Below are 230,686 nucleotides of genomic sequence, written 5' to 3' on the forward strand. Positions count from 1 at the left end.
GGTGATCGACATACAAAACTTGTCTTTATCGGTGTAGATTTACCTAAAGCAGATATTATTCGTACACTAGATCAATGCTTACTTACACCTGAAGAATTTGATCAAGATTGGACAACGTTTGAAGACCCCTTTCAATGGAACATACACACTTAAACCAGGAGGGTTTTAAATGGCAAAGAAATCAAAAATAGCAAAAGAAAAAAAGCGGCAGCAGCTCGTTTTGAAATATGCACAATTAAGGAAAGAGCTAAAAGAAAAAGGTGACTATGAAGCTTTGCAGAAACTACCTAGAGACTTTTCACCCACTCGCTTAAAAAACCGCTGTGAATTAACTGGCCGTCCTAGAGGTTACTTGAGAAAATTTAAAATGTCTCGAATTGCTTTTCGTGAGCTTGCCTATAAAGGACAGATTCCAGGAGTAAAAAAATCGAGTTGGTAAAGATTGATTTGATCTTAGCATAGTTCCTGTCAATGTAAAGCAGGACAAAATGAATAAAAATCTCTTTTTCATCCTTACTCTGTCAATTTTGAGGTACAAAATAACATTTTAAAAAACAGCAGAATCTCTGCTGTTTTTTTATGGGGCCGAGCCTTATAGGAAATATTATCCTGATGTTAAAAGAAGATTTTCAACAGTGATTATAGCATTTTCTCTTCTTTTCAAAAATCGATGATCATGATACTTTGTTGTCATTACCCGCCGATGTAGGACATCTCAACTTTTTTCTGATCTTTCTTTTGCTCTCTCTCAGCTGAATATTGATCCTGTCTGTTTGACCAAAGTTCCTTCAATATGTTCACTAGGTATTCATCATTTTCTGAATTACGGATGAATTGTCTCAGATCAAAGCCCGATGATGCAAAAAGACAGGTGAATAATTCGCCACGTGCAGATAGTCTAGCTCTATTACACGATCCACAAAAAGCATCTGAAACGGAAGAAATAATGCCAATCTCTCCTGACCCATCCTCATAAAAATAACGATTGGCTACTTCACCTTGATATCGAGGGGGTTCTGGTTTGATAGGGTATTTTGAATGAATTAGCTCCATAATCTCTTTTTTCGTCAATACATGTTTGAGATTCCATTTGTTCGTATTGCCAACATCCATGAATTCAATAAATCGTAGAATGTGTCCTTCTTTTTTAAAATAGGCTGCCATTGGTAAGATATCTTGATCATTCACACCTTTTTGGACAACCATATTGATCTTAATAGCAAGTCCAGCTTTTTTTGCAGCCTCTATCCCATCAAATACTTTTTGGATGGAAATGTGTCTTCCATTCATCTGCTTAAAACGATCTGGATTTAAAGAATCTAAACTAATGGTGACTCTATTCAGACCTGCTTTCTTTAGCTTATCTGCGTACAAAGGTAACAGCGTTCCATTGGTTGTCATCGCGATGTCTTCAATACCTGGAATTTTTGCGAGTTTTTCTATCAAAACGGGCAAATCTTTACGCATTAAAGGTTCACCGCCTGTAATACGTAATTTCACCACACCTAATTCCTTTGCAAAAAGCGCAGCAAGTCGTTCAATTTCCTCGAAGCTAAGCAGCTCTTCTTTATCTAAAAAAGGATAATCTGGTCCAAAGATTTCAGCAGGCATACAGTACGTACATCTAAAATTACAGCGATCTGTTACGGATATTCTTAAATCGCGCAATGGTCGATGTCTTTTATCCAAAATACTGACCATACTTAGCCTCCTATTCTGTAATACGCTGATGATGAGTATAGATATTAAAAGATTCTCCTCTTACGAATCCAACTGTTGTAATATTTAATTCTTCTGCCATTTTAAGTGCTAACTCAGTAGGAGCTGATTTTGATATGACGATTGATACTCCTAATTTTGCTGCCTTCAACAAAACTTCAGATGATATCCGGCCGCTAAATACAAGGATTTTATCTCTCAGTGGGATTTTATGAAGTAAACAATATCCATAGATTTTATCCAACGCATTATGCCGTCCTATATCCGTCCTAGTGATGAATAGCTTTTCTGTATCACACAGTCCAGCATTATGGACACCACCAGTATGTTGAAATAACTGACTTTCCTCCTGTAAACATTTCATTAAATGAATACAAGTTTCAGCAGAAATACTGATTCGGTCAATGGCTGTTTTTGCCGTCTTCACATCTTGGAGAAAATAAAAATGTCTTCCTTTCCCACAGCAAGATCCGATCACTCGTTTTGTAAAATCTGAGGATTGGAACTGAGTTGTGTGATGTAAGTCAACATATGCAAAACCCATACTTTCATCTATTGTAAACCTTTTAATCTCTTTTTCAAATCGAATGACTCCTTCTGAAGCTAAAAAACCGATCACCAATTCTTTCAAATGATCCGGTGAACAAACGAGTGTGACAAACTCTTCACCATTCACCAGCACGGTTAAAGGGAATTCTTCTACAACTTCATCTGTTTTACATGTCATTTGACCTTTGCGATATTGGTGTATGCGCCGTTTCGTTTTAACAGAAGGATTCATGATCTGATCTTCCTTTCAACACAAATTTAGTTATATGAACCAGACGAATTGTGATATTATTTTAAAAAGTCATAAAAATGTAACATATTTCTATCTTATCAAACTTTTTGTTTGCTTTATATGGAGGGAACACAATGAATAAAACAAAAAATCGTTGGCTGATCGCTACAAGTGCTGTGGGGATTCATTTATCTATCGGATCTGTTTATGCATGGAGTGTTTTTACGAATCCTTTACATCAAACCTTTCAATGGTCATTAACAGAAATAAGCCTGACATTTAGCATCGCTATTTTATTTTTAGGTTTATCAGCTGCCTTTATGGGGCATTTCGTTGAAAAGTATGGGCCGAGGGCATCAGGGCTCTTCTCAGCTATTTTCTTCGGCATTGGGATGACTGGATCAGGGTTTGCTGTCCACATGTCTTCATTACCTCTCCTCTATTTATTTTATGGTGTACTCGCTGGAATCGGATTAGGTGTAGGCTATATTGCTCCAGTATCAACATTAGTCAAATGGTTTCCAGATCGAAGAGGACTCGCAACGGGTTTAGCCATTATGGGTTTTGGGTTTGCTTCTCTGATTTGCAGTCCCATTATTCAATTTCTCATTGAAAAAGTTGATATTGCAAACACCTTCTATATTCTCGGAATCTCTTATTTTATTATCATGGTCGTTTCATCTCTTTATTTATCACCACCAACACCTGATGATGTCAAACAATTTAACGTGCTAAAAACAAGCCAAAGGAAAATTCCTCAAGATTTATCACAGCTCACCGCAAATGAAGCCATTAAAACACGGCGTTTTTATTATTTGTGGGTCATGCTCTTTATTAATATCACATGCGGAATTGCTATTATTTCTGTAGCATCACCGCTTGCTCAAGAAAGTGTTGGTTTCACGGCGGGTGCAGCAGCTACTCTTGTTGGAATTTTAGGTGCTTTTAATGGGCTAGGACGGATCGGATGGGCATCCTTCTCTGATTATATCGGAAGGCCAAATACGTATACGATTTTCTTTACTATACAGCTCATTGCTTTTCCCTTACTTCCCTACTTAAAAGAACCGCTCATCTTTTCAATCGTGATGGCGATCATTTATACGTGCTACGGAGGAGGGTTTGCTTCAATTCCAGCCTATATCGGAGATTTATTTGGTACGAAGCAGCTAGGTGCCATACACGGTTATATTCTCACCGCTTGGGCCGCTGCTGGTTTAGCAGGACCTTTATTTTCCTCCTTTATTCGTGACATTACAGGCAATTACACACAAAGTCTCATGGTCTTCTCTGGCCTATTTTTCATTGCGTTTATCATATCTCTTCTCATTCGGAAGGATATTAAACAACTTCGTGAATCAAATCTTACTGCTCCTTCTTCTGTCACGGTCCGCTCTTAATATGAATTTGACAGAATGACAATCTACAGGTAATTTTTAGATATGAAAACGCTTTACAAAATGATAGGAGGGTGACGATATCATGGGAAAAACAAAACACAAGGGGCCTATTAAACTCAACAAAAAACCCTCACCAAAGCTATGGGCCTCTTTTGCTCCTATGGGGCTTGGAAAAGTAAAACCGAAACACATTCGAGACACAATGAAAGTGGCATGGGAGAACAAAGATAATCTCCCCTATGCGTACCGTATATTGACTCAGGGCGTTTGTGACGGCTGTGCTCTTGGTGTATCAGGTTTATACGATCAAACACTAGCAGGACCCCATATATGCACTACAAGACTGAATGTGCTACGGCTTAACACAATGCCAGCTATTGATCCAAAATGGTTCGAAGATATTGAGCGGCTCAAACAAATGGATAGCACGTCTCTTCGAAAACTTGGGCGTATTCCTTATCCCCTGATTCGAAAAAAAGGTGAGAATGCCTTTACACGCATTTCTTGGGATAGTGCATTAGATCAAATCGCCGCTAAAATCAAATCGATTGATAAACGTCAGCTTGCTTTCTATTTAACGGCTAGAGGGATTACAAATGAAGTGTACTATACTGCGGCGAAAGCTGCGCGATTTATGGGAACAAATCATATCGATAATGCTTCTCGTATTTGCCATTCACCAAGCAAAACCGCTCTTAAACGCTCCCTTGGTATAGGTGCATCCAGCTGTAATTACAGTGATTGGATTGGAACAGATGTATTGATATTTTGGGGCTCTGTTGCAGCAAACAACCAGCCGGTTTCGACTAAATATATGTACGCCGCTAAAAAGAAAGGAACCAAGATCATTGTCATCAATCCATATAAAGAGCCTGCAATGGAAAAATATTGGGTCCCTTCTATCCCAGAAAGTGCTTTATTCGGCACAAAAATAGCGGATGATTTTTATCAAGTCAATATAGGCGGCGATATTGCGTTTATGAATGGTGTCATCAAACATTGGTTTGATATGGAGGAGCAAGCGCCCCATTCCGCTCTTGACCATGAATTTATCCAAGCACATACAACCGGCATAAAAGATGTAAAGCAGCATGTCACTCAGTTAAAATGGTCGGATCTCGAAGCATCGTCAGGCTTATCTAAAGAAAGAATGAAGGAATTCGCTGTACTGCTTGCCAATGCCAATTCAGGGGTGTTTATTTGGAGTATGGGTCTCACTCAGCATCGCTTTGCAACTGATAATATATCACAAGTCGCAAACCTTGCCATGTTACGCGGATTTATTGGCAGAAAACATTGTGGCGTTATGCCTATTCGTGGCCATAGCGGTGTCCAAGGTTCAGGCGAAATGGGTGCCGATCCATTCGTATTGCCCGGCAGTGATTTTGATGAAGAGAATATTAAAAGAATCGAGAAGATATGGGGATTTGATATTCCAAAATGGCATGGTGACACGATTGGGCAATCATTTGAAAAAATGGCTCTTCCAAAAGAACACCCGCAAAAGCTGAAGATGCTGTTTACTAGCGGTGGAAACTTTTTAGAAACGATGCCAAATCCTGAAGCGATTGAAAAAGCACTATCCGAGCTTGAACTCCGTGTCCATCAAGATATTATTTTGAACACCTCTACACTGGTAGAAGCAGAAGAGACTGTGATTGTTCTGCCTGCAATGACAAGATATGAACAGCCAGGCGGCGGTACATCAACCAGTACGGAACGCATGGTGTATTTCAGTCCGGAAATTGAAGGACCTCGCATTGAAGAAGCCAAGGCTGAATGGGACATTTATATTGACCTAGCAAAAAGAGTTCGCCCAGAAGACGCGAAGCTGATTCATTTTGACCATGCTGAAGACATTCGTCGTGAGATTGCCATCGCAAATCGGAACTATGATGGGATCCAGCATTTGCGTCATAAAGGGGATGTCTTTCAATGGGGTGGCGCATGGCTTTGCGAAGATGGGGTGTGTCCAACACCGGATGGAAAAGGACACCTGCTCCCAGCACAGCTGCCTCAATACCGAAAAACTGAGGGGCATTTCAATATCACGACAAGACGAGGCAAGCAATTCAACTCTATGATTTACAGTGAAAAGGATGCCTTTAATGGTGGAAAGCGGCATTCTATCTTGATGAATGAAGAAGATGCGAAAGAGCTTTACGTCCAAGAAGGCGATCCCGTTGTCCTTTTTAATCAATATGGATCCTACCAAGGAGTTGCTCAATTCGGAGAGCTGAAACGTGGAAATATCGCAGTTTATTGGCCTGAAGGAAACGTGTTAATACCAAAAGGGGTTTACGAAAGCTATTCTCAGATTCCAGAATACAATACCACCGCAATATTAGAAAAAGCCGAAACCTTTCATGCAAGAAAAGATCAGCACTACGTGGAGAAACGGATTGATGAATTGGAAACGACTTTAAATTGATCCTTAATGAAAAAACAGCTGGGGGTTTCTCCCCAGCTGTCTTTTCACATCCTATTGACCAAAAGAGTTCGCTTCTTTTTGAAGAATATGATTCAATTCTTCTGCATTTGCTGCTGGTTGATATTGTCCACCACCAGCTTTGGCAACAGATTTTAGACTTTTTGCTTCTTTTTCATTTACATCGAAGCCAATGATATTGACGATTGTGTCAATACCTTCTTCATGTAATTGCTTTGCTGCTTGTGATGGGCTTCCGCCACATGTTTCCTCACCATCGCTGACAACATATACAATATTTTTTCCTTTAGCTTGGTGATCTTCAAAATCTTGTTTCGTATCAGTTAATGCTTTGGCAAGTGGTGTCCATCCTGTTGGACCATACACATTTAGCGCTTGTTGAAAGGTTGCTTGCTCATATGTTCCAAATCCATAAACTGCTTCGGAACTTGCACAAGAAACGGCTTTTCCTGCATTTTTATTCGTTCCTTCATGACCAAAAACACGAAGCAAGACTTGTGTATCTTCTGATAAAATACTTGCGAAACTTTGGATCGAGCTTTTTGCGATATCGATTTTCTTTTCGCCTTCAACCGATTGTGCCATGCTTCCGCTTAAATCAAGTAAAATCACCACATGAGCAGGCTCCTTTTTCGTTACAGCATGAGCTGGTGAAGAAAGAAGCAGAACAAGACTCGCTAAAATGGTTAATATAATATTTCTTTTCATTAAAAAATCTCCCTTTTTTTCATTTGTACAGAAAAAGAGAAACGAAAGCATCAATCAATCGTTTCCCTTTTCTTCAGCAAGTTATTCGTGTAGTTTTAATGATTCTGCTGTAAGGATAGAACCCATTTCTTTCCCAGTGCTTGCTTGGTAGTAATGACCTTTACCAGCTTTAGCTACTTGCTTCAATTGACCTTCATAGCCATCGTTAAAGTCTAATCCAATCACATTGACTACAGTAGATCCCTTTGAGTTATGAAGCTCTTTCGCTACTTTCACTGGATCTCCACCACAAGTTTCTTCACCATCAGTAATTAAGTACACAATGTGTTTTGTTCCCTTATGAAGCTGCTTATCTGCTTGCTTTGCACTTTCAAGAGCACGTGCAATCGGTGTCCAGCCATTTGGTCCAAGACCGTTTAGAGAGTTTTCGAAACTATCCTTTTCATAAGGCTGAACGCCATAAACGCCTCTAATGACTTCACATGATTGGGCTTTACCTGAGTTTTTGTTGTTTCCTTCAGACCCAAACAAGCTCATACGGATTTTAGCATCTTTCGGAAGAGACTGAGCAAATTTAAATACCTCTTGTTTTGCTAAATCGAATTTGCGCTCTCCATCCACTTTTCTTGCCATACTTCCACTTGCATCAAGTAAGATCGTCACTCTTACATCTTTCTTATGTTTTTTGGCTGATGCTGCTTCTGCAAATACTGGTGAAGAGATTGACATTGATAATGTCAATACAGCTAAGGTTACGAGTGTAAATACTTTTTTCAACATGCTTTTCCTTCCTCCTTATGTATTTGATTGAAACATCTTAATCGTAAAATATTCTGTCTTGGAATGGTATAGGACTCGATCCCTTTTTCTCTTTCATCAAAATCACTAAAATTCTGTCAGATGTCTAGATATATTCACCTAACGACTCTTTTGTCACCCTCGTTTTCTCATTCTTTCGAGGGGCTTTGTATCGGCCATCGGTTCTTGTCGGGATGTAAATGTTTAAGATTTCCTGAGGTGCGTCTTAAGTCGCAATTTGTCACATTCTGTTCAAACCTCTTCACACATAAAAAAAGATGCCCCCATTTTGAGGCACCTTTGCTTTTATTTCTTAGCCATATATGTGTTCAGAAAGCGATCAGCTGATTCAATTTTTATCCCTTGATAATAATGTTTCACGATCGCCTCTACTTTTTTGCCTGACTGTGCCATATAATGTGCACCATACTGACTCATGCCCACACCATGGCCATACCCTTTTGTCGTAATCACGATTTGCTGACCCTTTCGTTCCCATGTAAAGTCTGCAGAGTGCAATCCTAGTGATTCGCGAATGTCTCTGCCCGACAATGTTTTTCCGTTAATGACGGCTTTGGCTACTTGATTGCCTGGTGTTCGTTCTACAATTTCTCCCACCTGCTGCTGGCCAAGGGTCACACCCAGTTTTTGCTGAAATTCGCTCACTTTGATGGTTTTCTTGTTTTGGAATTTGGGTGATTTTTCGTCCCATTTGCTTGAGACGCTTTTCAAATAAGGGATTTCATTTTTCCAATAAGCTTCTGCATTTTCGGTTTTCCCATTACTTGTTGAAAAGAAGGAAGCATCAATTGGTTTTTCGTCATACGTCAGTACTTTCCCTTGTGTACTGGCGACCGCTTCTGTGACCTTTTTTAATTTCCAATTGTACGCTTTTCCCCAAATTTTCTTCAGTTCCTGTTTATTTTTGTACACTTGGAACATTTGGGTGTCATCTACAAGAGAACCCTGTGGAGATTTGACGGTTTTATCAATGATCATTTGTCTGACGATATACGTTCTAGCGGCGAGTGCCTGTGCCTTGAGCGCCTCTATTTCAAAATCGGCTGGCATTTCAGAAGCGACGACACCGATCACATACTCTTCTAAGGGGATGTTTTCTACCTGCTGATGCGCTGAACGGTAGACGGGAATGGAGACGGGTGATTGTTTCAATTTGACTGAACCTTTCACTTCTTTTTTAACTGATGGTTCTGCTGCTACGTGTTGGCTGGCTGCTGGTTTTCCTTGGAACGTCGGCAACACGAGTAAGGTTGGAATCATTAAAATGATGATGCAAATTCCTGCGATTGTCCATATCATTGGTTTCATATTGGCTGCCCCCATTTGTCATTGAATCTCTTTTATCCTATGGGCAAGGACAAGCTAATATGACAGCTTCTTTCATTCATTGGACAAGTCTTTTGCTGATATGTTTGTGCTCTTCATCATTTGATTTACTGTTCGTCTTTATGAATAAAATTTAAAATGATTGGATACACTAATGATAAGCTTTTGAAAATGCAACCAGTCTATGATTCTAAAAAAAATCAGCATGCCCAAATGGACACACTGATTTCTTTTATGATTATGCGTTTAGATCTGATACAACTTGTTCTTGTGTCACATCTGCTGATTCATCATTTACTCTTTCAATGTCTGCACCGATTGCTGCTAGTTTTTGGTGGAAGTTCACATATCCACGGTCAATATGCTTCAATTCAGTGACACGTGTATGACCTTCTGCCACTAATCCAGCAAGTACAAGTGCTGCTCCTGCTCTTAAATCAGTCGCTGCCACTTCAGCACCTTGAAGTTGAACAGGTCCATTGATTATCACAGAGCGACCCTCAATTTTAATATCGCCATTCATGCGGCGGAATTCTTCAGCATGCATAAAACGATTTTCAAACACAGTTTCTGTGATCATGCTTGTTCCGTTCGCACGAAGCAATAGCGCCATCATCTGAGATTGCATATCCGTCGGGAAACCAGGATGCGGCATTGTTTTTAGATCGATTGGCTTGAGCTCAGATGGTCCAATGACTCTTAAACCTTCTTCTTCTTCAATGATCTGAATACCCATTTCTTCCATTTTCGCCACAAGTGAAGTCATGTGCTCAGGCACAGCGCCTTTTACAAGAACATTTCCTTCAGTAATGGCTGCTGCCACCATAAACGTACCAGCTTCAATTCGGTCAGGGATGATGTTGTGTTTTGCACCGTGAAGAGTTTCTACACCTTCGATTTTGATTGTACCAGTTCCAGCACCGCGAACCTTACCGCCCATGGCATTGATGTAGTTTGCCAAATCAACAATTTCAGGTTCTTTTGCTACGTTTTCTAAAATCGTCGTTCCTTCAGCCAATGCTGCTGCCATGATGATGTTTTCAGTTGCCCCTACACTTGGGAAATCCAAATAGATTTTTGCACCTTTTAAACGACCATTTACTTCAGCCTCGATGAAACCATTACCTACTTGAATTTTAGCTCCCATTGCTTCAAAGCCTTTTAAATGCTGATCAATTGGTCTTGAACCAATCGCACAACCACCAGGTAATGCAACTCTTGCATGACCTGTTCTAGCTAAAAGTGGTCCCATGACGAGCACAGATGCTCTCATTTTACGGACGTACTCAAACGGAGCCTCAGTTTCTAGTGCATGAGATGCATCTACTGATACTTCGTTATTTTCAAAATGTACTTCTGCTCCTAAATGACGTAACACTTCATTGATTGTATATACATCGGAGAGCGTAGGTACATCACAAATTACGCTTTTTTCTGTACTTGCTAACAAAGATGCAGCGATAACTGGTAAAACGGCATTTTTTGCGCCTTCTACTTTAACTGTGCCGTTTAACTTTTGACCGCCGCGGACGATGATTTTTTCCAAGGTCTTCCCCTCCGCGTCCCAAATTCTCTATATTAATATTCAGTCGTTACGATTGGTGTGCCAACCGTAATCGTATGATTTTCGTTCATTTCCGAACTTCTGATGGCAATTTGAACATTCATTTTATCATTTGAAGTCATAATGAACTGTTCCCACTTCTCTGTGTAAGCGGAAAGCGACACAAAATTAGACTCAACGAGATACTCAACAGGTTTTGCTTGAAATTCATTTGCTATCATTTCAGCTTTTTTTTGCAAAACAACATCCATCATACCATTTACATGACCATCGAGACAAGTAAAAATCACAAATTTTTCTTGTAATATGCTTTTTGCATGACGTACGAACTGATCATATGTATGCTCCCAGGTATTCAGTGGGCGAGCACCTTTTTGCTCATATAATAAATACGACTTTTGGTTTGATTTTGTGTCGGTCTTCACGAGTAAAATTTTCGATAATGTATCATTTTTTTCATCTTTGTAAATTCCTGTGACTTTGGTGACATGTTTCTCTTTTTTTTCGGTCCACTCATACTGTCGTAGTTCGTCTTTCAAACGTTTCACTTTTTTTGAAAATTGTTCGGATGAAATGTCTATATTTGTTTTGGCATGAAGCGTCCATCCACTTACTTCGATTTGCTGGTTTTTCATACCTTCTGCTATTTGGGCGAGCGTGGATGTTTCTTCCGCCCGAACACCTTGAATCATCAGAACAAAAAAAAGAATAAATGCAAATAATGGCCAACCTTTTAAATACTTTCTCACTTGTCATTCCCCCTTGCTACAAGTGTTGCCGCAAGGAGATCAATGCATACGTGGAAAAGTCATCAAAGGCCATATTTTTGACACTTCTTTTTACGTTCCCGCAGAAGGCAGTGACCAAACCTTTTATGTTAAAACATATAAGGGATTTGTCTGGAGAAATTTAAATAATCAAGGAAGAAATTGCTGACTGCCGATGCAATAGCAATCGTGAGCAGCATCATGAGCAATCTAGCTTGAATAATTTTTCCTTTTTTAATCAGTGGATCGATATTCACCGCAAGCAATGCCCACCACGTAATGGCGATAAAAAATAGGTGGATCACAATACTGACAATTGCTTGTTGTCCTACGTCTTCCATACACTTGAATCCTCCTTTTATTGATTTCTGTAAAGGAAAACTCCCTTTCATTATATCCTCCAAAATCGGAAAGATGAATCATTTGGAAAAAAGAGCTACATTTAGAGTGAATCCCCTCTTATTCTGATGCGAAGGAGATGATATACTGCGGTGGAAGGAGCTGATCATATTTGAAAGATTCTTTTCCTGACTTTGTTGATTTGTACGGAGAACTGGTTCCCTCATTTGAACATGAATGGGAAGCCATTGCTTTCTACTTTGATTATAGACAGACACAGCTAGAAGAATTAGCACAATTGTGTCATTTTCATAACATTTCTTTGGATTACTCAGAGGAAAGCCTTTATCAGTTAGAGTCATTATACTTCGATGCCTTCCGTCAGCAGCTTTTTGCTGATTGGAAAATGCCAATAGATGCATTAGAAGCGATGATGAGTGTGTATTTAGGAGAAGTTGTCATCCGTCATCATTCAGATGCTGACTGGGTCGTGCGGCCTTATATGGACTCTTCGCACCAATATACGCTTGGCTTACGCAGAAATAATAAAACATGGCATTGCAGTACGCAATTTTGCGAGCAGTTATATCTAGAAAAGCAAGCATCTCATCCGTATGTGTCGATGTATCAATCTCTCATGTCATCCTAAAAAAAATCCTTCTTATCACAGTGATAAGAAGGATTTTCTGTTTTATTTCCCTGCTACATTTAAACGGTTTAATGCCCGTTTTAATGCGAGTTCCGCCCTGCGTACATCACTTTCATTCGGGTGGTTCAAATGCTCTTCAGCACGCTGTTTCGCTGATTTTGCACGATCGACATCAACTTTGTCTGATGTTTCAGCAGCCTGAGCAAGAATGGTTACTTTTTCGGGGCGAACTTCAACAAATCCACCGCTTACTGCAACCAATTCAGTTGATCCACTATGTTTTAAGCGAACTGCACCGATTTTTAGCGGAGCAACCATTGGAACGTGGCCAGCTAAAATCCCAAGCTCACCGCTTTCTGCTCTTACACTGACCATTTCCACATCCGCTTCATACACTGGGCCGTCGGGAGTAACGATATTGACTTGAACGGTCTTCATGCTTTTACCCTCCTAAGGACCAGATTAGGCCTCTACACCCATCTCTTTGGCTTTTTCAACCACTTCTTCAATGCGGCCGACTAAGCGGAATGCATCTTCTGGAAGGTGATCGTATTTACCAGATAAGATTTCCTTGAAGCCTTTAACAGTTTCTTGCAATGGCACATAAGAACCTTTTTGGCCAGTGAACTGTTCTGCTACGTGGAAGTTTTGAGATAGGAAGAATTGAACACGACGAGCTCTGTGTACCACAAGCTTATCGTCCTCAGATAATTCATCCATACCTAAAATGGCAATGATATCTTGCAATTCTTTATAACGCTGCAATGTTTGCTGAACTTCACGCGCGATCGCATAATGCTCTTCGCCAACAATCTCAGGTGCAAGGGCACGAGATGTTGAAGCAAGTGGATCTACCGCTGGGTAAATCCCCATCTCTGTCAACTTACGCTCAAGGTTTGTCGTTGCATCAAGGTGAGCGAACGTTGTAGCTGGAGCTGGATCTGTATAGTCATCCGCAGGTACATAGATCGCTTGAATCGATGTAACCGATCCTACGTTTGTAGACGTGATACGCTCTTGAAGTTGACCCATTTCTGTTGCAAGAGTTGGCTGATAACCTACCGCTGAAGGCATACGTCCAAGAAGGGCTGATACTTCAGAACCTGCTTGTGTAAAACGATAAATGTTATCGATGAAGAACAATACGTCTTGACCTTGTTCATCACGGAAATGCTCTGCCATTGTCAAACCAGTTAGAGCTACACGCATACGTGCACCTGGTGGCTCGTTCATTTGACCGAAGACCATCGCTGTTTTTTCGATAACGCCAGAATCTTTCATTTCGTAGTAAAGGTCATTTCCTTCACGTGTACGCTCTCCAACACCAGCGAATACAGAAATACCGCCGTGTTCTTGTGCGATGTTGTTGATCAATTCTTGAATCAGAACGGTTTTACCAACACCGGCTCCACCGAATAGACCGATCTTTCCACCTTTGATGTAAGGAGCAAGAAGGTCAACAACTTTGATACCTGTTTCAAGAATTTCAACTTCTGTAGAAAGTTGATCGAAAGAAGGCGCTTGTCTGTGGATTGGGTCTCTTTGCGCTTCCACACCAAGTGGCTCATCTAAGTCAATGTTATCTCCCAGTACGTTGAATACACGTCCAAGTGTTACGTTACCAACTGGTACTGAAATTGGTTTTCCAAGGTCTACAGCTTCCATACCGCGCTTCACACCGTCTGTTGATGCCATTGCGATGGTTCTCACTGTATCATCACCTAAATGTAGTGCTACTTCTAAAGTTAAGTCGATATCAACTTCACTTTCGCTTTCCGCTTTATGCGAAACTTTGATCGCATTATAAATCTCAGGCAAGTGACCGTCTTCAAAACGAACGTCTACGACTGGTCCCATGATCTGACTGATGCGTCCTGTTTTCATTGCATTCCCTCCTGACAATTATTTCTATTCTAAGGCAGCTGCTCCGCCGACAATTTCTGTAATCTCTTGTGTAATCGCTGCTTGACGAGCACGGTTGTAAGAGAGTGTCAGGCTGTCGATCAATTCTTTTGCGTTGTCTGTTGCACTCTTCATTGCTGTCATCCTTGCAGCATGTTCACTTGCTTTGCTGTCAAGAAGCGCACCGAAAATCAAACTCTCTGCATATTGAGGAAGGAGAACTTCAAGAATTTCTTCTTCAGAAGGCTCAAACTCATAAGATGCGGAACGTTTATTTGGTGTCGCTGCGGCCGAAAGGTCCGTTAGCGGCAATAATTTTTTCTCTGTTACTTCTTGTGAAATGGCACTGACGAAATGGTTATAGAACATGTAAAGTTCATCAAACGCTTCATCAGAGAACATTTGTACTGTACTGCTTGCTAATTCTTTAATATCAGCAAACGCTACTTCGTCTCCAAGCCCTGTGACTTCAGAAATAACTGGAATACCACGCTTTTTAAAGAAGTCGCGTCCGATTTTACCAATCACAATCACCGCATATTCATCAGCAGATTGATGACGAGATTGAATGGCTTGGTAAGCGGCACGTAAAATCGAGCTGTTAAAAGGTCCTGCAAGTCCTCGATCAGATGTAATGACGAGATACCCTGTTTTCTTAACAGGTCTTGAAAGAAGCATTGGGTGCTTAGCACTTGTTCCAGTTGCGATTGCCGCAACGACTTCTTGGATTTTCTCCATGTAAGGAACAAAGGACTTCGCATTATTTTCAGCACGATTCAGTTTCGCAGCTGATACCATTTGCATCGCTTTTGTGATCTGACTCGATTTTTTTGTTGACGTGATCCTTGACTTAATATCGCGTAATGAGGCCAAAGATTTCACCACCTTTTTTCAGGAATCCGTGTTCATTTACGTGAAAAGAGAGAAAAAGAGAATCTTTTTCTCTCGGAAAGATTACTAATTAGTTGCTTGGTGCAAACGTACGTTTAAAGCCTTCGATCGCTGCTTTCCACTCTTCATCAGCAGGCATGTTTCCTGTTTGAGAGATTGTGTCAAACAAGTCTTTATGGTTTTCTTCAATGTACATGAATAACTCAGCTTCAAAGCGTTTGACATCAGCAATCGCTACATCATCTAAGTATCCTCTTGTCAGTGCATAAAGAATCGCTACTTGTTTTTCAACTTTCAGCGGCTTGTTCAAGTCTTGTTTTAAGACTTCAACTGTTCTAGCACCACGGTTTAATTTAGCTTGAGTCGCTTGGTCTAGATCAGATCCAAACTGAGCGAATGCTTCAAGCTCACGATAAGAAGCAAGATCCAGACGAAGTGTACCTGCTACCTTTTTCATCGCTTTGATTTGTGCAGAACCACCTACACGAGATACAGACAATCCTGCGTTTACCGCTGGACGTACGCCTGAGAAGAAGAGATCCGATTGTAAGAAGATCTGTCCATCTGTGATTGAGATAACGTTTGTTGGGATATATGCAGAGATATCACCAGCTTGCGTTTCTACGAAAGGCAATGCTGTGATAGAACCGCCACCCTTTTCATCACTAAGCTTCGCTGCACGCTCTAATAAACGAGAGTGAAGATAGAAAACATCACCAGGGAATGCTTCACGGCCTGGAGGACGACGAAGCAATAATGAAAGCTCACGGTAAGCTGCCGCTTGTTTAGAAAGGTCATCATACACAACAAGCACATGCTTGCCGTTATACATGAATTCCTCACCCATCGTTACACCTGCATAAGGAGCAAGGTAAAGAAGTGGAGCTGGCTGTGATGCAGAAGCTGTGACAACGATTGTGTAGTCAAGCGCACCATGCTTACGAAGTGTTTCAACAACACCACGAACAGTTGATTCTTTTTGTCCGATCGCTACATAGATACAGATCATGTCTTGATCTTTTTGGTTCAGGATCGTATCGATTGCAACAGATGTTTTACCTGTTTGACGGTCCCCAATGATCAATTCACGCTGTCCGCGTCCGATTGGAATCAAGGCATCAATTGCTTTAATTCCCGTTTGAAGCGGCTCATGTACCGATTTACGATCCATAACGCCTGGTGCTTCACTTTCGATTGGACGTGTTTTGCTTGTTAAAATTGGACCTAGTCCATCAACAGGCTGACCAAGTGGGTTCACAATACGTCCGATTAACTCTTCTCCTACTGGAACCTCCATGATACGACCTGTACGTTTTACGTCGTCACCTTCACGGATATCTTTGTAAGGTCCTAAGATTACGATACCTACGTTAGACTCCTCAAGGTTTTGAGCCATACCCATTACACCGTTAGAGAACTCAACAAGCTCTCCTGCCATAATGTTGTCAAGGCCATGTACACGCGCGATACCGTCCCCTACTTGAATGACTGTACCGACATCTTTTACTTCAATTTCAGATTGATAGTTTTGGATTTGCTGCTTTATCAGCGCGCTAATCTCTTCAGCTTTGATACTCACTAAGGTTTCACCCCTTCTAACGATTTTCGCCTGCAAGCTGACGTTCAATGCGGGAAAGCTTTCCGCTGACACTGCCGTCATAAATGCGGTTTCCGATACGGATTTTCACTCCGCCTATTAGATCCTTGTCAATCACGTTTTCTACACGCAGTGATGTGACTCCGGCTTTTTTGGCAAATACTTCAGATAAAGATTGAATTTCAGCTCCGCTGAGCGGTTTCACTGAATACACGATCGCATCGTCTATTTGTTTCGTACGGTTTGCAAGTTTCACAAACTCAGACGCCATTTCAGGAAAAATATTCGTGCGTCCACGGTCAATCAGTAAATACATTGTGTGCAAAACATATGTCGAAACACCTTTGAAAGCTTCTGCAATCAGATGTTTCTTTTTGTCTGCCGTAATCTTCGGATGAACAAGAAAGTCATTTAATTCTTGGTCAGCCTTGAGAACTTTTTTGATCTCATTCAGCTCTTTTTCAGTTTCGTCTACTGCCGAAGAAGCAAGAACGATGTCAAAAAGAGCAGAAGCGTAACGCTTAGAGACAATAGTCACGCTCATCGGCTTTCGCCTGCCTCTTTAAGATACTCTTGGATCAATTTCTCTTGTGCTTGCTCATCAAGTTCTTTTTCAATCACTTTAGAAGCAATTAATACAGAAAGTGATGCAACTTGCTCGCGCAGTGCAGCCACAGCTTGTTCTTTTTCTTTCACGATTTCAGTTCTAGCAGACTCTTTCAAGCGCTCTGATTCTTGACGCGCTGCTTGAATGATGTCTTCTTTTTGTTTCTCACCAATCTTTTTCGCATTTTCGATGAGTGTATGTGATTCTTCGCGTGCTTCTTTCAATAAGACACGTTGTTCTTCAAGAAGCTTTTCAGCTTGAACGTGCTTTTCTTCAGCACTTGAAATTTCATTTCCTATATAATCTTCACGCTGTTTCATAATCCCTAATAAAGGCTTAAGCGCAAATTTCTTTAAAAGTGCAAGCAGGATGAGCATAGCGATCAGCTGGAATATGATATCTCCGGTGTTTAGACCTGCTCCTAAAACTACTGGTAACTGAGACATTTAGTACGGCAACTCCCTTCTTTAAATAATATGTTAAGAAACAAAACATAAAGGAATGGCGAAGTTTCGAACTAATCTGATCTTCGCCATTAAAATTCATATTAGAACGCTTCTCACATATTAACCAAAGAATGCCAAGAATGCGATAACGACAGCGATAATTGGAAGTGCCTCAACTAAAGCTACCCCGATGAACATAAGAGTTCTTAGTTCTCTACCAGCTTCTGGCTGACGAGCGATTCCTTCAACTGTTTTAGATACGATTAGACCGTTACCAATACCTGCTCCTAGTGCTCCTAAACCGATTGCAATTGCTGCTGCTATTAAATTCATTAAAAAGCTCCTCCTTTAAAATAACGTCCTTTTTGGACTCTCAATTTTTTAGTGTTCGTCGCTGACTTTATGGGAGATATACACCATTGTCAGCATGGTGAAGATAAATGCCTGGATGGTTCCGACAAACAAACTGAATGCCTGCCATACAATCATCGGCACGATGGCACCTAATGTACCAATGATACCTAGTGCAAGGTTTTGCGAATAGAAATTAGTCGCAAGTCCTGCAAGTAAACCAAGAAGAATCTCTCCAGCGAAAATATTTCCATAAAGACGCAAACCAAGTGTTAATGTGTTTGCAAATTCTTCAATAATTTTCAGCGGTACTAAAAGTGGGATTGGTCTAAAGTAGTCTTTTGTATATTCCTTGACTCCTTTTGCTTTAACACCATAGTAGTGTGTCAATCCCATGACCATAACCGCTAGTGTCATTGTGATTGCAGGATCAGCAGTTGGTGATTTCCACCATAAGTTGTGATCGACCGTAATCGAGAATGGCAGTCCAAGCATGTTTGAAACAAATATGTACATGAGTAATGTAACGCCAAGCGCTAGAAATGGGGCTCCTGTTTTCATGTCCATCGAACTACCTATGATATTTCGAACAAAATCAACAATCCATTCCATGAAGTTCTGCGCCTTTGTCGGACGAATAGCCAGAACACGAGTAGTCAGCACCGCTATGAGAAGAACGATGATACTAGCAATCGTAATCATGAGAACATTGGATAAGTTGAACGTTAACCCTAAAAATTCTGTAGTTTTTGAACTGTGACCCAAAGAGTATTCACCTCTCTTCCATAGTAGAACGTTTAAGTTGAATGAAGGAATCTATCATAATGACAGGATATATTGTCATTAATCCTATAACAACACCTGCCAGATGAACTTCGTTAGGGTAACGCCAAGCAATCGCTACTGCGAGAATTGCGTTGGCCCACCTGGCTGTACTTCCCATTGAACGAATAGATTTTCCTTTTTTAACTGCTCGATCAAAAGCATGCATTCTCCGAATAAGCAGGAATAAATTAAAGAAAGCAAAAATTGTGCCGATAATGAAACCAAGAAACAGTGGTTTAAAACCAGGCATGGCATAGCCAAACACAAAAATTGCCAATAAATAGAACATATATTTACTCTGTCTGCGGAAAATGACGTTTGGATCGTTCATTCATCTGACTCCCGATGAAAAATATTGTAAAAAAGGTGATAAATGGTGATGAAAACTGCGTAGAAGACGCTTATGATAAGCCGTCCTATTTGAAAAAAATCAATCACCCATCGGTCTAATTGTGCAATCAGACTTGAAATCTTTAGATCTATGGGATTCTGCTTCATTCGCTGATACAAACCCTGATTATTAAAGGGTTCACAATGAGGATTAGTAGAGTGCTATAGGCTATGAAAACCTTACCATAATACCCTCGTTTAGCATACAATAGCGTCTATGATGTGTCAATCCGTTGAAAGTTAAAAAACTTTTCTATAATGAGAGAGCACACAAAATGTTCACAATTTCATCAAACTTTAGGAGAGTTGTGACATTCATGCAAAAAAACTGCTAATGTTCAGTATACATTGATTTTTCTAAGAACGATATCAACCGTTTGTCATATTTTTCAAAAAAGCCCACATGCACGTTTGCATGTGGGCTTTTCATGAATCATTCTTATTTTGTTCCATACATACGGTCACCAGCATCACCAAGACCTGGGATGATGTAACCTTTTTCGTTTAACTTCTCATCTAATGCCGCAATGTAGATATCAACATCTGGATGATGTTTTTGCATTTCTTCTACACCTTCTGGCGCAGCAATCAGACACATGAAGCGGATGTTTTTCGCACCGCGTTTTTTCAAGCTGTTTAATGCTTCTACAGCTGATCCGCCCGTTGCAAGCATTGGGTCTACTACGATAAATTCACGCTCTTCCACATCAGATGGAAGCTTCACATAATATTCAACAGGCTTTAATGTCTTCGGATCACGGTATAAACCGACATGTCCCACTTTGGCAGCTGGAATGAGTTTCAAAATCCCGTCTACCATTCCAAGACCTGCTCTTAAAATCGGCACAACTCCGAGTTTTTTACCTGAGATCACGTTTGATTTAGCGACTTGTACAGGTGTTTCTACATCTACCTCTTCAAGCGGTAAGTCTCTTGTGATTTCAAATGCCATTAATGTTGCGACTTCATCCACTAGCTCTCTAAATTCTTTTGTTCCTGTATGAACGTCACGAATATATGTAAGTTTGTGCTGAATAAGCGGGTGATCAAATACATAAACCTTTGCCATTGCTTGCTACAACTCCTTTTCTGTCATCTTCCGGTGAACTTTGCACACTTCCTACAATTCTACATAAAAAGACATCATCTTTCAATATGATTCGCAAATCCTACAAAAAAAACCCACATGCCAAAAATAGGCAAATGGGTCTGCATCTTAATAATCTAATTCTTGATATAGAGGGAAACGAGCTGTCAGATCAGATACACGCTTTTTCGCCTCTTCTAATTTCGCTTCATCTTCATGATGTTTCAGAGCAAGCGCAATAATGGAACCGACTTCTTTCATCGCTTCTTGATCGAAGCCACGGCTTGTCACTGCTGCTGTACCTACACGTACACCACTTGTAACAAATGGTTTCTCTGGATCATATGGAATTGCATTTTTGTTCACCGTGATACCAATTTCATCAAGAACGTTTTCTGCAATTTTTCCTGTAATGCCAAGAGAGCGCAAGTCGATGAGAACAAGATGGTTATCTGTTCCACCAGATACAAGCTGAATATCCTCAGATAAAAGTGTTTCAGCTAGTTGTTTTGCGTTATCAATCACGTTTTGTGCATATGTTTTGAAATCTCCGTTCAATACTTCACCGAAAGAAACAGCTTTTGCAGAGATCACATGCATGAGTGGTCCACCTTGAATACCAGGGAAGATCGATTTGTCGATCTTTTTACCAAACTCTTCACGGCATAGAATCATTCCGCCGCGAGGTCCGCGCAATGTTTTGTGAGTTGTCGTTGTCACAAAATCAGCGTAAGGAACTGGATTTGGATGAAGACCTGCTGCAACAAGACCCGCGATGTGAGCCATGTCCACCATAAAGTAAGCACCGACTTCATCGGCAATTTCACGGAACTTTTTGAAATCAATTTGACGTGGGTAAGCACTTGCCCCCGCTACGATTAGTTTCGGCTTATGCTCACGTGCTTTTTCAAGTACATCTTGGTAGTCGATATGTTGTGTTTCTTTATCTACACCGTATTCTACAAAGTTGTACTGTACGCCGCTAAAGTTTACAGGGCTTCCATGTGTTAAATGCCCGCCATGTGATAAGTTCATGCCTAGCACTGTATCGCCATGCTCAAGGATTGTAAAGTATACGGCCATATTCGCTTGAGCTCCTGAGTGAGGCTGTACGTTCACATACTCAGCGCCAAAAATTTCTTTTGCGCGGTCACGTGCGATATCTTCTACAACGTCTACATGTTCACAGCCGCCATAGTAGCGTTTACCAGGGTAACCTTCTGCATATTTGTTTGTTAAGACAGAGCCCTGTGCTTCCATGACTGCTTCGCTTACGAAGTTTTCTGATGCAATTAATTCGATTTTGTCCTGCTGGCGTTTCCGCTCTAGTTGAATTGCTTTGAATACTTGTGCGTCTTGCTCAGGTAAATGTTTCATCAGCGAAATCCTCTCCAATCTATTTCCATTCGATGTTTTCACCATCTCATTGTACACGGTTTTTGAGTAAAATGTAAAAGTTTTTTTTGGAAAATCGACTTCTTTTTTATGAAAACCCGAATATTCAAGGGGTGGAGCGTCTTCATCATTCAACATTATATTAGAAATATATCCGAACTATGATCTTGTATAAACGGCTCGTTCTCCGCCAATCAGCTTTGGACGAGTTTTTGCAAACGTCACATGTGCTTGTCCTAATTGATGACGACTGAGACGGACCGGTACGGCTACCCGCTTTAAGTGCATGCCGATTAATGTATCACCGATATCAATCCCTGCATGCGCTGAAATGGATTCAACCAGCACAGGGTGTTCCATTTGCTGATACGCATGCGCCGCCATAGAACCACCCGCCTGACGGACAGGTACAGCCGCTACAATTTCTAAGTTAAGCCGGTACGCCACCTCTTCTTCCACAACGAGGGCACGATTCAAATGCTCGCAGCATTGGAAGGCCAATTCAATTCCTGTCTCGCGTCTCAGTTGATCGAGCTCTTGATAAATAGCTTCAGCAATTTGCTCACTTCCCGCTGTCCCAATGTGCTCGCCAGCCACTTCTGACGTACTGCAGCCAATCACTAAAATGTGGCCGGCTCGCAGTTCAACTGTTTGATGAAACTCTTTTAACATTTCAAGCCAATCTTGACCAATGTTCATGTTAAGCGCTCCTTACAGGTGCTTTTCTTCGTAATCAGCGATTTTACCAATCCGCACAGCATGACGTCCTGCAGTAAATTCTGTTGTCAGCCAAATGTGAGCAATCTCTCTTGCCAATCCTGGTCCAATGACTCGTTCTCCCATCGCAAGAACATTTGTATCATTATGTTCTCTCGTCGCCTTTGCACTGAATGTATCATGCGCCAGTGCACAGCGGATGCCTTTCACTTTGTTTGCTGAAATGCTCATACCGATACCTGTCCCGCAAATCAAAATGCCTCGATCGACTTCCCCGTTTGCCACCATATTGGCTACAGGAAAAGCATAGTCAGGGTAGTCTACAGAACCTGATCCACATTCACAACCCATATCAATGTATTCAATCTTTAATTCATCCATTAGTTGTTTGATTTCTTCACGAATATTCGTTCCGCCGTGATCGGATGCAATGGCTACTTTCATCGGGCAATTCCTCCTAAGGGTGAGTTAATCTGTCATGTCTTACATTCATTCTTTATTTACAGTTATATTTTAACCTCTGCCTAGTCATTTGCAAACAAAAGCAGAAAAACCGTTTGCGCAACGGTTTTACAGGTTGTCCATTTATGAGGATTTATGATCCTGTTTAAGCTTTTTAGCAAGTTGATACAATAGCGTTTCTAGTTCATCTCGTGTCTCCTGATAAATGGAGAGACTCCCTCCAAATGGATCCGACACGTCACCTTCTGATCCTGTAGCAAATTCTTTTAGAGTGAAGACCTTGTCTTTCACATGAGCATATTGCTCCACAATCAACTGCTTATGCTGAATCGTCATGGTGAAGACATAATCTGCTTCATGAAGAAGTTCTTCTGTTAGTTTAGACGACGAGTGATTCAGTGGAATGCTTTTCTCAAATAATGCTTCGACTGCTTGAGGAGAAGCCTTCCCTGCATCAGAGGCGAAGATGCCCGCTGATTTTACAGTGACCTGTAAGCCTTTTTCATCTGCAATGGAGGAAAAAAGGGCTTGAGCCATCGGACTTCTGCAAGTATTTCCCGTACAAACAAATAAGATATTCATCTTTCGACCTCCTTTTCTTCTATTATATAGCATTTCATTCTACATGTTATGTAAGGAGACTGGCTAGAGCGGAAATAATAATTTGATTCCAAAGGCTAGTAAAATCAATCCGCCAAGCGCACCGCTGTATGAACCTACCCATGACCGAACCTGTTTACCGAGTAATAATCCAAGCCATGTGAGCATCATACTAAAAAAGCCAAACAATAAAATGGTCATCAACACCCGAGAACCGTAAATCCCCAGGCTTAAACCAACGGAAAAACTATCTAAACTCACACTTGTTGCAAAAAGAACGAGACCGGCCCCAACAGGTGCGATAAATGGCTTATCTTCTTTTCGGATAGAAGCGATGATCATTTGCAGACCTAGCACCAAAAGCAGCGCCCCGCCTATATAGGTTGCTAGGAGCCCAAGCCAGCCAGATAAAAGCTGACCTGTTAGCATGCCAAAAAGAGGCATAACCATATGAAATATCCCAATGACAAGTCCAATATAAAGGATCTGGCGGAATCTCAGCTGAATCATCCCCATGCCGAGTCCAACCGAAAAGGCATCCATTCCAAGTGCAAAAGCCATGATACTGAGTGTCAGCAATTCGCCAGCTAGTTCATTCATGTAAATCCCCCTTGGACACGCATTCTCCTTTAACCTATGTTTGTCCAAGAGAGGTTAGAACTATTTGAATGAAGAGAGAGTGCGCCCTCCTGCCGCTTTTTGCAGACGGTTCATGATCGCAGAACCAACTCCCTGCTCTGAGAAGGCTTCTGAAATGATCAAGTCTACATCCGTTTCATCAAATTGTCTCAGCACACGATATAAGTTTGCCGCAACCGTTTCAGGCTTTTCTCTCCATCCACAGCTAAAGATAACATCTGCCGCAAACCATTCCTTCTTTTCTTCTGTCGTCAGCACACCTACTTTTAGCCCTTCAGCTCGGTACTTCTGAATGTGCAGCTGCATGTCTTCATCACTTCCATGAAATATATACATTTGTGCTTCAGGTGCATAATGTGTGTATTTCATTCCCGGCGATACTGGCGCCTCATCCTTTTTCGTCAGCCCTGGATCCATGTTGACCGTTCCTACGACCTCTTCTAACGCTTCTTTTGTAATACCCCCCGGCCTTAAGATCACTGGAATCTCGTCTATACAGGATACAACCGTTGACTCCACGCCAATACCTGTTGAACCACCATCGACAATGCCAGCAATTTTCCCATCAAGATCACTCGCGACATGATCCGCAAGTGTCGGCGACGGTTTTCCCGAACGGTTGGCACTAGGCGCGGCAATTGGCAAACCAGCTGCTCGGATGAGTTCAAGCGCAACAGGATGATCAGGCATTCTTACGCCTACTGTTGTTAAACCTGCCGTCACCTGCTTTGATAATGTGCCCGGCTTACAAGGTAGAACAATGGTGAGAGCGCCTGGCCAAAAGGCATCCATCAGCGCCGTTACTTTTTCATTTTCTATTTGCGCAAACTCATGAAGCTGTTGAACGTCCGCAATGTGAACAATCAACGGATTATCACTTGGGCGTCCTTTCGCTTCATAAATTTTCTTCACAGCCTCTGTCTCTTTTGCATTTGCCCCTAGTCCATAAACCGTTTCTGTCGGAAAAGCGACCACTTCATTCTGCCGCAACAACAGAGCTGCTTGTTCAATTTGTGGATAGTATGTGGATAAATCCTTTTTTAAATCCACAGACCACCTTTTTGTATTTAACATCATACAAACTCCTTTTAAAAAAGATAAAACTGTTGATATATCTCAATTATCCTTTTGAAAGTATAAAAGATGATGCTAAATAAAACAAGCGTTGTCCACAATTTGTGGATAACGCTTGTTTTACAGTGGATAAGTATGTGAATAAGTCCGGTGTTTTGTGATTAACTCGCTGTTTTTTGCAGCACAACCGCCTGCTCTTTTCCCAACGACTCTTTTGCATGCGCAGATACCCACACACTTTCTGGGATTTCCTCTATAGGCGTAAAGCCCATCAGCGCTAAAAAATCATGCGAAGAGGAGTGATTGGCTACAACATAAAAGGTGTCCACACCTTGTTTTTCCCCTAGCGTTTGAACACTTTGGAACAGAGAAACGATATGCCCCTGACCAAGTTTATCTGATATCACAAGTGATCTTAGCAATCCTTCTTGTTCATTTAGTCGTTCAAGACCTAAACAGCCTGCAAGCTCACCGTCTGCATCTTCCATGACCACAAATGACGTACGCTCTGCAATCGTCACCCCGCCTTTTGCTTGGCCTTTTTCAAGAAAAGCATTAATGGCCGGGGCATCTTCTTCTGTCGCTATTCTTAATTGATAATACATGCTTTCACCTCTTTTTGTTCTCTTACTTCAACTCTATGAGGCAAAAACAGATTTAGACCTTTTTTAAGAGAAAAGACTAGAGACCCATTCGAACAGAAAGAATTTCACTTCACCCGTCTCTTCTTCTTTTACCACTTCATTGACAGATTCATTTGATGGCTCTGCGGCTACCTGCTCTTTATCATCTCCTTCTGGTGAGGCGATCGCTTCTCCGTTTGAAAAATCGATAAAGCAGAGAGGTGGGAATAACACACACCACCAATTGGCTCCGTCTCCTTCCCCTAACGTAATCAAAATGGCTTCATATTTCCCAGCAGGATAAACAAAGTTGCCATATAGCTTTGTTGGAAATGAGGCTTTTTGAAAGCTGACCGATACGGATTGATCAATGTGTTGTTCCTTTAATTTTGCTTTGGCAATACGATTGATGTCTGGAAGCTTTGAACGAATCACACGTCTGGCTTCTTCAATGGATGTGAGGTCTTTCACCCACTCCGTTATATTGGCATTGACCTCATCTCGAATACTTCGTTTCACATCTTGATCTGCCGACCGGTCACTGTTGGCTAAAATGCGTAAACGAATGGCTTCATCTGGAATCACAACAGGCTGATTGGCAGAAGCAGCCGCCGTCTCCTCTTTTCCAAGGTTTGCAAAAGCACCACATAATAATAGAAACATATAAAGACAAATCATCATTTTACTTTTGAACATGATGTGTTCCCCCCACTTTTTCTCTTCGCTACAAACATTGTGTCCAGGAAACGCATCTCGTAAACAACAAAAATGATTTTTTTAATAGATTATGAGTAAAAAACAACTACATGAGGAAAGCGAATCAATGTTTTTTCTGCATGCAAAAAAGCCATTCAACAACTTATGAACGGCTTTTTAGTGAGGATTGGTAATCGGACGGGTACAGTCTCCCATCCCAATCTCGGCTGATTTTTAATCCCGAATCTGTTTTGATAACTGTCATTGCACCTTTTTTCTCAATTTCCTTTTTGACCTTTCCTTTATGGTCAATAAATTGAATGATCATTTCATAGTCAAATTCAATCCTGTCATCGCTTTCATCTGAAGGTGTAAACGTAATTTTTTTCAGTTTAATTTGACAATCTTGATCTTTTGCTGCTTCTAATACACTTGGAAACATGCTGTCTTCTGTATATTCTTGATATTCATGCTCGGTTAAATAATCCTTCAACTTCTCCTTCATGTCAGATAGGTCATCCGTCCGATTCACTGTGTATTGTGCTTTTTTATAGTTTTCCCCAAATGCTGCTGCTTCTTTTTTAAAGCTCGGTTTACCGCAAGCACTCACAATCAATAGTACACTGACGATGACCAACACCATCGCATACCTTCTGTTCACACCATTCGCTCCTTCAAAACAAATTTATGTAAAAAATCATGATCAGAATGTTCATTCTTCTATATATACGTTTCCCTTTTACCATAAGTTTCATCTTTACATAATAAAATAGTCCGACTTTATTCAGCCGGACTTCCGTTTTGAATGTGTGCGCAAACCGCTCGATCCTTTCCGTTGATGTCCTTGATGATATGAACATCAGCTGAAGGGAACGCCTGCAAAAGAAGCGCTTTTACATCTTGTGCTTGTGTATGCCCTATTTCAAGGACAACCACCGCTTGTTGATGAAGTACTTTGTGGAGATCACAGGCGATACGCTCATAAAACCACAGGCCATCACGCCCATCTGTCAGCGCATTGACAGGTTCATGCTTTGTGACAACCTCTGATAAACCATCCATTTCTTCTGCCGCAATATAAGGCGGATTGGAAATAAACACATCGACTTTGATGCCTTGAGCCATAATCGGTTCAAGTAAATCCCCTTGGACAAAATGAACGTCTGCACCAAGCGCTTCTTGATTTCGCTTTGCTACTTCAAGTGCTTCATGTGAAATATCCGTCGCTGTCACAGTGAGAGATTCTTTTTCAAGAGCTAACGTAATCGCAATTGCACCGCTACCTGTTCCAACATCAACAGCTTTGAGCGGCTGATCATCAGGAAACACACGATTCATCATGTTTAATGCCGCCAGCACCACTTCCTCCGTTTCAGGACGAGGAATCAGAACGTGTTTGTTTACCTCAAAAGGACGCCCATAAAAAAATTCAACACCCGTTAAATGCTGCACAGGCACTCCACACTTGTGCTGTGCGACGAACTTGCTGAATTGTGAATCTTGCTCCTCTGGCATTGGATCATGAAAACGGGCAAGAAGTTCACTTCTGTTCCATCCAAGCACATGCATCAACATTAACTCTGCTGCGTTTTGGTCTCTGCCCGCTTCCGTTAACAAAGAAGAAGCCCATTTAAGGGCTTCAAAGATCGTTCGCTCTTTATTTTGCATTTTGAAGTTTTCTTGCTTGGTCTTCCATAATTAATGCATCAATGACCTCGTCAAGTTTTCCTTCTAAAATTTGATCAAGCTTTTGAATCGTCAATCCGATACGGTGGTCCGTCACGCGGTTTTGTGGGAAATTGTACGTACGGATACGCTCTGAACGATCCCCTGTTCCAACAGCAGATTTACGGGTTTGATCATATTCAGCTTGTGCTTCACGCTGGAATTTATCATAAATTCTCGCACGCAAAACTTTCATCGCTTTTTCTTTGTTTTTGATTTGTGATTTCTCGTCCTGACAGGAAACCACTACACCTGTTGGAAGGTGAGTCAAACGAACAGCAGACATTGTGGTATTAACACTTTGTCCCCCTGGTCCGCTTGATGCAAATGTATCCACACGAATATCTTTTTCGTGGATATCAATTTCAACTTCCTCAGCTTCTGGTAATACAGCAACTGTCGCTGTTGATGTATGAATACGGCCGCCTGACTCAGTTTCAGGAACACGCTGCACGCGGTGTGCACCGTTTTCAAACTTTAGTTTAGAATATGCACCTTTACCGCTAATCATAAAGATGATCTCCTTATAACCGCCAGTTCCAGTGACACTCGCTTCCATGACTTCCGTTTTCCAGCCTTGCATTTCAGCATAACGGCTGTACATACGGTACAGGTTTCCTGCAAACAGCGCAGCCTCTTCTCCGCCCGCTGCACCACGAACCTCCACAATAACGTTCTTATCGTCATTCGGATCTTTCGGGATGAGCAAGATCTTCAGCTCGTCTTCTAAACGTTCTGTTTCCTCTGTGAGCTCTGAAATTTCTTCTTTGACCATGTCGCGCATATCGGCATCGAGCTTATCTTCCAGCATGGCTTTCGCATCACTTAGCTGATCATATGCCGCACGATATTGTCTATATACCTCAACAGTTTCTTGAATATCAGATTGTTCCTTCGAATATTCACGAAGCTTCTTAGGGTCGTTCACCACTTCAGGGTCACTTAAATATTCATTTAGCTTTTCATAGCGTTCTTCAATTGATTTTAAACGGTCTAACATGGTCTTCACCTCTGTTTTGTGCGTAACAGTCTAATTATAGTATAGCGGGGTATGACAGTCAAAAAAATTTCCAAAACAATTGATTTTCTGCAATTTTTCACTAGAAAACACGATCTTTGGCGATTGGTTACTTGTTTTGTCTAACGTGAAGGAACGGATGCTCACGAAAGAGAATGGTACTTGTAATTGAAAAAAGGGAGGGCATTTGGTTTGAATACAAATGAGGTTGCAAAGGAAATTGGTGTATCTTCAAAAACCATTCAGCGCTGGGTCAAACAGCTCAACATCCCTGTCGCCCGGAATGAACTTGGACATTACGAATTTCATGATGACATTGTCCAGCTGCTCAAAGAGGTCCAACACCAAATGAACGAAGGTGTGATTCTCCATGACATTAGACTGCCGATCCATGAAGAAACCGCCCAGCAATTATCACCTACTGTAGAAACTTCTGACTCATCAAAACGGATAGAAGCCTTAGAAGAACAAGTGAAACAGCTCCTTCAAGAGCAATCACATGTCAGTCATATTGAAGCCCGTTTCCAAGAAATAGAACGGAAACTCGCTAAGAAAGCAGATGAAGGCGTTTCCTACCAGCTCCTCCAGCACAGAAGAGAAATTGAAGAATTAACTGCAAAATTAGAACGCCTCACAGCCACATTGACAAAACCAAAACCATTAAAAGAAGAAGAAAAGGAAAAGGCACACCCCGAAATGAAAAAAAAGCGTGTGCTCTTCCCTCTGTTTCATTCATTTCGCTAAGAAAGGCTGCCTATAAGGCAGCCTTTCTACTATATTATACGGTAAGTGCAATAATGATCGGTAGTGTAATGAGTGACATGATCGCACTGATCACAAATGCCGATGCTGTTTCTGCTTCCTGTTTCTCAAATCGAGTAGCGATCATGGCCGCAACAGCTGAACCTGGGAAGGCAACAAGCAATACAGCTTTTGTAATTTCATCCGCCGAAAGACCCATAAGAATGGCGATAAAATACATAAGTAACGGTTGTACAGCTACTTTGAGCAATGCGATACTGAAAGCTGGTAAGCTCAGTTTAATTTTGCGGATACCGACTGTGACACCGACTGCAAAGAGCGCAACCCCTGATGTCACACTTCCAATTTCCTCTAGCATTTCATGTCCGATTTCAGGAAGTTTAAATCCTAAAAGAACAAGAATGATACTTGCTAACGGTGCAAGCGCAAGCGGCTCTGATAAACCGTGCAAAATCGCTTTCGTCGTCATTTTTAGGAAACTTTCGCCGTCTTTGGCTTTTCCTTTTGTTTTTTCACCGACAGTTGACACAATAATAGCAATTGGATCAAGCAATGCATTTACAACTATTCCGGTAATAGCAATCGGAATTGCAACTTCTTGAGCCCCAAATAAACTGCCCAAGACCGGAATCCCCATAAATGCAAAGGTCGGTTGTGCTGAGTTTAATGAGAAAACAGATGAATCTGTTAAATCATATTTAAAAGCAAATTTCGTAACTAAAAGGATAATGATATAAAAGCCTACGATTCCGAGAATCAATGCAACGAAAAATGGAATTTGACTATAGAATTTATCTTTTGGTGTTGACAGAATGCTGGCGATAAAGTGCGCTGGCAAAGCATACTTTGTAACAAGTGTACTTACACCTTTTGCAGATTTAGCGTCATAGCTGCCGAAGTTCCCTGCGAACCAACCCAGCGCGATAACGAAAAAAATCGGTGCTAGGAGGATCAAAATATTTAAAAAGTCCATCTTACTATTCCTCCTTGAATCCTTTACATGTTTCTTATTTTATAGCGGCATTGCTTACATTACCCGAAACAATGCCGCGTTACACATTTTATTATGCTCTTACAATTTTTTTATATTCAGGAATCCACATAGCATCTTTCACAGCTTGTTCGATGTTGTCAGGTGTTCTTCTTGCGACACCATCTTTAATTGCTGCTTTTGCTACTTCAACAGCTACCTTGATTGATACTTCTTGCAATTTATCAATGCTTGGAAGCAGTCCAGCGCCTGGTTTTTCATGATCAACCATTTCAGCGATCGCATTTGCAGAAGCAACGAACATGCCTTTTGTGATAATTTTTGATTCCGTTACGATTGAACCAAGACCAAGTCCAGGGAAAACGAACGCATTGTTTGATTGTCCGATTTCATGTTCAATTCCGTTATACTCGACATTTTCGAATGGGCTTCCAGTTGCAACAAGCGCACGACCGTCTGTCCATTTGAATAGATCTTCCGGTACTGCTTCAGCAAGTGGAGTTGGGTTAGACATCGGCATGATCACTGGACGCTCTGTATGAGCTGCGATTTCTTTAATAATTTCTTCAGTGAATGCGCCGCCTTGACCTGATGTACCAATAAGAATAGTTGGCTTCACCTTGCGAACAGCTTCAGCAAATGAGATTTGTCCTTTTTCATCACGAGCCCAGCCTTCTACTTCATCAGAAGAACGAAGGTATGGTTTTTGGAAATCAAGCACTTCATCTTCAAACTGATCTGTTAGCAATCCTCTGTAGTCTAACGTCCAGAATGCATTGTTTGCTTCTTCTTCACTTAGACCTTCAAGAACCATTGTGTCACGCATTTGATCGGCGATTCCGATTCCAGCTGATCCAGCTCCGAAAATCATCACACGGTGATCTTTCAATTGAGTACCAGTTTTCTTGACAGCTGCAAGAACACCCGCTAAAGTAATGGCACCAGTACCTTGGATATCATCATTAAATGTTAAGATGTTGTCGTTGTATTTTTTCATGATGTTACGCGCATTTTTGTTTCCAAGGTCTTCCCAGTGAAGCAATGCTTTCGGGAAGAATTTAAGTGCTGCTTTGACATACGCATCAATGAACTCTTCGTATTTTTCACCTTGTACACGTTTGTGGTGGTTCCCGATGTACAATGGATCATTTAATAGTTTTTCATTGTTAGTTCCAACATCTAATACAACTGGAATCACGCGGCTTGGATCAATCCCAGCTGCAGCCGTGTAAACAGCTAATTTACCAATTGCGATGTTGATACCACCAACACCCCAGTCACCAATTCCAAGAATACTCTCAGAGTCAGTTGCTACGATGAGGTCGATGTCGCCTGCTGTTGCATGTAAGTTTTCAAATGCTTTCTCGATGCCGTCAATGTTGTCGATTGAAAGGTAGACACCATGAGGTCTTCTGTATTCATGGCTGTATTCTTGAATCGCTTCACCAACAGTTGGTGTGTAAACAACAGGAAGCATTTCACGAAGCTTGTCCGTTAGAAGCTTATAGAATAATACTTCGTTACGGTTTTGCAAATCACTTAAGTATACGTTTTGACGAAGACGATCTGGCTGAGCTAGAAATTGCTTGTACGCTCTCTCCGCTTGCTGTTCTAAAGTCAGAACAGTTGGAGGAAGTAATCCTTCTAGTCCAAGCTCTTGTCTTTCTTCTTCAGAGAAAGCAACGCCTTTGTTCAACGTTGGAATCGATAATACATCTTTACCTGTCAAAGTGGTTTCGAGGTACCCTTCTTTTGTTTTCTTCACGTTGTTCATCAAAAACTACCCTCTTTCTAAAATATAAATAAAGTGAACTATTAATACAAAGAACGATCAAGGAGAAAAATCCTTAATCAAAAAAATTATGACAAGAAATCGAACTTTTCGTTTAAATGCTTTACACTACAGTTAGTCATTTTATGCCTGCTTATACCAAAACGCAAGCGTTGAAAATTAGATAATTTTTTCGTAGCGTTATTTAATTTATTTAAGTACAAATGATGGGTGTTCAGCCAAAAACTCGAAAAACGAAACACAGCGGCATTTGCTATTTTTTTAATTGTCAAGTGTTGTACCAACATCTAGTTTTGGTACTTCATGGTGATGTCTGCATCGTGCTTCGTATGATTCCTGCGCACCTACTAAAATAATGGGATCATCATAGGATGCGGGTTTACCGTCGATCAAGCGTTGTGTTCTACTCGCTGGGGAGCCGCATACCGAACAAACTGCTTGAAGTTTTGTTACAAGCTCTGCACATGCCATTAAATGCGGAACAACACCAAATGGCTCTCCTCTGAAGTCTTGATCAAGGCCTGCAACAATGACTCGGTAGCCTTTATCAGCCAATTGAGTGACAATATCAATGATTGTCTCATCAAAAAATTGCACCTCATCAATGCCAATGACATCGGTTCGTTCTGATATGTGCGTTATTATGTCTTTTGGTGAGGTTACTGCAATCCCATCGACGGATGAACCGTTATGTGACACAACTGAGCTTGTGCTATACCGGTTATCAATCGCTGGTTTGAATATTTTTACTTCTTGTTTGGCAAAGGTGGCTCTTTTGGCTCTCCGAATCAATTCTTCCGACTTTCCAGAAAACATACTTCCGCAGATGACTTCAAGCCAACCGCTTTGTTTCATCACATACATAAGGTCTTCTCCCCCGTTTTAAAGTTCCATCAATCCACGTAAAAAAACAGGCAAGAACGGATTCCTGCCTGTTTATTGTATCTATTATTACTTAAGACCGTATTTTTTGTTAAAGCGGTCAACACGTCCATCAGCAGAAGCGAATTTTTGACGGCCTGTATAGAAAGGATGGCACTCAGAGCAAATCTCGATGCGTACCTCTTCTTTTACTGATCCAGTTTCAAACTCATTTCCACAAGCGCATTTGACTGTAGCTTTTTTGTAGTTAGGATGAATTCCTGTTTTCATCTACTGTCATCTCCTTCCGCCCTGAATCCAATTCGGAAACAGAGTTAATATCTCAGAATAAATTCTGAAACGCACATGGTAAAATTATAACAGTGTGAGTCTATGATTGCAAATGTATTTTTTCAGGAAGCTATCTTCTTGATGCAGACATATTTGCTTGTTTCCATTCTTGCGTTAAAATATCGAAAAATTCTTGGTTTGTCTTTGTTTTTCTCATTTTGCGCATGAATTTCTCAGCGAAATCAGGTGTATCTGACATTGATTTTCTCATCGCCCATAGACGATCAAGATGTTCTTTAGGCACAAGCAGTTCTTCTTTTCTTGTACCGGAACGACGAATGTCGATGGCTGGGAAAATTCTTCTTTCTGCAAGAGAACGATCTAAATGGAGCTCCATGTTTCCTGTTCCTTTAAACTCTTCATAAATCACATCATCCATACGTGATCCCGTATCAACAAGTGCAGTAGCTAAAATGGTCAAGCTCCCACCTTCTTCGATGTTACGCGCAGCACCAAAGAAGCGTTTTGGACGGTGGAAAGCCGCTGGATCAATACCGCCGGAAAGCGTTCGGCCGCTTGGCGGGATGACAAGGTTGTATGCCCGAGCAAGCCTTGTGATGCTGTCCATTAAGATGATGACATCTTTTTTATGTTCAACTAGACGCATCGCACGCTCTAATACAAGCTCTGCTACTTTAATGTGGTTTTCCGGTACTTCGTCAAAGGTTGAGCTAACGACATCACCTGCAACAGAACGTTCGATATCTGTTACTTCCTCTGGACGTTCGTCAATAAGAAGAACAATCAGTTCTGCCTCTGGATGATTTTCAGAGATGCTGTTGGCAATTTCTTTGAGCAAAATGGTTTTCCCAGCCTTAGGCGGTGCAACAATTAAACCACGTTGCCCAAACCCAACTGGCGCCATCATATCCATAATTCTAGTAGACAGGTGATTAGGCTGTGTTTCAAGAATCATTTGACGATCAGGGAATAGCGGCGTGAGTGCAGGAAAGTGAACACGTTCCTTAGCTGATTCTGGGTCGTCCCCATTTACCGCTTCGACATGAAGGAGGCCATAGTAGCGTTCATTCTCTTTTGGAGGTCGTACCTTTCCAGACACCTTATCACCATTTCTTAAATCAAAGCGTCTGATTTGTGAAGCTGAAATATAAATGTCTTCAGAACTTGGGGAGTAGTTAATTGGTCTTAAGAAACCAAATCCCTCTGACTGAATAATTTCTAGAACCCCTTCCATAAATAAGAGATCCTCTTGCTCAGCATTCGCCTTTAAGATGGCAAAAATTAATTCTTTTTTTGTTAGTTTGCTGTAATAAGAGATTTTGTACTTTTTTGCTAACTCATACAGCTCTTTTAATTTCATATTTTCCAAAGATGAAATCGAAACATCTTTCAATATGGACACCACACTTTTCTAGTCAATGTATTTCATTACAAATGCATGACCATTGTATTTGATTAGCTTTTAATTCCGTTTTTGTTGGAATGACCTCGCTCTCATGGTAACGCTCCCACTCGTTTTATCGTAAAGATAGGAACAATGTGAAATTGAGCTTTGTCAACATAGAGAAGGATAATGAGTATATCGTCATGATGCGGCAGTATTTAAACTTGTTGAAGCTTAAAAGAAGTAAATTCGCAGAAAATTTCGCAGCACTCTTTAGTTTTACCTCATTTGCAGGGAATATTCAACTTTAAAAAGAAAATGATATATATTTGACACCTATATGAAAAGCGGGTAAAGAATACCCGCTTTCAGATTACGGACGAATGACAAGATTCGGTTTTTTCTTTAAACTGTGTCTGCCATCGACGAATCGAACAGTACCTGATTTCGCACGCATGACAACACTATGTGTTGTTCCAACAGAGCCTTTAAATTGAACACCTTTTAATAACTCGCCATCTGTTACACCTGTCGCTGCAAAAATGGCGTCATCGCCTTTCACGAGGTCTTCCATTCTGAGGACTTTTCCAACATCCAGTCCCATTTTCTCACAGCGTCTCAGCTCTTCTTCACTTTGTGGAAGAAGCTTACCGTGGATTTCTCCACCAAGTGCTTTTAACGCAACAGCAGAAAGGACACCTTCAGGCGCTCCACCTGAACCAAATAGAATATCAACACCTGTGTGATCAAATGCTGTATTAATGGCTCCTGCAACGTCACCATCATCGATCAGCTTGATTCTTGCTCCAGCTTCTCTCAGCTCAGCAATGATCTTTTCATGTCGCTCTCTGTTTAAAATTGTCGCAACAACATCTTCAATATCTTTGTTTTTCGCTTTTGCAACAGCACGAAGATTGTCAATGACAGGCGCTTCAATGTCGATGCAGCCTACCGCTTCTGGACCTACTGCGATCTTATCCATGTACATATCAGGTGCATTCAGCAAGTTGCCATGATCTGCAACAGCGATAACAGCTAAAGCATTCCAGCCGCCGCTTGCCACAATATTTGTTCCTTCCAATGGATCAACAGCGACATCCACGCGAGGTCCATATCCGTTTCCAAGCTTTTCCCCAATATAAAGCATTGGCGCTTCGTCCATTTCTCCCTCGCCGATGACCACAGTTCCCTTCATCGGAATCGTATCAAATACATCACGCATGGCACTTGTTGCAGCATCATCCGCTTCGTCTTTTAAACCTCTACCCATCCAACGAGCAGATTTTAATGCAGCTGCTTCTGTCACCCGTACTAGTTCCATCGATAAACTTCTTTCCATTTTTGTCCAAATCTCCTCTCACAGTCAAAGCCTTATGAATTTTGAAGTTCTTCTATTTCTTGGTCATTCAGCTTTTCACGCCAGATGGTTGCACCCAAGCCTTCAAGCTTCTCCTCAAGCATACTATATCCTCTGTCTATATGTTCAAGCCCTGTGATTTCGGTCACACCGTCTGCCATTAACCCTGCAACAACGAGACAAGCACCTGCTCGCAGATCACTTGCTTTGACCTTTGCACCTTGAAGCTGCGTTTGACCTGTAATAATGGCAGATCTTCCTTCCACCTTCATATTAGCACCCATTCGACGCAATTCGTCAATGTGTTTAAAGCGGGCAGAGTAAATGGTATCTGTCACGACACTCGTGCCTTTCGCCTTTGTTAACAAAGCCGTCATCGGCTGTTGAAGATCGGTCGGAAAGCCCGGATACACAAGGGTTTTGATATCGACAGGCTTGAGTCCTTCATTTCTGCCAACGATCAGCATTTGATCGTTGCTTGTTTCAATTGTGAATCCCATCTCTCTAAGTTTCGCCGTAATTGATTCTAAATGAGTTGGGATCACATTATCAAGCACAACTTCATCCCCCATCGCTGCACCTGCAATTAAAAATGTACCTGCTTCTATGCGGTCAGGGATGATGGAATGCCTGCAGCCATGAAGAGATTCCACACCTTCGATCCGAATCACATCCGTCCCCGCACCTTTGATTTTAGCTCCCATGCTTGCAAGCAGTGTCGCTACATCAATAATTTCGGGTTCTTTTGCGGCATTTTCAATCACTGTTTTCCCTTCAGCCAGCACGGCTGCCAGCATGATGTTGATGGTCGCACCTACACTGACAACATCAAGATAAATACGGGCTCCGACTAATTTTTCAGCGCGCAAATAAATCGCACCCTGTTCGTTTGTCACCTCGGCTCCAAGTGCTTCAAAGCCTTTGATATGCTGATCGATCGGTCTAGGTCCTAAGTGACATCCCCCTGGCAATCCAATGACAGCCTGCTTGAATCTACCGAGCATAGCGCCCATTAAATAATAAGATGCCCGTAGTTTCTTCACTTTCCCATTAGGAAGCGGCATACTGATCATGGAAGCAGGATTGACAACCATCTCACCTTTTTCAAACGTGACCTTTCCGCCAATCTCTTCTAACAGATCTCGTAATGTGTCAATATCTGAAATATGCGGAAGGCCTTCAATGGTTACTGGAGAATCAGCGAGAATCGTGGCAGGAATCAGTGCCACAGCACTATTTTTCGCACCACTAATATGTACGGTCCCGCGCAAGGGGTCACCGCCGGCAATGTTTAACTTTTCCATATTTGTCTCCCTTCTTAAAGAAGATCACTGTTGGAGTTATACTGTTTGTGGATGTCGCGCTTTAAAAGGTCTTGTCCAAAATTTAGCCAATATCAAGAGAAAGAATACAGGTTAAACGAAATTTGTCGGAAGAAAAATAATCGAAGCTTTGCGAGGCTGTGATGTTCTCTTCTTTGCACAAAACATTTCTTAGCGTATTTAAGGAAAACTGCGGCAAACGGATGCGTATCCGTCTGCCACAATCACTTATTTATTCCAGTCTGCTAAAAATTGCTCAATGCCTGCATCCGTTAATGGGTGTTTTGTCAGCTGCTTGATGACTTTCAGCGGCATTGTGCCGATATGAGCACCTCTAAGCGCAGCTTCTGTCACATGCTGCGGGTGACGAATGGATGCAGCAATGATTTGTGTATCTAATCCATGAACATCAAAAATGGTTTTCACTTCACTAATGAGATCAAGACCATTTTGGCCAATGTCATCTAAGCGGCCGAGGAATGGAGAGACATACGTCGCACCAGCTCTAGCTGCAAGAAGTGCCTGGTTTGCACTAAAAATCAACGTGACGTTTGTTTTAATCCCAAGGTCTGTTAACGCTTTGACCGCTTTAAGACCGTCTGTTGTCATTGGGATTTTCACTGTAATATTTGGTGCAATAGCAGCAAGCTCTTTTCCTTCTTCGATCATTTCTTCTGCTTTGAGGGAAATGACTTCCGCACTAACTGAACCTGATACCACGTCAGTGATTTCACGAAGGCGATCGTGGAACGATACGTCCTTTTCTTTCGCTACTAAACTAGGGTTTGTTGTCACGCCTGCTAAAATGCCAAGCTCGTGTGCCTCTTTGATGTCTGCGATATTCGCTGTGTCTACGAAAAATAACATAACTGTGCCACTCTCCTATCAATAAATTGTCTGAAATGTAAATTTGATTGCGCTTTCTCAAGATATGGAGAAAACCGCCTGTGACTCAGGCGGCTTTCGGTTCTCATCAAATTATGCTTGGTTAGAAGAACCAAATTCACGCATTTTGCCGATAACAGTCGCTTTAATTGCGTCACGAGCTGGTCCAAGATATTTACGTGGATCATACTCTTCTGTTTTTGCAGCAAGTGTTTCGCGAACTGCTTTCGCAGAAGCAATTTGGTTTTCAGTGTTTACATTGATTTTTGCTGTACCAAGTGAAATCGCACGCTTGATGTCAGCAGTTGGGATACCTGTTCCGCCGTGAAGAACAAGTGGAAGTCCAGTTGTTTTACCGATTTCTTCCATTTCGGCAAAACCAAGGTTTGGTTCACCTTTGTATGGACCATGAACTGAACCTAGTGCAGGCGCAAGGCAGTCAATACCAGTACGTTCTACAAGCTCTTGGCACTCTTTTGGATCAGCATAAATAACGCCCTCAGCGATGACGTCGTCTTCTTGTCCACCAACAGTTCCAAGCTCAGCTTCTACAGATACACCGTGGAAATGTGCAAGCTCAACCACTTTTGCAGTTGTCGCTACGTTCTCATCAAATGGATGGTGAGAAGCATCAATCATCACAGAAGTAAATCCTGCATGAATGGCTTTTGCACAAGATTCAAAACTTGAACCGTGATCTAAATGAATCGCAACAGGAACTGTTACATTATATTCTTCGATTAACGCTTTTACCATTGCGACAACTGTTTTGAAGCCGCCCATGTAGCGTCCTGCTCCTTCAGATACTCCTAAGATAACTGGAGATTTCTCTTCTTCAGCAGCTTGTAAAATCGCTTGCGTGAATTCTAAGTTATTTAAGTTAAACTGTCCAACAGCGTAACCTTTTTCCTTTGCGTCTTTCAACATTTCTGTCATTGAAACTAAAGGCATGATGAAAAATCCTCCCTATGTAGCTAATTTGCTTACTAAAAAAAGCTCTCCACCCTAGCATGACCAGAATTTCTCGCCATATGTAAACTTTCAAAGTCAGATCGCTTTCTTCTTCTTATCTAGAATACCAATTATTCGACAAATCGGCAACAGAATGACTTGATTCAATCATTTCCATCTAGCCATTTGTTTCGAGCGGCAAGTATTCTTTCACTGCATCACGGATTTCATCAATATCAAATGGTTTAGCAAAATGCGTTAATGCACCGAGCTCTTTAGACTCTTGAATCATATCTAGTTCGCCATAAGCTGTCATAATGATCACGCGGATGTCTTCATCAATTAATTTCATGCGTTTTAAAATCTCAATGCCATCCATTCCGGGAATCTTCATATCAAGCAGGACGAGATTTGGTCTATGGTTTTTCACAATATCTAATGCCTGTAGTCCGTTAGCGGCTTGAAAGGTTTGATAGCCTTCTTTATGAAACACTTCATTCAGCAATATTCTAATACCGTACTGATCATCGACAATTAAAATTTTCTCATTCATCTGTTACACCCCATTGCTTTCATTTTTCGCCATAAAAAGAGCTGTTGTTAAATAATTCTGTTTGATTTTCACATTTCCTTTAATTATAATAGTTTACTTTACGACATTTTCTGAGCATTTTTCCTAATATTCTCTTTATATTCTATTATAAAATGATCTGACAGAAGGAGGAAATGAGTCTTGTTAAAAATTTTCACTACCCAATTATCAGGTATTTTTTCACGTATTGGAGATAAGCAGGCCGAAGCGATCGAAGACGGTGCACGCCTTCTTGCTCAGGCCGTTGTCAGTGGACATGCCGTGTATTTTCATGGCAAGAATGAACTGGCGGCTGTAGCCTTAGAGGCATCTGAGAGCAAGGAGCCGTTTCCGGGTGCGAAGGTTCTGCCGCTGGATCAAAAGGAGCGCAGCTTACTTCATCCAAGTGACAGGGTGCTTTTATTTTATTCAGATCCAGAAGATCAAGAGATTCAATCCCTTGTCAAAGAGCTGCACGAACAAGGTACACCTATTGTCGGGGTCGGTCCTGCACAAAAGGAGACATCATTCATTGAAGAGCATTGTGATGTCCACATTGATTTTCAGCTCAAAAAACCACTTGTGCCTGCTGAAGATGGAACAAGGTTCGGCTATCCTGCATTGATGACCTGCTTATATGTCTACCATGCTCTATCGTTTACTGTGAAAGAAATCGTTGAGGAATATGAATAAAAAAACTGCCGAGAAGATGATATTCTCGGCAGTTTTTTGTTTTATTTTGATTCAGATGCCTGTAGTGAAGCACCAACGAAATCTCTAAATAACGGCTGTGGTCTTGTCGGTCTTGAAATGAATTCTGGGTGGAACTGAGAAGCAAGGAACCATGGGTGATCCTTCAGTTCAATGATTTCAACAAGGCGTCCGTCTGGGCTTGTACCAGAGAAGACAAAACCTGCTGCTTCCATTTGCTGTCTGAATTCGTTATTAAACTCATAGCGATGACGGTGGCGTTCGTACACGACTTCGTCATTGTATGCAGCAAATGCTTTTGAGTCTTCGTTTAGTTTACAAGGGTATAGGCCGAGGCGAAGTGTTCCACCTAAGTCATCAACATCCTTCTGTTCTGGAAGAAGGTCGATGATTGGGAATGCTGTTTCCGGATCAATTTCAGCGGAATGTGCTCCCTCTAAACCTAGTACGTTTCTCGCATATTCGATAGATGCGACTTGCATACCTAAACAAATTCCGAAGAATGGTACTTTGTTTTCGCGCGCATATTGTGTTGCAATGATTTTCCCTTCTACTCCGCGGTCTCCGAAGCCTCCAGGAACAATAATGCCGTCTACATCTTGAGCGAAATCAGCCATATTTTCTGCTGTGACTTCTTCTGCGTTGATCCATTTGATTTGAACATCCGCATCAAATGCATAGCCCGCATGACGAAGTGATTCAACGACAGAAATGTATGCATCTTGCAGCTCAACATATTTCCCTACAAGACCAATTGTGACTTGTTTTGAAAGGTTTTGCACTTTATCAACAAGCGCCGTCCACTCCGTCATGTCCGCATCTTGACAGTCAAGCTTCATGTGCTCACATACAAGCTTGTCTAATCCTTGTTTTTGTAAATCAAGCGGAATCGAATAAAGGGTATCCGCATCCTGACATTCGATGACTGCTTTCGTATCAATATCACAGAATAGCGCAATTTTGTCCTTCATGTCTTGTGCCAATGGCATTTCAGTTCTGACCACAATGACGTTTGGCTGAATACCTAGACTACGAAGTTCTTTTACACTATGCTGTGTTGGTTTTGTTTTCAGTTCGCCTGCAGCACGGATGTAAGGAACAAGGGTACAATGAATGTACATCACGTTTTCACGGCCGATGTCACTCTTCATTTGACGAATCGCTTCTAGGAATGGAAGGGATTCGATATCTCCAACTGTTCCACCGATTTCTGTAATGACCACATCTGCACCCGTTTCTTTCCCTGCACGGTACACACGGTCTTTGATTTCATTTGTAATATGGGGAATAACCTGTACGGTTCCACCTAAATAGTCGCCGCGGCGCTCTTTTTTCAGGACTGTAGAATAGATTTTACCAGTTGTGACGTTGCTGTATTTATTCAAGTTAATATCAATGAAGCGCTCGTAGTGACCTAAGTCAAGATCTGTTTCAGCACCGTCGTCTGTGACAAATACCTCACCGTGCTGGTATGGACTCATTGTCCCTGGGTCTACGTTGATATATGGATCAAACTTTTGAATGGTGACATCCATCCCTCTATTTTTCAGAAGGCGGCCTAACGATGCAGCCGTGATCCCTTTTCCAAGTGAGGAAACAACTCCTCCTGTTACAAAAATATACTTTGTCATTTCGTATGCTCCTCTCTTTTTTACCCTTGCATGACTAGACATGCACAGCTTCATCCTTTTAGAGTGTATCCCTAAATCTCTTGAAAAATAAGAAAGCTCCCTTTCAAATAAATGAAAGGGAGCGTAAATGAACGTATCTTTACGTACTCTTTTTTAGAGAGCCCAAAATACATACTACATAGTTCGCTCTGGAAAGTCAAGACGGTTTTGTCCTGTTTTCAGGACCGGTTTGTGAGGGTTATTTGTCTTCCTCATCATCGTCTAAATCGTCTTCATCAATTTCCGTTAAGCCGTCATCATCTTCATCATCATCTTCGTCAAACTCTTCTATCTCTTCATCGATTTCTTCATCGTCTAGGTCAAGGTCCTCGTCGTCTTCAACAAGATCAAGATCTTCTTCAAGCTCGTCGATTTCTTCTTCCTCTTCAATATCATCGAAGTCTTCTTCAACGACAGCAGCTTTTGTTTTTTTCTTTTTCGCTTTTGTTTTCACAGCTGGCTGAACTTCTTCTTCGATTTGATCAACTGGATACCAGCTGCGAAGTCCCCATCTCTGATCACCTAACGAAATAAAGCGGCCATCTATATTTAAGTCTGTATAAAATTGAGCAAGTCGATCATCAAGATCAGATTTTTGTATCCCTTGCAAACGGACCATTTCATCTATTAACTCGGAAAACGTAATCGGCGTTTTGCTGTCTCTGAAAATTTCATAAGCAAGTTCAACTAAAGACATTTGTTTGAGCTGTTCCTGTGAGTATTCTTTCAAACTCAAGGTCAGACACTCCCTTTCTATTACATGTATGTATCCATTTATCAGTGAAATAATAAGTATTTATACCTTATTCTTACGACAAACCATACCTCTCATTATAAACAAATTAGGGGAGTTTATGCCACCTTTATTGATGTTAATTTTTGATTTTTTCACAAGAGGAGCCTCTAGCGGTCAATCATTTGTGCCGAATTGGCACAATTCATGTGTGAAGCACACGTTTTGCATGCTTTTTTGTCTTCTCTTTTGATGAATACAAAGCCATTTACTCTTCTTAAAAAAGGGTATTTATTCCTTCACAAAATGTTCACTTACGACGAATTGAAACAGAAATCTATAATAAAAAGACTAATTTTGAGGGGTTGATCGAATTGCCAATGACAAAAAAAGAAGATATACAATTTGGTGTCTTGATGTGTTTTTGTATGTTTTCAGTGATGTTCTTTTATAACCTATTTCTAAATGGACGGCTTGGACATATGACATGGTTAGAAGGTGTGCTCACCTATGTGATCGGTTTTGCCATCACGTTGTTGATTGAGATGTGTATTGTTGGGCCTTCAGCAAAAAAAGCAGCCAACCGTTTTGCCCCAAAAGGCAAGAAAATCTATTTTATTCTCACTCTTTCTATCTTTATCGTGTTTGGGATGGTGTGTCTCATGTCTTTATGCGGATATGTCGTTCAAAGTATCAGCACAGGATTTCAAACACAATCGATTCTATCTGATTACTTAACGATTTTCGGTCATAATGTCATGTTGGCGTTCCCTTTGCAGATGTTGATTATGGGACCGCTTGTCCGTTTTGTTTTTTTCAAATGGGTGAAATTAAAACAGACAGCAGCGGTTTAGTCGAATGGATATGTTACACCTGGATATTCTGAATGAGTGAAAAAACCAAAGGTACGGTGAATAAAGTGCCCGCAGACACGAGTACAATGAGTTTTCTGCGGCTGTTTTCTTTTTCTTCCTTCCTTTTTGGAGACTTTGAAAGCTCTGTGGAGACCATAATCCATATGATCATCGTGACGATTCCTAAAATGCCAATAAATGTTGTGTTCATCATGATAACCTCCATTTTGGTTCTTTTCCCAATTTTACCATAGTGATCAGGTGATATGAGATCATATTGGAGAGATTTCACATTTCACACAAAAACAGACCACCTCATATCAGGTGGTCTTTACTTGGTTTCTACATATCTAGCAGTTTCCGTGAGATGACTAGCCGCTGGATTTCTTGTGTACCTTCATAGATTTGAGTGATTTTCGCATCACGCATGTATCGTTCGACTGGGTAATCCTTTGTATAGCCGTATCCGCCGAAGATTTGTACGGCTTCTGTCGTCACCTTCATGGCTGTATCACCGGCAAAGAGCTTGGACATAGCTGATTCTTTCCCATACGGAAGCCCTTTCGTTTCAAGCCATGCTGCCTGATAGGTGAGCAGTCTTGAGGCCTCAATTGCCGTTGCCATATCCGCTAACTTAAAAGCAATGCCTTGCTGCTGAATGATTGGTTTGCCGAATTGTTTGCGCTCCTTTGCGTAATTGACTGCTGCATCTAGAGCACCTTGAGCAATGCCAACAGCTTGTGCGGCAATACCGTTTCTGCCGCCGTCAAGTGTCATCATCGCTATCTTAAAACCTTCGCCTTCTTGACCAAGCCGGTTCCTTTCGGGTATACGACAGTCTTCAAAGATGATTTCTGTCGTTGGCGATGAGCGGATGCCCAGTTTGCTTTCTTTTTTGCCGATTGAGAAGCCTTGCGTTTCTTTTTCTACTATAAAAGCGGTTGTATTACGGGATGAAGGATCTTGGTCGGTAACGGCAAACACAATATAATAATCCGCAATGCCTCCATTGGTAATAAAAATCTTTGCCCCGTTCAAGACGTATTCATTCCCTGCTTTTACTGCTGTTGTTTTCATTCCGCCGGCATCTGAACCAGAGCCGCTCTCGGTCAGTGCGTATGCGCCGATCTTCTGTCCTTCTGCAAGCGGCTTTAAATACGTCTCCTTTTGCTCATCTGTTCCGAATGTATAGATTGGCCATGAGGCGAGTGATGTGTGAGCAGATAGGGTGACGCCTGTTGAGGCGCACACTCGTGAGAGCTCTTCAACCGCTATGACATAGGCCAAATAATCACTACCAATCCCCCCATTTTCTTCTGGCCAAGGGATTCCCGTTAAACCAAGCTCCGCCATTTGACGAAAAATAGCGGGATCATACGATTCTGTTTCATCTCGCTCTGCTGCTGTTGGCTCCACTTCATTTTTCGCAAAGTCTCTCACCATTTTTTGTATCATTTCGTGTTCGTCACTTAATTGGAACTGCATCATGAGCCACCTCACTTCATATTAGCTGTTTACAAATAACCAGCCTTTGTATTTCACTTGTTCCTTCATAAATCTCACAAATTTTCGCATCACGAAAGTACCGCTCTGCTCGGTATTGCTTCGTGTAACCGGCTAGACCAAGCAAATGGATGACTTCAGTACTAATATCAACCGCTGTTTTAGATGCAAATAACTTCGCCATCGACGCTTCCTTCGTGACAGGGCGATTGGCCTCTTTATAAGAAGCCGCTTGATAGACAAGAAGTTTTGCCGCTTCCAGCTTGGTGCCCAGATCGCCCAACCGAATGGTCGTTTCAAGGCCAGCTGGATGCTGCTTTAAATACGTGACCGCCTCAGCTAATGCGGCTTCTGCAATACCAAGGCTTTGAGCCGCAATGCCAATTCTCCCCGCATTTAAGCTAGACATGGCAATCCGAAAGCCTTCTCCTTCTGCGCCGAGCAGCTGTTTTTTTGGAATTCGAACACCGTCAAAATGAAGTGTGACTGTTTTTGATCCATGCAGGCCCATCTTCTTCTCATCTTTTCCGATCGTAAATCCTGGTGTCCCCTTCTCCACAATGAATGCTGATATATTTTTCTTAGCAGAAGCAGGGTCTGTCACGGCAAATACAAGATAGACTTCTGCTTCACCGCCGCTTGTGATAAAAATTTTCGTTCCATTTAACACATAGTGATCGTCTGCCTGCTCTGCTTTCAACTGAATACTAGAGGCATCTGATCCTGCCTTCGGTTCAGTTAGACAAAAGGCGCCCAGCTTCTGCCCGGACGCAAGCTTGGGAACGTAGGATTCTTTTTGTTCAGTCGTTCCAAACGCCAAAATCGGCATCGTCACAACGGATGTATGAACGGATACAATGACACCGATGGTTGCACTTACTTTGGAAAATTCATGAATCGCCATGATATAGGTTGTGAAATCTGCCCCTAATCCGTGATACTTATCTGGGATCGGAATGCCTAAAAAGCCTTGCCGACCCATTTCAGCTAAAAGCGTTTTCGGGAACACGCCCTGTTCCATCGCTTCTATTTCAGGGAATACATGCTGGCGTGCAAATTCTGCTACTCGTTTTCTCCAAAGACGTTGTTTTTCTGTCAGCAACACATCCATCTTGACTCCCCCTATGAGTGGTCGTGGTAAGTGTAAAAACCTCTCTTTGTCTTTTTGCCCAGCCAGCCTGCGTTCACGTATTTTTTCAAAAGAGGACAAGGTCGATATTTGCTATCTCCAAGACCCTCGTGAAGGGTATTCATAATAAATAAACAAGTATCGAGCCCGATGAGGTCGGCGAGACGAAGCGGGCCCATTGGATGGTTCATTCCAAGCGTCATGATGCCGTCAATACTTTCTACATCTGCCACGCCTTCATAAAGGGTATAAATGGCTTCATTGATCATCGGCATTAAAATGCGATTTGACACAAACCCAGGGAAGTCTTCCACTTCTATTGGGGTTTTGTCTAATGTCTTCGCGGTGTCAAAAACAAATTGGTACGTGGCATCATCCGTTTGTAGCGCACGGATTACTTCCACAAGTTTCATCACGGGAACTGGATTCATAAAATGCATGCCGATCACTTTCTCAGGCCGTTTCGTCACGGCTGCTAATTCTGTGATCGACAAGGAAGACGTATTTGTCGCAAATATCGTGTCATCAGGTGCAAATTGATCGAGGGTTTCAAAGATTTGTTTTTTGATCTTCATTTGTTCAGATGCGGCTTCAATCACTAAATGCGTCTGCTGTACATCCTTTAAATCTGTTGAAACAGCCAGTCGCTGTGTAATATCACGGACTGCCTGATGTGCCAGCTTTCCTTTTTCTGCTCGTTTCGTCAGTTGTTTGGTCATAGAGGAAATGGCTCGATGAATCTGCTCCTCTTCCGTATCATGGAGCAGGACGGTATAACCTGACTGTGCAAATACTTGGGCAATACCCGAGCCCATTTGCCCAGCCCCAACGACCATGACGGTTTCTTCTATACTCATGACAATGAACGCCTCCCTTTTAATCCACCTTGATCATGATCGCATCACCTTGACCCCCGCCGCTGCAAATCGCCGCAATGCCGATCCCGCCGCCTCTTTGTCTGAGTGCATGGATCAAGGTCAATATAATACGTGTCCCGCTTGCTCCAATCGGGTGACCAATCGCGACTGCCCCTCCGTTCACATTCATTTTCCGACGATCCAGTCTAAGAATTTTTTCGCATGCCAATGCAACCGCTGAAAAAGCCTCATTGATTTCAAACAAATCGATATCCTCTACTCGCTTCCCTGTTTTCTTTAACACTTTTTCGATGGCATAAGCTGGTGTTTTCGGAAAATCCTTTGCCTCTACTGCTACTTGCGCATGCCCAAGCACAACTGCCAGAGGTTTTTCACCTTGCTGCATGGCGTATGTGTCTTTCATTAATAGAAGCGCACTTGCACCATCATTGACACCCGGTGCATTGCCAGCGGTAATTGTACCTGCCTGATCGAAAACGGGCATCAGTTTTGACAAACGTTCATATGACGTATCACGCCGCGGGGCTTCATCTTCTGAAATCAGCTGATCTCCTTTTTTATTCTTGACGGTAACGGGGATGATCTCATTTTTTAAAAAGCCATTTTTTTGCGCCTCAATGGCTCGTTCATGACTTCTTAACGCCCAAAGGTCTTGTTCTTCTCGTGTAATGCCAAGCTCTTTCGCCGCCATGCTTCCATACTCACCCATATGAACACCTGTAAACGAACAGGTTAATCCATCTAAAATCATGGCATCTTGTACAGCACCATCTCCCATTTTGTAACCCCATCGTGCTTTTTTCAGAAGATAAGGAGCATGAGACATGGATTCCATGCCGCCTGCCACGATCACATTGGCATCTCCCGCTCGAATGATTTGATCGGCTGTCGTGACACTGCGCATTCCTGAAGCACAGACTTTGTTGATGGTTTGCGTCGGAACCGACCAAGGGAGACCTGCCTGTCTAGCTGCCTGTCTTGAAGGAATTTGACCTTGTCCTCCTTGAAGGACACTGCCCATGATGACTTCATCCACTTCATGAACATTTGAGGCTCTTTCCAGCGCAGCTTTTATCGTCATCCCGCCTAATTCTGCAGCAGTCAAACGACTGAAAGTTCCACCTATTTTTCCAAATGGTGTTCTCGCTCCAGATACAATGACCGTCGTGCTCATTTCTTTCCCCTCCTATTTGTTACCGCTTACATAAATGCTAGACAGTTCATAAAATATCGGTGTCCACTGGCCGATGAACAGTCGATCCATCGGCCTGACACCTTTATGAAGCCTGCGTTCTCGTTTCGCCAAACACTGATTTTTCAAGAAGTTCTGCGACATCAAATGTGCCGACCTGCTCTTCTACTTCCTTCGCTTTCGTCCCATCCCCAAGCATGGTTAAACAATATGGGCACCCTGAGCTGATGATGGACGGCTGTACCTGTAAGGCCTGCTCCGTCCTCGCTGTGTTAATTCGAGTACCTGTCTCTTCTTCCATCCACATTAAGCCGCCGCCGGCACCACAGCACATCCCTGATTCACGATTCCGTTCCATTTCTTTCAGTGTCACACCAGGAATGGCTTTTAAAATATCTCTTGGCGGATCATAGACCTCGTTATATCTGCCTAGGTAGCAAGAATCGTGGAAAGTAATGACCTCATTCACTTCATGAATAGGTGTTAATTTCCCCTCTTTTACTAGCTCTGCCAGTAATTCTGTATGATGATACACCTCTGCCTCAAGTCCAAAGTCTGGGTATTCGTTTTTAAATAAATTGTAAGCATGCGGATCGATCGTGACGATTTTGGTTACGTCATTTTTTTGGAATTCTTCGATGTTTTTTGCAGCAAGCTCTTGGAACAAAAATTCATTCCCAAGTCTTCTCGGTGTATCACCTGAGTTTTTCTCTTTATTGCCTAGGATGGCAAAAGAAACCCCTGCTTCATTGAGCAGTTTTGCAAAGGCAAGAGCAATCTTTTGGCTTCTATTGTCATATGCACCCATCGATCCAACCCAGAATAAATAGTCGAAGGTTTGATCTGCTTTTTTCAGTTCTTTCACTGTCGGTACGTGCACATCTTCTCTTAGATCACGCCAGTTTTCTCTTTCTTTTCGATTCAATCCCCATGGGTTCCCTTGTCGCTCGATGCTTGTCATCGCACGCTGTGCATCTGCATCCATTTTTCCTTCTGTCAGCACTAAGTATCTGCGCATATCAATGATTTTGTCGACGTGTTCGTTCATGACAGGACACTGATCTTCACAGTTTCGGCATGTCGTGCATGCCCAGATTTCTTCTTCTGTAATGACCTCACCAATGAGAGAAGGATGGTACATTGCGCTCGCCGCAGATTCTTCCGCTCCAGCTCCCCTTGCCTGTAATGCCAGCTGATTTCCTGTCGTCTGTTTGAAAGCAAGCTGCGGAACCCACGGTGTCTTTGAAGTAATGGCAGCCCCTTTATTTGTTAAATGATCTCTTAATCGTAAAATCAAATCCATTGGAGACAGCATTTTCCCCGTCCCTGTCGCCGGGCACATATTCGTACAGCGCCCGCACTCCACACAAGCGTAAAGATCGATCAGCTGAGATTGACGGAAATCTTCAATTTTCCCAACGCCGAACGTTTCTTGTGTCTCATCTTCAAAATCAATTTTTTGCAGTTTGCCTGGCGGGTCCAATCTGCTGACAAATACGTTGACCGGGCCAGCGATGAGATGGGCGTGCTTAGACTGCGGGACGTACACTAAGAACGTCAGTAAAATAAGAAGATGCACCCACCATGCGACATAGAACACAATTGTTGCCGCAAGTGGTGACAGCCAGCCCAGCAAGAAAGCAATGCCGGAAGCAATTGGCTCAGTTGCTGATAGTGAGTGCCCATGCCAAATGATGTTCATTCCGTTTCCCAGTAATACGGTCAGCATCAATCCGCCAATAAACAAAAGGACAAGCCCTGACTTAAAGCCCCTTTTTAAACGGACTAACTTCTCGACATATCTTCTATGGAATGCCCAAACCACCGCCACTAAAATGAGAAGTGTGACTACCTCTTGGAAGAACGTAAAGACACCGTAAAGCGGACCTAATGGTAGCCCGCTGTCTGGAACAAGTCCCTTCATAATAAAATCAAGGGCTCCGAACTGCACTAAAATAAATCCATAGAAAAACAGCACATGAATGATGCCGCTCTTCTTGTCCTTCAGCAGTTTCTTTTGTCCAAACACATTCACCCAAACACGTTCTAAGCGTTTTTTCATGTCTTTCTGAAATTCTTCTTTTTTGCCAAGACGAATATACGCGGCTCGTGTTCGAATGAGATAAATAAACAAATACACAGCGTAAGCGGTCACTGCCGCAAATGCAATCAAGTTAACAATTAAAAGGCTATTCATCTTGCTCCCCCTTTCATTCCCCAAGACCCACTTTGTTCCGTTTCCATGTTGTACCTCTATCATAAATAATGAATGAGTATTCAGTCAATATTTTTTGCCCATTTGGGTACACTATCGTCATATGTAAAAAAGGAGGAACCTTCATGATCGCATGGATCATTCTACTCGTCGTCTTCGTCATTGTTCTACTCGTCAGGCTAGATCTTTATATAGGGAGAAAATATTTTTCTACCCATGCTTTTGAACGGTCTTTTGACCAAACAAGCGGCGATGCAGTTTTTTATCATGATGGCGAACCACTGTTTGATCAGCTGCTTACGGATATACAGCAAGCCTCTTCTTCTATTCATATGATGTTCTTTATTGTAAAGAACGACAAGATTGGGCAAAGGATTCTGCAAGCACTTAAAGCGAAAGCAGAACAAGGTGTTTCGGTTTTTTTGCTCACTGATCGGTTAGGCTCCTATCCATTTGATCAAACATCCATTCAGATGCTCGAAAAAAGCGGCATTCAATTTTACTTTTTAAACAAACCACGTTTTCCTTTTTTCATTTATCGCTTGAACATGAGAAATCACCGGAAGATCACGGTGATCGATGGGAAGATCGGCTACATTGGCGGGTTTAATATCGGCGATGAATATGTAGGGAAAAACGGCAGGTTTGGCATTTGGAAAGACTATCACCTGCGCATGACAGGACAGGTTGTCGCAGACCTCCAGCACGTGTTTCTGAATGATTTGTACCGGTCATCTGGTATTCACCAGCTGCAATACGAGGTTTTTCCTACACTGGAACCGGGAACATTACAGTGCACTACACGTGCGACGGCAGGTTTTTCTTTAGAAGCCTTATTTCTTCACGATATTCAACAGGCGAAAAAGCAAATCACCATCTGCACGCCCTATTTTATTCCATCCGCTCCTCTTCTAAGCGCCCTTCTTGACGCACGGAAGCGAGGCGTGACTGTCGACATCATCATCCCAATGAAGGCAGATCACCCGCTTGTGAAAGAAGCTGGATTTCATTATTTGAAAGATCTGATCGCTGCCGGATGTCTTGTGTATCGTTTTTATAAAGGGTTTTATCATGCGAAAGCCATTCTCATCGATCATAGCCGTTGTATGATCAGTACAGCGAACTTTGATAAACGAAGTTTGTTTTTCAACGAAGAAGTGGATGTGGCCATTGATGATCCCGCCTTCACCGCACATGTAGAGGAAAAGATTCGTGAACACATGGAAGTGTCAGAACTGATGACTGAAGAAAAATACAAACAACGCCCACTTCTCATGCGTCCAATTGAGTGGATAGGCGCCCTGTTCTCGTATTTTTTATAAAGGAGTTGACCTATGCGTTATCGATTTGGTTATGTATCCAACGCCGTCACTTTATGGGAAGCTTCACCTGCCAAGTCGCTGACCTTTGCAAGATACAGTAAGCTCTCAAAGGAAGAGAGGACAGAGGCTCTATTGCGAACGACGAAAGCCAACCTCGTCAATACATTAAGAACGCTTTATTTTGCGATTGCCCATGATATTCCGCTTTACCGTTTTTCAAGCTCGATTGTCCCGCTCGCCACCCATCCTGAGGTGCGGTGGGACTTTGTGACACCCTTTCGCAAAGAATTTCTAGAGATTGGTCAACTCGTAAAGCGGCACGGATTACGAGTGAGCTTTCACCCCAATCAATTTACTTTGTTCACAAGTCCAAAACCATCCATTACAGAAAACGCCGTCATTGATATGACCTATCATTATGAAATGCTTGAGGCCATGGAGCTTGAAAAGGAAGGCTATATGAACATTCATGTCGGAGGTGCATATGGCGACAAGGCATCTGCTTTACAGCGTTTTGATGAAAATATAAAGCAGCTTCCTGCACATATCAAGGCGAGAATGACGCTTGAAAATGATGACAAAACCTATACGTCATTAGAAACGCTTGATGTTTGTGAAAAGCATGGCATCCCGTTTGTATTTGATTACCACCATCACATTGCAAACAAAGATGATGATGCGGCACTTGATGACATTTTGCCAAGAGTGTTTGACACGTGGGCAAACACTGGCATACCGCCTAAAATCCACTTATCCTCACCAAAATCAGAAAAGGCGGTACGAAGCCATGCGGATGGAGTGGAGATGTCCTTTGTATTGCCACTTTTTCAAGCTTTAAAGTCGTATGGTCGTGATGTGGATTTTATGATTGAGGCAAAGAAAAAGGATCAGGCCTTGCTCCGCCTTGTTGAAGAACTGTCCGCGATCAGAGGCAATCGGCGGACGGGCGGAGGCACCATTGAGTGGAAATCGTAGAGAAAGGTTTACCTCTGTCACAACGGGGGTAACAAAGCTATTGTGAGAAAGTATTTAACAGGAGGATATGAAGATGTCACAAATCTATTCAATCCGAATTGCTGCGAAAGCATTGAATTTACATAAGCTTATTTCTCTATACGAAAAGTGCCAACACGCTCAGCATCGTTTATATGTATATTCTAAAAAAACAATGTGCAACATTAAGAACATCGTAGAGCTAGAAACCTTTAGGCTTACTCATTTAGAATCAGACTATTTAATCGTGGTAGAAGGAAAAGAGGCACAAGACCTTCTTCAGCCGTTTGAAAAAGAGAATGCTTCATAAAGAAAGGCAGCCTTAGGCTGACAAAGGGATAAAATGAACCTTATTTTATCCCTTTGTCTTCTTTTCAGCGTAGTTGAAAACCTTTGCAGTCTAGGAAGGACGAGTACCGGCGCAGAGCGAATGTCACATTCGTGAGTACCGGCACGCAGGACTGACACCGAATGCGAGGGTTTGTCTACACGCTGAGGCAGCCTTAGGGCTGCTCTTTTTCTTATATCCATGCTTCTGTCAGCCAAACCTCACCTGACGATGCATTCATTTTTACCTGTGTACCGATTGGCATCGTGAGCATCGGGTGCGTATGAGCACTGTCAAATTCCGCAATGAGCGGCCTCTTTGTATCTCCCAGTACTTCAAGTAAAAGATCGTGCGGCCTTTTGCCCGTTCCTTCATCATCAAACAGCTCATGTTTCCCTAAGAGGATACCAGATACCCGTTCAAACACACCATTTATCTTTAGCAGAGAGAAGTTCTTTTCGACGGTGGAGGCTGTTTTCATACAATCTTCAATGAGAAGGATATCGCCTTTTTGGATTTGAGGCATGAATTCACTTCCCCATATGCCATACATGGCATTTAGGTTCCCGCCGATCAGTCTGCCTTCTGCCTGCCCTTCAATGACGCACATCCAATCGTTTGGACGTTTTTCTTTTTCTCGTATTTTCTCTTCCCAATTGATCCGTTCGTCCGTCCAGAAGGGCGGCTTTTTCACCTGATATGGGATGGGCTGCGGATGAATGAGAATGTCCTCGAAAGATTGATATGTATGATTGACAAATGGTTCAAACTCTCCAAAAGACGGCACAAGTGCAGGCCCGTAAAAAACAGGCAGACCCGTTTTTTCATAAACCGCTAAAAGAATCGCCGTCGCATCTGAATAACCAATCATGATTTTCGGATACTTCTTCAGCAGCTCAAAATCGAGATAAGGCAGCAAACTATTCGAGTTCGTCCCCCCAATCATCGACATGATACAGGACAAATCTTCTCTCGCCATCAGCTCATTCAGCTCAGCTGCTCGTTCTTGAATCGTTCCCGAACGATAGTGATCCTCTTTCCCTGTTAATGATCCTGGTACCACAATGAACCCTTTTTGTTCAAGCCATTCCTTCGCCCGCTCATACCTAAGAGGCGAGGTGGCAGATGCTGGACTTGAGGGAGAATAAATACCTATTTTATCGCCCTTCTGTAAATGCCGAAGCCCCTTCATTCCATCAGATCCTTCCTACACGAGTTTTTACTATCCTAGCAAAAAAAGCCCTTTTTCAAAAGGGCCTCGATTTAAAAATAAAGTACACTTCAATTTAACAGCTTAAACAGGCCAAATATGATGACAGTAAAACTGATGACCAGCGTCGCAAATATCTCAATACGAAAAAGAGCCCAGCTTAATAACTGGACTCATTCAATCACTTCTCTTCAATGACCAAACTGCGCTTCGTGCAGTCTGCTATAGACGCCGCCCATTTGGATTAAATCTTGATGGCGGCCTTGTTCTTCAATGCCTTCCTCTGTCACGACGATGATTCGGTCTGCATGTTTAATTGTCGCAAGGCGGTGTGCAATGACGAGTGTCGTCCGGCCGACTGCCAGTTCGCTTAGTGCGTCTTGGATTGCTTTTTCTGTTTCTGTATCAAGTGCTGACGTCGCTTCATCCAAAATAAGAATAGACGGGTTTTTCAAAAACATCCGTGCAATTGACAAGCGTTGCTTTTGACCGCCGGATAGCTTAACGCCGCGTTCACCAATGACCGTATTCAACCCTTCTGGGAAACGCTGAACGAGCTCCTCTAAATGAGCACGTCGCACCGCCTCCCAAATGTCTGCATCACTCGCTTCTAGGTTGCCGTACGCAATATTCTCACGAATGGTGCCTGAGAATAAAAAGACATCCTGCTGCACAATGCCAATCTGCTGTCTTAAAGAGGACAGGGTCATCGATTTTGTGCTCACACCATCAATGGTGATGTCTCCTTCGTCCACATCATAAAAACGAGGCAGCAGACTGCAAATGGTCGATTTCCCCGCTCCTGATGGCCCGACAAACGCAACAGTTTCCCCTTGTTTGATCTTTAAGTTGATATCCTTCAATACATGACTGTGCTCATCGTAGCCAAATGTCACGTTTCGATACTCAATTTCACCTTTCAAGCCGTAAAGATCACGTGCTCCTTCTGTATCCTTCACATCTGGCTCTGTTTCAAGCAAATCGACATAGCTTTTAAAACCGGCAATGCCTTTTGGATACATTTCAATCACCGTGTTGATCTTATCAATGGGTCTGAATAACACATTTGTGATCAAGACAAAGGCGATAAATCCGCCTGCCGTTAATTGACCTTGAAGAACAAACCATGTACCTGCCAGAAGGACAAACAGCGTCACAAGCCTTGTGAGAATATAGCTGATTGATCCGTTAACCGACATAATTTTATAGGAAAGAAGTTTCGCTTTTCGAAAGCGGTTGTTATTTTCAGCAAAACGCTTTTTCTCAAAATGTTCATTTGCAAAGGCTTGAACAAGACGAATACCACCAATATTATTTTCAACCCTTGCATGAAAATCTCCAATGTCATTGTTGAGTTGTGTAATCGCCTGTGTCATTTTTTTATTAAAATGAAGGGCTAACCAGATGATGACTGGCATAATCAAGAAGGTTAAAATGGCAAGCTGCCAGTTAATCATGAGCATGACGGCAAAGGCGCCAAGAATGGTCATAATCGCAATAAACAAATCCTCAGGTCCGTGATGCGCCACCTCACCAATGTACATGAGGTCATTGGTCATTCGAGACATAAGCTTACCCGTTTTGTTGTTATCAAAGAACTTAAATGAGAGACGCTGAAAATGATCAAATAGCTTTTTTCTCATATCTGTTTCAATATTGATGCCAAGCATGTGCCCCCAATACGACACGATAAATTGCATCACTGAGCTGAGTGCGTAAATGACAAACAGCGCAAGTGCGGTCCAGGCAATGACCGTCCAGTTCCCTGTTGGTAATAATGTATCAATGAAGTAGTTCACGATCAGCGGGAAACCTAGTTCCATGAGTCCGACGGCCACAGCACAAAAGAAATCTAAAAAGAACAGACCACGATAGGGCCTGTAATAGGCAAAAAAGCGTTTTAGCATATGTAAAAGAACCTCACTTCCTCTATAATTGATAATCATTTTCAATTATAGAGGAATCATTATCGAATTACTAGATCAGGAAATGATTTCTTTCCCTGGAAACCCTCACAATACACCTGAAAACAATCGTGCAAACGATTCCTTTAAACGTTCCTTTAAGCCCCTTTTATAAAAATGAACTGGCCCCATTTGCTCACATTCTTTCATATCTTCCTCATAATGAGCCATCAATTGCTCGATCGGTTTCTTTGCCGCTGTAAAGACATTGACCTCAAAATTGAGTTGGAAGCTTCTCATATCAACATTGGCCGTTCCGACAGAGGCAAGTTCTCCATCTGCAATCATGACCTTTTGATGCATGAACCCTTTTTGATAGTGATACACCTTGATGCCCTCTTTCAAAAGCTCAGAAAAATAAGATCGTGTGGCGTATTGCGTGAGAAATCCATCATTAATCTCAGGCACCATCACACGCACATCCACCCCTCTTGTCGCCGCAATTTTTAACGCTGTGCGAATGGATTCATTTGGGACAAAATAAGGCGTCGCAATCCAAACAAATTGCTGTGCATTCGAAATGAGTGCGTCATATAAATCACTCATACTTTCCTTCATATCAGGTCCAGTCGGCACGACCTGAATGACATCTTCTCCTGTCACAGGATGCGGGGTGTGATACTTCGGATCATCAATTAACACTTCATCTGATACATACTCCCAGTCCAGCATAAATATGGAGTGAAGTGTCTGAACGGCTTCACCCTTTAACATCGTATGCGTATCACGCCAAAAGCCGATGTTTTCATCGCGTCCTACATATTCCTTCCCGACATTGAGCCCGCCAACAAATCCTGTTTCTCCATCAATAATCACGATTTTTCGGTGATTTCGGAAATTGAATTTTTGATTAAAGAATCCGTATTTTAATGGCAGAAAAGGAGCGACTTTTATCCCTGCCTGCTTCAATCGTTTAATATCTTTTCGTGAGAAGCGAATGCTGCCAGCCGCATCATAGATGAAGCGGACCTCTACTCCTTCTTTCACTTTTTCAATCAGGATCTCCATCATCCGGTGACCGAGGAAATCAGATTTGAACATGTAATATTCTATATGGATGAACGTTTTTGCCTTTTTTAATTCTTCAAAAATACGTGGAAAGGTTTCCTCTCCATTCTTTAAAATCTCCATATCACTATTTGTATTTACATGCATCCCTGTCGCTTTTTCTGTGTAATGAAAAAAAGCACGCTGATTATCGGTTAAACGCGTCTCATCCGGCTTACTCTCAAGCTCTGATATTCTGCGTAATTTTTCTCGGTTATACATTCTCTTTGATTTAAACAAATGTCCTTTGACATAAAGCTGCCCCGAGAACAAATAAAACATATAGCCGATGATCGGGAAAAAGATCAGTACATACATCCATAACAGCGTGTGCTGTGATGTCCGGTTCTCTAGCATAAGCGAAATAATACTAAATAAAATGATGGCGATATAACTAGATGCGTAAAGCTGAAAACCCCACGCTGGAACCGGCCACCAAAACACCACATATGCCCCAAATATCATGAAATATAAAAATAGAAATTCCAGTCTCCTCTTTTTCACATTCTCCGCCCTCATTCTGTCTTTTTCTTTTCCATACCCTTTGCACAGCTCGTCTGAAACGCACGGTTTGCTGCTTTCTTTTAGCTTTTACAGACTGGAGCGTTTTGATCCGATATAATGGAAAATATGTGAAGGAAAGGACGAATGACTTATGCGTACACCATCTGCTTTAAAAAAGGGAAGCCACATTCGGGTAATTGCTCCAAGCCGAAGTGCCAGCATTTTATCAGAAGAAGGAATAGCTCAGGCGAAAAAACGTTTAGAGGCATTAGGGTTCACTGTTTCTTTTGGACAACACGTGTTTGAATGTGATCTGCATTCCTCTTCTTCTATTGAACACCGTTTATCTGATCTACATGAGGCATTCTCAAATGATGAAGTCGACGGCATTTTGACAGCAATCGGCGGCTTTAACTGCAATGAGCTTTTGCCTTATATAGATTATGATTTGATTCGTCAACACCCAAAAGTTCTTTGCGGCTACAGTGATATTACCGCACTTGCAAACGCCATTACCGCCAAATGTGACATGGTTACGTACTCAGGTCCTCATTTCTCCAGTTTCCAAATGGAACAAGGACAAGAGGAGCAGACAGCCATGTTTCAAGCGTGCGTGATGAGCAGCGAGCCATTTGATGTCACCCCTTCTACAAAGTGGAGTGATGATGCGTGGTATCTTGATCAAGTAAATAGGCAGTTTCATCCGACAACATGGGGGATTTATCAGGAAGGAACAGCTGAAGGCACCTTGTATGGCGGAAATCTTTGTACACTGAACTTACTGCAAGGGACACCCTTTATGCCTCGCATCAAGGATGCCATCTTATTTGTAGAAGATGATGACTTGGTCTTTCCTGAAATGTTCGCCAGAGACCTTGCCTCGCTCTTGCAGCATGCCGAATCCATTAAAGGGTTAATCATCGGACGTTTTCAAAAGAAATCCAAGATGACAGAGGAACATTTGAGGTTCATCCTAGATAAGCACCCAATGCTTCAACACATTCCAGTGATTTACGATGTCGATATCGGACATACACAGCCGGTCTTCACCTTGCCGATTGGCGGGAGTTCCGAGCTCTCCTGCGACGGCGGACAAATCCAATGGCGTGTTCATGCATAAATAAAACCTAAAAAGCACCCTCATATGCGGGTGCTTTTTCTATGCCATCATTTCTTTTTAAAATTTTTTTTAAAAAAGTGATCCAACCCTTCATCCCCTTCGTTAAGTAGATGTAAAAAGAAAAGAGAGGAGGCAAAAACATGTTCTCTGATGTACTTAGCCAATTATTCGATTCTATCTCTAACATTATTAATACACTTGGATAATTCCATTAACGCACACATACTACATGCTTGCCGAAGGGAGGATACAAACTATGTTTTCTGATGTACTTAGCCAATTATTTGATTCTATTTCTAACATTATTAACACACTTGGGTAATTCCTATGACACGCACATACTACATGCTTTCTGAAAGGAGGATACGCTCTATGTTCTCTGATGTACTTAGTCAATTATTCGATTCTATTTCTAACATTATTAATACGCTTGGTTAATGTTCAAAACCCGCTATCTCTCGAGAATAGCGGGTTTTTTATATAAAGAAGCCCCGCTCATAAAATAGAGCGGGGCTTTCCTTCATTCCACTACATCTTCTCTGGCGCAGATACGCCGATAAGTTTTAATGCATTCGCAAGCGTGATTTGTGTTGCTTTCATCAGCGATAGACGTGCTGTTGTTTTTGTTTCATTTTCAACATCAATGACCTTTTCGGCATTGTAGAAGCTGTGAAGGGCTGATGCTAGATCATAGATATAGTTTGTAACGCGGTGCGGAATACGTTTTTCTGCTGCTTCTGCTACAACTTCTGGGAAGCTGCCGATGATTTTCAGAAGATCGTATTCTTTATCCGACTGAATGTGAGAGAAATCTGCTTTTTCAAGGTTTGGCTCGTAGCCTTTTTCTTCCCCTTGACGAAGCATGCTGCAAATTCTCGCATGTGCATATTGTGCATAGTACACAGGGTTTTCGTTAGACGTAGAAATCGCTAAGTCTAGGTCAAAGTCCATATGTGTCGCCGCACTTCTCATCGCAAAGAAATAACGAGTAGCATCTAAGCCCACTTCTTCAATCAAGTCACGCATTGTGACGGCTTTACCTGTACGTTTACTCATCTTCATCTTTTCACCGTTTTTGTAAAGGTGAACGAGTTGAATGATTTCGACCTCCAGTTTGTCCGCTGGATATCCGAGTGCTTGGATCGCCGCTTTCATTCGAGGAATGTAGCCGTGATGGTCGGCCCCCCAAATGTTGATGAGCTGGTCAAAACCTCTGTCTAATTTGTCTTTATGATATGCGATATCTGGAAGCAAGTACGTAAAGCTGCCATCTTTTTTAATCAGGACACGGTCCTTGTCATCACCAAAATCAGTTGAACGTAACCATGTTGCGCCGTCTTCTTCAAAGACATAGCCTTTAGCGCGAAGTGTTTCTAGCGCTGGTTCGATTTTTCCGTTTTCATATAAAGACGTTTCAGAATACCACACATCAAATGGGACACGGAAATTCTCTAGGTCGACACGTAGTTTTTCTAGTTCATATTTTAAACCGTACTCACGGAAAAATTTCATACGCTCTTCTTCTGATTCATGCACGAAACGGTCACCAAATTCATCCGCAAGTTTCTGCCCGATGCCTTTGATGTCTTCTCCTCTGTACCCGTCCTCTGGCATTTCTTTTTCAAGACCGAGCGCCTCAAAGTAACGTACTTCTACAGATAGAGCAAGGTTATTGATCTGATTGCCTGCATCGTTGATATAGTATTCACGGCTCACGTCGAAGCCTGCTTTATCAAGGATGTTGCAAAGAGAATCTCCTACAGCTGCGCCGCGGGCATGTCCAAGGTGAAGGTCACCTGTTGGGTTGGCTGAGACGAATTCGACTTGTACTTTTTGACCGCCGCCTGTATTCGTTTCGCCATAAGCCTCTTTTGCCTCAAGAACAGCTGGAATAAGCTTTGTTAAATATTGATTGTTCATATAAAAGTTGATGAATCCTGGACCTGCGATGTCCAGTTTTTCAATTGACGCTTTGCCTTTGTCAAATGCATTCACAATGTCCTCGGCGATTTGACGAGGTGCTTTTTTCGCAATGCGGGCAAGCTGCATCGCCATATTGGTGGAATAATCACCGTGAGTTTTGTCTTTTGGCACTTCCAAAAGAACATCCGGCACCTGGCTTTCATCAGCAAGTCCTGCTTTGACGACTGCCGCTATGATTTCTTCTTTTAACGCATCTTTGACCTGTTCTGCGATATTCATGAACGTAAATCCTCCTTATATGAAATCGATAATGTATGTAAATGCTTTTGATCTTCACCTGTCAGCATATCGTACGTAATGTGTAGAAGCCCATTGTCCACATCAAGATCAATACCATGTGTGTGCACATCGAGCTGAAGTGTGCCAAATGGCATCGTGTAATGTGTCACGGTCGTTTCTCCAGTGAGAAAGCGCTGCTTCATTTGAATTGCACCTGATCTCATGACAAAAATTTCTTTTTCACTTATTTTGACAACAGTTTTTACTTGACCCATTTCATGTTCTTCATGGTAAGTGAGATACGTTTTGTCATTCTTCTCTTGATACGTTCCAGTTGTTCGGAATTCGATCGTTTCAGCCGGTTCCGTCTCTGGTTTCATCACTGACTTTACATGAATTGAAATTTGGTTTTGTGTCATTTTGCACTTCCTTTGCTAAGACCCGTTTAACTAAAATAGTATACCATAATCCCGATTGCCTATCATCCCATCATTTCTCATCTTCGTGTGGATGAAACCCCCTTTTTGATCTTCACATGTCTCTTTAGAAAAAAAGAAAAATGAAGCTCACGCCTATCACGAGTCCAGTCTTGAGCCCTGCGCTTTTTCGATTAATGAGATAAAACAGTGCTTGGATACCTGAACTTGCCAAAAATGCCTGAAAGAAATCAAATGGGAGAAGATACCCTTGCTTATAAACAAATAGCATCAACAGCGCTATGCCAGTGAGATAGAAAAAGCCTCGATCCTGAAACAGATGAACCATCTCATCCTTTGCCTCTTTTTTCGAGGTGAACGTGGGCGGACTCGCTGCAAGCTCTCTTTTCAGCGTAAGAAAGCCTGCCGCTAACACACATAAAGTGAGTAATACCATCAATACAGAAGAAAACACGACCTGCCTCCTTTATCATGTCACCAATGTAAAAAAAGAGCTTGTCCATATGAGATGACAAGCTCCTCTATCAATGTTATTTCACAAAACCAAGCAGCATTTCACGTAAAAGTTTGCTTGCTGTATTCGCCGTTTGATCGGAATGATCATATACAGGCGCTACCTCTACAAGGTCTGCACCAACGACATGCACATCAGAACCAGCAATGGCATGAATAGATGCCAGCAGTTCTTTTGACGTAATACCGCCAGCATCTACCGTTCCTGTACCAGGTGCATGAGCTGGGTCAAGTACATCAATGTCAATCGTCACATAAACTGGACGGCCTTTCAGCTTTGGCAATACTTGCTTCAATGGCTCCAGCACTTCAAATTTAGAAATGTGCATGCCTGCTTCTTTTGCCCATTCAAATTCTTCTTTCATCCCTGAACGGATGCCGAAAGAGTATACATTTTCAGGTCCAATAAGTCCTGCAACTTTACGAATCGGTGTCGAATGTGAAAGCGGCTCACCCTCATATTCCTCACGAAGATCGGTATGTGCGTCCATATGGATGATTGCCAAATCAGGGTATTTCTTATACATCGCACGGAAAACCGGCCAAGACACAAGATGCTCGCCGCCCATTCCTAATGGAAACTTCCCTTTTTCTAAAATGCTGTCGACATACTCTTCAATTAAATCTAAGCTTTTCTGTGCATTGCCAAATGGAAGCGGGATGTCGCCAGCATCAAAGAATGGCACCTCGTGCAGTTCACGATCTAAATAAGGACTGTATTCCTCTAATCCAATGGATACTTCACGAATACGGTTCGGGCCAAAACGTGAGCCGGGACGGTAACTGACGGTCCAATCCATCGGCATCCCGTATAAAATGACTTTCGCATCTTCCCATGTCGGATGACTTCCAATAAACACTTTTCCTGAGTAAGCCTCGTCGAATCTCATACAAGATTCCTCCTTTTACGCTTCAAAAAATGCGCAAACGGTCATTTGCGCATTTCCACTTCGCTTGATTTATTTGATTAAGTCGCTCACAAATTTCGGCAGAACGAATGCCGCTTTGTGCAATTCTTTTGTGTAATATTTCGTATCGATATCAAAGAAGCGGCTGTCTTCTACAGCAAGTGGATCATACTTCTTAGAACCGATAGTAAATGTCCAAAGACCGCTTGGATATGTTGGGATATTCGCTGTATATAACTTGGTAATCGGGAAAATTTCTTTTACATCACGCTGTACATTTGTAATTAACTCAGGTGTGAACCAAGGGTTGTCCGTTTGTGCAACGAAAATACCGTCTTCTTTGAGTGCTTTTGAGATTCCTGCATAGAAACCTTTAGAGAACAGGTTTACAGCTGGTCCAACTGGCTCAGTTGAGTCAACCATGATCACGTCATATTCGTTGTCGGCTTCCGCAATGTGCATAAAGCCGTCTCCGACTTTCACCTCTACACGAGGATCGTCTAGTTTCCCAGCAATTGAAGGAAGGAACTTCTTCGAGTATTCAATGACCTTGCCATCAATATCAACAAGTGTCGCTTTTTTCACACTTGGATGCTTCAGGATTTCACGAATAACACCGCCGTCTCCTCCGCCTACGACAAGAACATTTTCCGGGTTTGGATGAGTGAAAAGAGGAACATGTGCCACCATTTCGTGGTATACAAACTCATCTTTCTCTGATGTCATCACCATACCGTCTAAAAACAGCATATTGCCAAACTCTTCTGTTTCCACCATTTCTAAATGCTGAAAATCTGTTTGTTCTGTGTGAAGGGTTTTGTTCACCTTCAATGTAATGCCAAAATTCTTCGTTTGCTTCTCTGTATACCAAAGTTCGCTCATTGTTCATCTTCCTCTCATCCAATAATAAACAAACATCTATTGTTAGCGCCTTTTATCGGCTATGACTATATCGATTGTCCAAGAAAAAAGTATAGTGGATTCATATCAAATTGTAAAGAACCGCATGAGATAACTTCATTTTTAAAGCACACCCTTGCAGTCGCCTGTTTAAAACGGTTTTCTTTGTCCCATACTGATAAAAAACCGTCAAAATGGGGGCTTTGCATGGACACAATCATGAGTAATAAAAAAATCCGCATGACCGTGAAAACGATTCGGGCCTGTTTTTTTATCGGCTTGCTCGCTTTTCTATTTGCTGGCACAGTCTTTTTGACGATTCTTTTACTAGCTAAGTGGCAAGGCGCTCCCTCTGTTCAAGTTCCCCAATCCACGACCATTTATGCAGCCGATGGGTCTAAACTTGGCGAATCGAGCTTTGGAGAAAAGAGATACTGGGTTCCGTTAAAGGACATGTCCCCTCATATACAGCAAGCAGTGGTCGCGATTGAGGATAAAACCTTTTATCAGCATCACGGCTTTGATGTGAAACGAATGGCAGGTGCTGCGGTGGCAGATATTCGTGCAATGGCAAAAGTACAAGGCGCCAGCACGATCACCCAGCAATACGCACGAAATTTATATTTAGATCATGATAAAACATGGAAGCGGAAGTGGAATGAAGCCTTTTACACCATCCGCTTAGAACAAAACTATACAAAAGATGAGATATTGGAAGGATACTTGAACACCATTTATTATGGCCACGGCGCATACGGTGTGGAAGCGGCATCCCGCCTTTACTTTGGGAAAAAAGCGAAGAACTTAACTTTAGCTGAGTCTGCCTTGCTTGCCGGTATTCCAAAGGGTCCTTCTCTCTACTCCCCTTATGTGAATGAGGAGAAAGCCAGCGCAAGAAAGAATATGATTCTGAGGCAAATGCAAGAGGATGGCATGATTACGAAAAAAGCGGCTGCTGATGCCAGCAAGGAAAAGCTGTCATATCGCCCGCTCAAACAAAAGCAGCTGCAAGCAAAGCAGGCCCCGTATTTTTATGATGATGTGATTCGCGAACTGAAACAAACACTGGGCTTAACCGAGGAACAAATTGAAACGTATGGTCTTCATATCGAAACGACATTACAACCTGAATTACAAAAAATCGCTGAAAAGACTTTAACCAACATCATGGATTCTGAATCAGGTATCCAAATTGGCTTTACCGCCATTCATCCCCAGACAGGTCATGTGCTTGCCCTCATAGGCGGGAGAGATTACGAGAAAAGCCCATTCAATCGTGTCACACAAGCGAAAAGACAGCCCGGTTCAACAATGAAACCGCTTCTCTATTACATGGCCTTACAAAATGGGTTTACACCAGCAACCGTGATGCGCAGTGAAGAAACTGTTTTTGAACTGGATGATCAAGGAAGCGGCGCCGCTTATTCACCAAGCAACTATCACGGCTATTATGCCAATGACGGCATTACGATGCTTCAGGCTTTGGCTCTATCTGATAACATTTATGCGGTCAAAACCCATCTATTTTTAGGAATGGAACAGCTTGTACGTGCAGGTAAAACGTTCGGGATTCACGAAAAACTAGATCAAGTGCCTTCACTTGCGCTAGGTACTTCACCTGTCAAACCAATCGAAATGACCAATGCTTACGCGATGCTGGTCAATGGAGGAAAACGCGTCAAGCCAACCTTTATTACGAAAGTAACGGACGCAAAGGGCAACGTACTCTTTGAGGAGAAACAAAAACGAGAGCAAGTACTAGATGAAAAAGCAGCATTTGTCACCACTGACATGATGTCAGGGATGTTCAATCATCAATTAAATGGCTATACCAGTGTCACAGGTCGTACCATTTCAAAAGATCTTACCAGAACGTATGGAGGGAAATCGGGGACGACAGGCGCTGACAGCTGGATGATCGGCTTCTCTCCCCAGCTCGTCACAGGTGTGTGGACCGGCTACGATAAAGGACGCACCATTGACTCGGTCAAAGAAACCGCCTATGCGAAAAAGATATGGGCTTCCTTTATGGAATCAGCCCTCTCGAATCAGCCAGCCTCCTCCTTCATGCCGCCAGACGGTGTAAAAGGCGTATATATCAATCCAAAAACCGGTGATCTCGCAGGCCCAGGATGCGAATCAAAGGTATTTACCTATTTTATAGAAGGAACGGAGCCGACCGGTGTCTGCTATGGTGCTGAGAACAAAGCTTCTGAGCAAAACAAAGCTCAGGATCAACAGCCTAAGAAATGGTGGGAAAAGTGGCTGAAACGTTAAAAATGGACATGAAAAACCCCGAGATCTGCATCTCGGGATTCTCCATGTCCTAGCTTTAACACCAGTTTACTGAAAAAACGCTTGGAATTGGTATCCATTCATCATTCTTCACAAAAATTTCACAATTACTCAGGAACAGCCAATCCTTCTTTTAATTCATCTGTAGATGCTTCCCATAACGCTTCATTGTGACTCTTCAAGAAATCAGCGAGCACCTTTTTCGATACATCATCCATATGACTGACAACGATTTTACGCTTCATGGATTTATCCATTAAATTCACATGCTCAGGAAGCGACTTATATCCTCTGCGGATCGAGCGGTCAACTGTCATTTCACAAGCTGTGACTCCTGCATAATATGGCCCCTCTTCTCTGCGGTCAATCGTCACCCATACGAGCCAATACGGTTTTCCGTTAGGCACCTCTTCTTTGGTTTTTAAAAATTTAATTCCTTTTTCGACGGCACTTCTTGCATGCATCGCACCAATATCAATGACGGCTTCCTTTTCCTCCACATCAATGATCACCGGCGAGATATTATCAAGGCTGAGGGCACCTGCCCCAAAACCTCCATGTCCATCCGTTGCATCTGTTTTTTTAATGATATTAAAACCAATTGGTTTCTTCTTTTTACCTTCCATTCATTAAACCTCCTAAAGCAGCGGCTTCAAAATAAGATTAAACCAGTATATGATTTGATCCCGCATTCCGATCAATGGAACAAAAACAAACTGACCTAGCGGTGTGATGACGAAGATGAGGAAAATGATGATTCCATACTGTTCAAACTGCGTCATCTTCGCACGGATGCCGGGACTGACAACATCCTCAATAATACGATATCCGTCCAGCGGCGGAATCGGTAATAAGTTAAATAGGAACAAAATCACGTTCAAGTTAATAAAGATTTGGAAGAAATAATCAACCCCCGGCTCAAAGCGCATGAGCGACTCCCCGCCAAATTTCTGAAGAAGCGCATACACACAAAAGCCCAAAAATGCCAAAACCAAATTGCTTAAAGGTCCTGCGATCGACACACATATCCCTGCGAGACGTGGGTTTTTGAAATGGTACCGATTCACAGGTACAGGCCTCGCCCAGCCAAACCCAGCCACAAAGATCAAGATCGTCCCGAAAATATCAAGGTGCTTCAATGGATTGAGCGTCAGTCTCCCTTGATTTTTAGCTGTCGGATCTCCAAAACGATACGCAACATATGCATGCGCCAGCTCGTGCATCGTAAAAGCCACAACAAGCGTAATGGCGACATATGGAATCAGTTCTAATGGATAAACAAGAAATTGGTCCAAAGGCATGAATCCCTCTTTCTTTCTATACAATGATTTACTTCATTCAGTATACTATAAGAAGTCCCTTAAACTAAAGGGAAGCGTAGCACTACAGGAAAAAGGAGGTTGCCATCATGCCGATTATCACCGTTCAAATGCTTGAAGGAAGAACAGATGAGCAGAAAAGAGCTCTTGTGGAGAAAGTCACAGATGCCGTTGTTGAAACAACAGGCGCAGGTGCAGAGAAAGTCTCTGTCATTATTGAAGAAATGAAAAAAGAACATTATGCTGTAGCAGGAAAGCGAATGAGCGACCTGTAAGCATATAAAAAGGACAAACACTTTTTCGGTGTTTGTCCTTTTTTTCTTACCTTATCTGTACCAAGCTTTATTACGGTTCACCTGATTTTTATGAGCCGCATCGAAGAAATCGACAGTGTAAGAATAATCATAATTCATTAAGCAGACAATTCCGCTTCCTTGAGGATCATGCGGTAAGCCAAAGTTATGGCCGTATTCATGCGTAGCCGCTTTTGCTGTATTCGCTGTTCCTTGGTCAAGGTTAACGGCGAATGCACTTCCGCTTGGTGCACTATTGTAGACATAAGCGATTCCGCCAGCATCAAAGTTTGGATTTGCTGTAAATCCTGTGACAAAATCGTATCCTCTGCCATCAAAGCTGCGCTGAAGGTTAGACAAAATTTGTGATGCATTTGATCCTGAAGACGTCCAAGACCCTACGGCTTGTACGACAAAGTCCACATCATGATCACGGTTAAATGTCACATCCGCTTGCTCAATGATGCTGACAATGCGTGTCTGCCAATCACTATATTTCGCACGATACTGCGCATCAGCTACTGCATAGACGGTCACTTTCTGACTGCCTGTACTAGCTTTTGTTGAAATCGAATCTCCTGTATTTGCTTTAAAGGTTCTAGACCCTACCTGTTTACCAGACTCATCTAAAATCTTTGTTGTCACATCTCTTTCAATAGGAGGTGCCTTCGTCAAATCTTTAAAATCGTTTGCCTTTGGCAACCCTTCACTAATATGTGTTTCAAACGGCGCATGACCATGATCATGCCCATGACCTGCACTTGCAACTGGTGCAGAAGCTGAACTTACCCCCGGTAACAAACTACCTACCAATAAAAATGACAAAAAGACTGAACGCTTTTTCATTCCTATCCCTCCTTTGTTTTTCACAAGGTTATATATTCACTGAAAATTCACCATTTTCCTTCTATTCAGTCAAAAACAGGGAATTGGATATACAGGAAGAAAGTCGAAACATGTCATTTTCACTAATTTTTCGGATATTTTGACACACATTTTATCAAAAAGCAGAACTTTTGATCCGGGACATTCGCTTAGTAAACATCCATCTTTTTCTAAAGTGCTGTTATAGACCCAGCCACACCATATAAAGAAGCAAAAATTGATATTAGAAAAGATAAATTCAGACTTTACTGATACGAATTATACTTCTTTGCGATTCTCCCTTATGATGAAGAACATAAAACAATGCTATTTCAAAACAGAAGGGACGATCCACATGTCTGAAAAAAAGCACATACAATTTGGATTGATGTTACATGGTCCAGGAGGTCATATGAATGCATGGAAGGATGAATCCGTTCCAGCAGATGCAAGTGTGAACATTGATTATTATCAAGCAATGACAAAAAAGGCTGAAGCAGCGGGTTTCCGTTTTGTCTTTGTCGCAGATGGCTTATATATTCATGAACATTCAATTCCTCATTTCTTGAACCGATTTGAACCATTAACCATCTTATCCGCTCTTGCTGCGGTCACCAAACAGATTGGACTTGTGGGCACTGTATCCACTTCCTACAGTGAGCCCTTTACCATTGCCCGGCAATTTGCATCCCTAGATAAATTAAGTAAGGGGCGGGCCGGATGGAATGTTGTGACTTCTCCACTTGAAGGCTCTGCTGAAAACCACATCATTCGTCCGCATCCTAGCCATTCACTTCGGTATGAAATTGCAGAAGAATACCTAAAAGTAGTGAACGGCCTTTGGAGCTCATGGGAAGAAGATGCTTTTTTAAGGGATCGATCAACAGGGGTTTTCTTCGATCGGGATAAACTGCACACATTAAACCATCATGGCAAACACTTTTCTGTCAAAGGTCCTTTGAATATCGAACGATCTGAACAAGGGCAACCGGTGATTTTCCAGGCAGGTGCGTCAGAGGCAGGAAAGGATCTAGCCGCAAAAGAAGCGGACGCAGTATTTACGAATGCAGACTCACTTGAGAAAGCGAAAGCATATTACCGCGACGTGAAAAATAGAGCCGCAGCGCTGGGCAGAAATCCATCTGACATCAAAATTTTCCCCGGTATCCACCCGATTACAGGGAGAACAGTCGAAGAAGCAGAAGAAAAATATGAAGCCATTCAACATCTGGTCTCTATTGAAGAAGCCCTTCACTACCTGGGCAGGTTCTTTGACCACTTGGACTTCAGTCAATTTCCACTTGATGAGCCATTTCCTGATATCGGTGATGCCGGTTCAAACAGCTTTCAATCCACAACTGAATCGATTAAAAAAATGGCGAAAGAACAAAGCTTGACCTTAAGAGAAGTCGCTCTACGAGTAACCACTCCCAAAAGTGCTTTTTTCGGTACTTATGAACAAGTGGCAGACCAACTGATCCAATGGATCGAAGAAGATGCCGCAGATGGATTTATTTTTGGCGCGCCTATTCTAGCAAGCGGTTTATCTGAATGGACGGAGCATGTCATCCCGATTTTAGTAGAAAGAGGATATTACAGCCCAAATTATCCAGCTCATACCCTTCGTGAAAATTTGGGTCTGCCTATCAAGAAGAATCAGTTTCTTAAACAAACAGTGAAATAAACATGAAAAGAGGGGTTAGCTCAAAGGCTACCCCTCTTTTCATGTTGGTTGATGCAGTCGATTTTCGATGAGATCAATGAATTGAAGTACGGCTCTTCCTGGCGAATCATTTGTTTTCCTCAATAGACCAACTGGCGGGGAAACATGAATGCCCTTTATGTCTAATACCTTGGTGCCTGGAAGAGTAAAGGAATGAGCAGTTCGTGTAAAAAGAGAGACACCTAATCCAGCCTGAACATAATGTTTATGGGACATGCTGCTCGTAATCTCCAACTTATTGTAATTGGTCCCAATGACATCGACGATTTGTTGTTCGATTTGAATACGGATGGGGCAATTGTGTGGCGTGAATAAAATGGTCTCATCCTTTAAATCTGTCACCTCCACTACCCCTTTTTCCGCTAATCGATGGGAAGACGGGACGAGCAGCACGATATCATCTTGAAAAAGAGGCTTATAGCTATTCTCCATCGAAGCTTCTGGTGCTCCGCAAATCGCAAAATCAATCTCATCATGCGAAAGTAAGGAACTCAACGTATTCGCATCCGCTACTTGCACAGAAAATTCTACATTCGGAAACCTTTCCTTGAATTCTGCAATAAGGGCAGGAAATTCTAAGCTGGCAGTGGGCTCAGAAACACCGATGCGAATGAACCCCGCAATGCCCACTTCTAAATCTTGGAGTGTTTTCGTCAATTTCTCATATTCATTGAGTAAAGAATTGGCTCTTTCATAAAAAAGCTGTCCTGATGCTGTTAACTTTAAGGTCTTCCCTCTTTCTAGAAGCTTCTCTCCAATTTCCTCTTCTAAATGTTTGATGTGCAAAGTGATGGTTGGCTGAGAATAATTCAGCGCTTCTGCTGCTTTTAAAAAATTTCCGTATTTCACGATCGTGGCAAAGGTGCGTATCGCTCGAATCTCCATGAAAACCCCTCTTCTCCCTGTATTTTAAATATCTGAATCGTGTATTTATGATTACTAATTATACTTTTCTATTGGTTTGCCTTATTATAATTTATATTATCAACTATTCCAAGTTGTTTAGAAGGAATTATCAGAAATGGAGGAGACGAATTGGCAAAAGTAACGATTATAGCAGGCGGGCATTCTGTCCAATCTCGGTTAACCGGTGTCCTGCAGCAGATCCATCATCGTTTGGCGTTACATGGGATTGATGTTCATGTCATTCAAGTCCACCAACTTCCTAGCGGCGCCTTAATAGGAGCAGATTTTTCAAACGAAGACATTGTCAAAGCCATTGAACTTGTGAATGAGAGCGACGGTGTCATTGTGTTAACACCTGTCTACAAAGCGTCTTTTTCCGGTATTTTAAAAACTTTTTTAGATCTACTTCCCCAGAAAGCATTACAAGATAAACCCGTCCTTCCTTGTGTTTTAGGAGGAACATACGGGCATTTGCTCGTCATTGAATATGCACTTAAACCGATCATTCATCAACTCGGTGCAACCGTCGTTCAATCTGGCGTGTATGTTGTGGATCAACAGGTCACAAAGCAGGATTCAGATAGCTATGTGCTTGATCCAGATGCCACAGACAGATTAAACCTCGCACTATCTCAATATCAAAGTCTAATAGGAGGAACAGCCAATGTCGCTCACCCTTAGTATTCTTGATCAAAGCCTCGTCAGTGAAAACGAGAAAGCAGAGACCGGTATTCAGCATACTGTCAGATTGGCTGAAGCAGCAGATCAGCTTGGTTATCACAGGTTTTGGGTGTCTGAACATCACAATAATTCTCAAGTGGCAGGTTCATCCCCTGAAGCCCTCGCTGGTTATCTTTTAGCAAAAACGAACCATTTGCGAATTGGGTCTGGTGGTGTCATGCTTCAGCATTACAGTCCGTTTAAGGTGGCTGAAACATTTCATGTACTGGCATCTCTAGCGCCTGGCAGAGTCGATTTAGGCGTTGGGAAAGCACCGGGAGGGTTGAACCTCTCGACACAAGCGCTTCAGGAAGATTATCAAGCGTCACGGAAAGACTTTTCTCAAAAATTAGTGGATCTCAAAACGTATCTAACTGAAGAAGCAAATGAATTAAATGCTCAGCCAATTCCTAGCGTATCACCCGACATGTTCCTTCTAGGCGGCAGTATTGAGAGCGCGGAATTTGCAGCAAAACTTGGGATATCCTTTGTGTTTGCCTATTTTATTAACGGGGATGACGCATTATTAAAAGAAGCAAGAGAGACTTTTCAAAAATTCAAGACACAGAACACGCACCAGCAATTTCTTCTCGCCATCACCGTATCTGTAGCGGAAGACCACAAACAAGCCCTCTCGTACATCAAGCAAAAGGAAACAGTAAAGGTCTCCTTTTCCGATGGAAGAAAGCTTAATGTGACGTCACTAGAAGATGCAGAAAAGCTGGTGAAAGGAACAAAAAAAGAACACTACAACATTCACGTTCAAAAAACCGGTTATACCGCTGGCACAAAAGAAACCGTTCATCGCCGGCTGACTGAACTAGCCGAGACATATGATATCAACGAGTTCATTGTGCTATCTCCGATTGTAGACATTGAGGCAAGAATAGCGTCTATCACATTATTAAAAGAAGCATTTGATCATGAACTAACAGCCAAAAACCAAATAAACCAAGAGGTGAGCGTCTAATGTCAAATAATCAAAAAGTCATTTTATGGAGCAAAAATGGATGCAGCTATTGTCAGGACATTCAGTCCTATTTCAACGAGCAGCACATTACTTATTCAACCATTGATGTAACAGAGCATGATCATTACAGAAATATTTTAGAAGAAAAATATGGCGTCCGTTATGTGCCAGTAGTAGAAATCAGCCGTGATCCCCACGTGTATCAAGCATTGCTGAATCCAGATATCGATACTTTACGAAAAGCGTTGAGCTGACATTACACACTACCCTTTTGATTGGAGGTTTGTCATGAGTCGAGATATTTTTCGCATCGCTACCGAAGAAGATGCACCGGCTTTTCTAGAATTGCTGTCCAGTGCATTTAAACCGCTTGGAGAAATGGGCATTGATTGGCCATCCACGAACGCCACACTTGAAATGGTCACAGAAAACATCAAACAATCCGTTGCTGTTGTGTTAGAACGAGACGGGCGGCTCATATCAACCATCACCATACGTTTTCCCTGGGAGAGTACTCAACCGGTCTCAGGCTATCCATTTGTTTGGTGGTTTGCCACAGCTCCTGATTTAGCCGGTCAAGGGATCGGAAATAAGCTGCTCGATTATGTAGAAAACACCTTGCTCCGGCAGACATTTAAAGCACCAGCATACACACTGGGCACTTCTGGCCGAAAGCACCCCTGGCTTCTAGAGATGTACGAACGAAAAGGCTATACAGCATATATTGAACGTGAAGCCGATAATGGCGACTTAGGTGTATTAATGTATAAAGTCCTCATCCCTGAACGGTTTGATGCCGCCATATTAGGCGCACCGCCCACAGAAGAAAAAGTCCAAACGACTTCAACATAGGAGGTGATTCAACATGGGGGAGTTTTTCAAATGGGAGTATGTCGTCACACTCTTCCCTAAAGTATTGTCAGCCCTTCCAACAACCTTACTGATCGTTTTATTTGCCACTTTGATTGGCAGTTTTCTTGGATTCATTCTTGCTTATTTCCGAATTGAGCGTATTCCCATCCTGCATCAGCTCAGTGCAATTTATGTCTCATTTATTCGTGGAACACCTATCCTTGTGCAAATGTTTATTGTGTTTTATGGCCTGCCTGGTGTGCTTGCAACAATTGGGCTTGATATCTCCATGTGGAACAAATTGATCTTTCTGTATATTACATATGGACTCAATACAGCTGGGTATTTTTCAGAAATATTCCGATCTGCCCTATCGAGTGTCCCAGCATCTCAATATGAAGCGGCCGCCTCGATTGGACTGACGAAATGGCAGATTTATAGAAGAACGCTTATTCCTCAAGCAGGGAGAATCGCCCTTCCTAATATCGGCGTGGCCATTGTCAACTTATTACAAAATACCTCCCTCGCCTTTACATTAGGTGTGATGGACATGATCGGAAAGGTTCAAACATTAGGGGCTTTATACTATCGCGTATTAGAAGGATACTTTATTGCTGCCGTTATATTTATCATTTTAAGTATGGTGTTAGAAAAATCATTTGACCTATTGGAAAAACGGATCAATACACCGAAAACAAAAAAACAGCGACAGACGACATTGCTTCCCTTAAAAAGAGCCGAAGCGGCCTTCACTGTAGAAAAACGTGCAAAATAAACTGGGGAGGAATTTACATGAAAAATAACAGAATATTCAAAAATCATTACATCATCGGTCTGCTTCTACTTGGTTCATTGCTGCTTGCCGCCTGCGGAAATAATGAGCAATCGGATGAAGTCAAAGCAGAAGCAAACAATAATGACCCAGATGCAAAAGAAATCGTCATTGGGACAGGGAACGCCTATCAGCCTTTCGTTTACTTAGATGAAAACGGCAAATTAACAGGCTACGAGAAGGCTGTATTAGATGAAGTGGATCAGCTGCTTCCACAATATAAGTTTAAATATGAATCCTTTGAGTTTAAAAATATTCTGCCTGCTTTAGATGCCGGTAAAGTTGATCTCGCTGCCCACCAATATGAAATCAATGACGAGCGTCAGAAGAAATATCTATTTGGAAAAGTTGGCTACACAGATTATACAAGCTATGTGGTGGTGAATAAAGCATCCGGTCATGACTTTCAAAGCCTGGACGATTTAGCTGGACACAAAGTGCACACCTCTACAGGAAGTAATTTCGCTTATCTTCTAGAGCAATATAACGCAAAGCATGATCGGAAAATTGACATTGTCTACGGGGATGGCGGGAACGAAATTTTAGTCAAAAACCTGCAGAATGGCACGGTCGATGCTGCCTTACTCACAAAGTATGACGTCAATAAGCTAAACAAACAGTTCAATGCCAATCTTGTGACATCCGGAAAGCCTGTAAACGTATCTAAAACGTATTATCTATATCAAAAAAACAATACAAAACTTCAAAAAGACATTGATCAAGCCCTGCAAAAACTGATCGATAACGGGAAGCTCGCTGAATTGTCTAAAAAAATATTGGGCGGAGACTTTACTACATCATAAGAAAGGAGCGATCTGAGTGGATTTTGACGTTGCTTTTATGTTTCAGGCCTTTCTAGCCGCACTTCATTATTTGCCAACGACGCTGCTATTAGGTTTTCTCCCGCTATTATTCGGCTCCGTGTTTGGCTTTGGCATTGCCCTTATTCGTTTTTATCAAGTGCCTATATTGTCTCCATTGTTCAAATGGTTTGTGGCGATTTTTAAAGCCATTCCTGTTGTATTAATCTTGCTCGTATCTTATCTTATTTTTTCCGATTCGCTCGATCAATTGGCTGCATCTCTTTCGCTGCCAATCCGTTTTAGCGATTTAGATAGACGATGGATTGCCATTTTCGCCCTTTCTTTATATGCCGTCAGCGGGTTATCAGAGATATTTCGAAGCTCTCTTGCGTCCATCCCAAAGGGTCAATTTGATGCCGCTCTATCCGTTGGTTTCACAGGCAGACAGGTGTTGCGAAGAGTGATCATTCCACAAGTCTTTCCCATCTCTCTTCCTTTACTGAACAACATGCTCATCAGTTTAATCAAAGCCTCTTCTCTCGTCTCTATGGTATCTGTGGTCGATATTTTAAACGGCGCTTTAATCAAAGCCAATGTGAACTATCGTTATCTTGAAGCCTACATTGCTGTTGCCCTTATTTACTGGGCGCTGTGTGCCTCTATTGAAGCCATTACAGCCGGATATGAGAAATATGGACACAAAAACAAAAGGAGGCGATTGGCATGATTCACATCAAACAAGTGCATAAAGCATTCGGTCAAAACCAGATTCTAAAGGGAATTGATTTAACGGTAGAAAAAGGCGAAGTCGTTGTCATTTTAGGTCCGAGCGGCTCTGGGAAATCAACATTTCTCAGATGCTTAAATTTTCTTGAGCGTGCGGATCAAGGCGAGATCAGCATTGATCACACCAGTGTCACATTCAATCAAGCAAAACCGAAAGACATTCTGGCAATTCGCCGAAAAACAGCCATGGTCTTTCAGCAATACGACCTGTTTATTCATAAGACAGCACTTGAGAATGTCATGGAAGGCTTAGTCATTGCCCGTAAACAACCGAAAGACCATGCCTATGACACAGCACTCCAATTGCTCAAAAAAGTAGGGTTACTAGAGAAAAAAGATGCCTATCCGCATCAATTATCTGGCGGACAGCAGCAGCGAGTAGGCATTGCAAGAGCACTTGCATTGAATCCGGAAGTCATTTTGTTTGATGAGCCGACCTCCGCTTTAGATCCCGAGCTTGTAGGTGAAACACTTGACGTCATTAAACAAGTGGCACAAACCGGGGTCACCATGATCATCGTCACCCACGAGATGAGCTTTGCCTATGATATTGCCGACAGGGTCATTTTCATGGAGGATGGGGTCATTGTTGAATCAGGCACCCCAGTAGAAGTCTTTGAACAGACGAAGGAAGAACGGACAAAACAATTTTTAGCGAGATTTTCTTATCATCATTCCTAAAAAACAAGTCGATCCATGAGGTCGACTTGTTTCTGTTTCTATATGCGTGCAAAATAAAAACCAGTCTGTTCTAGCCATTGGCTATTACATACTGGTTCTTATCGTTAGTTCAATTCCTTCAACTGATCAATATACGCAAGGGCTGCCTCAAATTCTTCGTCCGTATAGCGCTGCTTGCTTTTAATGGTGAAGACCTTTTCCTTTACCTCATCTTTTGGCAGATCATCAAAGTATAAAATCGTTGAGACAAGCTCTAGAAAACGAGACGATTGCTCATTCATCTGCTGCGTCAGCACTTTGAGGTCAGGCATGTCCACTTCACACTGATCGAGAAACTCTTTCCCATTGTCCGTCAGCGAATAGCGATATTGAAAGTATCCGCCCTTTTTTTCCTTCATTTCGTCCAAGAATCCAAGGTTGCACAGCTCTTCAATTCTGAGCGTCAACTCCTCTGAATAGGGGCCATAAAAATGAAAATCGTATTTCTCGTAAAAAGGCAAATCTAGCTTTTTTGCTATGTAAATCATTTTTTGCAGCTTCTTCCGTCCAACGATTTCCCCAGATTCAGAGAACACCTTCATCAACTTTGCATGCTCTTTCAACAAATTCCCGACATCTCCTTTTTCAGTACTTCCTTATCCCAATCCAAGCAGCTTCATGATCGCCTTCTTTTCTTCAGCTTTTTCCGACATATCTACAATTAAGTCCATCGGGAAATAAAGTTTATGATCGGTTCTTCGTTTACCGGAAATGGCGTCAACAATATCTGACTGTCTCGACAGTTCTTTAATATGACCACTTTGCGTCAAGAGATGGATCGGCAGCCGTTCTTCTTCTTCGCCCGGTCTATAGAAGTCATAAGGCAAATCAGAGGAAGAGTCGACCACTAAATAATAGTCAGGATCAATTCCTGCTTCTTTGAACAAAGCCGTCAGCTTGAAATATTTCGTCATTTCTTCGTTTGGATTAAACTCTGTATATTGGAATAAACGGCGGTTCATAAAACGGCGGCACAAATCAGCCAACACGTGATCTTCTTCATCTTCCCACGCCTGAAAATAAAATAAGACAATGGATTCATCCAGCTTAATATAGTCCTCTGTGGTGACATTTCCTTCAAAAATTGAATAAAAATGCACAGGAGCATGTGTGAAAATATATCCCGTTTCATGCAGCTCTTTTGCACGATGGAGAATTTTTGTTAAAATGACTTCCGCACTGCGTGTCACTGGATGGAAATAGACTTGCCAGTACATTTGATAGCGGCTCATAATATAATCCTCTACGGCATGCATCCCGCTCTGTTTCATCACAATCTGATCTTCTCTTGGACGCATCACGCGTAAAATACGTTCCATATCAAAGTGACCATAGCTGACGCCTGTATAGTAAGCATCACGCTGCAAGTAATCCATTCGGTCGGCATCAATTTGACTTGAAATCAAACTGACCACCTGTTTGTTTTGATACGTTTTGGCAATGACTTCTGCTACATGCTTTGGAAAATCGTCACTGACCCGGCGCAGCACTTCATTTACTTCCGTCTGCCCTAAAATGATATCTCTTGTAAACGATTCATGATCTAAATGAAAGACCTTTTCAAAGGAATGAGAAAACGGACCATGTCCAAGGTCATGAAGCAGGGCGGCACTCAGTACAAGCTCACGCTCCCCTTCATCCCATTCGGGTCTTCCTTTAAACACATCATCCACAATTCGTCTGACAATCTCGTATACACCGAGTGAATGATTAAATCGGCTGTGTTCTGCCCCATGAAACGTTAAATAAGTGGTGCCTAGCTGTTTAATTCGTCTAAGGCGCTGGAACTCTCTCGTTCCGATTAAATCCCATATCAATGCATCCCGTACGTGAACATAGCGGTGCACAGGATCTTTAAATACCTTTTCTTCGGATAATTTTCCTTTTGGATACGCCATCGTTTCGTCCCTCTTTTTTTAAGACGTGTTTCTATTATATCGGGTAACTTTTCCCGAAAACATCCTTGAATTTGCTGGCGAATGTGTTCTCATAGATTGAACGGACGTAAAAAGCCCGACCTGACAGGGACGGACCTCTTTTTAGGTCGACTGAACACATTCAGTGACATTTATTTGACTTTTTTTTGAACCTTTTCGAGTAACTCATCTTCTGTTGGTGCGGATAATGGGCGATTGTTCACAAACGCAAAAGCCTTTTTTCGTCCTGGACCGCAATACGATTGACAGCCAATCTCAATTTTTGCATCAGGGTCAACCGATTTAAGTCGAGGCAATAACGTTTTTAGGTTCGTCGCATCACAATCGTCACATACGCGAAACTCATTAGCCATGTTCTTACGCTTCCTTTCAATGATGAAACTTCATTCTATATGAAACAGTTGGACAACTAAGAGTGAATAATATACCACCCAACATTGTACATCGAAGCGACTGGAGTTGCAAGAAGCTTTGTCAGCACAGAGACGTATTCACATAAAAGCTAGTATTTTCCACTATCCTTTTAGCAAACTTGTATAAACCTTCTTCAACTTGGCTAATCTAATACCATCAAATCTTATGGGGGTTTAAACACATGTCAAAACAAAGACAAGATGCTTGGTCAGAGGAAAATGATCTCCTTCTGGCAGAAACCGTCTTACGTCACGTCAGAGAGGGCAGTACACAGCTGAACGCATTTGAAGAAGTGGGAGACAAGCTAAACCGTACCTCAGCGGCATGCGGATTTAGATGGAATGCTGTCGTGAGGCATCAATATGAAAAAGCATTGGCACTTGCCAAAAAACAGCGTAAACAACGCATGCGTGCACTCGGCAATGGGCAGCCTGCGAAAAAACGTTTGCTCTATCAGCCGCAAGTTGAAGAAACGATCACACAGGAGGAGTTCTCTCAAGAACTGGAACCTGCGCAAGAAGAAACGTTTGCACCTGCAGCCGAAACAGCCGAACAGCTTCAATTTGTGGATCAAAGCTACAATGAAGAGTTAGCTAGTTTATCACATTTATTGTCACAGGCTTCTCAAGTGACAGAGAAAAAGCCAGAAACCAATCCATTTGGGCAGCGCCAAGAGCTAACCATTGAAGATATCATTGATTTCTTACGCCGCTATGAAGGCGATGGACAGCAATCTTCTGCCTTACGCATGGAAAACAGCCGATTAAAACAAGAAAACAATGAACTTTCACATAAAGTGTCGCAGCTAGAAGCTGAAGTGAAAAAGCTTGAAAAGGATCAGCTCACGATTCAAGAAGATTATGAAACACTCGTCAAAATCATGAACCGTGCAAGAAAACTAGTTTTGTTTGAAGAGGACGACAGTGCCGCACCAACCTTTAAAATGGATCGTAACGGCAACCTTGAAAAAATGGCTGAATAACCAAAAAGTGCTCCCCACCTGCGGGAAGCACTTTTTTAAATATCCAAAAATAGCATCACGCTAAAAAGGACATTGATCAAGAAGACGAACATAAAAATGTACCTGACTTGCCTCACCTGAAAATCACCAAAGATAAAAATATAAAGCCCTGCGATACCAAGCGTCAGTACAGGCTGAAGAAACGGCACGAAAAGCGAAATGCCGTAGCCGGCTCCTATGATGACAGGAAGCCATAGTAAATAGAGGTAACCGCCATTTTTAGATTTCAAGAAACCACTCCCTCTCTTTCTTCTACCTGCTTGATTTCAGGCTGAACAAACTTGAGTCCGGCCATTGTACGTCTGCGTTTTTGTGATGTCCAAACCGCAATCGCCGGCTGATCCGTTAGAGACTCTGTGTCAATGGTGATCAGCACTTTCCCATTTAATTCAATTGAATCTTCAAACTCAATTTTGCACCCAGATAAACTGATATCATGTATGATCACCGGCACCTTCTCTTCTAGTCGGTCCTCATAGGCGATCGTACCTGTCACACCTTGCAATGGCCTTCTCATCCATTTGCGACGCAGAGCCTTTGGTACCTTCTCCGTTTCTCTTAAAAAGCGGAGAAACGTCCGAACAGCATACGATTTTTTCTCACGATCCGTCATCGCTACATGCTCTCGTGTGAATAAGAAACGGATCAGTGATAAATACTCTGATTTTTGTGTGTCAGTAAAAGCAACACCAACCATCAGCTGGTCTCCCTCTGGATAGCTCCAAACCACGTCACACGACACGCTTTCATTCTCTGAAAAAAACAATTGCGTTTGTCCTTGATAAAGAGAAGACGCTTGGTCCAATGGAATGGACAGACGCGCACCTGAATCACTCATATCTAGTAGAAAACAAGCAATCGACTGATCTTGATGATCAGAACGAAGATGCCCCTCTTTTTCAATGACAAACCGCTCTGATTTCCGATAACGCGGTCGATCAAACGCCACAAGCAGTGCCATGAATAAGCCTGCACCGTTATAAAGCACCCAAAAAATATTAATCAACATGAGATCAGCGTTCATCGTCCCATTTACCTTCACATCGTAACCTATTTTCACAAGGGCAAGCAATGAGAGCAGCAAGAAGACCAGATGGGGAATCATCGTTTTCAAATGAAAATGTCTTTTGTCCGTTTGAATTCCCTTCGGTGTGACAAGAAATTCAACTCTCTTTTTGAAAAACAGCTCACTTAAAGCAACACCAGCTAGGTGGAACGCCATAGAGCTTTCATAAATGTGACTCCAGAACATGCTTCTCTTTTGATTCGACACAAGTTTAAATGCTAAATACGAGCTAAAGAACGCCGGTAGCCAAAACATGAAAACGGACTGGAAATCTGCCCAGAAACTTTGAATACCAAACAATAAAAATAAAATCGGTGTGAGAATATAAATCATTTTAAACAAACCGTTAAACCAATACACAATGCCATCTAAATAAAGAACACGCTGCATAAGCGTTAAGCCGCGCACCTTCAAAGGATTAAACTTACGGGCACACTGAATGTTCCCTCTCGACCAGCGATCTCTTTGCTTTAACAGATCAAGCCAGCTTTCAGGTGCCAGACCGACGGCTAATACTTCTCCGACAGACACAGATTTGAATTTCCCCTGAAGAAGCATTCCTGTTGCCATGTCTTCTGTAATCACTCCAGTAGCAAATCCGCCAATTTCATCTAATGCCGTTCTTCTAAATACCGTATTACTCCCAACATACATGACGGCATTAAACCGATCCTTACCAGCTTGGAGAGTTTGCATGAAGAAGTCCTGCTCATTTGGAATTCGATCTTTCGAGAACATATTATATTGGAAAGGATCTTCGTTATAAAACGCCTGTGGAACTTGAACAAACGCAGTTGCTCCATCATGAAAATAGGGCACTGTTTTTTCTAAAAAGGAAGGAAGAGGGACCATATCTGCATCAAGTGTCAGAATCAGCTCTCCATCCGTTTGAGACATCGCATGATTTAAATTACCTGCCTTAGCAAATCTGTTATCTGTTCTTGTCAGATAATGAACACCAAACGCAGAAGCAAGCTGCGCTACAGCTTCCCTATTGCCATCATCACATAAATAAATTTGAACGCTTTCCTTCGGATAAGAGAGATTCAAACAACCTGCAACAGTGCGTTTCAGCACCTCAATTGGTTCATTATATGTAGCTATGAAAATATCAACTGTTGGCAGCCTTTCAAGATCACTGATCATGACTTGTTTCCGATTTGAAGGCTTCCAAACCAGCGTATAAAACACAAGCAACTGGATAAACCCAATGCATTCACAGACAACAAGCAAAATACCCATGACAATATTAAAAGTACCTTCATGCGGCAATGTAAAGAAGAGACGCCAGCAAATATAGGCAGCATTTGTTAACACACATAGCACAATGATGACTTTTTTCACAGTAGAAGCCATTGGCTGGATACGATATATCATATACAACAGAGACAAAATACAAAGCATAAACAGCGGGTAATACGTGGTGATGAATGACAATACATTTTCCTTCTTTCTTATGTCATAAAGGACTATCACATATAAAATGTCATAACAAAGGAGGGGATTCTTCCATTAGATTGCCCCTCCATTTCTATATAAATCATTTCCACAATCGATCTAACTGATTTGAATAAAAATCAATGGCCCTTCGATAACTCAAAATAGCAGGATCATTTGTCGTCTCAGTTAAACAGTTCAGTAATATTTCCATGGCTTTGCTATGTTCATTTAAATTATACAAAGTCATGGCATAAAACGTTTGAATAGCTTTATTATGCGGATAAGCTTCCATCGCATGGAGGAATATTTGTTTTGACTTTTCATATTCCCCTAAGGTTCTGTATGTACTTCCTAATCCTAAGAAAGCATCTTCTCTTTCTTCTGAAGACAAACCTAGTTCAAGGGCCCTCTCATAAAAAAAGACAGCTTGTTTTTCCTCCCCTAACACATCATAACTCCAAGCACATTGATAGTGAATGGAGGCATGATCTGGATACTCTTCTACAAGACGGATGAGCATGTCATTGGATTCTTGAAGATGTCCACTTTCTCGAAGTTCAATAGCTTTCAGAAGTTTCGTTTCCATTACATCACCCCTATTTTTAAGATGGGACGATATGTTTACGAGAACACTTTCTCATTCCGCTCAATCATCCGTGTCATGTTTTTCTCAAACTCCAGTTGTTCCTCGGTGGTCAACCCTGAAGCGGTCAGTTGCTCGCTCAGCTTTTGAAGTTCTTCTAGTAAAAGACGCATGAGAAGCGCACAATCAATGGGTTCTCCAGTTAATTCTGATAGGGATGCCATCGTATCAGGCTGTATATCAGGGAATACCGCTTTCACCTCATGCCTTCTATCCTTTAAGGCCGCCTCATAAAAACGGCGAATCAAATCAGCTCGTTTTCGACCGCTTCCATCTGCACACAAATAGATTTGCACAGCGACCCCTCCGCGTAATCTACGCTGAGAAATGCCGGCAAATTTCTTTCCATTGATGCTCAAATCGTAGCTACCTGGACAGTAAGAGCCGACAATTTCATAGGCTTCAATGTCCACCTCATACATCGACAGCATCCGGCGGATCAATTCCACCATCGCATCATATCCACGGTCAATATCAATGCCCTTCTTTTGTTCCGCAAAGATTAAAGACACATTTAGTACGCCTTCATCCAGCACAACAGCAAGACCACCTGAATTGCGCACAATGACGCGATATCCCTCTTCCTCAAGAAGCTTTACACCCTCTTGGAGAAATGGAAGTCTTGTATCCTGAATCCCAAGAACGACCGTATTGTGGTGTACCCAAGAACGCGCTGTCGCTGGTGAGAGTCCTTTCCCGACCGACGCACAAAGCGTATCATCCATCGCAAAAGATTGCTTCGGGTCCACATAAAGACCAAGGCTCGATTGATCTATGATTCGCCATGTCGGCTGCGTCAATAACTCAATAGGTTCATTTTTCATGTCCTGCATATCCTCTCGTTCATAAACTGTGTTTATTATAACATGGAGGGAGAATGAGCGAGAAAAAAGCTCTATGACAAGGAACGTCACAGAGCTTTTCAACTGGATGCTTTGGTTTTCTTGTTCTTCCTTTTCGGGATGAAATAAACAGCTGCAATCAAAACGACAGGAACCCCAACCACGAGGCCCGCAGCGATCAATGTGTTCCACGGCAAATCGATCATCTCCTTAATAGACTAAACTTCTATGAAACAGCCGTGACTTACCCAGCTTAACAAATCTTCAGCCACTAATTCCGCATGCTGAGGGTCCATCACACCAGCATCGACAATCCATACTTTTTTCTCCTCTTCTGCCTGCCGCATAAGAAATACTCGCCCACCGCCATCGTCACCAATGGCTACATAGCCGCTGGCATAATGATGGACTTCCCATGTTGCATTGCGTTCCACTATGTCCTCAGTTCCATATAGTAGAACATCGCCTCCGACGGAACATCCATTTGTCTGTTTCAGCAAGGTCTTATAAGCATGGGGCAGCAGCATGTTTAGCTGGGATTCTGCCTCTTTGATATGTATATCACTTGCTGGTTTGTTTATGACCAGGTTGGGAATCTGAGAAAAATGAATCATTTTGAAAGCCCCCTAAAAGGATGTACAAGCGTTTATTCAGCTGATTTTGGCATAATTCTTTTATACACCCGCAGGAGCACTTTTAATAGAAAATAGAAAATGATGACATCGATTATAAAACCAAAAAATAGAAATTCAACACCATAATTTGAATGCAGGACTAGCCAATCAATGGGAAAACCTCGATAATCCGAACCGGCATGTGGGACATAAACCCCTCTCATAAAAGCTGTCCCAATGACGAGAAAAACACTGATGCTTAATAGCCAATTGACTGTTTTTTTGTTGATGTGTTTTTTCTGATTCATACGAATTCCTTTCTGTGTTTTTGTATCGCTTTCTAATACAAAGACTTCTACATATCACTATATAATCAATACAACAATTCTTTTAGTAGAATTTCCGCTTTATGTAATTCATCTAAGAATGGATTTAGATAATCATTATGACTATCCAAGTAAGCCCTAACTCCGCCAATGATAAAGACTTTTTGGAGATCATCATTGGCTTGCATGATTCTTTGGGCATTCTTGTATCTTCTATATATTAATTCAAGTACACCTTGATTGATCTCTTGAGAATATTCTTTTTCTAGGATGTTGATGACCGTTTGGATTTGTTTCGTTAGTTCTTGTTTTTTGTTCATTTAATGCTCCTTAAAACTTCGGCTCATACTAATAAATATCTAACCGTTGACAATTAAAACTTATAAAATCGCCTTCATTTATATCTCCCGGTATATTGCAATCCAATTCTAATAAAAGTCCGCCTACCTTCACTTTTTCATCACGCTTATCAATTAATTGTCCTAAAAAACTATAACTGAAATTATCATCTAATTTTTCAATTCTATACTCTGACAATTCAGCTTTCACTAAGTCTGACACATCTAAACAATAAATAGGTTCTAATAGTTCATTTTCTTCAAGGTAATTTAATGGTTGAGCAAAACACATTATTTCCAGTTCGCCATCTGTTACAATCACTTCAGCTTCTGAGGCTTCTTGTGAAATCCAGTTTATTTTTTTTATTTTCAATACGATCACCCTTTTTTTACTTCTTTGTTTTTATCCCTAAACTTGGTGCTTTTTTAGAAAGTTCTTTAACCGATTTTATATGAAATGTGGTGATATTTCCTGTTTTTCTATCGAGCCCAACAAATCCGTATTTTGCACTTCCCTTTCCACCAACAATTCTTACATATCCATTCAGTTCTGGTACATATTGTCCCTTTTGAATAAGGTGATTTGCATCTTCAAGATAATTTTTGATATTGTATTTGTTTTTGCCGATTGCACCCATTATCTCTTTACTATGCTTTTCAAAATGAATAATAGCTTCATCACCTTTGAATTTAATCAGTTCACCCGTACCCTTTCTTGTCTTCTCAACTCTCTTCACCACATTCTTCCCTTGATCAATCTTAAAGACATATTTCCCGCCTTTAATGATTTTCATAAATGGGATAATAGAGGCTGCAGATAGGGCTTGGTCGGTGCTGCTAATATTTTTGCTGGTTTCTGGGTCTTTGCCAGTAACGGCTCGGTAGCCGTCGTAGATGCCGCTGTATTCTAAAATGATGTTTTCGGCGGTTGAGACGACCTTACCGTCTAGTATGCGTTTCGCATTGCCTCGGCTCCGGCTTTCTGGGATGTTGTCGACTTCTTCTATTCTTACTTCGCCGTTTGCGATATACGTTCGAATGATTTGTTTATTGGCGTAAACGGTGTATCTCCCGCCTATAAAATCAATGTCCGACGGATCTGTGACGACTTCATCAGCGATGTCGAATTCTTTTAGCTTTTTGATGCCTTTTACGTTATATAGTTTACCATTTACGACCCTGATGTCTCTATGAATCTTACTTTTCCCGCTCACAGCTTCTTTTTGTAATGTCGTAAGCAATGGATCGTTTGCTTTGACTTGCTTGTTGACGTTTAGGAGGGTGCCCCTATGAACCACCGTATCCACATTCGCCTGTTCTTTCTCACTCAATTTCTTCAACATGATCATCATCGGGTTTTCTTTCATGTTGTCTATTTTGTCATTCAATCCACTGATGGTGTTGCTTATTTTTTCTTCTTTTCCATTTTTGAAAATAGACCCTTTTTGATAACTCGTGATGTCGATTTTTGGGCCGGTGAACATGGTCCTTAGCGTGTTGATGAATTGTTTCATTGTTTGAAGGGAGCTTTTTGTTTCTTGCAAAGCACTTGTCTGCTCCCTGTCAAATGCATGAAGCAGACCAATGGCTCTTGAGGTCTCAAGCCATGCCTTTTGATAGTTTTGCTGAAAAGCTGATTCGTCTACACTTGGCAAGTGAACAATATGACCAACTCTGCCAATGGCGTGGTTCACCTCTGATACGATTTCAGAAATCGCTCGCTCCGCTTTTTTTAAGCCTTGATCAAGTTCGTGTTCAATAAATGCTTGTGATATAAAGCCGTGCTGATTTGATTCAAGGGTATGAAGCGCCTGCTTTGTTTGTTTGAGCGCAGAGCTGTATTCCTCAATGACAACCTGAAAAAATTGCAGGAAGGGAATATGGCATTCTGTATAAAAGGAGCGGATGGCTTGTCCCGCCTCTCCCTTTAGTGCGCCATCAAGTGAGATGATCTGTTGGATTTGTTTTTCTATGGAGCTAATCTGTTGTGATTGCTGTTTTAATGTATTCAGCGTTTGGTCAATTCCGTTTATTAGCGCAAAAGCATCAAGGGTTTTCATTGCGTTCTCCTTTATTTTCTTTTACTGCTGGAAGCAAGCGCCTTGTCCGTTTCGATCATGGTGTTCACCGCTTGTTCTGTTTGTACAAGTTGTTTCTGAAGAATGTCTATGTAGGATGTACTTAATTCGTTCAGCTGCTGATTGATTTTTTCTAATGTGTCTGCCGTCAGGAGCTGATTTCTTCCTTTGATGGTTGTTGGAAGTGTTGCATTCATTTGAGCGCCTGATTGTTTTGCATGCTGTAATACTCGTTTGACCTGACTGGCATCTATTTTAATTTCTCTGCTCATGTGACTACCCTCTTTTTTCTTCCAGTTGTTTTTGCTTTTCTTTCTCTATTTTTCTTTCAACCGAATGAATTTCATGTTCTAATGAATGGATCTCTGATTTTAAGTCGCTGATTTTCTCATCAATTCGATTCAATAGATTGGTTAGCTGTACACTTTTTATCTCTTGACTGGCGGATGCCATCTCGTCTCGAATGTCATCAAACGTATCTGCGAGATGGCCAAACCATGTATGTGATGTCAGATCTGGATGAGTCATTTTCTTGTTAGCATCTGCCAGAGCAGACTTTGCTTCTTTTATTTCTTTTCGACACATGTTCAGTTCTATGATTTGTTCTTTTTTTATGGATATGTCTGCCTTTAACGAATACAAGGCTGTTGTATAACCGATGATAGCTCCAGACATCGTCAAACACCTCTATTCCTCAAATAGTCCTCCGTTATGTTACCATTTACTAGCACAAGAGGCATATGATTGAAAACGAATTCAATAAAAAATGAATCGTATGTATTGGGTTTTTATACCTAATTCACATAAAAAAGCTGAATCCTTCGATAGGATCCAGCTTTTGATGCTTATTTTAAAGTTTCAGTGACTGATGCTGAGTCATGATCGTTACATGCAGCGTCTTTCTTCTCAGGGATATAATGGAGTGAAAACCCGACAAGGCTAAAAAAGGCACTTAACACCAGTGTTGGGTTTTTAAATAGGTTCGTACTTGCAATGATCATATCTCCCTTTTGCAATAGAATTCCTAGTATTTGACCGAATACCAACAACGTTCCTGACGTTAGGAATAGGACAAGCAGCACTTTAAATAAGAATTCCATCAATACTCTCATCTGTTTCTCCTTTCTATACGGGAAGTATCTCCATTCCAATGAGCCAGCCAATGCCAACGATCGGAAGCATATAATAGAGGATCAGTGGGATAAAGGTTTTTTCTGGTCTGGCCCCTGCTAGACCAGAAGCGATAAATATGGACCCTGATGCAGGCGGGGAAGCGCCTTCTGTTGATGAAAAAGCAAGAATGGAAACTACAGCCACAACTGGGTCCACTCCAACTGAGATTAAAGCTGAAAATGAGACAAGCCCAACAGCTGTTAATGTCGCTGTTGAAGATAGAGGGCCTGCCACCAGTGTGACAAGAACACCCACAATGAGCACCATGAGCCATTTCGGAATGGTAAGTACTGATGTGATTTGCGTCAAATCTTCTGCGAGTCCTAATTCAGCAAGCACTTGACTAGCAGCCACTGCAAACAGCATCAAGGCGCCAATCGTTGTGAATTTAGGAATGGCTGATTTGAAAAATTGAGACCAATCTAAAGCAGACGCCTTGCTTCTTCCAATTGTTAAACTAATCAGCATCATGAGAATCGGAATCCATGTAATTAAAGATATTTGATCCATTGCCTCTGGTCCGATGTTTGGGTTACTTTTTAAATAGTTTGCCAGAGGACCAATCGTGACAATGATAGGAATCAAGGCACCGAAAAAAATAAAGATCGACTTCCACCCTTGTTTCACAGCTTCCCAGAAAGGAAGAATATCATCTGGCGGCATGGCCTGGATTTTATTCTTTTTCACCAGAAGATACACCAAAATAAATCGGTATACGACTTGATACAGTCCTCCTATTAGAAGGGCAATATATAAATCTCCCTCAGATACAAGGGCGGCAACTGGTGCAAACCCAAGCATGATAAACATGGAAGAGTTCGGAGGCAGTGCCGCTCCAAGTCCGCCATTCCCTGCTAGAATCGTGGCCGTATGGGTCCGGCTCCACCCGGATTTAATCATCCAAGAGGCCGTGATAGAGCCAGTCGCAGCTGTGTTTGCAGAATTTGAACCTGAAAGAGCGCCTAACACTGCTGAACCTAACGTACTCATATAAGCCGCTCCACCAGGAAGTTTGCCTACAACCGAATTTAGGATTCGTAAGAGTGCATGAATTAATTCCAACTTTTCGATTAAATAGGCCATGAATACAAATGCGACAGCTGCATAAAGCACCTCATATGTGGATGCAAATATTAAACCATCCCAGAAAAGTCTTAACGCATCCAATCCGCCAAATAATGTGGTCGCAATAAAGCCTAATAGCATGGCTTCTCCCATATTCCGCTTCACGACGACATTCCATATAATGATGACAGCTATGAACACAATCAACGCAATAAAACCCATATCGTTTCTTCGCCTCCCCTTCATTAAATAAAACGCTTACAAATTATTCCCCTGGCTGCATCACGTCAATGACTTCTTCCCAGCTAGCAGGTTTTACCCCGTCAAATCGTTCAGCAAAGTGAAAGTCTGCTAATTTCTCAAGCTTCTTTTGTGCTGCCCGAGACATACTGGCATCAATCTCTGCTTCATCTAGCATTTCAATAGTGCCAAGAAGCTCTACTGCCCGTCTTTTTGCATGCAATGCACTCCCTGTCACAAGACGATTCATGGTCTCTTCAAAACTTTTACTATCGATTGTATCGCTTAGTGAAGAAATCACTTGATGTTCCACATTATATTTTTTAGAAATTTCCAAAAATTCAATCAATAGACCGACAATCCCCTTCATATAAATGCTTCTGATTAGCTTTAGTGCCGAAGCATCTCCTGGCTGGTCACTAATTTTTGTGATATTCATGCCATAAGCATTCATGACTTTCATGAATTGGTCAATTCCACTGCCGCTTGCCGTGATCGGAACCTTGTGTTTGTTGACTGGAAGAGACCCTAGCATGGCGGCATCTACAAATAGCGCTTCTTGCTTTTCAATTTCGTTTGCTACTTGTTTTTTGATGTCTGGTGTTGATGCCGATACATCTACATATAATTGATTCTTTTTCAAACTTCCCGATACAGATTGTGCCACTTCTAAGGTTTTATTCGCTGGTACAGCTGCAATCACAAGATCAGATTTCTCAATGAGTTCGCTAATACTGCTCGTTAATTGAACGCCTGTTTGCGATGCTTTTTCTTTCAACGAGCCAGCTAATTTCTCATTTTGTAATAGGACATCATACGCATAAAATTGATTTAATCCTTCTGTTTTCAATCCCGTTGACAGCTCATATGCCGCTTCACCATATCCGATAAAGCCTATTTTCATCACCGATTCCCCTATTCCTGAAATTTTTTCATTCTTCCTTCCAGCCATGCCGGTGCTAAGAGACTGATGTCTTGCTTTCCTTCGTCCACATACTGTTGAATCGTTTTTAATCTCTGATGTTCATACGCTTGTTTCTCTTCCGCTAGTGTCAGCAGGTGTTCCGCCTTTTCCTTTGGAACGATGACGACTCCATCATCGTCAGCAATGACTAAATCACCTGGGGCTACTTTGACACCGCCGCACGAGATGGTTTGATTCAATTCTCCAGGACCATCTTTATAAGGTCCGTTTGGCATAAATCCCTTACTGTAGATTGGCAAAGCCAGCTCCTCTAAAGCGAGTTTGTCGCGAACGAGCCCGTCAATCACGATTCCTTCTATTCCTACAGCCTTTGCTGAATGTGCCATCAATTCCCCTAAATAGGCATGACCCTTATGGTCTTTCCCATCAACAATCAGTACATCTCCTTCTTTAGCAGAGTAGATCGCTTGATGAAGAAATAAATTATCCCCTGGCCGTAAGCTAACAGTAAAAGCTGTGCCGACTACATTCATGCCTTTCGCAACTGGTTTGATTTGATGATCCATCGCGCCAGTGCACCCCATTACGTCTGACAGCAAGGTCGAGTTAAGCTTTTTTGCCCTAGCGATAAGATCATTTGACACGAAATGAACAGTACTCATTGTTTCCATCATCCCCTTTGAGTTATATTCATTACACTTATTTTTATTAAAGTAATATTTATTACTTTTGTGATATGATCATACCACCTCGTTTTCAATTAGTAAAGCGCTTTCAAAAAATAAAAAATGAGTTCCACACGACTAATGTGTTGTGTGGTAACTCATTTTCGTTAACATATGATTGATTTGATCTAAACGTGGTTTTGTTCTTTCAGGATCATTCATCGCTAAGGCACTTAAAATGTAATCGACGATAAAGATAGCAGATACGACAGAGTTATGAGAGCCGACACTTGCTGAGGAACATGGTAATACATATTGTGCATATTTGGTTAGTGGAGAGCTGTAACTGTCTGTGATTAAAAGCACTTCCACCCCATAAGACTTCGCTGCTTCCATCAAATCTTTCATACGCTTTGCATAGCGCGGATAGCTGACAGCTATAATGAAATCACCCGAGTTGAAATGAACCAAATCATCCACCCAGTCACTTTGATCTGCATCAATGTATTGGCAATTCCCCAATAACCGATTGATTCCGAGTGACAGATACTCACCAACAGGTCTTCCACTTCGAACACTTGTACACAAAACGTGGCGTGCGCTGGCTATTTTCCCAACAATCTGCTGAAAGGTTTCTTCCGTGATATTGTCTAGTGCGTACTGGATATTTTGAAATTGAAGTTCTACATGGTCATGCAAGAGCTTATTCTTATTTGAATGCTTGAGATTCGCTTCAAGTCTCGTTTGAGGGTCGGCTTTATGCTTCATAGCTGATTGAAGCTCTTTTTGGAACTCAGAAAAACCGGAATACCCCACAGCAGCAGAGAATCGCATGATCGTTGCTGTACTCGTCCCGACTTTTGACGCCAATTTATCGACAGTTAAAAAAGCGACTTCCATTGGATTTTGTACGATATAATCTGCAATTCTCCTCTGCGCATCGGTTAAAAATGCGACCTTATGCTGAAGTTTATATATTAAGTCCTCCATTATAGCACCTGCCTATCCTATCGGCTTTCGTGTTTTCTTTTCACTCTTTATTGTACACATTTGGACAAAATAAAAAAACAGCCAGCACGAATCTATCGTACTGACTGCTCTAGTCGAGATGCTATTTTATAGTGCTTGAGCTGCTGTGATAAGCGCAAGATTGTAAACGTCTTCGGCATTACAGCCTCTTGAAAGATCGTTTACTGGCTGATTTAGACCTTGTAGGATTGGACCTACAGCTTCAAAGTTACCTAAGCGCTGGGCAATTTTGTAGCCAATGTTTCCAGCTTCAAGGCTAGGGAAAACAAATACGCTAGCATCGCCTTTGATGACGGAATCTGGTGCTTTTTTCGCTGCCACTGAAGGAACGAAAGCTGCATCGAATTGGAACTCTCCATCAAGAACAAGCTCAGGTGCTTTTTCTTTTGCAATGCGAACCGCTTCAGATACTTTGTCTGTTTCGTCTGATTTTGCTGAACCTTTTGTAGAGAAGCTAAGCATTGCTACACGTGGTTCGATGTCAAACATTTTTGCTGTGTTTGCACTTTCGATCGCAATTTCAGCAAGATCTTGGCTGTCTGGTGCAATGTTGATCGCACAATCAGCAAACACATATTGCTCTTCGCCGCGAGCCATAATGAAGACGCCAGAAGTTTTCTTTACGCCTTCTTTTGTTTTAATGATTTGAAGTGCTGGGCGCACTGTATCAGCAGTTGAGTGTGCTGCTCCGCTTACAAGGCCGTCTGCAAGACCTTTATACACAAGCATTGTACCGAAGTAGTTTTCATCCAGTAATGCTTTTCTCGCTTGCTCTTCTGTCGCTTTGCCTTTACGTCTTTCGACGAAAGCTTGTACAAGATCTTCAAAACCTTCATATGTATGAGGATCATACACGTCAACACCATCAAGTGTAAGACCTAATTCTTTTGCTTTTGCTTCTACTTCTTCCTTCTTACCTACAACAATTGGCTGCAATACTTTGCTATCTGCTAGTTTTTGAACGGCTGTTAGAATGCGTTCGTCCATTCCCTCAGGAAAAACGATCTTAACTCCTTTACCTGCAACCTTTTCCTGAACTGTTGAAAAAATATCTGCCACTTCAATACCCTCCTTGATTTTACAAAAAAAAGCGTTCTCTTTTAAGCATACTCTTCTTCTACATAAATTCAAACTACCAACTTACATTATAGCGCTTACAATTTAAATTCTTATTTTTCAAACTAATTAAATCAATTTCTAGAAAAGCGTTTTCGTCGTTCAAGTTTTGATCACATCTTCATTTGGACAAACTATGTTATAGTTGGAACAGATGGAAAACTGTAAATAGGAGTGAAAGAAATGAGCGAACAACATACAACAAATGAAGCAGCTCAAACACTAGATGGCTGGTATGCACTGCATGATTTTAGAACGATCGACTGGACAGCTTGGAAGCTGCTGACAAGCGATGAGCGTCAAGCCATCATTCATGAGTTCACAGGTCTATTAGAAAAATGGAAAACAGCTGAGCACAATCAGGCTGGAAGCCAAACAATCTATAGTATTGTCGGCCAAAAAGCAGATATTATGCTCATGATTTTACGTCCGACCATGGAAGAACTGGGTGAAATTGAACTTGAATTCAACAAGACACGACTAGCCGAGTTTACGATTCCAGCTTATTCTTACGTGTCAGTTGTTGAACTCAGCAACTACTTAGCAGGAGGCGGAGATGGCGGAGACCCTTACGAGAACCCGCATGTACGTGCGCGCCTCTATCCAGAGCTTCCTTCTTCTCAATATGTCTGTTTCTATCCAATGGATAAAAGACGTTCTGGCAATGACAACTGGTACATGCTTTCAATGGATGAGCGCAAATCCCTTATGAGAAGCCATGGTTTAATTGGCAGAAGCTATGCTGGGAAAGTAAAACAGATCATTACAGGTTCTGTTGGCTTTGATGATTATGAGTGGGGCGTCACTCTTTTCTCTGATGATGTGCTTCAATTTAAAAAATTGGTTTACGAAATGCGATTTGATGAAGTGAGTGCACGTTACGGCGAATTTGGTTCCTTCTTTGTTGGAAACCGATTAGCAAACGAGCAGCTAGCGTCTTATTTCCATGTATGATAAACTCTTAAGGCTTCGGATCTCTCCGAAGCCTTTTTATGTATTTGTTTAGAAAGGTGATCTCATCATGAAAAACTTCCCCATCGCTATTTTTGCGTTAACGCTCGGTGCGTTTTCGATTGGCATGACTGAATTTGTGATCATGGGACTTTTGCCAAATGTCGCAAATGATCTTCATGTATCTATTTCTGCTTCAGGTCAGCTGATTACCGGATATGCACTCGGTGTCGCAGTTGGCGGCCCTATTTTAACGTTATCAACTGGAAAAATGTCGAGAAAACGTCTCCTCATTCTATTAATGATTCTTTTCGTAGCAGGAAATGCTGTCGCAGCTGTATCGTCTTCTTATGGTCTGTTGATGGCTGCACGTATTTTAACGTCATTTGCCCATGGTACCTTCTTTGGTGTCGGCGCCATTATGGCTGCACGGCTTGTTCCTAAGGAGCGAAGCGCAAGTGCGATCAGCTTCATGTTTACAGGACTGACAGTAGCCAATGTACTGGGTGTGCCATTTGGCACCTTTATCGGAAATCAATTCGGCTGGCGCATGTCATTTCTCGTTATTGCTGTCATTGGTCTCATTTCCTTAATCGGTATTATCAGTTTAGTACCAAATCAATCGAAAGAAGAAGTATTAGATATTCGAAATGAAATATCGGTGTTGAAAAAGCCGCAGGTCCTCGTCTCCTTTGCGATGACGATATTCGGTTTTGCGGGTGTGTTTACCGCCTTTACGTATATCAGCCCGATCCTGCTGCAAGTGACTGGCTTTCAGGAAAACGGGGTCACCCTCATTCTTGTCCTCTTTGGGCTTGGGGTCACCATTGGGAATTTAGTCGGTGGAAAACTTGCGGACTGGAAGCTGATGCCGAGTATTATCGTCACATTGATCTTGCTGATGGTTGTCCTGTTATTATTCACATATACATCTGCCTTTAAAGTGCCTGCCGTGCTGACGATTTTTGTTTGGGGAATCATTTCATTTATTCTCGTTCCTACCTTGCAATACCGCACGATGAACATGGCACATGAAGCCCCGACACTCGCATCAACGCTCAGTCATTCTGCCTTTAATATTGGAAATGCCGGCGGTGCAGCGCTTGGCGGTCTTGCTATCGAAATCACACATTTACAGCTTGTCCCGCTCTTTGCGGCAGGTGTAACATTCATTGGATTGATCATTACGATCATGAGCTATCAGTCAGATAAACGAATCAAAAGGACCTGAGGGGAGGTCCTTTTTCTATTTCACCACGGTCATTTCTGGCTCTTCTATTTGTTTCACACGTTCCTGTACCGGATGGGTAAAGGAATGCTCTGATAAAACAATATGGGAGACCGTTTTTGTAAAGCCAGACACCTCTTGAATAAACGCTTCAATTTCTTCAAGAGAAGAAACAGACAGCTTAATGAAAAAACAGGACTGTCCTGCCACTCGATAAGCAAAGAACGCACGTGGATGCTGGTTCATAAATGTCACAAAACGCTGATACTCCCCATTTAATACGGTGACTTCCAGTAAACAGTCTATCATCAGACCCAGCTTTTTATAATTGACTTGAACAGAATACCCTTCGATAATCCCTGCATCCTCTAGTTTTCGCACTCTTTCTGCTACCGCAGGTGCTGATAAATTCACTCGTTTGGACAATTCCCTCATTGATAAGCGGGCATCTTCTCTCAATTCGTTTAAAATATGCACATCCACATCGGTGATTTTCATTCGTTACGCTCCTATCCCAAAATCGTTCCATTTGAAAAGTATTTTATGATGATACTTATGATACGAAATGTAAAATAACACTAAATAATGGTAGAATTTATTTTAACGGAATTGAATGAAAAAGCAAGTATGGAGGGATCACTTGATGAAAGAATCTTTAGACAGCCAGGCTTCTAAAACATTTCCCATCACACTTGCCATTGCACTCACACTTGGCGTTTTTGCGGCGGGATCGGAGGAACTGGTGATTTCACCACTGCTGCCTGATTTATCAAACTCCTTTCAGCACTCTCTTGATGTTCTCGCTCTTTCCATCAGCATTTATGGGTTAGCTGTGTTGGTTGGAGCTCCGCTGCTCGTTCCTTTAGGGGACCGATATTCAAGAGAGCTGTGTTTGATGATTGGGCTGTCTTTCTTTTTGATTGGAACAGTGATGTGTGCTGCTGCCCCAAATTTGGCCGTGTTTTTTGCAGGTCGTGCTATTTCTGGGCTGGCAACTGGTGTATTTGTGCCAACAGCCTATGCTCTTGTGGGCGACCGGGTTCCATACGAATATCGCGGCAAAGTGATGGGACTCATTGTATCGAGCTGGTCTCTTTCTCTTGTCCTTGGTGTGCCCATTGGCGCCTTTATCGGCCAGAGTTTAAACTGGCGCTGGACGTTTTGGATCTTCGCTATGATGAGTCTCATTGTCCTGCTGCTCGTCATCCTTGAATCAAGAAAACAAGTCAGAGCAGCTGATCCGAAGGCACCTCAAGCTAGAGAGAAAACAGGCGCTTTATGGGGAGCTTTGAAAATTGATCGTGTGCCTGCCTATTTGACTGTGACGTTTTGCAATATGCTTGGATTTTACGGCATGTACTCGTTTTTAGGTGCTTATCTGCAAAGTCTGTTTGATGGCGGACAATCAACAGCTGGACTTCTTATTATGGCTTATGGCGTCGGCTTTTCTATGAGTATGTTTACTGGAAAATTAGCAGACTGGTTCGGTAAAACCCGTTCCCTTGTCTTTGTGCTGGGTGGAATTGCGCTTGTTCTAGCCTTGCTTCCTTATGCGCCATTCTCGTGGATGTTGCTGATTTTCGCCCTATTTATTTGGGGTGCTATGCAAAGCTTATCTGTCACGCTTCTAAGCACCGTTCTAAGCGACTGCTCTCAAACCCATCGCGGGAAAGTGATGGCTTTTTACAGCCTGGCCTCCAACTTTGCTGTTATGCTCGGTTCCGCACTGATGGGACCCGTTTATGTCCATTTCGGATATCATACGGTAGGTCTTGTCTGTGCATTGATCACACTTGTTGGTTTTATCATCAGCTTCGTCAGCTATAAACGAGAACGCGCCTTACAGAAAAAACAGCCAACTACACTTGAAACGTAAGCACATTTCACTGCACATCTCGATATGTGCAGTTTTTTAGATCAACTTTTAATATCATCATATATTACATTTTTTATAAAATTTGTTGACAATTACCAATTTTAAATTTTATAATCTAGTAAAAATTTGAAAAAGATTGGATGGTAAACATGATCCTAAAGAATGATGATGTGTTTCATTTCAAAGAAGAGCCAAGCCCTTCACCTAAGATGTTTACAGTCAACACTCTAGGCCCTAAGGGGACAAGCAGTGAATACGCAGCAAAACATTTCATCTCTCAATCCACCACTACACTCGGCACTCATACGAAACTATCCCTTTATGACACATTCGAAACTTGCATTGAACATACTCTCTCTCAACCACTTCAATTTACTCTCGTTCCACACGCATATGAAGGCATCAAACACTTCTACATGAGACCAGATCTACAGCTTTTACAAATTTTCAGATGTGACACGCCCATGTATGGTTTGGCAGTCAGACCTGATTTCCCATTCAATGAACAAATGCTCCACCATTTAAAAATTGTCTCACATCCTGCACCTGTCAATTTAATTCAATATTTCATTCACCAAAATGCTGAATTTGAACTTGTTAATTCTACAAGTACTGCTGCGCAGAAAGTAAGGGACGGCGAATTTGATTTTGCTTTAACGAATGAGGTGGCAAGAGCCACATATGGCCTCATCTTCATTCGAACGTTTAAAAGTATACCCATGAGCTGGTCCATATTCGGAAAAGGAGAGATGTAAGATGCAAACTGAACAAAAGACGCAAGAACGATATTTTCCTCAAGCGAAAAAATTAGAATGGGATAATGGCGTTATCCAATATTCCACTGTAAGAGGCGGTACGGAAGTGTTAATTTCATACGTCCCTCCCCGCACGATCATTGAACCTCACGAACATCCCGAAGCACAAATCGGCATTGTATTAAAAGGCGAGCTTCAAATGACTGTCGGCCAATCGACTCAACTGCTCACCCCATTAGAATCAGCCTATATCGCACCACCGTTTGTCCCTCACGGCGCTTCAAATCTGACAGATGAAGAAGTGATCGCCATTGATATTAAGAGATTAAAGGATAATGAAGAATATACAGCTCCCCCCACTTATTTCTTAGACATTTTCAAAACACGGGATTTACTCCCTGGCATGGAAGTGACTTTTTTTGTGGAGGATTGGATGGAGCTGATGATTGCCAATATCCCTGGAAACGGCGGAGAAATGCCTTTTCATAAACATAGAAATGAACAAATCGGCATTTGCATCAGCGGAGGGTATGATATGACAATCGAAGGCTTTACAGAAAAGATGGAATTTGGCACCACCTATTTCTGTGATCCAAGGGAAGATCATGGGGCCATCAATCCAAAGCCAGAAGCATCAAAGTCTATTAATCTCTTCTTCCCTCCTCGCTATAATCGCTTAAAACCAAAGGCATCTAAGGTGAAGAAATGAAGCTGGACCGAAAAGTTGTCCTCATTACAGGAGGTGCGTCGGGGATTGGGCTTGCTGCTGTCAAGCTCTTCCTCGAGCATGGAGCAAAAGTAGCTGTCGCTGACATCAATGAAAGCAGCGGCAACCAACTAATTGAATCATTGCCGCATGAGCACCTTGCATTTTTTAAAACAGATATTACGAAAGAGTCTGACTGTCACCAAACCGTTCAGAGCGTGCTGAGCCGATTCGGTGCCATTGATGTCCTCATTAACAATGCAGGCATCGAAATTGTCTCACCTATTCATGAGATGGCACTGGAGGATTGGCATCGTATTCTTCAGGTCAACCTGACCGGCGTCTTTCTCATGAGTAAGCATACTTTGCCGCATATGCTTGAAAAGAAAAGTGGAAGTATTATCAATACCGGATCTGTCGGAGGTCTTGTGGGCTGGCCTGACATTCCGGCATACAATGCAACAAAAGGCGGTGTCATTCAGCTCACCAAATCAATGGCCATTGACTATGCCGCTCATCAAATCAGGGTGAATTGTATTGCCCCTGGCATCATTGATACACCATTAAACGAGAAGTCCTTTTTAGACAACCACACAGAAAGTCTCGAGATCGTCAAAAAGGAAAAAGCAAAGGTGAATCCTATGCTGCGTCTTGGAAAACCTGAAGAAATTGCTGGCGTGATGCTCTTTCTCGCCTCTGATCTATCCAGCTATATGACTGGAAGTGTCGTCACAGCAGACGGAGGTTACACCGCTAGATAAAAAGGAGTGCTTTCATTGAGTAAAAAAACTGTACTTGTCATTGCTGATCTAGGTGGGTGCCCGCCCCATATGTTTTATGAAAGCGTGGCGGCATCGTATCATATCGTTTCTTATATCCCGAGACCCTTTGCGATTACAAAGGGACATGCCGAGCTAATCGAAAAATACTCCATTGCGGTCATCAAAGACCGTGATTATTTTGATACACACCCTTCTTTTGAACACCCTGATTCTATTTACTGGGCACATGATGATTATCCAAAATCAGAAGAAGAAGTTGTGGAAGACTTCATTCGAGTGGCTTCCTTTTTCAAAGCAGATGCAATCACCACCAATAATGAATTATTCATTGCACCGATGGCAAAGGCCGCTGAACGTCTTGGGCTGCGAGGTGCCGGTGTCAAGGCAGCCGAAATGGCGCGTGATAAAAGCCAAATGAGGGCTGCATTCAACGCCTCTGGCGTCAAAGCGGTGAAAACTCAGCCTGTCACGACTTTATCTGATTTCAAAAAAGCCATTGAGTCTATCGGAACACCGCTCATTTTAAAGCCTACATATTTAGCCAGTTCTATTGGCGTCACCTTGTTTCATGACAAGGCTGGAAGTGATGATCTGTTTTTACAAGTACAATCGTATTTGGAAACCATACCAGTCCCAGACGCTGTCACGTATGAAGCACCGTTTGTCGCTGAAACGTATTTAGAGGGTGCTTACGAAGATTGGTATGAAGATGAAGGATATGCTGATTATGTCAGTGTAGAAGGGCTGGTCGTAGAGGGCGAATATCTCCCTTTTGTCATACATGATAAAACCCCTCAAATCGGTTTTACAGAAACGGCTCATATCACTCCGACGATCTTAGACAATGAAGCAAAGCAAATCATCATTGAAGCAGCAAGAAAGGCAAATGAAGGACTAGGTCTTGAACATTGTGCAACCCATACAGAAATCAAACTCATGAAAAATCGAGAAACTGGACTGATCGAATCAGCGGCTCGATTCGCTGGCTGGAATATGATCCCGAATATTAAAAAGGTCTTTGGCGTCGATATGGCCAAGCTATTGATTGATGTATTAGTTGATGGTAAAAAGGCTGCACTGCCAAAACAGCTGCTTTCTGGACATACATTTTATGTAGCGGACTGCCACCTGTACCCCCAGCATTTTAAAGAGAGTGGGCATATCCCACCTGAAGCCACACATATCACCATTGATCATGTGTCTATTCCAGAGGGGGCATTCGTTGGAGATACTGCGATTGTCAGTCAATCATTCCCTACCAAAGGGGCTATTGTGGATCTTGCTTTATTTGAAGCTTTTAATGGAATCGTATCTCTTGAATTAAAAGGATCATCTTCACAAGACGTTGCCGCGTCCATCCGCAACATTCAGAAACAGGCAACGATTCAGTTAATGGATGAATTTGTGAAGGGATAGAAAGAGAGGCTACTGTGGTGAAAATGTTAGCATCTAAAATGATTGAACGGCTGCCTGAACAGAAATTCGGCACCGTCTTTGAAAAAATTGCTCAAAAGACAAAAAACGGAGCAACCATCATGAATCTAGGTCAGGGAAACCCTGATCTACCAACTCCTCCCCATATCGTGAGTGCCCTAAAGGAGTCAGCGGGTGTTTTGCCATTTCAACAATATGCCCCTTTTAGAGGCTTTGACTTTTTCAAACAAGCCATTGCAGATTTTTATAGATCGGAATTCGGTGCTGAGATTGATCCGCAGAAGGAAATTGCTCTTTTCACTGGCGGAAAAACGGGACTGTATGTCATGAGTCAGTGTCTGCTTGATCCAGGAGATATCGCACTCGTTCCCGATCCAGGATACCCTGAATATCATTCAGGCATTTTGATGGCGGACGCCCAGCCATACAGTATCAAACTTGAAGAGAAAAATGGTTATTTACCAGATCTCTCCTCAATTGATCGTGATGTAGTCAAAAAAGCAAAAGTACTGTTCTTGAATTATCCGAATAACCCCACGGGTGCTGTCGCAAATGAGGCATTCTTTGAAGAGGCTGCTACCTTTGCGGCCGCTCACGAACTGTATGTTATTCATGATTTCGCCTATGGTTCATTTCATTACGAACAAACACCCGTGAGCTTCATGAATACTCCTCTCGGGAAAAGTGTAGGCGTCGAATTATATTCTCTATCAAAGACTTTTAATATGGCAGGATGGAGAGTCGCTTTTGCTGTTGGAAATGAGGAGATCATTCATGCCATCAATACCTTCCAAGACCACGTGTTTGTCAGTATGTATGGCGGATTTCAACATGCAGCGACTGCTGCCTTGCAAAGTGATGACTGTCATATTCAATCATTAAGAGCGATATACCTTGAACGAATCAATTTCTTCATCCGGCAAGCGGCGAGAAAGCTTGGCTGGACAATCAAACGTCCACCCGGCGCCTTTTATTTATGGGCTCCGATTCCTGATGACTTTGAACATTCTCATGCCTTTGCTGACTATTTACTCGAACATGCCGATGTTGTCGTCACGCCTGGAGGAGTATTTGGAGCCAATGGGAGCCGTCATGTACGCATTTCAATGGTTGCCCCGATTGAAGAGCTTGCTCTCTTTATCGACCGTCTGTCCATCCTCCCCATTCGATTTCATCAAAAAACCCGCCTATAGCGGGTTTTTTTCAGTTTATATACTTTTCATCGTTCCACCGTCTACGGAGATTTGTTGGCCTGTGATATAAGAAGCTTCCTCTGATGCCATAAAAGCTGCCAATGACGCCATCTCACTCGCTGAGCCTACTCTTTGCATTGGGATACCTGATGCGACAGCTTGTACAGCCTGCTCTCGTGACACTCCCTGCTTCGTCATCATATTGCCGATAAATTGTTCATACCGATCGGTTGCAATAAAACCAGGATTTAAACAATTCACCGTAATACTAGACGACGCAAGCTGTGTGGCTGCATTTTTACTGGCATTAATAATCGCTGCATTCATCATACTATTCGTAAACATTTGTTCACCAGGTTCCTTCCACAGGTTCCCGACAATTTGAATGATCCGTCCATATTCATGTCTTTTCATCAATGCTACTGCACGCTTCATTGTATCTACGTAGGCGATGGCTTTTTGGGAGAAAGCAGCCAGCATCTGGTCAGTTTCACATGAATCAAATGTATCTGGTTTTCCTCCTGGAATGTTATTGATCAGCACATCGAGTCTGCCAAACTCCTTTTCTATTTCTTCAAAGGCTTCCGACCTCACCGCTTCAACCGACATATCTCCACAGAATAGAGACAGCGGTTCCTTTGTTTCTGTCATATCTTGAATGTGCTGTTTCGTCTGTTCAAGTGAGGCCATATTTCTAGAGTTGATGATCACCTTCATATCGCTCTGGGCGGCAAGTTTTATTGCGATTGCCTTTCCAATGCCTGTACTTGCCCCTGTGACAAATGCAATTCTTTTAGACAAACTCATCCACATCCCTTTTCATCAATATACATAAAATGACACATACAGAATGTATTTCAACAAAAAAAGACCTTTCTCCTGCGAAAGGCCTCTCTTCTCTATTTAAATGTCGTTTCCCAATTAAATCCGATCGCCTCATCATTCCACGCAATTCTCTTCTCATCTGGGTTTTTTGGATCGTACGATTCTGTTGTAAAATACACAATCTGCAGCGGCGTCTCTCCTAATACGCGGTAGCCATGGGCAACTCCCTTTGGGATGAGGAGCAGCATCGGATTATCTTCTCCCATATAATACACATCGGTTTGACCCTTTGTCGGGGAATCCTCTCTCAAATCGTATAAAACGACCTGTGCATGACCTGCTGGGAAAAACCAAACATCGTCTTGTTTTTCATGATAATGAAAGGCTTTGATCACTCCTGGGAAACTTTTCGACCACGACGCCTGCCCAAATCGCTTCAGCATCGGTTCGTCATCTCGAATAAGCTCTGCGAAAAAGCCGCGATCATCACAATGTTTCATGAGTTTTTTCGTTTGAACACCATCAATCATGCTGCTCGAATCTCCCTTCTTTCTGCAAGTATTCGTGAAGTGCATCCTTCCAATGTCTTGGCTTCCAGCCTGTCGCTTCAATTGCTTGCAGGTCTAAAACAGAGTAGGCGGGCCGAGGTGTTTGGAAACCATACTCTTCAGTGGAAATGGGCTCAATTGTCGTAGACAGACCGCTTGCTGCCACAATTTCTGTCGCAAAGTCAAACCATGAACAGCTTGCTCGGTTACTGACATGATAAATACCTGCTTTCTGGTCAAACAAGTGAATCAAAGCTTCTGCGGCATCCTTTGTATAAGTAGGAGACCCTAACTGATCATTGACGATGCGCAAATGATCCTTCGTTTCAGCCAGCCGAAGAATGGTATTCACAAAGTTATGTCCCTCATGTCCATAAAGCCACGATGTCCGAATGATCTTCACTTCATCTGACACAAGATGAATCAATTCTTCTCCAAGTTTTTTACTTTTCCCATAAATGGTTTGCGGATCTGCTTGTGCATCAACTTGGTAAGGGGTATCCGCTTGCCCATCAAACACATAATCTGTGCTGACATGTAATACATCAGCCCCTACGTTCTTAGCCTCAAGCGCTGTATAGTAGGCGCCAATCCCATTCACAAGATAGGCTTTTTCCGTTTCTGTTTCGCATTGATCCACAGACGTATAAGCAGCCGCACTGACAACAATATCCGGACGGAAATGTCTCATTGCATGTCTGACTGCCTGTTGATCTGTGATATTCAGCATACTCCTTGTTAAAGCAATGACTGTGATGTCTTTTTCTTTCAGCTGTTTCGTCAATTCTTTCCCTAATTGGCCGCCTGCACCGGTGATTAAAACTTTCATCGGTCACCCTTCTTCACTTTGATCATATTTGGCACGATACCAATCGATCGTTTTTTCGATACCTTTTTCGAATGAAGTTGCCTGCACCCAGCCAAGCTCTTCTTTTAGTTTACTGGCATCAATGGCATACCGCCTGTCATGCCCTTTCCGGTCTTGAATAAACGCGATTTGGTCATGAGAGATGCCTAGATGTGTGAGAATGGTTTTGGTTAAATCAAGATTTGTTTTCTCGTTGCCGCCGCCAATATTGTACACCTGACCGGCTGTTCCGTTTTCTACTACTTGTTTTACGGCTCTCGCATGATCCTCTACATACAGCCAATCGCGGATCTGCTGGCCGTCTCCGTATATCGGAATCTTTTCACCATTGACCGCTTTTCTAATAATGGTTGGGATTAATTTTTCTTCATGCTGATAAGGTCCGTAGTTGTTGCTGCATCTTGTGATCATGGCGGGTAGTTGGTGGGTGTGGATATAAGATTTCACAAGCAGGTCTGAACTTGCCTTGCTTGCTGAATAAGGATTATTCGGTGAGAGTGGTGTTTGTTCTGTGAAAGCAGGATCATCCGGCTCCAAATCTCCATATACTTCATCTGTCGAAATATGAATAAGTTTTTTCGCCTTTCCCTTTAAAACAGCTTCAAGCATACGATAGGTACCAAGGACATTTGTTTGGATAAAGGGTTCTGCTGACTCAATACTGCGATCGACATGTGATTCTGCTGCGAAATGAATGATGGCATCATAAGCTTCATCAAATACTTGATCCAGTTCGTCTTGCAGCGTGATATCTCCTTGGACAAAACGGAAATGAGGCAGCTTTGATAAATATTCCATTTCCTCTGGATGACTGGCATATGTTAATTTATCAAATACGGTAAGCCGGACATCGGACTCTTGAAGCAGCAGCTTCACAAAATTCAGTCCAATAAACCCTGCTCCACCTGTAATTAAATAAGACTTCGTCATTCGTATCCCTCTTTTTCCTTCATCGTTTCAAACATTTTTGTAGATGCTTCGTGGAGAGATTCATGTGTTCCTGCATCAATCCACCACCCTTTTAACATATCATAGGTCAGCTGGCTATTTGAGATGTAGAGATTATTCACATCAGTAATCTCTAGTTCACCTCGATCTGACGGCGAGATTTCCTCGATATATTGAAAGACGTCTTGATCATAAAAATAGATGCCCGTGACGCAGTAAGATGACCTCGGGTGCTCTGGCTTTTCTTCTATTGATAAAATTCGGTGATGAGCAGGATCAATTTCTGCAATGCCAAATCGTTTTGGATCTGCCACCTCTTTCAATAAAACCTTGGCTCCGCTTTCTTGTTGCCTAAAGGCGTCGACAAAAGGGCGTAATGAATCTTCAAATACATTATCACCAAGCATCAACACAAATTTTTCCCCTTGAGCAAAGGGCTCTGCATAGGATAAACCATCGGAAATACCAGACGCTTCTGGCTGTACTTGATACACAATATTCATCCCAAGTTCACGATCATCTTCCAGTAACTTTTGAAACAACGGAATTTGTTCTTCCTGTGAAATCAGCATCACATCTACAATTCCTGCTTCTTTCAGTTTGAATAATGACCAATAAATCATCGGGTATGGACCAACCGGCAGCAAGTGTTTGTTGAAAATCTTCGTTAATGGTGCCAGCCGTGATCCTTTTCCTCCTGCTAAAATAACTCCCTTCACATCTACACATCCTTATGTTCTTTTTGGTGTGAATTCATGAGGTGTATAAGAATGTTTTTCACTCGTTCGATTCCTTTTCCATCAATGAGTGAACGTCCATTAAGATGAATGCTTCTGCGGAGAAAATAGCTGTCAGACAGTTTTTGAACAGCTTGCAACAGGTCTTTTTCTTCCACAAGGTCACCTAATCCAAGGTGAAAACAAGCGCCCTTTTGCGCAAACATGCTCGCTGTCACTGCTTGGTGGTCTACTTGCGATAGGACAATGCTGGGCACCCCGATACAAATTACCTCATATAACGTCATACCGCCTGCTACGATAGCCACATCAGCTTCTGATAAAAGAACCGGTAGTTGATCTGTATGTTGAATGAATTGGATATGTTCCGCCTCTACTTGCTCTTTGATGTGAGAGGCTTTTCCTGCGACCGCTAAAATGTCTAGGTGATTTGTTTGAAGAAGCGCCGATACAGCCTTTGATAACAGGCCGCACGGATCACTTCCGCCAAGGCTGATGACCACCTTTTTACATTCTTTCCGAACCTCATATGTGTCTTTGAATTGATTAATCTCGTGATCTAACAATAAATAGGGCGTTCCATGATAATAAGCCGTGCCATTAACCTGCTCGTGCTTCCCGTCCAGACCGCCATAAATGCCGTTTATGACCGTGTCTGCAAGCTGACAGGCTTCCTCTCTTTTTTCCTCAAATAAGACCAGCCTCGCACTATCGCAGGAGTCTTTGATCGTTTGAAGAAACTGAAGATCACAATCAAGGACATCTATGACTAAAAGGTCAGGCTTTAGCTTTTTGATGTCTTGTTGGATTTGTAGAAGCGCATTCGACTCATGCACCATCTGAACGTGCCACTCTGGGTGCGAAAGCATTTCTACACAAATCTGATCATTTGTATAGAAATATAAGTCGTTCCCTTCCTGAAGCAGTTCTTTTGCCAAACGTTTCATTCTGACGACATGACCCATTCCTCTTAAAAAACCCCCATAAACAACAATCATGATTTTTTTGTTCATTCAGCATCCTTCTGTCTCACAGATTGATTCAAACGAACAATGTCTGGATGTTGTTCACAGATGGAAATGAGCTCAGCTGTCGGCACAGCAATAGAACCACCAGCTTTCTCTAATAAACAGGTAGCAAACACATAATCTTCTTCTGTATCAATCGTGAATCGATAAGCAGGATATGCAAGTTCTTTGGGCGGTGTGAATAATTGAAGGTGAAATTGCTCGGGATGCTTTCTGATATACAGCGTGACATGCTCACGTTCTGAATAAGTGAGGGGAAATTTGTCGATTTCACATAAAATAGATGCCTCAATCATTTCCCCGGAAATACCGAGTGGTGTTCCGTTCGTATATGTGTAGTCAGCCTTTTCCTGTCTATGTTTTTCAAGCATTTTCGACAAAAGCGAAGGATCTATAAATGGATTGTCTCCCGTTAAACGTACAACCGTTTTAGGCTCAAATTGGCGGACAATCTGCGCAAACCGCTCAAGCACATCTGCCTCACTGCCTCGAAACACCTTATGGCCCTTTGACATACAGTATTGAGCCAAATAGTCATCCTCTGGCTCGACCGTTGTGGCAATCATAAGGTTTTGCATTTTGTGATGGTAATCATCTGATTGCTTCACCCGCTCCACAATCAAATCAATCAGCGCCATGCCGCCGATCGGTTTCATCACTTTTTTGGGCAGTCTTGTTGATCCCATCCTAGCCTGAATGACAAAAAGTACATCATGCATCATCTCGAGACTCCTGCATGAGTACGTCTTTCCACGAAACACCTGTATGGGCTGGGATGTCTCTCACAGCCTTTGTGCCAAGTAAAATCGGCATATATCGCGGATGCAACCCCTGATTTTTTTGTCCAGGGCGCAGCACAGCTACATTTTCTGACGTGAGGGTCTCTCCCTTTGCAATGCCTTTTGTCGTAAAAATTCCTCGATACGCAAATTCTCGAATCTGCCCTTCAATGGCTGTTGTCGTTTTATAAGAACTGCCAAGAAGCTCCTCTGGTAATGAATGAACGTCTATTTCCGCTTGATTCCGCTGCTTTTCTGCTGCTCGAATGTGCTGAACCATTTCCTTTAATTCTTCAGGACTAAGAGCAAATGAATGATCCGCTCCGGGTAATGTTTTATCTATTGTAAAATGTTTTTCAATCATTGCTGCACCGAGCTTCACAGCGGCTACTGGCGCTTCCGTCGGGTGTTCACTATGATCTGAAAAGCCAATGACTGCTTCAGGGAAAGCGGACCTTAAGGTTTGAATTACCCGCAGGTTCGTATATGCTCTAGGAGCTGGATACTTTGCCACACAATGCATGATGGCGACTTGCTTATTTTGCTGGCTCGTAATCGTTTCGTATGCTTCATGAACATCAGCAATGGTGGCCCCAGCTGTTGAAAAAATGATCGGCTTGTGAAAAGAAGCCATATGACGCAAAAGAGGCAAATGGTTGATTTCATAGGATGCCAGTTTAAAAGCAGGCGGATTCGTTTGATTCAATAAATCAGCCGATTCTTCATCACACACGGTGCTTAAAAACATCAGTCCTTTTTCCTTACAACGTCTCAATAAGACAGGTAGCCATTCAGGCGGCAGCTCCATTTGTTCCACTAAAGAAAAAATAGACACTTCTTCTCCTTTGGCCGTTTCGTATAACCCCGGTTCCTTTTGATACATCCGATCCGCTTGAAACATTTGAAACTTCACCGCATCAGCTCCTGCTTCTTTTGCCACATCAATTAAAGCAAGTGCCTGATCCAGCTTTCCATCATGGTTAATGCCTGCCTCTGCAATGATAAAGACAGGCGCATCATCTCCCACTTTGCGATCTCCGATATAGAAATGCGCCATCTTACCTCTCTCCTTTTTTCGGCCACACATGGTAATACAAAAAGGCATTTGTTGTCCTAAACCCCATCTTTTCGTACAGCTGGATGGCTGTCGTATTATGAAGCTGTGTCCCCGCAGAAATGAAGTGATGCCCTCTGTGATGAGACACTTTCATCATCTCAATAAACAGCTTTTTTCCGATCCCTTTTCCTTGAACATCCGGTCTAATCGCAAAAAGCTCAAGCCCCATCTCATGCCCCTTTGTCATACCTTGAATCAAGCCAACCACTTCATCATTCACCTTGGCAACGAGGTTGATATCTGCGCGTCCGAGTAAGTTGTTTCTCATCCACTCCTGATAAAAATGCTGAACAACACGCTGGTCTAAATATGGATCAAGGGCATAACGGCTTTTCACAAAAGCCTGATCACCTAGTAAGACCGCCTCATCGTAATCCTTTTCATCTGGCACACCCATCACCACATCTTGATCTGATGATGGCATCTCCATGAGGGCAGGTGGTGCCTCAAGCCTAGTGAGACCACCGACATAATACACATGGGATAGTTTTTGAACAATGCGGTTTTTTTCAAGATCAGCCGCCTCAAGACGTAAAAAGAAAAAATCACATTTTTCTGTTCTCATCCAATTGATGAATCTCTCCATCAATTCTTTAAAGAGCAGCGCTGATTCAGCTTCCACAAACTTCACATGAAAAATATGCTTGTCAAAAATGCCGCTCTCCCATTTGGACCATTCGTATAACAGCACTGCTTTGAGCTTAGCGCCGCTGACAAGAGCAAACTGCTTGAATCCTGTCATGCGTTCCGCTTCATGACCATATGTTTTCAGCCAAGCTGCCAGCACCTGATCGTCTATTGCATGAACGACTTTCATGAAGAGGCCTTCTTGTCTTTTAAAATTGACACGACTGCGGTGATGACATCCTGCACATCTTCATCTGTCATACTTGGATAGAGCGGGAGCGAAAGCGTTCGTTTGTAATAAGTGAGTGCCTCAGGGAAATCCTCTGGTGAATGGTTATAGGTCTCTTGATAATATGGATGCAAGTGAACGGGAATAAAATGAACACTCGTGCCGATTTTATATTCCTTTTGCAGCTGATCAATCATGTCATCGCGTGTGATCATTGCTTCTTTTGGATCAACTTGCAACACATATAAATGCCACGCATGTCTTCCCTCATCATGTACAGGCGGCAAGATGAGACCAGCTTCATGTTGAAATGCCTGATTGTATGTCTTCGCAATCTGTTCTCTACGTGTCTGCATCTCCTTCAACCGGCTTAGCTGAACGAGCCCTAACGATGCTTGCACGTCAAACATGTTCATTTTATAGCCCGGTTCCTCGACCTCGTAATACCATGTTCCCTTTTCTCCATAACGATTCCACGCTCCCTTGCTCATCCCGTGAAGCGCCAGCCTTCTGATTCTAGCCGCAAGTGCATCATCATTTGTCGTCAGCATGCCGCCTTCACCAGTCGCTATGTTTTTCGTTGCATAGAAGCTAAAAGCGGTCGCATCACCAATTGATCCAATCGGTTGATCATGATAGGTCGTATAGAGGGCATGAGCGGCATCCTCCAACACGAACAAATCATATTTTTTGGCAATCGCTAAAATTTGATCCATATCACACGATTGACCAGCAAAATGTACAGGGACAACAGCTTTCGTATGTGGTGTAATGGCCGCTTCTAATTTTTTCGCATCTAGATTGAGTGTCGCCGGATCAATATCCACGAAAATAGGGGCTGCCCCCGTATGGATGATCGTATTGGCTGTTGCGCAGAACGTCAGAGGCGTTGTGATGACCTCATCACCAGCTCCAATGCCTCTCGCCTTTAACGCTAAAAATAGAGCAGCTGTGCATGAATTGACTGCTATTGCGTGCTTCGCTCCAGTCAGCTGCCTAAACTCTTCTTCAAACTGTCTAACTTTTGGTCCGGTGGACAACCAGCCGGACTTTAATGTTCCAATGACTTCATCAATTTCTTCCTGTTCAATAAAAGGCAGTGCATAAGGAAGAAATTGTGCTCTCTTTTGTCCCATATCGCTTGCACACCCCTATCTTCATCTCTGAAAATCCACGCCTGTTTTTGTTTTGAGCAGAGAAAGCAGAACATCGGTCGATTGTGCATGCGGATAATGCTCTTGAATGAAACGAGCACCTTGCTGTTTCGCCAGCTTCATTTCTTGTTCATCCGATAAAATACGGATCGCTTTCTCGGCCAACTCAATAGGGTTTTCCATGTAGCAGCTGCCAAGCGACTCGTAATAAGGGTATCTTCTGCCTTCTGTCATTTTTCCAATCAGTACACTCTTTTTAAAGAGCATTGCTTCCAGACCAACTGTTGATGTGAGCGTTATGACCATATCCATATACGGCAGGAGGTCATACAAGTCGATCTCTTTTTTAATTAATCTCACATGGTTCCCCGCACGTTCAATCGCTGTGTAGTCATTTAATCGATTTCGAGCGATTTCCCACGGATGCGGCTTCATAATCAGCTGAATATCTTTCCGTTTTGCAATTGTTTTAAGAACATCACCGTAAAAGGCTTCTGAAAACGGCTGTGTTGCCACGAGCACAGTCTTTTTGGCGGGATTGAAGTTCAATTTACGAAAGACCATTTCCTGTTGAAGCGGTGTTCGCTCCTGCACCAAATCAAATCTCGGGTGACCTGTGATCTCCACCTGCTCAGGCTGACAGCCTTTGTCTACATACCAGTCCTTTTCATATTTTCCAAACACTCCGTGGCAGGTGGTGAAAATCGGTAAAAAGGCTTCGTCTCCCATGAGCGCACCGTGCTGAAGACAAATACTTGTGAGATGGCGCTTCACGGTTTGCAAGGCGAGCACACGGCTATATGCATCCTCCGTCGTACCAACTACGACAGCTGTGATTGGCTGCATCTCAAATAGCGTTTCTATTTGGTCAATCACATCAATAAATTGCACAAGGTCCTTCCGAAGCTTTTCTCTAAAAAAGACATTGCCAAAGACAGGATGGTGGGCGTAAGGTTTCAATAGAGCATTTGCTTTTTCAATATATTCAACATGGGCTTCTTTATTAACCTCTCCGGCTAATTCCGGCTTGCTGATCACCGGTAATCCGAAATAATCAGCCTTCTTCCAGCGTGCGAGCACCACTGTTTGGTTCGGATGGAACCGCATGTAATTTTGTTCAGTAAAACGCAGGTGTTCAAAGTGAAGCAGCACCTTTCCATGACTCGGACGATAAGGGATATGCTTGATCTGCTGTTTATGCTGATCAAAAAATGGCTGAATGTCTTGCGGCTTTGGACAAGTCGTTGTCAGCTCTTCACCAAACGCCTCATCTTCCATACGTTCCCTCACTTCAGGGCTGATATATTGATAAAAATTACTGATTAATCCAAGGGGGATGTGGCGATAGGTTAAGTCTTTCATCAGATTCACATACTCAAAGTACACCTGCCAATAATGATGAATATAATGCGACACTTAAGGTCACCTCCCATGTCTTTGTTTTAATATATGACGGAGCTCCCTGCAGGTAGACTGCGGAGGAAGTGCTTGAATAAAATCGCTTTTCTCATCTTCTGCCAACTGATAATGAATAGACTGTTCTGTGATGTAGTTTGTATCCAATACCTCATCAAAAGGGTAGAACGGATAAAAGTGATTTAATCTAAAAAAGAACCGCGCATCCCCTATTCGATAAAAATGCGGACTCTCGTCCCAGTAGGATCCAAACTCAGCTCGAATCTTTGTTAAAATGGATGCACGATGTACAACTGAACAGTGATCAATAGCACAAGGTGCATTCCACTGCACCGTTTGCGCAGGTCGAATCGTTTCCTTTACTGGCTCTTTTTCGCTATTTAAATAGATAACTTTTGAACTAGAATAGACAATATGTTCATTTGGACGAGCATCTAAATAATTCGTGAGCTTCTCTAAACGGTCTGGTGCATAGACATTGTCATCTGTGGCATAGGAAATATACTCGCCCTTTGCCTGTTCTAATGCTTGATTAATGAGGACGGCATAGCGTGTTTTCGCCGTTCTTTCCTCCAGCGTTTTCACCCCGCTTTGGATAAAATGGATGCGTGGATCTTTACGGAAAGGCTCAATAGCAGCAAGGGTTTGTTCGTTTGATCCATCATCCATGATAAAAAGTTCAAAGTCTGACAAGGTCTGCTGCAGCACCGCTTCAATTGATCTGCCAACGTAGGCCGCTTTGTTGTAGCTCGTCATAATGACCGTTACTTTCGTCAATGTTTTCACCTCGGTCTCTTTTAAACTATGGTTATCATATGTGTCTCCTCTTAAAGAGACTGTAGAGTGACCTATTTTTTATAAAATTGGATTTTTTTCATGATCTATCTTTGAAAAACGTAAAAATTTTGGTAATATAAGTAATCATTTATGTGTATTAAAGGAGTAAAGAACATTGGAGTATATGAAGAGTGATCTCTCCCAAGAAGAGGAAGCAAAAGGTTTTTTTCGATTCTTTAAAATTTTTGTCGCGACAAAAACGATTATTCGCTCATATGAACATACCTCTATTCCCATGTGGCTGATGATACTCCTTGCAAGTATCGCTGGTACTAGCTGGATGTACGAAGGGTATTTTAGTGAGTATATGGGCAATCATATTCCATATCCTTTTATTCTGTTACACGGAGCAGGTTTTGGTATTTTAGTAGGCAATTTCCTTCTATTTTTCGGTTCATTCATTTTACAGTGGTTAGGGCGACTGTTTTTTGGCAGTAAAGCGCCGTATCGAGATGTGCTCAAAGCTTGCACACTGACGGTCATTTTTCCTTCCACCTTATTTGCTCTTACTTGGATTTTTACTGTGGGGTTGCTTGGTCCGTATACATTTGTGAAAATCTCACCCTATTTAGACCAGCACTATGAATTATGGTATTATCTCAGTGTTTTACCACTGGTTGATGCGTATACCAAGACATGGATATTTGGGATGGCTGTTTTAGGCCTTGTCGCTGTGATGAAGCTGAGAATATGGCAGGCCTTTATCATTGCCATCACACCGATCGCCTTATTTTTTCTCATCATGACCCTTCTCTATGACGTCCAGCGGGCTATGAATTGGTTGATGTAAACAGGCATTCCTTAGATTGTTGGAAACCTTTGCAGTCTAGGAAGGACGAGCATCGGCGCGGAGCGAATTTGACATTCGTGAGCACCGAAGCGCAGGACTGACACCGAATGCGAGGGTTTGTCTACACGCTGAGGAACTGCACAAAGCAGTTCCTTTTTTTCGTTCAATGTACATATTCTCTCTTCCTGTCTCATAGTGTGAAAGAGAAAAAGAATGCTATGGAAACAACAGGCGCTTTTCTGCCTTCTGTTTAGAACACCATGAGGAAAGAGGAGGAACGTTATGAAATTGAAAAATCAATTTGGGCAAGGTTCGGGTTTCGAAGGTCAAGATTTTCGCCAGCAACAATATGGAGCAAATCCGTATCCTGCGCAGCAGATGGGTTATTCAGTCCCTCCCCAAACGCAGGGTCAAATGCAAGGTCAAATGCAGCAGGGGTATTCGCCAATGCCGTCTACTGGTACTTCACAAGGAGGCCAAGGTGGGCAAAGTGGCGGGCAGCCCTATCAAATTCCTTCGGGACCGATTTATCAGCAGAACGTCACCGGTCAGCTGCCGCTTGAGCAGTCCTATATTGAAAATATTTTACGATTAAACCGCGGCAAAGTAGCCACGATCTATATGACGTTTGAGGCAAGTAAAGAATGGAACTCTAAGATTTTTAGAGGGGTCATTGAGGCCGCAGGACGTGATCACATTATCATTAGTGATAACAAAACTGGGACACGATACTTATTGTTAACAATCTACCTTGATTACATTACGTTTGATGGGGAAATTCAATATGACTATCCATACTCGATGTCTACGTATTCTCCGAGATAACCTCAAGGTCCTATCAGCAGCAAGGTGCAGACGCCCTTGCTTTTTTCTTTTGTCTAGGTTTTTGACACACCTTCGGGGGAAGGCTCATAAGATGCCTAGTAGTTTTTATTAAACGCCTAGAGGTGACATCAATGACTGTTGAGCTGGATTATACATCGCCGAATGTCAAATATTCATTTGACCTGAACCAAAGCCCCCTTGTGAAATATGACCAACACAACCTGATTAATGTTTTAGGAAAAAAACAATTAAATTCGCTCGATCAAGTATCTCTGCTGGATATATATTTGAGTAAAAGCAAAGTAGTAGAGCCTCATTATCATCAAAATGCTGCCGAGCTTGTTTATTGTATCGCCGGCTCTGCTGCTGTATCCATGTTGAACCCATTTACAAAAAAGCTGTCCACCTACACCATTACCCCTGGGCAGGTAGCCAATGTGCCACAAGGCTGGTGGCATTACGAAGTCGCCTTGCAGGACAAAACCCATTTGTTAGCCATTTTTAACGCATCGACGCCAGAAGTCATCTTAGGTTCAGACCTTCTAACCCTCACGCCTTCACACATCATGGCACATACTTATTGCATGAACGAAACGCAGTGGAAGCAGGCGACGCAGCCTGTGAAACCTGGTGTGTTTATCGGACCTTTCTGCCACCGGGAGGAAGAGACACAAACGCACCCTGTCCCCCCTTCCCACTATGTACCTTATTATCAAGCACCTCCGAACTATTCTCCTTATTGGAGTTAAGAAAAAAACCGATGCCCTTATGAGAGCATCGGTTTTTTATCTTATAAATTTTTTGCTGCTGCAATCACTAGCATGATCCAAGAAGCGATAAATGCCACTCCGCCAATTGGTGTAATGGCACCTAGAATCTTCACCTGAGTCAAGGCAAGCACATAAAGGCTTCCTGAGAAGAAAAGAATGCCTGCCAGCATCACCCAGCCAGCGGTCGGCACTAGAGAAACACCTGACAGCTTATCTGCCAGAAAGGCGACAATAAATAGGCCAATTGCATGGAACATCTGATATTGAACCCCTTTATTCCATATCTCAATATACTTTTCAGGAATTTTCCCTTCCAATCCATGTGCACCGAAGGCTCCAAGACCAACCGCAAGCATGGCGTTAATGGCACCTAATATGAAAAATAGTTTCATTCGTCATTCTCCTTATCTCATCAATTATGTTTATCATAGCGCGGGTCTTATCCAACATTCAACTTTCCTATGATGCTGACACGAGATTGTCGGATTTCTTCTTCTTTCGCAGTAGCACTTGATCGACCACAATCGCAATCAGCGTGCCAAGCACAAGACCATTGCTCAATAAAGAAATCAGCACAGGATGCATGCCTTTCAATGCCCCCTGCGGCACAAACATTGCGCCCACGCCTGCTAAAACAGCGATGCCAAGCACAAATCGAATGCGCGGGATGTCTTCTTTTTCATACTGATCGAATTCAGACATAGCAATCCCAATCATAGAAGAGAACACCACAAAGTTCACAGCCAGCCCAACAGGAGAAGGCAATGCAGAGAAAAAGCTCATCAATAATGGAAATAAACTAATGAGGACAATGAGCAGACTGCCAATAAAAAATGGCTTTCTCGATGGAATTTTGGTTGTTTGTATAAAACCCGCTGCCCCTGAAATAGGAACAGGCGCAATCGCTCCAATCAGTCCGCTTAGCAAATGACCAAATGCGGCGACAAAACCAGCCGGTCTGGCTCGTTTTCGCTCACGCAGTTCACCAAATGCCTTCACGGAACTTTCCACAATTCGAATACTTGCCAGCATATTCACTATGAGTAAGATCGTAATAAAAAAGGACGTGACAAGCAGTCCGCTGTCAAAGACCGGCATGCCAAATGGAAACAGTTTTGGAAACTCAATGATCTGCTCAGGAATGCGAACAGGCTTCGCTAGTCCGAGTAAAGCAAATAACAGCCAGCCGCCTGCAAGTGCGAATAACACAGAAAACTGTCTTAAATAATGCCATTTTGAGCGGCTGATCATGAAGGTGATGACAATAATCAAGATCGATAGACAAAAGACAAGCCCATCTACCTGATTTCCCCGATAGCCAATCCCCATCAGCCCTTTCATGATTGGCTGACTTAACTGCACAACAAGCAGCAGCAAATAAATACCTGTGACAACCGGCGTAAATAAAGACGCGAGCCAATTAATGATTTTAAAGAGACTAAAAATAAAAAAGAACGCAGCACTAAAAATTAAAGCCCCTTGTAATGCTTGCAAGGTTTCAGGATATGTGGCAAAAATCGTCCCTGTCATGCCTGCATAAAGGGTATATACCCCCCACCACAGCCCTGCTGGACTTTCATTGATCGGCAACATATGACCGCATAAACACTGCACCATCGCCACAAGTCCAAGTGAAAAGAATGTACTCTGAATCAGTTCCGCCGACTGCACTTGATTTAATTCAAATGCTTGTGCAATCGCAATCGGCACAGCAATAGAAGCTGCGATAAAAAATGCCATCCACTGAATGGCGCCCAAAAATAGTTTCAACCCGATCACCTTCCCTTTGTCGTGACAAGACCATTAAAAATCAAAAATAGAGTCACCGTTGCCATCTTTCTCTTGTTGACCCTCTTCTTTATGCTGAAATTTCTTTGCACCGCTAGTGCCCATCAATTTCTCTAGCATGGCTTGATCCGTAGACACAGCCGGTGCAGATGGTGTCTGTATAGATGGAGGTGGTGAAATGACCGAAGACTGCGGCATTTGCACCTGTGATGATGTGTCGAGAATGACATCACATAGTGAAGAGATGACCGCCGCTTGACGTTTCACCTCTTCATCATTTCCACTTTGTTTTGCTTTTTGAATGGCTTCCTCCATTTTTTGAAGCAGACTTGATATATGAATATTCAAGGGTAGACCCTCCAATCTAAAAAATTCGTTTTCCAACATTATTTTACCAAATGAACAAACTGAATGGGTTCCTTTTTTCAAAGCTGTGTGCTTCTGTTCCTCTTATTTGACCCTTACCCAAGATTCACACATAATAAAAAAGAAACAATATCGTCTTTGAAAGGACTGAAAGATGAGCAAACTCACTGAACTCATTCACAAACAAAAAAACGTGCAAACACCAGCGGTTCAAGATAGAATCCGCCTTCTTAACGATTTGAAAAAAGCCATTAAACATCATGAAAAGGACATATTACAAGCCTTGGCCCATGATTTACATAAATCCGAGCAGGAAGCCTATACAACAGAAATTGGCATGGTATATGAAGAGATCAATCATACCGTCAAACATCTTCACAAATGGGCCAAACCATCTCGCGCGAAAACACCTCTGACCCATATCGGATCGAAAAGTATGATCATTAAGGAACCGTACGGAAGTGTTCTGATTATTGCCCCTTGGAACTATCCTTTCCAATTGGCCCTTTCGCCATTAGTTGGAGCCATTTCTGCCGGAAATGCCGTTACTTTAAAACCGTCAGAATTAACGCCGCACGTCTCAAACGTGATTGGCACGATTGTGGAAAGCGTGTTTCAAGAAGATCTTGCAGCGGTCGTTGAAGGCGGTGTGGATGTCAGCACAGAGCTTCTGAGACTGCCTTTTGATTATATTTTCTTTACTGGAAGTGTAGCCGTCGGCAAAGTCGTCATGGAAGCGGCCGCAAAGCATCTCACACCTGTCACACTTGAGCTCGGCGGAAAAAGTCCATGCATTGTCATGCCTGATGCAGACATCAAACTCGCTGCGAAGCGAATCACCTTTGGTAAATTCACGAATGCTGGTCAAACATGCATTGCACCAGACTATTTACTTGTTCATGAATCGATCAAAGAGAACCTATTGCGTGAAATGACGACCTGTATCCGTGACTTTTACGGGGACCAGCCTGAAACAAATCCGCATTTCGGAAAAAATGTCAGCCAGCGTCATTTTGATCGGCTTTCACAATTTCTCTCAAATGGCACGATTGTGACAGGTGGACAGCGTAATGAACAAGAGCTCAAAATCGCACCGACCATTCTAGATCACATTACATGGGAAGATCCTGTGATGCAGGAGGAAATTTTCGGACCTATTTTGCCTGTCATCACATTTGACTCTCTTCAAGAGGCAGCTGACATGATTAAGGCAAGACCGAAGCCGCTCGCTCTTTACTTATTTACAACCAATAAAGAAACAGAAGCCTATATTCTAGACAACCTCTCATTTGGCGGGGGCTGCATCAATGATACACTGATGCATGTCGCCACTCCATATTTACCATTTGGAGGCGTTGGTGAAAGCGGTATCGGACGATATCATGGAAAAGAAAGCTTTTTCACCTTTACACATGAAAAAAGTGTCCTACGCCAGACCAATCGCTTTGATTTTTCTTTCCGATATCCAAATGCGAAAAACGGACTCGACATTGTCCGCAAATTTTTAAAATAAACAGGACGAAGGGATTTTCCCTCGTCCTATTTTGATTCGATGTCCTTGATACACCAGTTGATTTCATCGTTCCCCATTTGCTTTAAATAGGCGTTTACTTTTGAGAACGGACGGCTGCCAAAAAAGCCGTTTCTTGCAGAAAAAGGACTTGGATGAGGTGACTCAATGATGTAATGCTTGCTTTGATCAATTCGTTCTTTTTTATTTTGCGCATGTCTGCCCCAAAGCACAAAAACGACTGGCTGTTCTCGGTCATTCAGGACGTCGATGACGCGGTCTGTCACACGTTCCCAGCCTTTGCCTTTATGCGAGTTCGCTTCCCCTTTTCTTACAGTGAGCACGGTGTTTAACAGCAAGACACCCTGCTCTGCCCAACTGACAAGCGAGCCATGGTTAGGGACCGGACAACCGAGGTCATCCTTTAGCTCCTGAAAAATATTTCTCAAAGATGGCGGATGTTTGACACCAGGCTGAACAGAAAAGCTTAATCCGTGTGCCTGTCCTGGGCCATGATAAGGGTCTTGTCCCAAAATCACGACCTTCACATCTTCATACGACGTCAAATGGAGGGCACGATAAATGTCATCTGGCTTTGGAAACACGATCTGCGTACGATATTCTTCCTTTACCCACTCACGTAATTCCTGATAATATGGCTGTTCAAATTCACTTTTCATCACAGCCCACCAGCTATCATTTAAAAATGGCTTCATTGCGATTGTCCTCCTTCTGTCTGCTGTGCCAATCTTGAGATCATCGGTTTTCCATCCCATACAATCTCACTCTCTGATTCTCGTTTTTTCATCGCTGGTTCTTCTAATAGGACAGCAAAGTTTGCTGTCGGCAAATCACCCAGCCCATGCTTTTCACTCAGGTCATCTAAGTAGGTCTTCCTTGTTTCACCAAGATCACTCGACTGATTGCCCCCACCATCAAAGAACGCATAGATCACACTGGCAGCTGGCACTCGTTTGGCTCGTGCATGCTGCGTAACACGCAGGAAAAAGTCCCAGTCCCAGTAGTGATGCATCGCTGGATCAAAATAGCCAATCTCATCATGTATGCGGCGTTTGTACATACTACCAGAAGGAACATATGTAGAAAAAACACGCATGTCCTCAATGTCCGCTGCATAAGCAAACAAACGTCTTGATACTGGAAATCGAGTCGCACCTCGTTCTTCAAACGAAACAATTTCCGCATCCGAAAAGACAAAATCAGCGTCTTCCAGCGCCTTGCTCATACGTTCAATATGACAAGGCGTAAAATAATCATCGTCATCACTCAGCATAATGACGTCACCTGTCAGCTCCCGCACCCCAACATTTCTTGCGTTCACATGCTGGACATTCTCATCTAAATGAATCAAGCGGATTGGCAGCTCTGGATAGAGTTCCTGAATCACGTCCACTCGCTCTCCTGCATCATTTACGACCACAATTTCAAAAGGCTGTACGCTTTGTCTCGAGATGGATTCAAGCAGTTCACACAATGCGCTCAGCCGGTTATGTGTCACAATTAATAAAGAAATCTTCATATCGGCCTAACTCCTTTAATAGATTCGTCTTTTTCATTAAAACATAAATCGGCTTTCTTCTCATGATATAAAAGACGGTTTGATTGATCGAGAAAATGGGAATTTTTGATGAAAAGGAGTGATGATAATGGAATTTTTCACAGTTGAGAATAGTAAAGAAGCCAAACAGACGATCGAACAGATACAGTCAGCAAAGGACGATGTGTTTGTTTTTGCGTATGACCCCGAACGCTCTGATAACGTTACTGAGTATACGGAAGCAAAGAGCATGACAGCTGTCGATCAAGGGATTTTAGATCAGATCGCCAATGTCATTCGCACCAGGGATGATGAACTGATGGCCAAAATGATGTCGACCGGCGCCGATCAAGAATTAGCCTTAACGCTTTTAGAGGAGCTGAAAAAAGGGAAATTGGTGATTTGTAAAAGATAAAGAATGAGCGTTCCATGAAGAGTGGAACGCTTTTTTATGCCGTTTCATTGTGATAAATGGAAAAGCTGATTATAATAAGGGATAGAACAGTAACTGTTACACATCACATTGGAGGTTCAGCAACTATGTCTATGAATAAAGCACTCACCATCGCAGGTTCGGATTCAAGCGGCGGTGCAGGTATCCAAGCAGATTTAAAAACGTTTCAAGAAAAAAACGTCTACGGGATGACAGCTTTAACCGTTGTCGTTGCAATGGATCCTCATAACAACTGGGATCATCAAGTGTTTCCAATCGATACATCAACCATCCGCGCGCAGCTCTCGACGATCGTGGAAGGCATCGGTGTAGATGCGTTAAAAACAGGTATGCTGCCAACAGTTGACGTCATTGAACTCGCAGCTGAAACGATCAAAACATATGAGCTGAAAAATGTCGTCATTGATCCTGTTATGGTATGTAAAGGTGCGAACGAAGTCCTTTATCCAGAGCACGCTGAAGCATTGCGCGAAAAGCTCACACCACTGGCAACAGTTATCACACCTAACCTTTTCGAAGCAGGTCAATTAAGCGGCATTGGCGAGATCAAAACGATGGAACAAATGGAAGAAGCCGCAAAACGCATCCATGAACTTGGTGCAAAATATGTGGTCATCACTGGCGGCGGTAAGCTAAGCCCAGATAAAGCGATTGACTTGCTTTATGATGGACAAACCTTCGAACGCCTTGAAACAGATAAGATCGACACAGAATACACACACGGCGCAGGCTGCACATTCTCAGCCGCAGTCACAGCTGAACTAGCCAACGGCTCAGACGTGAAAGAAGCCATTTATGCAGCAAAAGAATTCATCACAGCTGCCATTAAAGGCTCTTTCCAACTAAACGAATACATCGGACCAACGAAACATTCCGCACATCGTTTGGACAAATAAAACAATAAAAACCGATCCGCCGCTTGGGTGAATCGGTTTTTTTGTTTTTGTTTATCGTAAGCTGAGTCTCTGTGCGAATAACCAATCTGTTAAGCCTGGCGTCTCATAAGCAGGCGTCCATGATGCATGATCATACCCATACTTGCTTGCATACTCGGTATAAATCGGTCTTCCACCAGCTTTTTGAATAGCTTGAATTGTATTTCTCGCATAACTGATAGGAATAATGGAATCATCCTCTGCATGAAATGCCCATATTGGCTTGTTCGCTAAAATTCCTGCCTTACTTGGATCTGCACCCCCCGCAATAGGAATCATCGCTGCAAACAAACGAGGATATGTGATGTTCAACTGATACGAGCCAAATCCTCCTTGAGATAAACCAGTCGCATAAATCCTTTTCTGATCAATCTTATAAGAAGTTAACACATGCTGAAGCACTTCATACGCTTTGTGTAAATCTGGTGAAAATTGAAACACATTTGTCAGGTCGATTTCATTTTGCGCGTTTCTTGTTAAAGCAAAGCCCCCATCCACAGCATTTCGAGCCTGAGGTGCTAGTACGTATGCAGGATGTTTCTTTTGAATTTCAGGAGAAGCCCATAAAACTGCACCATCATTTGCAAGTAGCTGCTTTTGATTATCAGTCCCCCGCTCCCCTCCTCCATGTAAGAACAGGACGAGAGGATAAGCTTTACCCCTCTTATGATTTTTCGGAATGTATAACCGATAAGGCATTCCTTGATATTCAAAAGATAAAAAAGATGAGGCAATGTCCTCTCGTGTGACAAAACGATAATTGTACGTAGACGTAGCAAGGCGATGTCTATTTTTGTAAACGCTTACTTTTAAAGTCGTATCGGTATCAATTTGAATAGGCTTTGTATATCGCTGACTTTGAGTTGTCGGCTGGCTTCCATCTGTTGTGTAATAAAGAGAAGCTTTTGGCACCTGAGAATGGAGTGCCACCTCTTGCGAGCGATAATATTGACCAGATGGTACGGAGGCAGTAGGTGTAAAAAATGATGTGTGTTGCGTTCGGGCAGATGAAACGGAAGGATGAAGAAAACTCATAGAAAATAGCACAATGATAAAAGTGATCAGACATTTCTTGGTTGCATGGTTCATATCGTTCCTCCTGTATATGCTCAGATGAATTTTTATTTATTTTGTATCATGACAAAAGAAATGTCAACGCTTTCATTTAATTTTTCTGAATGATCTGACTAAAATAAAAAAAGCATACCCGCTCCCAGGTACACTCTTTCACCATACTTTTTTTACCTACTTTTGCTGATCAGATTCTTTCGCCATTTTTCGAATAAAGGCTTCAATGGATTCAACAAATAAGGCATATTCTTTCATTTGTTTATACGTATCTGACAGCTTCTCTTTTAATTCTTCCTGCTCTAGAGAAGGTTCACCGAGAATAGATTGGACTTGAATCAGCAATTCTTTATATTCTTCACGTTTATCTTCAACATGATCTGCCATTGTCTCCAAGCGTTTTCTAGTCGTCGGCTGCTGTTTTGAATTCAAGTAAACAACCCCTTTTTGTCCTACCGCATTTGGATAAACGTCAGCCTCAGCTGTATATATTTTAAAATGATACCACAATTGAACCTGTTATCATATATGTAAAACGTCATCAAACCGCTTTAGGCCAACCTTGTATATACATGATATAGGCTTTAAGATACAGGCTGATCTCACTAGAAAAAAGCAGATCAATGATCTGCTTCTTTTTGCAAATGCCACGTCTTCAATTTAAGCTTCGTTTCATTTCTACCACTGATGGAGATTGATTTATTTCCCGGGGAAGGAAAGTAACGTGCAGTAAATACTTCCCGGCCTCCGTTGACAAAAATCTCAATCGATGATGCATCAATAAAGATATGCAAATCCTGTAATTCATCAATTTCTACTTCACGAACTTCCTTTGTTCGATCTTCAAATCGATCTCGCTCTAACGTTAGTTTGCCTTCATCTTTATCATAAATGATACGAGCAGCAGCACGGATACAGCATTCAAATCCTTTTTGTGTTTCAATTTGATCAATGAATACCTCTGCGCTCGTCAAATCTTCAACAGGAATGGAGTGAACAGATCGTTTAACGTGAAAAACATGCTCCTGCTCATTTGTCCGCATAGATCGAAGTTCACTTACCGGCTGTTGAATAAGACGCCCTTCATCATCTAAACGAAGCTCTCTCGGAATCGTCAAACAATGGATCCATTGATAAGAGACAGTTGGGTGATGCTCTTCCCCTTGATCTGGTACACCCATCCATCCCATTAAAATGCGTCTGCCCGATTCATCTTGGAAAGTCTGCTGTGCATAAAAGTCAAAGCCACGATCCAGCTCCTCAAACGCTCCATGTGTATATTGGTAGGTACGATCATCCAATGTACCAACAAAATAACCAGATTGATGTGTATTGTTGTATTTGAATCCATCAGGCTTCAGCCCCTGTGGTGACACGATCAATACATCCTGACCGTCTAATTCAAACAGATCTGGACATTCCCACATGTATCCGAAATGATCTAATCCATTCTTTCCACTGCCTGCAATAATGCCTTGAAACGTCCAATTGTCTAATGTATCAGATGTAAATAAGACAAGATGTCCTTTGAGATCTTCACTTTGTGCTCCAAGGACCATGTACCACTTTCCATTCCGCTTCCACACCTTCGGGTCACGAAAATGTGCAGTGAATCCTGCTGGCAAAGTCGCCACGACACCTTTTTTCTCAAAATGAACCCCATCCTCTGACACAGCTAAACATTGATATGTCTCACGATTCCCTTGCTCGTCACGAACATTTCCGGTATACATCACGTACATACGACCATCATCAATGACTGCACTGCCAGAATAACAGCCATTTTGATCAAACCAATCACTTGGCGTGAGGGCAGCCTCTTCATGCTGCCAATTCACTAGATCGGTTGATGTGTAGTGACCCCAAAATTTTGCCCCATGTCCTGTTTTAAATGGCTGCCATTGATAAAACACATGGTAGACTCCCTTCCACTGAATCAATCCATTCGGGTCATTTAAAAGACCGACTGGCGGCATTAAATGGAAGTTCTGACGGTACACATCTTTTTTCACCAAATGCTCATAGTTTCGAATACGATCTGTTACCTTTTGACGAAGTGCTGCGTCCGTTGTTGTCATCACTGTGACCACTCCTTGATTATTTTTCGACTTCTTTGACTTTAAAGATGATGGTAAGAATAAATGAAACAGTAACAGCTATTAACATACCAATAACATAATTTACCACATTTTGTAAACCAAATGGGGCTGCAATTGCAATCATCGGGATCCCTGTTAAACCATAAGCGTTGGCGGCTACCTTCGTGAAGACGACAAACGCCCCGCCTAATGCACCTCCGATCATTGCAGCAATAAATGGCTTACGATAACGAAGATTCACACCGAATATGACCGGCTCAGTAATACCTAAGAAAGCAGAAAATGCTGCTGGTAAAGCAATTTCTTTCGTTTTTGCACGCTTTGCTAAGAAAAAGACCGCTAGCCCAGCTCCGCCTTGAGCGACGTTTGACATGGCCCAGATCGGCAGCAAATAATTCCGTCCAATATCATTTAGAAGTCCTGCCTCAATCGCATGGAAGCTGTGATGAACACCTGTCAGTACAATTAAAGAATAAGCGCCTCCAAAAATAAGTCCAGCTAAGAATCCTGCATGGTCATAAACATAAGTGAGTGCATTTGAGATTCCTGTACCGAGCATTCTCCCTAGCGGTCCTACAGCAATAAACGTCACAAATCCAGTCACAATCACCGTCACAAACGGCGTCACAAGTAAATCAATACTGTTCGGCACCACTTTTCTTAAGTTCTTTTCAATCACGCACATGATATACACAGTTAATAACACGGGAATGACCGTTCCTTGGTAACCAAGAAGAGCAATATCAAAATTGAATAGATGCATATATTCTGGTTTTGCGTCTGTCAGTCCCCATGGATTCAGCAAGCTCGGGTGAATCATAATGCCCCCAATGACAGCTCCTAAATATGGATTTCCACCAAACTCTTTGGCTGCACTAACCCCAATTAAAATCGGTAAAATGATAAAGGCAGCACTTGAGAACATATCTAGCATTTGGAAGATGGCAGAGCTTGGATCAGCCCATTTGAAGGCTTTCATCATACCTAATAGACCCATTAATAAACCGCTTGCTACAATCGCTGGAATGATTGGTACAAAAATATTCGATAGCGTCTTAGCAAAACGTGCAAGTGGATTCATTTTTTGCTTCACGGCTTCATCATGGCTGGCAGGTTTTTGATTCTCGTCGTCTGCCTCAAGACCCGCCTCACGAGCAAAAGGCTCATATACTTTGTTGACAGAACCTGTTCCAAATATGATCTGAAATTGACCCGAGCTTGAGAAGGCACCCTTCACACCCTCAAGTTCTTCAATGGCATCTTTGTCAATCAACGCCTCATCTTTCATCACCAATCGGAGTCGTGTGGCACAATGTGTTGCGCTAATGACATTTTCTTTGCCGCCTAATAATGTTGTTAATTCTTTGGCTGTTTTTTGATAATCCATGTTGTCTCCCCCTTTTTTTTAAAACAAAAAAGACCTAAAATTCACCAACGATTAAAGGACATACACGTCCCCTCGTTACGCAAATTTTAGGTCTTGCCTGCCTGACAGTCACAATCCCACGATATTGGTTTTTGATTACGCTTTCATCATAGTATAAGAGCGTGACCTGCGTCAACCTATTTTTTCGAATCAAATGACCCATATACACTAATTAGAGTAGTGTGCATAAAAAAAGCCTGCGGACAGGCACAACCTTTACACCAATTCGGCATCCTGCAGACGCTGGACATGCAGCGTGATGTAGCCGATCTCCGATTCAGGGAGATGAAGTCCATATTCTTTTTTCAGCAAATCAGCCAGTCCAAGTGCACACCGGTAAGCCGAATCATACTTTGTTTGGATAAAAGTCAGCATGTCATCGTCCATGATTTGAAATGCTTCATTCGATTCCAACCTGCCTAATGCATACCTCAAATGTGTCACAAGCCGCTGATATGAAATACTATCCTCATCAATCGAGCGCTCAAAAACGCTTTCGATATGCTCGATCATTTCTTTGATCATCGTTGTGTATTTGACCGTCTTCTTCATGGACTCCGTATTCATTTTGGCCGTATGAATATGAAGTGCCACATACCCTGCCTCATCGTCCGGCAGGTCAACCCCAAGCCGCTCCTTTACATAACGAATGGCATACTTTCCAATATCATATTCCTGCTTATATAAGACTTTGATCTCACCAAGCAATTTATTATATAGCACAATGCCTTTTTGAACGCGTTCAATGGCAAAGGATAAATGATCTGTCAGTGAAATGTGGATATGATCACTGAGCGGCATCATGAGTTCACCCTCTGCATAACTAATAATATGCTCTGCCACCTCAATATGCGCTTCTGGCAATGTCGCAAGAATTTGTTTGAATTTCTCATTTTCTTCACGCACAACAAAAATCTTCTCTATTTTTTGAACGGGAACGACGTCATTTTTCCCCTTCTGAAAAGCAATTCCGGGCCCCATCACAATTTTCTCCTGATCACCCGCCTTTACAACCACTGCATTGTTATTCAATATTTTATATATCTTCAAGGGGCATCCTCTCCCACAGATAACGTGTCTTATGTGGGATTTTACCCTGTTTCAACTTTTCTGTAAAGATAAGAGCGGACCGGCACGCGCCTCTCTCGTTGTCTTTTCATAAAGCATCATCAGACTTTCTTGAAACGGCTTTTCTGTCCTGCGCTTCTTCTTCTTTTCATCTGCCAGTTTCTCTAGCTTTCTCTCATTCACCGCAAGAAAGAATCCTCCATCCACTGCTGCCACTTTCACCCCTTGCTTCTTCAGCAGCTCACCAGGATTCACAAGCACATTCATCACAAAACCAAACCATACACTCAACCAGTTCTTCCATTTCTTCACTGAACATCCCTCCGATTTCCTTAGAATCTAGCAGTTCTAGCAAATTAACTGTTCCTATCATATCCCGAGAAAAAAGAGAGGTTTGTCACAATCTGGGTGAAAAAACGAACTAGTTTTCAGAAGTTTTGTTGAAAAGTGCAGAAGATGATCATGTTCCACAATGTTTCTATGAAAATTTTATACACACACTATCCCAAAGATAAGCACATCTTATCAACAGGGTTTATCCACATATCAACACCCTCTTACTAGATTTTGTGTATGGGATTTTTTTATTTTCCATATATATATCTTAATAATTGAGTTATCAACAGATTATTGTGCATAAGTGTGACTTTATAAACAAAATAGTTCTTTGTAACTATGTAAAATAAGACCATTTCAGTAAAGGAATTGGTTTCATCGTATGGAATACTTAATAACGGGCAGTGAATCTTTCCTATTTATCCACAAAAAGAAAGGCTATCTCCCTAAATACACAGCTAGAAAGGGGAAAATTAATTGAAAAAAGTAATCTCTCGTTCTTCTGTTCTATTGTTCTCCACTATTTTTACCTTATCCACATTCTTTTCAGGTCAGGCTGCTGCCGCTCCATCGAACAAACAGGTGGAACTGGAAAAAGCAGAAATCTTCGGCGAAATCAATGTTAAGTCTAGAAAACACACCACTGTCATTGTTGAATTAAAGGAAAAATCCTTAGTTGAAGCCAAGCAAGAAGGCGAAGCACAAACAAAAGCCTCCCTCAAAAAATCTCGAACTAAAGTAAAGAATGCAGCACTCAAAAAGTTAGATAAAGCGAGTGTTCGTCAAGAATATGAAAAAGTCTTCTCTGGTTTCTCTATGAAACTTCCTGCAAACGAAATCCCGAAACTGCTCGCAGTTGACGGAGTAAAAGCCGTTTATCCGGATGTTACATATCAAACAGATGAAGTGAAAAAGAAAAGCGTCCAGCTTCCTAATGAAGATGTCTCTCCACTCATGGATAAAAGTGCTCCATTTATCGGTGCCCCAAAAGCTTGGGATGCCGGCTACTCTGGAAAAGGAGTAAAAGTCGCTGTCATTGATACTGGAGTAGATTATACCCACCCTGATTTAAAAGGAAACTTCGGATTATACAAAGGCTATGACTTTGTTGATAATGACTATTCTCCACAAGAAACACCAAAAGGAGATCCTAGAGGCGAATCGACAGATCATGGTACACATGTCGCAGGAACAATTGCGGCAAATGGACAAATTAAAGGTGTCGCAAAAGATGCTACCCTTCTCGCCTATCGTGTCCTTGGACCAGGCGGATCAGGAACAACTGAAAATGTCCTTGCAGGCATCGATCGGGCTGTCACTGACGGAGCCGATGTCATGAACCTTTCTCTTGGAAACAGTGTGAATAACCCTGATTATGCAACAAGCATCGCACTGGATTGGGCCATGTCTGAAGGGGTTGTCGCTGTGACATCAAATGGAAACAGCGGGCCGAACAGCTGGACCGTTGGATCTCCTGGGACATCAAGAGATGCTATTTCTGTCGGAGCCACTCAGCTTCCGTACAGTTTATACAACGTGAAATTCCCGAACTATTCAACAGCAAAAGTGATGGGCTACTATCAAGAAAATGATTTAAAAGCACTTGACCAAAAACAAGTCACACTCGTCCAAGCAGGCATCGGTGACGAAAAAGCTTTTGAAAACATCGATGTCAAAGGAAAGGTGGCAGTGATTGAACGTGGAGCCATTGCCTTTGTTGATAAAGTGGACAATGCGAAGGCTGCTGGTGCGATCGGCGTTGTCATGTACAACAATACCGATGGAGAAATCCCTGTGGATGTACCAGGTCTAGCCCTTCCGACGATTAAGCTGTCAAAAGCGGAAGGAACAGCGCTTGTTAAAGCCATTGAGGCTGGTAACAATACAACGACTTTCTCGATTCAATTTGTGAAAGAGTTAAGTGAACAAGTCGCTGACTTCTCATCTCGTGGACCTGTTGTCGATACGTGGATGATCAAACCAGATCTTTCAGCACCTGGCGTGAGTATTGTCAGCACCATTCCGACACACGATTCTTCTCAGCCATACGGCTATGGATCGAAGCAAGGAACAAGCATGGCATCTCCTCATGTAGCCGGAGTAGCAGCGATTATTAAACAAGCAAAACCATCCTATTCTACAGAACAAATTAAAGCGTTAATGATGAATACAGCAGAAACGTTGTATGACCCAAATGGTAACCCGTTCCCTCACAATACGCAGGGCACAGGCAGCGTTCGAATCATCGAATCACTTCAAGCGTCTTCTATTGTGTCTGATGCAAGCTATTCGTACGGCACTTTCTTAAAAGAAAAAGGCGTTCAAATCAAAACGAAGAAGTTCAAGGTAGAAAACCTGTCAAAAGCACCGAAAACCTATACCATTGATTACAAGTTCGATGGCAACGGCATTAGCACAAACGGCACGAAAAAAATCACAGTGAAAGGGAATTCCACAGGGTCCTTTACTTCCGCAGTACAAGTGAATTATGGAAAAACGAAAAAAGGAACGTACCAAGGCAGTATCACCATTCGCGAAAATGGCAGAAAGGTCACTGAAATCCCTACTTTATTGATTGTAAAAGAGCCTGATTACCCGCGCGTCACTTCGGTTTCTGTAGAGCCGGATAACCGTGCTGGAAGCTATGTTATTAGCAGCTATCTCCCAGGCGGTGCTGAGAACCTTGCATTCCTCGTCTACTCGACAGATGGAGAGTATTTAGGTGAAGCAGGAGTTTATCAACATGTTGATAAAGGAGAGCATCGTGTGAAATGGAATGGCACGATCAATAAAGGACAGAAGTTAGAAGCAGGTGAGTATACAATGCTTGCGTATGCGAGCCTGAAAGGTAAATCAGATACGGTTCAAACGAAAGAACCATTCGATATTTATCCTGAATAAACAAGAATCACATAAAAAGCCTTGTATGAGCCCATCAGCTCAACAAGGCTTTTCTATCATGTATGGAGGAAAGAGAAATTCATGTTGATATGGCTATGGATCGTTTCTTTTATGACGGCTTTTTTTCTCACGATCACCTTGGTTTATTTTTTTACCTTTTTACATGCAAAACAGCCTCGTCCTTTTCATCAAGCATGTGAACTGACTGTCTATACCACCTGCATTTATCCGCTTAGCTTGGCGGTGACAGCTGCCTTTATTCTCACCATGATGCTCCTCTATCCCTTTTATTGGCTGCGCAAATGGTAAAATGACATACGTTATGCATCAAAAGCTTCTTTTAATAAACGATACGATGTGAGACGGTCTTGTATGTGATGTGTGATGGTCACAGCGATCACTTCATCTGTACGATACGCCTTTGCGAGTGCTGTCAGCTGTTGCTTCACAGAGGACGGCGTGCCAACAACCATCCTCTGCCGATTGGCTGCTACTCGTTTTTGTTCATATGGACTGTAGGAATAGGCCTTTGCCTGTTCAAATGAAGGAAAGCCGCCAAGGTTCTGTCCTTGTTCGCTAGCTAATAATGATAAATCTAAGCTAACAGCCAATTTTTCTGCCTGTTCCTCTGTTTCTGCACATAAAACGAAGACCGCAAGACTGACACGCGGCTCATCACCAAATTCCGAAGGTTCAAATCGGCTGATATACTGCGACACAGAGTCTTCTCCGCCTTCTCCATTAATGAAAAGAGCAAACGTATAGCCTGCACCAGCTTTTGCGGCAAGCCGTGCACTTCCTCCAGAAGAACCTAACATCCATACCTCTGGGGCAGTTTCTACCTTCGGAGAAGCAGTCAGGTGAGGCAGCGGATAAAATTCATCGGCTAAATCATGTAAATACACCCTTAATTCTTCTACCTGCTCAGGGTATTGATCACCAAGTCGCTTCCGTTCTCCATGATGAAGGGCAATGGAGGAGATCGGCATACCTCCAGGAGCACGTCCAATGCCAAGATCAATTCTGCCCGGAGCCAAGGCTTCGAGCACTCTGAAGTTCTCTGCTACTTTATAGGCACTGTAGTGGGGCAGCATGACGCCGCCTGAACCAATACGGATATGTGACGTCACAGCTGATAAATGACCGAGAAGCACCTCTGGACTCGATCCTGCGAGCCGGTTTGAAAAGTGATGCTCTGATACCCAAAAACGATGATAGCCCCATTTCTCTGCCTGCTTCGCCAGCTCGACTGTTTGCTTCAGTGCCTCAGCAGGCGTCGCATCTCCAATCAAAGGAGATTGATCCAGTATACTTAATTTCATGATGTCGCACCTCTTACACAAATCCCCCTCTCTCACTCGAAAGGGGGATTTCCTGATTTATTTTCGATTAAAGCCCTTCTCTTTCACAAAATCTCCGAGGAAAGCACGTTTTGGCTGGCTAAAGCCTCGAAGCATTTGCTCAGACCATGTATCTTTTCTCTCACCGTTTGTTCGTTCTTCATAATATGATGAAATACGATCATCGTATTCTTTTAAATAACGATCCACATGAGCTTCGTCTTGCTGATATGTGTTTTCATGATAGATCAGCTCAACGGGCAGCCGTTCCTTTTGAGATGATGGATTGGCAGGATGTCCTACAGCCAATCCGAATAGCGGCAGCACATAGGAAGGTGTTTCAAGTAGTTCGGATACTTCCTTCAGCTGATTACGCAGTCCGCCGATATAGCAGATGCCAAGTCCCATAGATTCTGCGGCGACACTGACATTTTGCGCAGCGAGCGCCGCATCAATCACACTGATAAGAAAGGCTTCTGTATTTTCAAGCGCCTCTTGATGGTTCTTTCCTGCTTTTTTTGCGATATAGTCGTGGCGTTTCAAGTCTGCACAGAAAACAAAAAAATGCCCATTCTTCTCAACGTATGGCTGATTTCCAGCCAGTTCAGCAAGCTTCGCCTTCTTCTCCTGATCTGTTACACCAATGATACTATACGCCTGTACATAGCTTGATGTCGAAGCAGCCTGTGCACTTTTGATAAGTGTCAGCACTTCTTCCTCTGTCAGACGCTCATCTGTAAACGAACGGATGGACCGATGATTTAAAATGGTTTCTATCGTTTTATTCAATTCGAAGACCTCCTTCACTCCTACTATCATAAGTCAAATGAATATTACTTTTCAAAAGTTAGAACTCACGCCAAAAAGGCAGCCTACGCTTAGACTGCCCTTTACCCGTTTTATTTAAATAAATAACTTTGATATTTCGTTAATTGAACACTTGCATTATAGGCGATACCAAATCCAATAAGAACAGATAAAACAGAACTTCCCCCGAAGCTGATGAATAAGAGCGGTATCCCCGTTACAGGCATGACGCCTATGTTCATACCAATGTTCTGGAATGTATGGATGACAATCAATGCTGTATATCCTACACAGAAAAATGACGCAAACCGGCTATAAGGATGGATACGGTCGATCAGTACAACAAGCCGATAAATCAGGAAGAAGAACATGATGACCACAAATGCGCAGCCGACAAAACCAAAAGCTTCCCCTATGATAGAGAAAATCATATCTGTCTGAGCTTCTGGAACATACACTTTTAAGTTCTTAACACCGTTCCCGAAAATTTGTCCTGCCCCAATTGCCATAATGGCTTGCTCGACTTGATATTTATCCGATCCAGATGCATCCTGTGTCTGGGCTTGGTTAGCTGTCGAAGAACTATCAGGCAGCCAAGCGGTAATCCGGTTGATCTGATACTGCTGAATCCCGATCTTTTGTGCGAAATCAGGGAATAGAATAATCACGGCTAACACAGCGGCAACTAAAAGCACAACCACTGAACCGATGAGAGAGATCAATTTCCAGTTGACCCCTGATAAAAAGACCATGACAACGACAATAAACATACATACCGCAGCCGTACCTGCATCTTGCAAAAAGATGAGTCCGACTGGTACAGCAGCCACGCCGGCAATTTTTAATAGTAGGAAAATATCATCTTCTAATGTTCGTTTTCCTCTTGGGGTTGCCTTCCCAATGACAGAGGCGAGCATCATAATCAAACCAATTTTCATGAACTCTGAAGGCTGAAATGTTCCAATTCCCGGTAACACGAACCAACTTTTTGCACCATTTTTAATTGGAGCAAAATCATGACCTGCAATTTGTGCAGGGGCAATTTTCAAAAGAATTAAGAGCATAATGCCGCCTATAAAAATATATAGACTTAACTTTTCTAATTGTTCCAGATCGAAGTAATTAATAGCCACAATACAGATGACCCCGACCATGTAGTAAATGATCTGTCTGGTCCATGCATTAGATCCATATTGCCCAAACTGTCCCGCAGCATAAATAGCGATGACACTGATGGCAAAGAAGGCTAAAAATATAAAAATCAAATCTCCTTGATAGTAAGGAGATGTATTCTGCTTGTTCATGAACTAACCACCCTTATTACAAAACATAAAAGCCCTTATTTATATTAGATTGAAATTTTCACAAAAGCAACTCACCTTAAATATGACGGAAGTGACACCTGAAAGGTTCCATTCTAATTTCAAAAAATGAAATACTTTTCATCCTAATAATAGGAAAAAATCCCTTTCTACTCTATCATGACAACCGATCATAAGTCCTTTAAAAAGATTATTTTACAGATTTTAAGGGGAAAATTCAATGACTTATGTGGCGATATGAAAGGTTAACATCTTGCCAGCATAAGCTTAACTGAGGTATAAGAAAAAAACAATTTCTGCGGAATAAGGCCCATTTTCCAATTATTGAGTTTACTTCAAAGTCAATTGTGGTATAATATTTGTAACAAAATGTTCACAATATCTCCTAAAAACAGACACAATTGCATCCTGACCTCTCATTTGAATTGAACATCAACTTACAAAGGAGTTGGATACGATGGATATGTTCTTTGCGTACCTATGTATTGCAACAGCTACACCCCTGTTTTTATGGTTGGAAAACAGAAAGATTGCATTAGCATCTATTCCACCCATCATGATTATGTGGATTTTCTTCGGTCTTTACATGACAAGCAGTTTATCTCCAGCAGGACATACCTTCATGATCGCATTCTTTGCCATTAACGTGATTCTGGCTCACATTGCAGCATTCCTCATCTATGGACTTCCATTCATTCGCAAAAGATTCAGCAGCAGATAGATATTGCATCATCAATTGGAAGCGTTATCACAATCAGCATAAAAACCACTCACCTATGAAAGATGAGTGGTTTTTTATTATTTCTCTGAATGCTCAGACTGCTTTGGCGCAGATGGTGAATAACCGTCTTTGCTGTTCTCTCCGTGGCTGTAGTGAGCCGCGAAGATCCAAACAGACCCGATGACGAAAATGATCGCACAGAACAGACCAAACAAAGTATTTCCGACTTGAACAGTCCCGTTCTCACTCTCTGTCATGTGCATAAACATGAACAGCTGCAAGAATGCTTGAATGAAGGCAAAACCAAAGATAATCCATAGTTTTGCGGAACTGCCAATTTCAGCTCCGATAGCAATCCAGAATGCTAAGATGGTTAGCACAATGGAGAGAATGAAGCCGACTACGTGTTTCCAAGGGAAGTGTTCGTGCTCTGCTGAGGAATGTGTTTTTCCAGCCATATCACAAAAGCCCCCCTAATCCGATCAAGTACACAGCTGTGAAGATGAAAATCCATACAACATCAAGGAAATGCCAGTATAGACTTGAGATAAAGATCTTCGCTGCTGTTTGTGGTGTTAATCCACGTTTTTTAATTTGGAACAAGACGCCCGTAATCCAGAAGATACCAATGGATACGTGTAATCCGTGAGTTCCTAAAAGAACAAAGAATGCAGACCAGTATGCACTTGTATGGATGCTCGCACCCTCATGTACATAATGGAAGAATTCGAAAATCTCAAAACCAACGAAGCCTGCACCTAGAAGCAGTGTCAGAATCGTCCAAATGACAACCCCTTTTGTACTTCCACGGCGCATTTCATGAACGGCAATCCCGCATGTAAATGAACTCACCAATAGCAGGAATGTCATGATCAATACAAGCTTCATATCAAATAGCTCAGCTGGCAAAACGCCGCCAGCTGTTCTGCCATGAAGAACAAAGTAGGTCGCAAAAAGTGTTGAGAATAACACGATTTCCGCGCCAAGGAATATCCAGAAACCAAGGATGTTTAAACGTCCTGTTTCAGACTGATATTCAAGCGGTGCATTTGCATAGCTGCTATCATTATGTCCCATTACTTCTGCGCCTCCTTATTCTTTTTCTCTGTTTCAATCACTTCTTCAACAGGAATATAGTAGCCATCGTCATATTCAAATGAACGTAAAATCATTGTTGCGAATACACCGATTAAGCCGATAACGCCAATCCAGTACCATTCAAATACAAGACCGAATGCACCAAGTCCGAAGAATGCAGACATGATTAGCGGTCTGCCTGAATTGTGCGGCATGTGAATTTTCTTGAATTCTTTTTCAGGATGAACGTCAACATTGTTTTGCTTCCAATGATGGAATGCATCTGGTGTCGTCACTTCTGGAAGTGCTGCAAAGTTATAATGCGGCGGAATTGCAGAAGATGTCGCCCAGTCAAGTGTACGTCCTTCTCCCCAGCTGTCTCCAGACACTTCACGTTTCGCGTGTCTCCAGCTGTAGTAAATGTTATAGCAAAGGATGATGAATCCGATACCCATCATGAATGCACCAATTGTTGAAATAAAGTTTAGTGCAGTCCAGCCATCTTCTGGTCCATACGTATAAATACGTCTTGGCATTCCTTGCAGTCCTAAGAAGTACTGCGGGAAGAAACAGATGTTAAATCCGATCATGAATACCCAGAAGAACCATTTGCCGATTCGCTCGTTTAACTTGTAACCAAACATTTTCGGATACCAGAAAACAAGACCAGCAAAACATGCAAAGACAGTACCTGCGATTAATACATAGTGGAAGTGGGATACAAGGAAGTACGTATTATGGTACTGGTAATCCGCAGCTGCCATCGCAAGCATAACCCCAGTCACACCACCGATTACGAAGTTCGGGATGAAACCAAGTGCCCAAAGCATTGGGGATGTAAAACTGATACGGCCTCGATACATTGTAAAGAGCCAGTTAAAGATTTTCACACCTGTTGGTACAGAAATCGCCATTGTTGTGATCGAGAAGAATGAGTTAACCGCTGCACTGTTCCCCATTGTAAAGAAGTGGTGAACCCACACAAGGAAACTAAGAACAGAGATTGCCACAATCGATACAACCATCGCTTTGTAACCAAACAACTGCTTTCTTGAGAACGTCGCAAAGATTTCTGAGAAAATACCGAAAGCTGGCAGGATAACGATATATACCTCAGGATGTCCCCAAATCCAGAAAAGGTTCGCCCAAAGCATTGGCATACCGCCCGCTTCGAGTGTAAAGAATGCTGAACCGAATAAACGATCGAATGTCATAAGTGCTAAAGCAACTGTTAAAACAGGGAATGCGAAAACGATAATGACAGACGTGATCAATGTTGTCCATGTAAACATCGGCATACGCATAAGCGTCATACCTTTTGTACGCATTTTTAAGATGGTCACCATGAAGTTAATACCTGTCATTAGTGTACCAATACCTGCAATTTGGAGCCCGAGCAAGTAGTAGTTCTGTCCAGGTCCTGGTGAGAAATCATTTCCGGCGAGCGGCATGTAACTCGTCCAGCCTGCACTTGGTGATCCTCCAATAACGAAGGAAATGTTGAACAGCATTGCTCCGACCATAAATGTCCAGAAGCTCAGGTTGTTCAAATACGGGAATGCAACGTCACGTGCACCAATTTGAAGAGGAACCACGACGTTGATTAAACCAATTAAGAATGGCATCGCCATGAATAAAATCATGATCGTACCATGCGTTGTGAAAATTTCATTATAGTGGTTTGAATCTAAAAACGTATTATTAGGAAGCGCCAGCTGCGCGCGCATCATCAGTCCGTCTACCCCACCGCGGAAGAACATAATCACAGCAGCAAGGATATACATGATTCCAAGCTTTTTATGATCAACTGATGTCAGCCATTCTTTCCAGAGCCATTTCCACTTTTTGAAGTAGGTTAAAACAAACACAATAGCAATGGAAGTAAGAGCGATAGAAATTTGCGCACCAAGAATTAATGGGTCTCCAGTTACAAAAAACTCATCCCATTTTAAATGCATAACGGCCTCCTCCTTTCCTTAGTCAGTTTATTCGTTTTCTAGTTTTCTTTTATAGTTCTTCACATTCTCGAAAGGATCTGTCTTGGAATGCGGAGAAACTGATTGGTAACCTAAACGTTTGCGTGCTTGGAGTGCATATTCAGAATCCTCTCCGTGCTTCGCAAAAGATAAATGTGTTGATGAGAATGTCTGCACATCTGCAGCATCAGGAAGCATCAAGTAGTCATACGTTTTCTTCGTTAACTTTGGTGCTTCTTTTTTCGTTTTATTTACCCATTTATCATAGTCAGACTGCGTCATCGCATTGACTTTGAATTTTTGCTGAGCAAAGCCTTCGCCTGTGAAGTTGGCGTTTCTTCCTTCATATGTGCCTACTTCATCAGCTTGAAGATATTGTTCCATTTCCATTCCAGCCATCGCATACTTCTCCCCGCCTAGCTGAGGAATCCATAGTGATGCCATTGTATCAGCGGAAGTGATTTTGAATAAAACCGGCTGATCTTTTGGAATGTTTAAGTAGTTCACTGTTTCAATATTTTCCTCTGGATAGCTGAAGATCCATTTCCAATCAACTGCTGTAGCATAAACGACAAGTGGATCTTTATGACTTGTTGCTTGAGGCGCCTCTTCCAAAGAGTAAATGGTTTTTACAGTTGGAACTGAAAGGGCAGCAACGATTAATATTGGGATCACTGTCCAGACAACTTCTAGAAGCGTATTCCCGTGTAGTTCTGGGTTATAAGAGGCGTTTCCAACGTCCTTACGCTCACGGTATTTAACCAAAATGATGGTAAACAGTACAAATACCGCACCAACGATAAAGAGCATGAATCCAATAGATAATAGGATTAAGTCTTTTTGTTGTGCTGCGACTGGTCCTTTAGGATCTAAAACAGCGATATTGCTGCAACCTCCTAATACAAAAACACTCACGAGCATCGCTAATAAAAGCATAGGTTTAATGGCTCTGAACAAGAAGATCACCATCCTTCCTTAAATAATGTATAAATTGCTGAATAATTGTGAAAAGCCATCTGCCTTCGAAAACTTTTCTTCCCTTTGTAATGCTATCAAAATCTGTTGGAGTTAGCTCCCCTTTTTTCAAAAGTTCATTTATTTTTCAACAGATTTCTATTGAAATGTCATAAATTCGCCATAAATTTATATTATTGCACACACAATAAATTTCTAGGATTTTGAAAAGTTGAGAGTTGAAGGCAAAGGACATACAATCAAGAACTTTGTCAAATTTAGGTTTACCACAATAAAAAAGTTTGGTCAAATTTCAATTTAACTTTATGAAATTTTATCTAGGTAAACAATTCTGAAATAGGTATCCCCATATTTAACAAAAACCTTACTCATTTTAACGCAAGTCGACAAGAAAAGAAAGTATCGATCCTCCGCCTATGCGCTGTAATGATTGGTAATGGTGATAAATGAGTGGAAACTCACTAAAGACTTCCAGCAAAAAACCGGCTCATCGCCGGCTTCTCATTATTCGTCTCTCACCAAAATGTCTGGTCGCCTATAGATGCTTCCTTCATGTTCTATGTCTATATACGTCCACTTGCCTGTATAGGTTAAAAAGCGATTTCTTTCTTTCTCGACGACCATCGTATCTTCTGATTTCAATCCTGGTAAGGAAGGATTCCAAGTGAATACTTGATGAAGCTGGATCTCTTCCACCGATGTAGGAACTGCAATGATCTCTCTAGACACAAATCCAGTCTTGCCACCTTGGTGAAGCTTTTTCCAGCTATCAGGAAATCCTTCTTTTTCATATTGAGCAATGCCGGCCTTCAATACATCTCCAATGGTGTTCCCTGGACGAGTAGCCGCATTCATGACCGTGTCAATTCGCGCAAGCCTTTCCTTGTTTTCTTCAAGCTCCTTTGGTAGCTGTCCAAAGTAAACGGATCTTGTGACATTTGCCACGAGTCCATGCCGTTCAGCACAAAGGACAACCAGTGCATGCTTTTGAAGTGCTTTTTCTGTTGGGATCGGGTGGCGATATTGATGAATCCGGTCATCTGTCGCCACAAGCAGCACTTCTATCGTCATTCCCTGCCCGATCGCTCTTTGAGCAACAAGCGAAGCAATTTCATGCTCCGTCTGTCCTGGAACGATTTCTTGACAGACACTTTCTACAATAACAGCTGTGTCATGACAAAGGGTTTCATATTGGCTGAGCTGTGGCGCTGAAAGGATCGATCGAACACGAGACAAATCAGGTTCGATCCATTCCACTCCTTCCATTTGAATGTCCGCACCGATTCGTTTGTCTTTTATGAGTGTTTGAATGTAAGGAGTCTCATCCTCAAACCAATCCATTGTGACGACTTGAAAGGGATGGTCAAAATACGCCATTTCTTCTTCAATGATTCGTTTTTCTTCCATTTGATTCACAACTAGGACAATATCGTCTTTCAACACAAGTAGCTGACAAACGCCCTCTGGCGTATTTAACACAATGTGGTTTCTTCTTCCTCCTGTAAGCCAAGAAAAGTTATTCCGCTTTTGAATCAGAACACCGTCGAGTTGTTTTTCTTCCATTAAAGTTCTTACCTGTTCAATCATCAACTCATCACCTGCCTGTATGGAGTGTTTGAATGAAACGTTTAAATGCTGTTTTCCCTTGCTCTGTTCTTTTAAACACACCCGCCTGCGCGAGTATACGAGAAAAAATGAGGCCGATTTCTTTTTGTAAAATGGCTTCTACGTTGTCCTTCGTAAAGGTATTCTCTTCGATCAGACGCTCTGCCCATGACTCGTGCTTCATGATAGACGGGCAGGCTTTGATTTCTTCAAGAGGGTGTTTGGATAGCAGCGCCGCTTTTAGCTGGCTTAATTCCTCTGCTAATCTTCCAGGAAGGACGGCGAGACCCATGACCTCAATTAATCCGATATTCTCTTTTTTAATATGATGAACTTCTTTGTGCGGGTGGAAGATTCCGTCGGGGTGCTGCTTGTCTGTACGATTATTTCGTAGCACGAGATCTAATTCGTACTCATCCCCATGACGACGTGCAATTGGTGTAATGGTATTGTGCGGGGTATCTCCTGTATGAGAGAACAGCCCCGCTTCTGGATCTGAATACATTTTCCACTCATGTAATATAAAATCCGCTGCCTCCGCAAGCGTCTGCTGGTCGCTGCTTTGAAGCCTGATCACTGACATCGGCCATTTCACAATACCCGCCTTCACCCTCGGAAACTTTTCGAGAGAAAACACTTCTTCCATCTTTGCTTTCGCCATCGGAAATTCATGAGCACCACCTTGAAAGTGGTCATGACTTAATATGCTGCCTCCAACAATGGGAAGATCAGCATTTGATCCTATGAAATAGTGCGGATATGTAGATATGAAGGAAAGCAGACGCTCGAAGGTCTTTTTAGATATCTGCATTGGTTCATGCTCGCCCTTGAACACAATACAATGTTCGTTGTAATACACATACGGCGAGAATTGCATAAACCACGACTCATTTGTAAGTGTCACCGGAATAATCCGGTGATTCTGTCTTGCTGGGTGATTGATGCGTCCCCCAAACCCAACGTTTTCTTTACAAAGGAGACAAAGAGGATATTGCTTTTGACTAAGCTTTTTGGCTTCAGCGATCGCTTTTGGGTCCTTTTCCGGTTTCGATAGATTAATCGTGATCTCAAGCTCACCATCTTCGGTCGGTGTAAACCACTGCACATTTTTGGCGATTCTGCCTGTATGAATATAGTGGGCATGCTGCTGCATTTCATAAAACCAGCTTGTCGCTGCCTTTGGTCCGCAATGCTTGCGTTTCTCTTCAAACTTTGCATAGATGACACTCGGAGGCGCCACCAAGCAGCCCATGATTTTGGCATCTAATAAATCACGATACGTATCTGTCCCGTCAGGAATAAGACCTGTTTCAACTGCCCAATCGAGCATTGGCATTAAGATGTCTTCAAGGTCGCTGTCTCCTGAGACTGTTCTTGGCTCAGCATCATCGAGACCAAGCACCTCTAGCAGCCGGTTCCTTGTATAATCCATATCCAGTGGTGAGATCAGCTCTTTATTAACCCCATATTGAATCAGCTGTTCTAGCTTTTCAAAAATATCAATCGCCATTCCCTTTGTCTCCTCCCCTGCCTGCTACACGTTATTCACTTTGATAGCCATCTGGATGTTTCTGAAACCAATCCCATGCACTTTGAATGATGGTGTGGAGATCTGCATATTGCGGCTTCCATCCTAGTTCTTTCAGCGCTTTTTCTGATGAAGCAATCAGCTTAGCTGGATCACCCGCACGTCTTTCTGCCACCTGTGCTGGAATGGCATGACCTGTCACTTCTCTTGCGGCTTCTACTACCTGCTTCACAGAGAAGCCTGTGCCGTTCCCTAAGTTGTATGTCGCGCTTCCTTTTCCTTCACGCAGACGCTCAACCGCTAGAATGTGCGCCTCTACTAAATCCATGACATGAATGTAGTCTCTAATGCATGTGCCATCCTCTGTTTCATAATCCTCACCGTAAATCATGATTTGATCACGTTTTCCTAATGCCACTTGCAGAATAATTGGGATTAAATGCGTTTCTGGCTGATGATCTTCACCGACAATCCCTTCTGTATGAGCACCGGCTACATTAAAATAGCGAAGCACAACGTATTCGATACCATATGCCTGCTCAGACCACTTCAGCATTTTTTCAATCGCGAGCTTTGTTTCCCCATAAGGATTTGTTGGGTTCGTCTCATCCGTTTCAACGATCGGTACACGCTTTGGTTCACCATATGTCGCAGCAGTTGAAGAGAATACAATGCGTTTCACATCAAATTCATTCATCACCTGAAGTAAAGCCGTTGCCCCTCCGACGTTGTTGTCATAGTACTTCAGCGGGTCTGTTACACTTTCTCCAACAAGTGAATCTGCCGCAAAGTGCATGACCGCTTCAATGTCATGTGTTTGAAAAACACGTCTTAAAAAAGCGTGATCCCTTAAATCTCCCTCTTCTAATACGGCACCCTTTACGACTGCCTCTTTATGACCTGTCTGCAAATTATCCACAATCACCACTTGTTCTCCTTTAGCCAAAAGAGCCGCTACCGCATGACTGCCAATAAAACCTGCTCCCCCACATACTAAAATTGCCATCAAAATTCCTCCTTCGTTAATTCTCTAGCGCCGCCTCCAATTCCAGCTGTGTAAAAAGAGGCTTGAATGCCTGTTTTTTCTTGATAAATCGCACCTGTTTCTTCTATAAATGAGTCTAGCAGCTCTTCTTTCACAATGCTGACGGTACAGCCCCCAAATCCAGCACCTGTCATACGGGAACCAATCGCCCCTGGATGCTGCCATGCGGCTTCGGCCAGTGCATCTAGCTCAAGCCCAGTGACTTCATAATCATTCTTTAAAGAAAGGTGAGACGCCTTCATGAGAGCACCTAGTTCTTCCATTTTATCATCTTTTAGAAAATTTACTGCTTTCATGGTCCTCTCGTTTTCCGTGATGGCATGTCTTGCACGTCTTCTACACGTTTCATCTTGTATCAAATGGTCATGCTTAGCGAATTCATCCTCCGTGAGCTCACATAAATGCGCGATATCTAATTCTTTTCTAAGATCGCTTAAAGCAGATTGACATTCTGAACGGCGTTCATTGTATTTGGAATCTGCAAGTGTTCGTTTTTTATTTGTATTGGCAATGACAAGTGCCAGACCCTCTTGCCGAAATGGGCTGTATTCAAAGGAAAGCGTGTCACAATTGAGCAAAATAGCGTGACCTTCTTTTCCAAGACTAATTGAAAATTGATCCATAATGCCGCAGTTCACGCCAATAAACTCATTTTCAGCACGCTGCGCAAGAAGGGCTAGGTCGATTTGCGTTACACCGAATGACGACCATTCATTGATCAAGACAGCCGTGACGAGCTCAATAGAGGCAGAAGATGACAGGCCTGCGCCATTTGGGATATTGCCGGCATACACAATATCAAAGCCTTCTTTCACATCCATGCCTGCTTCGATAAACTGTTGGAATACTCCCTTCGGATAGTTCGCCCAGCCGTCCGATTCTGAGAAAGCGATTTCAAAAAGATCGAACTCTTTCACACCTTCTTCTTCAAAATTCAAGGAATACATTCTGACGCGTCCATCTGACCGTCTTGCTCCCGCAGCATATGTACCAAGGGTGAGTGCACATGGAAAGACATGGCCCCCATTATAATCTGTGTGTTCACCAATCAGATTGACTCTGCCTGGGGCGAAAAAATAGCGGAGTTCTTCCTGATCTCCAAATTGCTGGTGAAATGCTGCTCGTAATGTGTCGATCATATCCATTCCCCTTTTCTCTTCTGATAATCTTATTTTAGTTGCCCCGTCAGCTGAAGTTCAATGGTAAAAAAATCGTTAAAAAATACCCTTTTTTTGCTGTGAATGGTACGATGTGATATGAGGTGTACCATGATTCAAAATAGAAAAAGGTTGTTTTTTGCTGTGAAGGAGGGTTTCCAATTTGAAGAAAGAAGCATTTGCATTTCGTTTTCACCATTCTGATGTGACATTGCCGGCCCAAATCTGGTCTGTTGGCTGGGAAGTTCAATCATCTTCGTTATACAGCTGGAATGGCGTAGAGCGGAAGGATCAGGGCAAGTGCATCTTTCAGCTCACACTGTCTGGACACGGCATGATTGAAATCGGACAGAAACGATTCAAAGTATTGCCTGGACAGGCCTTTCTGGTGAAAAGTCCCAGTGCTTATCAATACTATTTTCCAGAAGACAGTGAACATTGGGAATTTCTCTATTTAACACTTTATGGGGAAGCCTGTGACCTTTGCTTTGATCAATTTATCGATCAAGGAAAGCAGGTCATGCGTTTTCATCCGAATTCCAAACCGATCCGCCTGCTAAAGAAGATTTATGATGAAGCCAGTGAAAGACGGATTACCAATCCATTTGAGGGGTCTAGCCTTGCTTATCAATTTGTCATGGAACTGTATTCATATTTGCCAAAGCTTGAGGGACAAATGGAGAAATGGCCTGAGCCCATCGTCCAAGCGGCCTTATTTGCAAGCCACCATTTTCACGAGGAGATTGGGCCTGACGATATGGCAGCTGCGGCACGTTTATCCAAAAGTCATTTTACGAGGGAATTCAAAAAGGCAACTGGCTTCACACCGATTCATTATTTAACCAATATTCGTTTAGAAAAGGCGGAAACGTTACTGAAAACAACGAAATACTCGATTGAAGAAATCGCCACACAGTGCGGCTACCGAAATGCGAATTACTTGAATAAAGTCTTTCGAAAGAAAATCGGCATGTCTCCAAAGCAACTCCGGGAAACAAGCGATGCATAATAAAAAGCAGCCGCTTTTCAATTGGCTGCTTCTTTTACGCTTTCGTTAGGTCAACACGAATTCTCCCTTGTCTTAAAACAATGGTCATTTGCGTATCAGGGGTCATTAAATTTTCTAAAATGTCCGTTGCTGTTTGAAGCGCAATGTCCATCCGGTTGATCTTTTCCTTTTCTTGTTCAGAAAATGCTTCTGGATGTGCGGTCATTTCTTTGACTAGCCTCAACACTTGTTCATGCTGCTTTTCTGTTTGTTGATATATGGCATCATATAATTCGTCTGGCCTGCTGCTCATTTCACATCACCTATCTTTTTCATGTGTTAAATCGCATCTTCTTTTGTTTTCTTGAAGACGAACCATTTACTGGCGACATAATTGACCACGACAATCACAAAGTTAACAAGAATTTTTGCGACGGTTTCGTTGAGCGCCATTTGGCTCACAAATAAAATCATCAGCCCCAGATCTACACCTAGAGACATGAGACGGACACTAAAAAATGAAGAAAGCTCACGCATCAGGCTTTTTGTGTCACGAGCCTTTTGCTTGAAGACATACTTCTTATTGGTGATATAAGCAAAGAGCACAGCAAATACCCATGAAACAACCGTTGCTGTTTTGTAATCCATAGAAAACATCTCAACGAATAAATAGAAGCTGACTATGTTGACAATGGTTGTACACACACCCATGATCAGATACATGACAACTTCTTGATACTTTTGAAAAAGGCTATACATGTCTTTCTTCATTCCTTCTTGGTGAATTCTGTTTCTTTTAGAATACCATCTTAAGAAGAACTTCCCAAACGAACAATATGTGCGTCCTGTAAAGATGAAATTTGTTCACGCTGATGGCATATGTCAACCTTATTGGTTTATATGAGTCAAATGATTTAGGTCTTTATCATTATTTTAATTTATAATCTTTTAACTGACTTTACAATTGTTTATTATGAGAAGTAAGAATTCAATATTTATGGGTTTTTTAGTCATTTTTTTAGGGACGTGGTAGGTGATAGATTTTACAAAATAGGTTAAATGTCATCATTTTTCGACAAAAATCTATTTTTGTACTCCATTCACATACACGTACAGTTACTAGACGGTTTGTTCAAGTCATTGGTTGCAGATGAATATGTCTTATTGAACTGGAGGATATTATGGATACGCAAGTGAAAAGAAGAGTTGACGAAGAGTGGGTTTATTTGATTCAAGAAGCGAAAAAAATTGGACTAGGCATCGAGGAAATACAAGCTTTTTTAACATCCAACGGTGATCAGAAGATGATAAACAAACCGTAATCAACGCCGTTATCCTTTGTCTTTCAGATTGCTTTGGCTAAAGTTCTAACCTGTCAATTGACCTTTTAAACATCCTTTCATGACGATACGCTACAATAATTGAACACCTCATCATACCAATCCCTTCCACTCAATGGGGTTCTGTCTTTCTATTTTTAGGAGGACAGTCCGTTCCCTGTTCTTTATATGACCCCTTTTTAGCTGTCATTCATGAAAATTGCCCATTTTCGTTATAAAACCAAGCTCCCCACCCATATATTAAGCATAAGACACAAGAAAGAAGAAAGGTGGGTGGCGCGTGAGTTCAGATTCCCTATCTTATTATCATCAAAAGAAGGATCAATATTATCACGGTGTGAACCCTGTGATTGTCCATCGTATTCGCAAGGAATGGACGTCTATCTTGGATATCGGATGCGGCACAGGCCAGCTTGGCAAAGTCCTAAAACAACAAGACCGTACCATATATGGAATTGAATCTTTTGAAGATGCGGCAAAGCAGGCTGAGAAAGCGCTGGATCATGTTTTATGCGGCAATATTGAACAGATGGCGCTGCCTTATCAGCATGAACAATTTGACTGTATCATTTTCGGAGATGTTCTTGAACATTTATTGGACCCTTGGGCCGTTTTAAAAAAGGTCAAACCCTTTCTAAAAAGGGAAGGGGCCATCTTGTCTTCCATTCCGAATATTGGTCATATTTCAACGGTTTTAGAATTACTGGCCGGGAGATTTACTTATACAGATGCAGGGTTAATGGATCAAACACATTTACGCTTCTTTACCCTTCACGAAATTCATGCCCTCTTTCAGTCAGCCGGGTTTCATGTTCGTGAGCTTGAAACCATTCGTGTACAACACCCTTCCTATACGGGCGTCATGAATGATCTACATGAATTACTCGTAAAACATGGCATCCGTTTTGATTTTAACGAGGCTGCGACAGCCTATCAATACGTGGTTGAGGCGGTTCAACTCAATGAGTAGCCCCACCATCTTATTTGTTTTATGTGTAAATGATGAGTCGATGTTCCAAGCTTGCTTCCGGCAGCTCGCTTCACTTCCTGCTCCGCACGGGTATCATGTAGAGGTTTTGCCCATTAGACATGCATCAAGTATGGCCTCTGCATACAATGAAGCTCTCACTCATCCTGCACAGTTTAAAATTTATCTTCATCAAGATACACTCATCGTCAAACAGCATATGCTTCTCGAGCTGATTCCACTTTTCTTGCAAAATCCGTCACTTGGCATGCTTGGGGTAATAGGTGCAGAAAGTGTGCCAGACAATGGAATCTGGTGGGAGAGCCATGATTGCAGAGGGAAAGTCATTGAATATCGGCACGACACCTATCAGCTGCTAACGTTTGAATCTGGTCATCCACAGACAGAGCCCCAAGGTTATATCAAAGCTTCTGCTATTGACGGTCTTTTTATGGCAACACAATATGATATCAAGTGGCGTGAGGACCTCTTAGACGGGTTTCATTTTTATGATGTGTCACAATCTTTTGAGTTTGCACAGCAGGGATATGAGGTTGGGATTGCAAGGCAAGAAGAGCCCTGGTGTATTCACAAATGCGGAGATCATTTTGATGCAGAAGCATATGAAAAAGCGAGACAAACATTTCTTGCGCATTATCGGTAGAAAGCACCCTTTTCGGGTGCCTTTTTTATGATATACTGTCATAAACAACCAGATCGGCTCATATGCATTGGAGTACCTTGTCCCTAATTCGTACAAAGGAGGAAACAATGGCAGACAAAAACGTTCATTATAAGAAGGTTGCCGCTTCAAAGGATTTTCGAAAACTTCTTGAGGAAAAACGCAGATTTATCGTACCGATGACGATTTTCTTTTTTCTCTTTTACTTTTCACTTCCGGTTGCTACATCCTACTTCACCTTTTTGAACACGCCAGCAATTGGAGCGATCACGTGGGCTTGGTTATTTGCCCTCACGCAATTTGTGATGACATGGGTTTTATGTGGGCTTTATGCAAAAAAAGCAGCTCAGTTCGACAAATATGTAAGCGCTTTAAAAGTTGAGTCAAGAGGTGATGACGAATGAGTATGACCGCTTTTATTTTATTCATAGCGATCGTAGGGCTCACATTGGTCATCACGTATTTTGCTGCGAAAAAAACAAGCAATGCGAGTGATTTTTACACCGCAGGCGGCGGTCTGACTGGGTTTCAGAACGGCCTTGCCATTGCCGGGGACTATATGTCTGCTGCTTCATTTTTAGGGATCGCCGGCATGATCGCCTTAAATGGATTTGACGGCTTTTTCTATAGTATTGGTTTTCTTGTAGCGTATCTTGTCGTCCTTTATGTCGTGGCTGAACCGCTTCGAAATCTAGGAAAATATACGATGGCTGATATGATTGCTGCACGATTCAAACGCCCTGCTATTCGAGGCGTGGCTGCTTTTAACACCATCACGGTTTCCACTTTTTATATGATTGCGCAGCTTGTTGGGGCAGGTGCATTAATCAAACTGCTTCTTGGCATTGATTACTGGATTGCGGTGCTGATCGTAGGTGTCTTGATGACTATTTATGTCGTGTTTGGCGGCATGATCGCAACAAGCTGGGTACAGATCACGAAAGCTGTGCTTCTCATGCTGGGCACGCTGATTATTTCGCTGCTTGTGTTTGCCAAGTTTGATTTTAGTCTGCTGAAGATGTTTGAACAGATGAAAACAGCGACCCCGCTTGGTGAAGCTTTTCTTCACCCGGGAAATAAATATGATGTGCCTTTAGAGACCCTGTCTCTGAACCTTGCACTTGTGCTTGGAACAGCAGGTTTGCCGCATATTTTGATCCGTTTTTATACGGTAAAGGATGCCATTTCTGCGCGTAAATCTGTTCTATCCGCTACGTGGATCATCGGGATTTTTTATTTAATGACGGTTTTCCTCGGCTTCGGTGCCGCTGCTTTTGTCGGAACAGATGCAATTACGGCAGCCGATGCAGCAGGAAACATGGCAGCACCACTGCTTGCACAGGCCCTAGGGGGAGATTTATTATTTGCCTTTGTTTCCGCTATTGCCTTTGCGACTATACTGGCAGTGGTCACCGGTCTCGTTTTATCCGCCGCGTCTGCCTTTGCTCATGACTTTTATAGCCAGATTATCCGCAAAGGGAAAGCGAGTGAACAGGAACAGGTGAAGGCGGCACGCTTTGCTTCTATCGGCGTGGCCATCCTTTCCATCATTCTTGCATTATTTGCCCAATCCCTAAACGTCGCTTTTCTTGTGTCACTTGCCTTCGCAGTGGCAGCAAGTGCGAATTTACCGTTGATTATCTTCACTGTCTTTTGGAAACGATTTAACTCAACAGGTGCTATCGCAGGAAGCTTAACAGGTCTTCTGAGCGCACTCCTGATCGTGTCACTCAGCCCAAGCGTCTGGGACCCCTCAGGGGCAGCCATTTTCACAGGAGAGCCGCTTATCCCACTATCGAACCCTGGGATTATCTCGATCCCGCTCGGATTCCTTGCGGCTTACTTAGGCACCATTTTCTCCTCTGAAAAAGCAGATGAAGACACCTTTACAGAAATTCAAGTAAAAGCACACACAGGTATGCATATGGATACAGATTGATGAGAAAAAGCCGGCTGCTCTGCCGGCTTTTTAATATCGCTGGAATAACTCTGGGTTTTTCGGGACGTTTTCTAAATAAACGATCTTTCCTTGATCATCCAGCTCCGCAATATCAATGCCTTCTGCTGTATATACACGACCGTCTGTTAACTTTCCGCAAACAGCCCAGTTTGTTTCATACTTCCCATCTTCACGTTTCACCCAGCCATCCCACATATGCTTAATGTCTTCATGTACGTGGAAAAATGTGTTCAAAAACTGTGTGAACGCTTGGATGCCAGGCTTTTCAGCACCATTTAAGACAATCATGACATCATCTGAAAACAATGCCAGCAATTCGTTCATTTGCTCTTGCCCTTTTCCCGCTTCATCATATCGACGAAAATACGTATCGAGCACTTCCATCATTCATTCTCCTTTATTTACCTGTCATTTCGAAAATAATCGAACAATTAGATTGTACACAATTGTATCTCTACTGTCTATTTTTCACGCAGATAAAAAAAGACATGGATGAGTCAATCCATGTCTTTTACAGATGAAAGAGCTGCTTTCTCTGACCCGACAAGAGATGTTAGTTCTTCCGCAGCTTTTTTCGGATCAGCGCTTTGGCTAATGGCGCTGATGATGCTAATGCCATCGGCTCCCGCTTGGATGACTGGTGCCGCATTTTCATACGTGATACCGCCGATGCCCACAATAGGAATGTGAAGACCGTGTTGACGTACTTCGTTGATTAAAGAAACACCCTGGACACTGCGTGTATCCTTTTTTGTTTCTGTAGGATAGACTGGACCCATCCCAACGTAGTCTGCCCCGTCCTTCATCGCTTGCCTCACTTCATCTAGATTGTGCGTGGACACGCCTAATATTTTATTCCCGATTCTTTGCCGTACATCTTGTGCAAGTGTATCTTCCTGCCCAACATGGACACCATCTGCATCAAGATCTATTGCAAGCTGTACATCATCATTTACGATAAAGGGGATATTCGCTTCTTGGCAAAGTGCTTGAATCTGTTGAGCGATTTTTTTCTTTTCTTCACCTTGCAGAGCACCTTCACCCTTTTCACGAAACTGAAACATCGTGATCCCGCCTTGAATGGCCTCTTTCACCACATCAAGCGGATGCCGGCTTGTATTCGCTGTTCCCATAATAAAATAAACCGATAATTGCTGTTTGATTAGCTGCTGATCAACCTTCGTCATGCAAAACTCCCCCTATTTTCCCTAACGTGATCACATCTTGACCATTTGTATTGGATAGCGCGTTTAACAATTCGATTTGAAAGGTGCCTGGCCCTTTCTCTTCTGTCTGCTGAGCTGCCTTTTCTGCAGCGACACCATAAAACAGCAGAGCTGATGCCGACGCATGAATGGGCCGTTCCCCTGTTGCACAAAATGCCCCTATGACAGAGGTGAGTAAACAGCCAGTCCCTGTCACCTTGGTTAACCATTCGTGTCCATTATGAATAGATAGAACCTCTTCTCCATCTGACACGACATCCACTTTTCCCGTAATCGCCACAACGGTTTGAAGGGCTTTTGCCGCCTGCTTAGCTAAAGACGATACATCTCCATTTGCCCCTTTTGCATCAACCCCTTTTGACTGCCAGCCTTTCACTCCAATTAAATGAGCTATTTCAGCAGCATTCCCTCTGACAACAGTGATGTCCACTTGCTGTAACAGCTGTTTCGCCGCACTCGTCCGAAACGTTGTCGCACCAACACCAACAGGATCCAATAGAACCGGTACACCTTTTTCATTGGCCGCTTGTCCAGCAATGACCATTGCCTCCACTGTATCCTTTGTTAGTGTGCCGATATTCAGCAAAAGTGCATCCGCTAATTGCGCCATTTCTGCCACTTCTTCTTTGGCATTTGCCATGACTGGAGAAGCACCTAAAGCAAGCAGTCCATTCGCTGTAAAGTTCGTCACAACTTGGTTGGTGATATTATGGACAAGCGGATTTTCCGCTCGAACCTTTTCCAAAAGATGAGACACGCAGCTTAATTTCATCTGGATCGTCCTCCCTTTTACTCTGCATCCCACACATAGGATTTTGTATGCTTTAACCATTCTCTTGCAGCAAAGGACAAGTAGCGGTCCTTTCGCCAAATGACACCCAAATGCCACGGAATAGACGGATTTAAGGAAATGATCCTCACTTTATCAGGATCTAGATCACGGCAAATCCGTTCAGGCAGAAGCCCGATTCCAAGGTTCTCAGCAACCATTTCACTGATGAAATCCCATTGTGACGTTTCATAAATAACGTTCGGCCTGAATCCCGCATTCATACATTCATTTAAGATTCGGCTGTGCAGAACGAAATCTTCTCGAAAGAAAATAAAAGACTCTTCCTTTAAATCAGCCAAATGAACCTCATCACGTCCTGCCATCGGATGTGATGGATGGGTGACAAGCTTCATATTCTCTTTAATGATGGTGTATGTATGAAAAATTTTATCATTTGCAGGCAGAACAATGACACCAATATCTAATGATCCATCCTCTACCCCTTCCTCTACTTTAATGGAGCCATGCTCCACCAATTGAAAGGTGACATCTGGATACTGCTGGCGGAATTCCCCCATCACATTTGGGAAAAAGCTTGATCCAATCATGGGCGGCAGTCCTATTCGGATATGTCCTTTTTTCACATTCATTAAATCATTTAATTCACTCGTTAAATTCTGAAAGGACTGTGTGATTTCACTCGCCTGTGTATACATGGTTTGTCCAGCATCTGTCATTTCAACCTGTCTGCCATTACGGTAAAACAACTGCACACCTAGCTCATCCTCTAGGTTTTTGACCATCTTGGAAATGGTCGGCTGCGACACATAGAGCGATTGCGATGCTTTCGTAAAACTCTTTAACCGTGCCACTTCTAAGAAATATGTTAAATGTCTGATGTCCACATGGTTCACCCTTTCTATAGACAAAAGGAATACTAACTATTCGATATATGTATTTTACCTATAATAGAACGTGCTGTACACTTTAAAGTAAGCTCACCGATTAGAACGTTGTGTTGTTTTTGTGAAACAGTGAACAATTTATATAGAAAAAGGAGTGAACAGAAAGTGCAATTGCTCAAAACGTCGCTGATTGCTACCCTTCAGATTATGGCTTTATTTGCTTTTGCGAAATTGATGAATGTGCTGGCGGCCTTTTTGCATTTAAGAATTCCGGGCACGATCTTAGGCATTCTTGTCATTTTCTTATTACTTCATTTTAACATCATTAAATTAAAATGGATTGAACTTGGCGCCGTATGGTTGCTCGGAGAACTGCTGCTCTTCTTTATCCCTTCAGCAGTAGGTGTGATTGATTACGGAACATTACTTTCTCAATCTGGCACAAGTATTGTCCTTGTGGTTTTACTTAGTACCTTTGTGGTCATGCTCTCGACTGGCATGATGACGCAGATGATTGCGAAAAGAAAGGAGCGAAAAAAGCTATGTTAGTTGGCGGACTATTTTTGATCCTAACCATTCTGATCTATCTCGGATCAAAAGCGGTTTATAAACGTCACCCGAAAGTCTATGTCTCCCCTTTACTTGTGACACCGGTTGTTCTTGTGGTCTTGCTGTTAATCGTGAACATTCCTTACGATGCTTACAATCAAGGCGGAAAATGGCTGACAAATATGCTTCAACCTGCGACTGTGGCATTTGCCATTCCTTTATATAAGTATTTTCACATTCTGAAGAAGCATGCAGTAGAAATTATTTTGAATGTGGCTTGCGGTTCTATCGTTGCAATTTTATCAACAGCGTTTATCGCCAAATTGTTTCATTTGGATACGAGCCTGATCGAGAGCCTCGTCCCAAGATCCGTCACAACACCCGTTGCGATGAGTGTGTCTGAAATGATTGGCGGGATGCCGTCCGTTACGGCTGTCTTCGTCATTTTAACAGCATTATTTGGCTCAATCATTGGGCCATTGGTTATCCGTTATTTCCGTATTGATAATGACATTGCAATGGGCGTTCTGCTTGGTACAGGAGCACATGGTGCAGGCACATCGAAGGCCTTTGAACTGAGCTCGGTCTCAGGCACGATCTCAAGTGTGTCCATGATCATTTCGGCCATTATTACATTATGTGCAGCGCCTATCCTGATGTCGTTTGCCTTATAGAAGAAGCCATTTCCCCTTATCGGAAAATGGCTTTTTCTTATGCTTGGATGAAGACAACCTTTAAATAGTTCCCCTCAGGATAATTTTTCGTTGTACGGAAGTCCTCAGGAAGTGTATATTCCTCAAGAATACGATACGTTTTCCCAGATTCTTTAAAGGCCTGTGCAATAAATCCTTTAAACTTTTTCATCCCAAATGCACTGCTATTGGTTGACGCCACAATGACGCCGTTCTCAGCTGTGATCTGGATGGCTTCTTTTAATAGTTTCTTATAATCCTTCGCTGCACTGAATGTGTGTTTCTTCGTTCGTGCAAAGGAAGGTGGGTCCAAGATCACGACATCATAGCTCCAGCCTTTTTTCGCCGCAAACGGGAAATATTTAAAGACATCCATGACTTTGATATCCTGCCCGTCTACATCAATGCCATTCACTTCAAACTGCTCAGATGTTTTTTTCAAACTGCGGTTTGCAACATCTACACTTGTCGTACGGCTTGCCCCGCCAAGCGCTGCTGCTACAGAGAAAGCGCCGGTATAAGAGAACGTATTAAGGGCGGTCTTTCCTTTTGCATAGCGGTCTCGAATTGCTTTTCGCACATGACGCTGATCAAGGAAAATACCTGTCATCGCACCATCATTTAGATAAACCGCCACGTTCATCCCATTTTCTTTGACGATAAGAGGAAATTCACCTTTCTCCCCTTTTACAAAATCGTCATCTTCGATATATTGTCCAGACGTATCAAATCGCTTCTTTTCATAAATGCCTTTATAGTCAGGGTACACCTGCTCAATCGCAGCCAATACATCTTCTTTTAATGTATAAACACCTTCGCTATACCATTGGATGAGATAGAATCCATCATAATAATCAATCGTGATTCCACCAATTCCATCTCCTTCTCCATTGAACACACGGAAAGCCGTCGTCTGTGCATCACGAAATAGATGCGTTCTGCTTTTGGATGCCTGTTCAAGTTTAGAAACAAAAAAGGCCTGATCTATTTTTTCGTTAGCGTCAAAGGAAAGCACCCAACCGATGCCTTTATTTTGCACACCATAATATCCTTTCCCTAAAAAAGAGCCTCTTTCATCTACCCATTCAATAAGCTCGCCTTCCTGTACACCGTTCACACGCGACACAGCATCTTTTGAAATAAGCGGATATCCCTTTTTCACTTGTTCTGCAAATGTTTGTTTTAATGAGATTTTTTTCATTTGTGTCATCCTTATCCTAAATTGACTCTCTCTATCCTACCATATGAATGTATACGTTACTTCTATTATGATAAGATGAGGAGAAAAATATCAACTCGACATAGAGGAGGCTCTTTTTTGACAACATTACGCTTAGATCATACAGGGATTATGGTGACAAATATTGATCAGTCCATTGATTTTTATGAAAAAGTGGTGGGCATGAAATTAAAGGATCGCATCACTCATACAAACGGAGTCATTGAACTTGCCTTTCTTGGCTTTAAAGACGAAGCGGAAACGGAAATTGAACTTATTCAAGGGTATAGTAGCGACCTTCCATCTGAAGGAAAGGTTCACCATCTCGCCTTCACAACAGATAATATTCACGCTGAATTCAACCGTATTCAAAAGCTGCAAATTGAGCTAATAGATGAAGAAATCACAACATTACCTAATGGCTATTGCTACTTCTTTTTCCGAGGGCCAGACCAAGAGTGGATTGAGTTCTTCCAACGATAATATTTCCTAGGAAATGCATGCGAATCGGTATATTCATTCTCGTCACAAAGAAAAAGAGTAAGAGCATACCTGCTCTTACTCTTTTTTTATAGCACCTTACTAAGAAACAATTTGGTACGTTCATGCTGTGGGTTTCCAAAGAGTGCTTCTGGTTTGTCTTCTTCGACGATATATCCACCATCCATAAAGATCACGCGGTCTCCCACTTCTCTTGCAAAGCCCATTTCATGTGTGACGACAATCATCGTCATTCCTTCAACTGCTAATTGTTTCATAACAGCTAAAACATCCCCAACGACCTCAGGGTCAAGAGCAGATGTCGGCTCATCGAATAAGAGCACTTTCGGGTCCATCGCCAAAGCTCTTGCAATGGCAACACGCTGTTTTTGTCCACCAGATAATTGGTTAGGGTAACTTTTGGCCTTGTCTTTCAAGCCGACCTTTTCAAGCAAGTCTAATGCTTTATCGACTGCGGCTTTCTTCTCCATCCCTTTTACTTTCACCGGTGCGATCGTGATATTTTCTAACACGGTTTTATGAGGAAATAAATTAAAGTGCTGAAATACCATACCAACTTCTTGTCGTACTTTATTGATATTCACTTTTGGGTCTGTAATCGTATGTCCGTGGACAACAACTTCCCCAGCCGTAATATCCTCTAATTTATTGAGACATCTTAGAAATGTGCTTTTCCCTGATCCTGAAGGACCAATGACACATACAACCTCTTTTTCCTCGATGACTGCATTAATATCCTTTAAAACTTCGTTGTCACCAAAGGATTTCTTTAAGTTTTTCACCGTAATCATACTCATTTCACATCAAATCTCCTTTCTGCGTAGCTAGCCAGTAGAGAAAGTAAATAAATGATCACGAAATAAATGACACCGACAATGAGCCAGACATTCAAAGGATCAAAGGTAGCCGATGCTTGAACTTGTCCCCGCTGCATAATATCAGCAATACCGATAATCGATAAAAGAGAGGTGTCCTTCAAACTGATGATGGCTTGGTTAGTAATGGCTGGAAGCATACGGCGAAATGCCTGTGGAAGGACGATAAAGCGCATGTTTTGTCCACCTGTGAATCCTAAAGAGCGTGCGGCTTCTGTTTGTCCTTTATCAATGGACTGAATCCCTGCACGAATAATTTCTGAGAAATAAGCTCCTGCGTTAATCGCTACTGTAATAATCCCTGCCGGCACTCGGTCAAGTGAAATGAATTCAAGTGTATTTAGCCCAAAATAAATGAAGAATAGCTGTACGATAAATGGCGTTCCTCGAATGGCATTGACAAAAACGAGTGAAATAAAGTTCAAGATTTTAAATGGTGATAGGCGGAATAGCGCCACAATTAACCCGATGATAAAACCTAAAATGATAGCAACAACAAAGATATATAAAGTGGTTTGCAAACCCTCCATTAAATACGGAAATGCATTAACAATCGTATCCATGTTTCTCCCTCCCTAATTCACATACGGTTGACACATAAAGAAAGCGCGCTCTGAGCGCGCCTCGCTTGTGTTATGACTTCAAATATTTCTCAATAATTTTGTCATATTCACCGTTTTTCTTTAGGTTTTCCAGCCCTTTATTGATTTTCTTCAATAAGTCCTGGTTTTTCCCCTTCATCACTGAGATCCCGTATTGGTCTCCATTCAAGCGATCTCCAACTGTTTTCAATTTCAAGTCTTGCTGTGCGATCGCATACGTAATGACAGGATAATCCTCAATTAAAGCATCTGCATTTCCATTAGATACTTCTTGGAACATAGATGGACTGTCATTGAATTGAACTACTTCATACCCATATTTGTCTGCGTTATCTGTTGCAAATTTTGCACCTGTTGTCCCATTTTTAACAGCTAGCTTTTTCCCCTTTAAATCATCAATCGATTTGATGCTGCTGTCCTTTTTCACAACAACTGTCAGACCAGCGTCGAAGTATGGATCTGAGAAATCCACTTTCTTTTTACGCTCATCTGTAATACTCATACCACCCATTCCAACATCAAGCTGACCTGCTTGCATCGCTGGAATAATCCCTGAGAAATCCATTGCTTCAAGCTTCACTTTGAAGTCTTGGTCTTTCGCAATGGCGTTAATTAAATCAACGTCTATTCCCACAGTTTTACCGCCCTTTTCAAATTCAAATGGCGGATATGTTACATCTATCCCGATTTTATATGTGCCTTTGCCTTCTCCCGAACCGCTGTCTGATTTTGAACCACAGGCTGCCATGACGAGCACAACAATTAGTCCCATGATCAGTAACATCGATTTCTTCATAAAACACGACCCCCAATTGTCAGTTTTGTCTAAATATTCGCAACAACAATCTTACTATACCACGCTAAAGCTATACTGTGTGATATTTTTTATCAATACCAAAGATCCATACAATTCTAGATCGATAGTCTCTTTAAATTTTACTTTTTTGCGAATAACTCATTTTATTCTGAAAGAAGCATGTTTCACAATATTCATGTGATATAATCTCACAAAAAACCGCGAACAATCCTTTATAAATACCACTTCTTTCTCATCTATGAAAAAACCCTCTTTCACTGTCTCTCTTCCTCTATTGATATCCTGATATATTTTTTTCAATATCCTCTTTTTACCTAAAAAAATGTAAGCGTATACAATTCAATCTTCACTCCCTATTTTTTTCACTACTGGTTGAATTTACATCAAAAAACATGTTTTACAAATTGAGATAGACCGCTTAAAATATAAGAAGATACTTAATATGGAAAGATGATTCAGACAAATAAGAATCAGCAGAAATGAATAGGTGAAGAAAGGAGGATACCAATTGGCAGAAACAGGTGTTTTGTCATCCGTTGATGTAGCAAATATGCTAAATGACTGGTATGTCTTGATGAAAAAAAGAGACATACAAGAAGCAATACAGCTAAAAGAAGAGATTCTTCAAGCATTTGATCGAATGGAAGAGAATCAAGACGTCTTACTCTACTATCAACTTTTAGAATACCGTTTCAAAGATTTAGTCGAAGATACAGCTTCGTTAGATCACAGTCTTTTTGTGGATGAAAATGCGATTCGTACAGATGATATGCTCAGCTACTATTTCTATTTCTTTAAAGGCATGTATGAAATGCGCAGAGGGAATCAAGATACAGCATTTCACCATTTGAAATTGGCCGAGGATAAATTAGATCTCGTACATGATGACATTGAAAAGGCAGAATTCCATTATAAAACAGGCTGTCTATACTATAATATAAGATCCACACTTCTCTCCATCCACCACTTAAAAAAGGCTTCGTCTATTTACGACGCAGATCCATGTTATGTGAAAAAATCAATCAGCTGTCAAATGATGCTTGCTCTGAATTATGCGGATCAATCGAAATATGATGAGGCAGAAACTTTGTTTGAACAGGTGATTCACTCACTAGAACAGATGGAGGACCCAGATTTACTTGGTCACGCGTATTGCAATGCAGCCTTTATTAAAAGTCTAAGAAATGAATACAGTGAAGCTGTACCGCTCCTAGAAAAGGCTTTATTGATTGAGGCATTCGAAACTTCTTCTCCAGGCGGCTATTTACTGGCCTTGTATGCCTACACGAAAGCGCTGTTTAAGCTGAAAAAGCCTGGTTTGTTCCACTATTATGTACAGCTTTCACTTCAAAAAGCAGAAAATTTAAAACAACGGAACATTTCACTTAAATTATCCATTTTAGAAACATTGATGCTCCAGCCAGACAACATGATTGAGCAGATCATTTCTTATTGTGATCAATTAGAATCTATGAATTTCCTTGTTGATCTTGAGGCTATCTGTCAGGATGTAGCCGCCTACTTAACTGAAAATGGTCTTCCGAAAGAAGCGATGTATTTTCAGAACAAGGCATTGTCATTCAAAACTTGTTAAGAAGATGGAGTGATGTATGATGAAAAAATGGCTGATCTCAAGTGCGATTTTTGCGCTCTTGTTCACAGGTGTTTGGATTGGCACTTCTACACAAAAAGGCAGCCCGTCTGCACAATCGCAAGATGACGGTACGATCATTCAAAAGAGAGATCGAGGCACCAACCCTTAATAAGACTGAAAAGAGTAGCTGTCATTCAAAACAGCTACTCTTTTTATTGGTTAATCAATTTCTCGTTTGATATTTTGCATTTTTTCATCTAAGTAGTGAGCGATATCTGCCGCTTCCTTTAGTTCATCGGTGAGCTGATGAGGAACATCGTTTTGCAGTTTATAATAGATTTTATGTTCGAGACTCGCCCAGAAATCCATCGCAATGGTCCGCACCTGAATTTCAACCTTCACATGCTCCACACGATTCGTTAAGTAAACAGGAATCTCAACAATTAAATGAAGACTTCGATAGCCATTTGGTTTCGGATGCTGAATGTAATCCTTCACTTCAAGGATCTTTAAATCCTCTCTTTGCCTCAGAACATCAATAATGTTATAGATATCTTGAATAAACGAACAGATGATGCGGACACCAGCAATATCATGTATGTACTCCTTGGCACATTGTGTGGTGATGTCACATCCTTTTCTCGCTAGTTTATTCACGATGCTTTCAAAGGATTTGATCCGTGATTTTGTATGCTCTATTGGGTTGTGTCCATGGATTAAATTATATTCCTGACTAATAATCGAAAACTTTGTATCCATTTCATCTAATGCAAATTTATATACTAATAATTCATTTTTCCAGTCTTCCATGACACTTTTCAAATCTTCTACATGAGTTGCTGACATATTCATTTCTTTTTGTCATCTCCTTTTGGCAAACAGCTGTTACGCTGCTTTCCGTTTACTAGACGAAGAGAGGACACAAATGGTTTTAAAAAAGTACATCTTAGCCACGCTGTTTGTAATAAGTCAGCGCGAGTGCCAGTGCAAGCACAGATCCTTTCACGATATCCATTGCATAATACGGGACAGACATCATCACAAGTCCATTTTGCAAAATACCGATGAGTACCGCACCAATAAACGTACCGAATGCGTTTGGTTTACCTGCTCCCATGACTGAAAAACCGATAAAAGCAGCAGCTACCCCATCCATTAAATATGGCGTTCCTGCGTTAATTTCTGCTGTCATCACCCTTGATGCCAGCACGATACCACCGATCGCCGCAAATAAAGCAGACAACAAATATGCTGCGATTTTGTATTTGTTCACATGAATACCAGATAATCGAGCGGCTTCTTTATTTCCACCGATGATATACATCAATCGCCCATGCTTTGTGTAAGTCATAAAAACATGGGCAAAAAGCACAATGGCCGCCATAATCAAAATGATATAGGGGACCTGCCCAATCTTGCTGAAAAAGGCAGGGATGGTGCCAGTTGAAAAAGTGCCATCAGGCAGCACCATATTTTCAGAAATGGTCGCACCTTTCGTATAGGTTTGTGCGAGCCCTTGAATGATAAACATCATGGCTAGTGTCATGAGCATATCTGGAATCTTCATTTTGACAATCATCCAAGCATTCAGCAAACCGACAATAAGAGAAGCCGCCAGCGCAGAAAGGATCGCAATGAGTGGGTTTTGCGAGAACCATACAAACATGGAGATCACAATTGCATTTGATAACGTAGCAACTGAGCCTACAGATAAATCAAAGCCGTTCACTGCTAGGGAGATCGTCAGCCCTACCGCAATGATGGTTACAATCGAGATCGATCGTAAAATGTTGATGATATTTCCTGACTGTAAAAATGCCGGATTGGCTGCCGCAAAGACAACAATCAATACGACAATCGTTAAGATGGTGCCATATTGATAAAAGAAATCAAACAGATGAAAGGATGGCCGCTGTTTCTTGATTTGTTGAACTGGGGCTGAAACTTGTCGTTCACTCATGATTGTCCTCCTGTTGAATGATATAAAAGCTCTTCTTCAGTCATTGGTGCCGTCATTTCCCGGGCAATGCTGCCATCATATAAGACGTATACTCGGTCGGCAATTCCTGCAATTTCTGAAAGCTCACTTGAAGCATAAATAACCGCTTTTCCTCTTGCAGCTAGTTCTGCAATGAGGGAGAAAATGTCCTTTTTGGCTCCAACGTCTACACCTTTGGTTGGTTCATCAAAGAGATAGACATCCGCCTCAGCCAACAGCCATTTTCCAATCGCAATCTTTTGTTGATTTCCACCAGATAGATGCTTCACCTTCGCTTCAAGAGAAGGTGTCTTGACGCCAAGCCGCTTGACGATTCCATCTGCTGCCTTCCGTTCCTTAGAACGATGTAAGAAGCTGAACGGCCGTGTAAACGAACGTAGACTTGCAGCTGTTACGTTCCATCCAACAGTTTCTTCTGTTAGAATCCCTTCTTTTCTCCGTTCCTCAGGCACAAGGGCAATACCCGCTCTCACAGCGTGATGAGGCGACTTGATATGAATGGTTTGACCATGCAGCTGCACAGTGCCTGACTTTTTTTCTGAGGCGCCGAATAGGGCTTTGCACAATTCTGTTTTACCAGCACCGACTAGTCCTGCAATCCCGAGAATTTCTCCTTTTTTCACATGAAGATGAATGTTGTTTAATTTATGCTGGTCATGCAACTCTTTCACATCAAGCACAATCGGTGCATCCTCTAGCGGTGTACGGAATGGGAATTGATCCTCTAATGGCGCGCCAAGCATTTCTTCAATGACCTGCTTTGGATCGGTTTCTTTAATGAGGTGCGCCGCCACATCAGTTCCATTCTTCATCACAGTCAGTTCATCACAGATGTTGAAAATCTCCGGCATGCGATGCGAGATAAAAATGATGCCTGTGCCGTTCTTTTTCAATTGATGAATCATTGAGAATAACTTGCTTGTTTCTGCATGACTAAGTGGAGCGGTTGGTTCATCTAAAATTAAAATGCTGCATTTGATCGACACAGCCTTGGCAATGAGCACCATTTGTTTTTCTGCCAGTGTCAAATCACTCACAAGACGCTTCGTTGAGATGTCAATGTCCATCTCTTGTAACAGCTGTGCTGCCTTGCGGTGAATCTCTTTCCAACGGACGAATGGTTTTTTCTCCATTTCATGGATCATCATATTTTCGCCAACACTTAAATAAGGCACTAGAGCTGTATCCACTTCTTGATGGACGGTCTGCACACCGTATGAGGCCGCATCCTTCGGTGTATGAATGGTCGCCGCCTCGCCATTGATGTGGATGGTTCCTTCAAAATGTGAATGAGCACCAGAGAGAACTTTCATTAACGTTGACTTCCCAGCACCGTTCGCCCCAATCAGGGCATGGACTGTGCCTTTTCTTAATGTGAAATTTGCTTGATCTAACGCTTTGACTCCTGGGAATTCAATCGAAATGTTTTTCATATGAACAAGCGGCGTTGTCATAGGTGTCCTCCTTCTCTCCTGATCGTCAATTGAAAAACGAAACACCCTCTATGAAAAGAGAGTGCACGTTGTTTATTTTGCATAATGCTTCTTCAAGGTCTTCATCCAGTCTTCTTCAAAAGCTGTGGATGATCCGAATCCTTTTACTTCATCTGCAAGATTGACCATATTGATGGCCCTTCCTGCATCCTGAAGCTGCTTTTGTGAAATGAGAGAGGCCTCAAGGTCATAGGAAGATGGCGTTTTCTCGCCAGCTAGTTTCTTCGCAAGAATCCTTACGTCGATTGCGCCAATGAGCTTCGGATCAACAGCGGCAGTGTACTTCCAAGGACTGTCTTTCGCAGTCATTTCTTGCAGATCGGCATTAGACACATCAATACCGTATATTTTCACTTCGGTTCTTCCTGCTTCTTTTAAAGCTCTTGCGGCACCAATCGCAAATGCATCCCACGTGGCAAAAATCGCATCCAGTTTACCCTTTGGATATTTATTTAGCATAGCCGCAACCGCATTTTGTGTTTGAACTGATGTATCAGAGGCCGCAACGCCAAATCGGTCAAGTTCCTTGATTCCTGTATGCTGTTTGAGCGTTTCTTGGTACACCTTGTTTCGTCTCACCATTGGAGGGAATCCGTCTACCCAAAGATACGCAATATTTGCTTTCCCTTTAAAATCAGCCACGAGTGCATCTAATGATTTTTTCGCTAATTGCTCGTCATCTTGAGACGTCACTGTGACCCCTTTGATGTCCTTCAGCTTCGGATTTGAATCAAACGCCACAACTGGAATGCCTTTCGCTGTGATCTTCTTCACATCAGCGACTGTCGCCTCATCATCCCCATGAGAGATGATAAAGCCATCATAGTTTTCTTCTAGTGCTTGAGAAATAGCATCATGAAACTTCGCCGTATCACCATTTGCCGTGTAGACATCTACTGTAAAGCCTAGCGCTTCACCTTCTGCCTTCGTTCCTGCTAAAAACTGAGCAGTATGATCGTCCCCGCCAATTTTACGGATGACTTTAATTTTTGCTCCCTGTCCTTTTGCAAATCGCTTCGGGACATTGTCAAAGGAGACCTTTTCGTTTGCACTAGCCTTTGAGCCTGCGCTTGATCCCGTACCGCAACCAGATAATAGCACGGTCAGGACCGTCAATAATACAAGAGATGATGTCCAATATTTACGTTTCATTGCTGTTCCTCCTCAAGTTGTTTTATTTTTCACATCGGAAAACTAGGTAAAGAAGTGGAAATATGCCTGTGAACCCAGTCTTTTGATTCTAAAAAAAGAGATCAAAAAAGCCTCTCTTGATAAAGAGAGGCTTGATCACCGTTGCATGAAACATGTATCGGGAAGTCTTCCTCTCTTATCTGTCAAAGCTGTAACAGCTTTGCAGGAATTAGCACCAATTTCTTAAATAGAAACGGTTGCTGGGCGTCATAGGGCCAGTCCCTCTGCCTCTCTTGATAAGAGATCCGTTATGAAATTTGTTTTAGTTGAAATGTCTTCTTTACTTTAATGTGATGTCTCATCAATGTCAATGACTTTTTTGAAAATTTCTAAAATGATCATTTGCACCGAATGCCTTGTTTAACTGCCGATGATTTTCTTAGCAGGTGATGATGCCTTAAGACGGAAATCATATTTTTTCTCATTCACAAATTGGGGATTGAGGTGTGCTGATCCTTTATCTTGACCGCTTTTCGAGCGATACGTTTTGTAGCCTTCCAGCCATTTCCCGCGCCATACCCACTGTGAGGCTTTTGCACCTTTGCGGTCATCGTAGACATTCTTTTGGAATGTATTTTTCTTGTTCACTTCGTAGAGATTCACGACTAAGTAATGCGAAGCACTGGCTGTCATGATATTATTCGTGATTCGATTGTTCACCGATTGATATTGCATGAGCAATTGACCGCCTTCTAAGCCGGCTGTGTCATTTTTGTACAAAATGTTATGGGAGATGGTCGTGTTTGTGGTTCCGCCCCGCTTCTTGTCATAGCCGCCGATGGAGATGCCTGTATAACGATTTAAATATACTTGATTGTGCTCAATGCGAATGCGTTCGGCCATCTTCCCTTTATGTTCACTTGTGACCTCAATCCCAAGGTCATTATGATGGCTGATGTTATGATCAATCACGATGTCTTTCCCGCCATCCACATAGATTCCTCCTGCGGAGATGTCCTTGCCGTACGCTGGATTCCCAACACTCGTAATCTCATAAACTTTGTTTCTAGATACGACACCATTTCGCACTTGATCATACTTTTTAGAAGGTGCGACATTCTCAAAACCAATTAAATCAATCCCGATATTGTCCGTATGCCGGACTGTATTATGTGTCACGCGGAATTTTTTAACGTTTCCGTTTAGCACAAGGGCTTCACTAAAACCCAGCTTTAACTTTTCCACAGTGTTTCCTTTGATTTCGATGTCTTCAATGGCTGCAGGTGCTTTCGTTCCATAGACCGCAATGCCATGAGCATTCCCATTTTGATGTGTCGTCTGAATGTCGTACACACGGTTGTTAAGCAGTTTGACGCCTTTGCCGCTTCCTGTGATGAATATACCGATGGGTGTCACATCTTCTTGATTCGTTTTAATATGACCGACTGTCAAACCTTTCAGGGTGATATAGCTTTTTTGATCAATCTTCACAAGACCACCGTCTGCTTGATTTCCTTTAAGAGATGCTCCGCTAATGACAGGCTTCTCTTTTCCATACGCTTGAAAAACAACTGGTGCTTTCTTTGTTCCAGAATGGCGGACAATCAATCTCTCTTTGTATGTACCGCCTCTCATATAAACTGTTGTCCCAGCTTTCGCGATACTTGCCGCTTTTTTCAGCGTACGGAAAGGCTTTTGCTTTGTCCCTGGATGTTTGTCGTTCCCATTTGCTGCGACGTAATAGGCAGTACCTTGCTTCGCACCAGCCTCCTCCGTCATCGCTTGACAGCCAAAACTAATGGCGGTCATCAATAAAATCAATAAGGCGCCTGATATCATTCGTTTCATCTCGTTGTTTGCTCCCTTCCACTCTCTTCTACCTTTATCGGTTAAAAAAAAGAGGATTAAAATATGGCAATGCCCCTTGCAATGTACTAGTCAAAAGGTGTATGGTTGAAAGAATATCTTACAGGAAAACAAATCGCTTTTAAATTGTCAGATTAATCAGTTAATAATGAAATTGGATTTTATTTCTAAAGGGAAACTTCAGTAAAACCACGACAGAGAGGAGGAAAGCGCTTTAACAGATTTTTCTTGTCTGAATTCCAGAAAACCTATTGCTAATATTTTGTGAAGGTATAGAATAGAATCATAATTATTTCATATTATTAGAATTTTCAAATAATCAAACAGCAAGGAGATTTACGATGCCAAAACAACCCATCCGCGTTGAACTTAGTTCAACAAAAAAACCAAAACCTCAATCTGATCAACTTGAATTCGGAAAAATCTTCACAGACCACATGTTTGTGATGGATTATTCAATTGATAAAGGCTGGTATGATCCGAGAATTATCCCTTATCAGGCGATTCCAATGGATCCAGCTTCTATGGTTTATCATTATGGCCAATCTGTTTTTGAAGGCTTGAAGGCGTATGTGTCTGAGGATCAAAAGATTCTCTTATTCCGTCCCGAAAAAAATATGGAACGCTTAAACAGATCAAATGACCGCCTATGTATCCCGCAAATTGATACAGAAACGGTTTTAGAAGGCTTAAATGAACTCATTCGCATTGATAAGGATTGGGTACCTGATGCAGAGGGCACTTCTTTGTATATTCGTCCATTCATTATTTCTACTGAGCCCTATTTAGGTGTTGCACCGTCAAGCACCTATAAGCTGATCATCATTTTATCTCCAGTAGGTTCTTATTATAAAGAAGGCATTCATCCGGTCAAAATTGCGGTGGAAAACGAATTTGTCCGCGCTGTTAAAGGCGGAACAGGAAATGCCAAAACAGCTGGAAACTATGCATCAAGCCTGAAAGCACAGCAAGTTGCTGAAACGAAAGGATTTTCACAAGTCCTGTGGCTTGATGGCATCGAGAAAAAGTATATTGAAGAAGTCGGTAGTATGAATATCTTCTTTAAAATCAACGGAGAAATCGTGACGCCTGAACTGAACGGCAGCATTTTAGAAGGGATCACACGGAATTCTGTGCTTGAGCTGTTAAAGCATTGGGAAATCCCTGTGACAGAACGTAAAATTTCAATTGATGAGTTAATCGAAGCACATCAGTCAGGTGAACTTGAAGAAATCTTCGGGACAGGAACGGCAGCCGTCATTTCTCCTGTCGGTGAATTAATTTATCACGATCAGCCATACGTCATTCAAAATGGTCAAACAGGCGAAGTATCGAAGAAATTGTACGAAGCGATTACTGGAATCCAAAAAGGAACTCAGCCAGATATCTTCGGCTGGACAGTAGAAGTCGATTCGGTCGTCAAGCAGGCATAAGCAAGCGAAAGAACCTTTCATTTGATGAAGGGTTCTTTTTTTGTTTCTTTATCTCCTTATCTACCTCATAATGGAAAATATGGATCTATTCCACGCTTAAGGAGTGATATTATGTTTTTTACTTATTTACTAGCGTTCTTTGGGATTTGCATCGGATCGATCATCATCGCTACAGGTTTCGATGATTCACCGTTCTTCACCCGTTTTCTATTTAAGTTTCTCGGAATTTCTATCCTTGTTCTTTCCATTACTTTTGTAAAAGTGAGGCGAAAGAGGTTACGCAACAAAAAGGAGAAAAAGACTTAGATGTCAGTCAGCCTTCAATCAAATCGTGCACCAAAACAAGACCGATATCCCCACAATGGCCCCTGCATATATCCACTGTTTCCCTTTGATACTCCGCTTTCTCTCGATCAGTAAAAAGATCTCTGGTAAAAAGACGATGATGATTTCTAGGATAAAAACAAGATGATAAACTGGCGGCATCGGCTGGAAATCAAAGTCTCTTTCATCTCCACCGATGGTTGCGAAATACATTAACAGATTGGTTACTGGAATAGTAAAACATACGAGCAGGCGGAGAACATACATCCACACATCCTGTCTACGCCGAATCAGACCAATAAATGAAGCAATGATTCCATACAAAAACAAAACCACTGTGCCGTAACTAAGTAGAGGTTGAACGATAAAGCCGTAAAGCATTAACCCAATTGCCACCATATTCTAACCGTCCTTTCTTTGAAGCAGTACATGTTGTTTTTTCTATCATACACTGCTTTCTCCGGTTTCCATATGAAAAAATCATAAAAAACGACCCCATAAAGGGGCCATTTTATTTTAAGCATTTACTGATTTGAAGAACTGCGGTAAATATTCGCGGTGCGCTTCAAGCATTTCATCTAAGATTTGCTTTGCAATTTCGTCAGATGGAACGAGTGGATTGATGGTCATGGCGACAAGAGCCGTCTCGTAATCTCCTGTCACAGCTGCTTCAGCTGCCACACGCTCGAAGGACTTGATTTGTTGAACGAGTCCTCTCACAGCCACAGGCAGATCACCTGTCGCGATTGGTTTCGGTCCGTCCTTTGTAATAATACAGTTCACTTCAACCGCTGATTCGGCCGGAATGCTGGCAATTGCTCCTCTGTTCACTGTATTTACCGGTTGAATGTCATGTTTATCATTATAGATGGAGCTGATCAAATTACATGCTGCATCGCTGTAATAAGCCCCGCCTCTTTTTTCGAGCTGCGGCGGTTTAATCGATAAATTTGGGTCTTTATATAACTCAAATAGTTCATGCTCGACTTGCTGCACTACCTCTGCTCTTGTTCCTTTTTCTTGAGCCGCTTTTTGTTCTTCCTCCAGCATATCTTTCGTTTTATAGTAATAACGATGATACGGACATGGAATGACCCCTAAGCCTTTGACGAAAGAAGGCTCCCAGTTTTTCGCTTCAATATTCCTCATGGACCACTGACTATTTGGATTTCCTAATTCATCGAGCACTTGATCCATAATGCTGACCCCGTCTAAATACACATCTAAGCCATAGACCATGTGATTGAGGCCTGCAAATTGTACTTCAATGCGTTCGACATCGACATCCAGCGCTTTTGCAATGCCCATTTTGATTCCAATCGGCACATTGCATAGACCGACCACTTTTTTCAGATTCGTGTAGCGTAACACCGCCTCTGTGACCATGCCCGCTGGATTTGTAAAGTTCACCAGCCAAGCATCTGGGCAAAGCTCTTCCATATCCTTCACGATGTCTAGAATGACTGGAATGGTGCGTAGACCTTTAAATAACCCGCCTGGACCATTCGTTTCCTGTCCAATGACGCCATATTTAAGCGGGATTCTTTCATCCTTGGCTCTGGCTTCGAGCAGTCCTACACGAAATTGTGTCGTGACAAAGTCCGCATCTTTCAGAGCTGCCCGGCGGTCAAGGGTGAGGTGCACTTCAATCGGCAAACCCGCTTTTTCAACCATACGTTTTGCAAGGGCACCTACGATGTTCAACTTTTCCTGACCCGCTTCAATATCCACAAGCCATAATTCCTTTACAGGCAATTCTTGATATCGTTTAATAAACCCTTCGACGAGCTCAGGCGTATAGCTTGATCCACCGCCTATTGTGACAATTTTAATTCCGTCTTTCATGAATTGACACCTCCGAATTGCTTCATTTTTTCATGGAGCTCAATGATTTCAGCTGCAAGCTCCTTGACGGTCATTGCGTTCATCAGATGATCCTGTGCATGAATCATCAAGAGACTGACGTCGGTTTTCTCTCCTCTAATTTCTCCTTGGATCAGCTCTGTCTGTGCGTGATGCGCCTCATTTAACGCGTCTTGTGCTTCCTGCAATTTTTGCTTCGCCTCATCAAAATTGCCTTGCTTTGCACATGTAATGGCCTCCATGGCCGAGCTTCTGCCATTACCACCGTGCAAGATGAGTTGAAACACAATTTGTTCCATTTCCATCGGCCGCATCCCCCTTGTTCCCTCTATTACATGCTGACGACATTTTCATCTGTTGATGCTTTTGCTTCAAGCTCATTTTCTTCTTTCAATTTCTGCTTATCCCACATTCTAAAGAATGGATAGTATAGCGCAAATGACAAGGCAAGGTTAATCAGCTGCATGACCGCACCAGAGATTTTCCCACCTGTTGCGAGATAGCCTGAAATGATTGGCGGCATTGTCCACGGGACAGCGATCCCTGCCGGTTTTGCTACAAGTCCTGTGCTCATTCCGATATATGTGGTGATGATCATCATAATTGGGGTAAGGATAAACGGAATGAGAAGCATTGGGTTCATCACAATCGGCATTCCAAAAATGATCGGTTCGTTGATGTTAAAGATGGCTGGCCCAATCGCAAGACGGCCAAGCTGTTTCATTTGTTTACTTCTCGCACGCAAGATCATGGTCAGTACCAAAGCAAGCGTCGCGCCGCTTCCGCCGACATTGATAAAGATTTCAAAGAACTGCGCTGTGAAAATATTCGGCAGCACTTCTCCTGCTTGGAAGGCAAGACGGTTTTCATCCATCGCACCGAGCCAAATCGGACCCATGACTCCACCGACAATGGTGGCTCCGTGAATACCACATGCCCAGAGGAGCATTTGCACACCAATGGCAACGATACTTCCGCCTAAGCTTCCACCAAGAATGGATAGTGGTGTGCCGATTAAGACCGTGATGATATTATGAATACTCTCAAAAGGTGTCATCTCAATCAGAAGCCTAGCGACCCAGATCAGCGTGATGACCACAAAACCTGGAATAAGTGCGATAAACGATTTACTAACTGCTGGCGGTACACCATCAGGCATTTTGATGACGATATTCCGCTGTACAATAAAGCGGTAAATTTCGGTGGAAAGCATGGCAATAATCATGGCAACGAATAGCCCTTTACTGCCCATCAGTGTGACGGGAATACCGCCATTCACTAGGATAGCTTCTGTTGATCCTTCAGGTGTGAACGGTACTTGATAAGGTGTGGCTAGGAGGAAAGCTGCGACAGCAATTGCACCAGATGACAGTGCATCGACTGCATACTTTTCAGCTAACCTGTACGCGATCCCAAAGGTCGCAACAAGTGCCATAATGTCAAAGGTGGCATTCACAGGATAGGATAGTTTCGTGGCCCATTCGGCTCCGAAGACACTTGCCATAAAATCGCTGTATCCTGGAATCGGAAGGTTGGCTAAAATAAGAAACAGTGAACCGACGATAATGAGAGGCATGGTTAAAACGATTCCGTCACGCAATGCTTGTAAATGTCTTTGAGCGGCAATCTTTCCTGCAAACGGCATAACCTTCTCTTCTAGAAATCGGTTGAATCCATTCATCCCTTCCGCCCCCTTTATCCGTTCACTAACTGTTCAGCAGATTTTAAAACCTCAGCACCATTACATACGCCATAATGCACGGTATTAATCACGTCTACTGGAATTCCTTTGTCTTCTCCGAGTTTTTTCATTTGCGGTAATAAATAACGAACTTGAGGTCCTAATAAAAGCACATCGGCTTGATCAATATGATTTTTTGCAGCATCTCCAGATACTGCCCAAATACGATAGTCTTTTCCTTGTTCTTGTGCACTTTTCTCCATTTTTGTGACAAGTAAGCTTGTTGACATACCTGCTGCACAAACTAATAAAATGTTCATTGTAAACGCCCCCTTTTTGAAGTATGAAGCTTTTCTTTACACATTCATCATATTATGAAACCGCTTTCATAAACACCCATACTTTTTCCTTTAGGAAGCGGAAAAAGTTAATATCACACCATTAGTTCTTGTACGAAGGCGCTTTTTTATCCATGACATCCAGCATGTCTTCAAAGGTGTCACAGGTGATGAGGTGCTGAATAAATTTCACATGATGGACAAGCTCTCCAAGCAGACGGTACATGCCTTTTAAGTCTTTGGCATTCTCTTTTTCGACACAAAGCAAGCACACAAATTGAACTTTTTTCTCTCCCCAAATAATCGGTTTTTCTAATGTACAGATCGCCCAAAACGTCTCTTCTGTTAGCGGGGTCATCGGATGCGGAATCGCTGTATAATGCCCAAATGAAGTCGGTGCAGACTCTTCTCTTTCCATCACAGATTGTGTAAGTTCTGCTGGCGCTAAGCCCATGTCAATGACCTTTTGCGTGAGAAAGTGTATGACCTCTTCCTTTGTTTGAAAGCCACGTTTTGTAAAGACCAATTCCTTTTTCATATATTGCGTAGCTAATGTCACTCTTGTTTCACTTGTCAAAGCATCTTCTATTTTTAAAAAATCACTGCCTCCTAAAATCGTGTTCACTTGAATGACCGGAATCGGTAAATCCATATGAATGGGAATGGTCGAAATAATTAAATCCAATGCATGTAAAGAGACATGCGGAAGGGAATAAAGCTCTGCTGTTCCTAAAATGGTCAGCTTCGACCCAAATTGTGACCGCAAACGATCTTGAAGTAGCCTTGCACTCCCAGCACCAGACGCACAGACAATCAGGCATCGCTTCGGTGGTATCTCCATTTTCCTGCGCTCTAAGGCCGCACCAAAATGAAGTGCCATATAGCCGATCTCATTTTCATGAATGGACAAACCTGTCTCTTCTTCAATGACTCTGCTCGCCACAATCCCTGCTTCAAAGGCAATTGGATAGCCCGCTTTGATCTCATCAAGCATTGGATTTCTTAAATTCATTCCATACTTACACCGATTGATCGCTGGCTTTAAGTGCAAACTGAGGCCAATCAGCAATTCCGCATCTCCCGCTAAATCCAGCTGCAATTTTTGATCAATGGCTTTCAGCATCAGCTGAACAAGACGGCTCGTGTCATCATCCACAATTTGTTTTTGACCGCCCGTTGAAAAAGACTGTACCATTTTGGCTGTTCCTAGCAAATGAATGGCGATATAAACGATTTCCTCTTGTGGAAATGAGACATCCAGCAGCCCTTCAAGACGCTCAACCATTTTTTTGGCTACCTTGTATTCTTTTGCCCTTGGGATTTCGTTGATTTCTTCAGGCAGCACAGATACATAGTTTCCGTGTCTAATCCGTTTACAGGCAATAGCAATATGAACAATTAAATTATTCATGCAAATGTCTGATAGATTCATTTTTTCCTCGTTGATATAATCAATCATGGTTCTCTGAATCAATTCCAGCTCATGTTTTGGCAAAATCGTAACCGCCGTGTTCAGCATTGTTTGATAGGAACGCCGTTCATTGAATAAATATTCTGACATGCAATAACGGATTTTCATCTCAGATCCTTTGATCCGGCAGCCTTTATTCGGCTTTGCTTCCAGCTTCAGATCAAAGGGTTCGAGCTTACGTTTGACCCATTTCATATCATTACTCATCGTCGATTTACTAATAAACAGCTGCTCCTGTAAGTCTTCCAGCTTCACATATGATTCCGCTAGAAGCAGCTTTTTCAAAATAAATCGAACTCGTTCTTCTGGAAGAATAGCAAGCGGTTCTTCCTGTTCGACTTCTTCCTTCATAAAACGGCGAAAGGCATTCTCATCGTTGATCAACAGCTCATAGCCAGCGCCTCTAACAGCTGATACAGCTGCTTGATAAGGGGCTAGACGCTCATTCAGTTCCTTGATGTCTGTTCGGATGGTGCGGCTTGTCACTTGTAAACTGACAGAAAGCGCAGCGCTCGTGAGAGGAGTCTCAGCTGCCATCAGCTGACTTAAAATGTGCGCCAGTCTTTTACTCAGCATTAGGTCGACCTCCTTCATTTAGGGTGGAGAATCTGCCTTGTTTGGACAGGTTGTATACGCTTACAGTTCTCTTCATTACTCATATTCTACTGAAAAGAAATAAAAATTGCCAACTCATTTATATGACAAACGCCCCTATTTATACAACCAACCATATCTAATGACCTATGAATCTTCTTCTAAGGTGCTGTTGTGGAAATCATGAAAAAAAGGCGTTACACCTCCGTGTATACGCCTTTTTCTTATGAGGAAATCAGTTGTGTAAAGACAACCAATCTTTTTTCATGTGTACCGGCTGCATGATCAAAAGTTCCCGTACATGTGATGAAATTGAGATTCCGTGTAAAGGCGTACCCGAAAAAAGCATTTGGTTTCTCTTCGCGCGGATAGCTTTTCACCTTGAGAACCTCAAAGGTTCGCTTTTCCCCTGACGAGGATGTCACAATGACTTTGTCTCCCTTTTTTAGCTCCTTTAGTCGATAAAAAACAGCTGGACCCCATTTATTATCAACATGACCATTTATAACAGCATTCCCTTTATCACCAGGCTTCGGACCATCTTCAAACCAAGCTGTGTGATCTGTATTTTGCGGAACACCCATACTGCCATCCTTTGATAAAGTCGTTTTCTCCACTTTTGCTTGGACATCAATCGCTGGAATGGAGATGTCAGCGGGAACAATACCCGATGGCTCATCTTTTAACGTGTCGTGTGAATGAGATGGATTCTTGGCTTGTTTTGCTGTCATTGGCTCAGGAGATGATGCAGTTTCAGAGGATGACTTTTCATCTATTGATTGGGATGCGCAGCCCGTGATGATGAAAAGCGTCAGAATTCCAAACAGCCATCTTTTCACGCAAGTCGACCTCCTTTTGAAGAAAGGAACGGCACGATTGTGCACGTTCCCTCTTGTCTTGATGCCTGCTTAATTTGATGGTTTACGGCGAATGAGGAAGAACGCCCCCACTGCACCTCCGGCTAAGATGAGACTTGCCATCATCCCAGCAAATGCTTCATATGACATACCTAATGGACCGGCTGTGCCTCCCATACCTGTTTTCGGCATCTCATTTGGCATGTTGGATTTGAACATGTCAGGATGCTGATCGACAATAGCTGATGCGACATCTTGACCAACCATGAACATATGGCCGTATGCTTCTCTGACAGTCGGGTACAGCTGATCATATTCACCATGATGATAAGACGTGTACGTTTTGATGAGCTCATCAATATGGGTTTTCAACCCAGCTTCTAAGTCAGCCGCCTTCAATCGTCCATCTGTTGCTTGATCTAAAAATTTTGCTTGTTTCATACGGTAAGCATCTAAATCTTTGACAGCCTTTTCTTTTGCCTGCTCGTCTCCTGATGCATCCGCTTTAACATAATCAACTAAATATCCGATATGACTTGACCAGATCGTTTTAAATTGTTTTCCTGCATCTTTTCCATAAACAGAAGCGATCGCATCTGATAAATCATTTGTATTTTCATTTAAGGCTGCTGCCGCTTGGTCAAAGTCCTTGCTGCCATCATTCCCTTTTTGCATAGCCACTACCGCGAGTGCCAAATGCTCTGAGAACAAGTAGTTTAAATCCTCACGAAGATCTGCCGCTGGAGTATCGACTGATTTTTGATCAAATTTCCCAGGAAATTGATCTGTAATCGCCCATGATACACCTTTACCTACTTCAAACATATGATGAATGGATTTTCTGACCGTTTCATAGGTTGTATCAAAATCCTTTTCTGTGTAACTGTCAAAAGCTTTTAGCAGTTCATTGACGTGCATCTTTAACCCTTCTTCAAGTTCACTTGCTTTCAATCTTCCACCTGTTGCTTTATCAAGCATATCAGCTTGTTTCATGCGGTATTGATCAAGCTCTTTGACCGCTTTCTTTTTACCTGCTTCATCTTTTTTCGCTGTCGCTTGTACATAATCAACGAAGTAGCCGATATGGCTTGACCAAATCTCTTTGAATTGTTTCCCTGCTTTTTTTCCATACACAGAGGCGATCGCATCTGATAGATCATTCGTGTTTTCATTTAACGCTGCGGCTGCTTGATCAAAATCTTTACTGCCGTCAATTCCCTTTTGCATCGTGATCACTGCTAAATAAGCATGCTCTGAGAAGAGCTGATCAAGCGCTGCGCGAAGATCCGTTGCTTTATTTGACACCTCTTGTGATGATGACGACTTTTTTGCATCCCCATGCATATGTCCTTCGTGTGCACTTGCCATTTGAGCAGTTGGTAATAATAATGCTGCACTAAGCGGGATCGTTAAAAATGCTTTTTTCATTTTCATCTGTTTTGCCTCCTCTTTCCGTTTGTTATGTACTTAACGGAGAGAGAAGTGAAATGGATCATTCACACAGCATATTTTTTTGTTTCATTCATTTCATAAAAAAAAGCCGGATTACCCGGCTGATACGTTACGACTTTTGGATACTTTTCGTTCTTTGTATATTTTCCTCACCACTGGATAAATCACTGGTGCCCATTTGACAATTTGTTTCAGCCACTTTTTCATTTTCTCCCGCGCCTCCTTATTGTCATTCTTACAAGACGATTCCCGATCTTGTCATGAAATAAACAGGTGCGGGAGAGCAGGAGTTAAATGACGCCTTGTGCGATCATGGCATCTGCCACTTTGCGAAATCCTGCAATATTTGCGCCTACCGTTAAATTTCCAGCGTATCCGTATTCTTCAGCTGTCTCAGTACACTGACGATAAATCGACTGCATCATTTGTTTCAACTGACCATCTACTTCTTCAAAAGTCCAAGACATTCTCGCACTGTTTTGCGCCATTTCTAACGCCGAAACACCCACTCCCCCAGCATTTGCTGCTTTTGCTGGTGCAAACAAAATATCATGTTGTTCAAATACTTTGACGGCCTCAAGTGTGGACGGCATATTGGCCCCTTCTCCTACAGCGATGACACCGTTTGCCACTAGCTGCTGTGCTTGCGACTCTGAAATTTCATTTTGGGTCGCACATGGCAGCGCAATGTCACAAGGGAGAGACCAAATTTGTTCGCAATCTTCAATCAATTCAGCATGCGGGTGAATGTCTATGTAGGCACTAATTCGCTGGTTATCGACTTCCTTCAGCTGCTTCACTGTCTCAAGTGAAATGCCTTGAGGGTCGTAAATGGCTCCGCTTGAATCACTACAAGCCACAACCTTTCCGCCTAATTCCAATACTTTTTCCATCGCATAAATCGATACATTTCCTGACCCAGACACAACAACAGATCGTCCTTCAAATTGCATTCCGTGGGCTTTTAACATTTCTTCCATAAAGTACACCAGTCCATAGCCGGTCGCTTCTTTTCTTGCTAAACTGCCTCCGAAGCCAGGGCTCTTTCCTGTCAGGACACCTGCTTCATACGCACCACGCATTTTTTTGTACTGGCCGAACATATAGCCAATTTCGCGTGCGCCTACCCCAATATCTCCTGCCGGTACATCTTGATCAGGTCCAATATAACGACTGAGTTCACTCATAAAGCTTTGAACAAAACGCATGATTTCTCCATCAGATTTCCCTTTAGGGTCAAAATCTGATCCACCTTTTCCTCCGCCGATCGGCAAACCTGTCAGTGCGTTTTTAAAGATTTGTTCAAATCCTAAAAACTTGATGATGCTTGCATTGACCGATGGGTGGAAACGAATGCCCCCCTTATAAGGACCGATGGCACTATTAAATTGAACCCTGAATCCTCTGTTCACCTGTACTTTGCCTTCATCGTCTACCCACGGTACACGAAACATCACAAGCCGCTCAGGCTCAATTAAGCGTTCTAAGATCCCCTGTTTTTCATACTCTGGGTGTTTTGCAAAAACCGGGACGAGGGATTCCAGAATTTCTTTCACGGCTTGCTGGAATTCCGCCTCGCCTGGATTCCGTTTTTCTACATCCTCTAGCACACGGTGGATGTAGCTTTGTGCTGTTTGTGCTGCTCGATCTAAGGTCAACATGTCTCATCTGCCTCCTTGTCAAAATCTCACTCTTTGGTTGTTAGATTTTCTAACGCATATTGAGATTAATTTAACACCATTTGTAAAAACTGATCAATATTGATAACAGATGAAAACGATGCCGAAATGAGATAGATCAAGCAGAATCACCTTCCGTCATGAAAATGACCCGCTCAAAGAATGACTATCGTGCTAGAAATGACGAACTGGACGTTCAACATCCCGCTTTCTTTGACACATTCATGAAACTTTCATTTTTTCTAGATGATGATCATTCAAAAAAAAGGTCAAAAGTTTTACAACGTCTTTCAATCTTTCCTGAGCTTTTCTCCTCTTTTACGATCAGGTAAGACAACACACAGCCAATATAAAATAGAAGAAGATGGGAAGTTGATTAATCCAATGATGCCCCAGAACCATTTATAACGCCCTCTTTTCTTGGCATCCATAAATAAGAGAAATCCCTGTGCAAACAGTAACGGTAATGCGCACAATAAGATGATCATTTCCGTCTGACTCATAAGGAGGACCCTCCTTTAATATGTTGGTATTCCTTGATGCCGACAACCACACAGAGTGGCACGCTCACCACTTGGAGAAGAATGAAGATGATGGGCAAATGAGTAATGGCAGCTGCAAAAAGTGTCATGATGGTCAGACTGACGATGATGTACGCCAGCACTTCTTGTTTAAAACGTTTTTTCTCTTTTGCCTTTGCCTGCTTTAGCATCAACATCAAAGCTTGTTCACTCGGCTTTTCTACTTCGATTTGTTCATCGAGCTCCTGCAGCCCCTCTTTTAAACGATCGGCGAAACGATCTTCTTTCATCAGTCCCACTCCTTTCGAATTTTCTTGATCCCATGATGAACCCTCGATTTCACCGTACCTTCTCTCACCCCGAGCATCGAAGCGATTTCAGGGTAAGTAAAGCCATAATAGTAATGGAGAAGGATCGGTGCTCTCTCCTGAGCCTTTAACTCATTTAGAGCATCCCACATGTCATGCCAAGTATGGCCTTTTTGCTGAACATCCCATTTGAACCGGCGGATGGCTTCTTGATTCGCCTTTCCTTCTCTCGTTTGTTCACGTTTTCTTTTCTTTTGATGATCTAAAAATTGTCTAGATGCAATGGACATGAGCCATGTTGAAAATAATGAATCTCCTCTAAAAGAAGAAAGTTTTATGTACGCTTTGAGCATCGTTTCTTGCATAATCTCCTCTGTCAGCTCTTGTTGAAGGGTCAATTTCATCAAATAACGGTAAAGAAACGAATAATGATGCCGATAAAGGGCGGTAAATGCGGCATCATCCCCCTGTTTTGCCCGCTTGATCCATAAAGTCTCCTCGGTCTGCTCCAAACACGTCCCTCCTTCCTTTCTATCTCTTATTGATTAGACGACACCGGTGATCGCATCGTTTAAAATAGACCTTCTTTTTTTAATTGGAGCCTTTTCTACCAGCTATTTAGCGCATGGATCTATTTGATATCCATTTTTTTCTTATGTAATGATTATGACATGTCTTTGTCTCTAACAAAATGACGCTTTCGTAATCATCTTGATTTTCCTTGAAAAGAAGAACGTCCTTTTCATAATCACTAGGTTACCCCAATACCTATCGTCAATGATCCTTGTCTCATGTAGATAAATTGAAATAATCATTGCCTTAGTTTCCTTGAAAATCGTGGAATACTTCGTTCCAATTCTTAGCCGATGATACCTTTTTGCGTGCTATGCTCTTCCTACATTCCGAAAGAGGCGATGCTGGCGAAGGAAGGAGGAACGGTTGAATCGCAGCTTATTTTGGAAACGTTTACATTAAAACAAAATAGAGAATGGAGATGTTCATGTTGAAGAAAAAAGTTCCAATGTTAGCTGGTGTGTTAGCGGTTGGTCTCGTGACTTCATTATTTGCGCCAAATGGGGAGGCAAAAGCAGCAACGAAATATCCAGAAAGCCCTTCGATTATGGCCAATTTTAATCAGCAAGGATTCTCCACATTAAATGGCGGTACAACAGGCGGTGAAGGCGGTAAAACGGTGACGGTGAAAACGGGAAATGAACTATTAGCTGCCCTCAAAAGCAAAGGAACAAATGAAAAATTGAAAATCGTGGTAGACGGAACGATTACTCCTTCTAATACATCAGCCAATAAAATTGATGTGAAAGATACAAACAATGTCTCCATCGTCGGTAAAGGGACAAACGGCGAATTTAATGGGATTGGTATTAAAGTATGGCGTGCCAATAACGTCATCATCCGCAACCTCAAAATCCATCACAGCAAAATCGGTGATAAAGATGCCATCGGAATCGAAGGTGGCTCTAAAAACGTATGGGTCGACCATAATGAACTCTACAACACTTTGAACTCTGGGAAAGATGACTATGATGGGTTATTCGATGTGAAAAATGACTCCGATTACATTACGTTCTCATGGAACTATGTCCATGACAGCTGGAAAACAATGCTGATGGGCAGCTCCGATAACGATAACTACAACAGAAAAATCACATTCCACAACAACCGCTTTGAAAACTTGAACTCTCGTGTACCGTCTATGCGCTACGGAGAAGGTCATGTGTATAACAACTACTACAAAGGCATCCATACAACTGCGATTAACTCTCGTATGGGCGCAAAAATGAGAATTGAGCACAACGTATTTGAAAATACAAACAATGCCATTGGCAGCTGGGACAGCCGTCAAGTCGGTACATGGCATGTCATCAACAACTCATATATTAACAGCACAGGTAGCCTGCCAACGTCTTCAACAGGTACGTACAACCCTCCTTATAACTACTCTTTGCTTAACGTGAACAATGTGAAATCAGAAGTTGTATCAAATGCGGGTGTAGGAAAAGTAAACCCTTAAACTCAAAAAACGTTCGGGCAGAAATCTTCTGTCCGAACGTTCTTGTCATACATTTTTTACACGTTCGAAAATGGACGATCCATTTCATACAGCTTTTGATAACGCACATTTTCTTTCAGCAAATCATGATGGTGCCCTTCCATCTCAATACGTCCACCTTCAATAAACATCATACGGTCACATGCCTCACAGCCAGTGAGGTGATGGGTGATCCAAATGACTGTTTTTCCTTTTAACACACGGAAGATTGTTTCAAGCAATTCACGCTCTGTGCGTGGATCAAGCCCGACAGTTGGCTCATCTAATACAACAATCGGTGTGTTTTGCAGCAAAATCCGTGCTAGAGCCATACGCTGTCTTTCTCCACCAGAGAAACGAACCCCTGTCTCTTGTACACCTGTGTGATAACCTTCTGGCAAAGACTCAATGTAATCGTGCAGCTGAACTTGCCGCGCGGCTTCTTTTACTTGCTCTTCTGTCGCTTCTGGAGAACCTAAGCGAATGTTGTTTAAAACAGACGTATCAAATAAATAGGGCTGTTGATTGAGCACAGACACATAAGAGGATATCTCCTCTTGAATGCTTTGTACCGGTTTCCCCTGAATGCTGACAACCCCTTGATTTGGCACGACTGCCCCTTCTAACAATTTTAAAATGGTCGATTTGCCTGCACCGCTTTTTCCTAAAAGAGCGAGCGATTCACCTTGCTTCATGGAAAACGAAAAATGCTTTAGTACATGTTGATCTACTTCATATCCGAAGGTGACTTGATCAAAACAGACCGCTTCAACGCCATCAGAGACGGGTGTCTCGTCTGCTGCCTTCCTCTCCACTAATCCTTCATACGACTGCTCTTCATAATGATTTAATCTGCTGACGGCATGCTGATAAACAGGAATATCGCCTGCTGCATCTGACAGCGGAAGAAAGGCTTCTGTTAATGGAAACAGCACAAGCACAAAGGCTGCGATGAGCGTGTGCGGCATAGAACCAGCCTGAACGACTGAGCCGCTCCAATACACGACAAGGACGACTGCTCCTCCAATCACTAGCTGTGCTAAAAATTGGCGCAGACGGATAAACCGGTGCTTTGCCGCTTCGAGTGCTAATAGCTTTGCTTCTTTTCGTTCATAGCCTTCAACAAAATCGTTCTGTCTGCCACTAAACAACCAGTCACTCACGCCCATGACAGCATCCGTTAAATGGCTGTACAGTTCATTTCTGCCTTTCTTCATTTGAATTTGTCGCGCCCGGTTCACAAGTACTGTGATGTATGGGAATACAAATACGAGCAGCGCCATATAAAGCAGCATCAACCCGGCAAAAGGCCATGAGAAAAGCCCAAGTGCTCCAATCGAAGCGGCATATAAAAGCAGCGCACCGATGGATGGAAAAATTGTTTTTAAATACGCATCCTGTAATCTCTCCACATCTTCTGATAACAGCCCAAGCATTTCACCTGTTCCAAGCTTAGTCTGTTTGGCACTTCGTTCAGCCATATCATAAAGACGTACCCGCATTTTTTCAATCATCGTCAAAATGAGCTGATGACTCGCCAGTCTCTCTGCATAACGAGCCGCTGAACGTGAAATACCAAAGGTACGTACTGCCACGATTGGGACATAGACCATCAAGATATTCTCAGGTCTTGTGGCAGCTTTTGAAATGAGGAACCCTGACGTATACATGAGCATAGAAGCAGAAAACACCGCAATCGCCCCTAAAAAAAGCACCAAGGCAAACAGCTTTTGATTCTCCTTGATATAAGGTATAAACCAGCCTTTACTAACCATGTGTGACCGCCCCCATTTGTTCCTGTACCAATTGATAGTACACACCTTTTCTTTCCATTAATGATTCATGAGTCCCCATCTCTGCAATCGTCCCATGATCCATCACAATGATTTCATCCATATCCGTCATCCAATGAAGTCTGTGTGTGGCTAAAAACACAAGTTTATCTTCAAACAATGGAAGCATTGTTTTCTTCAATTCATACTCTGTCTCAATATCCAGATGAGCCGTTGGTTCATCTAACAGCATAATAGATCGCTGGCCGAGCACTGTGCGAGCGAGGGCAATCCGCTGCGCTTGTCCACCGCTCAGTCCTCTGCCCTGTTCGCCAATGACCTCATCCAGTCCATTGGGGAGTTCAGCTACGAGCTGAGACAAACCTGCCTCTTGCACCGCTCTTTCGACGTCTTCATCTGTTGCATTCGGTTCATAAAAACGAATGTTTTCTCTCAGTGTCATGTGAAATAAATAAGGATGCTGCGGCATATAAACAACTTCTTTTTGCCATGCCGCCAGCTGTAAATGAGCAAGCGGCTTTCCGTTTAGGATCATTTCACCTGCAGACGGTTCAACAAAACCGCCGAGGACATCCGTTAACGTCGATTTCCCCGAACCACTGGCACCGATGATCCCAATCTTTTTCTTTCCTTTCACAGTGAGGTCCACATCCTGAATCGAATAAGGAGCATGTTCATCATGCAAGACACTGACATCTTGCAGTATGAGCTCAGATTGCTCATTCCACTCGTTCAGCTGCACGGATTGTGTCTCCTGCTCTCGGAAGCCCTTTTCCTCTAAAATCACTTGAATCGCCTCATTCGCTTCTTTACCGTTTAACGTCGCATGATAATCATTTCCCACTTCACGGACTGGCAAGAAATATTCTGGCGCAAGCATCAGTGCGGTCAAAGCGGGCAATAACAAAAGATCTCCCTCAATTAAGCGCAAGCCGAGAAATACAGCGACAGTCGCAATGGACAGCATTGAAAAGAAATCGAGAGCAAAAGATGAAAGAAAGGCGACTTTCAGTGTGCTCATCGTCGCCTTTCGATAACGCTTTGAGACCTCTCCAATATTGCGAGAATGCTTTTTGCTAATCCCTAAGTAGCGAAGCGTTTCAAGGCCACGGAGAGAATCAGTAAAATGATTGGATAATTTCTCATACGATCTCCATTGTTTGGCCGCTTTACGCTGAGCGACAAGTCCTAGCAAAATCATAAAAACAATTAAAATCGGCAGCGTGACAATGAGAATGACAGCAGATGTTTCATCTAATGTCCAAACATAGACAAGCACCATCACCGGAATAACTGCCATGTTCACCATTTTCGGCAAAAACAGCTGTAAATACTGACGATATTGGACAATGCCCTCCATCGCCAATGTCACAAGCTTGCCTGTTCCTTTTTTCTTCGTGAAAGCTGGCCCTAAACGGAACAGCTGGTCCAACAGCTGCTTTCTCACGTCTGCTCCAATTCGGGAAGAATAGGTGAACATGACCTTCTCCCGCATCAAGGTGAGACCGTGCCGCACCAGAAAGGCAGCAAGAAACAGCAAGACATAAGGTGTTGCCTGCATGAGGCTCTTCCCGTCAAACAGCGTTGTTATGGCATGTGCCAGCCACTGTGCTTGAAAAATAATACTTGCTCCTTGGATGATTGACACAATACCTAAGAGGGCAAGAAGCCCCCTCATTCCTTTTAGTTGAAGCAAACGTTTATCCATTAGTAGGTCATTGGCTCCTTACCGCTTACACGTTTACGGAAGACATAGTAGCTCCAGATTTGATACCCAAGCACAAAAGGTAGCAAAGAAATGGTAACAATCGTCATGACCGTCAGTGAATAAGATCCTGATGCAGCGTTTTGAATGGTGAGGTCGAATGCATGGTTGATCGAACTAATCATGACACGCGGGAATAATGCTGTGAAAAGCATGGTCACCGTCACCATAATACCTGCACCTGTGAATAAAAATGTCCATCCATCACGCTCTTTTCTCATAAAGAATAGAGCCGCTACATAACAAACCACAATGAGTACAGTTAAAGGGATTGTGATGATCGGACGCACGGTATAAATGTCCGTTTCAAGAATAGACACACCAACAAATACAACAAGAACTGGTAGTGCAATCAATAAAACACGCTGACCGAGCTTTCTTGCACGATTTCTTAAATCACCCTCAGTGCGGAGTGTGACGAAAATCAATCCATGCAGGAGGCAAAGCACCGTCACAGCTACCCCGCCGATCACTGAATAAAGATTGACGAAGTCTGTAAATCCAGCGTACATATTCATATCTTGATCAATTGGCATTCCTCGTAACATACTTGTGAATAGCACTCCGAGTAAAAATGGCGGAAGCAGACTGCCAAAGAAGATGATCCAGTCCCACGTTTTGATCCATGAAGCCTTCTCGACCTTCCCTCTAAATTCAAAGGCGACCCCCCGCCCAATGAGCGCTAATAGGAGAATCGTAAATGGAATATAGTATCCGCTGAACATCGTAGCGTACCAGTGAGGAAAAGCGGCGAAAATAGCCCCGCCAGCTGTAATCAGCCAGACCTCATTCGCATCCCAGAAAGGGCCAATCGTATTGATTAAAATGCGGCGCTCATGTGCATCTTTTCCAAGCAGTTGCATGGACATCCCGACACCAAAATCAAATCCTTCTAAGAAGAAAAATCCAACAAACAATACTGCGACAAGAATAAACCAAATCTCGTTAAGATATGCCATGATATGCGCCTCCATCAAATGGATCTGTAGACAGGTCCGTTTCATCCTTTTGATCTGTATTCTCTTCAGAATGTGCACCTTTTTTAATTTCTCGAATGAATAAGTAGGCAAGCACGATGGCAAGAATCAGATAAATGGCCGTAAAGCTAATGACTGAGAATAGCAACATGCCGTACGATACGTTTGGTGAAATGGATTGTGCGGTTGTCATCATACCAAAGACTGTCCACGGCTGACGCCCAATTTCCGTCATGATCCAGCCCGCTGAGTTTGCAATAAACGGGAACGCAATCATCCATACCATGAAGCGTAAATACCATTTGTTTGATTCTAGTTTTTTTCTAAAGCTCAAATACAAACCAATCATACTAGCAAAAATCATCAACATGCCGGCACCCACCATGATTCTAAAGCTCCAGAAGGTTGTTTTGACTGGAGGAATGTAATCTCCAGGACCAAACTTTGCTTCATATTCTTTTTGAAGGGTCAGCATACCTGGCACATCTCCACTAAACTTCGAATAAGCCAAGTAACTTAAAGCAAACGGAATATTGATCTCCGCAGAGTTTTCTTTTTTATCTGTATCAATGTTGGCAAATAGTGTCCAAGCCGCTGGATCTCCACTATCCTTCCAAAGGGCTTCACTTGCTGCCATCTTCATCGGCTGTGATTCCATTAAGTGCTTCGCTTGATCATGTCCAGAGAACGCCACACCTAAGCCAGAAATGAAAGCAAGCACCATGGCAATCTGGAAAGATTTTTTGAAAAAGGTCACTTCTTGTTTTTTGATCATTTTATAGGCACTGACACCCGCGATAAAGAAAGCACCGGTTGCCAATGCACCAAACAGAACGTGCGGGAACTCTACCCAAAGTTGCGGATTTGTCACGAGCGCCCCAAAGTCATTCATTTCTGCACGGCCATTTTTAATCACAAATCCAACTGGCTCCTGCATAAATGAGTTGGCGAGTAAAATCCAAAACGCCGAAAAGATCGTACCAAGAGAAACAAGCCAAATACATAACAAATGAATTTTTTTCGGTAGACGGTCCCAGCCGAATATCCAAAGACCAATAAAGGTCGATTCAAGGAAAAAGGCCAATAGCGCTTCAATGGCAAGCGGTGCACCAAAGACATCACCGACAAACCTTGAATAATCTGACCAGTTCATCCCAAACTGGAATTCTTGCAGAATCCCTGTCACCACACCTACTGCAAAGTTAATTAAGAAAAGGTGACCCCAAAATTTTGCCATCTTTTTATAGATGTCTTTTTTCTTCACCACATAAAGGGTTTGCATCAATGCAACGATAAATACCAAACCTATAGACATAGGAACAAAAATAAAATGAAATAATGTCGTTGAGGCAAATTGAAATCTTGCTAAAAACAGCTCACTCACAGCCTTACATCCTCCCTTACTTTCGCATGCCGAATGATTCGAGATATTTATGCTCACCATTTCACAAAAAATTCACTATTTGTTCAATGATTCACAAGTGAAAGTCCATTTGATATAGTTCACTCGGTGAAATTTTACTCTTGATTTTCATTCGGTTAGTTATTTATACCTGTACTTTACACCCATGTGCTTCAAAAATAAAGTAAATTTTACCTAAAATTTGGATAGGATTGTGTCAGTTGTTTGAATACTTTGTCAAAAATATGTGACGGAAAGAGACCATCACAAAAAAAATAGCGCTGCTTCTTCGCTGCAGCGCTTTTGAATATTTAGGCTTTTTTCTGTAAAGCGGGTCTTGTGACTTGCACTTCATAGTACGTAATTTTGTTTTTTAACAGGCCTTCAGGTTTCGCCTTTCCATGAGCGTGCGCATCACCAAATGCCTGAGATTTTGTCCAATTCACAAAGTCTTCTTTTCGATTCCAGCGGGTGTGAATGGTCACTTCATCGTAATCAGTTGTCTGCTGAGTGACCCATACTTCCATTCCTAAAAAGCCTTCCATAAATTCTACTTGTCCCTGCTTGTTAAACCGTTTAACAAGGTGGTCTGCACTGCCTTTTTCTACTCTTACTTGGTTGTTTACAATAATCATGTTTGGTTCATCTCCCTTTTGTTGTTGAATGGAGGCGATTGGGATAATGAGCGGATGCTCACCGTCTAAGTGAACCTCTGCCTGAATCCCAAAAACCTCCTTGAAAAAGTCTTCTGTTAACACTTCTTTTGGTGAGCCAATTTGATGCACCTGACCTCGCTTCATAGCAATGAGACGGTCACAATATTTTGCGGCCTGCTGCAAGTCATGGAGAACCATTAAAATGGTGATGCCATGTGTTTGATTCAGCTGTTTGAGTAGCTCCAGTAATTCAAGCTGATGCGCAATGTCTAAATAAGTGGTTGGCTCATCGAGAATGATGGTTTCTGTCTTCTGAGCTAGTGCCATTGCAATATATGCCTTTTGTCTTTCTCCGCCTGACAATGTATGAAGCATTCTGTTTTCATTGGTGCGGCTATTCGTCACCTCAAGCGCCCACTCAATCGCTTCATGATCTGACGTACTGCTTTTTTTCCAGATGGAACGGTGCGGACTGCGTCCAAGTGCGACAAGCTCACGTACTGTCATCGATGGAATGGCGGTTCTTGTTTGCATGAGAACCGCCACCTCCTTGGCGATCTCCTGTGCCGTCATCTCTTTTTGCGGGATGTCGTGAATGTAAATCATGCCGCTTTCGATTGAGGTCAGTCGTGCGGCCGCTTTGATAAAAGTCGACTTACCTGACCCATTCGGGCCAATGATTCCGGTTACACTCCCTTTAGGAACAGCTGCTGAAATGGAAGACAGCCGAAAGCCGCCTTGACTGAGACTCACGTCATCCATTGCAATGACATCCATCTTAACCCCTCCCTTTCTTTTTTAATAAATAGAGGAAGAAAGGTGCACCGATGCAGGCAAGCAAGATCCCTACAGGCAATTCAACCGGTGTAAACCAGACCCGTGCCGCTGTATCGGCAAAGACCACAAGCACGCCCCCTCCAAGCATTGAAATCGGCAGCAAATACCGGTAATCATCTCCGATTAAAAGACGGATAAAATGAGGTACAACAAGCCCGACAAATCCGATTAAACCACTGACACTGACAGCCGCTCCAGCTAAAAGAGCGGCCAGCGCAATGAGAAAAAATCGAGTCCGCTCTACTCGAAGGCCCAATAGCTGAGCCGATTCATCGCCAAGTAAAAGGAGATTGGACGGTTTAATGGCGAAAAAACAAAGACATAATCCAGCCAGCGCATATGGCCACACAAAGCTAAGATGATGCCAGCTCCGCCCGTTTAATCCCCCTGATAGAAAAGGCAAAACAGCCTGCACACGCTCACTATAAAGCACCATAAACCCATTCATCACCGCACCAAGCAGGGCATTGACGGCAACACCTGCCAAGATCAATTTAAGCGGGGAAACCCCTTGATCAAATGACAGCATATACACGACAAGAGCTGCTAATAAGGCGCCCAGAAAAGCAGCTGCCGGAAGCAAATACGTGAACTGCGGGAGAACAATCATGCTGAGTACAGCAGCTAACCCGCCGCCCGCAGTCACACCAATGATCCCAGGGTCAGCAAGTGGATTTCGGACAACTCCTTGTAAAATCGCCCCTGATGCCGCGAGACAGGCCCCAACGAGAAAACCAATGAGCACACGGGGAAGCCGTAAATCCATGACAATTTTTTCATGAACAGGCAGACCTGATCCCGTGAACACAGCCATTAAATCCGTCAGCGACAATTGGACAGAACCTACCGCAAGTCCTAGACAGACGCCCACACATAAAGAGAGAAACAATCCTGGTAACAGCCATTTTCGTCTTGACTGCCTTTTTTGAAAATCTAGTTCTGCATTCATCTTCATGATGACAATCGCTTCAATTTCTTCTCTAATTCATCGATCGCTCTGATGACTTCTGCGCCTGGATTTGTCCCAAATAGGTCACTTGGCAGAATCTCAACGTGTCCATTTTTGACAGCTGATACATCGTGCCACGCCGCATTTTGCTTCATTTCACTCATAAAGCCTGCTTTGACATCTTCAGGATTGCTGTGTGTCATCAGCAAAATGAGATCCGGATCGGCCTCGATTACCTTTTCTGCATTGATTTGTGCATATTGCGGAAACTTCTCGAGTGCTGGTTCATTTTCAGCAATATTCGCCCCACCAGCGATCCGCAGCAGATCACCGCTTAAAGATTGTGGAAGTGCCGCCATATATGTGCCGGGCGCACCATATACAACGAGTGTCTTTACTTTTTTCTCAGGCTGCTTCACTTGCTTGATCCGCTGATCGATTTGAGCATTGAGTGCTTTGGCCTTTTGCTGCTTTCCAAGTAAATCACCAAATAAAGTAACTTGACGCTGGATGTCCTTCACTGAGTTGGCACTTGTCAAAAGAAGCTGTGAACCAATTCCTTCTATAGTAGAGATATCCTTGCTGTTTAATGATTCATTCCCAAGCACCACATCGGGCTTTAAACTCGTGATCAGCTCGACATCAAATTGATGGGTTGTGCCAATTGATTGTACGGACTTTGCCTTTTGTAGATTGTCTGGCAATTCGGCAGTTGGCCGGCCGACAACCTGACCACCTAGAGCATAAATGATGCTCATGTCGCCAGTTGACAACGAGACGATCCGTTCAGGTGATTCATGAAACGATAATGTTCTGCCGGCAAAATCCTGAATGTTGAGCGCACCTTGCCCGCTCCCATTCTCGACAGGCGCCGCCTGGCTGCATCCGCCGAGGAGAAGCACGACGACGAGTCCTGCCCAAATCACATGTAAACATTTCAACCGTCTGTCTCTCCTTTTCTAGTAAACTTTCTTTAGTTTCGCCTGTACCACGAGACGCTTGTTTTTAGGTGCCAGCACGTGATCACAGGTCGATAATGTGAGAATCAAGTCATCTGTGGATACGTCTGTTTTCGTTTGATAGATGGACTTCTTACGCACAGCTTGCAAGTAGTGCGCATATTCACCAAGATCCTGAAAATCAGTCTGAATATAATCGAAATCGACTGTCGTCTCATACACAGCAAAAATCTCTGCTTCATAGCTTTGGTACAGCGTATCATACTGAAATGTGCGATGATCTTGGAAGAAATCTTTTTTCAAATAGTTTGTGAGACCAGCAAACATAGACCCATCCCTCATCCGATGACCGTACACCACTGTATTGGGACTTTCATGCAAGACGTCATTACGATAATCCATAAAGATACTGCCTGCCCGTGTGTCATCCTTTACATAATTACGAGTTAAATAGAATGCATTATCGTTTGACTGAACAATTGGATACTGAATCATCGTGTCCTTCATATCAATCCAACCGACAATGTCTTCATTCACCTTTCGCAAATCATCAAATGACTGACGGATTTCTCCAGGTTTTCGCTGTTTCATTCCATCCTCGTGTGTGTAAAGTGTCTGAGCCTTTGCAAGCACCTGACGATTTTGATAATTGCCAAAGAGCTCCAAGCCAATGGCAGTACCGCTATATAGAAAAACACCTAAACAGACGATCGTCAGCATTCGCTGCCCGATTCTTTTCCCTCGTTTCACACTGTCTCACCTGCTTTTTGCACAACTTATATGCCTACAGGCACGATATACATCCCTGTTTCTGCATCCTGCTTAATTGTGACGGACACATGATAAATGTGCCGCACCATCTCTTCTGTTAACACATCATTTGGCCGTCCTTCGCGGATAATTTGTCCATCTTTCATGGCGATGATGACATCACTATAGCGAATCGCCTGATTCATATCGTGCAGGACCATCACGATGGTTAATCCATGCTCGACATTGAGCTCTCGAATGAGCTCCAGAATGTCAAATTGATAATACATATCCAAATAAGTCGTCGGTTCATCTAAGAAAAGGATCGGTGTTTTTTGCGCTAAAGCCATAGCAATCCATACACGCTGCCGTTCTCCACCTGACAATGAGGCGAGAGGCACCTTTCGCTTATCCGTCAGCTTTGTACAGGACAGTGCCCACTCGATTGCTTTCTCATCTTCTTCCTTGTCACTGCCGCGCATCGTCTGGTAGGGCGTTCTCCCAAATGCCACGACTCGTTCGATCGTTAAATCGAGCGGCGCTTCATTTTGCTGATGAACGACTGCCAGCTTTCTCGCGAGTTCCCTTGGCTTGAACGCATTCAGCTCTTGTCCATCTAAGTGAATCTGTCCTTTATGTGGACAATGGTTATGTGCCATCAAAGAAAGTAACGTGGATTTGCCCGAGCCATTTGGACCGATAATGGTGGTGATTTTCCCCTTTTCAATCTTTGTAGTGACCGATTGAACAATGTCCCTCTGCCGATCATAGGAAAACGACACCTCACGAATGTCCATGAAGACGATCCCCCCTTCTTAATAAAAAGATCAGAAACGGCCCGCCAATAACAGCCATGATTGTAGAAGCAGGGATTTCATTTGGTGCCACAAGCGTTCTGCCGAGCGTATCAGCCGTCAAAATGAGCAAGGCCCCGCTTAACGCAGAAAATGGAATCAGTACCCGATGGTCCGAGCCGACGAGCCTTCTAGAGATATGGGGAATGAGCAAACCGACAAAGGCAATCACGCCCGCTACCGCAGCAGTCACCGCTGCTAATAACACCGCCGTGATTGAAATCAAAAGGCGCATTCTGGTCACACGCAATCCTAAGTTTTTCGCCGTCTTATCTTGAAGGGCAAGCAAGTTACACCATCTGCTAAAGAAAAGCGCAACCACAAGCCCAATGACGCCATAGACACCGATTAAACGGACATCTCCCCACGTTTTCATCGTCAGATTCGACTGTCCCGACTGATTAATGGTGATATTGAAATAGCTGCAAATGGTCACAAACGCTTCTGCCATCCCTGTAAACATGGCATTGATGGCGATCCCCACCAAAATCATTCGAATCGGGCTTAAGCCGCCTTTCCAAGACAACACGTATACGAGGAAGCAGGCAATTGCCCCGCCTAAAACTGAAAATAAAGGAGAGTAGAAATAAAATTGAGGAAGCGCTGTAATCGCCATTAAAGAAAAGAAGCTAGCTCCCGATGAAATACCAATAACACCGGCATCTGCTAATGGATTCCTCATCACAGACTGCAAGAGGACACCGGAGACAGATAAAGCCGCCCCTGTAAACATCGCTATGAGCATGCGGGGGATTCTTAAATCTTTAATGATTTCTACCTGTGCATGTTGACCGGTCATAAGCCCTTCCAATAATTCAATTGGTGTAACATGAATGCTCCCCGTAATGGCGGAATAAATAAATACGCCGGCTAGTAAGAGACTGACTATCAGAAATAAAATCCCTGTTTTTTTCATCTTGAACGTCCTTTTATCATTAAGATTCGCCGCTTATGACGGATACAACATACGAGTCAATTCATCTAATGCCTCTCTTGCCTTTAAGTTGCCTGTTGTCCCGAATAAGCTTTCTTCGAGGTCGTACACCCGGTCTTGTTTGACCGCATGGAAATGTTTCCAGATGTCATTTGTTTTAAATTCTTGATCAAACATTTTGACGACTTCATCCGGCATCCCATGTGCGGCTCGGAGAATGATATCTGGATTGGCTTTTTGTAAATACTCCGTATTGGATGCCAAATACTCCATTTTCTCACCTTTTACGATGTTCTTTCCTCCTGCAATACGCACAAGATCACCGATATACGAATTCTCTGTTGCCACTAAATAACTGCCTGGTACACCAAGCAAAATGAGAACGGATGGCTTCGTCTTTCCCTTCGTTCTCTCTTGTATGTCTTTCTTTTTTTGTTCAAAATCATCCACAATGCGTTTCGCTTGTGTCTTTCTATCATATTTTTCTCCAAGCTTTGTGATGGCGTTCTCCATCTTGTCCAGGCTCTCAAGGTTGAGGTATGTCGCAGGGACAGAAGCTTGTTGAAAAGGCGTTTCTAAATCATATTGAAGGGTCGTGACAGACAGGACATCTGTCGGTTGAAGTGATTGGATGATTTCCATGTCTGGGCTCATTGGGTTACCGACTGCTGGGAGTCCTTTGTATCGAGCCGGCAAGGATTTTTGACTTGTTGGCACCCCGACAAGATCTACCTCTAGCGCATCCATGATCTCAGCAGCAGCTACAGTCGTTGCCACAATGCGGGCATTTGATGCTGCGCTTTTTTTGCCTTTCGCTGAGCTTTCAGCTGATTGTGAGCAGCCTGCTAAGAAGACGCACACACATAGAGCCGTGATCAGGGTACATAACATTCGATGCTTCAAAAAACAGAAGCCTCCTTTCGAAAAAAAGGAAGTGGATGCGCCGAGATGAATGGCGCACCTCACTTAAAATAGATTCTTTATCTTGTACGAGTTTGATACTTTCTGACGAGCACGAATAGTGATCCGCCGAATAAAAGAATGTACACCCAAAGAAGTGAAGTATCTCCTGTTTTTGGGTTCAGCTGACCTGTCTCAGACTTGGTTTGGTCATCTGATGGCGTAAAGGTCATCTGCTCTGCACCCGTTTCCTCAGGGGCGAGATTCGCAAGCTGGCTTGGTTGAGAATCGTGATCATTCGGATTTTTCACAAAGCCGATGCTCTCATCGTCTCCGATCACCGTCGCAATTCCGCTTCCTTCACCAAGTGAAATGCCTTTCGTATCATAGACAAGTTTGACATCGTACTGCTCATGATAATTGGCAGCTGGAATGTCAATTTTCACGCGTGCTGCCTGATCACTGCTTACACTTTTTGCTTCATATTGAATCACTCGTGTATCTGCTGTTTGATCAGTCTTTGCAACTAGCGTCTCTTCAAATTTACCGCCGCTTCCTACTTGGAACGACGTGATGGCTGAGCTGTTCTTCACAGTGTATGAAACGAAATGGCGGCCATTTTTCACCACCAATGTCGCAGGGCTCACGACGTAATCGTTCATGCGAGAAAGCTCATCTTTGTCTGCTTTCTTCATTGAGAAAGGAAGCTTGTACACCCCGTCTTTTAGCTGAACTGTCTCTTGATTCGTTCCGCCGTTCGTTGTGTCTGGTGCTGGTTTATTTGGTTTTGGTGTTTCTGGTGTAGCCGGTGTTTCTTCCTCTATTTGACCGTCCTTCAGTGGAACGATACTTTTTGAATCAAATTGAAAACGAATATCATACGTTTGATCATAGTGAGCGGCTGCTACCACAATGTGTACTTTTCCGTTAACTGCTTTTTTCAGATCAGACACTTCAAATGAAACCACTCTTGTGTTCTTTGCTTGATCTGTGCTCACGTTTTTCACTTCTTGATAAGAACCGTTTTTCTCTATTTTCAAAGAATCAACTGACGTATGGTCCTTCACCGTAAAGGAAACGGTTTGCGTTCCATTTTTAACGGTTAACGATGCTGGATGTGAGAAGTATTGGCTCATTCGAGATGCCACATCCTCATCGCCCTTCAGCACACTGTAGTTGATACGATACACACCATCTTTTAATTGGTTCTGCGTCGAATCAACTGGTGTTGTGCCGTTTTGATCATCTGGCTTTGTTTCGCTGTCGCCTGGCGTCGTGCCGCTTTGATCATCCGGCTTTGTTTCGCTGTCACCTGGTGTCGTACCACTTTGATCATCTGGTGTTGTTTCACTGTCGCCTGGCGTCGTACCGTTTTGATCATCTGGTGTTGTTTCACTATCGTCTGGCTTCGCAGGCGTGACAAGTGTGAGACTGCTCTCGTCGAAAGCGATCTGTACGTCATACGCCTCATCATAAATAAAGCCGCCTAAGTCCCAGTAAATTTTGACCCAGCCATTTAATTTGGCTGATACATCGGCTACATCAAATTTGATCACACGCGTATTCGCTGTCTCATCTTCACTGACCGTTTCAGTGGTGACGAGAGAGCCATTTTGTTCGACCTTGAAATCTGTGATTTCTTTGCTTTGCTTCAGCGTCAAATAGGCAGTCGTCTTGCCATTTTCGATGACGAGCTTAGCTGGCTTTTCTGTATACGTATCCATCATGGATGCTTCAGTGCTGCCATTTTTTAAAATGGTGAATCCGGCCGTATATTCACCATCAACCAATGATGCCGCCTGAGCCGTTCCTTGAGGCAGCTGAAACGCAGTCAACAAACTGAATAAAACGAGCAGAATAGCTGTCTGTAGATGAAAAAGACGTTTCAAAAGATGACACTTCCTTCCGTTAATGCTTGATGATCCACTTTCTCGCTAAAAACCCGCCTGAACATAAGACAAGCACAAGGAGCCATCCCATCTGGCTTGTATCACCAGTTTGAGGATTTTCTTCTTGTTTTGTTTTGGTGGATGAATCAGTTGTTTTGGTTGTTTCCTTTGATGATTCTTGATGTTTTGCTGCACCTGCTGTTTCTTTTGAACTGTCAGAAGAAAGTGACTTGATGCTGCTTTCATCGAATTTCAGTTGGATGGTATAGTCATGATCATAATCAGCCGATTTGACTGTGACATGGATTTTTGACTTGATTGGTTTAGACAAACTCTGTGCTTGGAATTGAACAAGCCTTGTATTGGCTTTCTTATTCGTTGATAGAACCGTCGTATCGACATAGCCGCCATTTCCCGGCACTTTAAATTCCGTTACCCAGCTGCTGTTTTTAATGGTCATTTGCACAGTCAGCTTGCCATTTTTCACGATCACTTTTGCCGGCTTCAGCCAGTAATCATTTGCCATCGAAACGGCAGTTCCTTCGGCCTTCATCACAGTGTAATTGACGGAGTATGTACCATCATTTAATGAGGCAGCCTGTGCATTTGAAAAAGGCAGTATAAGTGCCAGAAGCAATGCAGCCATGAAGGCTGGCATCCTGATCCATTTTTTCATCAAATGAATTGCCTCCCTTTTTATTGAACAGTTGCTGCATCAAACTTGATGCGAATATCGTAATTGCCTGTATATCCAATGACCGGTACAGTCACACTCACTTTAGCTGGTACAACATCTGTCAGGCTGTTGACATTGAACTCTACCGTTCTCTTATTAGCAGCTGTGTTTGTACTGATCACCTTCGCATCTTTGTAGACACCTTGATCCAATGTTTTAAAGCTTGTAATCCAAGAGCTGTTCGTTAACGTGACTTGCGCTTTGATTTTTCCGTCCTTCACAACAAGCTTAGCTGGTTTTTCAAAATACGTATTTGCTGTTGACGTTGAATCACTGTCTGCTTTCCATACCACATATTGTGCTGAATATTGACCATCTGCTAAGCCTGCTGCTGAGGCAGAGCTAACCGGGGCTAGAGCAAACAATAGAACAAAGCTAAAGAATAATAAGACGTGTGATGCTGAACGAAGTGATTTCATATATATCCTCCTAAATGATATTGATAATTATTCTCAATAGACAATAAAAAAAATAACCTTTATCAGCGTATGAATCACACTCATAAATGATTATGATAATCATTATCAATAGAGACCAAAAAATAAATCTTTGCTTTTGACAAGTCAAAGATGTCTGTTGCTACATGATGTAGTGATACACGGTTTAGGTAATCTGTCCCATTCATGATACCATGGCATAACCTCCCCATTCCATTACAGGGAAAAGAACCCTCTTCTCCTTGATATTATATGATGAATGAAATTATTGTCAACATCATTTTTCATACTATTGACTTAGATTTCTGGAAAATCACAAAAAAAATCGATCAGGGACACTGATCGAAATCGATTAAGAAGGGACATGTTCACCCTTTTCACTATTTTTTCGCTCTAAAGACCAAGCATACATTTCCCGTATGACTGGTTCAATTTTCTTTCCTTGTTCTGTTAGTTCATATTCAATCCGCACGGGAATGTCGGGATATACTTTTTTCTCAACAAGGCCTTCAGCTTCTAAATCTTTCAGCCTTTCTGATAATAACCGTCCGCTGATGTTCATTTCATTTTCTAGCTGACAAAAACGTTTTGGCCCTGTCAAAAGCTGATTGATGATCAGAATCACCCACTTCTTCCCTAAAATCTCCATGGCATCTGTAATTGGGCAGCCATCTACTTGAGCCATACTTTACTCCCTCCTGCTTTTCTCTACTTTTTTTCATTATAACATAATTAATTACTTGAAATAAGTCACTAACTATTATATAGTTTAGTTACTAAAAGTAACAAGGTAATCATTTTATCAATTTTCAATAAACCATTGAACATGCAGATGCATATAACATGAAGGAGATGACCGAGCTTTGAATACAATAGAGCAGGTAAGATTAGGTGTAACAGAATTACATGTGTCCAGCTTTGAGCGTTCTTTGCCTTTTTATACAGACATTTTAGGTTTTACTTTATTAAAACAGACGGATTCTACTGTCACGCTTGGCAGCAACGCAAAGGAACCAATCCTTGTGCTGAAAGAAGATGTGCAGCTGAAAGAGAAGCCGGATCATGAGCCAGGACTTTATCATTTTGCGGTTTTATTACCTACCAGAAAAAACCTGGGCACATGGCTGGCGCATGTGCTCAAAAAAGGCTATCCTTTAATTGGAGCAAGCGATCACTTTTTCAGTGAAGCCATTTATTTAAGTGATCCAGATGGCATCGGCGTTGAGATTTATGCTGATCGTCCTCAGGACATATGGGTAGGTGAGCATGGAGAGCTGAAAGGTGGCGGAAATGCTCCGCTTGATGGAGATGGTCTCCTGCAAGAAGCCGCTGATTCCACCTGGGAAGGACTCCCGGCTGGTACAGTCATGGGACACTTGCATTTCCATCTCAACCCAGAAGAAGCCGATTCCTTTTATGTGAACACGCTCGGTTTTCATATCCGAATGGCTCCCCCAGCCAGCTTATTCGTTGCTGGTGGCGTCTATCATCACCACCTTGCCTTTAATGCATGGGGACGCGGGAGAAAAGGAGCCATTGATCCACGTTTTTCAGGAATTAGAAGCTATACACTGGTTTTCCCAAAAGAAGACGATAGAACATCCGTCGTCGAACGTCTGACAAAAGCAGGCGTTCACATGAACACGACAGGAAAAAGTAACGAATTTATTGATCCATTTGGCGTTCTCGTTCGTTTACAGATTGAAGAAACAGACAAAAAAGAAGGTGCAGAATATGGACAAACACACAGAGGTTAAAACAGCCATTTTAAAAGATAAAATCAAACGAGTACAGCAAGAAGACGGATTTATATATATCACTGGACCTATTAAACTGCCAGTGAATTTAGACGGTAGAACGGTCATGTTTAACTGGTATTCATGGTTAAAAGATGACGGGAAAGAACCATTATCAGATGAAGCTTTAATCGAAAGCCTTTCCTCCCGTGAGCTTGCAGATCACCAGCAATCAAGTGTCCTTGTTTACGGAGATTTCGAACATGCTGATGAAGCGCTGATCCGCATGCATTCCATCTGCCACACCGGCGATATTTTCGGAAGCAAACGCTGCGATTGCGGGTTCCAATTGAAACAGTCTATGCGGATGATTGAGGACAATGGAGCAGGCGCACTGTTTTATTTAGCCAACCATGAAGGACGCGGGATCGGTCTTTTCAGTAAAGCCATGGCCTACATCTTGCAAGAAAACGGCTACGATACAGTAGAAGCAAACGAAGCACTAGGCTTTGAAGATGATACACGTCAATATGAAGAAGCGATTGCTGTTCTTCAAACGTTGCGTACAAAGCCAGTCAGACTTATTACCAATAATCCGAAAAAGACCGATGCTATCAGTCATGCAGGCCTTTCTCTTTCTGGACGGATTCCTCTTTGGGGTGATGTCTCTGAGTTCAATGAAAAATACTTGCAGACAAAAATTAACCGCTCAGGCCATATGAAGGCGGATCAAGAGGTGCGTACGATTGCCACATCATGAGCGATATATGAAACTAGCCCTTGAAAATGCCGAAGCAATGAAAGGTCAGACATCTCCCAATCCGCTCGTCGGGGCTGTGATTGTGCGAGAAAATGAAATTGTTGGGGTCGGGGCGCATATGAAGGCCGGCGAACCACATGCAGAAATCCATGCGCTCAAAATGGCTGGAGATAAGGCAAAAGGTGCCACGATCTATGTGACACTAGAGCCTTGTTCCCATCATGGCCGCACAGGCCCATGCGCTGAAGCACTTGTGAAAGCTGGCGTCGAAACTGTTGTCGTGGCGGCACTTGATCCGAATCCGCTGGTCGCTGGCCGCGGGATTGCCATTTTACAAGACGCTGGCATACAAGTTATCACGGGCGTACTTGAACAGGAATCCATTCTGATGAATGAAGTATTTAATCACTTTATTACGAAAAAAACACCTTTCGTGACGCTCAAAGCGGGCATTACGTTAGACGGAAAAATTGCATCTGCTACGTCTGACAGCAAGTGGATTACATCAGAGACGTCCCGTTATGATGCACATCACATTCGCAGTATCAACGATGCCATCTTGGTCGGTGCGCAAACCGTCATTCACGACGATCCTTCATTAACAGCACGGATTCCAAACGGTCATCATCCAATTCGAATTGTCTTAGACTCTAAGCTGTCTATCCCGCTGACAGCAAAGGTGGTCACAGATCAAATGGCGCCAACATGGATCTTTACAACAAAACAAGCCAATGAAGAAAAACGAGCCGCTTTAGAAGCAGCTGGCGTCAGCGTCATCATGACGGATAGCGATATCCGAGTGCCCTTACAAGAAGTACTTCAAGTGCTTGGAGAAAGAAATATCTCCTCCCTGATGATTGAAGGCGGCGGACAAATCAATGCCTCATTTTTAGAACAGCAGCTTGTCGATAAACTCGTCATCTACATGGCGCCCAAGCTCATTGGCGGTCGACTCTCTCCTTCTTTTTTCGGAGGCGAAGGCATACGCCTCATGAGTGATGCAATTGAACTGGATCAACTCTCTCTTGAACCACTCGGAAAAGATATAAAGATAACGGGTTATCCTGTTTATCAATAAACAACAAAGCTTGTAGATTGAGTCTGCAAGCTTTTTTCTCATCATTGAATTTGAGGTGATTAAATTGAACATCAAAGGAATAAACCATTTATTATTTTCTGTTTCTGATTTAGAGACATCTATTGATTTTTACACAAAGGTCTTTAATGCCAAATTGTTAACAAAGGGCAGAACGACAGCTTACTTCGATTTGAACGGCCTGTGGCTTGCCCTCAATGTAGAAAAAGACATTCCTCGTCAAGACATCCATCACTCTTACACACACATCGCTTTTTCTATTGATGAGGAGGATGTAGATCCAATGTATAACAAACTAAAAGATTTGAACGTCAACATCTTACCAAGCCGGCCAAGAGACGAAAGAGATCAGAAGTCGATTTATTTCACAGACCCTGATGGACATAAATTTGAATTTCATACAGGAACCTTGAAAGATCGATTGGATTATTACAAACTAGAGAAAACGCATATAGAGTTTTATGAATGAAACGCAAAGAAAAACAGAGAAGAAACAACAAGGTGCTATTCGTCATTAAATAGGAAAGATGGTAAAATATACATAGAAAAAGCACACGGTAGTCAGCCGAGTGCCCAAATTAAATTTCTTTTCAGTTGTATGGTGAACGTTCAAGAAATTCACCTTGAAGCTCTCGTGCTTCAGTTTGAAAACTAGTTCAACTTAGTCCGAGTTGAACAAAAAACTTGTGCAACAATATGTTACCATAAGTAACAATTTGTTACCATAGTTAAGCTTATTTTTTAATCTCACTTATTCATTTCAAATGCAGAATTTTCATTATTTCAAATAAATTATACAGCTTTTTGTTATGCAATGAATCAAATAAACTGAACAACACTCAAAATAACTTTCAAGTATAATAACCTGTACTTTTCTTCTAAGCCCTCCTACTTTCTATTGGCAACTGTAAGACCTTATTTAATTAAATAAAAAAGAATCAGTATATAAAAAACTGATTCCTTCTGCATACATTTATCTCAAACAAATCGTATTTAATCCACGAAACGTGTCGTAAAATGTTTCATGTGAAACATCTGTGATCTAATATTGATCAATTTCCCTCTATCAGCCTGCCAAAGCTTTCGGGTGAAAGTCCCGGTGAAATGCGCAGGCGGTGTAAGGACATCATGCCTTGTTCCTTTTTCGCATGTCCTGGTTCAGTGGTCACAGCCATTTCATATCCTGCTTCCTTCGCCAGCTTCAGTGTGTCTTCGTTATAGCGACCGACCGGATAGCTGACCATGATCGTTTGTTGAGAAAAACGCTGGTCAAAGAATACCTTCGATCCTTTTAATTCTTCTTCCTGCTGCTTCTGTGTTAAACGATTGAGTTCTAAATGATGAATGGTATGACTCTCTATTGAAATACCATTCGCCATCATATCATCCATTTGAGCATCGGTTAAATGATGCGGACGGCCAATGGACTGCTCGATCATAAAAATCGTGGCTTTCATTCCATATTCTTTTAAAATCGGAAATGCCTTTGTGTAGTTATCCGTGTATCCATCGTCAAATGTGATAAGAACATACTTTTCACTTGGTGTCGAATTGGTCGCGAGAACTTGATATGCCTCTTTCGGCGACAGCGTGACATAGCCGTTGTCTTTCAGCCATTTCATATGAGCCGCAAATTCGCTTTTTGGCACACGTAACGAATTACCGCTGGAAATACTGTGATACATCAAGATTGGAAGCGTAACGGGTTCCTTTTGCTGAATCCAGTTTTGTTTGTCTATCTCTGCCGCTTCAATTTGCTGCGTTTCTGTTGTTTCTTTCGTTTGTACTTGACCCTTTACCTCTTTGATGGCTTGCTGGTTTCCTTCTGTTTGCTGTTTCGTACCCATACAGCCCGAAATGAGCAGCATGACTAAACCAACTGCAAGCCACATACATGTTTTTTTCATTCACCAATCCTGCTTTCTCTTTATCTACCGAATGATTATAACAGAAATTGGTTAATAACTGATATCTATTTTGACAGGGTATTCATTTTTTTACACATTTCGATCATTTCAATGGCAAGCAGATGGATGGTCTCTGTTGTGAGCATTTGGTCTTCTGCATGTATGAGCAGTAAAGAAAAGGGAAGCTGTTCCCCTGCCGCCTCTTTTTGTATCAGCGACAAGTGCAGGTCATGGATGCTTCGAAACGCTTCCTCCCCTTTTTCAATCAACTGCTGTGCTGCTTCAAAGTCATCCGCTCTTGCTAGACGAATGGCTTCTACATAATGGCTTCGTGCCTCACCTGCATGGGCAATGATTTGAAAGGCTGCTCCCTGCATTTCCTCTAATACCGTCATCTGCTTCTCCTCCGATTGCTCAAGATTCATTTGCTAGTTTCAGAGCATGTTCTAGAATTTTTTCTCCATTCGCTGTTCCATATAATCTTACATTTACCACATCGACAGGTATATGATAAGGTGCCGCTGTTTTTTCTGCTGCCTTTCTCATAAAGCTAACTTGCGGTCCTAGCAAAATGACCTTTACATCGTCCCCATGCTCTTCTAATTCGTCCGCAATGGCCCCTTCAGGTATCGCATAAATTTCATAATCCAGCCCTTTTCCTTCTGCGGCTGCCTTCATTTTAGATACCACAATCGACGTCGACATTCCTGCTGCACAAGCGAGAATGATTCGCTTCATATCCCATCACTCCTATTGATAAATGACATCTGGTTCATCCCTTAATTTCCTCGTTTGGATTAATGTTTTGAACCAGTACCCTGACGCTTTCATCTGACGATTCCGTTCATTCTCCAGCTGGATCTCTACTAATCCGTAGCGATTCTTGAATGCATTCATCGGTGAGACATTATCCGTAAAAGCCCAGAGCATATATCCCTTGCAGTTTGAACCTTCTTTTTTCGCTTGGAGGGCTTTTTTCAAATGCTGGCTGATAAATGAAATTCGGTACTGATCATCAATGATGCCGTCTTCGTTTTTAAACCGCTCTTCCTGCTCGACCCCCATACCGTTTTCAGCCACAAACCACTCGATATTGCCGTATTCTTCTTTTATTCTCATGCCCATATCATAGACGATATTCGGATAGATTTCCCAGCCTCTGAATGGATTCATTTTTCTCCCTGGGAGCTCAAATAGATCGTAATAATAAGATGGATGAAACGGTGTGTTTTCGTTCCAAGCCTTGCTAGGTGCCTTAACGCGATGCGGATAGTATAAATTAAGACCGACCACATCGACTGTATGATCTTTAATGAGCTGAAGCTCTTCTTCCGTTGCATCGAAAAGAATGTCATGCTTTTTCAACACATCAAGCAGTTCTTCTGGATACTCGCCTTTAATGGAGGGATCTAAGAACACTCGATTAAAAAACAAATCATACATGCGGGCCGCTTCTTGATCATGCGGAGCAGTCGATCTCGCATACGTCACTTCTGGATTGAGAATGACCCCGATTTTTGCACGGGCTGATTCCTTCAAGCCCATTTCCTGAAAAAGCTTCACCACTTTTGCTGTCGCCAAGGCTTTATGATAGTTCCACTGCATCCATTTCTTCGTATTTTGCTCGAAAGGATAACGAATAGCATCTAGATACACACGAGTCTGAACAACAATTGGTTCATTAAAGGTAAACCAATGTTTGACCCGGTCTCCATAGCGTTCAAACACCTTTTCTGCATACAGAACAAACAGCTCGACAACATGTTTAGATGACCAACCGCCGTACTTTTCAAGCAAAACAGCAGGAAGCTCATAATGCTCTAAGCAAAACATCGGCTCTACACCTGCTTCAAGTAATTCATTGATGAAATCATCAATATAACGAGCATAGGTCTCATCTACAATTCCATTCTCGTAATCTATGAGAAACCTCGACCAATTGATCGATGTCCGGTAATGAGATAACCCAATTTCCTTCATAAGGGCTACATCTTCAGGATAGCGCTCGTAAAAATTCGTTGCTCCTGCTGGTCCGTATCCTTCGTGCCATACGTGATACCCCTCCTTATACCAAAGGTCTATATACGAATCCTGATGCGGTTTCTTCCCTTTCCAACCCTCCGTCTGCCAAGCAGAAGCCGCAGCACCTAGAATAAAGTCATTGGGTATGTCGATTTTGTTCATGTTGCCACCTGACCTTTCTTCGTGTGAATTTGAAGTCCTTCCCACATCCCTTGTAAATACATAGCTCCAAGTGCTCGGTCGTATAATCCATAGCCAGGTCTGCCCGTCTCACCAAAGATCATTCGTCCATGATCTGGCCGGACATAGCCAGCAAATCCTTCCTTAAACAATGCGTTCACAATCGCTCCCATATCGAGGCTGCCTGCTGACGACAGGTGTGCCGACTCTTCAAAATCACCGTTTTCATACAAATTGACATTGCGTAAATGAGCAAAGTGTATACGCCCTTTTTTGGCATACTTTCTCGCAAGTGAAGGAACATCATTTTTCGCATTACAGCCTAGGGAACCGGAACAAAAGGTCAGTCCATGCTGTGAGCGTTCATCGAGCTGAAGGATACGATCTATTTGTTCTTCACAACTGACAATGCGGGGCAGACCAAATATGTTCCAAGGAGGGTCATCTGGATGCAGTGCCATGTTCATGTTCTCTTCCGCTGCAACTGGAAGGATATTTCCCAAGAAATAGTCTAGGTTCTCAAACAACCCTTCCGCCCCCAATGCCCTGTATGCAGCCATCAACTTTCTCATTTCTTCCTGCGTATAAGACGTATCCCATCCTGGTAAGGAAAATCGATCTTTTTCTATATCCATCTGTTCAAGCTGATGCTGAAAATAAACAAGGGTCGTCGATTGATCAGCTAGTGGGAAATCGAGCTGTGTTCGTGTCCAATCAAGGACTGGCATGAAGTTATAACAAATGACCTTCACACCATGCCTTGCTAATCTGCGGATATTTTCTTGATAATGCTCGATATAAACATCCCGGCTAGGCTTTCCCAGCTTAATATCTTCATGGATCGGGAGACTTTCTACGACTTCAAAAGCAAGATCGTGACGTTCGATTTCCGCTTTTAAATGAGCAATACTTTCCTCCGGCCACAGATCACCAGCCGGCACATCATAGACGGCACTGACAATCCCTTTCATGCCGGGAATTTGCCGAATATATGAAAGGGAGACAGGATCTTCTTTGCCATACCATCTAAATTGCATGTTCATTCATGAGCCCTCCTTCTATTCTGAATCAGGTGCTGCTTCTGGCTTCCGGTTGGATAAGAGAACAAAAGGTAAATAGATGAAAACAGCGACAACAATACAGATGAGCTGTGTGATGACAGCCCCCATACTGCCAGCGGTAGACAGCCAAGCATTCACAATCGGAGGTGTCGTCCACGGCACCATCACCACCGCTTTCCCGGCAAAACCTGTAGCGGTTGCGATATAACCAATCGTACCTGTCACGAGTGGTGTAACGATAAACGGAATCGCCATCACAGGGTTCAACATGACAGGTAATCCGAAAATAACTGGTTCATTGATGTTAAACAGTCCAGGGCCTGATGAAAGCTTGGCAATGCTCCGCATCTCTTCCCTTCTACCCGCTATAAAAATGGCGATCAACAGACCAATCGTCACACCCGAACCACCAATGCTCATATACACATCCCAAAATGGCATCGTGATAATATTTGGAATCTCTTTGCCCTCTTGAAATGCTGTCATATTCACTGCAATTGATCCTAATAACAGCGGCTCGCGAATCGGTTTAATCATTTGGTTGCCATGAATACCGATCACCCAAAAAAATTGAGCCACAAACATTAACGTTAAAATACCAGGCAGTCCCTGCACAACACTTTCAAGCGGACGCTGCACGACGTTATACACCGCTTCATGCAAATAAATGCCTGTCAAACGGTGAAACGCAAACCCGAATGAACTAATGATCGTAATCGTAATAATTGATGGGAAAAGTGAAGAAAAGGACGTCGCCACATTTGATGGAACAGAATCTGGCATCTTAATTTGCAGCCACTTCACCTCGGTAAGCTTACAAAAAATCTCTACAGAGACGATGGCAATGATCATACCCAAAAATAAGCTTTTTGGATCGGAGAATTGCCTCGCCAGCACATCAACAACCTCACGCATCGATCCATCGACTTCAAGAAGAAGTGTCGTCGGAATAACGGATATAAATGAAATCAATGCCATTAATCCTGGGAATAACGATTTATGTCCATTGATTTTCCCGAGCTCAATCCCGATGAGGAACACAGCCCCGATCGTTAAAAAGTTCAGCGTGGCATAATTGATTGCCTTCATAATTGGCTGAAGCTCTGCTAAAAACCTGAATATCTCAAAATGGGCAAGCCCCGTTTCTGGGCTCATGATCATATTTGCGACCAGTACAGCAAAAGCCCCTGTAATGATGATTGGCATTAATGTGACAAATGCTTGCTTAATTGCCATAATATATTTCTGATTTGTAATACGATAAACGACATGTCCCATGACGTCGGCCGCTCTCTCTTTAAAGCTCATGATCCGTCTCCCCCTTTACAAAAACTCGTGATCATCCTCCTTTTTGATGTTATTTTAAAAGCGCTTTCATTAACATCTAATCTTTTTCCTCACAGATGCGGAAATGGGTGTCCTTTTTTTCATCTGGCTGTTCCAACACGTGCAGCGCCGCCGTCAGTTCTTCAAATGAAGCAGCTTTGATGATTTGCTCCACCACTTCCTTCTGCTCTGTCAAACGCACAAGAAATTGATAGAGTGACTGCAATTCTTTCTGATACGTCTTCTGTATACTTAACAAACAGACGACCTGTACCCGATCGTCGCCCCACAGCACTGGTTTTCTCAACGTACAGATCGCACAAAACGTATCCTCTGTTGCCGGTTTGATTGGGTGAGGAATTGCTACCAAATGACCGAACGACGTAGGTGACACTTCCTCTCTTTCCAGCAATAGCTGTTCAAAATCATCCGGGATTCGGTTTTGTTCCTGCAATACATTCACGAAAAATTGAAGAACCTCTTCCCTTGTTTGTAGATCTTGCTGAAAAAAAGTCATCTTCGGACTGATATATCGCAAGACCCCCATTTCTTGTGACCCATGTACAAATCGTTTCAGCCTCGACATATCGTCTTCACTGAGGATCGTATGTACATCAATCACTGGCACAGGTAATGTGTTCTGAAGCGGGATGGTACTAATGATCAAATCGATACTTTTCAAGTCATACGACAAAAGGTCACTGACACTTGCAGTTCCAGCAATCTCTAGCCTTTCGCTAAAGGCGGCTTTCAGCTTATGGAGAAGAAGCTGACTGCTCGCGACACCCGTTGCGCACACAATCAAGCATTTTTTCCTCACAGTCTGAGTTTTTGTCCGCTCTATGGCAGCACCAATATGCAGCGCCAAATATCCGATTTCATCTTCATGAATCTCTACATTCTCTTTTTCCTTCAGCCATCTTCCCATATAGACACCTGCTTCAAAAGCAATCGGATAATGCCTTTTTATGTCTGATAAATAGGGGTTACGGATGTTCATATCATATCGGAACCGATGAATCGCTGATCTCAGGTGAAGACTTAGTCCCACAATCAATTCCTTGTCTGTCTGAATATCAAGTGACATGTGCTCTTCGACATAACCAAGTAATTGGTGAGTTAAACGGAAATGCTCTTCATCAAGCATGTGAAATAGCGTGTGGCCCGTTTCTCCATACGCCATCATTTTTGCCCCCATTAAATGAATCGCAATATAGGCCATTTCAGATAATGGAAAATCTATACCGAGTACGTGACGCATATCTTCTGCCATTTGCCTCGCCACTTGAAAAGCGGGCTGTGTTTGAATATCTTTGAGTTCTCCTTCCGGCATCATGACCAATTTTTTCTCTTCAATTCGTTTGCACGCAATGGCGATATGTGTCACTAAGTTGCTTAAACCGATCTCTGACACATGAAGGCCGCTTGCCTTTGTACGTGAACGCACCATATCTTGAATCAATTGATATGTTTCTTCAGGTAAAAGGGCAGGGTTCGGATGCTCCTGCTGAAACACATGCTCAGCTAGACAATACCTTAATTTCATTTCATCTCCAGTCAACCTCAGTCCATATTTAGGACGGTGTGCAACAGAGAGGCCATGTAAAGAGAAAATATGCTTGACTGCTTTCAGGTCATTTTTCACAGTAGATTCACTCACAAATAATTCCTCGGCCAATTCATCTAATTTCATATAGTCTTCGGACAATAAAAGCCTTCTCAATAAATAAGAGATACGATCCTCCGGCTGATCTGGAATGACTTGATTCTTTTTTTCATTTCTTTCTCTCATTGAGTTTTTCAAAAAAGTACGAAATGCTCCATAATCTTCGACAGTCAATGTATACCCTGCTCCACGTTTCATATGAAGTGTTGCCCCATGTGCTTCTAATATCGATTTAAGCGCTTTCATATCTGTTCGAACTGTTCGTGATGTGACGCCTATCAGGCGTGCAATTTCTTCACCTGTCAGCTCCTGCTCTGCCTGCATTAACCGCCTCAACAGCTCCTCCTGACGTAGAGATAACATAGACTCCCCTCCCTTGGTCAATTACTTTTGCCTATCATCATAAACGAAAATAGAACTCTTTGCCCAGTTTTTCTTTCCGACCGGGAACTTTGTTATGGCTCAAACGTATGAATATGAAACAAGAGGAGGGATACATCATGTTTGTTATCATCATCATACTAGCTTCTTTAGGCGCCATTGCCGCCCACATGTTTACACCAAAAGATAAGCGTTCATCTTCTAAGCATTCTGCACATCACAGTTCAACAACCAGTAACTATACTGATTCGTATACACATCACGCTTCTGATGCCTCCTGCGGTGGTGATTCTGGTGGTAGCAGCGGATGTGACTAAACCAAAAAAACAGCCGCTTGTTCAGCCGGCTGTTTCGTTTATTTTATTAAAGAGCTTTCCAGCCCCGTTCAATTAAATGTTTGACATCCTTTGCAAAATCCTCGCCCTTTTCCATTACATCTTGGGCTCTTCCTGCAAAATTACTGGCGACAGCGAGTTCCATTTTTTTTAACTCAAAGTGCATAATTTTTTGGTCTATCTCCGTAATATAGGTTTCATACTCATTGTTCACAATGTCGTGCAGCACGTGATAGGCTTCTTTCCGATGACGGTGAAAGTCCGTTCCTCTCTCACCTTTCCATGACGAATCTAGAGCAGGCTTCTTGATTTCCTTTATGTCAGACTGCGCAAGATCTTGTTCTGTTCGAATATTACTTTTGGCTGTCTTTAACCGAGAGATCATTTCGTCAAATTCTGCACGTTTGTTTTCAATCCCCATATGCAGATGGTGCAGCATCTCGGATAAACTCATGTCATCCACCTCTATTAGACCTCATAAGAAAGCACGGCGTCAGCGTTTTTGAAACCGAGCAGATCATCTGCTTTTTCCAGTCCTGACATTTCTATCGTTCGCTTTCATTAAGTATAGTATAAGGCGAAAAGCCTTAGGCTTAAATAGGGAAAAGGTGTCCTTTTAACATGGTGTTTGGAAGAAAAACGGAATAATCTAAGGTCATAAATCCCGAATTATATATGAGTCTTTACGACTATATTTTACATCGTACTCAGCTACGCTATCAATAAAACGATTGGGGCTTATGATTTTGCCGCAATCGCTTCATCCTGTTCTTTTAGTGTCTTCACATTTGAGCGTGTATCCTGAACGTTTTTGATCAAGGCTTCTTTAAAGCTTGAGACCATTTCGCCCACCTCTGCTTCACGTGACGTCCATTTGGTTACAAATTCAAGGCTGTTTTCACCAGCTTTATCTGCTGCTTTTTTCATTGTTAAAGCTTCAACTGCTTGGGAGACTTCATCTAGTTTATCCATCACTGTTTGGTAGTTTAACTTAATTTGTCCCATTATGATATCCTCCAGATTTGTTCAGTATGAAGCTCGCTTACAAGCTGCTCCATGCTTTTGAGATCAAGCGTTTTGCGTCTTCTACTGCGTCTTCTCCTTTTTCAGCCAAACGTGCGGCATCTCCAGCTAAAGAGCTGGCAAAGGATAAGGCAGCCTGCTCTGCTTCTAGTGTACTGATTTTGAATTCGATTCGGCTCACGTAGCGTGGGTATTTATCGCTTACGATCGTTTGCAGCGCATCATGCGCTTCATTTCGCTCTGATTTGAAATCTTGGCTCCGCTCACCTTTCCAAGAGGCCCCAAGCTTTGGCTGCTTGATTTGTTTTAGGTCTGTTTCTGCGGCATCTTGTTCACGTTCAATCTTACTTTTTGCCTTTTTGAGTCGAGCAATTTTCTCTTCGATCTCTGCCTTTTTATTTGAAATGCCACCGTTAAGGGCAGACAGCATATCCGATAAGCTCATATGGGTTCCTCCTCCTGTCAAAAATAAAAACGCTGCTTAGAGTCCCTCTAAACGAGCGTAATGGTGAATCGCACTTTTTCCAATATTGTTATTATAAGGTTCAAAGACTCATGTTTGAATAGGGATTTGTGCCCTTTTTATGGTATAAATATGCTTTCAATCTGCTTCATACCACACCTTAAGCCCTCTTTTATAGGGGGTCAAAATACATAACCACCCTTCTGGAAACACACATAGTCTTACGGTCCTAGGACAAACAAAAGCCGCCCGGGGGAGGGGCGGCTTTTGCAGCGGCTTATGATGCCGATTCTTCTGAGTCTTGTTGATTTTTCACGTACCAAATGAATTTCCCTGTATATCCGTAGATAATGGCAAGGCCAATGGCAACAAAGCTCAACCACATAAATGGTAAATAAGAGAATGTCGAGACGCCTAGAATCCCTGCCATGTAAATTCCGTTATCTGACCACGGAACCATACCAGACGTAAGTGTTCCACCAACCTCAGAGTTTCTAGATAACACACGTCTGTCTAATTTTAATTTGTCATAGCTTTTTTCCATGATTTTTGGTGTAAGAATTAATGAGACATACATTGCACAACCAAAGATATTCGCAAAGAATGCTACTACAAGTGTAGACAGTGTCACATTTCCTGCATTGTACAATTTTTTCTCGAATGTTGCGACGATCACTTTTAACACGCCTAAGTATTCAAGAACTCCACCAAAACCAAGTCCAAGAATAATGACCACTAGAGATCCTAACATATTCACAATACCGCCACGGTTCAACAGTGTATTTAAGAAATCTACATCTGAATTAATAGAGAAGCCGTTATAAGCTGTACCAAGCGCATCAGCTGGGTTCATTCCTTGGAATGCCATCGCCCAGACTGCCCCAAGCAGTGCACCAATTGCGATAACAGGCATTGACGGTTTTTTCAATACAAGTAATAGGACAACAATGACTGCCGGAATGATCATCCAAATATTAATCGTGAATGTATCCTGCAATGCTTGTTTTAAAAACTCTACTTTATCTTGATCAATATTTCTTCCACCATACATAAATCCAGTAATTGTAAACATAATAGCCGTAATCACAAAGGCCGGTATGGATAAAACCATCATGGCTCTTACATGCGCCAGCACGTCCACTTTTGAAAGAGAGGAAGCGAGCACAGTACTATCAGATAAAGGAGATAATTTATCACCAAAATAAGCGCCAGATAAAACAGCACCAGCTACGATCGGTAATGGGATACCCAATCCTTCACCAATCGCAATCATCGCAATACCTGCCGTTCCAACTGTACCCCAAGACGTACCAGTAGCAACAGACATAATAGAACAGATAATCAGTGTAGCTAATAAGAAGATATTAGGATGAATAAATTCCAGTCCGTAATAAATTAACGTGGGTACAACACCGCCGGCAATCCATGTACCAACAAGTGCACCTACTGCAATTAAGATTAAAACAGCCTCTAATCCATTTGATATCCCTTTTGTGATTGCATTTTGAAGGTCTTTGTACGAATGCCCTAAACGAATTCCTAAAGCGATAACCATAAACCATGAGATGAACAATGCTAGCTGAATATCTAGTTTGAAGTAAAGAGTGAATGATAAAACAATTGCTAAAAATAAGCCAAGTACAGACACGACTTCTAAAATAGACGGTAGACGTGGTGTTTTCATTTTGTTTCCTCCCTTTGTGCGTGCGTTAAGCGTTTTCAAAATATTGTGAAAAAAGTGTGTCAATTCGAAAGAAAGTGAATTGCCTGTTTTTCTCTCTTTCACAGGCAATTCCACATATTAATAAAATAAAATTTTTGATATTATTATCGCTCTAGGAGCTCTGCACCGGCAATACCAGGCTTTGTCATCTCGAATGGATTCAAGATAATATCAAGTTCTTCTTCTGTTAACACATCATTTTGCAGGCAAAGATCTCTGATCGATTGTCCTGTTAAAATGGCTTCCCTTGCGATTCTAGCCGCAGCTTCGTAGCCTAAGTGAGGGTTCACGGCAGTGATCACGCCTGCACTTTTTTCTACATATTCTTTCAAACGTTTTTCATTTGCTTCGATGTCCACTAAACAATGATCTGTGAATGAGCGGAATCCGTTATTCATTATACTAATAGATTGAAGCAAGTTAAAGACCAGAACAGGCTCCATCACATTTAACTCAAGCTGACCTGCTTCAGAAGCAAGACAGATGGTGTGGTCGTTCCCAATGACCTGGAATGCGATTTGGTTAATGAGCTCTGCCATGACTGGATTGACTTTCCCAGGCATAATGGATGATCCCGGCTGACGAGCTGGCAATGCAATCTCAGCAAGACCTGCACGTGGGCCAGATGCCATTAAGCGAAGGTCATTCGCAATTTTAGACATGTTCATCATGCATACTTTTAAGGCAGCAGATACTTCTGTGTATGCATCTGTATTTTGCGTCGCATCTACGAGGTGCTCTGCGCCTACTAATGGCAGTCCAGAAATATCAGCAAGCTTCTTCACGACGATTTCGATGTAGCGAGGATCTGCATTGAGGCCTGTCCCAACAGCGGTCGCACCCATATTCACTTCATATAAATGCTGTTTTGATTGGTTGATTCGTTTAATATCACGGCTGAGCACACGGCTGTATGCTTCAAACTCTTGTCCTAAACGGATCGGAACAGCGTCTTGTAAATGAGTACGCCCCATTTTGATGACATGATCGAATTCTTTTGCTTTCTTTTGAAATACGTCATGCATGGCCTGCATCGTCTCAAGTAAAATGTCTAACTGCTTGAGCACTGCAATATGGATCGCCGTTGGGAACGAATCATTTGTCGATTGTGACATGTTCACATGTGTGTTTGGACTTAAATGAATGTATTCGCCCTTTTGATGTCCCATGATCTCGAGGGCTCTGTTTCCAATGACCTCATTGGCATTCATATTCATAGACGTTCCTGCGCCGCCTTGAATCGGGTCTACGATGAAATATTCATGGAATTTGCCTTCAATGACTTCATCTGAAGCTTGAACGATCGCATTTCCAATTCCTTCATATAAACGTCCGACTTCCATGTTGGCTTGAGCTGCTGCTTTTTTGACAATGGCAAACGCTCGAATGAGTTCTTCATGCATGCGATATCCTGTAATTGGGAAATTCTCTTTTGCACGAAGCGTTTGAACACCATAATACACGTCTGCGGGAATTTCTTTTTCACCTAGAAAATCCTTCTCGTAACGATAAGTTGCTTGAACCATCTCGTATGACCTGCTTTCTATAGAATAGTTAAATCACTAAATCTTCTGCGATTGGCGTTTCCATAATCTTTTTCACTTCTCGTGGATCTGTTGTTTTACCTAATGCCCACATGAGCTTTGGCACGATGGCTTCTGTGTTCATGTTTCTTGAACGAGCAACCAGTTCTTGATTGATTTTACGTCCTACTTCATACACACTCATGTCTTCTCCTTCTTCGAGACACTGAGTGGTGATCACAACAGAAATGCCTTCTTCCAGCAATTCGTTGATTTTTTCTAAAAGGTTTCTTCCTTCGAAAGGAATTCCGCCGCTGCCGTAGCTTTCAATGACGACTCCTTTGTACAACCCTTTGATTGAATCTAAAAACTCAGGCTTCAGTCCTGGATGCAGTTTTAGTAAACAAACGTCTGTGTTCAAGGATGCATCTAATTTAAGCGGTTTCATTGATGATCTTTTTACTTTGCTATTGTATTCAATTTGATGATTTTCAATCGATGCAATATATGGGTAGTTAATACTTTCAAATGCATCGTAGCTTTTCGTTCTTAGTTTGATTGCGCGAGTTCCTTGAATGACTCTGCCATCAAACACGACGTATACGCCGCCAACACCGTCACATGCAAAACGAATCGCATCTGTAATGTTTTTCTTCGCATCTGTTTTCTTAAACGTAATTGGGATTTGTGATCCTGTAATGACAATTGGCTTATCAGGATTTTGCAGCATATACGATAGTGCTGCTGATGTATAGGCCATTGTGTCCGTACCATGCGTGACGACAAATCCGTCATATTGATCATAATTTTCATAAATGGCTGTTGCGATATCAACCCAGTATTCAGGCTGCATATTGGTACTATCTATACTCATTAGGGACTTTGTGTCCATTGTGTAGTCTGCATTAATTTCGTTTAAATAGCTTAAAAGGTCCTCAGCTTTAACACCTGGAGCTAAACCATTTTCACTTTCTACAGATGCAATCGTCCCACCAGTGGTTAAAAGCAATAATTTCTTCAACAGGTCCACCTCTTTCAGTAAAATTACTTCGTTTGTCACACATATTATAAGCCAGCTTGTGCTATTCTATAATATACGCTTTACGCGTACCTTCATTGCCATTATAGTCACATAACGCGAATTAATCAAGAAATTATTACGCATAACGCGTACACTCTTTGTCAAAATATGATATACTGTTGTTGTATATAAAGGAGCGTTCATGTATGATACTCGATCGTTTAACCACCCTTAGAAAAAAGAAAAAATGGTCTCTCCAGCATACGGCAGATCGCCTAGGTATCGCCAAAAGCACCTATGCCGGTTACGAATCTGGGTACCGACGACCTTCGCTTGAAGCAGTGAAACTGCTGGCTGATTTGTATGATACGTCCATTGATTTTTTACTTGGTAGAACGGACGAGCCAGAGATACAACGCAAAATCTCTGATATCAAAATTGAGCTGACGGAAGCAAAAGAAGGAACCATCCATGTAGACGGCGTTCCACTAACAGATGAAGAAATCAAACAGCTTGTTGCCTTTATTCGGGCGAAAAACACTCTGAAAGTATAAACAACACAAAAAAGAGAGGTCCCTGTCATAGAGGGACCTCTCTTTTTCTGCTTACGACAGCTCACTTAATTCCTCTAACCGCCGCTTCGCTTCTTCTTTATTAAAGGAACTATAATAGCGATAATTCTCATCATCTAAGATGCGGTAATGCTGACTTAGCACATTCTGCTGAAGACGAAACGTACCTTTTCTCACAGACGTCCGCCACCAAACCTTTCCGCCAATCGTACGTTCAACAGATAAATGCAATTCATCGTGGGCGACGACTTCCAAAATCTCAAGCGGATCATCCCCAAGTGTCCCTTTTAAAATGTCACTATCCCTGAATAATGCACATACGGCCGCAGATTGCGTCCAGTTGAGGCGAAGACGATTCTTTTCTACCTGCTGCAAATGCCGTTTGGATAGCCCAAGCACCTCAGCCATGCGGTCCTGTGTATAGTCTTTTTCTTTTCGAATTCGTGCCATTTGTTCTGTGACGAGGTCAATTACCATTTCTTTGTCCATCTCTCATCACCTCTTGATTGTTCAGTCTTTACTGACATCTTACACGATTTCTTAAAAAAAGTGGCGTCTCACCTCATGGAATGATGGCAAAAACATCTATTGATTCTGCTTTTCACCATGACCATGCTGCTGTTTCCAATTCTCTTGGGCAGTCTCATGTAAATATGGATAAATGTTTTGTTTCACCGTTTGCTCAAATACTTCTTCATCTAAAATACTGTACGCCGGAATCTTGATCAATTTCCCATCAATTTTCCGAATGAGCACATCCATGAACAGAAATCCCCTGATACTGTAACGATGCCTGCGCATATCAATAGATTGTATGTCTTGAAAAGGGATTGTTTGTTGCCGGTATAAAACAGCGCCATTCTCTCCTCGCTGAATGCGAAAAATCACATTTCCCCTCTTCGTAAAAGCCGGAAGAATCATCAAAAAAGAGATCCACCCATAGACAATGCCTAATAATCCGCCTAAAAATAAAAACAACGTATAATTCGATTCAAATGTAAGAGCTTCTGAAAATAACCAAATACCGATGATGCCAAATCCGCCCGTTGCTAAGAATGCCCATACTCTTAGAAAGGGTCTGCTCCTCACTTCTATTACTTCACTTGGATTCAAGCGCCATTCTCCTTTTCTCCATTAGAATATAGAACGTAATCCGTCCCTATGAGCCGTCTCTATCCGAAATTCATTTTCCTTCATGCCCGACACTAGCCAAGAATGCTTCTGCCCCGGAATAACAAATATCATAGACTCTACATCCGGCGTATTATTTTTATCATAAGTGACCTTCATCAAAGAATCCATTTTTCCTTTTCTGACCCTTACATCAGAAACAAATGCCCGCACAAGCTCTTGGTTCTCTGCTTTATTTAGAAAAGAAGGCCAATCATCATTCCCTTGACTGGATTGTTCTAACAGCAGTTCAAATTCTTCCGCCTTCAAATTGATGACTGGTGTAAGGTGTTCGCTCATGTGTATGTTCAAAAAGGTTGTCACTTGCTCCACAGTCTGCTGGTCGTCTTTTAGTTTGTGAATCTGATGCACTTGTTGATCATAAAGCGTATGGTGTGAATACACACCTGCCTGAGTCGTATGAAAGGACGTACTGACCTCTTCATCTAATGCACCAAACCTTGAAGCTTTCACGGTATGTGATGCATCGTTCATGGCTTGAATGAAATGCCGGTATTTTTCTTTATAACGGTATTGTCTATTTCGAAATTCCAGCACGTCTTTTGCCAGCAAAGAGCGACATGCAATTTCAAATAAAAACCCAAGACGTTCATCCTCTACATCTGGATAATAGGCTTCCTTTAAAGACATCCCTTGCTCAAAATAGCCTTCACTGTAAAAACTAAAGATGAGTTCCTCGATACTTAGACTTAGCTGATCCAACTTGATCTCTCCTTATCCAAAAGAAAATGCGCCCTTCAAGAAATCACCTGCACCTTTCAACAGCGAATCTGCGGTTTCTTTTGTTTTTTCTATTCCTTTATGTATCACCTGATTTGCTTGATCAATGGTGTCATTGACTGCTTTAACACCTTGACCTGCCAGTTCAAATGCTTTTTTTCCTTTATCGACAACCGCATGAATTGGGTCTTTTAATTTCACTGCGACCTGTTCTGCAAAACCAGAAGTAAGCTTGGCGACTTTTTCACCAATAAAGCCACCTACTGCTGATCCTATCGCTCCGCCAACGACTGTTCCAATCGGTCCTGCAAAGCTTCCAAGAGCGCCGCCCACAACGGCACCTGCAACAGATCCGCCTGCAATAAAGACCGTATTATTCACTGCATTACCAACAGCCTTTGCATTTTCACGCTTGAGAACTTCTGGCTGATCCCCAAATTCCGCATAGTTCTCCGCAATTTTCAGACCGCAGCCAACCGTTTCTGTTGCACCCGTGACGACCGTTGCAATGATGGCATTTCCTTTCGCAAACCTTGCACCATTTTTCAGAACAGACTTGATGCCAGCTGTGTCCTTCCAATTGATACTTCCTTTTGTGAAATCACGTACACTGTTCGTGAACGCAACTGTATCGCTAGGATAAAATTTCGTAAATTTCTTATGGACCAGGTCAGCCATCGACCAATTGGACCGTTTTAATAATTCTTTTTTACTCAGCCAAATCCTTGCCAACCGGTCAAATCTCGTTCCTTCTACCCGTCCGGTCACATCAAGAAGGAGCTTTGAATGCTGCGCAGCATAGCGGCCATTTTCTTTAATAAAGGTCGTCATGCCAAGTCCATAGTATTTTGCCTGCATCATCACAATACCAGCTAGGCTCGTGAGTGTACCATATTGATCATACAGACTGTACATTTTCCTTAAAATATCATCAGCTTCGACCATTTTATCCGTTGCATGACGAATGGCAATGTCGTCACTGCTCAATTTGCTCATTAAGGCTTGTCCAGAACCCCATGCATCTCCTACTCCAGAAAAACAGCTTCGATAACGGGGATCACAGCCTAGGATGAGGCCATCCAGTTCACTATGTAAATCGTGGTGCTTTGTTTCGATGGCCGAAAGCTCTCCTACAAAATCATTCGCCAGCCCTGTCAGCTGATCTGGATCTACTACAATGTCACGCGCCATCACATCATCTCCCTTCTCGGTTTCTTTCTCTCCGTTCTTCTCGCCTTTTTCGCTCAAGCTCTTCCATTCTGGCGATTTCAGCTTTACGTTCCTCGATTTTGACAGCAGCATCCCGCAGTTCCTGACTTGTTTCAAGCAAGTCCTTTTCAAATTGATCATAGCGTGCCACTGTTTCCTCAAAGCTTTGATCAAATTTATCTCTTGCTTCCCCTTGCCAGCCTGATCCAACTGCCTTCAGCCGATTCTCAAGCAGCTGCTTCGACTGCCGAATGCCATCAGCAGCTTCCTGGAACTTTTGAGCGAGTGCAAGTGTTTGACTAGAATCCAACTTTCGCACCCCTTTCTCCCAAATTAACGTACAAATGGATGATTTTATATGTCCTCATTATAAATAAAAAGACACCCAAAAAAATCACCCTAAAGAACCATTCAGCACATCGCAAAATAAAAGTAGGTCTTTTTCCTCTCTAATTGTCAGAGAAAGCCTTTCTTGTTATGAAGCGCATTCAAGACATGATAAAATGAACATATTCTACAAAAGGAGTGACGTATTGATGAAAGAGGAAATGATCCAGCGATTCACAAGTTATGTAAAAGTGGATACACAGTCTGATGCAGACATAGAGAGCTGTCCATCCACTGAAGGACAGCTGAACTTAGCAAGGCAGCTTGTTGAAGAGATGAAATCCATCGGTATTCAAGAAGTGACAATGGATGAAAACGGTTATGTCATGGGCACGATCCCATCTAACACAGACAAAGAAGTGCCAACCATTGGCTTCCTAGCTCATATCGACACAGCCACTGACTTCACTGGCAAGAACGTGAAACCGCAGATTCATGAGAACTATCAAGGCGGGGACATCACGTTAAACGAAGATCTACATATCGTATTATCTCCAGCACAGTTTCCAAATTTACAAAAATACCAAGGACATACGCTCATCACGACTGATGGCACGACCCTGCTTGGTGCAGATAACAAAGCAGGTATCGCAGAAATTATGACCGCCATGCATTACCTGATTGAGCATCCAGAAATCAAGCATGGAAAAATTCGTGTCGCCTTCACACCAGATGAAGAGATCGGCAGAGGACCTCACAAATTCGATGTTGATGCCTTTGGCGCTTCTTATGCTTATACGATTGACGGCGGCCCGCTAGGAGAGCTTCAATATGAAAGCTTCAACGCCGCAGGTGCAAAAGTATCAATTAAAGGAAACAACGTCCATCCAGGGACAGCAAAAGACAAAATGGTGAGTGCTGCAAAGATCGGCATGCTCTTTCACAACAAACTTCCTTCAGATGAATCTCCAGAATACACAGAAGGATACGAAGGCTTTTTCCACCTCACGAGGTTTGTAGGAGAAGTAGAAGAAGCAGAGCTGCAATATATTATTCGTGATTTTGATAAAGAGAAATTCAACAAGCGCAAAGCACTGTTTGAAAAAATCGCAAACGACTTAAAAGCAGTCTACGGTGAAAACAGCATCACCCTTAGCATTCAGGATCAATATTACAATATGAGAGAAAAAATTGAGCCAGTCAAACATATCGTAGACATCGCTCATGAAGCCATGGAAAACCGCTCAGTGACACCTGTCATTGAACCAATCCGCGGCGGTACAGATGGCTCACAACTTTCATATAAAGGACTTCCAACGCCAAACATCTTTACTGGCGGGGAAAACTTCCACGGTAAATATGAATTCATCTCTGTAGAGAACATGCTGAAAGCGTCAGAAGTGATCGTGGAAATTGCACGTTTATTTGAAGAAAAAGCATAAACATGTTTACAACCGTTCCTGTTCGGGAACGGTTTTTTAATAAAAGTTTACAATTTTCTGAAACTTTTATTACACTTAATCGTACTAATAGAGACAACCCCAGAAAAATTCTTCTTGACGAGTGCAATAACTGGAAATATAATAGTTAAAAACAACCAGTATTTTAGACCTAAAAAAGCAGCAAGAATAAACCTTTAGAACTAAACGCTATTTGCTAACTATTTTCAGTTATAAACATCACTCACCCTGTCTACACTTAAAGAATAGGATGAATTGGAGGAATGTCATATGATGATTTTATTGATTATCGCTTCACTTTGCTGCTACTTACTATTCTCTTTCAAAAAAGATAACCGCACCCAAAAACGAAAAAGCGCAGAGCTTTCGGAGTTTGAAATCTTTCGTATGCGCCGCCACTACAACGGCAAACGCCGTCACCCACTAAACGATGCACCCAAACAAGTATAAATGTAAAAAGAAGAGCCTCGTCACCAGGGGCTCTTTTTAAGTATAAAAAAACGACCAAATTCATGGCCGTTTCTCTTGTTTATTTATACACCTTCGCAGGTACTTGAATCATAGGAATTCCTACATAGTACGGTGAAATTTCATATGGCTGGAAGACAACAGCGATTCCCTTTTTCGTGAAGTAGTACTGCGTGTCGTAGCCGATTTGAATATCGCTTTTTTTCAGATTCGCATAGAATTTACTTTTATGCTTCTTTGTGTAGTTATAGATATAATCTCTTACTTTTGTACGCTTTTTCTTTGTTTTTACCACATCTGTAAAGTACAGTTGCTTTGTTTTTTTCTTTGTTAACACATAGTTCATGCTCGTAACCATCGTATCCCCGTGCATACTACCGTCATTCATGTAATCATAGTTTAGGATACTTAGTTTCTTCCCATTGTTAAATTTCGTTTTAAACGATCTCTCGTATGTGATCTTCCCAATGCCTTCTTTTTTCGCTTCGTCCTTTAAGAACAAGTACGTAGAATAAGAGAATGCAATATCATCTTTTAAATCACGATTGATGGTTTTCATATGCGCTTTACTAAGGTTTTTCACCTGTGCATATTTAAACGTTTTTTTCTTTTTATAATAGTGTGTACTTACTTTTGCTTTTTTCACTTGTTTGGCATCCGCAGATCCAACTGGCGCAAACAATGAAACAATCAGCGAAAAAATGAGCAGGCTGATCGTTAGGCCTTTTTTCATTGTCATAGTAAAAACCCCCATTTTTGTCTATTACCAATTGAGTATACCATGACAAAAGAACCAAAAGAAGTGTTTTCTTCCATATTATTCTTTATTTTTCATGTGAGGTTTGTTTACCGTTTTCATAAGTTCCTGTATGCTTAAGATAGAATGTTAGATGAAGTGTGGTGTTTATCATAGAAGAGAATATTTTTAGTCATATCCGGACAACATTTCATAGTTTGTCCCCTACCCAGAAAAAGATTGCCAATTACATTTTACAAAACCCTCAGAAAGTTGTGCTTCATTCGATTAGTGCACTCGCTGCTGAATGCAACACAAGTGAAACGACGATCTTTCGTTTTCTGCGAAAAATCGGCTATGAGTCCTATCAAGTGTTTCGTGTCCATGTCGCGCAGGATATTGCGACCAATACACCTCAATCCATATACGGTGAGATCGAAGCATCTGATAGTGTCGCAGATATTAAACATAAGGTCATAGAGTTAACAACCAACTCTATTCAGGATATGAAACATATTTTAGAAGACCAAGCTGTGACACAATTTATTGAGCAAATGAAACAGGCTCATAAAACCGTCTTCTTTGGAGCAGGTGCCTCCAGTTTTATTGCCGGAGATGCCTATCATAAGTTTCTCCAGCTTGGCTTTGAAGTGAGTCTATGCAGTGATCCTCATATGATGAATATGATTGCAACACATGCAACGGAACATGATTTTATCGTCGCGATCTCACATTCAGGGGAAAGTAGAGAAATCCTTGATGCCGTGCAATTTGCAAAGGAAAAAGGTGCAACGGTCGCCTCGATTACGAGCTATCCGAAATCAGAGCTCGCCAAGAAATCCGACTTTCATCTGCTCAGTTCATCGAGAGAAACAACCTATCGTTCTGACTCAATGATTTCTCGTATTAATCAGCTTGTGATTATTGATGTTTTGTACGTCACAGCTGTTTTAGAATTAGGATCAAATGCAATCGACAACGTCAAACGTTCTCGATTAGCTGTAGCTAAAAATAAAACATAATCGACCATAGACCGGAGCTGTTTCCGGTCTTTTTTTTGTGACTTTTCTCATATTTTCCGTTGACACATTCCTATTTCGTCATGTACATTAAATGAACAATAGTTTATTTCCTACTATTAATTTAAATCGATAGTATATATACTAACAAAAAGAAAAGAAAGCGCTTTTTGTAAGGGGTTTCTAAATAGGAGGCGGACAAAATGGCAAAGCAAATTGGATTCATTGGATTAGGCATTATGGGGAAACCTATGGCACTCAATCTATTAAAAGCCGGTCATACTGTGACTGTTTTCGATATTCATACAGAAGCTGTTCTAGCATTAAAAGAATTGGGTGCAAATGCCGCTGTATCAGCTGCTGAGGCAGCATCTGAAAGCGATATCATAATCACGATGCTTCCAAAAGGTGAGCATGTAGAAGCAGTCGTAGCAGGTGAACAAGGCATATTGGCTACAGCAAAACCTGGCACAATTATTATAGATATGAGCTCTATTTCACCTGTTACTTCTAGAGCATTAGCGGCACTGGCAAAACAGCATCAGGTCGAATTTATCGATGCTCCTGTCAGTGGCGGAGAGCCAAAGGCGATAGACGGGACACTTGCGATTATGGCGGGCGGAGAAAAAGAGATTTTTGAACAAGTAAAGGATGTCCTCTATGCCATGGGCACAGATGTCGTATTAGTTGGATCAAATGGAAGCGGGACAACCGCAAAGCTTGCGAATCAAATCATCGTCAACTTAAATATCGCTGCCATGTCCGAGGCACTCGTCCTTGCCGCTAAGTCTGGCATTGCGATTGATAAAATGTATGAAGCCATCCGAGGTGGACTGGCAGGAAGTGCTGTACTCGATGCGAAGGTTCCTCTCATTTTAGAACGAAACTTTGAGCCTGGCGGACGTATTGACATCAACTTAAAGGATTTAACCAATGTCATGGAAACTGCCCACGATATCGGCGTTCCTCTCCCGCTTTCTAGTCAGCTGCTGGAAATCTTCCACGCCCTCAAAGCGGACGGAAAGTCTGGACTTGATCACGGTGGGATCGTTCAATATTACGAAAAAATGGCTCATGTTGAAGTGAAGAAAGGATGAGGTTCTATGAAACAAAGCATTGAGTTACTAAATGCCATTCCGAAAGCGGATTCAGACCGCATTCAATCAGCATACGAACAAGCACTAAACCATTTCCACCATAAAGTGATTGTATTAGACGATGACCCAACAGGCATTCAAACCGTACACGGCGTCTCTGTTTTCACCGATTGGTCAGAGAAAAGCATTGAAGCTGGTTTTCTTGAAGACAGCCGTATGTTCTTTATCTTAACCAACTCTCGCAGTATGACAGAGAAAGAAACGGCGGTTCTTCATGAAACGATCGCATCAACGATTGTGAAAACGGCTGAACGGCTTGATCAAGATTTCATCATTGTCAGCCGGGGGGACTCCACCCTGCGTGGACACTTCCCGCTAGAGACTGACATTCTCAGAACGACCATTGAACAGCAAAGCTCCCGCCAATTTGACGGGGAAATCCTTCTTCCCTTTTTTAAAGAAGGCGGCCGCTTTACGATTGGCAATATTCACTACGTACAGGAAGGTCACGAATTAATTCCTGCTGGTGACACAGAATTTGCATTGGATCGTACATTCGGATTTCAATCTTCTCACCTCGGAGAATGGATCGAAGAGAAATCAAACGGATCGTTCACTAAGGAAAACACTACTTATATTTCTTTAGAAGATATCCGGGCTTTACGTATTGAACAAATCAAGGATCAGCTGATGACCGTGAAGGATTTTCAAAAAGTGGTTGTAAATGCAGTAGACTATGACGATGTCAAAGTCTTTGTCATTGCCCTCATAGATGCCATCAAAGCAGGTCAGCACTTTCTATTTAGAAGTGCGGCAGCTCTCACAAAAGTGCTTGGCGGTGTTGAGGATCAAGCACTATTAACTAGACAAGACTTAATACAGGAAGAAAGCACGCACGGTGGCCTCATCATGGTCGGTTCCCATGTCAAAAAAACAACCGAACAATTGCGAGCGCTGCAGCAAAATAAAGACATTGCATTTATTGAATTTGATACACACCTCGTGTTAGAACCTGAAGCATTTCAAGAGGAAATTGACCGCGTGATTCAACAAACTGAACGGCTTTTAACAACCGGGCAATCGGTTGCTGTTTATACAAGGAGAGAACGGCTTGATCTTGGGGATGATCGTCAAGAGGAAGAATTGAAACTGTCTGTTCAGATTAGTGATGCTGTGACAAGCATTGTTCAGCGCCTCTCCATTCGCCCTAAGTACCTCATTGCCAAAGGTGGAATCACCTCTAGCGATATTGGAACAAGAGGACTCAGCGTCAAACGTGCGACCGTCGCAGGTCAAATCAGACCAGGTATTCCCGTTTGGCAAACAGGAGAAGAAAGCAAATTCCCATTTATGTCTTATGTGATTTTCCCGGGAAATGTTGGCTCAAAGGATACGTTAAAAGAAGCAGTAGACATACTTGAAGGATAAAGCAGAGGGGGCGTTCACGCTCCCTTATGCAGCACAAAGGAGGAAAGATCATGTCGTTAGTTTTTATCGGACTTGGCGTTTTGTTATTACTTTTACTCATGGTTGTCTTTAAGTTAAACGCTTTCATTTCGTTGATTATTGTCTCTTTAATCGTTGCCGTTTTAGAAGGCATGTCACCACTTGAAGCGATTGCTTCAGTCGAAAAAGGGCTTGGAAGTACACTCGGCCATCTGGCGTTGGTTCTTGGCTTTGGAGCGATGCTTGGTAAATTGATGGCTGATTCTGGCGGTGCTCAGCGTATTGCCATGACACTCATCGACCGCTTTGGTATCGGGAAAATCCAATGGGCGACGATGCTGACTGGATTTGTTATCGGAATTGCTCTTTTTTATGAAACCGGATTCATTATTCTTATTCCATTAGTCTTTACCATTGCTCAAGCCGCAAGACTTCCTGTGTTGTATGTGGGAATGCCGCTCGTCGCTGCACTCATTACAACACATGGCTTCCTCCCTCCTCACCCAGGGCCGACAGCCATTGCCAATGTATTTCAAGCCAACATGGGACAAACCTTATTGGTTGGAATTATTTTAGCCATTCCTGCTGTTTTAGTAGGCGGACTTCTGTTTACGAAACTATTTAAGAAAGATCAACTGCATGCACACATTCCAAAGGACTTGTTTAATCCAAAGGAATTTACAGAAGAGGAAATGCCAAGCTTCGGCATTAGTATTTTCACCGCTATTTTACCTGTATTGCTCATGACATTCAGAGCATGTTTAGAAATTTTCTTCCCGTCCTCCCCGCTGCTACCGGCGGCTGAGTTTTTAGGTGAGCCGGCGATTGCCCTATTAATCTCTGTGCTGCTTGCCATCTACACATTTGGTCTTGGCAGAGGAAAGAGCATGCAGGACGTCATGAAGTCGATTACGGATTCAATTGGTTCCATTGCGATGATTCTATTGATCATTGCTGGCGGCGGCGCCTTTAAACAGGTGCTCATTGACAGCGGTGTTGATCAATACATTGCAGGGATTATGCAAGGAAGCACACTGTCTCCTCTGCTCCTCACTTGGCTGATTGCAGCTGTCCTTCGTGTCTCTTTAGGGTCAGCGACTGTCGCGGGTCTCACAGCAGCTGGCATTTCTGCACCGCTGATTGGTTTGACGGGAGTCAGCCCAGAATTAATGGTAATTGCAACAGGTGCCGGCAGTATTACATTCTCTCACGTGAATGATGCGGGTTTCTGGATTTACAAAGAATACTTTAATTTGTCGATGGCTCAAACTTTTAAAACTTGGACATTGATGGTGACTGTTCTATCACTTGTTGGATTAGCCGGTGTTCTCGTCGCTGATTTGTTTATGTAGGAAAATAAATAGGAAAAACCATTGACTTTTTCTCGAAAAGATTGAATAATTGTGTTTATTAAGAAAATTGAATCAAAGGTAACCTTATTAAGAGTGGTGGAGGGACTGGCCCTGTGAAACCCGGCAACCGCTGTTCCTAGGAACAGAATGGTGCTAATTCCTTAAGCAAGCTGATGCTTGTTTGAAGATAAGGCAGAGATCTCACAGTATATGATGCTCTTCCTTATCCAAGGAAGAGCTTTTTTATTTGATTTATAACCTGAAGAAAGAAGGGATTCAGCATGACACACGTACAAACCATTGGTAAGAAAACAACAAAGCCGCCATTTCGCGCAGATCAAGTAGGGAGTTTACTTCGTTCTGAGCGCATCAAGGAAGCCCGCAAGCAAAAAGCAGACGGTACACTGACAGCAGAACAGCTCAGACAAATTGAAAACGAAGAAATCACTCGTATTGTAGAGAAGCAAAAGGAAATTGGATTAGAGGTTGTCACAGATGGAGAATTCAGACGTGCATGGTGGCATTTTGACTTTCTAGAAGGGCTAGATGGTGTCGAAGGATTTGAAGCGGATCAAGGTATTCAATTCCACAATACGACAACAAAAGCCAGAGGCATCAAAGTAACAGGTAAGATTGATTTTACTGATCATCCAATGCTGGAGGATTATCGCTTCCTTCACAGCATCGCGGGTGATCATACGGCTAAAATGACGATTCCAAGTCCGAATATGCTCTTTTTCCGTGGAAAGCTTGAAGAAGGTGTGTACGACAGCTTAGATGATTTTCACCATGACGTGGCACAAGCTTATAAAAAAGCCATCCGTGCTTTTTATGATGCAGGCTGCCGTTACTTACAGCTAGATGATACAGCTTGGGCTGTGTTCTTTTCTGAAAAAGGCCACGAACAAATCAAAGCCTTTGGCCGTGAAGAAGATGAACTTCGTGAGTCGTTTGCGAAGACAATCAATGAAGCTGTTGCCGATCGCCCAGAGGATTTGGTGATTACTATGCACATTTGCCGCGGTAACTTTAAATCAACTTGGGCAGCTGAAGGTGGTTACGAAGCAGCGGCAGAAACAATTTTCGCCGGCTTAGATCTTGATGGTCTCTTTTTAGAATTCGACGACGATCGTTCTGGCGGATTTGAGCCTCTTCGATATGTGAAGAACCCAAACCTTCAAATCGTACTAGGCCTTGTCACTTCAAAATACGGTGAGCTTGAGCCAGTTGAACAGATTAAAAAACGCATTGAGGAAGCGGCTCAATATGTGGACATTAACCAAATTTGTTTGAGTCCACAATGTGGATTCGCCTCAACAGAGGAAGGCAACCTGTTAACAGAAGAGCAGCAATGGGAAAAGCTGCGTCATGTGATTGAGGTTGCAGATCAAGTGTGGACTTCGTAGTCCCTCAAAGACGAAAAAAAGACAAACCGCAGTATAGCGGTTTGTCTTTTTCTTTTATGCATCCAAATGTTCACCATTCGTCGCAATCACTTGTTTATACCAATCGAAGCTTTTCTTTTTCTTTCTATCTAATGTACCGTTTCCTTCATTATCACGGTCAACATAGATGAAGCCGTAGCGTTTTTTCATTTCAGCTGTTGATGCGCTGACAAGGTCAATTGGGCCCCAGCTTGTATAACCGATCAGGTCTACTCCGTCTGCGATGGCTTCTCTCGCCTCTAGCAAA

Annotated in this window: 244 protein-coding genes and 2 riboswitches (2 of these 246 running past the window's edge); of the genes, 67 read left to right on the forward strand and 177 right to left on the reverse strand. The window is 42.4% G+C overall.

What is annotated here, in order from left to right:
- Together NST73_RS17220 and rpsN are read left to right on the forward strand one after the other, a co-directional pair.
- Positions 1 to 153: the 3' portion of a GTP-binding protein gene (locus NST73_RS17220; protein WP_041091417.1), read on the forward strand. 1,044 nt of this gene lie to the left of the window's left edge; only the last 153 of its 1,197 coding nucleotides appear in the window; its start codon lies beyond the left edge, outside the window; it ends in the stop codon at positions 151 to 153.
- A gap of 16 nt (positions 154 to 169) precedes the next feature.
- Positions 170 to 439 carry a 30S ribosomal protein S14 gene (gene rpsN, locus NST73_RS17225; protein ID WP_268361061.1) on the forward strand — a complete coding sequence of 90 codons (270 nt, stop codon included), beginning with the start codon at positions 170 to 172 and terminating at the stop codon, positions 437 to 439.
- Between the two features lie 254 nt (positions 440 to 693).
- Here rpsN and moaA read toward each other — a convergent pair whose 3' ends face one another.
- Together moaA and fdhD are read right to left on the reverse strand one after the other, a co-directional pair.
- On the reverse strand, positions 694 to 1,701 hold the full coding sequence (moaA, locus tag NST73_RS17230; RefSeq protein WP_268381904.1) for a GTP 3',8-cyclase MoaA: 1,008 nt from the start codon (positions 1,699 to 1,701) through the stop codon (positions 694 to 696).
- A gap of 10 nt (positions 1,702 to 1,711) precedes the next feature.
- A complete protein-coding gene (fdhD, locus tag NST73_RS17235; RefSeq protein WP_024718748.1) occupies positions 1,712 to 2,500 on the reverse strand; it encodes a formate dehydrogenase accessory sulfurtransferase FdhD in 789 nt (262 codons plus the stop codon).
- A gap of 134 nt (positions 2,501 to 2,634) precedes the next feature.
- Between fdhD and NST73_RS17240 the strand changes: the two genes are divergently transcribed.
- Together NST73_RS17240 and NST73_RS17245 are read left to right on the forward strand one after the other, a co-directional pair.
- Positions 2,635 to 3,900 carry an OFA family MFS transporter gene (locus NST73_RS17240; RefSeq protein WP_025208127.1) on the forward strand — a complete coding sequence of 422 codons (1,266 nt, stop codon included), beginning with the start codon at positions 2,635 to 2,637 and terminating at the stop codon, positions 3,898 to 3,900.
- 82 nt (positions 3,901 to 3,982) lie between these two features.
- Entirely contained in the window at positions 3,983 to 6,331 is a 2,349-nt protein-coding gene (locus tag NST73_RS17245) for an FdhF/YdeP family oxidoreductase (protein WP_326241843.1), read from the forward strand.
- Between the two features lie 51 nt (positions 6,332 to 6,382).
- Here NST73_RS17245 and NST73_RS17250 read toward each other — a convergent pair whose 3' ends face one another.
- The 6 genes from NST73_RS17250 to NST73_RS17275 all read right to left on the reverse strand — a co-directional run bounded on the left by NST73_RS17250 (position 6,383) and on the right by NST73_RS17275 (position 11,874).
- Positions 6,383 to 7,057 carry a VWA domain-containing protein gene (locus NST73_RS17250; protein ID WP_342499241.1) on the reverse strand — a complete coding sequence of 225 codons (675 nt, stop codon included), beginning with the start codon at positions 7,055 to 7,057 and terminating at the stop codon, positions 6,383 to 6,385.
- Between the two features lie 81 nt (positions 7,058 to 7,138).
- Positions 7,139 to 7,837 (reverse strand): VWA domain-containing protein, encoded by a 699-nt coding sequence (locus NST73_RS17255; RefSeq protein ID WP_008343379.1) that lies wholly within the window; start codon positions 7,835 to 7,837, stop codon positions 7,139 to 7,141.
- 324 nt (positions 7,838 to 8,161) lie between these two features.
- Positions 8,162 to 9,184 (reverse strand): stage II sporulation protein D, encoded by a 1,023-nt coding sequence (gene spoIID / locus NST73_RS17260; protein WP_144679097.1) that lies wholly within the window; start codon positions 9,182 to 9,184, stop codon positions 8,162 to 8,164.
- A gap of 256 nt (positions 9,185 to 9,440) precedes the next feature.
- Positions 9,441 to 10,748 (reverse strand): UDP-N-acetylglucosamine 1-carboxyvinyltransferase, encoded by a 1,308-nt coding sequence (gene murA / locus NST73_RS17265; RefSeq protein WP_007497616.1) that lies wholly within the window; start codon positions 10,746 to 10,748, stop codon positions 9,441 to 9,443.
- Positions 10,749 to 10,780: 32 nt separating this feature from the next.
- Positions 10,781 to 11,515 (reverse strand): YwmB family TATA-box binding protein, encoded by a 735-nt coding sequence (locus NST73_RS17270; protein WP_008343385.1) that lies wholly within the window; start codon positions 11,513 to 11,515, stop codon positions 10,781 to 10,783.
- A 128-nt stretch (positions 11,516 to 11,643) separates the two neighbouring features.
- Positions 11,644 to 11,874: a DUF1146 family protein gene (locus tag NST73_RS17275; protein WP_008343389.1), complete on the reverse strand. Its 231-nt coding sequence runs from the start codon at positions 11,872 to 11,874 to the stop codon at positions 11,644 to 11,646.
- Positions 11,875 to 12,044: 170 nt separating this feature from the next.
- On the opposite strand from NST73_RS17275, the gene NST73_RS17280 reads away from it, so the two are divergent.
- Positions 12,045 to 12,521 (forward strand): hypothetical protein, encoded by a 477-nt coding sequence (locus tag NST73_RS17280; protein WP_073412973.1) that lies wholly within the window; start codon positions 12,045 to 12,047, stop codon positions 12,519 to 12,521.
- 42 nt (positions 12,522 to 12,563) lie between these two features.
- Here NST73_RS17280 and NST73_RS17285 read toward each other — a convergent pair whose 3' ends face one another.
- The 21 genes from NST73_RS17285 to prfA form a co-directional block, all read right to left on the reverse strand.
- The gene (locus NST73_RS17285; protein ID WP_008343393.1) at positions 12,564 to 12,959 is read right to left on the reverse strand and encodes a F0F1 ATP synthase subunit epsilon; all 396 of its coding nucleotides are present in this window, start codon (positions 12,957 to 12,959) and stop codon (positions 12,564 to 12,566) included.
- Positions 12,960 to 12,983: 24 nt separating this feature from the next.
- Complete coding sequence (gene atpD, locus NST73_RS17290) at positions 12,984 to 14,405, reverse strand: F0F1 ATP synthase subunit beta (protein ID WP_008343395.1); 1,422 nt, start codon at positions 14,403 to 14,405, stop codon at positions 12,984 to 12,986.
- Between the two features lie 24 nt (positions 14,406 to 14,429).
- On the reverse strand, positions 14,430 to 15,296 hold the full coding sequence (locus NST73_RS17295) for a F0F1 ATP synthase subunit gamma (RefSeq protein WP_007497628.1): 867 nt from the start codon (positions 15,294 to 15,296) through the stop codon (positions 14,430 to 14,432).
- An 88-nt stretch (positions 15,297 to 15,384) separates the two neighbouring features.
- Positions 15,385 to 16,893 carry a F0F1 ATP synthase subunit alpha gene (gene atpA, locus NST73_RS17300; protein ID WP_008343398.1) on the reverse strand — a complete coding sequence of 503 codons (1,509 nt, stop codon included), beginning with the start codon at positions 16,891 to 16,893 and terminating at the stop codon, positions 15,385 to 15,387.
- A 16-nt stretch (positions 16,894 to 16,909) separates the two neighbouring features.
- Entirely contained in the window at positions 16,910 to 17,455 is a 546-nt protein-coding gene (locus NST73_RS17305; RefSeq protein WP_007497632.1) for a F0F1 ATP synthase subunit delta, read from the reverse strand.
- Positions 17,452 to 17,964 (reverse strand): F0F1 ATP synthase subunit B, encoded by a 513-nt coding sequence (gene atpF, locus NST73_RS17310; RefSeq protein WP_007497634.1) that lies wholly within the window; start codon positions 17,962 to 17,964, stop codon positions 17,452 to 17,454. The genes NST73_RS17305 and atpF overlap by 4 nt, the downstream gene beginning before the upstream one ends.
- 120 nt (positions 17,965 to 18,084) lie before the next feature.
- On the reverse strand, positions 18,085 to 18,297 hold the full coding sequence (atpE, locus tag NST73_RS17315) for a F0F1 ATP synthase subunit C (protein WP_003214968.1): 213 nt from the start codon (positions 18,295 to 18,297) through the stop codon (positions 18,085 to 18,087).
- A gap of 48 nt (positions 18,298 to 18,345) precedes the next feature.
- Positions 18,346 to 19,080 (reverse strand): F0F1 ATP synthase subunit A, encoded by a 735-nt coding sequence (gene atpB / locus NST73_RS17320; protein ID WP_007497637.1) that lies wholly within the window; start codon positions 19,078 to 19,080, stop codon positions 18,346 to 18,348.
- A gap of 7 nt (positions 19,081 to 19,087) precedes the next feature.
- Positions 19,088 to 19,471: an ATP synthase subunit I gene (locus tag NST73_RS17325; protein ID WP_007497639.1), complete on the reverse strand. Its 384-nt coding sequence runs from the start codon at positions 19,469 to 19,471 to the stop codon at positions 19,088 to 19,090.
- A 498-nt stretch (positions 19,472 to 19,969) separates the two neighbouring features.
- Entirely contained in the window at positions 19,970 to 20,599 is a 630-nt protein-coding gene (gene upp, locus NST73_RS17330; RefSeq protein WP_003214553.1) for a uracil phosphoribosyltransferase, read from the reverse strand.
- Between the two features lie 147 nt (positions 20,600 to 20,746).
- Positions 20,747 to 21,994, reverse strand: coding sequence for a serine hydroxymethyltransferase (gene glyA / locus NST73_RS17335; protein ID WP_024718755.1), 1,248 nt, complete (start codon positions 21,992 to 21,994; stop codon positions 20,747 to 20,749).
- A 177-nt stretch (positions 21,995 to 22,171) separates the two neighbouring features.
- Positions 22,172 to 22,711, reverse strand: a complete 540-nt coding sequence (locus NST73_RS17340) for a TIGR01440 family protein (protein WP_024718756.1) — start codon at positions 22,709 to 22,711, stop codon at positions 22,172 to 22,174.
- A 12-nt stretch (positions 22,712 to 22,723) separates the two neighbouring features.
- Complete coding sequence (gene rpiB / locus NST73_RS17345) at positions 22,724 to 23,173, reverse strand: ribose 5-phosphate isomerase B (RefSeq protein WP_003214714.1); 450 nt, start codon at positions 23,171 to 23,173, stop codon at positions 22,724 to 22,726.
- A gap of 141 nt (positions 23,174 to 23,314) precedes the next feature.
- Complete coding sequence (locus NST73_RS17350; RefSeq protein ID WP_017360042.1) at positions 23,315 to 23,773, reverse strand: low molecular weight protein arginine phosphatase; 459 nt, start codon at positions 23,771 to 23,773, stop codon at positions 23,315 to 23,317.
- A 63-nt stretch (positions 23,774 to 23,836) separates the two neighbouring features.
- Positions 23,837 to 24,391, reverse strand: a complete 555-nt coding sequence (locus NST73_RS17355; RefSeq protein ID WP_144679096.1) for a manganese efflux pump MntP family protein — start codon at positions 24,389 to 24,391, stop codon at positions 23,837 to 23,839.
- A gap of 60 nt (positions 24,392 to 24,451) precedes the next feature.
- Positions 24,452 to 25,504: an L-threonylcarbamoyladenylate synthase gene (locus NST73_RS17360; RefSeq protein WP_081105462.1), complete on the reverse strand. Its 1,053-nt coding sequence runs from the start codon at positions 25,502 to 25,504 to the stop codon at positions 24,452 to 24,454.
- Between the two features lie 161 nt (positions 25,505 to 25,665).
- Positions 25,666 to 26,109: a general stress acyl- n-acyltransferase gene (locus NST73_RS17365; protein ID WP_007497650.1), complete on the reverse strand. Its 444-nt coding sequence runs from the start codon at positions 26,107 to 26,109 to the stop codon at positions 25,666 to 25,668.
- A 63-nt stretch (positions 26,110 to 26,172) separates the two neighbouring features.
- Complete coding sequence (spoIIR, locus tag NST73_RS17370; protein WP_007497652.1) at positions 26,173 to 26,823, reverse strand: stage II sporulation protein R; 651 nt, start codon at positions 26,821 to 26,823, stop codon at positions 26,173 to 26,175.
- A 163-nt stretch (positions 26,824 to 26,986) separates the two neighbouring features.
- Entirely contained in the window at positions 26,987 to 27,484 is a 498-nt protein-coding gene (locus NST73_RS17375; protein WP_008343418.1) for a hypothetical protein, read from the reverse strand.
- 119 nt (positions 27,485 to 27,603) lie between these two features.
- Complete coding sequence (prmC, locus tag NST73_RS17380; protein WP_342499242.1) at positions 27,604 to 28,491, reverse strand: peptide chain release factor N(5)-glutamine methyltransferase; 888 nt, start codon at positions 28,489 to 28,491, stop codon at positions 27,604 to 27,606.
- Complete coding sequence (gene prfA / locus NST73_RS17385; protein WP_008343422.1) at positions 28,481 to 29,548, reverse strand: peptide chain release factor 1; 1,068 nt, start codon at positions 29,546 to 29,548, stop codon at positions 28,481 to 28,483. The genes prmC and prfA overlap by 11 nt, the downstream gene beginning before the upstream one ends.
- 210 nt (positions 29,549 to 29,758) lie before the next feature.
- Between prfA and racA the strand changes: the two genes are divergently transcribed.
- Complete coding sequence (gene racA / locus NST73_RS17390; protein ID WP_073412985.1) at positions 29,759 to 30,310, forward strand: chromosome-anchoring protein RacA; 552 nt, start codon at positions 29,759 to 29,761, stop codon at positions 30,308 to 30,310.
- Positions 30,311 to 30,344: 34 nt separating this feature from the next.
- On the opposite strand, the gene NST73_RS17395 is transcribed toward racA, so the two are convergent.
- The 10 genes from NST73_RS17395 to NST73_RS17440 form a co-directional block, all read right to left on the reverse strand.
- The gene (locus NST73_RS17395) at positions 30,345 to 31,301 is read right to left on the reverse strand and encodes an AEC family transporter (RefSeq protein WP_007497662.1); all 957 of its coding nucleotides are present in this window, start codon (positions 31,299 to 31,301) and stop codon (positions 30,345 to 30,347) included.
- A 91-nt stretch (positions 31,302 to 31,392) separates the two neighbouring features.
- Complete coding sequence (malS, locus tag NST73_RS17400; RefSeq protein ID WP_024718762.1) at positions 31,393 to 33,093, reverse strand: oxaloacetate-decarboxylating malate dehydrogenase; 1,701 nt, start codon at positions 33,091 to 33,093, stop codon at positions 31,393 to 31,395.
- Positions 33,094 to 33,372: 279 nt separating this feature from the next.
- On the reverse strand, positions 33,373 to 33,975 hold the full coding sequence (locus NST73_RS17405) for a thymidine kinase (protein WP_007497666.1): 603 nt from the start codon (positions 33,973 to 33,975) through the stop codon (positions 33,373 to 33,375).
- An 87-nt stretch (positions 33,976 to 34,062) separates the two neighbouring features.
- Positions 34,063 to 34,263: a 50S ribosomal protein L31 gene (gene rpmE, locus NST73_RS17410; protein WP_003215407.1), complete on the reverse strand. Its 201-nt coding sequence runs from the start codon at positions 34,261 to 34,263 to the stop codon at positions 34,063 to 34,065.
- Positions 34,264 to 34,393: 130 nt separating this feature from the next.
- Complete coding sequence (gene rho, locus NST73_RS17415) at positions 34,394 to 35,677, reverse strand: transcription termination factor Rho (RefSeq protein ID WP_007497667.1); 1,284 nt, start codon at positions 35,675 to 35,677, stop codon at positions 34,394 to 34,396.
- 364 nt (positions 35,678 to 36,041) lie between these two features.
- A complete protein-coding gene (gene glpX, locus NST73_RS17420) occupies positions 36,042 to 37,007 on the reverse strand; it encodes a class II fructose-bisphosphatase (protein WP_007497670.1) in 966 nt (321 codons plus the stop codon).
- A 32-nt stretch (positions 37,008 to 37,039) separates the two neighbouring features.
- Positions 37,040 to 38,329, reverse strand: coding sequence for a UDP-N-acetylglucosamine 1-carboxyvinyltransferase (locus tag NST73_RS17425; protein WP_007497673.1), 1,290 nt, complete (start codon positions 38,327 to 38,329; stop codon positions 37,040 to 37,042).
- 246 nt (positions 38,330 to 38,575) lie between these two features.
- Positions 38,576 to 39,214, reverse strand: a complete 639-nt coding sequence (gene fsa, locus NST73_RS17430) for a fructose-6-phosphate aldolase (protein ID WP_003215343.1) — start codon at positions 39,212 to 39,214, stop codon at positions 38,576 to 38,578.
- A gap of 111 nt (positions 39,215 to 39,325) precedes the next feature.
- Positions 39,326 to 40,183, reverse strand: coding sequence for a class II fructose-bisphosphate aldolase (locus NST73_RS17435; protein ID WP_007497678.1), 858 nt, complete (start codon positions 40,181 to 40,183; stop codon positions 39,326 to 39,328).
- A gap of 178 nt (positions 40,184 to 40,361) precedes the next feature.
- Complete coding sequence (locus NST73_RS17440; protein WP_003214681.1) at positions 40,362 to 40,736, reverse strand: response regulator; 375 nt, start codon at positions 40,734 to 40,736, stop codon at positions 40,362 to 40,364.
- 180 nt (positions 40,737 to 40,916) lie between these two features.
- Between NST73_RS17440 and NST73_RS17445 the strand changes: the two genes are divergently transcribed.
- Positions 40,917 to 41,447, forward strand: coding sequence for a DUF2529 domain-containing protein (locus NST73_RS17445; RefSeq protein ID WP_008343445.1), 531 nt, complete (start codon positions 40,917 to 40,919; stop codon positions 41,445 to 41,447).
- Positions 41,448 to 41,488: 41 nt separating this feature from the next.
- On the opposite strand, the gene pyrG is transcribed toward NST73_RS17445, so the two are convergent.
- Both pyrG and rpoE read right to left on the reverse strand, forming a co-directional pair.
- The gene (gene pyrG / locus NST73_RS17450; RefSeq protein WP_017360053.1) at positions 41,489 to 43,096 is read right to left on the reverse strand and encodes a CTP synthase (glutamine hydrolyzing); all 1,608 of its coding nucleotides are present in this window, start codon (positions 43,094 to 43,096) and stop codon (positions 41,489 to 41,491) included.
- Between the two features lie 238 nt (positions 43,097 to 43,334).
- A complete protein-coding gene (gene rpoE, locus NST73_RS17455) occupies positions 43,335 to 43,871 on the reverse strand; it encodes a DNA-directed RNA polymerase subunit delta (protein WP_017360054.1) in 537 nt (178 codons plus the stop codon).
- Between the two features lie 371 nt (positions 43,872 to 44,242).
- On the opposite strand from rpoE, the gene NST73_RS17460 reads away from it, so the two are divergent.
- On the forward strand, positions 44,243 to 44,722 hold the full coding sequence (locus NST73_RS17460; RefSeq protein WP_024718764.1) for a hypothetical protein: 480 nt from the start codon (positions 44,243 to 44,245) through the stop codon (positions 44,720 to 44,722).
- A gap of 13 nt (positions 44,723 to 44,735) precedes the next feature.
- Here NST73_RS17460 and NST73_RS17465 read toward each other — a convergent pair whose 3' ends face one another.
- From NST73_RS17465 to NST73_RS17490, 6 genes are all read right to left on the reverse strand, one after another.
- On the reverse strand, positions 44,736 to 44,933 hold the full coding sequence (locus NST73_RS17465) for a hypothetical protein (protein WP_159145190.1): 198 nt from the start codon (positions 44,931 to 44,933) through the stop codon (positions 44,736 to 44,738).
- Positions 44,934 to 45,064: 131 nt separating this feature from the next.
- On the reverse strand, positions 45,065 to 46,207 hold the full coding sequence (locus NST73_RS17470) for an acyl-CoA dehydrogenase (RefSeq protein WP_047945753.1): 1,143 nt from the start codon (positions 46,205 to 46,207) through the stop codon (positions 45,065 to 45,067).
- Between the two features lie 16 nt (positions 46,208 to 46,223).
- Positions 46,224 to 47,336 carry an acyl-CoA dehydrogenase family protein gene (locus tag NST73_RS17475; RefSeq protein ID WP_342499243.1) on the reverse strand — a complete coding sequence of 371 codons (1,113 nt, stop codon included), beginning with the start codon at positions 47,334 to 47,336 and terminating at the stop codon, positions 46,224 to 46,226.
- Between the two features lie 11 nt (positions 47,337 to 47,347).
- The gene (locus tag NST73_RS17480) at positions 47,348 to 48,211 is read right to left on the reverse strand and encodes a 3-hydroxybutyryl-CoA dehydrogenase (protein WP_007497692.1); all 864 of its coding nucleotides are present in this window, start codon (positions 48,209 to 48,211) and stop codon (positions 47,348 to 47,350) included.
- Between the two features lie 19 nt (positions 48,212 to 48,230).
- Positions 48,231 to 49,406, reverse strand: a complete 1,176-nt coding sequence (locus NST73_RS17485; RefSeq protein WP_047945756.1) for an acetyl-CoA C-acetyltransferase — start codon at positions 49,404 to 49,406, stop codon at positions 48,231 to 48,233.
- A gap of 103 nt (positions 49,407 to 49,509) precedes the next feature.
- Complete coding sequence (locus NST73_RS17490; protein ID WP_024718768.1) at positions 49,510 to 51,621, reverse strand: heterodisulfide reductase-related iron-sulfur binding cluster; 2,112 nt, start codon at positions 51,619 to 51,621, stop codon at positions 49,510 to 49,512.
- Between the two features lie 143 nt (positions 51,622 to 51,764).
- Here NST73_RS17490 and cls (NST73_RS17495) point away from each other — a divergent pair, with 143 nt between their 5' ends.
- The 3 genes from cls (NST73_RS17495) to NST73_RS17505 all read left to right on the forward strand — a co-directional run bounded on the left by cls (NST73_RS17495) (position 51,765) and on the right by NST73_RS17505 (position 54,264).
- Complete coding sequence (cls, locus tag NST73_RS17495; protein WP_342499244.1) at positions 51,765 to 52,961, forward strand: cardiolipin synthase; 1,197 nt, start codon at positions 51,765 to 51,767, stop codon at positions 52,959 to 52,961.
- Between the two features lie 12 nt (positions 52,962 to 52,973).
- The gene (gene uvsE / locus NST73_RS17500; RefSeq protein ID WP_217967739.1) at positions 52,974 to 53,936 is read left to right on the forward strand and encodes a UV DNA damage repair endonuclease UvsE; all 963 of its coding nucleotides are present in this window, start codon (positions 52,974 to 52,976) and stop codon (positions 53,934 to 53,936) included.
- Between the two features lie 73 nt (positions 53,937 to 54,009).
- The gene (locus NST73_RS17505; protein WP_008343494.1) at positions 54,010 to 54,264 is read left to right on the forward strand and encodes a hypothetical protein; all 255 of its coding nucleotides are present in this window, start codon (positions 54,010 to 54,012) and stop codon (positions 54,262 to 54,264) included.
- 211 nt (positions 54,265 to 54,475) lie between these two features.
- Here NST73_RS17505 and NST73_RS17510 read toward each other — a convergent pair whose 3' ends face one another.
- From NST73_RS17510 to cls (NST73_RS17520), 3 genes are all read right to left on the reverse strand, one after another.
- Positions 54,476 to 55,474 (reverse strand): S66 peptidase family protein, encoded by a 999-nt coding sequence (locus NST73_RS17510; protein ID WP_024719429.1) that lies wholly within the window; start codon positions 55,472 to 55,474, stop codon positions 54,476 to 54,478.
- A gap of 209 nt (positions 55,475 to 55,683) precedes the next feature.
- A complete protein-coding gene (locus tag NST73_RS17515; protein WP_017368229.1) occupies positions 55,684 to 57,399 on the reverse strand; it encodes an ABC transporter ATP-binding protein in 1,716 nt (571 codons plus the stop codon).
- A 105-nt stretch (positions 57,400 to 57,504) separates the two neighbouring features.
- Positions 57,505 to 59,007 (reverse strand): cardiolipin synthase, encoded by a 1,503-nt coding sequence (cls, locus tag NST73_RS17520; protein WP_024719431.1) that lies wholly within the window; start codon positions 59,005 to 59,007, stop codon positions 57,505 to 57,507.
- A gap of 151 nt (positions 59,008 to 59,158) precedes the next feature.
- Here cls (NST73_RS17520) and NST73_RS17525 point away from each other — a divergent pair, with 151 nt between their 5' ends.
- Complete coding sequence (locus tag NST73_RS17525) at positions 59,159 to 60,127, forward strand: S66 peptidase family protein (protein ID WP_259253687.1); 969 nt, start codon at positions 59,159 to 59,161, stop codon at positions 60,125 to 60,127.
- Positions 60,128 to 60,655: 528 nt separating this feature from the next.
- Here the strand turns inward: NST73_RS17525 and argS are convergent.
- From argS to speE, 5 genes are all read right to left on the reverse strand, one after another.
- Positions 60,656 to 62,329, reverse strand: a complete 1,674-nt coding sequence (gene argS / locus NST73_RS17530) for an arginine--tRNA ligase (protein ID WP_008343507.1) — start codon at positions 62,327 to 62,329, stop codon at positions 60,656 to 60,658.
- On the reverse strand, positions 62,326 to 62,748 hold the full coding sequence (locus NST73_RS17535) for a DUF1934 family protein (RefSeq protein WP_008343509.1): 423 nt from the start codon (positions 62,746 to 62,748) through the stop codon (positions 62,326 to 62,328). The genes argS and NST73_RS17535 overlap by 4 nt, the downstream gene beginning before the upstream one ends.
- 124 nt (positions 62,749 to 62,872) lie before the next feature.
- Positions 62,873 to 63,220, reverse strand: coding sequence for a hypothetical protein (locus tag NST73_RS17540; RefSeq protein WP_342499245.1), 348 nt, complete (start codon positions 63,218 to 63,220; stop codon positions 62,873 to 62,875).
- A 76-nt stretch (positions 63,221 to 63,296) separates the two neighbouring features.
- Positions 63,297 to 64,169, reverse strand: a complete 873-nt coding sequence (gene speB, locus NST73_RS17545; RefSeq protein ID WP_017360073.1) for an agmatinase — start codon at positions 64,167 to 64,169, stop codon at positions 63,297 to 63,299.
- Between the two features lie 69 nt (positions 64,170 to 64,238).
- On the reverse strand, positions 64,239 to 65,069 hold the full coding sequence (gene speE / locus NST73_RS17550; protein WP_017360074.1) for a spermidine synthase: 831 nt from the start codon (positions 65,067 to 65,069) through the stop codon (positions 64,239 to 64,241).
- 225 nt (positions 65,070 to 65,294) lie between these two features.
- On the opposite strand from speE, the gene NST73_RS17555 reads away from it, so the two are divergent.
- Entirely contained in the window at positions 65,295 to 67,364 is a 2,070-nt protein-coding gene (locus NST73_RS17555; protein ID WP_335352221.1) for a transglycosylase domain-containing protein, read from the forward strand.
- A gap of 125 nt (positions 67,365 to 67,489) precedes the next feature.
- Here NST73_RS17555 and NST73_RS17560 read toward each other — a convergent pair whose 3' ends face one another.
- The gene (locus NST73_RS17560) at positions 67,490 to 68,008 is read right to left on the reverse strand and encodes a YwhD family protein (protein ID WP_012011599.1); all 519 of its coding nucleotides are present in this window, start codon (positions 68,006 to 68,008) and stop codon (positions 67,490 to 67,492) included.
- A gap of 12 nt (positions 68,009 to 68,020) precedes the next feature.
- Complete coding sequence (locus NST73_RS17565; protein ID WP_034738184.1) at positions 68,021 to 68,683, reverse strand: site-2 protease family protein; 663 nt, start codon at positions 68,681 to 68,683, stop codon at positions 68,021 to 68,023.
- 107 nt (positions 68,684 to 68,790) lie between these two features.
- Between NST73_RS17565 and NST73_RS17570 the strand changes: the two genes are divergently transcribed.
- Positions 68,791 to 68,976 (forward strand): 2-hydroxymuconate tautomerase, encoded by a 186-nt coding sequence (locus tag NST73_RS17570; protein WP_008343530.1) that lies wholly within the window; start codon positions 68,791 to 68,793, stop codon positions 68,974 to 68,976.
- 51 nt (positions 68,977 to 69,027) lie between these two features.
- Here NST73_RS17570 and NST73_RS17575 read toward each other — a convergent pair whose 3' ends face one another.
- Entirely contained in the window at positions 69,028 to 69,840 is an 813-nt protein-coding gene (locus tag NST73_RS17575; RefSeq protein WP_024719439.1) for a zinc-dependent metalloprotease, read from the reverse strand.
- Between the two features lie 373 nt (positions 69,841 to 70,213).
- On the opposite strand from NST73_RS17575, the gene NST73_RS17580 reads away from it, so the two are divergent.
- Positions 70,214 to 71,542: an LLM class flavin-dependent oxidoreductase gene (locus NST73_RS17580; RefSeq protein ID WP_335352222.1), complete on the forward strand. Its 1,329-nt coding sequence runs from the start codon at positions 70,214 to 70,216 to the stop codon at positions 71,540 to 71,542.
- Positions 71,543 to 71,581: 39 nt separating this feature from the next.
- Here the strand turns inward: NST73_RS17580 and NST73_RS17585 are convergent, their stop codons facing one another.
- Positions 71,582 to 72,466, reverse strand: a complete 885-nt coding sequence (locus NST73_RS17585) for a LysR family transcriptional regulator (protein ID WP_256688789.1) — start codon at positions 72,464 to 72,466, stop codon at positions 71,582 to 71,584.
- Between the two features lie 150 nt (positions 72,467 to 72,616).
- Between NST73_RS17585 and ssuE the strand changes: the two genes are divergently transcribed.
- The 8 genes from ssuE to NST73_RS17625 are packed head-to-tail and all read left to right on the forward strand — an operon-like array spanning position 72,617 to position 78,131.
- On the forward strand, positions 72,617 to 73,168 hold the full coding sequence (gene ssuE / locus NST73_RS17590; protein ID WP_335352223.1) for an NADPH-dependent FMN reductase: 552 nt from the start codon (positions 72,617 to 72,619) through the stop codon (positions 73,166 to 73,168).
- Positions 73,152 to 74,177 carry an LLM class flavin-dependent oxidoreductase gene (locus tag NST73_RS17595; RefSeq protein WP_326241804.1) on the forward strand — a complete coding sequence of 342 codons (1,026 nt, stop codon included), beginning with the start codon at positions 73,152 to 73,154 and terminating at the stop codon, positions 74,175 to 74,177. Before ssuE ends, NST73_RS17595 begins: the two co-directional genes overlap by 17 nt.
- Positions 74,177 to 74,431 carry a glutaredoxin family protein gene (locus NST73_RS17600; RefSeq protein ID WP_335352224.1) on the forward strand — a complete coding sequence of 85 codons (255 nt, stop codon included), beginning with the start codon at positions 74,177 to 74,179 and terminating at the stop codon, positions 74,429 to 74,431. The genes NST73_RS17595 and NST73_RS17600 overlap by 1 nt, the downstream gene beginning before the upstream one ends.
- A 34-nt stretch (positions 74,432 to 74,465) precedes the next feature.
- Positions 74,466 to 75,029 carry a GNAT family N-acetyltransferase gene (locus NST73_RS17605; RefSeq protein ID WP_144679084.1) on the forward strand — a complete coding sequence of 188 codons (564 nt, stop codon included), beginning with the start codon at positions 74,466 to 74,468 and terminating at the stop codon, positions 75,027 to 75,029.
- 13 nt (positions 75,030 to 75,042) lie between these two features.
- Complete coding sequence (locus tag NST73_RS17610) at positions 75,043 to 75,804, forward strand: amino acid ABC transporter permease (RefSeq protein WP_256688791.1); 762 nt, start codon at positions 75,043 to 75,045, stop codon at positions 75,802 to 75,804.
- Positions 75,805 to 75,821: 17 nt separating this feature from the next.
- On the forward strand, positions 75,822 to 76,664 hold the full coding sequence (locus tag NST73_RS17615) for a transporter substrate-binding domain-containing protein (protein ID WP_056408372.1): 843 nt from the start codon (positions 75,822 to 75,824) through the stop codon (positions 76,662 to 76,664).
- 16 nt (positions 76,665 to 76,680) lie between these two features.
- Positions 76,681 to 77,391 (forward strand): ABC transporter permease subunit, encoded by a 711-nt coding sequence (locus tag NST73_RS17620; RefSeq protein WP_024719446.1) that lies wholly within the window; start codon positions 76,681 to 76,683, stop codon positions 77,389 to 77,391.
- A complete protein-coding gene (locus NST73_RS17625) occupies positions 77,388 to 78,131 on the forward strand; it encodes an amino acid ABC transporter ATP-binding protein (RefSeq protein ID WP_144679082.1) in 744 nt (247 codons plus the stop codon). Before NST73_RS17620 ends, NST73_RS17625 begins: the two co-directional genes overlap by 4 nt.
- Positions 78,132 to 78,235: 104 nt before the next feature.
- Here the strand turns inward: NST73_RS17625 and NST73_RS17630 are convergent, their stop codons facing one another.
- The 3 genes from NST73_RS17630 to NST73_RS17640 form a co-directional block, all read right to left on the reverse strand.
- Positions 78,236 to 78,736: a YwgA family protein gene (locus NST73_RS17630; RefSeq protein ID WP_024719448.1), complete on the reverse strand. Its 501-nt coding sequence runs from the start codon at positions 78,734 to 78,736 to the stop codon at positions 78,236 to 78,238.
- 30 nt (positions 78,737 to 78,766) lie between these two features.
- On the reverse strand, positions 78,767 to 80,068 hold the full coding sequence (locus NST73_RS17635; RefSeq protein ID WP_007497716.1) for an HD domain-containing protein: 1,302 nt from the start codon (positions 80,066 to 80,068) through the stop codon (positions 78,767 to 78,769).
- Positions 80,069 to 80,238: 170 nt separating this feature from the next.
- Positions 80,239 to 80,460, reverse strand: coding sequence for a DUF1450 domain-containing protein (locus tag NST73_RS17640; protein WP_003215259.1), 222 nt, complete (start codon positions 80,458 to 80,460; stop codon positions 80,239 to 80,241).
- Between the two features lie 242 nt (positions 80,461 to 80,702).
- Between NST73_RS17640 and NST73_RS17645 the strand changes: the two genes are divergently transcribed.
- Positions 80,703 to 81,503, forward strand: coding sequence for an RsfA family transcriptional regulator (locus tag NST73_RS17645; RefSeq protein WP_039165221.1), 801 nt, complete (start codon positions 80,703 to 80,705; stop codon positions 81,501 to 81,503).
- Positions 81,504 to 81,538: 35 nt separating this feature from the next.
- Here NST73_RS17645 and NST73_RS17650 read toward each other — a convergent pair whose 3' ends face one another.
- The 17 genes from NST73_RS17650 to pta all read right to left on the reverse strand — a co-directional run bounded on the left by NST73_RS17650 (position 81,539) and on the right by pta (position 95,045).
- Positions 81,539 to 81,772 carry a DUF5970 family protein gene (locus tag NST73_RS17650; RefSeq protein WP_008343557.1) on the reverse strand — a complete coding sequence of 78 codons (234 nt, stop codon included), beginning with the start codon at positions 81,770 to 81,772 and terminating at the stop codon, positions 81,539 to 81,541.
- Positions 81,769 to 84,045 (reverse strand): glycosyltransferase, encoded by a 2,277-nt coding sequence (locus NST73_RS17655; protein WP_274660500.1) that lies wholly within the window; start codon positions 84,043 to 84,045, stop codon positions 81,769 to 81,771. Before NST73_RS17655 ends, NST73_RS17650 begins: the two co-directional genes overlap by 4 nt.
- Before the next feature lie 103 nt (positions 84,046 to 84,148).
- Entirely contained in the window at positions 84,149 to 84,634 is a 486-nt protein-coding gene (locus NST73_RS17660; RefSeq protein WP_041091383.1) for a tetratricopeptide repeat protein, read from the reverse strand.
- Positions 84,635 to 84,669: 35 nt separating this feature from the next.
- A complete protein-coding gene (locus NST73_RS17665) occupies positions 84,670 to 85,515 on the reverse strand; it encodes a lipoate--protein ligase family protein (RefSeq protein WP_045034058.1) in 846 nt (281 codons plus the stop codon).
- A 236-nt stretch (positions 85,516 to 85,751) separates the two neighbouring features.
- Positions 85,752 to 86,147 carry an SMI1/KNR4 family protein gene (locus tag NST73_RS17670; RefSeq protein WP_041507926.1) on the reverse strand — a complete coding sequence of 132 codons (396 nt, stop codon included), beginning with the start codon at positions 86,145 to 86,147 and terminating at the stop codon, positions 85,752 to 85,754.
- Positions 86,148 to 86,179: 32 nt separating this feature from the next.
- Positions 86,180 to 86,455, reverse strand: a complete 276-nt coding sequence (locus NST73_RS17675; protein WP_041507927.1) for a hypothetical protein — start codon at positions 86,453 to 86,455, stop codon at positions 86,180 to 86,182.
- A 65-nt stretch (positions 86,456 to 86,520) separates the two neighbouring features.
- Positions 86,521 to 86,793 carry a hypothetical protein gene (locus NST73_RS17680; protein ID WP_138279120.1) on the reverse strand — a complete coding sequence of 91 codons (273 nt, stop codon included), beginning with the start codon at positions 86,791 to 86,793 and terminating at the stop codon, positions 86,521 to 86,523.
- 28 nt (positions 86,794 to 86,821) lie between these two features.
- Positions 86,822 to 87,184, reverse strand: coding sequence for a hypothetical protein (locus tag NST73_RS17685; RefSeq protein ID WP_008343573.1), 363 nt, complete (start codon positions 87,182 to 87,184; stop codon positions 86,822 to 86,824).
- 16 nt (positions 87,185 to 87,200) lie between these two features.
- A complete protein-coding gene (locus NST73_RS17690; protein WP_342499246.1) occupies positions 87,201 to 88,871 on the reverse strand; it encodes a T7SS effector LXG polymorphic toxin in 1,671 nt (556 codons plus the stop codon).
- A gap of 11 nt (positions 88,872 to 88,882) precedes the next feature.
- The gene (locus tag NST73_RS17695) at positions 88,883 to 89,161 is read right to left on the reverse strand and encodes a YwqI/YxiC family protein (protein WP_008343583.1); all 279 of its coding nucleotides are present in this window, start codon (positions 89,159 to 89,161) and stop codon (positions 88,883 to 88,885) included.
- A 4-nt stretch (positions 89,162 to 89,165) separates the two neighbouring features.
- Positions 89,166 to 89,564: a DUF5082 family protein gene (locus tag NST73_RS17700; RefSeq protein ID WP_041507929.1), complete on the reverse strand. Its 399-nt coding sequence runs from the start codon at positions 89,562 to 89,564 to the stop codon at positions 89,166 to 89,168.
- A 170-nt stretch (positions 89,565 to 89,734) separates the two neighbouring features.
- Complete coding sequence (locus tag NST73_RS17705) at positions 89,735 to 90,001, reverse strand: hypothetical protein (RefSeq protein ID WP_008343586.1); 267 nt, start codon at positions 89,999 to 90,001, stop codon at positions 89,735 to 89,737.
- A 13-nt stretch (positions 90,002 to 90,014) separates the two neighbouring features.
- Positions 90,015 to 91,349: a TRAP transporter large permease subunit gene (locus NST73_RS17710; RefSeq protein ID WP_342499247.1), complete on the reverse strand. Its 1,335-nt coding sequence runs from the start codon at positions 91,347 to 91,349 to the stop codon at positions 90,015 to 90,017.
- A 43-nt stretch (positions 91,350 to 91,392) separates the two neighbouring features.
- Positions 91,393 to 92,271, reverse strand: a complete 879-nt coding sequence (locus NST73_RS17715; RefSeq protein WP_342499248.1) for a prephenate dehydrogenase/arogenate dehydrogenase family protein — start codon at positions 92,269 to 92,271, stop codon at positions 91,393 to 91,395.
- A gap of 11 nt (positions 92,272 to 92,282) precedes the next feature.
- On the reverse strand, positions 92,283 to 92,954 hold the full coding sequence (locus NST73_RS17720; RefSeq protein WP_146270936.1) for an RraA family protein: 672 nt from the start codon (positions 92,952 to 92,954) through the stop codon (positions 92,283 to 92,285).
- Positions 92,955 to 93,095: 141 nt separating this feature from the next.
- Positions 93,096 to 93,947: a MurR/RpiR family transcriptional regulator gene (locus tag NST73_RS17725; RefSeq protein ID WP_041507933.1), complete on the reverse strand. Its 852-nt coding sequence runs from the start codon at positions 93,945 to 93,947 to the stop codon at positions 93,096 to 93,098.
- Positions 93,948 to 94,073: 126 nt separating this feature from the next.
- Positions 94,074 to 95,045, reverse strand: coding sequence for a phosphate acetyltransferase (gene pta / locus NST73_RS17730; protein WP_072367323.1), 972 nt, complete (start codon positions 95,043 to 95,045; stop codon positions 94,074 to 94,076).
- Positions 95,046 to 95,285: 240 nt separating this feature from the next.
- Here pta and hemQ point away from each other — a divergent pair, with 240 nt between their 5' ends.
- A complete protein-coding gene (gene hemQ, locus NST73_RS17735) occupies positions 95,286 to 96,056 on the forward strand; it encodes a hydrogen peroxide-dependent heme synthase (RefSeq protein ID WP_024719459.1) in 771 nt (256 codons plus the stop codon).
- Positions 96,057 to 96,123: 67 nt separating this feature from the next.
- A complete protein-coding gene (locus tag NST73_RS17740; RefSeq protein ID WP_116306411.1) occupies positions 96,124 to 97,284 on the forward strand; it encodes an MFS transporter in 1,161 nt (386 codons plus the stop codon).
- 15 nt (positions 97,285 to 97,299) lie between these two features.
- Here NST73_RS17740 and NST73_RS17745 read toward each other — a convergent pair whose 3' ends face one another.
- Complete coding sequence (locus tag NST73_RS17745) at positions 97,300 to 97,779, reverse strand: Lrp/AsnC family transcriptional regulator (protein WP_342499249.1); 480 nt, start codon at positions 97,777 to 97,779, stop codon at positions 97,300 to 97,302.
- A 145-nt stretch (positions 97,780 to 97,924) separates the two neighbouring features.
- Here NST73_RS17745 and NST73_RS17750 point away from each other — a divergent pair, with 145 nt between their 5' ends.
- The 6 genes from NST73_RS17750 (at position 97,925) to NST73_RS17775 (ending at position 104,027) form a co-directional block, all read left to right on the forward strand.
- Positions 97,925 to 99,157, forward strand: a complete 1,233-nt coding sequence (locus tag NST73_RS17750; protein WP_342499250.1) for an MFS transporter — start codon at positions 97,925 to 97,927, stop codon at positions 99,155 to 99,157.
- 149 nt (positions 99,158 to 99,306) lie between these two features.
- Entirely contained in the window at positions 99,307 to 99,912 is a 606-nt protein-coding gene (locus tag NST73_RS17755; protein ID WP_047945786.1) for a bacilysin biosynthesis protein BacA, read from the forward strand.
- 1 nt (position 99,913) lies between these two features.
- On the forward strand, positions 99,914 to 100,621 hold the full coding sequence (locus NST73_RS17760; RefSeq protein ID WP_096881995.1) for a cupin domain-containing protein: 708 nt from the start codon (positions 99,914 to 99,916) through the stop codon (positions 100,619 to 100,621).
- The gene (locus tag NST73_RS17765) at positions 100,618 to 101,379 is read left to right on the forward strand and encodes an SDR family NAD(P)-dependent oxidoreductase (RefSeq protein ID WP_039165203.1); all 762 of its coding nucleotides are present in this window, start codon (positions 100,618 to 100,620) and stop codon (positions 101,377 to 101,379) included. Before NST73_RS17760 ends, NST73_RS17765 begins: the two co-directional genes overlap by 4 nt.
- 15 nt (positions 101,380 to 101,394) lie before the next feature.
- The gene (locus NST73_RS17770; protein ID WP_342499251.1) at positions 101,395 to 102,816 is read left to right on the forward strand and encodes an ATP-grasp domain-containing protein; all 1,422 of its coding nucleotides are present in this window, start codon (positions 101,395 to 101,397) and stop codon (positions 102,814 to 102,816) included.
- 14 nt (positions 102,817 to 102,830) lie between these two features.
- Positions 102,831 to 104,027, forward strand: coding sequence for an aminotransferase class I/II-fold pyridoxal phosphate-dependent enzyme (locus NST73_RS17775; protein WP_084231783.1), 1,197 nt, complete (start codon positions 102,831 to 102,833; stop codon positions 104,025 to 104,027).
- Positions 104,028 to 104,042: 15 nt separating this feature from the next.
- On the opposite strand, the gene NST73_RS17780 is transcribed toward NST73_RS17775, so the two are convergent.
- From NST73_RS17780 to NST73_RS17835, 12 genes are all read right to left on the reverse strand, one after another.
- A complete protein-coding gene (locus NST73_RS17780) occupies positions 104,043 to 104,834 on the reverse strand; it encodes an SDR family oxidoreductase (RefSeq protein WP_286069845.1) in 792 nt (263 codons plus the stop codon).
- A gap of 92 nt (positions 104,835 to 104,926) precedes the next feature.
- On the reverse strand, positions 104,927 to 105,382 hold the full coding sequence (locus NST73_RS17785; protein WP_008343612.1) for a dTDP-4-dehydrorhamnose 3,5-epimerase family protein: 456 nt from the start codon (positions 105,380 to 105,382) through the stop codon (positions 104,927 to 104,929).
- Entirely contained in the window at positions 105,375 to 106,229 is an 855-nt protein-coding gene (gene rfbD / locus NST73_RS17790) for a dTDP-4-dehydrorhamnose reductase (RefSeq protein WP_039165197.1), read from the reverse strand. Before rfbD ends, NST73_RS17785 begins: the two co-directional genes overlap by 8 nt.
- A gap of 3 nt (positions 106,230 to 106,232) precedes the next feature.
- Positions 106,233 to 107,198 carry a dTDP-glucose 4,6-dehydratase gene (gene rfbB, locus NST73_RS17795; protein WP_024719470.1) on the reverse strand — a complete coding sequence of 322 codons (966 nt, stop codon included), beginning with the start codon at positions 107,196 to 107,198 and terminating at the stop codon, positions 106,233 to 106,235.
- Positions 107,195 to 107,935 (reverse strand): sugar phosphate nucleotidyltransferase, encoded by a 741-nt coding sequence (locus NST73_RS17800; RefSeq protein ID WP_178929765.1) that lies wholly within the window; start codon positions 107,933 to 107,935, stop codon positions 107,195 to 107,197. Before NST73_RS17800 ends, rfbB begins: the two co-directional genes overlap by 4 nt.
- 2 nt (positions 107,936 to 107,937) lie before the next feature.
- Positions 107,938 to 108,966 carry a glycosyltransferase gene (locus NST73_RS17805; protein WP_342499252.1) on the reverse strand — a complete coding sequence of 343 codons (1,029 nt, stop codon included), beginning with the start codon at positions 108,964 to 108,966 and terminating at the stop codon, positions 107,938 to 107,940.
- Entirely contained in the window at positions 108,963 to 109,703 is a 741-nt protein-coding gene (locus NST73_RS17810) for a glycosyltransferase family protein (protein WP_342499253.1), read from the reverse strand. The genes NST73_RS17805 and NST73_RS17810 overlap by 4 nt, the downstream gene beginning before the upstream one ends.
- The gene (locus tag NST73_RS17815; RefSeq protein WP_342499254.1) at positions 109,693 to 110,817 is read right to left on the reverse strand and encodes an N-acetylneuraminate synthase family protein; all 1,125 of its coding nucleotides are present in this window, start codon (positions 110,815 to 110,817) and stop codon (positions 109,693 to 109,695) included. The genes NST73_RS17810 and NST73_RS17815 overlap by 11 nt, the downstream gene beginning before the upstream one ends.
- Position 110,818: 1 nt before the next feature.
- Positions 110,819 to 111,694: a GNAT family N-acetyltransferase gene (locus tag NST73_RS17820; RefSeq protein WP_216895470.1), complete on the reverse strand. Its 876-nt coding sequence runs from the start codon at positions 111,692 to 111,694 to the stop codon at positions 110,819 to 110,821.
- A complete protein-coding gene (locus NST73_RS17825) occupies positions 111,691 to 112,869 on the reverse strand; it encodes a DegT/DnrJ/EryC1/StrS family aminotransferase (RefSeq protein WP_173408388.1) in 1,179 nt (392 codons plus the stop codon). Before NST73_RS17825 ends, NST73_RS17820 begins: the two co-directional genes overlap by 4 nt.
- 21 nt (positions 112,870 to 112,890) lie before the next feature.
- Complete coding sequence (locus tag NST73_RS17830; RefSeq protein ID WP_342499255.1) at positions 112,891 to 114,303, reverse strand: CDP-glycerol glycerophosphotransferase family protein; 1,413 nt, start codon at positions 114,301 to 114,303, stop codon at positions 112,891 to 112,893.
- Between the two features lie 6 nt (positions 114,304 to 114,309).
- Positions 114,310 to 115,080, reverse strand: coding sequence for a glycosyltransferase family 2 protein (locus NST73_RS17835; RefSeq protein WP_041508123.1), 771 nt, complete (start codon positions 115,078 to 115,080; stop codon positions 114,310 to 114,312).
- A 175-nt stretch (positions 115,081 to 115,255) separates the two neighbouring features.
- Between NST73_RS17835 and NST73_RS17840 the strand changes: the two genes are divergently transcribed.
- The 3 genes from NST73_RS17840 to NST73_RS17850 all read left to right on the forward strand — a co-directional run bounded on the left by NST73_RS17840 (position 115,256) and on the right by NST73_RS17850 (position 117,504).
- Positions 115,256 to 115,930: a YIP1 family protein gene (locus NST73_RS17840; RefSeq protein WP_024719479.1), complete on the forward strand. Its 675-nt coding sequence runs from the start codon at positions 115,256 to 115,258 to the stop codon at positions 115,928 to 115,930.
- Between the two features lie 282 nt (positions 115,931 to 116,212).
- The gene (gene gerQ / locus NST73_RS17845) at positions 116,213 to 116,755 is read left to right on the forward strand and encodes a spore coat protein GerQ (RefSeq protein ID WP_007497781.1); all 543 of its coding nucleotides are present in this window, start codon (positions 116,213 to 116,215) and stop codon (positions 116,753 to 116,755) included.
- Positions 116,756 to 116,886: 131 nt separating this feature from the next.
- Positions 116,887 to 117,504, forward strand: coding sequence for a cupin domain-containing protein (locus NST73_RS17850; RefSeq protein ID WP_019743221.1), 618 nt, complete (start codon positions 116,887 to 116,889; stop codon positions 117,502 to 117,504).
- A 41-nt stretch (positions 117,505 to 117,545) separates the two neighbouring features.
- Here NST73_RS17850 and NST73_RS17855 read toward each other — a convergent pair whose 3' ends face one another.
- From NST73_RS17855 to NST73_RS17865, 3 genes are all read right to left on the reverse strand, one after another.
- Positions 117,546 to 117,917: a DUF423 domain-containing protein gene (locus NST73_RS17855; RefSeq protein ID WP_003215282.1), complete on the reverse strand. Its 372-nt coding sequence runs from the start codon at positions 117,915 to 117,917 to the stop codon at positions 117,546 to 117,548.
- 67 nt (positions 117,918 to 117,984) lie between these two features.
- Positions 117,985 to 119,295, reverse strand: a complete 1,311-nt coding sequence (locus NST73_RS17860; protein ID WP_041507947.1) for a purine/pyrimidine permease — start codon at positions 119,293 to 119,295, stop codon at positions 117,985 to 117,987.
- Positions 119,296 to 119,328: 33 nt separating this feature from the next.
- Positions 119,329 to 119,661, reverse strand: a complete 333-nt coding sequence (locus NST73_RS17865) for a YwdI family protein (protein ID WP_008343634.1) — start codon at positions 119,659 to 119,661, stop codon at positions 119,329 to 119,331.
- A 172-nt stretch (positions 119,662 to 119,833) separates the two neighbouring features.
- Here NST73_RS17865 and NST73_RS17870 point away from each other — a divergent pair, with 172 nt between their 5' ends.
- Positions 119,834 to 121,192, forward strand: a complete 1,359-nt coding sequence (locus NST73_RS17870) for an aldehyde dehydrogenase (protein ID WP_342499256.1) — start codon at positions 119,834 to 119,836, stop codon at positions 121,190 to 121,192.
- A gap of 26 nt (positions 121,193 to 121,218) precedes the next feature.
- On the opposite strand, the gene NST73_RS17875 is transcribed toward NST73_RS17870, so the two are convergent.
- Positions 121,219 to 121,905 carry a uracil-DNA glycosylase gene (locus NST73_RS17875; RefSeq protein ID WP_342495039.1) on the reverse strand — a complete coding sequence of 229 codons (687 nt, stop codon included), beginning with the start codon at positions 121,903 to 121,905 and terminating at the stop codon, positions 121,219 to 121,221.
- The gene (locus NST73_RS17880; RefSeq protein WP_144679060.1) at positions 121,902 to 122,729 is read right to left on the reverse strand and encodes a glycosyltransferase family 2 protein; all 828 of its coding nucleotides are present in this window, start codon (positions 122,727 to 122,729) and stop codon (positions 121,902 to 121,904) included. The genes NST73_RS17875 and NST73_RS17880 overlap by 4 nt, the downstream gene beginning before the upstream one ends.
- Before the next feature lie 127 nt (positions 122,730 to 122,856).
- Here NST73_RS17880 and NST73_RS17885 point away from each other — a divergent pair, with 127 nt between their 5' ends.
- Positions 122,857 to 123,162 carry a general stress protein gene (locus NST73_RS17885; protein ID WP_342495040.1) on the forward strand — a complete coding sequence of 102 codons (306 nt, stop codon included), beginning with the start codon at positions 122,857 to 122,859 and terminating at the stop codon, positions 123,160 to 123,162.
- Between the two features lie 125 nt (positions 123,163 to 123,287).
- Positions 123,288 to 124,097: a bifunctional hydroxymethylpyrimidine kinase/phosphomethylpyrimidine kinase gene (locus tag NST73_RS17890; protein WP_008343648.1), complete on the forward strand. Its 810-nt coding sequence runs from the start codon at positions 123,288 to 123,290 to the stop codon at positions 124,095 to 124,097.
- A 51-nt stretch (positions 124,098 to 124,148) separates the two neighbouring features.
- Here NST73_RS17890 and NST73_RS17895 read toward each other — a convergent pair whose 3' ends face one another.
- From NST73_RS17895 to NST73_RS17920, 6 genes are all read right to left on the reverse strand, one after another.
- Entirely contained in the window at positions 124,149 to 125,225 is a 1,077-nt protein-coding gene (locus tag NST73_RS17895; protein WP_342499257.1) for a chitobiase/beta-hexosaminidase C-terminal domain-containing protein, read from the reverse strand.
- Positions 125,226 to 125,381: 156 nt separating this feature from the next.
- Positions 125,382 to 125,636 carry a hypothetical protein gene (locus tag NST73_RS17900; protein ID WP_008359596.1) on the reverse strand — a complete coding sequence of 85 codons (255 nt, stop codon included), beginning with the start codon at positions 125,634 to 125,636 and terminating at the stop codon, positions 125,382 to 125,384.
- 188 nt (positions 125,637 to 125,824) lie between these two features.
- On the reverse strand, positions 125,825 to 127,282 hold the full coding sequence (locus tag NST73_RS17905; protein WP_058337070.1) for a sucrose-6-phosphate hydrolase: 1,458 nt from the start codon (positions 127,280 to 127,282) through the stop codon (positions 125,825 to 125,827).
- A gap of 19 nt (positions 127,283 to 127,301) precedes the next feature.
- On the reverse strand, positions 127,302 to 128,690 hold the full coding sequence (locus NST73_RS17910) for a sucrose-specific PTS transporter subunit IIBC (RefSeq protein ID WP_342499258.1): 1,389 nt from the start codon (positions 128,688 to 128,690) through the stop codon (positions 127,302 to 127,304).
- Positions 128,691 to 128,945: 255 nt separating this feature from the next.
- Positions 128,946 to 129,779: a PRD domain-containing protein gene (locus NST73_RS17915; protein ID WP_342499259.1), complete on the reverse strand. Its 834-nt coding sequence runs from the start codon at positions 129,777 to 129,779 to the stop codon at positions 128,946 to 128,948.
- Positions 129,780 to 129,830: 51 nt separating this feature from the next.
- Positions 129,831 to 130,109, reverse strand: a complete 279-nt coding sequence (locus tag NST73_RS17920) for a hypothetical protein (RefSeq protein ID WP_041091342.1) — start codon at positions 130,107 to 130,109, stop codon at positions 129,831 to 129,833.
- Between the two features lie 501 nt (positions 130,110 to 130,610).
- On the opposite strand from NST73_RS17920, the gene NST73_RS17925 reads away from it, so the two are divergent.
- Both NST73_RS17925 and NST73_RS17930 read left to right on the forward strand, forming a co-directional pair.
- Positions 130,611 to 133,034, forward strand: a complete 2,424-nt coding sequence (locus NST73_RS17925) for a S8 family serine peptidase (RefSeq protein WP_342499260.1) — start codon at positions 130,611 to 130,613, stop codon at positions 133,032 to 133,034.
- An 81-nt stretch (positions 133,035 to 133,115) separates the two neighbouring features.
- The gene (locus NST73_RS17930; RefSeq protein ID WP_024719490.1) at positions 133,116 to 133,343 is read left to right on the forward strand and encodes a hypothetical protein; all 228 of its coding nucleotides are present in this window, start codon (positions 133,116 to 133,118) and stop codon (positions 133,341 to 133,343) included.
- Between the two features lie 11 nt (positions 133,344 to 133,354).
- Here the strand turns inward: NST73_RS17930 and NST73_RS17935 are convergent, their stop codons facing one another.
- The 3 genes from NST73_RS17935 to NST73_RS17945 form a co-directional block, all read right to left on the reverse strand.
- Positions 133,355 to 134,359, reverse strand: coding sequence for an LLM class flavin-dependent oxidoreductase (locus NST73_RS17935; RefSeq protein WP_342495503.1), 1,005 nt, complete (start codon positions 134,357 to 134,359; stop codon positions 133,355 to 133,357).
- A 54-nt stretch (positions 134,360 to 134,413) separates the two neighbouring features.
- Positions 134,414 to 135,163: an oxygen-insensitive NADPH nitroreductase gene (gene nfsA / locus NST73_RS17940; RefSeq protein WP_047945824.1), complete on the reverse strand. Its 750-nt coding sequence runs from the start codon at positions 135,161 to 135,163 to the stop codon at positions 134,414 to 134,416.
- Between the two features lie 110 nt (positions 135,164 to 135,273).
- Positions 135,274 to 136,485 carry an FtsW/RodA/SpoVE family cell cycle protein gene (locus NST73_RS17945; RefSeq protein ID WP_008345489.1) on the reverse strand — a complete coding sequence of 404 codons (1,212 nt, stop codon included), beginning with the start codon at positions 136,483 to 136,485 and terminating at the stop codon, positions 135,274 to 135,276.
- A 475-nt stretch (positions 136,486 to 136,960) separates the two neighbouring features.
- Here NST73_RS17945 and NST73_RS17950 point away from each other — a divergent pair, with 475 nt between their 5' ends.
- Positions 136,961 to 137,224, forward strand: a complete 264-nt coding sequence (locus NST73_RS17950; protein WP_008345491.1) for a spore morphogenesis/germination protein YwcE — start codon at positions 136,961 to 136,963, stop codon at positions 137,222 to 137,224.
- Positions 137,225 to 137,301: 77 nt separating this feature from the next.
- On the opposite strand, the gene qoxD is transcribed toward NST73_RS17950, so the two are convergent.
- From qoxD to NST73_RS17990, 8 genes are all read right to left on the reverse strand, one after another.
- Entirely contained in the window at positions 137,302 to 137,682 is a 381-nt protein-coding gene (gene qoxD, locus NST73_RS17955; protein WP_007497818.1) for a cytochrome aa3 quinol oxidase subunit IV, read from the reverse strand.
- A 1-nt stretch (position 137,683) separates the two neighbouring features.
- Positions 137,684 to 138,301: a cytochrome aa3 quinol oxidase subunit III gene (qoxC, locus tag NST73_RS17960; RefSeq protein ID WP_007497820.1), complete on the reverse strand. Its 618-nt coding sequence runs from the start codon at positions 138,299 to 138,301 to the stop codon at positions 137,684 to 137,686.
- Complete coding sequence (gene qoxB / locus NST73_RS17965) at positions 138,301 to 140,259, reverse strand: cytochrome aa3 quinol oxidase subunit I (RefSeq protein WP_007497822.1); 1,959 nt, start codon at positions 140,257 to 140,259, stop codon at positions 138,301 to 138,303. The genes qoxC and qoxB overlap by 1 nt, the downstream gene beginning before the upstream one ends.
- A gap of 27 nt (positions 140,260 to 140,286) precedes the next feature.
- Complete coding sequence (gene qoxA / locus NST73_RS17970) at positions 140,287 to 141,243, reverse strand: cytochrome aa3 quinol oxidase subunit II (RefSeq protein ID WP_089374137.1); 957 nt, start codon at positions 141,241 to 141,243, stop codon at positions 140,287 to 140,289.
- A 513-nt stretch (positions 141,244 to 141,756) separates the two neighbouring features.
- Entirely contained in the window at positions 141,757 to 142,839 is a 1,083-nt protein-coding gene (locus NST73_RS17975) for an aminopeptidase P family protein (protein ID WP_342499261.1), read from the reverse strand.
- A 7-nt stretch (positions 142,840 to 142,846) separates the two neighbouring features.
- Complete coding sequence (galT, locus tag NST73_RS17980) at positions 142,847 to 144,367, reverse strand: UDP-glucose--hexose-1-phosphate uridylyltransferase (RefSeq protein WP_138279141.1); 1,521 nt, start codon at positions 144,365 to 144,367, stop codon at positions 142,847 to 142,849.
- 31 nt (positions 144,368 to 144,398) lie between these two features.
- Positions 144,399 to 145,391: a UDP-glucose 4-epimerase GalE gene (gene galE / locus NST73_RS17985; RefSeq protein WP_017368288.1), complete on the reverse strand. Its 993-nt coding sequence runs from the start codon at positions 145,389 to 145,391 to the stop codon at positions 144,399 to 144,401.
- Entirely contained in the window at positions 145,391 to 146,575 is a 1,185-nt protein-coding gene (locus tag NST73_RS17990) for a galactokinase (RefSeq protein WP_265154587.1), read from the reverse strand. Before NST73_RS17990 ends, galE begins: the two co-directional genes overlap by 1 nt.
- A 175-nt stretch (positions 146,576 to 146,750) precedes the next feature.
- Between NST73_RS17990 and NST73_RS17995 the strand changes: the two genes are divergently transcribed.
- Complete coding sequence (locus tag NST73_RS17995; RefSeq protein ID WP_008345501.1) at positions 146,751 to 147,596, forward strand: AraC family transcriptional regulator; 846 nt, start codon at positions 146,751 to 146,753, stop codon at positions 147,594 to 147,596.
- 34 nt (positions 147,597 to 147,630) lie between these two features.
- Here NST73_RS17995 and NST73_RS18000 read toward each other — a convergent pair whose 3' ends face one another.
- Both NST73_RS18000 and NST73_RS18005 read right to left on the reverse strand, forming a co-directional pair.
- Complete coding sequence (locus tag NST73_RS18000) at positions 147,631 to 147,888, reverse strand: hypothetical protein (RefSeq protein ID WP_008345502.1); 258 nt, start codon at positions 147,886 to 147,888, stop codon at positions 147,631 to 147,633.
- A gap of 26 nt (positions 147,889 to 147,914) precedes the next feature.
- On the reverse strand, positions 147,915 to 148,298 hold the full coding sequence (locus NST73_RS18005) for a GtrA family protein (RefSeq protein ID WP_024719496.1): 384 nt from the start codon (positions 148,296 to 148,298) through the stop codon (positions 147,915 to 147,917).
- Between the two features lie 458 nt (positions 148,299 to 148,756).
- Between NST73_RS18005 and NST73_RS18010 the strand changes: the two genes are divergently transcribed.
- From NST73_RS18010 to NST73_RS18030, 5 genes are all read left to right on the forward strand, one after another.
- Positions 148,757 to 148,897 carry an anti-repressor SinI family protein gene (locus NST73_RS18010; protein WP_008345506.1) on the forward strand — a complete coding sequence of 47 codons (141 nt, stop codon included), beginning with the start codon at positions 148,757 to 148,759 and terminating at the stop codon, positions 148,895 to 148,897.
- Between the two features lie 298 nt (positions 148,898 to 149,195).
- Entirely contained in the window at positions 149,196 to 149,885 is a 690-nt protein-coding gene (locus NST73_RS18015) for a class I SAM-dependent methyltransferase (RefSeq protein WP_024719497.1), read from the forward strand.
- Positions 149,878 to 150,546 carry a glycosyltransferase family protein gene (locus tag NST73_RS18020; protein ID WP_039165142.1) on the forward strand — a complete coding sequence of 223 codons (669 nt, stop codon included), beginning with the start codon at positions 149,878 to 149,880 and terminating at the stop codon, positions 150,544 to 150,546. The genes NST73_RS18015 and NST73_RS18020 overlap by 8 nt, the downstream gene beginning before the upstream one ends.
- Before the next feature lie 107 nt (positions 150,547 to 150,653).
- Positions 150,654 to 150,968, forward strand: coding sequence for a DUF485 domain-containing protein (locus NST73_RS18025; RefSeq protein ID WP_024719499.1), 315 nt, complete (start codon positions 150,654 to 150,656; stop codon positions 150,966 to 150,968).
- Entirely contained in the window at positions 150,965 to 152,503 is a 1,539-nt protein-coding gene (locus NST73_RS18030) for a cation acetate symporter (RefSeq protein WP_268381985.1), read from the forward strand. The genes NST73_RS18025 and NST73_RS18030 overlap by 4 nt, the downstream gene beginning before the upstream one ends.
- A 30-nt stretch (positions 152,504 to 152,533) precedes the next feature.
- Here NST73_RS18030 and NST73_RS18035 read toward each other — a convergent pair whose 3' ends face one another.
- From NST73_RS18035 to NST73_RS18050, 4 genes are all read right to left on the reverse strand, one after another.
- Positions 152,534 to 152,908: a nuclear transport factor 2 family protein gene (locus NST73_RS18035; RefSeq protein WP_008345523.1), complete on the reverse strand. Its 375-nt coding sequence runs from the start codon at positions 152,906 to 152,908 to the stop codon at positions 152,534 to 152,536.
- A 113-nt stretch (positions 152,909 to 153,021) separates the two neighbouring features.
- A complete protein-coding gene (thiE, locus tag NST73_RS18040) occupies positions 153,022 to 153,711 on the reverse strand; it encodes a thiamine phosphate synthase (protein ID WP_058337078.1) in 690 nt (229 codons plus the stop codon).
- The gene (thiM, locus tag NST73_RS18045; protein ID WP_342499262.1) at positions 153,698 to 154,522 is read right to left on the reverse strand and encodes a hydroxyethylthiazole kinase; all 825 of its coding nucleotides are present in this window, start codon (positions 154,520 to 154,522) and stop codon (positions 153,698 to 153,700) included. The genes thiE and thiM overlap by 14 nt, the downstream gene beginning before the upstream one ends.
- A gap of 17 nt (positions 154,523 to 154,539) precedes the next feature.
- Positions 154,540 to 155,427, reverse strand: coding sequence for a LysR family transcriptional regulator (locus NST73_RS18050; protein ID WP_008345526.1), 888 nt, complete (start codon positions 155,425 to 155,427; stop codon positions 154,540 to 154,542).
- A gap of 165 nt (positions 155,428 to 155,592) precedes the next feature.
- Between NST73_RS18050 and NST73_RS18055 the strand changes: the two genes are divergently transcribed.
- Positions 155,593 to 155,976, forward strand: coding sequence for a CidA/LrgA family holin-like protein (locus tag NST73_RS18055; RefSeq protein ID WP_008345527.1), 384 nt, complete (start codon positions 155,593 to 155,595; stop codon positions 155,974 to 155,976).
- On the forward strand, positions 155,970 to 156,650 hold the full coding sequence (locus NST73_RS18060; protein WP_007497850.1) for a CidB/LrgB family autolysis modulator: 681 nt from the start codon (positions 155,970 to 155,972) through the stop codon (positions 156,648 to 156,650). Before NST73_RS18055 ends, NST73_RS18060 begins: the two co-directional genes overlap by 7 nt.
- 37 nt (positions 156,651 to 156,687) lie before the next feature.
- Here NST73_RS18060 and NST73_RS18065 read toward each other — a convergent pair whose 3' ends face one another.
- Positions 156,688 to 157,869, reverse strand: a complete 1,182-nt coding sequence (locus NST73_RS18065) for a class I SAM-dependent rRNA methyltransferase (protein ID WP_256688819.1) — start codon at positions 157,867 to 157,869, stop codon at positions 156,688 to 156,690.
- A gap of 117 nt (positions 157,870 to 157,986) precedes the next feature.
- On the opposite strand from NST73_RS18065, the gene NST73_RS18070 reads away from it, so the two are divergent.
- Positions 157,987 to 158,370, forward strand: a complete 384-nt coding sequence (locus NST73_RS18070; protein WP_008345541.1) for a VOC family protein — start codon at positions 157,987 to 157,989, stop codon at positions 158,368 to 158,370.
- 86 nt (positions 158,371 to 158,456) lie between these two features.
- Here NST73_RS18070 and NST73_RS18075 read toward each other — a convergent pair whose 3' ends face one another.
- From NST73_RS18075 to NST73_RS18085, 3 genes are all read right to left on the reverse strand, one after another.
- Positions 158,457 to 159,185 carry an amino acid ABC transporter ATP-binding protein gene (locus tag NST73_RS18075; protein ID WP_007497858.1) on the reverse strand — a complete coding sequence of 243 codons (729 nt, stop codon included), beginning with the start codon at positions 159,183 to 159,185 and terminating at the stop codon, positions 158,457 to 158,459.
- Entirely contained in the window at positions 159,182 to 159,826 is a 645-nt protein-coding gene (locus NST73_RS18080) for an amino acid ABC transporter permease (protein ID WP_024719504.1), read from the reverse strand. The genes NST73_RS18075 and NST73_RS18080 overlap by 4 nt, the downstream gene beginning before the upstream one ends.
- A 70-nt stretch (positions 159,827 to 159,896) precedes the next feature.
- A complete protein-coding gene (locus NST73_RS18085) occupies positions 159,897 to 160,661 on the reverse strand; it encodes a transporter substrate-binding domain-containing protein (protein WP_007497862.1) in 765 nt (254 codons plus the stop codon).
- Positions 160,662 to 161,190: 529 nt separating this feature from the next.
- Here NST73_RS18085 and NST73_RS18090 point away from each other — a divergent pair.
- Together NST73_RS18090 and NST73_RS18095 are read left to right on the forward strand one after the other, a co-directional pair.
- Entirely contained in the window at positions 161,191 to 162,276 is a 1,086-nt protein-coding gene (locus NST73_RS18090; RefSeq protein WP_047946590.1) for a Rap family tetratricopeptide repeat protein, read from the forward strand.
- A gap of 16 nt (positions 162,277 to 162,292) precedes the next feature.
- Entirely contained in the window at positions 162,293 to 162,445 is a 153-nt protein-coding gene (locus tag NST73_RS18095; protein WP_155720705.1) for a hypothetical protein, read from the forward strand.
- Between the two features lie 50 nt (positions 162,446 to 162,495).
- Here NST73_RS18095 and NST73_RS18100 read toward each other — a convergent pair whose 3' ends face one another.
- From NST73_RS18100 to NST73_RS18120, 5 genes are all read right to left on the reverse strand, one after another.
- Entirely contained in the window at positions 162,496 to 163,128 is a 633-nt protein-coding gene (locus NST73_RS18100) for a GTP pyrophosphokinase family protein (protein WP_007497867.1), read from the reverse strand.
- 94 nt (positions 163,129 to 163,222) lie between these two features.
- Positions 163,223 to 164,236, reverse strand: a complete 1,014-nt coding sequence (locus tag NST73_RS18105) for an ABC transporter permease (RefSeq protein ID WP_017368303.1) — start codon at positions 164,234 to 164,236, stop codon at positions 163,223 to 163,225.
- Positions 164,233 to 165,729, reverse strand: coding sequence for a sugar ABC transporter ATP-binding protein (locus NST73_RS18110; protein WP_135009542.1), 1,497 nt, complete (start codon positions 165,727 to 165,729; stop codon positions 164,233 to 164,235). Before NST73_RS18110 ends, NST73_RS18105 begins: the two co-directional genes overlap by 4 nt.
- A 72-nt stretch (positions 165,730 to 165,801) precedes the next feature.
- Positions 165,802 to 166,920, reverse strand: coding sequence for a sugar ABC transporter substrate-binding protein (locus NST73_RS18115; protein ID WP_342499263.1), 1,119 nt, complete (start codon positions 166,918 to 166,920; stop codon positions 165,802 to 165,804).
- A gap of 172 nt (positions 166,921 to 167,092) precedes the next feature.
- Positions 167,093 to 167,202, reverse strand: a riboswitch (SAM riboswitch).
- A 117-nt stretch (positions 167,203 to 167,319) separates the two neighbouring features.
- Positions 167,320 to 168,747 carry a right-handed parallel beta-helix repeat-containing protein gene (locus NST73_RS18120; protein WP_160757830.1) on the reverse strand — a complete coding sequence of 476 codons (1,428 nt, stop codon included), beginning with the start codon at positions 168,745 to 168,747 and terminating at the stop codon, positions 167,320 to 167,322.
- A 359-nt stretch (positions 168,748 to 169,106) separates the two neighbouring features.
- On the opposite strand from NST73_RS18120, the gene NST73_RS18125 reads away from it, so the two are divergent.
- Positions 169,107 to 170,198, forward strand: a complete 1,092-nt coding sequence (locus NST73_RS18125) for a branched-chain amino acid aminotransferase (RefSeq protein ID WP_008345553.1) — start codon at positions 169,107 to 169,109, stop codon at positions 170,196 to 170,198.
- Positions 170,199 to 170,522: 324 nt separating this feature from the next.
- Here NST73_RS18125 and NST73_RS18130 read toward each other — a convergent pair whose 3' ends face one another.
- The 13 genes from NST73_RS18130 to sigY form a co-directional block, all read right to left on the reverse strand.
- Positions 170,523 to 170,921 (reverse strand): hypothetical protein, encoded by a 399-nt coding sequence (locus tag NST73_RS18130; protein WP_060832752.1) that lies wholly within the window; start codon positions 170,919 to 170,921, stop codon positions 170,523 to 170,525.
- 117 nt (positions 170,922 to 171,038) lie between these two features.
- Positions 171,039 to 172,367 (reverse strand): 6-phospho-beta-glucosidase, encoded by a 1,329-nt coding sequence (locus NST73_RS18135; protein WP_144679046.1) that lies wholly within the window; start codon positions 172,365 to 172,367, stop codon positions 171,039 to 171,041.
- A complete protein-coding gene (locus tag NST73_RS18140; RefSeq protein WP_008345561.1) occupies positions 172,364 to 172,690 on the reverse strand; it encodes a PTS lactose/cellobiose transporter subunit IIA in 327 nt (108 codons plus the stop codon). Before NST73_RS18140 ends, NST73_RS18135 begins: the two co-directional genes overlap by 4 nt.
- Positions 172,691 to 172,716: 26 nt before the next feature.
- The gene (gene celB, locus NST73_RS18145) at positions 172,717 to 174,066 is read right to left on the reverse strand and encodes a PTS cellobiose transporter subunit IIC (protein ID WP_007497888.1); all 1,350 of its coding nucleotides are present in this window, start codon (positions 174,064 to 174,066) and stop codon (positions 172,717 to 172,719) included.
- Between the two features lie 14 nt (positions 174,067 to 174,080).
- Complete coding sequence (locus tag NST73_RS18150) at positions 174,081 to 174,386, reverse strand: PTS sugar transporter subunit IIB (protein ID WP_007497889.1); 306 nt, start codon at positions 174,384 to 174,386, stop codon at positions 174,081 to 174,083.
- Between the two features lie 121 nt (positions 174,387 to 174,507).
- Entirely contained in the window at positions 174,508 to 176,451 is a 1,944-nt protein-coding gene (locus NST73_RS18155; RefSeq protein WP_113766878.1) for a BglG family transcription antiterminator, read from the reverse strand.
- A 242-nt stretch (positions 176,452 to 176,693) separates the two neighbouring features.
- A complete protein-coding gene (locus tag NST73_RS18160) occupies positions 176,694 to 177,308 on the reverse strand; it encodes a class F sortase (RefSeq protein ID WP_251185124.1) in 615 nt (204 codons plus the stop codon).
- A gap of 69 nt (positions 177,309 to 177,377) precedes the next feature.
- On the reverse strand, positions 177,378 to 178,760 hold the full coding sequence (locus tag NST73_RS18165) for a hypothetical protein (protein WP_019743488.1): 1,383 nt from the start codon (positions 178,758 to 178,760) through the stop codon (positions 177,378 to 177,380).
- Between the two features lie 111 nt (positions 178,761 to 178,871).
- Positions 178,872 to 178,985: a hypothetical protein gene (locus tag NST73_RS18170; RefSeq protein ID WP_226650551.1), complete on the reverse strand. Its 114-nt coding sequence runs from the start codon at positions 178,983 to 178,985 to the stop codon at positions 178,872 to 178,874.
- An 83-nt stretch (positions 178,986 to 179,068) separates the two neighbouring features.
- Complete coding sequence (gene gdhA / locus NST73_RS18175; RefSeq protein ID WP_039165114.1) at positions 179,069 to 180,439, reverse strand: NADP-specific glutamate dehydrogenase; 1,371 nt, start codon at positions 180,437 to 180,439, stop codon at positions 179,069 to 179,071.
- A 308-nt stretch (positions 180,440 to 180,747) separates the two neighbouring features.
- Positions 180,748 to 180,960 carry a hypothetical protein gene (locus NST73_RS18180; protein ID WP_008345569.1) on the reverse strand — a complete coding sequence of 71 codons (213 nt, stop codon included), beginning with the start codon at positions 180,958 to 180,960 and terminating at the stop codon, positions 180,748 to 180,750.
- Positions 180,957 to 181,268 carry a YxlC family protein gene (locus NST73_RS18185; RefSeq protein WP_144679043.1) on the reverse strand — a complete coding sequence of 104 codons (312 nt, stop codon included), beginning with the start codon at positions 181,266 to 181,268 and terminating at the stop codon, positions 180,957 to 180,959. The genes NST73_RS18180 and NST73_RS18185 overlap by 4 nt, the downstream gene beginning before the upstream one ends.
- A complete protein-coding gene (gene sigY, locus NST73_RS18190) occupies positions 181,268 to 181,798 on the reverse strand; it encodes an RNA polymerase sigma factor SigY (RefSeq protein ID WP_058337087.1) in 531 nt (176 codons plus the stop codon). The genes NST73_RS18185 and sigY overlap by 1 nt, the downstream gene beginning before the upstream one ends.
- 488 nt (positions 181,799 to 182,286) lie before the next feature.
- Between sigY and NST73_RS18195 the strand changes: the two genes are divergently transcribed.
- Positions 182,287 to 183,318 (forward strand): pectate lyase, encoded by a 1,032-nt coding sequence (locus NST73_RS18195; protein WP_008345573.1) that lies wholly within the window; start codon positions 182,287 to 182,289, stop codon positions 183,316 to 183,318.
- Positions 183,319 to 183,374: 56 nt separating this feature from the next.
- Here NST73_RS18195 and cydC read toward each other — a convergent pair whose 3' ends face one another.
- From cydC to NST73_RS18270, 15 genes are all read right to left on the reverse strand, one after another.
- Positions 183,375 to 185,111 (reverse strand): thiol reductant ABC exporter subunit CydC, encoded by a 1,737-nt coding sequence (gene cydC, locus NST73_RS18200; protein ID WP_135009537.1) that lies wholly within the window; start codon positions 185,109 to 185,111, stop codon positions 183,375 to 183,377.
- Positions 185,104 to 186,837 carry a thiol reductant ABC exporter subunit CydD gene (gene cydD, locus NST73_RS18205; protein WP_058337089.1) on the reverse strand — a complete coding sequence of 578 codons (1,734 nt, stop codon included), beginning with the start codon at positions 186,835 to 186,837 and terminating at the stop codon, positions 185,104 to 185,106. The genes cydC and cydD overlap by 8 nt, the downstream gene beginning before the upstream one ends.
- Complete coding sequence (gene cydB / locus NST73_RS18210; RefSeq protein ID WP_342499264.1) at positions 186,837 to 187,853, reverse strand: cytochrome d ubiquinol oxidase subunit II; 1,017 nt, start codon at positions 187,851 to 187,853, stop codon at positions 186,837 to 186,839. Before cydB ends, cydD begins: the two co-directional genes overlap by 1 nt.
- Positions 187,840 to 189,255: a cytochrome ubiquinol oxidase subunit I gene (locus NST73_RS18215; protein ID WP_144679041.1), complete on the reverse strand. Its 1,416-nt coding sequence runs from the start codon at positions 189,253 to 189,255 to the stop codon at positions 187,840 to 187,842. Before NST73_RS18215 ends, cydB begins: the two co-directional genes overlap by 14 nt.
- Before the next feature lie 329 nt (positions 189,256 to 189,584).
- Positions 189,585 to 190,706 (reverse strand): heme oxygenase, encoded by a 1,122-nt coding sequence (gene isdG / locus NST73_RS18220; RefSeq protein WP_041507982.1) that lies wholly within the window; start codon positions 190,704 to 190,706, stop codon positions 189,585 to 189,587.
- A gap of 1 nt (position 190,707) precedes the next feature.
- Positions 190,708 to 191,721 carry an iron ABC transporter permease gene (locus NST73_RS18225; RefSeq protein WP_178897452.1) on the reverse strand — a complete coding sequence of 338 codons (1,014 nt, stop codon included), beginning with the start codon at positions 191,719 to 191,721 and terminating at the stop codon, positions 190,708 to 190,710.
- Complete coding sequence (locus NST73_RS18230) at positions 191,718 to 192,656, reverse strand: ABC transporter substrate-binding protein (protein ID WP_008345587.1); 939 nt, start codon at positions 192,654 to 192,656, stop codon at positions 191,718 to 191,720. Before NST73_RS18230 ends, NST73_RS18225 begins: the two co-directional genes overlap by 4 nt.
- 18 nt (positions 192,657 to 192,674) lie before the next feature.
- Entirely contained in the window at positions 192,675 to 193,424 is a 750-nt protein-coding gene (gene srtB / locus NST73_RS18235) for a class B sortase (protein WP_024719522.1), read from the reverse strand.
- A 26-nt stretch (positions 193,425 to 193,450) separates the two neighbouring features.
- Positions 193,451 to 194,221, reverse strand: coding sequence for an ABC transporter ATP-binding protein (locus tag NST73_RS18240; protein ID WP_024719523.1), 771 nt, complete (start codon positions 194,219 to 194,221; stop codon positions 193,451 to 193,453).
- Positions 194,208 to 195,194 carry an iron ABC transporter permease gene (locus NST73_RS18245; RefSeq protein ID WP_007497915.1) on the reverse strand — a complete coding sequence of 329 codons (987 nt, stop codon included), beginning with the start codon at positions 195,192 to 195,194 and terminating at the stop codon, positions 194,208 to 194,210. Before NST73_RS18245 ends, NST73_RS18240 begins: the two co-directional genes overlap by 14 nt.
- Before the next feature lie 33 nt (positions 195,195 to 195,227).
- Positions 195,228 to 196,115, reverse strand: a complete 888-nt coding sequence (isdE, locus tag NST73_RS18250; RefSeq protein ID WP_024719524.1) for a heme ABC transporter substrate-binding protein IsdE — start codon at positions 196,113 to 196,115, stop codon at positions 195,228 to 195,230.
- A gap of 77 nt (positions 196,116 to 196,192) precedes the next feature.
- Positions 196,193 to 198,001 (reverse strand): NEAT domain-containing protein, encoded by a 1,809-nt coding sequence (locus NST73_RS18255; protein WP_342499265.1) that lies wholly within the window; start codon positions 197,999 to 198,001, stop codon positions 196,193 to 196,195.
- 19 nt (positions 198,002 to 198,020) lie between these two features.
- Positions 198,021 to 198,677: a heme uptake protein IsdC gene (isdC, locus tag NST73_RS18260; protein ID WP_110487238.1), complete on the reverse strand. Its 657-nt coding sequence runs from the start codon at positions 198,675 to 198,677 to the stop codon at positions 198,021 to 198,023.
- A gap of 20 nt (positions 198,678 to 198,697) precedes the next feature.
- Positions 198,698 to 199,156: an NEAT domain-containing protein gene (locus NST73_RS18265; RefSeq protein WP_182488991.1), complete on the reverse strand. Its 459-nt coding sequence runs from the start codon at positions 199,154 to 199,156 to the stop codon at positions 198,698 to 198,700.
- Between the two features lie 370 nt (positions 199,157 to 199,526).
- Complete coding sequence (locus NST73_RS18270; RefSeq protein ID WP_007497926.1) at positions 199,527 to 199,859, reverse strand: helix-turn-helix domain-containing protein; 333 nt, start codon at positions 199,857 to 199,859, stop codon at positions 199,527 to 199,529.
- 178 nt (positions 199,860 to 200,037) lie between these two features.
- Between NST73_RS18270 and NST73_RS18275 the strand changes: the two genes are divergently transcribed.
- The 4 genes from NST73_RS18275 to fosM all read left to right on the forward strand — a co-directional run bounded on the left by NST73_RS18275 (position 200,038) and on the right by fosM (position 203,235).
- The gene (locus NST73_RS18275; protein WP_342499266.1) at positions 200,038 to 200,931 is read left to right on the forward strand and encodes a VOC family protein; all 894 of its coding nucleotides are present in this window, start codon (positions 200,038 to 200,040) and stop codon (positions 200,929 to 200,931) included.
- Complete coding sequence (locus NST73_RS18280; RefSeq protein ID WP_008345606.1) at positions 200,909 to 201,670, forward strand: GTP cyclohydrolase II; 762 nt, start codon at positions 200,909 to 200,911, stop codon at positions 201,668 to 201,670. Before NST73_RS18275 ends, NST73_RS18280 begins: the two co-directional genes overlap by 23 nt.
- Complete coding sequence (gene ribD, locus NST73_RS18285) at positions 201,657 to 202,748, forward strand: bifunctional diaminohydroxyphosphoribosylaminopyrimidine deaminase/5-amino-6-(5-phosphoribosylamino)uracil reductase RibD (RefSeq protein ID WP_342499267.1); 1,092 nt, start codon at positions 201,657 to 201,659, stop codon at positions 202,746 to 202,748. The genes NST73_RS18280 and ribD overlap by 14 nt, the downstream gene beginning before the upstream one ends.
- Positions 202,749 to 202,812: 64 nt before the next feature.
- Positions 202,813 to 203,235, forward strand: coding sequence for a FosM family fosfomycin resistance protein (fosM, locus tag NST73_RS18290; RefSeq protein ID WP_047946573.1), 423 nt, complete (start codon positions 202,813 to 202,815; stop codon positions 203,233 to 203,235).
- A gap of 583 nt (positions 203,236 to 203,818) precedes the next feature.
- Here the strand turns inward: fosM and NST73_RS18295 are convergent.
- The 7 genes from NST73_RS18295 to NST73_RS18325 all read right to left on the reverse strand — a co-directional run bounded on the left by NST73_RS18295 (position 203,819) and on the right by NST73_RS18325 (position 211,291).
- Positions 203,819 to 204,673: a polysaccharide deacetylase family protein gene (locus tag NST73_RS18295; RefSeq protein WP_342499268.1), complete on the reverse strand. Its 855-nt coding sequence runs from the start codon at positions 204,671 to 204,673 to the stop codon at positions 203,819 to 203,821.
- Positions 204,674 to 204,738: 65 nt separating this feature from the next.
- Positions 204,739 to 205,068 (reverse strand): PTS lactose/cellobiose transporter subunit IIA, encoded by a 330-nt coding sequence (locus NST73_RS18300; RefSeq protein ID WP_008345614.1) that lies wholly within the window; start codon positions 205,066 to 205,068, stop codon positions 204,739 to 204,741.
- A gap of 19 nt (positions 205,069 to 205,087) precedes the next feature.
- On the reverse strand, positions 205,088 to 205,411 hold the full coding sequence (locus NST73_RS18305; RefSeq protein ID WP_008345616.1) for a PTS sugar transporter subunit IIB: 324 nt from the start codon (positions 205,409 to 205,411) through the stop codon (positions 205,088 to 205,090).
- A 12-nt stretch (positions 205,412 to 205,423) separates the two neighbouring features.
- Positions 205,424 to 206,857, reverse strand: coding sequence for a glycoside hydrolase family 1 protein (locus NST73_RS18310; RefSeq protein WP_024719531.1), 1,434 nt, complete (start codon positions 206,855 to 206,857; stop codon positions 205,424 to 205,426).
- On the reverse strand, positions 206,854 to 207,918 hold the full coding sequence (gene uxuA / locus NST73_RS18315) for a mannonate dehydratase (RefSeq protein ID WP_251185135.1): 1,065 nt from the start codon (positions 207,916 to 207,918) through the stop codon (positions 206,854 to 206,856). The genes NST73_RS18310 and uxuA overlap by 4 nt, the downstream gene beginning before the upstream one ends.
- Positions 207,919 to 207,933: 15 nt before the next feature.
- On the reverse strand, positions 207,934 to 209,244 hold the full coding sequence (locus NST73_RS18320; RefSeq protein WP_342499269.1) for a PTS transporter subunit EIIC: 1,311 nt from the start codon (positions 209,242 to 209,244) through the stop codon (positions 207,934 to 207,936).
- A 76-nt stretch (positions 209,245 to 209,320) separates the two neighbouring features.
- On the reverse strand, positions 209,321 to 211,291 hold the full coding sequence (locus tag NST73_RS18325; RefSeq protein ID WP_342499270.1) for a BglG family transcription antiterminator: 1,971 nt from the start codon (positions 211,289 to 211,291) through the stop codon (positions 209,321 to 209,323).
- Between the two features lie 137 nt (positions 211,292 to 211,428).
- Here NST73_RS18325 and NST73_RS18330 point away from each other — a divergent pair, with 137 nt between their 5' ends.
- Positions 211,429 to 211,626, forward strand: coding sequence for a hypothetical protein (locus tag NST73_RS18330; RefSeq protein ID WP_286069011.1), 198 nt, complete (start codon positions 211,429 to 211,431; stop codon positions 211,624 to 211,626).
- A gap of 46 nt (positions 211,627 to 211,672) precedes the next feature.
- Here the strand turns inward: NST73_RS18330 and NST73_RS18335 are convergent, their stop codons facing one another.
- The 6 genes from NST73_RS18335 to NST73_RS18360 form a co-directional block, all read right to left on the reverse strand.
- Positions 211,673 to 212,098 carry a DUF5082 family protein gene (locus NST73_RS18335; RefSeq protein ID WP_007497950.1) on the reverse strand — a complete coding sequence of 142 codons (426 nt, stop codon included), beginning with the start codon at positions 212,096 to 212,098 and terminating at the stop codon, positions 211,673 to 211,675.
- Between the two features lie 284 nt (positions 212,099 to 212,382).
- Entirely contained in the window at positions 212,383 to 212,649 is a 267-nt protein-coding gene (locus tag NST73_RS18340; protein WP_039165060.1) for a YwqI/YxiC family protein, read from the reverse strand.
- Positions 212,650 to 212,686: 37 nt separating this feature from the next.
- Positions 212,687 to 213,112: a DUF5082 family protein gene (locus NST73_RS18345; RefSeq protein ID WP_017358667.1), complete on the reverse strand. Its 426-nt coding sequence runs from the start codon at positions 213,110 to 213,112 to the stop codon at positions 212,687 to 212,689.
- A 295-nt stretch (positions 213,113 to 213,407) separates the two neighbouring features.
- Positions 213,408 to 214,814 (reverse strand): Na+/H+ antiporter NhaC, encoded by a 1,407-nt coding sequence (gene nhaC, locus NST73_RS18350; protein ID WP_024719537.1) that lies wholly within the window; start codon positions 214,812 to 214,814, stop codon positions 213,408 to 213,410.
- Positions 214,815 to 214,957: 143 nt separating this feature from the next.
- Positions 214,958 to 216,379: an aspartate ammonia-lyase gene (gene aspA, locus NST73_RS18355; protein WP_342499271.1), complete on the reverse strand. Its 1,422-nt coding sequence runs from the start codon at positions 216,377 to 216,379 to the stop codon at positions 214,958 to 214,960.
- A 28-nt stretch (positions 216,380 to 216,407) separates the two neighbouring features.
- Entirely contained in the window at positions 216,408 to 217,397 is a 990-nt protein-coding gene (locus tag NST73_RS18360; protein WP_017358664.1) for an asparaginase, read from the reverse strand.
- Between the two features lie 206 nt (positions 217,398 to 217,603).
- Here NST73_RS18360 and NST73_RS18365 point away from each other — a divergent pair, with 206 nt between their 5' ends.
- A complete protein-coding gene (locus tag NST73_RS18365; protein WP_017368336.1) occupies positions 217,604 to 217,951 on the forward strand; it encodes a helix-turn-helix transcriptional regulator in 348 nt (115 codons plus the stop codon).
- A gap of 51 nt (positions 217,952 to 218,002) precedes the next feature.
- On the opposite strand, the gene NST73_RS18370 is transcribed toward NST73_RS18365, so the two are convergent.
- The 5 genes from NST73_RS18370 to NST73_RS18390 all read right to left on the reverse strand — a co-directional run bounded on the left by NST73_RS18370 (position 218,003) and on the right by NST73_RS18390 (position 221,399).
- Positions 218,003 to 218,458 (reverse strand): helix-turn-helix transcriptional regulator, encoded by a 456-nt coding sequence (locus tag NST73_RS18370; protein WP_008345651.1) that lies wholly within the window; start codon positions 218,456 to 218,458, stop codon positions 218,003 to 218,005.
- Positions 218,459 to 218,554: 96 nt separating this feature from the next.
- Positions 218,555 to 219,082 carry a YfjD family protein gene (locus tag NST73_RS18375; RefSeq protein WP_024719538.1) on the reverse strand — a complete coding sequence of 176 codons (528 nt, stop codon included), beginning with the start codon at positions 219,080 to 219,082 and terminating at the stop codon, positions 218,555 to 218,557.
- Positions 219,083 to 219,103: 21 nt separating this feature from the next.
- Entirely contained in the window at positions 219,104 to 219,862 is a 759-nt protein-coding gene (locus NST73_RS18380) for a hypothetical protein (protein WP_173408408.1), read from the reverse strand.
- 12 nt (positions 219,863 to 219,874) lie between these two features.
- On the reverse strand, positions 219,875 to 221,071 hold the full coding sequence (locus NST73_RS18385; protein WP_017358662.1) for a glycine zipper domain-containing protein: 1,197 nt from the start codon (positions 221,069 to 221,071) through the stop codon (positions 219,875 to 219,877).
- 4 nt (positions 221,072 to 221,075) lie between these two features.
- The gene (locus NST73_RS18390; protein WP_017358661.1) at positions 221,076 to 221,399 is read right to left on the reverse strand and encodes a WXG100 family type VII secretion target; all 324 of its coding nucleotides are present in this window, start codon (positions 221,397 to 221,399) and stop codon (positions 221,076 to 221,078) included.
- 226 nt (positions 221,400 to 221,625) lie between these two features.
- On the opposite strand from NST73_RS18390, the gene pepT reads away from it, so the two are divergent.
- The gene (gene pepT / locus NST73_RS18395; protein WP_008345662.1) at positions 221,626 to 222,858 is read left to right on the forward strand and encodes a peptidase T; all 1,233 of its coding nucleotides are present in this window, start codon (positions 221,626 to 221,628) and stop codon (positions 222,856 to 222,858) included.
- Between the two features lie 288 nt (positions 222,859 to 223,146).
- Positions 223,147 to 223,326, forward strand: coding sequence for a hypothetical protein (locus NST73_RS18400; protein WP_008345664.1), 180 nt, complete (start codon positions 223,147 to 223,149; stop codon positions 223,324 to 223,326).
- Between the two features lie 79 nt (positions 223,327 to 223,405).
- Here the strand turns inward: NST73_RS18400 and NST73_RS18405 are convergent, their stop codons facing one another.
- A complete protein-coding gene (locus tag NST73_RS18405; RefSeq protein WP_024719231.1) occupies positions 223,406 to 224,083 on the reverse strand; it encodes a DUF3298 and DUF4163 domain-containing protein in 678 nt (225 codons plus the stop codon).
- A gap of 161 nt (positions 224,084 to 224,244) precedes the next feature.
- On the opposite strand from NST73_RS18405, the gene NST73_RS18410 reads away from it, so the two are divergent.
- From NST73_RS18410 to NST73_RS18430, 5 genes are all read left to right on the forward strand, one after another.
- Entirely contained in the window at positions 224,245 to 225,102 is an 858-nt protein-coding gene (locus NST73_RS18410; protein ID WP_024719230.1) for a MurR/RpiR family transcriptional regulator, read from the forward strand.
- 200 nt (positions 225,103 to 225,302) lie between these two features.
- Positions 225,303 to 226,196, forward strand: coding sequence for a 2-hydroxy-3-oxopropionate reductase (garR, locus tag NST73_RS18415; protein WP_024719229.1), 894 nt, complete (start codon positions 225,303 to 225,305; stop codon positions 226,194 to 226,196).
- A gap of 6 nt (positions 226,197 to 226,202) precedes the next feature.
- Complete coding sequence (locus tag NST73_RS18420) at positions 226,203 to 227,624, forward strand: four-carbon acid sugar kinase family protein (protein ID WP_024719228.1); 1,422 nt, start codon at positions 226,203 to 226,205, stop codon at positions 227,622 to 227,624.
- A gap of 50 nt (positions 227,625 to 227,674) precedes the next feature.
- Entirely contained in the window at positions 227,675 to 228,994 is a 1,320-nt protein-coding gene (locus NST73_RS18425) for a gluconate:H+ symporter (RefSeq protein WP_008345676.1), read from the forward strand.
- Between the two features lie 81 nt (positions 228,995 to 229,075).
- Positions 229,076 to 229,188: riboswitch (SAM riboswitch) on the forward strand.
- 87 nt (positions 229,189 to 229,275) lie between these two features.
- On the forward strand, positions 229,276 to 230,400 hold the full coding sequence (locus NST73_RS18430; protein ID WP_326241720.1) for a 5-methyltetrahydropteroyltriglutamate--homocysteine S-methyltransferase: 1,125 nt from the start codon (positions 229,276 to 229,278) through the stop codon (positions 230,398 to 230,400).
- Between the two features lie 54 nt (positions 230,401 to 230,454).
- Here NST73_RS18430 and NST73_RS18435 read toward each other — a convergent pair whose 3' ends face one another.
- A protein-coding gene (locus tag NST73_RS18435) for a glycoside hydrolase family 1 protein (RefSeq protein ID WP_342499272.1) crosses the window boundary here: on the reverse strand, positions 230,455 to 230,686 show its 3' end. Its footprint extends 1,187 nt past the window's final position; the window shows 232 of its 1,419 coding nt (coding positions 1,188-1,419); its start codon lies beyond the right edge, outside the window; its stop codon occupies positions 230,455 to 230,457.

It is taken from the genome of Bacillus sp. FSL W7-1034 (assembly GCF_038593365.1).
GTDB lineage: Bacteria > Bacillota > Bacilli > Bacillales > Bacillaceae > Bacillus > Bacillus altitudinis.

Bases quoted from the DNA above. Each gene is read 5' to 3' on its own strand.
- NST73_RS17690 (WP_342499246.1), bottom strand. From the start codon at position 88,871: ATGAAAACCCTTGATGCTTTTGCGCTAATAAACGGAATTGACCAAACG.
- NST73_RS17945 (WP_008345489.1), bottom strand. From the start codon at position 136,485: ATGAACAAGCAGAATACATCTCCTTACTATCAAGGAGATTTGATTTTT.
- NST73_RS18340 (WP_039165060.1), bottom strand. From the start codon at position 212,649: ATGGGACAAATTAAGTTAAACTACCAAACAGTGATGGATAAACTAGAT.
- cydB (WP_342499264.1), bottom strand. From the start codon at position 187,853: ATGGCATATCTTAACGAGATTTGGTTTATTCTTGTCGCAGTATTGTTT.
- NST73_RS18035 (WP_008345523.1), bottom strand. From the start codon at position 152,908: ATGGAAGTGCTCGATACGTATTTTCGTCGATATGATGAAGCGGGAAAA.
- isdC (WP_110487238.1), bottom strand. From the start codon at position 198,677: ATGAAAAAATGGATCAGGATGCCAGCCTTCATGGCTGCATTGCTTCTG.
- NST73_RS17565 (WP_034738184.1), bottom strand. From the start codon at position 68,683: ATGCCTTTGGACCAATTTCTTGTTTATCCATTAGAACTGATTCCATAT.
- NST73_RS18280 (WP_008345606.1), top strand. From the start codon at position 200,909: ATGGACAAACACACAGAGGTTAAAACAGCCATTTTAAAAGATAAAATC.
- NST73_RS17240 (WP_025208127.1), top strand. From the start codon at position 2,635: ATGAATAAAACAAAAAATCGTTGGCTGATCGCTACAAGTGCTGTGGGG.
- NST73_RS17725 (WP_041507933.1), bottom strand. From the start codon at position 93,947: ATGGAGGACTTAATATATAAACTTCAGCATAAGGTCGCATTTTTAACC.
- NST73_RS18095 (WP_155720705.1), top strand. From the start codon at position 162,293: ATGATGAAAAAATGGCTGATCTCAAGTGCGATTTTTGCGCTCTTGTTC.
- NST73_RS17570 (WP_008343530.1), top strand. From the start codon at position 68,791: ATGCCGATTATCACCGTTCAAATGCTTGAAGGAAGAACAGATGAGCAG.
- prfA (WP_008343422.1), bottom strand. From the start codon at position 29,548: ATGTTAGACCGTTTAAAATCAATTGAAGAACGCTATGAAAAGCTAAAT.
- fsa (WP_003215343.1), bottom strand. From the start codon at position 39,214: ATGTTATTTTTCGTAGACACAGCGAATATCGCAGACATCAAAGAGGCA.
- NST73_RS18325 (WP_342499270.1), bottom strand. From the start codon at position 211,291: ATGTTATCTCTACGTCAGGAGGAGCTGTTGAGGCGGTTAATGCAGGCA.
- NST73_RS17975 (WP_342499261.1), bottom strand. From the start codon at position 142,839: ATGATTGAACAGGTAAGAACTTTAATGGAAGAAAAACAACTCGACGGT.
- NST73_RS17435 (WP_007497678.1), bottom strand. From the start codon at position 40,183: ATGCCTTTAGTTTCAATGACAGAAATGTTGAAAGACGCAAAGGAAAAA.
- NST73_RS17405 (WP_007497666.1), bottom strand. From the start codon at position 33,975: ATGTATGTGATGAAACAAAGCGGTTGGCTTGAAGTCATCTGCGGAAGT.
- rfbD (WP_039165197.1), bottom strand. From the start codon at position 106,229: ATGAAAGTTTTAATCACCGGTGCAGGCGGCCAATTAGGGAAAGAATTG.
- NST73_RS17755 (WP_047945786.1), top strand. From the start codon at position 99,307: ATGATCCTAAAGAATGATGATGTGTTTCATTTCAAAGAAGAGCCAAGC.
- NST73_RS17675 (WP_041507927.1), bottom strand. From the start codon at position 86,455: ATGAATCAGAAAAAACACATCAACAAAAAAACAGTCAATTGGCTATTA.
- NST73_RS18385 (WP_017358662.1), bottom strand. From the start codon at position 221,071: ATGGCGCGTGACATTGTAGTAGATCCAGATCAGCTGACAGGGCTGGCG.
- NST73_RS18105 (WP_017368303.1), bottom strand. From the start codon at position 164,236: ATGAGTGAACGACAAGTTTCAGCCCCAGTTCAACAAATCAAGAAACAG.
- qoxC (WP_007497820.1), bottom strand. From the start codon at position 138,301: ATGGGACATAATGATAGCAGCTATGCAAATGCACCGCTTGAATATCAG.
- fdhD (WP_024718748.1), bottom strand. From the start codon at position 2,500: ATGAATCCTTCTGTTAAAACGAAACGGCGCATACACCAATATCGCAAA.
- upp (WP_003214553.1), bottom strand. From the start codon at position 20,599: ATGGCAAAGGTTTATGTATTTGATCACCCGCTTATTCAGCACAAACTT.
- NST73_RS17470 (WP_047945753.1), bottom strand. From the start codon at position 46,207: ATGCAGTTCCAATTAAGTGACGAACACGAAATGATACAAAAAATGGTG.
- spoIIR (WP_007497652.1), bottom strand. From the start codon at position 26,823: ATGTTCAAAAGTAAAATGATGATTTGTCTTTATATGTTTCTATTATTA.
- NST73_RS17585 (WP_256688789.1), bottom strand. From the start codon at position 72,466: ATGGAGATTCGAGCGATACGCACCTTTGCCACGATCGTGAAATACGGA.
- NST73_RS17950 (WP_008345491.1), top strand. From the start codon at position 136,961: ATGGATATGTTCTTTGCGTACCTATGTATTGCAACAGCTACACCCCTG.
- NST73_RS17700 (WP_041507929.1), bottom strand. From the start codon at position 89,564: ATGTCTGGAGCTATCATCGGTTATACAACAGCCTTGTATTCGTTAAAG.
- NST73_RS18020 (WP_039165142.1), top strand. From the start codon at position 149,878: ATGAGTAGCCCCACCATCTTATTTGTTTTATGTGTAAATGATGAGTCG.
- NST73_RS17670 (WP_041507926.1), bottom strand. From the start codon at position 86,147: ATGATTCATTTTTCTCAGATTCCCAACCTGGTCATAAACAAACCAGCA.
- rfbB (WP_024719470.1), bottom strand. From the start codon at position 107,198: ATGACGAAGTCTTATTTAATTACAGGTGGAGCAGGGTTTATTGGACTG.
- cls (WP_342499244.1), top strand. From the start codon at position 51,765: ATGATCGCATGGATCATTCTACTCGTCGTCTTCGTCATTGTTCTACTC.
- malS (WP_024718762.1), bottom strand. From the start codon at position 33,093: ATGAACAACGTGAAGAAAACAAAAGAAGGGTACCTCGAAACCACTTTG.
- NST73_RS17250 (WP_342499241.1), bottom strand. From the start codon at position 7,057: ATGAAAAGAAATATTATATTAACCATTTTAGCGAGTCTTGTTCTGCTT.
- NST73_RS17625 (WP_144679082.1), top strand. From the start codon at position 77,388: ATGATTCACATCAAACAAGTGCATAAAGCATTCGGTCAAAACCAGATT.
- NST73_RS17245 (WP_326241843.1), top strand. From the start codon at position 3,983: ATGGGAAAAACAAAACACAAGGGGCCTATTAAACTCAACAAAAAACCC.
- NST73_RS18100 (WP_007497867.1), bottom strand. From the start codon at position 163,128: ATGAATATGTCAGCAACTCATGTAGAAGATTTGAAAAGTGTCATGGAA.
- NST73_RS17905 (WP_058337070.1), bottom strand. From the start codon at position 127,282: ATGACAACAACGGACGCAGCACTTCGTCAAAAGGTAACAGATCGTATT.
- NST73_RS17440 (WP_003214681.1), bottom strand. From the start codon at position 40,736: ATGAATGAGAAAATTTTAATTGTCGATGATCAGTACGGTATTAGAATA.
- NST73_RS18430 (WP_326241720.1), top strand. From the start codon at position 229,276: ATGACACACGTACAAACCATTGGTAAGAAAACAACAAAGCCGCCATTT.
- NST73_RS18420 (WP_024719228.1), top strand. From the start codon at position 226,203: ATGAAACAAAGCATTGAGTTACTAAATGCCATTCCGAAAGCGGATTCA.
- NST73_RS17255 (WP_008343379.1), bottom strand. From the start codon at position 7,837: ATGTTGAAAAAAGTATTTACACTCGTAACCTTAGCTGTATTGACATTA.
- cydD (WP_058337089.1), bottom strand. From the start codon at position 186,837: ATGGATAAACGTTTGCTTCAACTAAAAGGAATGAGGGGGCTTCTTGCC.
- NST73_RS18270 (WP_007497926.1), bottom strand. From the start codon at position 199,859: ATGGCTCAAGTAGATGGCTGCCCAATTACAGATGCCATGGAGATTTTA.
- NST73_RS17990 (WP_265154587.1), bottom strand. From the start codon at position 146,575: ATGGATATGATCGACACATTACGAGCAGCATTTCACCAGCAATTTGGA.
- speB (WP_017360073.1), bottom strand. From the start codon at position 64,169: ATGAGATTCGACGAGGCTTACTCAGGAAAAGTGTTTATTGGAAGTCAT.
- NST73_RS17680 (WP_138279120.1), bottom strand. From the start codon at position 86,793: ATGAACAAAAAACAAGAACTAACGAAACAAATCCAAACGGTCATCAAC.
- rpiB (WP_003214714.1), bottom strand. From the start codon at position 23,173: ATGAAAGTAGCCATTGCATCCGATCACGGCGGAACGAATATTCGTGAA.
- NST73_RS17575 (WP_024719439.1), bottom strand. From the start codon at position 69,840: ATGAAAAAGCGTTCAGTCTTTTTGTCATTTTTATTGGTAGGTAGTTTG.
- NST73_RS18170 (WP_226650551.1), bottom strand. From the start codon at position 178,985: ATGAAAAAGTGGCTGAAACAAATTGTCAAATGGGCACCAGTGATTTAT.
- NST73_RS17665 (WP_045034058.1), bottom strand. From the start codon at position 85,515: ATGAAAAATGAACCTATTGAGTTATTGACGCAGCCGACATGGCGAATC.
- NST73_RS17525 (WP_259253687.1), top strand. From the start codon at position 59,159: ATGCGTACACCATCTGCTTTAAAAAAGGGAAGCCACATTCGGGTAATT.
- NST73_RS18330 (WP_286069011.1), top strand. From the start codon at position 211,429: ATGTTTGTTATCATCATCATACTAGCTTCTTTAGGCGCCATTGCCGCC.
- NST73_RS17340 (WP_024718756.1), bottom strand. From the start codon at position 22,711: ATGAACATTGGTCAAGATTGGCTTGAAATGTTAAAAGAGTTTCATCAA.
- NST73_RS18295 (WP_342499268.1), bottom strand. From the start codon at position 204,673: ATGAAAAAAACATGTATGTGGCTTGCAGTTGGTTTAGTCATGCTGCTC.
- NST73_RS18300 (WP_008345614.1), bottom strand. From the start codon at position 205,068: ATGACGGTATTAGAGGAAATGCAGGGAGCAGCCTTTCAAATCATTGCC.
- hemQ (WP_024719459.1), top strand. From the start codon at position 95,286: ATGAGCGAACAACATACAACAAATGAAGCAGCTCAAACACTAGATGGC.
- NST73_RS18155 (WP_113766878.1), bottom strand. From the start codon at position 176,451: ATGCTGAGTAAAAGACTGGCGCACATTTTAAGTCAGCTGATGGCAGCT.
- speE (WP_017360074.1), bottom strand. From the start codon at position 65,069: ATGAGCGAACTTTGGTATACAGAGAAGCAAACGAAGAATTTTGGCATT.
- nhaC (WP_024719537.1), bottom strand. From the start codon at position 214,814: ATGAAAACACCACGTCTACCGTCTATTTTAGAAGTCGTGTCTGTACTT.
- NST73_RS17850 (WP_019743221.1), top strand. From the start codon at position 116,887: ATGACTGTTGAGCTGGATTATACATCGCCGAATGTCAAATATTCATTT.
- NST73_RS17715 (WP_342499248.1), bottom strand. From the start codon at position 92,271: ATGAAAATAGGCTTTATCGGATATGGTGAAGCGGCATATGAGCTGTCA.
- NST73_RS18025 (WP_024719499.1), top strand. From the start codon at position 150,654: ATGGCAGACAAAAACGTTCATTATAAGAAGGTTGCCGCTTCAAAGGAT.
- NST73_RS18085 (WP_007497862.1), bottom strand. From the start codon at position 160,661: ATGAAGAAATCGATGTTACTGATCATGGGACTAATTGTTGTGCTCGTC.
- NST73_RS17805 (WP_342499252.1), bottom strand. From the start codon at position 108,966: ATGAACAAAAAAATCATGATTGTTGTTTATGGGGGTTTTTTAAGAGGA.
- NST73_RS17595 (WP_326241804.1), top strand. From the start codon at position 73,152: ATGTCGCTCACCCTTAGTATTCTTGATCAAAGCCTCGTCAGTGAAAAC.
- NST73_RS17870 (WP_342499256.1), top strand. From the start codon at position 119,834: ATGAGCAAACTCACTGAACTCATTCACAAACAAAAAAACGTGCAAACA.
- atpE (WP_003214968.1), bottom strand. From the start codon at position 18,297: ATGAATTTAATAGCAGCAGCAATTGCAATCGGTTTAGGAGCACTAGGA.
- NST73_RS17305 (WP_007497632.1), bottom strand. From the start codon at position 17,455: ATGAGCGTGACTATTGTCTCTAAGCGTTACGCTTCTGCTCTTTTTGAC.
- glyA (WP_024718755.1), bottom strand. From the start codon at position 21,994: ATGAAACATTTACCTGAGCAAGACGCACAAGTATTCAAAGCAATTCAA.
- NST73_RS17820 (WP_216895470.1), bottom strand. From the start codon at position 111,694: ATGAAAGTCGTTCATGCAATAGACGATCAGGTGCTGGCAGCTTGGCTG.
- qoxB (WP_007497822.1), bottom strand. From the start codon at position 140,259: ATGCATTTAAAATGGGATGAGTTTTTTGTAACTGGAGACCCATTAATT.
- NST73_RS17825 (WP_173408388.1), bottom strand. From the start codon at position 112,869: ATGGGACAAAAGAGAGCACAATTTCTTCCTTATGCACTGCCTTTTATT.
- NST73_RS17425 (WP_007497673.1), bottom strand. From the start codon at position 38,329: ATGGAAAAGTTAAACATTGCCGGCGGTGACCCCTTGCGCGGGACCGTA.
- moaA (WP_268381904.1), bottom strand. From the start codon at position 1,701: ATGGTCAGTATTTTGGATAAAAGACATCGACCATTGCGCGATTTAAGA.
- NST73_RS18195 (WP_008345573.1), top strand. From the start codon at position 182,287: ATGTTGAAGAAAAAAGTTCCAATGTTAGCTGGTGTGTTAGCGGTTGGT.
- NST73_RS18305 (WP_008345616.1), bottom strand. From the start codon at position 205,411: ATGAAGCGAATCATTCTCGCTTGTGCAGCAGGAATGTCGACGTCGATT.
- NST73_RS17535 (WP_008343509.1), bottom strand. From the start codon at position 62,748: ATGACACAAAACCAAATTTCAATTCATGTAAAGTCAGTGATGAAACCA.
- spoIID (WP_144679097.1), bottom strand. From the start codon at position 9,184: ATGAAACCAATGATATGGACAATCGCAGGAATTTGCATCATCATTTTA.
- thiE (WP_058337078.1), bottom strand. From the start codon at position 153,711: ATGACGAAGGTTGATCAGCAGCTAATCAAACAGCAATTATCGGTTTAT.
- NST73_RS17510 (WP_024719429.1), bottom strand. From the start codon at position 55,474: ATGAAGGGGCTTCGGCATTTACAGAAGGGCGATAAAATAGGTATTTAT.
- NST73_RS17485 (WP_047945756.1), bottom strand. From the start codon at position 49,406: ATGAGCACGACGGTCATTGTATCTGGAGCGAGAACACCATTTGGAAAA.
- garR (WP_024719229.1), top strand. From the start codon at position 225,303: ATGGCAAAGCAAATTGGATTCATTGGATTAGGCATTATGGGGAAACCT.
- atpD (WP_008343395.1), bottom strand. From the start codon at position 14,405: ATGAAAACAGGACGCATCAGTCAGATCATGGGACCAGTCGTAGACGTT.
- glpX (WP_007497670.1), bottom strand. From the start codon at position 37,007: ATGGAAAGAAGTTTATCGATGGAACTAGTACGGGTGACAGAAGCAGCT.
- NST73_RS18060 (WP_007497850.1), top strand. From the start codon at position 155,970: ATGTTAGTTGGCGGACTATTTTTGATCCTAACCATTCTGATCTATCTC.
- NST73_RS18310 (WP_024719531.1), bottom strand. From the start codon at position 206,857: ATGAACAAAATCGACATACCCAATGACTTTATTCTAGGTGCTGCGGCT.
- NST73_RS17765 (WP_039165203.1), top strand. From the start codon at position 100,618: ATGAAGCTGGACCGAAAAGTTGTCCTCATTACAGGAGGTGCGTCGGGG.
- NST73_RS18005 (WP_024719496.1), bottom strand. From the start codon at position 148,298: ATGTATCTGATCATGGGTGTGTGTACAACCATTGTCAACATAGTCAGC.
- NST73_RS17505 (WP_008343494.1), top strand. From the start codon at position 54,010: ATGTCACAAATCTATTCAATCCGAATTGCTGCGAAAGCATTGAATTTA.
- NST73_RS18335 (WP_007497950.1), bottom strand. From the start codon at position 212,098: ATGAGTTTATCCGAGATGCTGCACCATCTGCATATGGGGATTGAAAAC.
- NST73_RS17710 (WP_342499247.1), bottom strand. From the start codon at position 91,349: ATGGGTTTTATTGCGTTGATTGTGTTCATAGCTGTCATCATTATATGG.
- NST73_RS18000 (WP_008345502.1), bottom strand. From the start codon at position 147,888: ATGAGCAGCAGGCCAGACGAATTATATGATGCCATATATCAACAAACA.
- NST73_RS17875 (WP_342495039.1), bottom strand. From the start codon at position 121,905: ATGAAGCCATTTTTAAATGATAGCTGGTGGGCTGTGATGAAAAGTGAA.
- NST73_RS17660 (WP_041091383.1), bottom strand. From the start codon at position 84,634: ATGGAAACGAAACTTCTGAAAGCTATTGAACTTCGAGAAAGTGGACAT.
- gdhA (WP_039165114.1), bottom strand. From the start codon at position 180,439: ATGTTGACCTTAGATCGAGCAGCACAAACAGCACAAAGCTACATCCAC.
- NST73_RS18125 (WP_008345553.1), top strand. From the start codon at position 169,107: ATGCCAAAACAACCCATCCGCGTTGAACTTAGTTCAACAAAAAAACCA.
- NST73_RS17475 (WP_342499243.1), bottom strand. From the start codon at position 47,336: ATGGATGTGTTGCTGACAGAAAAACAACGTCTTTGGAGAAAACGAGTA.
- uvsE (WP_217967739.1), top strand. From the start codon at position 52,974: ATGCGTTATCGATTTGGTTATGTATCCAACGCCGTCACTTTATGGGAA.
- galE (WP_017368288.1), bottom strand. From the start codon at position 145,391: ATGGCAATTTTAGTATGTGGGGGAGCAGGTTTTATTGGCAGTCATGCG.
- gerQ (WP_007497781.1), top strand. From the start codon at position 116,213: ATGAAATTGAAAAATCAATTTGGGCAAGGTTCGGGTTTCGAAGGTCAA.
- NST73_RS17355 (WP_144679096.1), bottom strand. From the start codon at position 24,391: ATGAATGAACTAGCTGGCGAATTGCTGACACTCAGTATCATGGCTTTT.
- uxuA (WP_251185135.1), bottom strand. From the start codon at position 207,918: ATGAACATGCAATTTAGATGGTATGGCAAAGAAGATCCTGTCTCCCTT.
- NST73_RS17750 (WP_342499250.1), top strand. From the start codon at position 97,925: ATGAAAGAATCTTTAGACAGCCAGGCTTCTAAAACATTTCCCATCACA.
- NST73_RS17895 (WP_342499257.1), bottom strand. From the start codon at position 125,225: ATGAACCATGCAACCAAGAAATGTCTGATCACTTTTATCATTGTGCTA.
- NST73_RS17395 (WP_007497662.1), bottom strand. From the start codon at position 31,301: ATGGACTTTTTAAATATTTTGATCCTCCTAGCACCGATTTTTTTCGTT.
- NST73_RS17610 (WP_256688791.1), top strand. From the start codon at position 75,043: ATGGGGGAGTTTTTCAAATGGGAGTATGTCGTCACACTCTTCCCTAAA.
- NST73_RS17930 (WP_024719490.1), top strand. From the start codon at position 133,116: ATGTTGATATGGCTATGGATCGTTTCTTTTATGACGGCTTTTTTTCTC.
- NST73_RS17490 (WP_024718768.1), bottom strand. From the start codon at position 51,621: ATGAATAGCCTTTTAATTGTTAACTTGATTGCATTTGCGGCAGTGACC.
- NST73_RS17560 (WP_012011599.1), bottom strand. From the start codon at position 68,008: ATGGAAGGTAAAAAGAAGAAACCAATTGGTTTTAATATCATTAAAAAA.
- NST73_RS18400 (WP_008345664.1), top strand. From the start codon at position 223,147: ATGATGATTTTATTGATTATCGCTTCACTTTGCTGCTACTTACTATTC.
- NST73_RS18370 (WP_008345651.1), bottom strand. From the start codon at position 218,458: ATGGACAAAGAAATGGTAATTGACCTCGTCACAGAACAAATGGCACGA.
- NST73_RS17465 (WP_159145190.1), bottom strand. From the start codon at position 44,933: ATGAACACAACATTTATTGGCATTTTAGGAATCGTCACGATGATCATA.
- NST73_RS17285 (WP_008343393.1), bottom strand. From the start codon at position 12,959: ATGAAGACCGTTCAAGTCAATATCGTTACTCCCGACGGCCCAGTGTAT.
- celB (WP_007497888.1), bottom strand. From the start codon at position 174,066: ATGAATGGATTCAACCGATTTCTAGAAGAGAAGGTTATGCCGTTTGCA.
- NST73_RS17365 (WP_007497650.1), bottom strand. From the start codon at position 26,109: ATGTATTATCAATTAAGAATAGCGACAGAAGAAGATGCCCCGGCCATT.
- NST73_RS17695 (WP_008343583.1), bottom strand. From the start codon at position 89,161: ATGAGCAGAGAAATTAAAATAGATGCCAGTCAGGTCAAACGAGTATTA.
- NST73_RS18240 (WP_024719523.1), bottom strand. From the start codon at position 194,221: ATGGACATTCGTGAGGTGTCGTTTTCCTATGATCGGCAGAGGGACATT.
- NST73_RS17640 (WP_003215259.1), bottom strand. From the start codon at position 80,460: ATGGCTAATGAGTTTCGCGTATGTGACGATTGTGATGCGACGAACCTA.
- galT (WP_138279141.1), bottom strand. From the start codon at position 144,367: ATGGCGATTGATATTTTTGAAAAGCTAGAACAGCTGATTCAATATGGG.
- NST73_RS17325 (WP_007497639.1), bottom strand. From the start codon at position 19,471: ATGAACGATCCAAACGTCATTTTCCGCAGACAGAGTAAATATATGTTC.
- NST73_RS18075 (WP_007497858.1), bottom strand. From the start codon at position 159,185: ATGAGTATGATTACGGTGAAAAACTTAAAGAAATCCTTTGGTGACAAC.
- NST73_RS18225 (WP_178897452.1), bottom strand. From the start codon at position 191,721: ATGAAGATGAATGCAGAACTAGATTTTCAAAAAAGGCAGTCAAGACGA.
- NST73_RS17580 (WP_335352222.1), top strand. From the start codon at position 70,214: ATGTCTGAAAAAAAGCACATACAATTTGGATTGATGTTACATGGTCCA.
- argS (WP_008343507.1), bottom strand. From the start codon at position 62,329: ATGAATATCGCAGAACAGGTCAAAGATGCGTTAAAAGAAGAAATCATA.
- NST73_RS18120 (WP_160757830.1), bottom strand. From the start codon at position 168,747: ATGAAACGAATGATATCAGGCGCCTTATTGATTTTATTGATGACCGCC.
- NST73_RS18320 (WP_342499269.1), bottom strand. From the start codon at position 209,244: ATGAGCTTTAAAGAGAGAGCGGCCGACGTCATGGGACATGTCGTTTAT.
- NST73_RS17815 (WP_342499254.1), bottom strand. From the start codon at position 110,817: ATGGCGCATTTCTATATCGGAGATCGCAAAGTGGGAGATGATGCGCCT.
- NST73_RS17480 (WP_007497692.1), bottom strand. From the start codon at position 48,211: ATGAGTATAGAAGAAACCGTCATGGTCGTTGGGGCTGGGCAAATGGGC.
- rpmE (WP_003215407.1), bottom strand. From the start codon at position 34,263: ATGAAAACAGGAATTCATCCTAACTACAAAAAAGCTACAGTCAAATGC.
- NST73_RS17515 (WP_017368229.1), bottom strand. From the start codon at position 57,399: ATGCTAAAACGCTTTTTTGCCTATTACAGGCCCTATCGTGGTCTGTTC.
- NST73_RS18345 (WP_017358667.1), bottom strand. From the start codon at position 213,112: ATGAGCTTATCGGATATGCTGTCTGCCCTTAACGGTGGCATTTCAAAT.
- pepT (WP_008345662.1), top strand. From the start codon at position 221,626: ATGAAAGAGGAAATGATCCAGCGATTCACAAGTTATGTAAAAGTGGAT.
- NST73_RS17600 (WP_335352224.1), top strand. From the start codon at position 74,177: ATGTCAAATAATCAAAAAGTCATTTTATGGAGCAAAAATGGATGCAGC.
- NST73_RS18265 (WP_182488991.1), bottom strand. From the start codon at position 199,156: ATGAAATCACTTCGTTCAGCATCACACGTCTTATTATTCTTTAGCTTT.
- NST73_RS17555 (WP_335352221.1), top strand. From the start codon at position 65,295: ATGGACACAATCATGAGTAATAAAAAAATCCGCATGACCGTGAAAACG.
- NST73_RS17810 (WP_342499253.1), bottom strand. From the start codon at position 109,703: ATGATGCATGATGTACTTTTTGTCATTCAGGCTAGGATGGGATCAACA.
- NST73_RS18065 (WP_256688819.1), bottom strand. From the start codon at position 157,869: ATGAAAAAAATCTCATTAAAACAAACATTTGCAGAACAAGTGAAAAAG.
- NST73_RS17740 (WP_116306411.1), top strand. From the start codon at position 96,124: ATGAAAAACTTCCCCATCGCTATTTTTGCGTTAACGCTCGGTGCGTTT.
- thiM (WP_342499262.1), bottom strand. From the start codon at position 154,522: ATGAAATTAAGCTGCGTGTCTCATCTTTTGGAAAAGGTTCGAGCGGAA.
- NST73_RS17885 (WP_342495040.1), top strand. From the start codon at position 122,857: ATGGAATTTTTCACAGTTGAGAATAGTAAAGAAGCCAAACAGACGATC.
- qoxD (WP_007497818.1), bottom strand. From the start codon at position 137,682: ATGGCTGGAAAAACACATTCCTCAGCAGAGCACGAACACTTCCCTTGG.
- NST73_RS17645 (WP_039165221.1), top strand. From the start codon at position 80,703: ATGTCAAAACAAAGACAAGATGCTTGGTCAGAGGAAAATGATCTCCTT.
- NST73_RS18140 (WP_008345561.1), bottom strand. From the start codon at position 172,690: ATGGAAATGGAACAAATTGTGTTTCAACTCATCTTGCACGGTGGTAAT.
- NST73_RS18080 (WP_024719504.1), bottom strand. From the start codon at position 159,826: ATGGATACGATTGTTAATGCATTTCCGTATTTAATGGAGGGTTTGCAA.
- NST73_RS18425 (WP_008345676.1), top strand. From the start codon at position 227,675: ATGTCGTTAGTTTTTATCGGACTTGGCGTTTTGTTATTACTTTTACTC.
- NST73_RS18130 (WP_060832752.1), bottom strand. From the start codon at position 170,921: ATGGTGGCAATTGGGTTAATGCTTTACGGCTTTATCGTTCAACCTCTA.
- NST73_RS18110 (WP_135009542.1), bottom strand. From the start codon at position 165,729: ATGACAACGCCGCTTGTTCATATGAAAAACATTTCGATTGAATTCCCA.
- NST73_RS18245 (WP_007497915.1), bottom strand. From the start codon at position 195,194: ATGAAAAAAACAGGGATTTTATTTCTGATAGTCAGTCTCTTACTAGCC.
- NST73_RS17275 (WP_008343389.1), bottom strand. From the start codon at position 11,874: ATGGAAGACGTAGGACAACAAGCAATTGTCAGTATTGTGATCCACCTA.
- NST73_RS18405 (WP_024719231.1), bottom strand. From the start codon at position 224,083: ATGACAATGAAAAAAGGCCTAACGATCAGCCTGCTCATTTTTTCGCTG.
- atpF (WP_007497634.1), bottom strand. From the start codon at position 17,964: ATGTCTCAGTTACCAGTAGTTTTAGGAGCAGGTCTAAACACCGGAGAT.
- aspA (WP_342499271.1), bottom strand. From the start codon at position 216,379: ATGGTTCAAGCAACTTATCGTTACGAGAAGGATTTTCTAGGTGAAAAA.
- NST73_RS18010 (WP_008345506.1), top strand. From the start codon at position 148,757: ATGGATACGCAAGTGAAAAGAAGAGTTGACGAAGAGTGGGTTTATTTG.
- NST73_RS17705 (WP_008343586.1), bottom strand. From the start codon at position 90,001: ATGAGAGTATTGATGGAATTCTTATTTAAAGTGCTGCTTGTCCTATTC.
- NST73_RS18180 (WP_008345569.1), bottom strand. From the start codon at position 180,960: ATGAGTCAGACGGAAATGATCATCTTATTGTGCGCATTACCGTTACTG.
- NST73_RS18185 (WP_144679043.1), bottom strand. From the start codon at position 181,268: ATGAAAGAAGATCGTTTCGCCGATCGTTTAAAAGAGGGGCTGCAGGAG.
- NST73_RS17880 (WP_144679060.1), bottom strand. From the start codon at position 122,729: ATGAAGATTTCTTTATTAATTGTGACACATAACCGGCTGAGCGCATTG.
- pyrG (WP_017360053.1), bottom strand. From the start codon at position 43,096: ATGACAAAGTATATTTTTGTAACAGGAGGAGTTGTTTCCTCACTTGGA.
- NST73_RS17910 (WP_342499258.1), bottom strand. From the start codon at position 128,690: ATGGATTATCAAAAAACAGCCAAAGAATTAACAACATTATTAGGCGGC.
- NST73_RS18135 (WP_144679046.1), bottom strand. From the start codon at position 172,367: ATGAAAGACGGAATTAAAATTGTCACAATAGGCGGTGGATCAAGCTAT.
- NST73_RS18150 (WP_007497889.1), bottom strand. From the start codon at position 174,386: ATGAACATTTTATTAGTTTGTGCAGCAGGTATGTCAACAAGCTTACTT.
- NST73_RS18030 (WP_268381985.1), top strand. From the start codon at position 150,965: ATGAGTATGACCGCTTTTATTTTATTCATAGCGATCGTAGGGCTCACA.
- prmC (WP_342499242.1), bottom strand. From the start codon at position 28,491: ATGCAAAATAAAGAGCGAACGATCTTTGAAGCCCTTAAATGGGCTTCT.
- NST73_RS17605 (WP_144679084.1), top strand. From the start codon at position 74,466: ATGAGTCGAGATATTTTTCGCATCGCTACCGAAGAAGATGCACCGGCT.
- NST73_RS18115 (WP_342499263.1), bottom strand. From the start codon at position 166,920: ATGAAACGTAAATATTGGACATCATCTCTTGTATTATTGACGGTCCTG.
- NST73_RS17855 (WP_003215282.1), bottom strand. From the start codon at position 117,917: ATGAAACTATTTTTCATATTAGGTGCCATTAACGCCATGCTTGCGGTT.
- NST73_RS17360 (WP_081105462.1), bottom strand. From the start codon at position 25,504: ATGTTAAATACAAAAAGGTGGTCTGTGGATTTAAAAAAGGATTTATCC.
- isdG (WP_041507982.1), bottom strand. From the start codon at position 190,706: ATGGATGTCATTGCAATGGATGACGTGAGTCTCAGTCAAGGCGGCTTT.
- NST73_RS17785 (WP_008343612.1), bottom strand. From the start codon at position 105,382: ATGATTGATGGTGTTCAAACGAAAAAACTCATGAAACATTGTGATGAT.
- NST73_RS17350 (WP_017360042.1), bottom strand. From the start codon at position 23,773: ATGAATATCTTATTTGTTTGTACGGGAAATACTTGCAGAAGTCCGATG.
- cydC (WP_135009537.1), bottom strand. From the start codon at position 185,111: ATGGTTAGTAAAGGCTGGTTTATACCTTATATCAAGGAGAATCAAAAG.
- NST73_RS17760 (WP_096881995.1), top strand. From the start codon at position 99,914: ATGCAAACTGAACAAAAGACGCAAGAACGATATTTTCCTCAAGCGAAA.
- NST73_RS18365 (WP_017368336.1), top strand. From the start codon at position 217,604: ATGATACTCGATCGTTTAACCACCCTTAGAAAAAAGAAAAAATGGTCT.
- NST73_RS17745 (WP_342499249.1), bottom strand. From the start codon at position 97,779: ATGAAAATCACCGATGTGGATGTGCATATTTTAAACGAATTGAGAGAA.
- NST73_RS17720 (WP_146270936.1), bottom strand. From the start codon at position 92,954: ATGAGTACTGTTCATTTCGTGTCAAATGATCTTATCGCTAGGGCAAAA.
- NST73_RS18165 (WP_019743488.1), bottom strand. From the start codon at position 178,760: ATGAAAATGAAAAAAGCATTTTTAACGATCCCGCTTAGTGCAGCATTA.
- NST73_RS17780 (WP_286069845.1), bottom strand. From the start codon at position 104,834: ATGAGTTTGTCTAAAAGAATTGCATTTGTCACAGGGGCAAGTACAGGC.
- NST73_RS17615 (WP_056408372.1), top strand. From the start codon at position 75,822: ATGAAAAATAACAGAATATTCAAAAATCATTACATCATCGGTCTGCTT.
- NST73_RS17635 (WP_007497716.1), bottom strand. From the start codon at position 80,068: ATGGCGTATCCAAAAGGAAAATTATCCGAAGAAAAGGTATTTAAAGAT.
- NST73_RS17890 (WP_008343648.1), top strand. From the start codon at position 123,288: ATGTCTATGAATAAAGCACTCACCATCGCAGGTTCGGATTCAAGCGGC.
- rpsN (WP_268361061.1), top strand. From the start codon at position 170: ATGGCAAAGAAATCAAAAATAGCAAAAGAAAAAAAGCGGCAGCAGCTC.